The sequence below is a fragment of the Sphingomonas sp. 22R3R2A-7 genome (assembly GCF_036856055.1).
Lineage (GTDB): Bacteria > Pseudomonadota > Alphaproteobacteria > Sphingomonadales > Sphingomonadaceae > Sphingomonas.
In genome coordinates, this window is the sequence record NZ_JASPFR010000001.1 from 825,001 (window position 1) to 1,053,056 (window position 228,056).

At 66.6% G+C, this 228,056-nt stretch carries 223 protein-coding genes, 2 tRNA genes, 1 other RNA gene and 11 pseudogenes (2 of these 237 only partly in view); 110 read left to right on the plus strand and 127 right to left on the minus strand.

Annotated elements, in window-relative coordinates; translation table 11 throughout:
- A protein-coding gene (locus QP165_RS03765) for a porin (RefSeq protein ID WP_443019258.1) crosses the window boundary here: on the minus strand, positions 1-341 show its start. It extends 1,126 nt beyond the left edge of the window; only the first 341 of its 1,467 coding nucleotides appear in the window; the start codon lies at positions 339-341; the stop codon falls past the left edge of the window.
- 229 nt (positions 342-570) lie between these two features.
- The gene (locus tag QP165_RS03770) at positions 571-3,375 is read right to left on the minus strand and encodes a TonB-dependent receptor (protein WP_333996933.1); all 2,805 of its coding nucleotides are present in this window, start codon (positions 3,373-3,375) and stop codon (positions 571-573) included.
- A gap of 623 nt (positions 3,376-3,998) precedes the next feature.
- Here QP165_RS03770 and QP165_RS03775 point away from each other — a divergent pair.
- The 5 genes from QP165_RS03775 (at position 3,999) to QP165_RS03795 (ending at position 8,331) form a co-directional block, all read left to right on the plus strand.
- A complete protein-coding gene (locus QP165_RS03775; protein ID WP_333993907.1) occupies positions 3,999-4,652 on the plus strand; it encodes a carbonic anhydrase in 654 nt (217 codons plus the stop codon).
- A 131-nt stretch (positions 4,653-4,783) separates the two neighbouring features.
- Positions 4,784-5,590 carry a class I SAM-dependent methyltransferase gene (locus QP165_RS03780; RefSeq protein WP_056015322.1) on the plus strand — a complete coding sequence of 269 codons (807 nt, stop codon included), beginning with the start codon at positions 4,784-4,786 and terminating at the stop codon, positions 5,588-5,590.
- 81 nt (positions 5,591-5,671) lie between these two features.
- A complete protein-coding gene (locus tag QP165_RS03785) occupies positions 5,672-6,769 on the plus strand; it encodes a sensor histidine kinase (RefSeq protein ID WP_333993909.1) in 1,098 nt (365 codons plus the stop codon).
- Positions 6,766-7,512, plus strand: coding sequence for a dienelactone hydrolase family protein (locus QP165_RS03790; RefSeq protein WP_333993911.1), 747 nt, complete (start codon positions 6,766-6,768; stop codon positions 7,510-7,512). The genes QP165_RS03785 and QP165_RS03790 overlap by 4 nt, the downstream gene beginning before the upstream one ends.
- A 57-nt stretch (positions 7,513-7,569) precedes the next feature.
- Positions 7,570-8,331, plus strand: coding sequence for an SGNH/GDSL hydrolase family protein (locus QP165_RS03795; RefSeq protein WP_333993913.1), 762 nt, complete (start codon positions 7,570-7,572; stop codon positions 8,329-8,331).
- A 3-nt stretch (positions 8,332-8,334) separates the two neighbouring features.
- On the opposite strand, the gene QP165_RS03800 is transcribed toward QP165_RS03795, so the two are convergent.
- Positions 8,335-9,231: an ROK family protein gene (locus QP165_RS03800; RefSeq protein ID WP_333993915.1), complete on the minus strand. Its 897-nt coding sequence runs from the start codon at positions 9,229-9,231 to the stop codon at positions 8,335-8,337.
- A gap of 70 nt (positions 9,232-9,301) precedes the next feature.
- Positions 9,302-10,507 carry an ROK family protein gene (locus QP165_RS03805; RefSeq protein ID WP_443019259.1) on the minus strand — a complete coding sequence of 402 codons (1,206 nt, stop codon included), beginning with the start codon at positions 10,505-10,507 and terminating at the stop codon, positions 9,302-9,304.
- Positions 10,508-10,770: 263 nt separating this feature from the next.
- On the opposite strand from QP165_RS03805, the gene QP165_RS03810 reads away from it, so the two are divergent.
- Positions 10,771-11,274, plus strand: coding sequence for a hypothetical protein (locus QP165_RS03810; protein ID WP_333993918.1), 504 nt, complete (start codon positions 10,771-10,773; stop codon positions 11,272-11,274).
- 29 nt (positions 11,275-11,303) lie between these two features.
- Positions 11,304-11,603 carry a hypothetical protein gene (locus tag QP165_RS03815; RefSeq protein ID WP_333993919.1) on the plus strand — a complete coding sequence of 100 codons (300 nt, stop codon included), beginning with the start codon at positions 11,304-11,306 and terminating at the stop codon, positions 11,601-11,603.
- Positions 11,604-11,658: 55 nt separating this feature from the next.
- Here the strand turns inward: QP165_RS03815 and QP165_RS03820 are convergent, their stop codons facing one another.
- From QP165_RS03820 to QP165_RS03860, 9 genes and pseudogenes are all read right to left on the minus strand, one after another.
- Positions 11,659-12,186: a D-alanyl-D-alanine carboxypeptidase family protein gene (locus QP165_RS03820; RefSeq protein WP_333996934.1), complete on the minus strand. Its 528-nt coding sequence runs from the start codon at positions 12,184-12,186 to the stop codon at positions 11,659-11,661.
- Entirely contained in the window at positions 12,165-12,662 is a 498-nt protein-coding gene (locus tag QP165_RS03825; protein WP_333993921.1) for a hypothetical protein, read from the minus strand. The genes QP165_RS03820 and QP165_RS03825 overlap by 22 nt, the downstream gene beginning before the upstream one ends.
- Positions 12,659-13,036 (minus strand): hypothetical protein, encoded by a 378-nt coding sequence (locus QP165_RS03830; RefSeq protein ID WP_333993923.1) that lies wholly within the window; start codon positions 13,034-13,036, stop codon positions 12,659-12,661. The genes QP165_RS03825 and QP165_RS03830 overlap by 4 nt, the downstream gene beginning before the upstream one ends.
- Positions 13,037-13,047: 11 nt before the next feature.
- Entirely contained in the window at positions 13,048-14,646 is a 1,599-nt protein-coding gene (locus tag QP165_RS03835; protein WP_333993924.1) for a L,D-transpeptidase family protein, read from the minus strand.
- A gap of 114 nt (positions 14,647-14,760) precedes the next feature.
- Positions 14,761-16,371 (minus strand): M28 family peptidase, encoded by a 1,611-nt coding sequence (locus QP165_RS03840; protein WP_333993926.1) that lies wholly within the window; start codon positions 16,369-16,371, stop codon positions 14,761-14,763.
- 100 nt (positions 16,372-16,471) lie between these two features.
- A complete protein-coding gene (locus QP165_RS03845; protein ID WP_333993928.1) occupies positions 16,472-17,284 on the minus strand; it encodes a DUF1206 domain-containing protein in 813 nt (270 codons plus the stop codon).
- Between the two features lie 73 nt (positions 17,285-17,357).
- Entirely contained in the window at positions 17,358-18,155 is a 798-nt protein-coding gene (locus QP165_RS03850) for an EAL domain-containing protein (RefSeq protein WP_443019260.1), read from the minus strand.
- A gap of 162 nt (positions 18,156-18,317) precedes the next feature.
- Positions 18,318-18,950, minus strand: coding sequence for an ATP-binding protein (locus QP165_RS19950; RefSeq protein WP_443019352.1), 633 nt, complete (start codon positions 18,948-18,950; stop codon positions 18,318-18,320).
- 1 nt (position 18,951) lies between these two features.
- Positions 18,952-19,859 (minus strand): annotated as a pseudogene (locus QP165_RS03860) (YifB family Mg chelatase-like AAA ATPase); the annotation flags it as partial.
- A gap of 86 nt (positions 19,860-19,945) precedes the next feature.
- On the opposite strand from QP165_RS03860, the gene QP165_RS03865 reads away from it, so the two are divergent.
- The 10 genes and pseudogenes from QP165_RS03865 (at position 19,946) to QP165_RS03910 (ending at position 26,919) form a co-directional block, all read left to right on the plus strand.
- Positions 19,946-20,266: a hypothetical protein gene (locus QP165_RS03865; RefSeq protein ID WP_333993930.1), complete on the plus strand. Its 321-nt coding sequence runs from the start codon at positions 19,946-19,948 to the stop codon at positions 20,264-20,266.
- Between the two features lie 87 nt (positions 20,267-20,353).
- A complete protein-coding gene (rpmH, locus tag QP165_RS03870) occupies positions 20,354-20,488 on the plus strand; it encodes a 50S ribosomal protein L34 (protein ID WP_031393806.1) in 135 nt (44 codons plus the stop codon).
- Between the two features lie 2 nt (positions 20,489-20,490).
- Positions 20,491-20,868, plus strand: a complete 378-nt coding sequence (rnpA, locus tag QP165_RS03875) for a ribonuclease P protein component (protein WP_333996937.1) — start codon at positions 20,491-20,493, stop codon at positions 20,866-20,868.
- A gap of 195 nt (positions 20,869-21,063) precedes the next feature.
- Positions 21,064-21,312, plus strand: a complete 249-nt coding sequence (gene yidD, locus QP165_RS03880; protein ID WP_056015392.1) for a membrane protein insertion efficiency factor YidD — start codon at positions 21,064-21,066, stop codon at positions 21,310-21,312.
- Complete coding sequence (gene yidC, locus QP165_RS03885) at positions 21,309-23,018, plus strand: membrane protein insertase YidC (RefSeq protein WP_056015394.1); 1,710 nt, start codon at positions 21,309-21,311, stop codon at positions 23,016-23,018. The genes yidD and yidC overlap by 4 nt, the downstream gene beginning before the upstream one ends.
- Positions 23,019-23,098: 80 nt before the next feature.
- A pseudogene (yihA, locus tag QP165_RS03890) lies at positions 23,099-23,696 on the plus strand (ribosome biogenesis GTP-binding protein YihA/YsxC).
- A gap of 65 nt (positions 23,697-23,761) precedes the next feature.
- Complete coding sequence (locus QP165_RS03895) at positions 23,762-24,436, plus strand: glutathione S-transferase family protein (RefSeq protein WP_056015398.1); 675 nt, start codon at positions 23,762-23,764, stop codon at positions 24,434-24,436.
- Positions 24,433-25,554 carry a succinyl-diaminopimelate desuccinylase gene (dapE, locus tag QP165_RS03900; protein ID WP_333993932.1) on the plus strand — a complete coding sequence of 374 codons (1,122 nt, stop codon included), beginning with the start codon at positions 24,433-24,435 and terminating at the stop codon, positions 25,552-25,554. The genes QP165_RS03895 and dapE overlap by 4 nt, the downstream gene beginning before the upstream one ends.
- A gap of 344 nt (positions 25,555-25,898) precedes the next feature.
- Positions 25,899-26,345: pseudogene (locus tag QP165_RS03905) on the plus strand (amidohydrolase family protein); the annotation flags it as partial.
- A 118-nt stretch (positions 26,346-26,463) separates the two neighbouring features.
- Complete coding sequence (locus QP165_RS03910; RefSeq protein ID WP_333996938.1) at positions 26,464-26,919, plus strand: amidohydrolase family protein; 456 nt, start codon at positions 26,464-26,466, stop codon at positions 26,917-26,919.
- On the opposite strand, the gene QP165_RS03915 is transcribed toward QP165_RS03910, so the two are convergent.
- The 4 genes from QP165_RS03915 to QP165_RS03930 are packed head-to-tail and all read right to left on the minus strand — an operon-like array spanning position 26,833 to position 31,539.
- Positions 26,833-27,612: an alpha/beta fold hydrolase gene (locus tag QP165_RS03915; protein WP_333993934.1), complete on the minus strand. Its 780-nt coding sequence runs from the start codon at positions 27,610-27,612 to the stop codon at positions 26,833-26,835. The genes QP165_RS03910 and QP165_RS03915 overlap by 87 nt on opposite strands.
- Positions 27,613-27,654: 42 nt before the next feature.
- Positions 27,655-28,959 carry a CitMHS family transporter gene (locus QP165_RS03920; protein ID WP_333993936.1) on the minus strand — a complete coding sequence of 435 codons (1,305 nt, stop codon included), beginning with the start codon at positions 28,957-28,959 and terminating at the stop codon, positions 27,655-27,657.
- A 22-nt stretch (positions 28,960-28,981) separates the two neighbouring features.
- Positions 28,982-30,487, minus strand: a complete 1,506-nt coding sequence (locus tag QP165_RS03925) for an OprO/OprP family phosphate-selective porin (RefSeq protein ID WP_333993938.1) — start codon at positions 30,485-30,487, stop codon at positions 28,982-28,984.
- Positions 30,484-31,539, minus strand: coding sequence for an ABC transporter substrate-binding protein (locus QP165_RS03930; RefSeq protein WP_333993940.1), 1,056 nt, complete (start codon positions 31,537-31,539; stop codon positions 30,484-30,486). The genes QP165_RS03925 and QP165_RS03930 overlap by 4 nt, the downstream gene beginning before the upstream one ends.
- Before the next feature lie 127 nt (positions 31,540-31,666).
- Between QP165_RS03930 and QP165_RS03935 the strand changes: the two genes are divergently transcribed.
- The 7 genes and pseudogenes from QP165_RS03935 (at position 31,667) to QP165_RS03965 (ending at position 36,600) form a co-directional block, all read left to right on the plus strand.
- The gene (locus tag QP165_RS03935; protein ID WP_333993942.1) at positions 31,667-32,320 is read left to right on the plus strand and encodes a response regulator transcription factor; all 654 of its coding nucleotides are present in this window, start codon (positions 31,667-31,669) and stop codon (positions 32,318-32,320) included.
- A 55-nt stretch (positions 32,321-32,375) separates the two neighbouring features.
- Positions 32,376-32,752: pseudogene (locus QP165_RS19955) on the plus strand (sensor histidine kinase N-terminal domain-containing protein); the annotation flags it as partial.
- A gap of 333 nt (positions 32,753-33,085) precedes the next feature.
- The gene (locus tag QP165_RS19960) at positions 33,086-33,706 is read left to right on the plus strand and encodes a sensor histidine kinase (RefSeq protein ID WP_443019353.1); all 621 of its coding nucleotides are present in this window, start codon (positions 33,086-33,088) and stop codon (positions 33,704-33,706) included.
- 82 nt (positions 33,707-33,788) lie between these two features.
- On the plus strand, positions 33,789-34,508 hold the full coding sequence (locus QP165_RS03950) for a response regulator (protein WP_333993944.1): 720 nt from the start codon (positions 33,789-33,791) through the stop codon (positions 34,506-34,508).
- Complete coding sequence (locus QP165_RS03955; RefSeq protein WP_333993945.1) at positions 34,505-34,747, plus strand: hypothetical protein; 243 nt, start codon at positions 34,505-34,507, stop codon at positions 34,745-34,747. Before QP165_RS03950 ends, QP165_RS03955 begins: the two co-directional genes overlap by 4 nt.
- A complete protein-coding gene (locus tag QP165_RS03960; protein ID WP_333993947.1) occupies positions 34,744-35,877 on the plus strand; it encodes a sensor histidine kinase in 1,134 nt (377 codons plus the stop codon). The genes QP165_RS03955 and QP165_RS03960 overlap by 4 nt, the downstream gene beginning before the upstream one ends.
- Before the next feature lie 48 nt (positions 35,878-35,925).
- The gene (locus QP165_RS03965; protein ID WP_333993949.1) at positions 35,926-36,600 is read left to right on the plus strand and encodes an EF-hand domain-containing protein; all 675 of its coding nucleotides are present in this window, start codon (positions 35,926-35,928) and stop codon (positions 36,598-36,600) included.
- A 374-nt stretch (positions 36,601-36,974) separates the two neighbouring features.
- Here QP165_RS03965 and QP165_RS03970 read toward each other — a convergent pair whose 3' ends face one another.
- From QP165_RS03970 to QP165_RS03980, 3 genes are read right to left on the minus strand one after another with little or no spacing between them, the layout of a single operon-like run.
- Positions 36,975-38,504, minus strand: coding sequence for a DHA2 family efflux MFS transporter permease subunit (locus QP165_RS03970; protein ID WP_333993951.1), 1,530 nt, complete (start codon positions 38,502-38,504; stop codon positions 36,975-36,977).
- 10 nt (positions 38,505-38,514) lie between these two features.
- Positions 38,515-39,780, minus strand: a complete 1,266-nt coding sequence (locus tag QP165_RS03975; protein WP_333993953.1) for an HlyD family efflux transporter periplasmic adaptor subunit — start codon at positions 39,778-39,780, stop codon at positions 38,515-38,517.
- Positions 39,780-41,210 (minus strand): efflux transporter outer membrane subunit, encoded by a 1,431-nt coding sequence (locus tag QP165_RS03980; RefSeq protein ID WP_333993954.1) that lies wholly within the window; start codon positions 41,208-41,210, stop codon positions 39,780-39,782. Before QP165_RS03980 ends, QP165_RS03975 begins: the two co-directional genes overlap by 1 nt.
- 101 nt (positions 41,211-41,311) lie before the next feature.
- Between QP165_RS03980 and QP165_RS03985 the strand changes: the two genes are divergently transcribed.
- The 3 genes from QP165_RS03985 to QP165_RS03995 all read left to right on the plus strand — a co-directional run bounded on the left by QP165_RS03985 (position 41,312) and on the right by QP165_RS03995 (position 42,863).
- Positions 41,312-41,932 (plus strand): TetR/AcrR family transcriptional regulator, encoded by a 621-nt coding sequence (locus tag QP165_RS03985; RefSeq protein ID WP_333993956.1) that lies wholly within the window; start codon positions 41,312-41,314, stop codon positions 41,930-41,932.
- 93 nt (positions 41,933-42,025) lie between these two features.
- Positions 42,026-42,580, plus strand: coding sequence for a PRC-barrel domain-containing protein (locus QP165_RS03990; protein WP_333993958.1), 555 nt, complete (start codon positions 42,026-42,028; stop codon positions 42,578-42,580).
- Positions 42,581-42,641: 61 nt separating this feature from the next.
- Positions 42,642-42,863 carry a hypothetical protein gene (locus tag QP165_RS03995; protein WP_156350021.1) on the plus strand — a complete coding sequence of 74 codons (222 nt, stop codon included), beginning with the start codon at positions 42,642-42,644 and terminating at the stop codon, positions 42,861-42,863.
- Positions 42,864-42,906: 43 nt separating this feature from the next.
- On the opposite strand, the gene QP165_RS04000 is transcribed toward QP165_RS03995, so the two are convergent.
- Positions 42,907-43,638, minus strand: coding sequence for an SDR family oxidoreductase (locus tag QP165_RS04000; protein WP_333993960.1), 732 nt, complete (start codon positions 43,636-43,638; stop codon positions 42,907-42,909).
- 179 nt (positions 43,639-43,817) lie between these two features.
- Between QP165_RS04000 and QP165_RS04005 the strand changes: the two genes are divergently transcribed.
- Complete coding sequence (locus QP165_RS04005; protein ID WP_333993962.1) at positions 43,818-45,908, plus strand: epoxide hydrolase family protein; 2,091 nt, start codon at positions 43,818-43,820, stop codon at positions 45,906-45,908.
- Positions 45,909-46,007: 99 nt separating this feature from the next.
- Here QP165_RS04005 and QP165_RS04010 read toward each other — a convergent pair whose 3' ends face one another.
- The 17 genes from QP165_RS04010 to QP165_RS04090 form a co-directional block, all read right to left on the minus strand.
- Entirely contained in the window at positions 46,008-46,460 is a 453-nt protein-coding gene (locus QP165_RS04010) for a GFA family protein (protein WP_333993964.1), read from the minus strand.
- A 188-nt stretch (positions 46,461-46,648) separates the two neighbouring features.
- Complete coding sequence (locus QP165_RS04015; RefSeq protein WP_333993966.1) at positions 46,649-48,370, minus strand: flotillin family protein; 1,722 nt, start codon at positions 48,368-48,370, stop codon at positions 46,649-46,651.
- 14 nt (positions 48,371-48,384) lie between these two features.
- Entirely contained in the window at positions 48,385-49,017 is a 633-nt protein-coding gene (locus QP165_RS04020) for a YqiJ family protein (protein ID WP_333993968.1), read from the minus strand.
- Positions 49,018-49,502: 485 nt separating this feature from the next.
- Positions 49,503-49,712, minus strand: a complete 210-nt coding sequence (locus QP165_RS04025) for a hypothetical protein (protein ID WP_056015433.1) — start codon at positions 49,710-49,712, stop codon at positions 49,503-49,505.
- Positions 49,713-49,759: 47 nt separating this feature from the next.
- A complete protein-coding gene (locus QP165_RS04030; protein ID WP_333996941.1) occupies positions 49,760-50,827 on the minus strand; it encodes a histidine-type phosphatase in 1,068 nt (355 codons plus the stop codon).
- Positions 50,739-52,061, minus strand: coding sequence for a Ca2+-dependent phosphoinositide-specific phospholipase C (locus QP165_RS04035; RefSeq protein WP_333993971.1), 1,323 nt, complete (start codon positions 52,059-52,061; stop codon positions 50,739-50,741). The genes QP165_RS04030 and QP165_RS04035 overlap by 89 nt, the downstream gene beginning before the upstream one ends.
- A gap of 11 nt (positions 52,062-52,072) precedes the next feature.
- Complete coding sequence (locus QP165_RS04040) at positions 52,073-54,763, minus strand: TonB-dependent receptor (RefSeq protein WP_333993972.1); 2,691 nt, start codon at positions 54,761-54,763, stop codon at positions 52,073-52,075.
- 199 nt (positions 54,764-54,962) lie between these two features.
- The gene (locus QP165_RS04045) at positions 54,963-57,323 is read right to left on the minus strand and encodes a TonB-dependent receptor (RefSeq protein ID WP_333993973.1); all 2,361 of its coding nucleotides are present in this window, start codon (positions 57,321-57,323) and stop codon (positions 54,963-54,965) included.
- A 92-nt stretch (positions 57,324-57,415) separates the two neighbouring features.
- Entirely contained in the window at positions 57,416-57,934 is a 519-nt protein-coding gene (locus tag QP165_RS04050) for an HlyD family efflux transporter periplasmic adaptor subunit (protein ID WP_333993975.1), read from the minus strand.
- Positions 57,897-58,730, minus strand: a complete 834-nt coding sequence (locus QP165_RS04055; RefSeq protein ID WP_333993976.1) for a biotin/lipoyl-binding protein — start codon at positions 58,728-58,730, stop codon at positions 57,897-57,899. Before QP165_RS04055 ends, QP165_RS04050 begins: the two co-directional genes overlap by 38 nt.
- Positions 58,727-60,484 carry a type I secretion system permease/ATPase gene (locus QP165_RS04060; RefSeq protein WP_333993978.1) on the minus strand — a complete coding sequence of 586 codons (1,758 nt, stop codon included), beginning with the start codon at positions 60,482-60,484 and terminating at the stop codon, positions 58,727-58,729. The genes QP165_RS04055 and QP165_RS04060 overlap by 4 nt, the downstream gene beginning before the upstream one ends.
- A gap of 25 nt (positions 60,485-60,509) precedes the next feature.
- Positions 60,510-66,371: a peroxidase family protein gene (locus QP165_RS04065; protein ID WP_333996942.1), complete on the minus strand. Its 5,862-nt coding sequence runs from the start codon at positions 66,369-66,371 to the stop codon at positions 60,510-60,512.
- 175 nt (positions 66,372-66,546) lie between these two features.
- The gene (locus QP165_RS04070; protein WP_333993980.1) at positions 66,547-67,785 is read right to left on the minus strand and encodes a peroxidase family protein; all 1,239 of its coding nucleotides are present in this window, start codon (positions 67,783-67,785) and stop codon (positions 66,547-66,549) included.
- A 442-nt stretch (positions 67,786-68,227) separates the two neighbouring features.
- Positions 68,228-68,923, minus strand: coding sequence for an SCO family protein (locus tag QP165_RS04075; RefSeq protein ID WP_333993982.1), 696 nt, complete (start codon positions 68,921-68,923; stop codon positions 68,228-68,230).
- Positions 68,920-69,981 carry a multicopper oxidase domain-containing protein gene (locus tag QP165_RS04080; protein ID WP_333993984.1) on the minus strand — a complete coding sequence of 354 codons (1,062 nt, stop codon included), beginning with the start codon at positions 69,979-69,981 and terminating at the stop codon, positions 68,920-68,922. The genes QP165_RS04075 and QP165_RS04080 overlap by 4 nt, the downstream gene beginning before the upstream one ends.
- Before the next feature lie 15 nt (positions 69,982-69,996).
- Complete coding sequence (locus tag QP165_RS04085) at positions 69,997-71,199, minus strand: multicopper oxidase domain-containing protein (RefSeq protein ID WP_333993986.1); 1,203 nt, start codon at positions 71,197-71,199, stop codon at positions 69,997-69,999.
- A gap of 179 nt (positions 71,200-71,378) precedes the next feature.
- The gene (locus tag QP165_RS04090; protein ID WP_333993988.1) at positions 71,379-71,870 is read right to left on the minus strand and encodes a response regulator transcription factor; all 492 of its coding nucleotides are present in this window, start codon (positions 71,868-71,870) and stop codon (positions 71,379-71,381) included.
- 552 nt (positions 71,871-72,422) lie between these two features.
- On the opposite strand from QP165_RS04090, the gene QP165_RS04095 reads away from it, so the two are divergent.
- From QP165_RS04095 to QP165_RS04115, 5 genes are all read left to right on the plus strand, one after another.
- Positions 72,423-73,856 carry a PAS domain-containing sensor histidine kinase gene (locus QP165_RS04095; RefSeq protein WP_333993990.1) on the plus strand — a complete coding sequence of 478 codons (1,434 nt, stop codon included), beginning with the start codon at positions 72,423-72,425 and terminating at the stop codon, positions 73,854-73,856.
- The gene (locus QP165_RS04100) at positions 73,846-74,433 is read left to right on the plus strand and encodes a response regulator transcription factor (RefSeq protein ID WP_333993992.1); all 588 of its coding nucleotides are present in this window, start codon (positions 73,846-73,848) and stop codon (positions 74,431-74,433) included. Before QP165_RS04095 ends, QP165_RS04100 begins: the two co-directional genes overlap by 11 nt.
- Before the next feature lie 168 nt (positions 74,434-74,601).
- Positions 74,602-75,114 carry a dUTP diphosphatase gene (dut, locus tag QP165_RS04105; protein ID WP_333993993.1) on the plus strand — a complete coding sequence of 171 codons (513 nt, stop codon included), beginning with the start codon at positions 74,602-74,604 and terminating at the stop codon, positions 75,112-75,114.
- Between the two features lie 164 nt (positions 75,115-75,278).
- Positions 75,279-75,773 carry a hypothetical protein gene (locus tag QP165_RS04110; protein WP_333993994.1) on the plus strand — a complete coding sequence of 165 codons (495 nt, stop codon included), beginning with the start codon at positions 75,279-75,281 and terminating at the stop codon, positions 75,771-75,773.
- Positions 75,770-76,567, plus strand: a complete 798-nt coding sequence (locus tag QP165_RS04115) for a HesA/MoeB/ThiF family protein (RefSeq protein WP_333993995.1) — start codon at positions 75,770-75,772, stop codon at positions 76,565-76,567. The genes QP165_RS04110 and QP165_RS04115 overlap by 4 nt, the downstream gene beginning before the upstream one ends.
- Before the next feature lie 16 nt (positions 76,568-76,583).
- On the opposite strand, the pseudogene galU reads toward QP165_RS04115, so the two are convergent.
- A pseudogene (gene galU, locus QP165_RS04120) lies at positions 76,584-77,454 on the minus strand (UTP--glucose-1-phosphate uridylyltransferase GalU).
- A 167-nt stretch (positions 77,455-77,621) separates the two neighbouring features.
- On the opposite strand from galU, the gene wecB reads away from it, so the two are divergent.
- From wecB to QP165_RS04155, 7 genes are all read left to right on the plus strand, one after another.
- Positions 77,622-78,770, plus strand: a complete 1,149-nt coding sequence (gene wecB, locus QP165_RS04125) for a non-hydrolyzing UDP-N-acetylglucosamine 2-epimerase (protein WP_333993996.1) — start codon at positions 77,622-77,624, stop codon at positions 78,768-78,770.
- An 11-nt stretch (positions 78,771-78,781) separates the two neighbouring features.
- On the plus strand, positions 78,782-80,077 hold the full coding sequence (wecC, locus tag QP165_RS04130) for a UDP-N-acetyl-D-mannosamine dehydrogenase (RefSeq protein ID WP_333993998.1): 1,296 nt from the start codon (positions 78,782-78,784) through the stop codon (positions 80,075-80,077).
- A gap of 87 nt (positions 80,078-80,164) precedes the next feature.
- A complete protein-coding gene (locus tag QP165_RS04135; protein WP_333994000.1) occupies positions 80,165-83,611 on the plus strand; it encodes an amidohydrolase family protein in 3,447 nt (1,148 codons plus the stop codon).
- Positions 83,612-84,252: 641 nt separating this feature from the next.
- Positions 84,253-84,894, plus strand: a complete 642-nt coding sequence (gene paoA / locus QP165_RS04140; RefSeq protein ID WP_333994002.1) for an aldehyde dehydrogenase iron-sulfur subunit PaoA — start codon at positions 84,253-84,255, stop codon at positions 84,892-84,894.
- Positions 84,891-85,841, plus strand: a complete 951-nt coding sequence (locus QP165_RS04145; protein WP_333994004.1) for an FAD binding domain-containing protein — start codon at positions 84,891-84,893, stop codon at positions 85,839-85,841. Before paoA ends, QP165_RS04145 begins: the two co-directional genes overlap by 4 nt.
- Positions 85,842-85,846: 5 nt before the next feature.
- Positions 85,847-88,048, plus strand: a complete 2,202-nt coding sequence (gene paoC, locus QP165_RS04150; RefSeq protein ID WP_333994006.1) for an aldehyde oxidoreductase molybdenum-binding subunit PaoC — start codon at positions 85,847-85,849, stop codon at positions 88,046-88,048.
- A gap of 116 nt (positions 88,049-88,164) precedes the next feature.
- Positions 88,165-88,689: a gamma carbonic anhydrase family protein gene (locus QP165_RS04155; protein WP_333994008.1), complete on the plus strand. Its 525-nt coding sequence runs from the start codon at positions 88,165-88,167 to the stop codon at positions 88,687-88,689.
- A 40-nt stretch (positions 88,690-88,729) separates the two neighbouring features.
- Here the strand turns inward: QP165_RS04155 and QP165_RS04160 are convergent, their stop codons facing one another.
- Positions 88,730-91,315 (minus strand): M1 family metallopeptidase, encoded by a 2,586-nt coding sequence (locus tag QP165_RS04160; protein WP_333994009.1) that lies wholly within the window; start codon positions 91,313-91,315, stop codon positions 88,730-88,732.
- A gap of 128 nt (positions 91,316-91,443) precedes the next feature.
- Between QP165_RS04160 and QP165_RS04165 the strand changes: the two genes are divergently transcribed.
- On the plus strand, positions 91,444-92,415 hold the full coding sequence (locus tag QP165_RS04165; RefSeq protein ID WP_333994010.1) for an NAD(P)H-dependent flavin oxidoreductase: 972 nt from the start codon (positions 91,444-91,446) through the stop codon (positions 92,413-92,415).
- 3 nt (positions 92,416-92,418) lie between these two features.
- Here QP165_RS04165 and QP165_RS04170 read toward each other — a convergent pair whose 3' ends face one another.
- Together QP165_RS04170 and QP165_RS04175 are read right to left on the minus strand one after the other, a co-directional pair.
- Positions 92,419-92,853, minus strand: a complete 435-nt coding sequence (locus tag QP165_RS04170) for a DUF1465 family protein (RefSeq protein WP_235532175.1) — start codon at positions 92,851-92,853, stop codon at positions 92,419-92,421.
- Between the two features lie 188 nt (positions 92,854-93,041).
- The gene (locus tag QP165_RS04175) at positions 93,042-93,239 is read right to left on the minus strand and encodes a YdcH family protein (RefSeq protein ID WP_056015483.1); all 198 of its coding nucleotides are present in this window, start codon (positions 93,237-93,239) and stop codon (positions 93,042-93,044) included.
- Positions 93,240-93,533: 294 nt separating this feature from the next.
- Between QP165_RS04175 and QP165_RS04180 the strand changes: the two genes are divergently transcribed.
- Positions 93,534-93,647 (plus strand): YdcH family protein, encoded by a 114-nt coding sequence (locus QP165_RS04180; protein WP_443019354.1) that lies wholly within the window; start codon positions 93,534-93,536, stop codon positions 93,645-93,647.
- 135 nt (positions 93,648-93,782) lie between these two features.
- On the opposite strand, the gene QP165_RS04185 is transcribed toward QP165_RS04180, so the two are convergent.
- From QP165_RS04185 to QP165_RS04195, 3 genes are all read right to left on the minus strand, one after another.
- Positions 93,783-94,238, minus strand: coding sequence for a PilZ domain-containing protein (locus tag QP165_RS04185; protein WP_333994015.1), 456 nt, complete (start codon positions 94,236-94,238; stop codon positions 93,783-93,785).
- Between the two features lie 99 nt (positions 94,239-94,337).
- Positions 94,338-94,799, minus strand: coding sequence for an RNA polymerase-binding protein DksA (gene dksA, locus QP165_RS04190; protein WP_056015485.1), 462 nt, complete (start codon positions 94,797-94,799; stop codon positions 94,338-94,340).
- A gap of 519 nt (positions 94,800-95,318) precedes the next feature.
- Positions 95,319-95,972, minus strand: coding sequence for a hypothetical protein (locus QP165_RS04195; RefSeq protein ID WP_333994017.1), 654 nt, complete (start codon positions 95,970-95,972; stop codon positions 95,319-95,321).
- On the opposite strand from QP165_RS04195, the gene QP165_RS04200 reads away from it, so the two are divergent.
- Positions 95,965-96,243, plus strand: coding sequence for a hypothetical protein (locus QP165_RS04200; RefSeq protein WP_333994018.1), 279 nt, complete (start codon positions 95,965-95,967; stop codon positions 96,241-96,243). The two genes, QP165_RS04195 and QP165_RS04200, sit on opposite strands and share 8 nt — an antisense overlap.
- Positions 96,244-96,322: 79 nt before the next feature.
- Here the strand turns inward: QP165_RS04200 and QP165_RS04205 are convergent, their stop codons facing one another.
- Positions 96,323-96,763 carry a host attachment family protein gene (locus tag QP165_RS04205; RefSeq protein WP_333994020.1) on the minus strand — a complete coding sequence of 147 codons (441 nt, stop codon included), beginning with the start codon at positions 96,761-96,763 and terminating at the stop codon, positions 96,323-96,325.
- 130 nt (positions 96,764-96,893) lie between these two features.
- Here QP165_RS04205 and serS point away from each other — a divergent pair, with 130 nt between their 5' ends.
- From serS to QP165_RS04240, 5 genes are all read left to right on the plus strand, one after another.
- Complete coding sequence (gene serS, locus QP165_RS04210; RefSeq protein WP_333994022.1) at positions 96,894-98,174, plus strand: serine--tRNA ligase; 1,281 nt, start codon at positions 96,894-96,896, stop codon at positions 98,172-98,174.
- Positions 98,174-98,938, plus strand: a complete 765-nt coding sequence (surE, locus tag QP165_RS04215) for a 5'/3'-nucleotidase SurE (protein WP_333994023.1) — start codon at positions 98,174-98,176, stop codon at positions 98,936-98,938. The genes serS and surE overlap by 1 nt, the downstream gene beginning before the upstream one ends.
- Positions 98,939-98,949: 11 nt before the next feature.
- The gene (locus QP165_RS19965; protein ID WP_443019261.1) at positions 98,950-100,149 is read left to right on the plus strand and encodes a peptidoglycan DD-metalloendopeptidase family protein; all 1,200 of its coding nucleotides are present in this window, start codon (positions 98,950-98,952) and stop codon (positions 100,147-100,149) included.
- 187 nt (positions 100,150-100,336) lie between these two features.
- On the plus strand, positions 100,337-101,560 hold the full coding sequence (tyrS, locus tag QP165_RS04235) for a tyrosine--tRNA ligase (protein ID WP_333994024.1): 1,224 nt from the start codon (positions 100,337-100,339) through the stop codon (positions 101,558-101,560).
- Between the two features lie 106 nt (positions 101,561-101,666).
- On the plus strand, positions 101,667-101,984 hold the full coding sequence (locus tag QP165_RS04240) for a PilZ domain-containing protein (RefSeq protein ID WP_333994025.1): 318 nt from the start codon (positions 101,667-101,669) through the stop codon (positions 101,982-101,984).
- A gap of 6 nt (positions 101,985-101,990) precedes the next feature.
- Here the strand turns inward: QP165_RS04240 and QP165_RS04245 are convergent, their stop codons facing one another.
- Together QP165_RS04245 and recG are read right to left on the minus strand one after the other, a co-directional pair.
- Entirely contained in the window at positions 101,991-102,431 is a 441-nt protein-coding gene (locus QP165_RS04245) for a DMT family transporter (RefSeq protein ID WP_333994027.1), read from the minus strand.
- A 31-nt stretch (positions 102,432-102,462) separates the two neighbouring features.
- Positions 102,463-104,514, minus strand: a complete 2,052-nt coding sequence (recG, locus tag QP165_RS04250; RefSeq protein ID WP_333994029.1) for an ATP-dependent DNA helicase RecG — start codon at positions 104,512-104,514, stop codon at positions 102,463-102,465.
- A gap of 72 nt (positions 104,515-104,586) precedes the next feature.
- On the opposite strand from recG, the gene QP165_RS04255 reads away from it, so the two are divergent.
- Both QP165_RS04255 and mfd read left to right on the plus strand, forming a co-directional pair.
- On the plus strand, positions 104,587-104,853 hold the full coding sequence (locus tag QP165_RS04255) for an FAD assembly factor SdhE (RefSeq protein ID WP_056410591.1): 267 nt from the start codon (positions 104,587-104,589) through the stop codon (positions 104,851-104,853).
- A gap of 118 nt (positions 104,854-104,971) precedes the next feature.
- Positions 104,972-108,442 (plus strand): transcription-repair coupling factor, encoded by a 3,471-nt coding sequence (mfd, locus tag QP165_RS04260; protein WP_333994030.1) that lies wholly within the window; start codon positions 104,972-104,974, stop codon positions 108,440-108,442.
- Between the two features lie 12 nt (positions 108,443-108,454).
- On the opposite strand, the gene QP165_RS04265 is transcribed toward mfd, so the two are convergent.
- Together QP165_RS04265 and QP165_RS04270 are read right to left on the minus strand one after the other, a co-directional pair.
- Complete coding sequence (locus tag QP165_RS04265) at positions 108,455-108,910, minus strand: YybH family protein (RefSeq protein WP_333994031.1); 456 nt, start codon at positions 108,908-108,910, stop codon at positions 108,455-108,457.
- On the minus strand, positions 108,907-110,589 hold the full coding sequence (locus QP165_RS04270; RefSeq protein WP_333994034.1) for an EAL domain-containing protein: 1,683 nt from the start codon (positions 110,587-110,589) through the stop codon (positions 108,907-108,909). The genes QP165_RS04265 and QP165_RS04270 overlap by 4 nt, the downstream gene beginning before the upstream one ends.
- 130 nt (positions 110,590-110,719) lie before the next feature.
- On the opposite strand from QP165_RS04270, the gene moaA reads away from it, so the two are divergent.
- From moaA to QP165_RS04290, 4 genes are all read left to right on the plus strand, one after another.
- Complete coding sequence (gene moaA, locus QP165_RS04275; protein WP_333994036.1) at positions 110,720-111,748, plus strand: GTP 3',8-cyclase MoaA; 1,029 nt, start codon at positions 110,720-110,722, stop codon at positions 111,746-111,748.
- Positions 111,745-112,524, plus strand: a complete 780-nt coding sequence (locus tag QP165_RS04280) for an NAD kinase (protein ID WP_056015511.1) — start codon at positions 111,745-111,747, stop codon at positions 112,522-112,524. The genes moaA and QP165_RS04280 overlap by 4 nt, the downstream gene beginning before the upstream one ends.
- A 75-nt stretch (positions 112,525-112,599) precedes the next feature.
- Positions 112,600-112,674: transfer RNA gene (locus tag QP165_RS04285), tRNA-Asn, on the plus strand.
- Positions 112,675-112,914: 240 nt separating this feature from the next.
- Positions 112,915-113,196, plus strand: a complete 282-nt coding sequence (locus QP165_RS04290) for a hypothetical protein (RefSeq protein WP_333994039.1) — start codon at positions 112,915-112,917, stop codon at positions 113,194-113,196.
- Between the two features lie 123 nt (positions 113,197-113,319).
- Here QP165_RS04290 and QP165_RS04295 read toward each other — a convergent pair.
- A pseudogene (locus tag QP165_RS04295) lies at positions 113,320-115,163 on the minus strand (methyl-accepting chemotaxis protein).
- A 108-nt stretch (positions 115,164-115,271) separates the two neighbouring features.
- Here QP165_RS04295 and QP165_RS04300 point away from each other — a divergent pair.
- Complete coding sequence (locus tag QP165_RS04300) at positions 115,272-116,477, plus strand: carbohydrate porin (protein WP_333994041.1); 1,206 nt, start codon at positions 115,272-115,274, stop codon at positions 116,475-116,477.
- Positions 116,478-116,532: 55 nt separating this feature from the next.
- On the opposite strand, the gene QP165_RS04305 is transcribed toward QP165_RS04300, so the two are convergent.
- From QP165_RS04305 to rpsJ, 32 genes and pseudogenes are all read right to left on the minus strand, one after another.
- Entirely contained in the window at positions 116,533-117,477 is a 945-nt protein-coding gene (locus QP165_RS04305; protein WP_333994042.1) for a GGDEF domain-containing protein, read from the minus strand.
- Positions 117,478-118,481: 1,004 nt separating this feature from the next.
- On the minus strand, positions 118,482-120,038 hold the full coding sequence (guaA, locus tag QP165_RS04310) for a glutamine-hydrolyzing GMP synthase (protein WP_333994043.1): 1,557 nt from the start codon (positions 120,036-120,038) through the stop codon (positions 118,482-118,484).
- A 94-nt stretch (positions 120,039-120,132) separates the two neighbouring features.
- Positions 120,133-120,556, minus strand: a pseudogene (gene rplQ / locus QP165_RS04315) (50S ribosomal protein L17).
- 166 nt (positions 120,557-120,722) lie between these two features.
- Positions 120,723-121,794: pseudogene (locus QP165_RS04320) on the minus strand (DNA-directed RNA polymerase subunit alpha).
- 100 nt (positions 121,795-121,894) lie between these two features.
- The gene (rpsK, locus tag QP165_RS04325) at positions 121,895-122,284 is read right to left on the minus strand and encodes a 30S ribosomal protein S11 (RefSeq protein ID WP_031395237.1); all 390 of its coding nucleotides are present in this window, start codon (positions 122,282-122,284) and stop codon (positions 121,895-121,897) included.
- A gap of 80 nt (positions 122,285-122,364) precedes the next feature.
- Positions 122,365-122,733: a 30S ribosomal protein S13 gene (gene rpsM / locus QP165_RS04330; RefSeq protein WP_333994044.1), complete on the minus strand. Its 369-nt coding sequence runs from the start codon at positions 122,731-122,733 to the stop codon at positions 122,365-122,367.
- Positions 122,734-122,929: 196 nt separating this feature from the next.
- A complete protein-coding gene (locus QP165_RS04335; protein WP_333994045.1) occupies positions 122,930-123,223 on the minus strand; it encodes a hypothetical protein in 294 nt (97 codons plus the stop codon).
- Between the two features lie 19 nt (positions 123,224-123,242).
- Positions 123,243-124,586, minus strand: coding sequence for a sensor histidine kinase (locus QP165_RS04340; protein ID WP_056015526.1), 1,344 nt, complete (start codon positions 124,584-124,586; stop codon positions 123,243-123,245).
- Positions 124,587-124,592: 6 nt separating this feature from the next.
- Positions 124,593-125,285 (minus strand): winged helix-turn-helix domain-containing protein, encoded by a 693-nt coding sequence (locus QP165_RS04345; protein ID WP_056018595.1) that lies wholly within the window; start codon positions 125,283-125,285, stop codon positions 124,593-124,595.
- 227 nt (positions 125,286-125,512) lie between these two features.
- Complete coding sequence (locus QP165_RS04350; protein ID WP_056018598.1) at positions 125,513-126,163, minus strand: adenylate kinase; 651 nt, start codon at positions 126,161-126,163, stop codon at positions 125,513-125,515.
- A gap of 51 nt (positions 126,164-126,214) precedes the next feature.
- A complete protein-coding gene (gene secY, locus QP165_RS04355) occupies positions 126,215-127,579 on the minus strand; it encodes a preprotein translocase subunit SecY (RefSeq protein ID WP_056015528.1) in 1,365 nt (454 codons plus the stop codon).
- Between the two features lie 387 nt (positions 127,580-127,966).
- Positions 127,967-128,509, minus strand: a complete 543-nt coding sequence (gene rplO / locus QP165_RS04360; RefSeq protein ID WP_056015531.1) for a 50S ribosomal protein L15 — start codon at positions 128,507-128,509, stop codon at positions 127,967-127,969.
- A gap of 107 nt (positions 128,510-128,616) precedes the next feature.
- Complete coding sequence (rpmD, locus tag QP165_RS04365; RefSeq protein ID WP_031393747.1) at positions 128,617-128,793, minus strand: 50S ribosomal protein L30; 177 nt, start codon at positions 128,791-128,793, stop codon at positions 128,617-128,619.
- Between the two features lie 6 nt (positions 128,794-128,799).
- Entirely contained in the window at positions 128,800-129,591 is a 792-nt protein-coding gene (gene rpsE / locus QP165_RS04370) for a 30S ribosomal protein S5 (RefSeq protein ID WP_082445708.1), read from the minus strand.
- 3 nt (positions 129,592-129,594) lie between these two features.
- The gene (rplR, locus tag QP165_RS04375; RefSeq protein WP_056015533.1) at positions 129,595-129,951 is read right to left on the minus strand and encodes a 50S ribosomal protein L18; all 357 of its coding nucleotides are present in this window, start codon (positions 129,949-129,951) and stop codon (positions 129,595-129,597) included.
- On the minus strand, positions 129,951-130,484 hold the full coding sequence (gene rplF / locus QP165_RS04380; protein ID WP_056015535.1) for a 50S ribosomal protein L6: 534 nt from the start codon (positions 130,482-130,484) through the stop codon (positions 129,951-129,953). Before rplF ends, rplR begins: the two co-directional genes overlap by 1 nt.
- Positions 130,484-130,879, minus strand: a complete 396-nt coding sequence (gene rpsH, locus QP165_RS04385; RefSeq protein ID WP_031393751.1) for a 30S ribosomal protein S8 — start codon at positions 130,877-130,879, stop codon at positions 130,484-130,486. Before rpsH ends, rplF begins: the two co-directional genes overlap by 1 nt.
- A gap of 9 nt (positions 130,880-130,888) precedes the next feature.
- Positions 130,889-131,194, minus strand: a complete 306-nt coding sequence (gene rpsN, locus QP165_RS04390) for a 30S ribosomal protein S14 (RefSeq protein ID WP_056015537.1) — start codon at positions 131,192-131,194, stop codon at positions 130,889-130,891.
- A 158-nt stretch (positions 131,195-131,352) separates the two neighbouring features.
- Entirely contained in the window at positions 131,353-131,976 is a 624-nt protein-coding gene (gene rplE, locus QP165_RS04395) for a 50S ribosomal protein L5 (RefSeq protein ID WP_200916134.1), read from the minus strand.
- Positions 131,969-132,286, minus strand: coding sequence for a 50S ribosomal protein L24 (rplX, locus tag QP165_RS04400; protein ID WP_333994048.1), 318 nt, complete (start codon positions 132,284-132,286; stop codon positions 131,969-131,971). The genes rplE and rplX overlap by 8 nt, the downstream gene beginning before the upstream one ends.
- Positions 132,286-132,654 carry a 50S ribosomal protein L14 gene (rplN, locus tag QP165_RS04405; RefSeq protein WP_031393755.1) on the minus strand — a complete coding sequence of 123 codons (369 nt, stop codon included), beginning with the start codon at positions 132,652-132,654 and terminating at the stop codon, positions 132,286-132,288. Before rplN ends, rplX begins: the two co-directional genes overlap by 1 nt.
- Positions 132,655-132,887: 233 nt before the next feature.
- Positions 132,888-133,160: a 30S ribosomal protein S17 gene (rpsQ, locus tag QP165_RS04410; protein ID WP_031393756.1), complete on the minus strand. Its 273-nt coding sequence runs from the start codon at positions 133,158-133,160 to the stop codon at positions 132,888-132,890.
- Between the two features lie 10 nt (positions 133,161-133,170).
- Positions 133,171-133,377: a 50S ribosomal protein L29 gene (gene rpmC, locus QP165_RS04415; protein ID WP_031393757.1), complete on the minus strand. Its 207-nt coding sequence runs from the start codon at positions 133,375-133,377 to the stop codon at positions 133,171-133,173.
- 4 nt (positions 133,378-133,381) lie between these two features.
- Entirely contained in the window at positions 133,382-133,816 is a 435-nt protein-coding gene (gene rplP / locus QP165_RS04420) for a 50S ribosomal protein L16 (protein WP_056015542.1), read from the minus strand.
- A 15-nt stretch (positions 133,817-133,831) separates the two neighbouring features.
- Positions 133,832-134,539 (minus strand): 30S ribosomal protein S3, encoded by a 708-nt coding sequence (gene rpsC, locus QP165_RS04425; protein WP_056015544.1) that lies wholly within the window; start codon positions 134,537-134,539, stop codon positions 133,832-133,834.
- A complete protein-coding gene (rplV, locus tag QP165_RS04430) occupies positions 134,539-134,916 on the minus strand; it encodes a 50S ribosomal protein L22 (protein ID WP_037529220.1) in 378 nt (125 codons plus the stop codon). Before rplV ends, rpsC begins: the two co-directional genes overlap by 1 nt.
- Complete coding sequence (gene rpsS, locus QP165_RS04435) at positions 134,916-135,191, minus strand: 30S ribosomal protein S19 (protein WP_031393761.1); 276 nt, start codon at positions 135,189-135,191, stop codon at positions 134,916-134,918. The genes rplV and rpsS overlap by 1 nt, the downstream gene beginning before the upstream one ends.
- Positions 135,192-135,194: 3 nt before the next feature.
- Positions 135,195-136,031, minus strand: coding sequence for a 50S ribosomal protein L2 (rplB, locus tag QP165_RS04440; RefSeq protein WP_056015546.1), 837 nt, complete (start codon positions 136,029-136,031; stop codon positions 135,195-135,197).
- Positions 136,032-136,035: 4 nt separating this feature from the next.
- Entirely contained in the window at positions 136,036-136,350 is a 315-nt protein-coding gene (locus QP165_RS04445; protein ID WP_056015548.1) for a 50S ribosomal protein L23, read from the minus strand.
- Positions 136,343-136,969, minus strand: coding sequence for a 50S ribosomal protein L4 (rplD, locus tag QP165_RS04450; RefSeq protein WP_055872651.1), 627 nt, complete (start codon positions 136,967-136,969; stop codon positions 136,343-136,345). The genes QP165_RS04445 and rplD overlap by 8 nt, the downstream gene beginning before the upstream one ends.
- Positions 136,970-136,971: 2 nt before the next feature.
- Positions 136,972-137,718, minus strand: a complete 747-nt coding sequence (gene rplC / locus QP165_RS04455; protein WP_333994053.1) for a 50S ribosomal protein L3 — start codon at positions 137,716-137,718, stop codon at positions 136,972-136,974.
- A gap of 287 nt (positions 137,719-138,005) precedes the next feature.
- Complete coding sequence (gene rpsJ, locus QP165_RS04460; RefSeq protein WP_007406109.1) at positions 138,006-138,314, minus strand: 30S ribosomal protein S10; 309 nt, start codon at positions 138,312-138,314, stop codon at positions 138,006-138,008.
- Between the two features lie 299 nt (positions 138,315-138,613).
- On the opposite strand from rpsJ, the gene QP165_RS04465 reads away from it, so the two are divergent.
- Positions 138,614-138,988: an endonuclease domain-containing protein gene (locus QP165_RS04465; protein ID WP_333994055.1), complete on the plus strand. Its 375-nt coding sequence runs from the start codon at positions 138,614-138,616 to the stop codon at positions 138,986-138,988.
- 141 nt (positions 138,989-139,129) lie between these two features.
- Here QP165_RS04465 and QP165_RS04470 read toward each other — a convergent pair whose 3' ends face one another.
- From QP165_RS04470 to QP165_RS04495, 6 genes are all read right to left on the minus strand, one after another.
- Positions 139,130-139,615 carry a hypothetical protein gene (locus QP165_RS04470; RefSeq protein ID WP_333994057.1) on the minus strand — a complete coding sequence of 162 codons (486 nt, stop codon included), beginning with the start codon at positions 139,613-139,615 and terminating at the stop codon, positions 139,130-139,132.
- Between the two features lie 229 nt (positions 139,616-139,844).
- Positions 139,845-141,038 carry an elongation factor Tu gene (tuf, locus tag QP165_RS04475; protein ID WP_031393767.1) on the minus strand — a complete coding sequence of 398 codons (1,194 nt, stop codon included), beginning with the start codon at positions 141,036-141,038 and terminating at the stop codon, positions 139,845-139,847.
- Between the two features lie 106 nt (positions 141,039-141,144).
- Positions 141,145-143,241: an elongation factor G gene (fusA, locus tag QP165_RS04480; RefSeq protein ID WP_333994059.1), complete on the minus strand. Its 2,097-nt coding sequence runs from the start codon at positions 143,239-143,241 to the stop codon at positions 141,145-141,147.
- 123 nt (positions 143,242-143,364) lie between these two features.
- Positions 143,365-143,835, minus strand: a complete 471-nt coding sequence (gene rpsG / locus QP165_RS04485; RefSeq protein WP_031393769.1) for a 30S ribosomal protein S7 — start codon at positions 143,833-143,835, stop codon at positions 143,365-143,367.
- 49 nt (positions 143,836-143,884) lie between these two features.
- A complete protein-coding gene (gene rpsL / locus QP165_RS04490; RefSeq protein WP_010164594.1) occupies positions 143,885-144,256 on the minus strand; it encodes a 30S ribosomal protein S12 in 372 nt (123 codons plus the stop codon).
- A 255-nt stretch (positions 144,257-144,511) separates the two neighbouring features.
- Positions 144,512-145,540 (minus strand): alpha/beta hydrolase, encoded by a 1,029-nt coding sequence (locus QP165_RS04495; protein ID WP_333994060.1) that lies wholly within the window; start codon positions 145,538-145,540, stop codon positions 144,512-144,514.
- 210 nt (positions 145,541-145,750) lie between these two features.
- Between QP165_RS04495 and QP165_RS04500 the strand changes: the two genes are divergently transcribed.
- The 3 genes from QP165_RS04500 to nusG all read left to right on the plus strand — a co-directional run bounded on the left by QP165_RS04500 (position 145,751) and on the right by nusG (position 147,163).
- Positions 145,751-145,827, plus strand: a tRNA-Trp gene (locus QP165_RS04500).
- Positions 145,828-146,419: 592 nt separating this feature from the next.
- A complete protein-coding gene (gene secE / locus QP165_RS04505; protein ID WP_056018608.1) occupies positions 146,420-146,617 on the plus strand; it encodes a preprotein translocase subunit SecE in 198 nt (65 codons plus the stop codon).
- Between the two features lie 9 nt (positions 146,618-146,626).
- Entirely contained in the window at positions 146,627-147,163 is a 537-nt protein-coding gene (nusG, locus tag QP165_RS04510) for a transcription termination/antitermination protein NusG (protein WP_333994063.1), read from the plus strand.
- A 95-nt stretch (positions 147,164-147,258) separates the two neighbouring features.
- Here nusG and QP165_RS04515 read toward each other — a convergent pair whose 3' ends face one another.
- The 3 genes from QP165_RS04515 to QP165_RS04525 form a co-directional block, all read right to left on the minus strand.
- A complete protein-coding gene (locus tag QP165_RS04515) occupies positions 147,259-147,528 on the minus strand; it encodes a Rid family hydrolase (RefSeq protein ID WP_333994065.1) in 270 nt (89 codons plus the stop codon).
- A 302-nt stretch (positions 147,529-147,830) separates the two neighbouring features.
- Positions 147,831-148,445 carry a GNAT family N-acetyltransferase gene (locus tag QP165_RS04520; protein WP_333996945.1) on the minus strand — a complete coding sequence of 205 codons (615 nt, stop codon included), beginning with the start codon at positions 148,443-148,445 and terminating at the stop codon, positions 147,831-147,833.
- Entirely contained in the window at positions 148,445-150,046 is a 1,602-nt protein-coding gene (locus QP165_RS04525; RefSeq protein WP_333994067.1) for a flavin monoamine oxidase family protein, read from the minus strand. Before QP165_RS04525 ends, QP165_RS04520 begins: the two co-directional genes overlap by 1 nt.
- A gap of 376 nt (positions 150,047-150,422) precedes the next feature.
- On the opposite strand from QP165_RS04525, the gene QP165_RS04530 reads away from it, so the two are divergent.
- From QP165_RS04530 to QP165_RS04580, 11 genes are all read left to right on the plus strand, one after another.
- Complete coding sequence (locus QP165_RS04530; RefSeq protein ID WP_333994068.1) at positions 150,423-151,118, plus strand: endonuclease/exonuclease/phosphatase family protein; 696 nt, start codon at positions 150,423-150,425, stop codon at positions 151,116-151,118.
- 51 nt (positions 151,119-151,169) lie between these two features.
- Complete coding sequence (locus QP165_RS04535; protein WP_333994070.1) at positions 151,170-152,111, plus strand: patatin-like phospholipase family protein; 942 nt, start codon at positions 151,170-151,172, stop codon at positions 152,109-152,111.
- The gene (locus QP165_RS04540; RefSeq protein ID WP_333994071.1) at positions 152,009-153,457 is read left to right on the plus strand and encodes a patatin-like protein; all 1,449 of its coding nucleotides are present in this window, start codon (positions 152,009-152,011) and stop codon (positions 153,455-153,457) included. Before QP165_RS04535 ends, QP165_RS04540 begins: the two co-directional genes overlap by 103 nt.
- A gap of 92 nt (positions 153,458-153,549) precedes the next feature.
- Entirely contained in the window at positions 153,550-153,933 is a 384-nt protein-coding gene (locus tag QP165_RS04545) for a LapA family protein (RefSeq protein ID WP_333994072.1), read from the plus strand.
- Positions 153,930-154,604, plus strand: a complete 675-nt coding sequence (gene pyrF, locus QP165_RS04550) for an orotidine-5'-phosphate decarboxylase (protein ID WP_333994073.1) — start codon at positions 153,930-153,932, stop codon at positions 154,602-154,604. The genes QP165_RS04545 and pyrF overlap by 4 nt, the downstream gene beginning before the upstream one ends.
- A gap of 182 nt (positions 154,605-154,786) precedes the next feature.
- Positions 154,787-155,422 carry a phosphoribosylanthranilate isomerase gene (locus tag QP165_RS04555; RefSeq protein ID WP_443019262.1) on the plus strand — a complete coding sequence of 212 codons (636 nt, stop codon included), beginning with the start codon at positions 154,787-154,789 and terminating at the stop codon, positions 155,420-155,422.
- A 159-nt stretch (positions 155,423-155,581) separates the two neighbouring features.
- Positions 155,582-156,820, plus strand: coding sequence for a tryptophan synthase subunit beta (gene trpB / locus QP165_RS04560; protein WP_333994074.1), 1,239 nt, complete (start codon positions 155,582-155,584; stop codon positions 156,818-156,820).
- Entirely contained in the window at positions 156,817-157,629 is an 813-nt protein-coding gene (trpA, locus tag QP165_RS04565; RefSeq protein WP_333994075.1) for a tryptophan synthase subunit alpha, read from the plus strand. Before trpB ends, trpA begins: the two co-directional genes overlap by 4 nt.
- Positions 157,626-158,477: an acetyl-CoA carboxylase, carboxyltransferase subunit beta gene (gene accD / locus QP165_RS04570; RefSeq protein ID WP_333994076.1), complete on the plus strand. Its 852-nt coding sequence runs from the start codon at positions 157,626-157,628 to the stop codon at positions 158,475-158,477. Before trpA ends, accD begins: the two co-directional genes overlap by 4 nt.
- Positions 158,478-158,591: 114 nt before the next feature.
- Complete coding sequence (locus tag QP165_RS04575) at positions 158,592-159,911, plus strand: bifunctional folylpolyglutamate synthase/dihydrofolate synthase (protein WP_333994077.1); 1,320 nt, start codon at positions 158,592-158,594, stop codon at positions 159,909-159,911.
- A 70-nt stretch (positions 159,912-159,981) separates the two neighbouring features.
- A complete protein-coding gene (locus QP165_RS04580; RefSeq protein WP_333994078.1) occupies positions 159,982-160,410 on the plus strand; it encodes a DUF6628 family protein in 429 nt (142 codons plus the stop codon).
- Between the two features lie 5 nt (positions 160,411-160,415).
- Here QP165_RS04580 and QP165_RS04585 read toward each other — a convergent pair whose 3' ends face one another.
- The gene (locus QP165_RS04585; protein WP_333994080.1) at positions 160,416-161,762 is read right to left on the minus strand and encodes an AmpG family muropeptide MFS transporter; all 1,347 of its coding nucleotides are present in this window, start codon (positions 161,760-161,762) and stop codon (positions 160,416-160,418) included.
- Between the two features lie 89 nt (positions 161,763-161,851).
- Entirely contained in the window at positions 161,852-162,283 is a 432-nt protein-coding gene (locus QP165_RS04590) for a response regulator (protein ID WP_056015583.1), read from the minus strand.
- 120 nt (positions 162,284-162,403) lie between these two features.
- Between QP165_RS04590 and QP165_RS04595 the strand changes: the two genes are divergently transcribed.
- Positions 162,404-164,041, plus strand: a complete 1,638-nt coding sequence (locus QP165_RS04595; protein ID WP_333994082.1) for a pseudouridine synthase — start codon at positions 162,404-162,406, stop codon at positions 164,039-164,041.
- The gene (gene rsmD / locus QP165_RS04600; RefSeq protein ID WP_056015585.1) at positions 163,992-164,528 is read left to right on the plus strand and encodes a 16S rRNA (guanine(966)-N(2))-methyltransferase RsmD; all 537 of its coding nucleotides are present in this window, start codon (positions 163,992-163,994) and stop codon (positions 164,526-164,528) included. Before QP165_RS04595 ends, rsmD begins: the two co-directional genes overlap by 50 nt.
- A gap of 48 nt (positions 164,529-164,576) precedes the next feature.
- Here rsmD and QP165_RS04605 read toward each other — a convergent pair whose 3' ends face one another.
- The 4 genes from QP165_RS04605 to QP165_RS04620 form a co-directional block, all read right to left on the minus strand.
- The gene (locus QP165_RS04605) at positions 164,577-165,836 is read right to left on the minus strand and encodes an MFS transporter (RefSeq protein WP_333994083.1); all 1,260 of its coding nucleotides are present in this window, start codon (positions 165,834-165,836) and stop codon (positions 164,577-164,579) included.
- Between the two features lie 71 nt (positions 165,837-165,907).
- Positions 165,908-167,554, minus strand: coding sequence for an inorganic phosphate transporter (locus tag QP165_RS04610; protein WP_333994084.1), 1,647 nt, complete (start codon positions 167,552-167,554; stop codon positions 165,908-165,910).
- 287 nt (positions 167,555-167,841) lie between these two features.
- Positions 167,842-168,123: a UrcA family protein gene (locus tag QP165_RS04615; protein ID WP_333994086.1), complete on the minus strand. Its 282-nt coding sequence runs from the start codon at positions 168,121-168,123 to the stop codon at positions 167,842-167,844.
- Positions 168,124-168,391: 268 nt separating this feature from the next.
- Positions 168,392-168,787 (minus strand): GFA family protein, encoded by a 396-nt coding sequence (locus QP165_RS04620; protein WP_333994087.1) that lies wholly within the window; start codon positions 168,785-168,787, stop codon positions 168,392-168,394.
- 101 nt (positions 168,788-168,888) lie between these two features.
- Between QP165_RS04620 and QP165_RS04625 the strand changes: the two genes are divergently transcribed.
- The 3 genes from QP165_RS04625 to QP165_RS04635 all read left to right on the plus strand — a co-directional run bounded on the left by QP165_RS04625 (position 168,889) and on the right by QP165_RS04635 (position 172,274).
- Positions 168,889-171,180 carry an ATP-dependent helicase gene (locus tag QP165_RS04625; RefSeq protein ID WP_443019263.1) on the plus strand — a complete coding sequence of 764 codons (2,292 nt, stop codon included), beginning with the start codon at positions 168,889-168,891 and terminating at the stop codon, positions 171,178-171,180.
- Between the two features lie 126 nt (positions 171,181-171,306).
- Positions 171,307-171,597, plus strand: coding sequence for a hypothetical protein (locus QP165_RS04630; protein WP_082445712.1), 291 nt, complete (start codon positions 171,307-171,309; stop codon positions 171,595-171,597).
- Between the two features lie 119 nt (positions 171,598-171,716).
- Entirely contained in the window at positions 171,717-172,274 is a 558-nt protein-coding gene (locus QP165_RS04635) for a glycine zipper 2TM domain-containing protein (RefSeq protein ID WP_333994088.1), read from the plus strand.
- 162 nt (positions 172,275-172,436) lie between these two features.
- On the opposite strand, the gene QP165_RS04640 is transcribed toward QP165_RS04635, so the two are convergent.
- Positions 172,437-174,500, minus strand: coding sequence for a prolyl oligopeptidase family serine peptidase (locus tag QP165_RS04640; RefSeq protein WP_333996948.1), 2,064 nt, complete (start codon positions 174,498-174,500; stop codon positions 172,437-172,439).
- A gap of 195 nt (positions 174,501-174,695) precedes the next feature.
- Here QP165_RS04640 and QP165_RS04645 point away from each other — a divergent pair.
- Positions 174,696-176,109, plus strand: a pseudogene (locus tag QP165_RS04645) (MFS transporter).
- Positions 176,110-176,117: 8 nt separating this feature from the next.
- On the opposite strand, the gene QP165_RS04650 reads toward QP165_RS04645, so the two are convergent.
- The gene (locus tag QP165_RS04650; RefSeq protein WP_333994089.1) at positions 176,118-177,926 is read right to left on the minus strand and encodes a DUF885 domain-containing protein; all 1,809 of its coding nucleotides are present in this window, start codon (positions 177,924-177,926) and stop codon (positions 176,118-176,120) included.
- A 127-nt stretch (positions 177,927-178,053) separates the two neighbouring features.
- On the opposite strand from QP165_RS04650, the gene QP165_RS04655 reads away from it, so the two are divergent.
- Positions 178,054-178,878: an alpha/beta fold hydrolase gene (locus QP165_RS04655; protein WP_333994090.1), complete on the plus strand. Its 825-nt coding sequence runs from the start codon at positions 178,054-178,056 to the stop codon at positions 178,876-178,878.
- A 190-nt stretch (positions 178,879-179,068) separates the two neighbouring features.
- Here the strand turns inward: QP165_RS04655 and QP165_RS04660 are convergent, their stop codons facing one another.
- Complete coding sequence (locus QP165_RS04660; RefSeq protein ID WP_056015601.1) at positions 179,069-179,392, minus strand: FtsB family cell division protein; 324 nt, start codon at positions 179,390-179,392, stop codon at positions 179,069-179,071.
- Positions 179,393-179,416: 24 nt separating this feature from the next.
- Positions 179,417-180,697: a phosphopyruvate hydratase gene (gene eno / locus QP165_RS04665; protein WP_333994092.1), complete on the minus strand. Its 1,281-nt coding sequence runs from the start codon at positions 180,695-180,697 to the stop codon at positions 179,417-179,419.
- Between the two features lie 156 nt (positions 180,698-180,853).
- On the opposite strand from eno, the gene QP165_RS04670 reads away from it, so the two are divergent.
- The 5 genes from QP165_RS04670 to QP165_RS04690 all read left to right on the plus strand — a co-directional run bounded on the left by QP165_RS04670 (position 180,854) and on the right by QP165_RS04690 (position 182,830).
- The gene (locus QP165_RS04670) at positions 180,854-181,366 is read left to right on the plus strand and encodes a hypothetical protein (RefSeq protein ID WP_333994095.1); all 513 of its coding nucleotides are present in this window, start codon (positions 180,854-180,856) and stop codon (positions 181,364-181,366) included.
- Positions 181,367-181,368: 2 nt separating this feature from the next.
- The gene (locus QP165_RS04675) at positions 181,369-181,722 is read left to right on the plus strand and encodes a phage holin family protein (RefSeq protein ID WP_333994097.1); all 354 of its coding nucleotides are present in this window, start codon (positions 181,369-181,371) and stop codon (positions 181,720-181,722) included.
- The gene (locus QP165_RS04680; protein ID WP_333994098.1) at positions 181,719-181,991 is read left to right on the plus strand and encodes a phosphatase; all 273 of its coding nucleotides are present in this window, start codon (positions 181,719-181,721) and stop codon (positions 181,989-181,991) included. The genes QP165_RS04675 and QP165_RS04680 overlap by 4 nt, the downstream gene beginning before the upstream one ends.
- A 73-nt stretch (positions 181,992-182,064) precedes the next feature.
- Entirely contained in the window at positions 182,065-182,532 is a 468-nt protein-coding gene (locus QP165_RS04685; protein ID WP_333994099.1) for a hypothetical protein, read from the plus strand.
- Positions 182,533-182,596: 64 nt separating this feature from the next.
- Positions 182,597-182,830, plus strand: a complete 234-nt coding sequence (locus QP165_RS04690) for a DUF4170 domain-containing protein (RefSeq protein WP_333994100.1) — start codon at positions 182,597-182,599, stop codon at positions 182,828-182,830.
- A 147-nt stretch (positions 182,831-182,977) separates the two neighbouring features.
- Here QP165_RS04690 and QP165_RS04695 read toward each other — a convergent pair whose 3' ends face one another.
- The 5 genes from QP165_RS04695 to carA form a co-directional block, all read right to left on the minus strand.
- Complete coding sequence (locus tag QP165_RS04695; RefSeq protein WP_333994101.1) at positions 182,978-183,628, minus strand: rhomboid family intramembrane serine protease; 651 nt, start codon at positions 183,626-183,628, stop codon at positions 182,978-182,980.
- Positions 183,629-183,633: 5 nt separating this feature from the next.
- On the minus strand, positions 183,634-184,110 hold the full coding sequence (gene greA, locus QP165_RS04700; RefSeq protein WP_056018624.1) for a transcription elongation factor GreA: 477 nt from the start codon (positions 184,108-184,110) through the stop codon (positions 183,634-183,636).
- 72 nt (positions 184,111-184,182) lie between these two features.
- Positions 184,183-187,515: a carbamoyl-phosphate synthase large subunit gene (gene carB, locus QP165_RS04705; protein ID WP_333994104.1), complete on the minus strand. Its 3,333-nt coding sequence runs from the start codon at positions 187,513-187,515 to the stop codon at positions 184,183-184,185.
- Positions 187,516-188,148 carry a hypothetical protein gene (locus QP165_RS04710; protein ID WP_333994105.1) on the minus strand — a complete coding sequence of 211 codons (633 nt, stop codon included), beginning with the start codon at positions 188,146-188,148 and terminating at the stop codon, positions 187,516-187,518.
- The gene (carA, locus tag QP165_RS04715; RefSeq protein ID WP_333994106.1) at positions 188,145-189,413 is read right to left on the minus strand and encodes a glutamine-hydrolyzing carbamoyl-phosphate synthase small subunit; all 1,269 of its coding nucleotides are present in this window, start codon (positions 189,411-189,413) and stop codon (positions 188,145-188,147) included. Before carA ends, QP165_RS04710 begins: the two co-directional genes overlap by 4 nt.
- Positions 189,414-189,569: 156 nt before the next feature.
- On the opposite strand from carA, the gene QP165_RS04720 reads away from it, so the two are divergent.
- From QP165_RS04720 to rpoD, 4 genes and pseudogenes are all read left to right on the plus strand, one after another.
- A complete protein-coding gene (locus QP165_RS04720; RefSeq protein WP_333996949.1) occupies positions 189,570-190,007 on the plus strand; it encodes a GatB/YqeY domain-containing protein in 438 nt (145 codons plus the stop codon).
- Positions 190,008-190,583 (plus strand): endonuclease domain-containing protein, encoded by a 576-nt coding sequence (locus QP165_RS04725; protein WP_333994107.1) that lies wholly within the window; start codon positions 190,008-190,010, stop codon positions 190,581-190,583.
- Positions 190,486-192,361 (plus strand): annotated as a pseudogene (gene dnaG / locus QP165_RS04730) (DNA primase). Before QP165_RS04725 ends, dnaG begins: the two are co-directional and overlap by 98 nt.
- The gene (gene rpoD, locus QP165_RS04735; RefSeq protein ID WP_333994108.1) at positions 192,361-194,388 is read left to right on the plus strand and encodes an RNA polymerase sigma factor RpoD; all 2,028 of its coding nucleotides are present in this window, start codon (positions 192,361-192,363) and stop codon (positions 194,386-194,388) included. Before dnaG ends, rpoD begins: the two are co-directional and overlap by 1 nt.
- 137 nt (positions 194,389-194,525) lie before the next feature.
- Here the strand turns inward: rpoD and mgtE are convergent, their stop codons facing one another.
- On the minus strand, positions 194,526-195,881 hold the full coding sequence (mgtE, locus tag QP165_RS04740; protein ID WP_333994109.1) for a magnesium transporter: 1,356 nt from the start codon (positions 195,879-195,881) through the stop codon (positions 194,526-194,528).
- Positions 195,882-196,240: 359 nt separating this feature from the next.
- Here mgtE and QP165_RS04745 point away from each other — a divergent pair, with 359 nt between their 5' ends.
- The 3 genes from QP165_RS04745 to QP165_RS04755 all read left to right on the plus strand — a co-directional run bounded on the left by QP165_RS04745 (position 196,241) and on the right by QP165_RS04755 (position 197,474).
- Positions 196,241-196,456: a hypothetical protein gene (locus tag QP165_RS04745; protein ID WP_333994111.1), complete on the plus strand. Its 216-nt coding sequence runs from the start codon at positions 196,241-196,243 to the stop codon at positions 196,454-196,456.
- Positions 196,457-196,530: 74 nt separating this feature from the next.
- Positions 196,531-196,905 carry an STAS/SEC14 domain-containing protein gene (locus tag QP165_RS04750; protein ID WP_333994113.1) on the plus strand — a complete coding sequence of 125 codons (375 nt, stop codon included), beginning with the start codon at positions 196,531-196,533 and terminating at the stop codon, positions 196,903-196,905.
- Between the two features lie 95 nt (positions 196,906-197,000).
- Positions 197,001-197,474 carry a hypothetical protein gene (locus QP165_RS04755; protein ID WP_333994114.1) on the plus strand — a complete coding sequence of 158 codons (474 nt, stop codon included), beginning with the start codon at positions 197,001-197,003 and terminating at the stop codon, positions 197,472-197,474.
- Positions 197,475-197,707: 233 nt separating this feature from the next.
- Here the strand turns inward: QP165_RS04755 and rplS are convergent, their stop codons facing one another.
- Both rplS and trmD read right to left on the minus strand, forming a co-directional pair.
- Complete coding sequence (rplS, locus tag QP165_RS04760) at positions 197,708-198,100, minus strand: 50S ribosomal protein L19 (RefSeq protein WP_056015633.1); 393 nt, start codon at positions 198,098-198,100, stop codon at positions 197,708-197,710.
- Positions 198,101-198,102: 2 nt separating this feature from the next.
- The gene (gene trmD, locus QP165_RS04765) at positions 198,103-198,828 is read right to left on the minus strand and encodes a tRNA (guanosine(37)-N1)-methyltransferase TrmD (protein ID WP_333996950.1); all 726 of its coding nucleotides are present in this window, start codon (positions 198,826-198,828) and stop codon (positions 198,103-198,105) included.
- 363 nt (positions 198,829-199,191) lie between these two features.
- Here trmD and QP165_RS04770 point away from each other — a divergent pair, with 363 nt between their 5' ends.
- Entirely contained in the window at positions 199,192-200,097 is a 906-nt protein-coding gene (locus QP165_RS04770) for an NAD(P)/FAD-dependent oxidoreductase (RefSeq protein ID WP_333994117.1), read from the plus strand.
- An 82-nt stretch (positions 200,098-200,179) separates the two neighbouring features.
- On the opposite strand, the gene rimM is transcribed toward QP165_RS04770, so the two are convergent.
- The 3 genes from rimM to ffh form a co-directional block, all read right to left on the minus strand.
- The gene (gene rimM, locus QP165_RS04775; RefSeq protein ID WP_333994119.1) at positions 200,180-200,737 is read right to left on the minus strand and encodes a ribosome maturation factor RimM; all 558 of its coding nucleotides are present in this window, start codon (positions 200,735-200,737) and stop codon (positions 200,180-200,182) included.
- Positions 200,738-200,971: 234 nt separating this feature from the next.
- Positions 200,972-201,397: a 30S ribosomal protein S16 gene (gene rpsP / locus QP165_RS04780; RefSeq protein ID WP_031396325.1), complete on the minus strand. Its 426-nt coding sequence runs from the start codon at positions 201,395-201,397 to the stop codon at positions 200,972-200,974.
- 119 nt (positions 201,398-201,516) lie between these two features.
- Positions 201,517-203,061: a signal recognition particle protein gene (gene ffh, locus QP165_RS04785; RefSeq protein ID WP_333994121.1), complete on the minus strand. Its 1,545-nt coding sequence runs from the start codon at positions 203,059-203,061 to the stop codon at positions 201,517-201,519.
- A 267-nt stretch (positions 203,062-203,328) separates the two neighbouring features.
- On the opposite strand from ffh, the gene QP165_RS04790 reads away from it, so the two are divergent.
- The 4 genes from QP165_RS04790 to QP165_RS04805 all read left to right on the plus strand — a co-directional run bounded on the left by QP165_RS04790 (position 203,329) and on the right by QP165_RS04805 (position 207,985).
- Entirely contained in the window at positions 203,329-204,954 is a 1,626-nt protein-coding gene (locus QP165_RS04790; RefSeq protein ID WP_333994123.1) for a putative bifunctional diguanylate cyclase/phosphodiesterase, read from the plus strand.
- A 90-nt stretch (positions 204,955-205,044) separates the two neighbouring features.
- Entirely contained in the window at positions 205,045-206,316 is a 1,272-nt protein-coding gene (mtaB, locus tag QP165_RS04795; RefSeq protein ID WP_333994125.1) for a tRNA (N(6)-L-threonylcarbamoyladenosine(37)-C(2))-methylthiotransferase MtaB, read from the plus strand.
- Entirely contained in the window at positions 206,313-207,248 is a 936-nt protein-coding gene (gene ftsY / locus QP165_RS04800; RefSeq protein WP_333994127.1) for a signal recognition particle-docking protein FtsY, read from the plus strand. The genes mtaB and ftsY overlap by 4 nt, the downstream gene beginning before the upstream one ends.
- Positions 207,249-207,406: 158 nt before the next feature.
- Entirely contained in the window at positions 207,407-207,985 is a 579-nt protein-coding gene (locus QP165_RS04805; protein ID WP_056015647.1) for a septation protein A, read from the plus strand.
- A 106-nt stretch (positions 207,986-208,091) separates the two neighbouring features.
- On the opposite strand, the gene QP165_RS04810 is transcribed toward QP165_RS04805, so the two are convergent.
- Both QP165_RS04810 and pspF read right to left on the minus strand, forming a co-directional pair.
- Complete coding sequence (locus QP165_RS04810) at positions 208,092-208,706, minus strand: superoxide dismutase (RefSeq protein WP_333994129.1); 615 nt, start codon at positions 208,704-208,706, stop codon at positions 208,092-208,094.
- Positions 208,707-208,843: 137 nt separating this feature from the next.
- Complete coding sequence (pspF, locus tag QP165_RS04815; protein ID WP_056015652.1) at positions 208,844-209,902, minus strand: phage shock protein operon transcriptional activator; 1,059 nt, start codon at positions 209,900-209,902, stop codon at positions 208,844-208,846.
- Between the two features lie 171 nt (positions 209,903-210,073).
- Between pspF and QP165_RS04820 the strand changes: the two genes are divergently transcribed.
- The 9 genes from QP165_RS04820 (at position 210,074) to QP165_RS04860 (ending at position 213,269) form a co-directional block, all read left to right on the plus strand.
- Positions 210,074-210,211: a hypothetical protein gene (locus QP165_RS04820; protein ID WP_333994131.1), complete on the plus strand. Its 138-nt coding sequence runs from the start codon at positions 210,074-210,076 to the stop codon at positions 210,209-210,211.
- Positions 210,212-210,263: 52 nt separating this feature from the next.
- A complete protein-coding gene (pspA, locus tag QP165_RS04825; protein ID WP_056015655.1) occupies positions 210,264-210,929 on the plus strand; it encodes a phage shock protein PspA in 666 nt (221 codons plus the stop codon).
- A 1-nt stretch (position 210,930) separates the two neighbouring features.
- Positions 210,931-211,239, plus strand: coding sequence for an envelope stress response membrane protein PspB (gene pspB / locus QP165_RS04830; protein WP_333994133.1), 309 nt, complete (start codon positions 210,931-210,933; stop codon positions 211,237-211,239).
- A 1-nt stretch (position 211,240) separates the two neighbouring features.
- Positions 211,241-211,624, plus strand: coding sequence for an envelope stress response membrane protein PspC (gene pspC, locus QP165_RS04835; protein WP_056015661.1), 384 nt, complete (start codon positions 211,241-211,243; stop codon positions 211,622-211,624).
- 29 nt (positions 211,625-211,653) lie between these two features.
- Positions 211,654-211,950 (plus strand): hypothetical protein, encoded by a 297-nt coding sequence (locus QP165_RS04840; RefSeq protein WP_056015664.1) that lies wholly within the window; start codon positions 211,654-211,656, stop codon positions 211,948-211,950.
- An 11-nt stretch (positions 211,951-211,961) separates the two neighbouring features.
- Positions 211,962-212,237, plus strand: coding sequence for a hypothetical protein (locus QP165_RS04845; RefSeq protein ID WP_056018633.1), 276 nt, complete (start codon positions 211,962-211,964; stop codon positions 212,235-212,237).
- 22 nt (positions 212,238-212,259) lie between these two features.
- On the plus strand, positions 212,260-212,499 hold the full coding sequence (locus QP165_RS04850) for a hypothetical protein (RefSeq protein WP_056015667.1): 240 nt from the start codon (positions 212,260-212,262) through the stop codon (positions 212,497-212,499).
- 12 nt (positions 212,500-212,511) lie between these two features.
- Positions 212,512-212,751 carry a hypothetical protein gene (locus tag QP165_RS04855; protein ID WP_056015670.1) on the plus strand — a complete coding sequence of 80 codons (240 nt, stop codon included), beginning with the start codon at positions 212,512-212,514 and terminating at the stop codon, positions 212,749-212,751.
- A 110-nt stretch (positions 212,752-212,861) separates the two neighbouring features.
- Positions 212,862-213,269 (plus strand): SufE family protein, encoded by a 408-nt coding sequence (locus QP165_RS04860; RefSeq protein ID WP_056018636.1) that lies wholly within the window; start codon positions 212,862-212,864, stop codon positions 213,267-213,269.
- 33 nt (positions 213,270-213,302) lie between these two features.
- Here QP165_RS04860 and QP165_RS04865 read toward each other — a convergent pair whose 3' ends face one another.
- Positions 213,303-213,614 (minus strand): (2Fe-2S) ferredoxin domain-containing protein, encoded by a 312-nt coding sequence (locus QP165_RS04865; protein WP_333994139.1) that lies wholly within the window; start codon positions 213,612-213,614, stop codon positions 213,303-213,305.
- Complete coding sequence (locus QP165_RS04870) at positions 213,599-214,138, minus strand: J domain-containing protein (protein ID WP_056015673.1); 540 nt, start codon at positions 214,136-214,138, stop codon at positions 213,599-213,601. Before QP165_RS04870 ends, QP165_RS04865 begins: the two co-directional genes overlap by 16 nt.
- Positions 214,139-214,354: 216 nt before the next feature.
- On the opposite strand from QP165_RS04870, the gene QP165_RS04875 reads away from it, so the two are divergent.
- Together QP165_RS04875 and QP165_RS04880 are read left to right on the plus strand one after the other, a co-directional pair.
- On the plus strand, positions 214,355-215,935 hold the full coding sequence (locus tag QP165_RS04875) for a SulP family inorganic anion transporter (protein WP_333994140.1): 1,581 nt from the start codon (positions 214,355-214,357) through the stop codon (positions 215,933-215,935).
- Positions 215,932-216,570, plus strand: a complete 639-nt coding sequence (locus QP165_RS04880) for a carbonic anhydrase (protein WP_056015678.1) — start codon at positions 215,932-215,934, stop codon at positions 216,568-216,570. The genes QP165_RS04875 and QP165_RS04880 overlap by 4 nt, the downstream gene beginning before the upstream one ends.
- A 72-nt stretch (positions 216,571-216,642) precedes the next feature.
- Here the strand turns inward: QP165_RS04880 and rnpB are convergent.
- From rnpB to QP165_RS04930, 10 genes are all read right to left on the minus strand, one after another.
- Positions 216,643-217,032: RNase P RNA component class A (gene rnpB / locus QP165_RS04885), an RNA gene on the minus strand.
- A gap of 11 nt (positions 217,033-217,043) precedes the next feature.
- Entirely contained in the window at positions 217,044-217,676 is a 633-nt protein-coding gene (locus QP165_RS04890; RefSeq protein ID WP_443019355.1) for an N-acetylmuramoyl-L-alanine amidase, read from the minus strand.
- Positions 217,677-217,874: 198 nt separating this feature from the next.
- On the minus strand, positions 217,875-218,753 hold the full coding sequence (locus tag QP165_RS04895; RefSeq protein ID WP_333994141.1) for a CheR family methyltransferase: 879 nt from the start codon (positions 218,751-218,753) through the stop codon (positions 217,875-217,877).
- Positions 218,753-219,259, minus strand: coding sequence for a CheB methylesterase domain-containing protein (locus QP165_RS04900; RefSeq protein WP_333994142.1), 507 nt, complete (start codon positions 219,257-219,259; stop codon positions 218,753-218,755). The genes QP165_RS04895 and QP165_RS04900 overlap by 1 nt, the downstream gene beginning before the upstream one ends.
- Complete coding sequence (locus tag QP165_RS04905) at positions 219,229-219,879, minus strand: response regulator (RefSeq protein WP_333994144.1); 651 nt, start codon at positions 219,877-219,879, stop codon at positions 219,229-219,231. The genes QP165_RS04900 and QP165_RS04905 overlap by 31 nt, the downstream gene beginning before the upstream one ends.
- A 16-nt stretch (positions 219,880-219,895) precedes the next feature.
- The gene (locus tag QP165_RS04910; protein ID WP_056015683.1) at positions 219,896-220,261 is read right to left on the minus strand and encodes a response regulator; all 366 of its coding nucleotides are present in this window, start codon (positions 220,259-220,261) and stop codon (positions 219,896-219,898) included.
- Between the two features lie 121 nt (positions 220,262-220,382).
- Positions 220,383-220,769: a chemotaxis protein CheW gene (locus tag QP165_RS04915; RefSeq protein WP_333994147.1), complete on the minus strand. Its 387-nt coding sequence runs from the start codon at positions 220,767-220,769 to the stop codon at positions 220,383-220,385.
- Entirely contained in the window at positions 220,769-223,117 is a 2,349-nt protein-coding gene (locus QP165_RS04920) for a chemotaxis protein CheA (protein ID WP_333994149.1), read from the minus strand. Before QP165_RS04920 ends, QP165_RS04915 begins: the two co-directional genes overlap by 1 nt.
- Positions 223,118-223,215: 98 nt before the next feature.
- On the minus strand, positions 223,216-223,860 hold the full coding sequence (locus QP165_RS04925) for a histidine phosphotransferase family protein (protein WP_333994151.1): 645 nt from the start codon (positions 223,858-223,860) through the stop codon (positions 223,216-223,218).
- Between the two features lie 89 nt (positions 223,861-223,949).
- Positions 223,950-224,318 (minus strand): M67 family metallopeptidase, encoded by a 369-nt coding sequence (locus tag QP165_RS04930; protein ID WP_333994154.1) that lies wholly within the window; start codon positions 224,316-224,318, stop codon positions 223,950-223,952.
- On the opposite strand from QP165_RS04930, the gene QP165_RS04935 reads away from it, so the two are divergent.
- The 5 genes and pseudogenes from QP165_RS04935 to mtgA form a co-directional block, all read left to right on the plus strand.
- Positions 224,317-225,306 carry an RluA family pseudouridine synthase gene (locus tag QP165_RS04935; protein ID WP_333994155.1) on the plus strand — a complete coding sequence of 330 codons (990 nt, stop codon included), beginning with the start codon at positions 224,317-224,319 and terminating at the stop codon, positions 225,304-225,306. The two genes, QP165_RS04930 and QP165_RS04935, sit on opposite strands and share 2 nt — an antisense overlap.
- Positions 225,307-225,357: 51 nt before the next feature.
- Positions 225,358-226,260 carry an RNA polymerase sigma factor RpoH gene (gene rpoH, locus QP165_RS04940; protein ID WP_056015692.1) on the plus strand — a complete coding sequence of 301 codons (903 nt, stop codon included), beginning with the start codon at positions 225,358-225,360 and terminating at the stop codon, positions 226,258-226,260.
- Between the two features lies 1 nt (position 226,261).
- Positions 226,262-227,396 (plus strand): annotated as a pseudogene (locus tag QP165_RS04945) (flavin monoamine oxidase family protein).
- Positions 227,366-227,533, plus strand: a complete 168-nt coding sequence (locus QP165_RS04950) for an FAD-dependent oxidoreductase (protein WP_333996951.1) — start codon at positions 227,366-227,368, stop codon at positions 227,531-227,533. Before QP165_RS04945 ends, QP165_RS04950 begins: the two are co-directional and overlap by 31 nt.
- 9 nt (positions 227,534-227,542) lie before the next feature.
- On the plus strand, positions 227,543-228,056 hold the 5' portion of the coding sequence (mtgA, locus tag QP165_RS04955) for a monofunctional biosynthetic peptidoglycan transglycosylase (protein ID WP_333994158.1). Its footprint extends 158 nt past the window's final position; the window shows 514 of its 672 coding nt (coding positions 1-514); the start codon lies at positions 227,543-227,545; its stop codon lies beyond the right edge, outside the window.

Here is a 228,056-nt window from a genome sequence, read left to right on the forward strand (position 1 = left end):
ACGTTGATCGTCTCGTACCAGGGTTTCTTGGGCGCTGGTACCGGCTGCGGCGGTGTCGATGCCTCCATGATCGTCGCGGACGGCGGTACCATGGTCGGTGCGGCGCGCGCAGGCGCTAGCGCGGACGGCGCCGCCACGGGCGCCGCGCTCGGCGCGCTGCTCTGCGCTGTCTGAATCACAGGGCCGCCCGGACCACCCTGCGCCGCTTTGAGCTCGGCGATCGTCGCCTTGAGTTCGTCGATCTGACGCTGGAGGTCCTGGACGGTTTGCGCGCTCGCGCCGCCGGCCGAGGCCAGGAAGACCCCGGAACCGACCGCGAGGGTGATGATACGGCGCTGCATAACCATGATCGATCGGACGCTCGGTACTGCGGTACGAGCCCCACTGCCCGCCCGGTCCGGCAGGGACAGGTCGACCCCGCCTTGCCACGGCTGGCCGATGCCCCAGCCGCGCGCGCACCGCAAGCAGCCGTTACGTGATTTTCGGCAGTATAGCGTTGAAAGGAAACGGTTCAGCCATCGGACACCGTGGCGAACCGTTCCCGGCCCGCCACGGCAGTGCCCCGTCAGCCTACATGCGGAACGAGAGCGACGCGACGTAGGTGCGGCCGTTCTTGTAGAACGCGGTCGGCCGGTCGGGCGTCGCGTTGTACTGGCGATACGTCTCGTCGAGCAGGTTCTGCGCGTTGAGCGACAGCGTGATCTGCTTGGTCAGGTTGAACCCGGCCGACAGATCGAGCTGGTTATACGCCGCCACCATTTCGCGCGAGCCGAGCCGGCCGATCGTGCGGAAATATTTGGTGCGGTAATTGTAGCTCAGCCGCGCCTGGAACGGACCGCTCTCGAAATACGGGATCACGTTGACCGTATGCTTCGACAGATAGGGCAGGTTCAGCTCGGCGCCCGAGGCATCGCTCGACGAGGTGCTGCTGTCCTGGAACGTGTAGTTCGCCTGCAGGCCGAACCCGCCCCAGATCTCGCTCTGGCCCGAAACGAGGATACCATTGACCTTGGCCTTGCCGCCGTTGATCGGCTGCGAGACGCTGTAGTTGTTCTCGAGCTGCCCCGTGAGCGAATTGAACAGCGTCACACCCTCGGTCCGCGTGGTGATGATGTAGTTGCTGATCTCGCGGCGGAAGGCTTCGACCGCAATCAGGCTGCCCGGGCGCGGATAGAATTCGGCCGTCGCCTCGTAGTTCGTCGATTCGTACGGCTTGAGGTTGGGGTTGCCGCCGCCCGCATCGCGCGTCGTGTCGTTCTGCGAGATCGACGCGGCCAGGTCCTGATAGCGTGGCCGCGAGATCACGCGCGCGACCGCACCGCGGAAGATCAGCGACGAGCTGGCTTCATAGGCGATGTTGAAGCTCGGCAGGAACTTCAGGTAATCGGTCGTCGTGGTCGTTGGCGTGGGCGTCGGGTTCGGGTTTGCCGCAGTCGACAGCGTCAGCGCATAATCCGACACGTCCTGCGTATAGACGAGGCGGCCGCCGATGTTGCCGCGGAATCCGCCCTGGTCGAAGTTGAGCTGGGCATAGCTTGCCGCGACGGTCTCCTTGACCCGCGTGGTCGCACCGATCTTGGTCGTCAGCGGCGAGTTGATCGCGTTCGCCAGGATGTCGATGACCGCCTGCTGCGACAGGTTCAGATATTGGGTCGCGTTGCCGAGACCGCCGCTGCCGCTGAACGTGCCGTCGGGCGTCGACGAGGTGGGCACGTTGAGCTGCGACGCGAGCTGCGACGTCGTCAGATAGGTGTTGATCCCGCGGCCATCGATGCGGTTGACGTGGTCGGTGACGCGCGCACCGAGCATGAGCTGCGTGAACGGACCAAAGGACACCGGGATCGTCGCGTCGTACCCGCCGAAGATATCGCGGTCGGTCGTGACGCTATAGTCGAGCCCGCCAATCTGTGCCGCGTTGAGCGCCGTACCGTTGATGATGACCGGACGGCCCTCGATCTGCGCGGGGTTGTTGTTCGGATTGGTGAAATAGTTCGCGGCATTGGTCGGATCACCGACGAAATTGACCGTGGCGCTGTCCTTGGTGAAGGCATAGCTGAACGGCAGGCGGGTCTGGACGTTGAACAGATATTCCGGATTGCGGCCGCCGGTCGCCTTGCTCCAGCCGCCGGCGAACGAGACCTTGGCGCCGGTATCGTCTTCATAATCGGCAAAGAAATTGAGGTTGTTCGTCTTCAGCTTGGTGCGACGGACCAGCGTGTCGAGCTGCGCGCTCTGGCTGGTGGCGGCCCCGAACGATGCGGAGTCGACCACGCCATTGCTGACATTGGCGGACTGGAGGACGTTGCCCGTCCATGCGACCGGGATCGTGTACATCGACTGGCTGTAGTTGTTGTAGTTGCCGTCGATATGCAGTCCGTTGAGCGTCAGCGTCAGGTTGCTGACCGGACGGATCTGCGCGGTGCCCGAGAAGCTCTTGCGCTCGCGGGTCTGCTGGAAATACGCGTAGTTGATGCCGAAAGGCGCCACCGCGTTGATCAGGTCCTCCTTCGTGCCGCCGGTCACGGTCGCCGCGGGATTGAGCAGGAGGCCCTGCCCGCTCGCGTCGCGGCGGACCGCGCCATTGGCGTCCTTCTGGAAGAAGTCGGCGCCGCTCTGATAGCCGAAGAATTCGACGCCCGAACGCGTCAGGCTCTGCTTGTCGTAGGTGGCGGCGGCGAGGAAGCCGATCGTCTCGCTGTCGTTCTTCCAGCTGTACAGGCCCGAGCCACGGACATTGCCCTTGTCCGAGCGGTCATTGTACGAATAGCCGCCGGACGCGAAGATCGAATTGGCCTTCAATTCGAGCGGCCGCCGCGTGCGGACGATGACCGTCCCGCCGAGGCTGCCTTCCTCGATGCGGGGTTCGGGCGACTTGTAGACCTCGAGGCGGTCGACCAGTTCGGGTGCGAGCAGCGAATAGTTGAAGGTGCGGCTCGACGGGTCGTTGTCGTTGCCGCCCCAGTCGGCCGACGCCAGCGCGTGGCCATCGAGCAGCATGCGGTTGAGCGCGGGGTCCGTCCCGAGAATGGCGACCTTTTCGCCCTCGCCGAAACGACGGTCGATGCTGACGCCGGGGATATGCGACAGCGATTCGGCGACGTTGCGATCCGGGAACTTGCCGATCGCCTCGGCGCTGATCACGTCGACCACCGCATTGGCCTCGCGCTTGACCGCGATGGCGCTGCGCAGGCTGCCACGGATACCGGTAACGACGATGTCGCTGTCGGCATTCGCGCTATCGGGGGTCGAGGATTGCGTGGTCGTACCGACCTGCGCGTCGGCGGAGCCCGGGGCAGTCTGCGCGGAGGCCGCCGACATCGTCATCCCGAACGCGAGTGCGCTCGTGGCGAGTAAAACCTGCTTGTGGAAAACCATGGTCAAAGCCCCTTCCCTTCGACGCCGCAGCGCCATCCCCGACACGGCCACCCGCATCGCTCCAAACCCGACCAGCCGGTATTGTTTTGGTCACCGATCCGACCGCGTGACGCAGCGATATAACCAATTCGCTTATCGAATCTATCGAGAAAATGACCTTTTTATTACCAATTATCGTTTTGATACAGCCGCGACACAATAGTCACACCGGAGACATTGGTCAGCATGACGAACGTATAGCGTCACAGGTTTTCAACTGGATCAACATCTGCTTGCGAGCATTTGGTAGCTTGTGCTGACCTTTATTAGCTTGGCGGATTGCGAGTATCGCCACCGACTGGCGATAGCCGGTATCGCAACTCCGGTGCTGCCCCTGGCCGCCAACCGCCGTTTCACCGCATCGAACGGACCAATATAGGCCCACCCATATTACGCCGGTGGTTAACGTCGGTCATCGCCGCCTATCGGGCAATCGTGAGCAACGCCGCGTGCCACGACTCGTGCGGCGCAATGCCCGCCTCGTCTCAGGTTCGGGGGCAAAATGGTGTTCGCAGGGAACAACAGCGGGTAGATGGGGTTGGATCGATCTGGCCGTTGTGGCCGTATCCCGGGAGACGATACATATGACCGATTTTGCCGACCTAGTTGATGGCTATCAGCGATTCCGCACGTCCGACTGGCGGCGCCAGCACGACCGTTGGGAAAAGCTGAAGGTCGGACAGGAGCCGCGCGTGATGGTGATCGCGTGTTCCGACAGCCGGGTCGAGCCCGCGCAGATCTTCGACACGCTGCCCGGCGAGATGTTCGTCGTGCGCAACGTCGCCAACCTCGTCCCGCCGTTCGAAACCGGTGGCGGCTATCACGGTGTGTCCGCGGCCGTCGAGTTCGCGGTGACGCAGCTCAAGGTCACCGAGATCGTCGTGCTTGGCCATGGCCAGTGCGGTGGTTGCAAGGCGGCACTCGCCGGCACCTTCACCGATGCCGAGCGCGGCAAGGGTGGTTTCATCAGCGACTGGGTCCACCTGCTCGACGGTGCCAAGGCGAAGGTCTCGTCGGATCACGCCGATCTGACGTCGACCGAGGCCCGCGAGGCGATGGAGCAGGCAGCCGTGCAGACGTCGATCGACAATCTGCGCACATTCCCGTTCGTTCGCGAGGCAGAGGAAGCCGACCAGCTCGAGATCCGCGGCGCGGTCTTCTCGATCGACGACGGCATCCTGCGCGTCATGAACGAGACCGGCAAGTTCGAGCCGGCGCAGCCGCGAGCCGCTGCGTAATAACCGTGGCCGTCGCCGCGTAAGTCCTTGATCGGCCACCACGCTGATCGTTTGGGGACGGTTCAGACCCCGCCTTGCCGTCAGGCAAGCGCGGGGTCTATGCTGTCGGCTTCCCGTCATGAGGTATTCCGATGCGAAACGTCCTTCTTGTCGCCGCCGGCCTGTCGCTCGCAACCGGCGCGATCGCGGCACCTGATCCCGTCAGGGGTCCCGTCCCGAGCCCCGCGCTGATCGCCGCGACGAAGGCGGATACGCGCACCGCAAAGACGATCGCGCGCGACCAATATCGCCACCCTGCGCAGACGCTGGCATTTTTCGGCGTGAAACCGACCGACACGGTCGTCGAGATCTGGCCGAGCGGCGGCTGGTACACCGAGATCCTCGGGCCCTATCTTGCGGCCAAGGGCACGCTCTACGCCGCCGCGCCGAACGAAAAGGGTCTCGCGGCGGTGCGCGGCAAGCAGGCGGCGCAGCCCGCCGCCTATCGCTCGGTCAAATATGCGATGTTCCCGCGCGTTGCCGACCAGCCCGCGGTGCCTGCGGGCAGCGCCGACGTCGTGCTGACGTTCCGCAACGTCCATAATTGGCGCTTCGGTGCGGTCGATCAGACGCAGGCCGCGTTCGACCAGATGTTCGCGATGCTCAAGCCGGGTGGTACGCTCGGCCTCGTCGAGCATCACCTGCCCGAGACGGGGACGATCGTCGAAGGCAAGAGCGGCTATATGAAGCGGTCGTCGGTGATCGCGTTCGCGACCCGCGCGGGGTTCAAGCTGGCCGCCGAAAGCGCGATCAACGCCAACCCCAAGGACAGCCACGACTATCCCAAGGGCGTCTGGACGCTGCCGCCCAACTATGCCGAGGGCGACGTCGATCGGGCGCGCTATGCCGCGATCGGCGAGAGCGACCGGATGACGCTCAAATTCGTGAAGCCGCGCTAAACCGAGATCTTGTACGAAACATCGCGGTTCAAACGAGACACGCGCATTTGGCGCAAACGAAGCGGGCTGGTACGACGGGGCGTGAACCACGGTCTTCCCCTGTCCTCCCCGCCCGTACCGCTGGTCGATCAGCGCCCGCGACGCCTGCTCGAGCGGCTGCCCTTGCTCACCGACCGGCCGATCGCCGCCTATATGCTGGCGGTCGGCCTGTCGGTCGGGGCGTGCGTCCTGCGCATGGCGAGCGATCACCTGCTGCCGCCCGGCTTCCCATACCTGACCTTCTTCCCCGCGGTGATCATCTGCGCGTTCGTGCTGGGCCGCGGTCCGGGAACGCTCGCCGCGGTGCTGTGCGGCCTGATGGCGTGGTATTTCTTCATTCCCCCGATCAACAGCTTCGCGCTTGGCGTCGATACCGCGGTCGCGCTGCTCTTCTATGCGGGCGTGGTCACGGTCGACATCATGCTCGTCGACTGGATGCAGACCGCCAACCACCGGCTGCGCGACGAACGCGAGCGTAACGCGGACCTGGCGCTGCGCAGCACGCAACTCGCCGAACGCACCGAGATCCTGTTCGGCGAACTCCAGCACCGCGTCTCGAACAACCTGCAGATGATCGGCGCGGTCCTGTCGCTGCAGAAGCGCGGTGTCACCGATCCCGCGGCGATCCAGGCGCTCGACAACGCCGCGACGCGGTTGACGCTGATCGGTCGCATCCAGCGGCAGCTTTACGACACCAGCGGGTCGCAGATCGCGCTCCATCAATTCCTGCGCGATCTCGCCGCCGACGTGATCGAGGCGGGCGGCAAGCCCGGAATCGCACACAGCGTCTCCGCGCCCGAGGGGATCACGCTGCCACCCGACGCGCTGATCCCGCTCGCGCTGATCCTTGCCGAGGCGATCGCCAACGCGATCGAGCACGGGTTTGCCACGCGCGACGACGGTCGCATCGCGATCGATCTGGTCGAGGTCGCGGGACATCTTCACCTCAGCGTCGTCGATGACGGTGCGGGCCTGCCTCCCGCGTTCGACCTGCGCACCAGCATCAGCCTCGGATCGAAGATCGCCACCACGCTCGCACGCCAGCTCGGCGGCAGTTTCGAAGTGCTCAACGCGGACCCGGTCGGCGCGATGAGCATCCTGGTCATCCCCCATCACGACCAGCGAGCACCCACCCGATGATCATTCGCAGCGACGAGACAATCGACGTTCCCTTCGCGACCGGTGGCGTGATGCGCACGCATATCTTCCGTCCGGCGGTCGAGGGGCGCTATCCCGGCGTGGCGTTGTTCTCCGAAATCTATCAGGTCACCGAGCCGATCCGCAGGCTTGCCGCGTTCGTCGCAGGGCATGGCTATTGCGTCGCCGTGCCCGAGGTCTACCATGATTACGAAACGCCGGGCACCGTCCTGCGCTACGACCCGGCGGGAACGGATCGCGGCAATCTGCTGAAGCTGACCAAGCCCGTCTCGGCGTTCGATGCCGATGCGACCGCGACGCTCAACCTGCTGACCGCGCATTCGGCCTGCAACGGGCGGCTGGCGACGATGGGCGTCTGCCTCGGCGGGCACCTCGCCTATCGCGCCGCACTCGATCCACGCGTCACCGCCGCCGCCTGCTTCTACGCGACCGACATCCATAGCGGCACGCTGGGGTTCGGTCGCAACGACGACAGCCTCGCGCGGATGGCGGAGCTCAAGGCCGAGACGCTGTTCGTCTGGGGGCGCCAGGACCCGCACGTACCCTTTACCGGGCGCGAGGCGATCAGGGCCAGGCTCGAAGCCGTCGGTGCCACCTATGAATGGCACGAGGTGAACGGCCAGCATGCGTTTCTGCGCGACGAGGGGCCGCGCTACGACCCTGCGTTGTTCGTCGAAGCGACGGGCTGGATGTTCGCGATGTTCCGCCGCGTCCTCGCCTCGTGATCGTCACGGTATAGTCTCATCGCGATCGCCGCGTCGCCTTAGCCCGGAGCTTCTTTGATGAAATCGATAGTGTTCAGCATGGCGATGATTGCGACGGCAGCGCCCGTATCCGCGCAGGAAAAGGACGGCGCACCCGCCCCCGCGGCCGCGCCGAGCGATGCCGAACAGCGGCTCCGGACCGACTGGGCATGGCTCGGGCGCTATCAGGCCGCGAACGCCGCGCTGCCCGATGCCGCACGCGGGGCGCAGCGCATCGTCTTCATGGGCGATTCGATCACCGAAGGCTGGGTCAGCCAGGCGCCCGATTTCTTCGCCGGCAAGAACCGTGTCGGGCGCGGGATCAGCGGGCAGACGACGCCGCAGATGGTGCTGCGCTTTCGTCAGGACGTGATCGACCTCAGGCCGGCGGTCGTGCACATCATGGCGGGCACCAACGATATTGCCGGGAATACCGGCCCGATGTCGCCCGACCAGACCAAGGCCAATATCCGGACGATGACCGAGCTCGCGCGCGCGCACGGTATCCGCGTGATCCTCGCGTCGATCCCGCCCGCGGGTGGCTTCCCGTGGCGGCCGGGTCTTGCGACCGCCGACCCGATCATCGCGATGAATAGCTGGCTCAAGGCCTATGCGGCATCAAACAATGCGACCTATGCCGATTACTGGACCGCGCTCCACGACGGCAAGGCGATGCGCGCCGAACTCGCCTCCGACGGCGTGCACCCGAATGCGAAGGGCTATGCCGTCATGGCGCCGGTCGCCGACAAGGCGATCCGCGCTTCGCTTGCCACGCCCGCGCCAAAGGCGATCGCGCGGTAGAGCTCAGGCTGGCCAGAGCCGCGCCGCGCCGCGAACGCCAGACGAATCGCCCCAGCGCGCCGGGACGACGCGCCCCTTCCAGTCCCGGCCGAAGCTGTAACGACTGATGATCGCCGGCAGCGGGTCGTAGATCGCCGCGACGTTCGACATGCCGCCGCCCAGCACGAACACGTCCGGGTCGACGATATTGGCGACCATCGCCATCGCGCGACCGAGCCGGTCGACATAGGCATCGAGCGCGGCGACCGCGTCGGGCTCGCCCCGTTCGGCCGCGACGACGATCGCGGGGCCATCGAGCGTGACGCCGGATCGCCTCACATAATCGTTACGAAAACCGGTGCCCGACACCAGCATGTCGAGGCACCCGTGAAGGCCGCACCAGCAGGCCGGCCCGGGAAACTCGTCCGCGGTCATCCACGGCAGCGGGACATGGCCCCACTCGCCGCCCATGCCATTGGCACCCTCGACGATCCGGCCGTCGACCACCAGCCCGCCGCCGACCCCCGTGCCGACGATGACGCCGAACGCCGAGCGCGCGCCTGCCGCGGCGCCATCCACCGTTTCGGACAGCGCCATGCAATTCGCATCGTTCGCCATGCGTACCTCGCGACCCAGTGCCGCCTCCAGATCCTCGCGGAAACGGCGGCCATTCAGGAAGGTCGCGTTCGAATTGCGCATCAGGCCGTCACGCGGGCTGATCGAGCCGGGCGTACCGATCCCGATCGTGCCCCGACCGCCCGCCTCGCTCTCCGCCTGCGCGATCAGCCCGCACAGGTCCCGGATCGCCGCGTCATAGCAACCGGGATTGGGCGTCCGTACCCGCGTCAGGAATTGACCATCGGCGTCGAGCGCCGCGGCCTCGATCTTCGTGCCACCGAAATCGATACCGATCTGGATCACTGCATCCCACTCCACTTTTTCTTGCGCTCACCCAGCAGTGTCGCTCGATAAAGTCAATTTGCTTTACTGATCAACCCTTGATCAGGATTGCATCGGAGGGAAGAATCCGGTCGAGGAACGGCAGGATCGCGGCGCCGACGGCGGGCGCATCCTGTGACAGCATCGCGCGGTGGATCGGCGCGATCGTGGGGATATTCGGTGCGGCGGCGGTTAGCTTGCGGTATGCATCGCTTGCGAGCCGATCGAGCACGTCATCGGGCAGGCGACCGCCGATCAGGACGGCGGCGGGGTTGATCAGACAGTTGACCGCGGTCAGCGCTGGCACGAGCGCGCTCGAGGCCTCGTCGAGCCAGGCATCGACGTGCTGTGCATAGGCGGCGGGAAACGCCTGCGTCGTCTCCACCGTGCCGAGCTCAAGCCCGGCATGCTCGAGCCGCGCCGAGAGCGCCGACAATGACACCACATCCTGCAACACGCGATCGGGTTCACCGGCCAGCGGCAAGAACCCGATCTCGCCGCTGCGCGCGCCGGCGCCACGGTAATAGGAGCCATCGATCACCACGCCGCCGCCAAGCCCGGCGCTCACCAATATGTAGAAGAAGCTTGCATGGTCGTGGCCGCTGCCGAATTGCGCCTCGCCGATCGCCGCCGCCGCGGCGTCGTTATCGATATGCACCGACCAAGGCACCGCATCGCCGAGCAGAGCCTGAAGATCGACATCGGCCCAGCGTTCATAGCCGGCAGGCCGATGCGGCATCGGCACGCGACCGAGATCGTCGGGAAGCGCGACGCCGACGCCCAGCACGCGGTCCATGCGGACCTTGCCCGACGCGCGGATGTCAGCGACCCCGTCGCGGACGAACGCGACGATGTCCTCGGGCATTGCGAACGAGACCTGACGCGTCACCCGCGACCGGACGGTGCCTGCGAGATCGAGCGACACCAGGGTCACATGGTCGCGGTCGATATTCAGGCCGATCGCGAAACAGCCATCGGGATTGATCCGCAACCGCACCGCGGGCTGTCCACGCCCGCCATGCCGCCGCCCCGCATCGATGATCAGGTCCGCCTCGAACAGCCGCCCCGTGATATTCGCGATCGTCGGCGCGGTCAGGTTGGTCATCGTCGCGATTTCGGTACGCGTGATATCGGGGTGGCGGCGGATGACTTGCAGGACGACGCGCTGGTTATAATCCCCCGCCCGTTCGAGGTTCGTCCCCGACAGGCTCGGCCCGAGACGAACCGCCCGCTCGTCTGCCGTCACACTGCTGCCCATCTGGGGCTGGTAATCCGAAAACGCCACTGTCTGCCATCTCCCCAACGACGCTATACGGCGACAGTCGGGCATCGTCCCGAACCGGTCAAATAAATAAGGCAAGTTGCGCATCGTGGGGCGCGCCGGAGCGCGATCCCGCGGCCGAGATGGCGGCATCTGGCACGCCGTCGCGGCACCGTTCCGGCGCTGTCGATGCCACATCGCACTTCGCGAGATGCTATGGTATCCGCCGTCAATTCAATCCTTTGTGGAAGAACGGTTGCATGATTACACGGCTTGAGGATCTGGAGCGGGTCCGTACCGAGTGCCGCGCGCTCGTCACCAAGCGCTCGCTCGTTTCGGCGGGCGCCGCGGTCGTCCCCGTGCCGGGAATCGATCTGGTCGCGGACGTCGGTCTGCTCACGTCGCTTTTGCCGCAGATCAGCGCGAAGTTCGAACTGGATCATGACCAGGTTCAGAAGCTCGAGCCCAAGATCGCGCAGCAGGTTTTGGTGATGGCGTCCAGCATGGGCAACAATGTGATCGGCCGCACGGTCACCAAGCGGATCGTCACGAGCCTGCTCCGCCGTGTCGGCGCGCGCGTCGCTGCGGGCTCCGTCGCCAAGTTCGTACCGTTCATCGGCTCTGCGGTCGCCGCGGGGATCAGCTTCGGCGCGATGAAGCTGGTCGGGAACGCGCATATCGAGGATTGCTACAAGACGGCACGCGCCTTGCTGCCAGGCGCGACGCTCGATACGTCGGGTGCCGGCACCGCGTCGCAGCGCTGACGCTTTATAAATACGAACGGGATCCCGGCATGGCGAAACAATATTGGGCGCAATTGATCGACTTCGACGAGGAGATGGAGTCGGCGTGCATCTCCGGCGCGACCGACCACGAGGATGCAGCCGAGACGCTCGTCGCCGATTTCGTCGGGGCGATGGGTGGCGAGATCACGCAGGGCGCGGTCCGCGTCTGGGTCCAGGGCGGCGACGTCGAGAAGGTCTATGACTGGAAGGTCGATCTCGTCATGCCCGAGGGCGATGAGGGCAACGCCAGCGCGAACGACGACGAGATCGAGGTCGAGGCGGAAATCGAACTCATCCAGCGCGTCTGATCCGGCGAGTTTGATCGCCGAGCGTGCGGGGCAGCGCCCCCGCACGCTCGGCGGCTCAGCCGCCGCTGGCGATCTTGTCGAACCCGCGTTCGAGGATCTGCCCGACCAGCCGGTCCCGCGAGGGGCCCGTGCGCTCGCCCAGGACGACCGCGATCAACCGCGTGTTGCCCCGCTTCGCCGATGCCGCAAGGTTGAACCCCGCCTCGACGGTATAGCCCGTCTTCAGTCCATCGACGCCCGCAAAGGCGCCGAGCATGTGGTTGTGGTTGAGCAGCCTGCGCGTGCCCCAGGTGAAGGACCGCGTGCCAAAATACGCATAGCGGCGCGGATGCTTGTCGATCAGCGCCTTCGAGAGCAGCGCCATGTCCGTCGCGGTGGTCGCATTCGCGCCCGGGAGGCCGGTGACGTTGGTGAACGACGTATGGTGCATCCCGAGCGTCCGGGCCTTGGCGGTCATCTTGCGCGCGCACCCGGCCTCGGTGCCCCCGAGCTTTTCGCCGAGCGCCACCGCGACATCGTTCGCCGAACTCACCGCGATCGCACGGATCGCCTCGCCGACGGTCAGGCTTCCCCGGGCTTGAATCCGAGCCGCGACGGCGGCTGGTTCGCCGCCGCGCGCGAGACCTTGACCGTATCGGTGAGCTGGAGCCTGTCCGCATCGAGCGCATCGAACGTCAGGAACAGCAGCATCATCTTCGTCAGCGACGCAGGCCGCCGCACCACGTTGGCGCTCTGCGCGAACAGCACGCGCCCGTCGCTCGCATCGATCAGAATGGCCGACACCGTCCGCGTCGACGCCACCACAAGCGGTGGACCGGTATCGACGGCCGGGAGCAAGGGCGCGGGCTGCGGGGCGGGCTGCGGGGCTGCCATCGGGCCCGCGGGTCCCGGGAACGACGTTCCCAGATACGCCGATGCCTGATCCACGGGCGCATCCCGCGACTGTGTGGCCATCGCCGTCGCCGCTGGCATCGCGATCGCGGTCAGCGCGCAGACATGGATCGACAGTCGCGAAAGGCGGCGGCCGGTCGCGGTCGGTGATACCGTCGCCGGTCTCACTCCGGCTCCGTCTCGTTGGTCGTCGGAGCATCACCTGCGGTATCGGGGGCTGCGTCCTTCGTGGAAGACCCGTCGCGCGTCACCCGTGCGGTCATTCCCGTCGCATCCGCGTCGTCCTGCATCTGGACGTCGGGCGCGATCTCCACCGCGGGCGGGGCCTCGGCCTTGACCTCCGCGGGAGGCGGCGCCTCGGGCTCGGCGGCGACGGGCGCGGTTTCCTCGGCCGGTGCCTCTTCCTCGTAGGACATGTTTTCGGTCACCGGCGGCGCCTCGGGCTCGGAGCGCGAACAGCCGCCGAGCACCGCCGTCATCATCGTTGCCGCAACCGCGAAGCCGATCCCGGTGGTCCGCTTGCCCATGCTGTATGTCGTCATGTTCATTACCCTTATCGTGCCGCCAATGCCTGGCGAGCGGAGCGTGCCTCGATCTTGGCGGCGAGCTTGGCGTCCCAGCTATAGGGATCGGCGCGGAAATTCATCTGCCCGTTCCCACTGGCAAACGCCGTCCAGTAGAGCAGATAGACCGAGACCGGCTTGGCCAGCCGTGCGCGGACCGTATCGCCCTTCGTCACGGTCGCGGCGATCGCCTCCGACGTCCATTGCGGATCGCCCGCCAACAGCCGCTCGGCAAGTTCGCCCGGCTTTTCGAGCCGGACGCAACCATGGCTCGCCAGACGGTCGAAGCTCGCAAACTTCGCGCGCGACGGCGTGTCGTGGAGATACACCGAATAGGGATTGTCGAAGTCGAACTTGTAGCGTCCCAGCGCGCTCTGGTTCCCCGCCGACTGCTGCAACCGCGTGCCGCCGATCACCTTGAAGCCGTTCCGCTTGAGATACCCGGGATTGGCCTTCTCCTTGGGCCACAATTCGCGCGTGGCGATCGAGGTCGGCACGTTCCACGGCGGATTGATGACGACGCTGTGGATCGTCGAGGTCAACATCGGCGTCTCGTCGCCCGGCCGGCCGGTCACGGCGCGCATCGAGGTGACGGGCTTGTCGCCGTCGAACACCGTCAGCACCGCGGCGGCGATATTCACCTGGATACGATCCTTGGGCAGCTCCTGCGGCAACCAGCGCCAGCGCTCCATGTTCGCCATGATCTGGCGGACGCGTTCGGTGGCCGACACGTTGAGCGCGGCAAGCGTCTGGACCGACACGATCCCGCTCGGGTTCAGCCCATAACGGCGCTGGGCCCGGCGAACGCCGTCGAGCAGCGCGGCGTCATAGCGGTCGCCGCTGGTCGAGACCGCCTTGTCCTCAACCGCGAGCCGCTGGCGCAGCGCGACGACGCGCGGGCCGCTTGCGCCGATCGTCATGTCCGGACCCGATGCGAGCGCCGACCATCCTCCCGACGCTGCGATTTCGCGGTAGCGCTCGAGTCCGGCCTTCAGCCCGTCATAGCCCGAATAGGGCGGCGGCAGCGCCGCGAACCACGCGACGATCCGGTCCCGCCGTACCGCGTCCGCAAAACCGGGGAGCGGATCGAACGCGGGCGGACGCATGCCCCAGTCCTGCTGGAAATCGGCCTCCGACAGGCGCCCGGCATGCACCGCACGCGCATGGTCGAGCGCCTGGCGGACGAGCGTGTCGTTGTCGACGTCGAGCACCAGCGTCGGGCGCGCAACCGCAAGCCCCTGCCCCATCGTGTCCGACGCGAGCAGCTTCTGGAGCTGCTTGACCTGCGATTCCGACAGCGTCGGGAGCGCGACGGCGGGCATGACGGGTGCGGGGACGTAGGTCGGCGGAACCTGCGGCGGGGCGACCTGCGGCTGAAGCAGCTGCGGCGGCACGAGCTGTTGCTGCGCCGACGCGGCCGCGCCGGCGCCGAACGGCACGATCAGCGCGGCGATCACGCCAGTGCCGAGCAGCCGGGCGGGCGTCCGGCGCAGCACGCCGCGCAGCTTGGACTCGATCGTCACCGCCGGCAGGGCATCACGGATATCGCCGGGCGTGACGGACAAAAGGGTCTTTGAAAGGCTTTGCATGGCTTCCCTATAGCGTTCGCGCCCTGCGTCGCACGGGCAATATCGCTGCAACCTGAATAAACCGCGTCGACACCGGTAAATATGCACCGGCGCGCGGAGATTTCAGCAGTGATCTCAACGGCGTTCGGCATCCGTTTTCGCGCGCTCGATCTGGAACGCCTCGCCTGCGTTCCACACTGGCCACGACCGTCCCTGCGCGACCTCGCGGCCCAGCGCATAGGCGACGCTGCCCTCCTGCGCTGCGCCGGTGAGATCCCAGCGCGCATCATATTCGTCGCAGGTCTGGTGATAGCATCGCGCATTGAACGCACTCCGCTTCGCCTCGCCCGCCGCCGCACCGCCATCGACCAGATCGCGGCCGGCGCGGAAATACACGCCGGGCACGCCCTTCTGCGCCAGCGCGTAATGATCCGAGCGATAGAACCATCCCGCCTCCGTGTTTTCCTCGGGCACGATCCGCAGCCCCTGCGCCGCCGCGACCCGCGCGAGGTCCGCCTCCATCGGCGTCCGTCCGACCCCGATCAGTTCGAGATCGCGTGTACGGCCGAGCACGACGTGCGGATCGAGGTTGAACTGCGCGGCCGTCGTCGCAAGCGGCAGGACGGGATGATCGGCGTACCAGCTCGCCCCGAGCAGCCCCTTTTCCTCCGCCGTCCACAGCGCGAACACCACCGACCGGCGTGGTCGCGCGGCGCCGGCGTAGGCCCGCGCGATCTCAAGCAGCGTGGCGGTACCCGTCCCGTTGTCGATCGCGCCGTTGCGGATCCGGTCCGCGGGCGGGTCGAACGCGTTCTCGCCATATGCATCCCAGTGCGCGCCATAGAGGATGCTGCCCGCGGCGGGATCGGTTCCGGGCAGCACGCCGACGACATTGTGGCTCTCGACATGCTCGATCCGTGTCTCGACGCGCGCCGAGAATGCTGCGCCCTTGAGCTCGATCGCCGCAAAGTCCGCACGCTGCGCGGACCGCTTGGCCGCGGCATAGTCGAGCCCGCCCTGCTTGAGCAACGCGACGCCGATATCGTTCCGGATGTTGCCGCGCACCCCGAAGGCGGGCGGGACCGCGCCGGTATCGAGCGCATAGCCGGGGACCGCATCGCCATTGGCGATCTGGAGCCAGGGATAGCTCGCCGGAAACGTCTCGTGGATCGTCAGGAACGCCGCCGCGCCGCGCTTCTGTGCCTCGTTCAGCTTGGTCCGTGCGGCGGGGCTCGATGCGCGCCCGCCAAATCCGAGGTCGCGCCCGGCCTCGACATCGGGATCGCCCGCAAGCGCCACGACGACTTTGCCGCGAACGTCGACACCGCGATACGGGTCATAGCCGAGCTTGGGCTCGACCACGCCGTAGCCCACGAACACGATCGGCACCGTGTCGAGTTGCGTCGCGCCAACGATCCGCGACGAGGCGGCGATCTCGACGCCGGGGTTCAGCGTGACATCGCGGCGACCGAGCCTGAGCCTGAACGCTGCGCTGTCACGCGTCCAGCGCAGCAGTGGCACGCGCTGGCGGAAGCTGGAGCCGGCGCCCGCCTTCAGTCCCAACTGCCTGAACCGCGCCTCGAGGAAGTCGAGCGTGATCGGCTCGCCGGACTGCGTCGGGCCACGGCCATGGAAGGAATCGTCGCTGAGCGTGCGAATATCGGCCTTGATCCGGTCCGCGGACAGGATGGGCGGGCCAGGATCGGCGGCAGCGGTCAGCAGCAACAGCGGAAGAAGTCTTTTCATGCGTGCAAATTGCCCTCGAAACGGCCCGGGAACAAGCGGTGATCGGTCAACTTCACTGTCTTGTCAGCGATTTAATCGGGCTGCTCTATCGAGCCGCGGATCATCCCGGGATACGGACGCGAACCCGGCGGAAGCGCGCTTCGATGAAGCTGTAGACGCCGAACAGTCCCAGCCCGATGCCGGTCGCCGCGAGCAGCCACTTCCCGCCCGGCTGATCCTGCAGCATCGCCAGCGCATCGGCCATGCCGCCCGCCTCGGTGGCGTGCGACTGCCATGCCGCCACGGCGAAGAACCCCGCGACGATCGCGAACACGACCGCGCGCGCGCCATAACCCAGCCGACCCATCGTGCAGACATAGGAGGGCAGCGACGAATCATTGTGCAGGTCGCGGATGAAATCACCCTTCCACGCCTTTTTCGCCTGCATCAGCGCTGCCGCGAGGATGCCGATAGCGACTGCCGCGACGAGGAACCGCCCGAGCGGAACGGACAACAGCCACGCGGTCCAGTCGCGTGCGCTGTCGTCGCCGGGCGATCGGCCGCCCGAGCCCGTCGCCGGATGCAGCGCCAGCCGCGCCGCCGTCCACGCCAGGATCAGGTGCGCGACGCCGCTGACGACATGCCCGATCCGTTTCACCGCACCCTTGGCATCCTGCATGATCCGCTCCGGATCCGCGATCGCCTCGGTCAACCGCCATATCGCATAGCCAAGCAGCCCCGCTGCCACGATCGCGAGGATCACCACGCCCAGCTTCTCGTCCGCGAGCGACCCGATCGCGCCCTGATTGTCGGCAATCGTCCCGCCGCGCATCGCCGCATCGACCGCGAACCAGCCGACCAGCAGGTACACCAGGCCGCGCGCGGCAAAGCCAAGCCGCGCAAGCTGCGTCGCGCGTGCATCCGAAATCGTCACCGCATTCCCCCGGTTCGTTACGCGTGCACAACACTCGGCATGACGCGACGTTCCGGCAAGGATCGGACGGGCCCTAGTCGCCCCAAGCCGCGACCGGCGGCAGGGCGCCTGTTTCGGGCTTCGCGAAAAGATACCCCTGACACAACCGCACGCCGAGCGCGCGCAACGTCGCGAGTTCGCCGGGTGTCTCGATCCCCTCGGCGAGCGGCTCGATCCCGAGGTCCGCGCCGAGCGCGACCACCGCCGCAACGATCGAGCGCTTGACCGCCGACGTATCGATGCCGCGGATCAGCATCATGTCGAGCTTGATGACGTCGGGATGCAATTCCGCGAGCAACCCGAGCCCGGCATAGCCCGCACCGAAATCGTCGATCGCGGTCGTGAAACCCTGCGCGCGGTAGGCCGCGATGATCCGGCGGACATGCGCGACGTCCTGCATCCGCTCGTTCTCGGTGAATTCGAACATCAGGTTGCGCTTGTCGAACCCGACGCGTGCCGCCGCCGCCAGCGTCGCGCGGATGCACGCATTGGGCTCGTACACCGCGTTCGGCATGAAATTGATCGACAGCTTGATGTCGCCGCCGGGTACGAACAGCGCACCGGCCATCTCGACCGCCCGGACCCGGCACGCTTGGTCGAACGCATAGATCATGTCCGCCGAAACCCGGTCGAGCACCGTCTGCGCGCCCTCGCCACCGGCACCGCGAACCAGCGCCTCATACGCCCAGATCTTGCCGGTCAGGATGTCGATGATTGGCTGAAACGCCATCGTGAAGCCGAAGGGCACCCCGCCTCCGCTCCGGCAGGCGCCGCAACGCTGCGTACCGCCTGCAGCGTTCTGCGCATTCCGCCCGACGGCGACACGGTCCATGAAGCTCATCGTCAATTCCAGGCGCACGTCGGCGAAATACGGTCATGAGGAACGGCGCGACCACGCCCCGCACTTTGTGAATGCAACTCATGTATATTGCTTGGATTAATAAACCGTCTTGGCGATGGCCCAGCCTTGTGCGCCCGCGGTCGCAATCCCGGATCAGTTGACGGGGGGCTTGCGACGATAGCTCAGCGCCTCGGCGATATGGATCCGTGTCACCTCGGGCGCGGCGGCGAGATCGGCGATCGTCCGGCCGACGCGGAGGATCCGCGTATAGCCGCGCGCGGTCAGCCGCATCGCCTCCGCCGCCTGCGCGAGCAGCTTGCGACCCGCAGCATCGGGTGTCGCAACGGCATCGAGGACGGGGCCATCCGCCTCGGCATTGGTCCGCACGAGATGATCCCGATAGCGCTCGACCTGAACCGCGCGCGCTGCGGCGACGCGTGCACCGACCACTGCCGATCCTTCGCCTGCGGGCGGCATCACCAGATCGGCCGCCGTCACCGCCCTGACCTCGACGTGCAGGTCGATCCTGTCGAGCAGCGGCCCCGACACCTTGGCCTGATAGTCCGCAGCGCAACGCGGCGCGCGTGCGCAGGCGAGGCTCGCATCCCCCAGATGTCCGCATCGGCACGGGTTCATCGCGGCGATCAACTGGACGCGGGCTGGAAACGTCACGTGCGCATTGGCGCGCGCAACGCTGATCGTACCGGTCTCGAGCGGTTGGCGCAGCGAGATCGAGCACCGCGCGCTGAAATTCCGGGAGTTCGTCGAGGAACAGCACGCCGAGATGCGCGAGGCTCACCTCGCCCGGCTTGACCTTGAGCCCGCCCCCGTGAGCGCCGCCATCGAGGCCGAGTGATGCGGCGCGCGAAACGGTCGCGTGCGCGTCAGCCGTCCGCCCGTCAGCGTCCCCGCGACCGACTGGACCATCGACACCTCGAGTGCCTCGGCCGCATCGAGCGGGGGCAGGATTCCCGGCAGGCATGCGGCCATCAGCGACTTGCCCGACCCGGGTGGACCGCAAAGAAGAAGATTGTGCCCGCCCGCCGCCGCGATCTCGAGCGCGCGCTTGGCGGTCTCCTGCCCGCGCACCTGCGCGAGATCGGGCCCTGCCGCGGCGGCGTCGACGGTTCCGGGCTCGGGCGCACGCAACAGGCCATGGCCTTTGAAATGATTGATCAGCGCGAGCAGATCGGGCGCTGCGATCACGTCGACCGAACCGGCCCAGGCCGCTTCCGCACCCTGCGACGCCGGGCATATCAGCCCCTTGCCGATCTGCGACGCGTGGAGGGCCGCGAGCAGGACACCGGGTGACGCCGTGATCCGCGCGTCGAGCCCCAGTTCGCCAACGACGACATAATCGGCGAGCATTTCGGCGTCGATCACCCCCATCGCCGCGAGCAATGCGAGCGCGACAGGTAGATCGAAATGCGATCCTTCTTTCGGAAGATCGGCCGGCGACAGGTTCACCGCGATCCGTTTCGGCGGCAGCGCGAGCCCCATCCCGGCGATCGCGCCGCGCACACGTTCGCGGCTTTCGCCGACGGCCTTGTCGGCCAGCCCGACGAGATTGAACGCAGGAAGTCCGGGAATCAGCTGGACTTGCACCTCGACCGCGCGCGCTTCCAACCCAAGATACGCCACCGTCGACACGATCGCAGCCACTGCGTTTCCCCCGCAACGCCGCGTTTTTGCCACGTCCTGTGCTATTCATACCGGAATGTGCATCCCCGCAATGCCTCCTGGCCTTGCGCCGTCTTGCGATCCTAACACACCAGCGCCAAATGCCGCCCGTGACCGTCATCCGCCCCCGCGTCTTCCGTATCGGCCAGCTTGCACTTGGCGGCCTGCTGATCGTCATTGCCCCTGCGCTCGCGCCCGTGCCCGGGCCGGCGGGAATATTCCTGTTCGCCGGGGGTATGGTGCTCGTGCTGCGCAATTCGCCGCGCGCCCGACGCCGCTGGGCACGGCTGAAGCGGCGCTGGCCGCGAACGGGGCATCTCGTCGACCGTGTCATGCGTCGGCGAAGCGCGCTGCGCCGCCACACCCGCAGCAAGGCCTCGCCGGCCGGATCATCCACGCTACAAACGCGAAGCGTCAATTGACTTACCCGCCCCGTTTCCGTAAGCGCCCACCCATCAAGGCCGTCCCCGTGGCGGCCGTTTTCTATTTGATGACCTAGGGAATGACCAATGAAGCGGACCTTTCAGCCGAGCAACCTGGTACGCGCACGCCGTCACGGCTTCCGCGCACGGATGGCGACGGTCGGCGGCCGGGCAGTGATCCACGCACGCCGCGCCCGCGGTCGCAAGAAGCTGTCGGCCTAACAATTCTCGACAAACGCCGCGATTTTCTCGCGGCGAATGCGGGGAAGCGCGCGCCGATGCCGGGATTCGTCCTGCTCATGCGCCCCCGCGACGACGGTGACGACACGATGCAGATCGGCTTCACCGTCACCAAGAAGATCGGCAACGCCGTCGTCCGGAACCGCATGAAACGGCGGTTGCGGGCGCTGGCGCGTGAGCTGTTGCCGGAACGCGGCATCGCTGGGGCGGATCACGTGCTGATCGGCCGCAATGGCGGGGTCGAACGCGATTACGCGCTGTTGCGGACCGAGCTGGGCAAGGCGTTCCGCAAGGTAACGCCACAAGCCGCTCCCGATACCACCCCGACGAAGGCCGGGGCCCAAATGGGAAAGCGGCCGTGACCACGCGCCGCCATTGGTTACTCGGCGCCGCCAATTGGGCCCCGGCCTCCGCCGGGGTAGTGCGTGGGTATGGGTGGCGTGGCGCCCAAAGCGTCACCTCCCCCGTGTCGTGTTCTCCCGCGAAGGCGGGAGCCCAGCCTGGGTCCCCGCCTTCGCGGGGAAACAAAATTGGGGCAGGATTGCCCCGGCTGCAGCATGCTAGCCCGCCTCCTCATCCTCATCGCGCGCGGCTGGCAACTCGGCCCTTCGCTCGTCCTGCCGCCCACCTGCCGCTACGATCCTTCGTGTTCCGCCTATGCAATCGAGGCCGTTGGGCGCTATGGCGCGCTCAAGGGGGGCTGGTTGGCGGCGAAGCGTATCGCTCGCTGCCATCCGTGGGGCGGGCATGGACCCGACCCAGTCCCAGAGCTGAAGCCTGAGAAATTGAAAGACGCCGCCCTGTGAAAGACGACAAGCAGAATTTCGTGCTGTTCGCGGTGATCGCGGCGCTCATCCTGTTCGGATGGCCGATGATCCAGGGCAAGTTCTTCCCCACCGCAAATCCCCCGGTCACCAAGATCGAGGGTGGCAAGACCAAGCCGCTCGCGAACCCCGCCGCGGATCCCGCCGCTGACGGTGCCGCCGCGATCGGTGACCGCACCGCCGTCATCGCGAGCACGCCGCGCATCCGCATCGAGACGCCTCGCGTCTCCGGCTCGATCAACCTCAAGGGCGCGCGGATCGACGATCTCGTGCTCAAGGGCTATGACGAGACGGTCGCGAAGAACTCGCCCCCGATCCGCCTGTTGTCGCCTGCGGGCGCACCCGATGCCTATTTCGCGAGCTTCGGCTGGCGTGCGCAGGGTCTGACCCCGCCCGCTGCCGACGCCGTCTGGACGCCCTCGGGCGCAACCACGCTGACGCCCACCACCCCCGTCACGCTCGACGCGACCAACGCCACCGGTCAGCGCTTCCGCATCCAGATCGCGGTCGACCAGGATTACATGTTCACGGTCCGCCAGACCGTCCTGAACGCCGGGACCGCGCCCGTCCCCGTCGCGACCTATGGCCTCGTCAACCGCGTCGGCATCTCGAAGGATCCGTCGTCGATGACGATCCATGTCGGGCCGATGTCGGTCGACAATGGCGGCGCACACTATCGTCCCGACTACAAGGACATCGACGAGGCGCCGCAGAAGTTCACGACGACCGGCGGCTGGCTCGGCTTTACCGACAAATACTGGCTGACTGCGATCATCCCCGACCAGGGCCAGGCGTTCGACGGCCAGTTCCGCGCGGGTGCAAACAAGGCCTATCAGGCCGACTACGCACTCCAGCCCAAGCAGGTCGCACCGGGCCAGGCGATCACGCAGGTCTCGCGCTTCTTTGCCGGCGCCAAGGAAGTCCGCCTGCTCGATCGCTACACCGATCAGGCCGGCGGCGTCGCCAAGCTCGACTATGCGATCGACTGGGGCTGGTTCCGGATCGTCGAGAAGCCGATCTTCTACTATCTCGACTGGCTGTACCGCACGGTCGGCAATTTCGGCCTCGCGATCATCCTGCTGACGGTCACGATCCGCGGCCTGCTGTTCCCGATCGCGCAGCGCCAGTTCAAGTCGATGGCGGCGATGCGCGCGGTCCAGCCCAAGGCGAAGGCGCTGCAGGAGAAGCACAAGGACGACAAGCTCCGCCTCCAGCAGGAGACGATGGCGCTGTACAAGGCCGAGGGTGTCAATCCGCTCGCGGGTTGTGCGCCGACGCTGCTCCAGATCCCGATCATGTACGCACTGTACAAGGTGCTGATGCTGACGATCGAGATGCGTCACCAGCCGTTCGTCGCGTGGATCAAGGATCTGTCCGCACCCGATCCGCTGACGCCGCTCAACCTGTTCGGTCTCCTCGCCTTCACGCCGCCGCACTTCATCGCGATCGGCGTCGTGCCGATCATCCTCGGCATCAGCATGTACTTCCAGTTCAAGCTGAACCCGACGCCGATGGACGACACGCAAAAGCAGGTCTTCGCGCTCCTCCCCTGGGTGCTGATGTTCGTGATGGCGCCGTTCGCGGTCGGCCTCCAGGTCTACTGGATCACGTCGAACTGCCTGACGATCATCCAGCAAAAGCTGCTCTACGCCCGGCATCCGGGTCTGAAAGTTCCGGTGACCAAGTGAACGACGTCCCTAATCTCGGCCCCGATCTCGAGCAGACCGACGCGCCGTTTACCGCGGAGCAGCTCGAGCATGCGCGCAAGCTGTTTGCCGGGCATGTCGGCTTTCTGAAGTCCGCGCCGACGCTCGAATTCCTGCCCGATGCGACGGTGCCGGAGGTGGCGTTTGCGGGGCGGTCGAACGTCGGCAAGTCGTCATTGCTCAATGCGCTGACGGGCCGCAATTCGATGGCGCGTACGTCGAACACGCCGGGCCGCACGCAGGAGCTGAACTTCTTCGACGTCGGCGCGCCGCTCGCGTTCCGTCTCGTCGACATGCCGGGCTATGGTTTCGCCAAGGCGCCCAAGGACGTCGTCAAGAAGTGGCGATTCCTGATCAACGACTTCCTGCGCGGCCGCGACGTGCTCAAGCGCGCGCTCGTGCTGATCGATCTCGCGCCACGGCATCAAGGATGTCGACCGCGAGATCCTCGAGATGCTCGACAAGGCCGCGGTCAGCTACCGCATGGTCCTGACCAAGGCGGACAAGATCAAGGCGTCCGAACTCGTCGAGGTCACCGAGCGCACCGCGCTGGAGGCCCGCAAGCGCCCCGCCGCGCATCCCGACATCCTCGTCACGTCGAGCGAATACGGCATGGGCATCCCCGAACTGCGCGCGGCAGTGGTCGAAGCGGTCAGCTAACGCCCGCACGTTTGGCGGGGCCGCAGAGATTGCCCTCGCCCGTCCGGCCCGCTAGTCCCCGGGCCATGAAACTCGTCATCGGAAACAAGGCCTATTCCTCCTGGTCGCTCCGCGGCTGGCTCGCGTGCAAGCACTCCGGGCTGCCTTTCGAAGAGGTCGTCGTGCCGATGTACGACGCCGACTGGGAAAAGCGCCGGCAGGGTGACGAGTTCGCGCCCTCGTCGGGCAAGGTACCCATCCTGTGGGACGGCGAGGCCGTCGTGTGGGACAGCCTCGCGATCGTCGACTATCTCGCGGACAAGGTCGGTCGCGACCGGTTCTGGCCCGCCGACGAAGCGGCGCGGGCGATGGCGCGCTCGATGGCGGCGGAAATGCACTCCAGCTTCGCCGCGCTTCGCAAGAAGCACAGCATGAACGTCCGGCAGATCTTCCCGGCGCAGCGTCCCGACGACGACGTGCTCGTCGATCTGCAGCGGATCATGGAACTCTGGGCGCAGGCGCGTGCGCGATTCGGCGGCGACGGGCAGTTCCTGTTCGGGCAATTCGGCGCGGCGGACATCATGTTCGCCCCCGTCGTCACGCGGATCGTGACCTATCAGCTTCCGATCGCCCGCTTCGCGCAGGGCTATATGCAGGCGATGTTCGAACACCCCTTCATGCAGGACTGGATCGCCGGTGCGCAGGAAGAGGAATGGGTGATCGAGCAATATGAGCAGCCCGCGTCGAGCCCGACGCGATGATCGATCCGCTGGCGCTGGCGCAGGCGCTGCTCGCGGCGGACAGCGTCACGCCGGCACGGGGCGTCGTGTTCGACGTTCTCGAGGCGGCATTGCGCCCGATCGGCTTTGCGATCGACCGGTTCGTCGTCGGCGAGGCGCCCGACGGCCCCGTCGAGAACATGCTCGCGATCCGGACGGGCAGCGGCCCGCATCTGGCATTTGCCGGGCATCTCGACGTCGTGCCGCCCGGCGATGGCTGGACCGGGTCACCCTGGTCCGCCGATGTCCGTGACGGGCTGCTGTACGGCCGCGGCGCGGTCGACATGAAGGGAGCGATCGCCGCCTTCGCCGCCGCCGCCGGCCGCAGCGACGCCGGCACGCTCTCGCTGATCATCACCGGCGACGAGGAGGGGCCCGCGACGTTCGGGACGCGCGCGCTGATCGACCGGATGGTCGCGCGCGATGTCGTCCCCGATCTGTGCATCGTCGGCGAGCCGACCTCGACCGCAAGACTGGGCGACGTCATCAAGATCGGCCGGCGGGGTTCGGTCAATATCTGGATCGAGGTCCCCGGGCGGCAGGGCCATGTCGCGTATCCGCATCTGGCGGACAATCCGATCCCGCGCCTGATCGCGATCCTCGCCGACATCGGCGCGATCGAGCTCGACCGCGGCAATGCCTGGTTCCAGCCGTCGAACATCGAGGTGACCGACCTCACCGTCGGCAATCCCGCGCACAACGTGATCCCAGCCAAGGCGAGCGCACGACTGAGTATCCGGTTCAACGACGAACACCGCGGCGCCGACCTGATCGACCGGATCGCTGCGGTGGCGGCGCGCCATGACCCTGCTGCGCAGGTCACCGGGCGGATATCGGGCGAGGCGTTCCTGACCGAGCCCGGCGCTTTGTCGACGATGCTGTCCGGCTCGATCGAAGCGGTCACGGGTGTCGTGCCGGAACTCTCGACGACCGGCGGCACGTCGGACGCGCGGTTCCTGTCGAAGCTGTGCCCGGTGGTCGAGTTCGGACTGATCAACGCGACGATGCACAAGGTCGACGAAGCCGTCGCGGTCGACGACCTGATCATGCTGACGGATATCTACGCAAACATGATCGAGCGTGCGATGAGCGGTTCCTGATCGCGACGACGATCGCGAGGAATGGCTCGAACTGGGGGATGGACATGATCAAGGCATTGCTGCTCGGACTGGCGACGACGGTCGCGACATCGGCGCTGGCGCAGACGCCGCCCCCAGCGCCCTCGCGAACGAGCTACATACAGGCAGGCGCGGTGCTCGATCGCCCGGGCCAGCCGCCGCGCGGGAATACCACGATCGTGGTCCGCGACGGCAAGGTCGCGGAGCTGCGCGACGGGTTCGTTGCTGCCGAGCCCGGCGCCACGCTGATCGACCTGCGCAACGCGTTCGTCCTGCCCGGGATGGTCGACATGCACGTGCATCTCTGGGGGATCGGTGGCGACCCGATGCGCGCGCGGCTCGAGGCGCTCAACCGCGACCGGTTCGACGACGAGATGACCGCGGTCGCCAACGCCCGCACCACGCTTGCGGCGGGGTTCACCTCCGTGCGCGATCTCGGCGGCGACCCGCGCGGCATCAGGGCGCTGCGCGACGCGATCGACGCCGGCGCGGTCGAGGGTCCCACGATCACCAACGCCGGCGAAATGATCTCGGTCACCGGCGGGCACGGCGATGGCGGCAACGGTCTGGCGGAGGAATTCGCCGACATGGTGCATGCGAAGGAGGTCAACCTGTGCGACGGCCCCGACGATTGCCGCCGTGCGGTGCGTGCACAGGTCGCGCTGGGCGCCCGCGTCATCAAGTTCGCGGCGACCGGCGGCGTGCTGTCCAACGTCAGCGGCGGTCTCGGCCGGGCGATGACGCCTGAGGAAATGCGCGCGATCATCGACACCGCGCACACGCTCGGTCGCAAGGTCGCGGCGCACAGCCACGCGATCGAGGGCACGCGCGCCGCGCTGGAGGCAGGCGTCGATCTCGATCGAGCACGGCACGTTCCTCGACGACGAGACGATCCGGCTCTTCAAGGCCAAGGGCGCGTATCTGGTGCCGACCGAGATCGCGCCGGTCGCCGCGCTTGCGCAGGCGCGCGGCGGGGCGTTGCCGCCCGCGACGATCGTCAAGGCCGAGTCCGCCGCCGCAGCGATGGCGGCGAGCCACCGCCGCGCCTATGCCGCGGGGGTCAAGGTCGCGTTCGGCACCGACACCGGGGTGTCGAAGCACGGCGACAACGCGACCGAATTCGCGCTGCTCGTGCGGAACGGGCTGACCCCGGCGCAGGCGATCGCCGCGGCCACGGTCGGTGCCGCGGACCTGCTGGGTCGCGACGATATCGGCACGCTCGCACCGGGCAAGACCGCCGACATCATCGCCGTCACCGGGTCACCGCTTCAGGACGTCACCCGGCTCGAACATGTCGCGTTCGTGATGCACCGCGGTACCGTCGCAACGCAGAAACCGATCAGCTGACACCGGGCGTGGACCGCGGCCGTCGAAGCCGGCGGGGCCCCCGCCCAGCCAGCCACGCAGGAGCATCGTCACCTCCCCGGGGCGTTCCATCGGCGACAGATGGCCGCACGCGCGCAGGATGTGGAACGCCGCGCCCGGGATACGCGCGGCCAGCGCCTTGGCATCGTCGGGGGAGCAGATCCGGTCGCGGTCGCCGACCGCCACCAGGGTCGGCACGCGGATCGCGGCGATCGCCTCGGTGATGTCGGGACGCGCGAGCAGCGCCTCCTGCTGGCGGTCGAACACGCCTGGTCCGACCCGCTCCGCCATCGCCTGCACGGGCCCGCTGACGATTGCCGAGAGCTGCGGATCGGCGTGGGGCGCGGTGGCCAGCGACCCCTGATCGGCGACGGACCGCGGTCGCGCCTCCATCGATGCGCGCGTCCCGAACAGGGCGATCCGCGTGACGCGATCGGGCGCCTGCCGGATGATCTCCATCGCGACATAGCCCCCGAGGCTCACGCCGGCGACCGCGAACCGTGGCGGCGCGTCCGCCAGCACCCGCGCCGCCATCGCGTGAATGCTGGTGTCCCGCGACAGATCGCCGAACTCGGGGTGGGCCAGATCGCCCAGGTCCATGATCTGGCGCGACCAGAGCCGGCCGTCGCAGCCCATTGCGGGCAGCAGCATCAAGGGTTCGAGATGTCGTTCCATCGCTGGACTCCGGTGTCGGGACAAGGGGCGCGCAAGCTCGGCTCAGCCTGCGACGAACGGGAAGGCGAGCGCGATGATCCCCACCAGCGTCATCACCGCGCAGACCATCACCGCGGGGAGCAGCGTGAAGCGCTGGTGATCCGCGAGATCGATCCCGGCGAGGCTGACGAGCAGATAGGTCGACGGCACCAGCGGGCTGAGCAGATGGACTGGCTGTCCCATCAGCGACGCACGCGCGATCGCCATCGGCGAGACACCGTAATGCGCGCCCGCCTCGGCGAGGATCGGCAGCATCCCGAAATAGAAGGCGTCGTTCGAGATGAAAAAGGTGAACGGCAGGCTCAGCACCGCGGTGATCGGCGCCATATAGGGGCCGAACGCGGGCGGGATCGCGCCCACCACTTCCTTGCTCATCGCCTCGACCATGCCGGTTCCGCCGAGGATGCCGGTGAAGATGCCCGCGGCGAAGATCAGCGACACCACCGACAGGACGTTCCCCGCATGCGCGGCGATCCGCTCCTTCTGCTCGGCGACGCCGGGATAATTGACGATCATCGCGATCGCGAACGCGATCATCATCAGGACCGACAGCGGCAACACGCCCCAGACCAGCAGCGTCAGCAGCGTGACGACGAGCAGGCCGTTGAACCAGATCAGCCTTGGCCGGCGCGCTTCGGGATATTGCGATACCGCCATGCCCGTGAATTCGGCCTCGTCACGCACCTGGACCGCACCGATCCGCGCGCGTTCCTTGCGCCCGAACCAGACCGCCAGCGCCAGAAGGCTGACGAGCCCGGCGATCATCCCCGGGATCAGCGGCAGGAACACCGTCGCCGGGTCGAGCTTCAGCGCACTTGCCGCGCGCGCGGTCGGCCCACCCCATGGCGTAAGATTCATGATCCCGCTCGTCGCCATCAACAGGCAGCACAGGTACAGCCGGTTCATGTCGTAGCGCTTGTACAGCGGCAGCAGCGCGGCGATCGTGATGATGTACGTCGTCGATCCGTCCCCATCGAGGCTGACGAGCGCGCACAGCACGACCGAACCAAGCAGGATCCGCGTCGGGTCGCCGTGCACCATCCGGATCAGGCGCCCGACCAGCGGATCGAACAGGCCGGTGTCGGTCATCGTCGAGAAGAACAGGATGGCGAACAACAGCATCACGCCGGTCGGGGCGAGGTTCTTGATCCCGTCGATCATCATGTCGCCGAGACCCGCCGCCTGTCCGGCGACGACGCCGAAGATCGTCGGGATGACGATCAGCGCGACCAGCGGCGTCATCCGCTTGGTCATGATGAGTGTCATGAAAGTGGCCACCATCAGGAAGCCAAGCAAAGCCAGGTTCATGCGAGCAATCCTTGTGGGGGAGTTAGAAGGTCACCGCGACGCGCGCGCTGACGGTCTCGCCATCGTCGCTGCCGATGACGGCGCCGCTGCGGTTGTCGGTATTCCAGTGGATCGCGTTGACCTGCAGCCGGGTGAAGCTGTTGAGATACCAGTTGACGCCGAGCGTCCCTGCCCATCCCTCGCCACCGGTCAGCAGATCGGTGTAATCGAGGCTTTCATAGCGTCCGGTCAGCTCGATCGCGCCCGGCCCGCCGTCGAAGGTGGGGCGCTTGACCTTGGGCTGGCCGAAGCTGCCCAGTCGCGGGTTGTAGGGCGGCAGGTCGCCCGTCAGGAAGAACCCGCCCGACAGGCTCCACGCCTTGCTCGTGAAATCAGGGCGTCCGGCATCGAGCCGCGCGTCGCGCCGCCCCGCCTCCGCCATCAGCCACAACGGCCCGCGATAGCCGCCGAGCTCGAGCCCGTAGCCGGTCGTTCCGGTTCCACCGATCAACGGCCCCGTCGACACGCGCAGGCCGCCGTTGAAGCGACCACCGATCACGGTGTTGCGCGTCAGCGTGGTCGCGGCCGGGGACAGCGACTCGTCGAACCCCCAGGCGCCGAGATGCAGCACCGCGCTGTCGGTCTTGATCGGGTTCCAGTGCGCACGGGCGAGCACGGTGCGGCCGTCGCTGACCGCCTGCGTGCCGTCGACACGGTCGCCGGTGACCGTCAGCGACGCGTGCCCAGTCTTCCAGAACAGGCGGGGCATGATGCCGATGCCATAGAAACCACGCTGCGGAATGATCGCGGTCGCGACCGTCGTGCGCTCGAGGAACGGTGTCGAGTCCGACCCGGTCGAGCCCTCGAACCCGCGGTCGTTGAACAGATGCCCGGCGCGCACGTCGTAATCGAGCCCCGGCTTGATCCGGTCGCGCCAGCCCATGAACGCGGTCACGACATCGACCTCGTTCTCCGAAAAGTCCGCTTCCATCTGATAGAAGAAGTGCGTTCCGACCCCGCCTTCGAGGCCGAGGCGCAGCGCGCGCATGCCCGTGGTCGTCAGGTTGCGCGTGTCCGATTTCGACCCGAACGACGAACTTACATCGGCAAGAATGCGGCCGCGGGGCTTGAACGTGTAGACGCCGTCGGCCGAGTGGAACACCGGCAGGCCCGCCCCCCATTCGGTGGTGATGCCCGAGGGATTGTCGCGCGCGGCGGCGGCCTGCGCGACGTCGCGATCGGCAGGGCCCGGCGGCACGAGCTGCGGCGCGAACGGGATCGTTCGCCGCGGGTCCGGCGTCGCCTGCGCGACCGCGACGGGCGGTGTCGTCGGGGTGGTTGTCGGTGTCGGCGCCGTCGTCACGGGGGCCGGCGACGCGGCAGCGACCTGCTGCCCCTCGATCCGGTCGAGCCGGGCTTTCAGCGCAGCGATTTCCGCCGCCTGCGCGCGGACGAGATCGGCAAGATCCGCCTGGCTCGGCGTCTGTGCCAAGGCAGGAGTGGCGACTGCGAGTGCAATCACTGCACAGCCGGTACGCAACAGGGTCATCGGGAAGCTCCGGAAAGGGTCGCCTGCCAGTCGCGAAGGAAGCGCTGACGGGTGATGTGATCGAGATTGACGAGCAATTGCGGCCCGACGCGGATCGGCCGCGCCTGCACGCTCGGCAGGCGACGCGCGCGCACGTCGGTGCGCACCGGCCACAGGCTGCGCTCGGCGAGAAGCGTCTGGCCGCGGCGGGACAGCAGGAAGTCGAGAAACAGCTTGGCGGCGGCCGGCGCACGCGCGTTGCGGGCGATGAATGCGATGCGCGACGTGACGATGGTGTAGTCGGTGGGGAACACCACGCCGAGCCGGCGATCGCGCTTCGCCTGCTCCAGCGCATAGGAGCCGATGACGTTGTACGCGATCGCCTGGCGCCCTGCGGCGACCGCGGCGAGCATCGGCTCGGTCGTTGCCGAGAGAACGGGCTTGGTCGCCGCGATCGCCTGGAAAAGCGCACGGCTGTCGCGGGTGATCGCCAGATCCTCCGCCATGTACAGATAGCCGACATTCGAGCGGGCCGGATCGAAGGTCGTCACGCGGCCGGTGAACACGGCGCGTCGCTGTCGCAGCACCGCCTCGAGCGCGGCATGGCTGCGCGGCATCGCGGCGTCGGGGATCAGCCGGCGATTATAGACGATCCCGATCGGCTCGGCGGTGACGCCATAGCCCATGTTCTTCCACACGGACCGTGCCGGGAGCGCAGGCTTTTCGGGGCTCGCATAGCCTTGCGCGAACCCGTCGTTGATGAGCTTGACCTGCAGATCCATCGCCGACGACCAGACCAGGTCCGCGGACGGGCGACGGGCCCGCGTCTCGGCGACCAGCCTGCGGTAGATTTCGGCCGAGCCGAGATCGGCATAGCGCACCGCTATTCCGGGATAGGTCCGCCTGAACGCCGCGACCACCGTGACGAGTTCGCTGCGGTCGGCATTGCCGTAGACGGTCAGCACGCGCTCGGCCCGCGCATCGGCGATCAGCGCGTCATAGGAGCGCGGATAGCCGACCGGGCGCTGCGCCACGGCATGGCCCGGCTGGGCTGCGCCAACCGCCAACATCATCAGAAATAGGATCTTTCGCATCCCGGCTCCTCTCGCTTTTCCGCTTCTGTGCTCGGATAAGCCTGACGATGCGATACAAGCCCGACCTGTCAGCAACCTTTCACCGCCGGTCGTCATGCGAATCCTGATGATCGAGGACGATGCCGCGCTCGCCCGCAGCATCGGCGCGCTCCTTCGTGCGGACGGCCATGCGGTCGATCACTGCGCGAGCGGCGAGGAGGCGCTGACGCTGGTGTCGAGCGAGCCCTATGCGCTCGTGATCCTCGACGTCGGCCTTCCCGATATCGACGGATTCGTCGTGCTCGAACGGATGCGACGCACCGGCGAGCGAGTCCCCGTGCTGATGCTGACCGCGCGTGACGGGCTCGACGACAGGGTACGCGGGCTCGACCTCGGCGCGGACGACTATCTGCGCAAGCCGTTCGAACCCGAGGAACTCGAAGCGCGCGTCAGGGCGCTGGGCCGACGACGCGGCGGCGATCCGGTGCCGATGGTCACGATCGGCGCGCTGACGCTCAACCGGTCGACCGGGCATGCCGAGGTCGCGGGTCGCGTGCTCGACCTGCGGCGTCGGGAATGGGCGGTGCTCGACGCGCTCGCGACGCGGGCGGGACAGGTGGTCCCGCGCGACCTGTTGCTCGCCGAGGTCTTCGGCTTCGACGAGCCCGTCGGGCCCAATGCAATCGAGGTCAACGTCACGCGACTGCGCAGCAAGCTCGGCGATGCCGGGCCTCAGATCCGGACGATCCGCGGTGTCGGCTATCTGATCGATGCGGGATAGCCGCGGCAGTCCACTACGGCGCGCGATCGCGCTCCGGACACGGCTGTTGCTCGCGATGGTCGGGCCGCTGGTCGCCGTTGCGATCCTGCTCGGGCTGGCAGGTGCGACGCTGATCGCCGACGTCGTGCGCCGCACCAACGACCGCGTGCTCGCCGGAGCGCTCGGCGCGATTGCCGAGACGGTGCAGGTCGAACGCGGCGACGTCACGCTCGACCTTCCCCCGCCGCGTTCGGGATGCTGGAGAACAGCGAGCGTGACAACGTCTATTACCGGATTGCCGAAGGCGACACGTTGCTTACCGGCTATGCCGACCTGCCCGCTCCCCGCCCGAACGACCTGACGATCGACGAGCCGCGCTTTCGCTTCGCCAGCTACCGCGGACAGCGCATCCGTATTGCCGAAGTCCGCCGCGCCTTGCCCGCGATCGATCGCCCCGTGGTGGTCCAAGTCGCCGAGACGCTCGACGGCCGCAGCGCGTTGTCGCGGCGCCTCATGATCGCGCTGCTCGTCGGCGAGATCCTCCTGGTGGGGATCGCGGTGCTGCTCGTGCGCCCCGCGCTCGGGTGGAGCCTGCGGCCGCTCTCGCGGCTGCGGGGCGCGGTCGAGGCACGTGACGGACGAGCCGCGCCCGATCTGTCGCCGCTGGAAACCGGTCCGCTGCCGCTCGAGCTGCGCCCGCTCGCCACCGCGTTCGACCGGCTGCTCGCGCAGCTCGACACCGCCACCGCCGCGACCCGACGCTTCACCGCGGACGCCTCCCACCAGATGCGCACCCCGCTGGCGGTGCTCAAGGTCCAGGTCGCGCTCGCCCGCCGGGGGTCGAGCGAAGCGCTCGACGAGATCGCGGATGCGAGTGCACGGCTCGAACGCCTGCTTACCCAGCTGCTGGCGCTGGCGCGTGCGGAGGAAGCCGGCGCGTCTGCCCCGCTCGAACGCGTCGACCTGCGCGAGGTCGCGGTCCGCGTCATCAGCCGGCATATCGGGCAGGCTATCGACGCCGATGTCGAGCTCCAGCTCGAGGCGGAAGCCGGGCCGGTGATGGTCACCGGTCACCGCACGCTGATCGTCGAGATCGTCGGCAACCTCGTCGACAACGGCATACGCTATAATCGTCGTGGCGGCATGGTGACGGTGGCGATCGCGCCCGCAGGCGACGTGCCGGGCGACGAAGTGACGCTTTCGGTGCGCGATGATGGCCCGGGGATTCCACGCGCTGACCGCGACCGCGTGTTCGATCGCTTCATACGGCTGGAGGCGGGCGACGGTGCCGAGGGCAGCGGCCTTGGACTGGCGGTCGTCCGCTCCGCCGCCACGCGGATCGGTGCGACCATCGCACTCGAAGATGCCGCACCCGGTCTGATCGTCCGCCTCCGCTTTCCCCGCTAGGCGACGCCGCGAACGCGCGCATCGCCACGCGGATCGAATTCGTGAAACATTCGGCACACATAAGCGGCATAAAGCGACGACGATGACCAGCAATCCGCCCCTGCCTGCCGAAACGATCCTGCTCATCGTCGACGACGACCAGGCCATCCGTACCCTGCTGGCCGACAGCCTCGGCATGCACGGCTTCCGCGTGGAGACCGCGGCGAATGCGCTGGACATGGATGTGATGCTCGCACGACATCCCGTCTCGCTGGTCCTGCTCGACATCATGATGCCCGGCGAGGATGGCCTGTCGGCATGCCGTCGCCTCAGCCAGAAGGGCGGCCCCCCGATCGTTCTGCTGAGCGCGCTCGGCGAGGAGCCCGACCGGATCCTGGGGCTGGAGATCGGCGCGAGCCATTACCTCACCAAGCCGTGCAGCCCGCGCGAAATCCTCGCCACCGTCCGCGCCGCGCTTCGGCAACGCACCGATGCCGACACCCGGGCGAGCCGCGCGTTCGGGTTCCTTGGCTGGCGCGTCGACTTTGCCGCGCACGAACTGTTCGACGCGGACGGCATGTTCGTCGACCTGACCGATGGCGAATTCGCCGTCCTGCGCGCCTTTGTCGAGCGTCCGCGCCGCGTCCTGGCGCGTGACGCGCTGCTCGAGGCGGCGCGCGGCCCCGATACCGAAGCCTATGACCGCGCGATCGACGTGCAGGTCAGCCGGCTGCGACGCAAGCTCCGGTCGCGGGGTGACGAGGTCATCCGCACGATCAGGAACGAGGGCTATTTCTTCGTGCCCCGGGTCGTCCGGCTGTGAGTTCCGCGAGCGGACCAAACGCGGCCACCCGCCTGACCACCGCGCGTCTGCGGCAGCGCTGGCCCCTCTTCCTGCGCATCTTCGTGCTGATCCTCGGTACGGTCCTGCTCGTCCAGGTGCTCAACTTCGCCGCGGTGCTGCTGGTGCCGCCCCCACGCCGATCGTCTATTCGACGAGCCGGATCGCCGCGGTTGCGCGCGCCGGGCGCGACCCGTCGGCATTGCTGGCAGTCCGGATGACCGACGAGGCGCCGATCGAGCCGGGCGATGCGCGCGACCGCCGGCTTGCGCGCATGATCGCCGCGGATCTCGCTCTCCCCGCCAGCGCGGTCGTCGTCGAGGCGCGTCACTATGGACCGCCGCTGATGGTCGGCGCGTTCCGGACGCCGATGCCGATGGGCGTGCCCAGGCTGCCCCGGCAGTTTGCGGTCGACAACGGGCTGTTCGGCCAGTTTGCGGTCTCGATCCGCGCGTCGGGCGACCGGTGGCGCGTGATCCGTCCCGCGCGGGAGTCGTTCGGCCCCTGGCAGGCACGGATCGTGCTGTGGTTCCTCGTCGCGGTAGCCGTCGCAGCGCCGATCGCCTGGCTGCTCGCGCGTCGGGTCGCGCAGCCGATCGCGTTGTTTTCCGCTGCGGCGGAGCGTCTCGGGCGCGACCCGCGTGCACCGCCGATGCCGCTGTCGGGATCCCCCGAGATCCGGGACGCGGCGACCGCGTTCAATCTCATGCAGGAACGGCTCAATCGCTATGTCGAGGACCGGACGACGCTGATCGCGGCGGTCGCGCACGATCTGCGCACGCCGTTGATGCGTCTGTCGCTGCGGCTGGAAAAGGCCCCCGCCGACATCCGCGACGCGACCGAGGAAGACATCAGGGACATGAGCCAGCGGATCGGCGCGGCGATGGCGTTCGTCCGCGACATGACCCGCGATGTCCGTCGCCAGCGGCTCGATCTGCGATCGCTGGCCGAGAGCATCACCGACGATTTCGCCGACCACGGCGATCAGGCGGTCCTTCAGCCCGGGCCACCGCTTGCAATCCATGGTGACGCGCCCGCGCTGAAGGCGTTGCTTGCGAACCTGATCGGCAACGCGGTCAAATATGCCGGCCACGCCGAGGTACGGCTCCACCGCGAGCACGACACCGCGATCGTCGAGGTCAGCGATGCCGGTCCCGGGATGACGCCCGACGACCTGGCGCGGGCGTTCGAACCGTTCTTCCGCGCCGAGCGCTCGCGCAGCCGGGATACCGGCGGCATCGGGCTGGGCCTGCCCAGCGTGCGCGCCGTCGCGCGGGCGCATGGCGGCGAGGCGACGATCACCAACCGGCCCGGTGGCGGCCTCGTCGCGCGCGTCGTATTGCCGACATGATGCGGCGGCATAGCAAGCCCCTCCCCTCTTGCGCAGGACAGGACAGGAATGAAGTTGACGACGTTGATCGGGGTCGGTCTTGCGATCATCACCTCCGGCGCAAGCGCGCAGGACCGTCCCGCCAAGCGTGCGCAGCAGGGCCGCGGACAGCTGTTCATCAGTCCGATGGGCGAGCCGTTCCGTTCGACGCAAAAGCCCGGCGCGGCGCAGGCGCTGTGGTTCGCCGAGGCGGATGCCGACCACGATGGCCGGCTGACGGCGAGCGAGTTCCAGCGCGATGCGCTCCGCTTCTTCGCGATGCTCGACCGGCGTCAGGACGGCGAGATCGATCCCGAGGATATCGGCTGGTACGAAAACGTCCTCGTCCCCGAAATCCGCGTCAGGCAGGGGCGCGGCTCGAGCCCGCGGGCCAGTGGCGCGCAGAAGTCCGGCGATCGCGGCGAACGGGGATCGGGCGGCAAACAGGCGACTCCGCTTGCGTCCGAACGGCTGGGCGCGGGCAGATACGGCCTGTTCGATCTTCCCGAACCCGTGATCGCCGCCGACGCGAACTTCAACCGCGGCGTCGACAAGGACGAATTTGTCAAGGCCGCCGCGGTGCGGTTCGCCGCGCTCGATCGCAACCATGACGGTGCGATCACGCGTCGTGAGCTACCGCGCGCCGGCGCCGAGACGTGGCGCAACGGCAGCGACGCGACACCTGCGGTACCCGGCGCACGCTGAGCGTCCGCGCGTCACGAACACCGTGATAGTCGGGCACCTCGCCCGTCGCGGGTCCGCTCTCGCGCGCAGGGGCTCAGCCGAGCATCCCCGATATGATCCAGCGCCGGCTGATCGCGGACTTGACGATCGTGACGCCGCAACTGCGACACGCCGATCGCTGGACGAGGGCATCGGCGACGTCACGATGGCGTGATCGCGGCAGGTGTCGCCCGGTACTGCAGTCGGTCGATCGTGATGGCATCGGCATAGGGGCGCTCCGGCAAGACTGCGTGAACCGACCCCTCGCACCCGAACTTGTCCCGAATATTTCGGGATGATGTACGAACACCGCCATCCTATGCCCGACACCCTCCCGACACGGGTATCGACCGCGCCTAATGCGCGGCCGACGTGTCCACCGGGCGCGCGGGGCGCGGCGCCAGCCAGATGATCGCCGCCGACGCGAAGAAGATCACCGCGGCAAGTGCGAAGATGTGATTGGTCGCGAGCGCGAAGCTCTCCTGCTCGACCAGCCGTTCGATCATCCCCCGCCCCTGCTCCGCTGAGAAACCGCGCTGCGTCATCGTCGCGATCACCTGGTCGCTGCCGTTCAGCACGTTGGTCAGCTCGGCGCGGTTCTGCTGCGCGCCGTTCTGCCACAGCGTGCTGCCGATCGACGTGCCGATCGCCGCGGCGAGCGTGCGCAGGAAGCTCATGACGCCCGCGGCCGACGCGGTTTCGTCGGGATCGACCGCACCCAGCGCGATGATCGTCAGCGGGATGAAGAAGAACGGCATCCCCAGCCCCTGCACGAGCTGCGGCGCTGCGAGAATCCAGAAATCGGCACCGCTGAACCAGAAGGTTCGCAACACCGAGGTGAGCCCGAGCCAGAAGATTCCGAAGCAGACCAGCGCACGCGGATCGACCTTGTTGCTGAGCTTGGCGACGATCGGTGAGAATATCACCGCGAGGACGCCGTTGAACGCGGTGACATAGCCCGCGTCGGTCGCGGTGTACCCCATCGTCGACTGCAGCCATTGCGGGATGATCACCACCGATGCGAAGAACGTGCCGAAGCTGAACGCGAGCGCCGCGACCGCGACGCTAAACCCGCGATGGCGGAACACGCGCAGATCGACGATCGGGTTACGCTCGGTCAACTCCCACGCCATGAAGGTCGCAAAGCCGATCGCCGCGATCACCGCGCAACCGACGATGAAGCTCGACCCGAACCAGTCATATTCGCGCCCGAGGTCGAGCATCACCTGCAACGCGGCGATCCACACCACCATCAGGATCAGGCCGACACGGTCGATCGGCACGATTTCGGTCTTCGTCTCGGCCTGACGCAGCAGCGTGAAGACGCCGATGATGCAGAAGATCGCGATCGGCAGGTTGATGTAGAATATCCACGGCCACGACCAGTTGTCGCTGATCGTGCCGCCAAGAATGGGGCCGAGGATCGGCGCGGTCACCGTCGTCATCGCCCATGCCCCCATCGCAGCCGCACGCTGCTTGGGCGGAAAGATCGTCAGCAGCAGCGTCTGCGTCAGCGGCATCAGCGGACCGCCACAGAACCCCTGCCCGATGCGGAACGCGACCATCGAGCCCAGCGTCGGCGCGAGGCCGCAGAGCCCCGAGAACACCGCGAAGCCGATCATCGCCGCCATGAACACCCGGATCGTCCCGAACCGCCGCACCAGCCAGCCGGTCAGCGGCACGCAGACCGCCTCCGCAACCGAATAGGAGGTGACGACCCACGTCCCCTGCGTCGGCGACACGCCGAGACCGCCGGAGATGTGCGGCACCGACACGTTGGCGATCGTCGTGTCGAGCACGACCATGAAGTTGGTCAACGCGAGCACGAAGCCGGCGAGGATCAGGCGCGAGCCGGTCAACGGCTGCGCGGACGTGTCTGCGGCCATCGATCAGGTCCTAGCGGTTGCCGCCGCGCTCATCGCCGCCATCGTCGGCGATGTCGATCTCGGCATCCATCGACAGCCCGACGCGCAGCGGATGCGCGCGCAGTTCACGCTGGTCGAGCACGATCCGAACCGGCAGGCGCTGCACGACTTTGATCCAGTTGCCCGTTGCATTCTGTGCGGGGATCAGCGCGAAGGCCGACCCGGTCCCGCCCGCAAGCCCGACGACGCGGCCGTGATAGACGACGTCGCCGCCATGAAGATCGGACGTCAGCGTCGCGCGCTGCCCGATCCGGACTTTCTGAAGCTGGCCTTCCTTGTAATTGGCGTCGACGTACAGCCGGTCGACCGGGACAATCGACATCGCGGCGGTGCCCGGCGCAAGTCGCTGACCGATCTGGACGTTGCGCTGCGCGACGACGCCGTCGATCGGCGCGCGCACGACGGTGCGCGACAGGTCCAGCTTCGCCTGGCGCAGCTTGGCGCGTGCCGCGAGCACTTCGGGTGCGGTGGCCTGCGTCGTGCCGCGCGTCAGGGCGATATTGGCCGCACGATCCTTCTGCGCCGAAACCTGCGTTGCGGTCGCCTGCGCGATCCCTGCCTGCGCAACGGCGACATTGGCGCGCGCGGTCCGCAATGCGTTCGTCGCTGCCGTCACCTCGTCGCCCGACACCGCGCCTGCCGCGACCAGCGCCTGGCGGCGTTGATAGTCGATCTGCGCGCGCTCGAGATTGCCCTGTGCCAGCGCGAGCTGTGCACGCGCGGCGCCCACGTCCGCGCCGCGTGCGTTGGCCTGCGCCTGCAACGCGTCGCCCGTCGCCGCGGTCTGACCATAGCGGCGCTCGGCGCCCGCCAGGTCGGCCTCGGCCTGCGCAACCGCGATCTTCAGATCGGCGTCGTCGAGCCGCATCAGGACCTGGCCGCGCTTGACGCTCTGCGTGTCGCTGACGGTCACGTCGACGACCTGGCCGCTGACGAGCGGCATGACCTGTGCGGTCTCCGCCGCGACATAGGCATTGTCGGTGGTTACGCGCTTCGACAGCACCAGCGCGTCGTACAGGAAATAGGCGGCCGCCGCGATCAACACGACGAGCGCGACGATCAGGAGCAGCCGCTTGCGACGGCCCGGGTTGGCCGTATCCGGCTTGGCGGTCTCCGGCGTGTCATCGTCCGATCCGGCCTGGCCGGGGTCAGGCGCGGGCGGCCCCGCCTGCTGCGTGTCGGCCGCTGGCTTCGGCGCAAGGGCCCGGTCGCCGTCGTCGTTGGATGGGAAGGCCATTATCGTGTCCCACTGGTCGGGTTGAGGGGTTGAAAGCCGCCGCCGAGCGCGCGGACCAACTGGATGTCGAGCGCGAACCGCCGCGCATCGATCGCCGCGAGCGACCGCCGCGCGGTCAGCACCGTCTGCTCGGCGCTGAGCACGTTGAGAAAGGTCGAGAGCCCGCCACGATAGCGGAGTTGCGCGACGTGATAGGCACCTTCGGCATCGCGCAGCGATTCCTGCGCGTCGACCAGCTGCACGGCGACCTGCCGGCGACTGGTCACCGCGTCGGCAACCTCGCGCAATGCACCGATCACGATGCGGTCATAGGTCGCGACTGCCTCGTCATAGCGCCCGCGCGCCTGGCGATACTGACCCTGGATCGCGCCGCCGCGAAAGATCGGCAGGCTGATCGCCGGGCCGACATTGCCGATGCTCGAACCGCCCTTGAACAGCTGATCAAGCCCGAGCGACTGGAGACCGATCAGCCCCGACAGGCTGATGTCGGGATAGAAGTCGGCGCGCGCGACCTTGATCCGGCTTGCCGCGGCTTCGGCGCGCGCGCGTGCGGCAGCGATGTCCGGACGGCGCCCGATCAGACCGATGCCCGCGTCGCCGGGAAGCTCCGCGGTCATCACCCGCACGGCAGGCCGCGTGATCGACAGCGCGCGATCGGGGCCTGCGCCGACGAGTGCCGCGATCGCGTTCTTGGTCAGCGCGATCTGTTCGGCGTTCGACGCCAGATCGACCCGCGATGCAGGCACAGCGGACCGCGCCTGCTTGAGTTCGGCCTGCGTATCGAGTCCGCTCGCAACCCGGTCCGCGACGAGCCGTTCGGTTGTGTTGCGCACAGCCAGCGCGCGCTGCAGCACGTCCTGATCGGCGTAGAGACGCGCGAGGTCGGCGTACCTCGCGGCGATATCGGTCGCGAGCGTCAGCCTGGCCTGCTCACCCTCGATCCGCGCCGCCTCGGCCTCCGAGGTCGCGGCGACCAGCGATGCGCGGTTGCGCCCGAACAGGTCGAGGTCGAGCCCCGCATTGAGCGCGATCCGGCCGGCGTCGTTCCATCCCTTGGGGACGAACTCGGCAGGGATACCGTTGTTATAGCTCTGCTTGTTGAGGACGGCAAAACCATCGGCGTCGAGCGTCGGCTGATTTGCGGCCCCCGCGGACTGGACCGCACCCTGCGCCTGACGCACGCGCGCGGCGGCAATCGCGATGTCGGGCGCGCCCGCGGTCGCCTCGCCGATCAGCGCGTCGAGCTGCGGATCGCCGTACCGACGCCACCATCCTGCAGCAGGCCAGGCGCCCGCGGCCGCCGGGGCTGGCGATGCCGCAAGGCTGAGGCCGGACGCATAGGTTCCGGGCGTGGCGAGTTCAGGCCGCGGCCCCAGATCGGGAACCGCGCAACCTGCAAGCGCTGCCGCAACGCTCGCGCAGCCCGTCAATCGAGATCAGTTGCATTTGACTACCGTACTCCTCGGTACGGCAGCGACATGCTGCGGCGCCGCAACCTTGTCAATCTATAACCGTACTCTATAGTACGGCCATGGAAGACACCAAGACACGACGGGATCTGAACCGCGAAGCACGCCGGACCGCTATTGTATTGCTCGCTCGCGACATTTTCCTCGAACAGGGATATGCGGCCACGTCGATGTCGACGATCGCGACGCAGCTGGGCGGCTCGAAAGGCACGCTCTGGGCCTATTTCCCCCAGAAGGAGGACCTGTTCGCCGCGGTGCTCGACCAGGTGACAGGGATATTCCGCGAGACGCTGGCAGACGCGCTGCGCCCGGGTCGCGATTGCCGGACCACGTTGCTCGACTTCTCCGAGCGGTTTCTCGCCAAGATGACGAATCCCGACAGCATCCGGCTCCACCGGCTCATCGTCGCGGAGGGTGGTCGCTTTCCCGAAATCGGGCAGATGTTCTATGCCCGCGGCCCGCAGATCGTCCTCGATCGCCTCTCTGCGTATATCGAGGAACGGATGGCGGCCGGCGAGCTTCGTGTCGACGACCCGATGCAGGCGGCGATGAACCTCATCCAGCTGACGCAGATGCAGCAGTTCAAGCGGATCTGGGGAGTGGTCGGCACCCCGACGCGCGAAGAGATGCACGAACACGCGTTGAAGGCGCTCGACCTGTTCACGCGCGCCTACGCGCCCTGACGTAGACGGCGGTCGAGAGGCGCGCACCGCCGGCGGTTGAACCCTTCCCCCACGCGCGATAGGGTGAACGCCAGGCGACGATGAGGCAGGACAATGATCGCAGATACTGCCGGATGGCTCGCGCTGATCGCGACCTGCATCGCCGCGATCATGACGGCATCGAACCTGGGACCGCGCGTGACGGGCTGGGGGTTCGTCATCTTCACATTCGGCGCCGCCGCATGGATCGTCGTTGGCGTGGCGACCGGTCAGACGCAATTGCTCTATTCCAACATCTTTCTGGCGGTCGTCGATCTGTTCGGCATCTGGCGGTGGCTCGGCCGGCGCGCGAAGATCAGCGACACCGTCAGCGCCGAGGAGGCCCGCAGCGTCGAGGAGGACGGCGAGACGCTCTTTTCGGCCGCGATCCTCGACGGCCTGCCTGTCCTGTCGCAGACCGGCGTCGTCGTCGCGCATGCCGTCGACGCACTGGTCGCGTGCCGGGGCGGGCGGATCGACTATCTCGTCATCCGCGTCGGCGGGGTTGGCGGTCTCGGCGAGACTCTGCACCGGCTTGCATGGAGCCGCATCGTCGTCGCCGATCACGAGATCCGGACCGACCTCGATACCGCAGCGGTGGCGACGCTGCCCGTCGCAGATGCGCGTTGAGCATTGGCGCGCCGGCGAACATGCGATACCGCGCCGATCCCGAGCGAGCAGAAAGGTCCCCGTGACACCGACCGTCATTACCCCCAGCGGCCCCGGCGCGATGGAAGCCGGATTGATCCTCGACGAGGACGGTCAGCGCTTCGTCGTGCTGACCTTCAAGGAGCCGCAGGGCGAACCGGTGCTCGTGACTTTCACGGTGCCGGTCTTCCAGAATTACGTCGAACACCTCGTCCGCACTGCCAGGGCGGCCGGCGAGGAAGCGAACTGGGGCGTGCCGGGCTAGGCGGCGCCCGGCTCGTCTGCAGATCCACGCCCGGGCGAGCGCATCAGGGCGCAACCTGTCTGACCGGGCGGATCAGGATCTCCTCCACCAGAACGCGGGGCGGTTGCGCAAAGGCATAGACGAGCGCCTGCGCGACGTCTTCCGAGGTCAGCGCGTCGAGGCTCTCGCGACGCTCGCGCATTGCTTCGCTGACGTTCTCGCCGAACTCGGTCCACACGGCGCCGGGTTCGATCACCGAAACGCGGATCCCCTCCCCGCCCAGTTCCTTGCGGAGCGCATCGTGGAAGCCCACCACCGCGAACTTCGTTGCGCTGTAGACCGACCAGGATTCGGTCCCATAGCGTCCGCCGACGCTGGACACCGACGAGATCATCGCCCCGGCCCGACCCCGCATCAGCGGGATCGCGGCCTGCGTGCAATGGAGGACGCCGTACAGGTTAACGTCGATCATGCGCTTCCAGTCCGCAGGGTCGCTGGCTTCGAACCGCGCGTTCACGCCGAGACCCGCATTGTTGAACAACAGGTCGAGCCCGCCAAACCGCCGCTCGACCTCGGCGAACACTGACGCGACGGCTGCGGCGTCGCCGACATCGGCGGTCAGCGCGACCGCTGCATCGCCGAGATCCTCGACCAGCGCCGCGATCCGCTCGCGCCGCCGCGCGACCAGCACCACGCGAACGCCCTCGGACACGAGCAGGCGCGCAGTCGCCTCGCCGATCCCGCTCGACGCGCCGGTTATCACTGCGACCTTGCCGGTCAGGTCCTGCATCTTCATCGCAAACCATCCTCGCGTCTTTGTCCAAGCGCCTGACAACGCTGCTCCCCTGTGAAGGAGCCGAGATACCGGGTGTTCGTACGGTAGCTGACGCATGTGAACGCACCCGGGATTTGCGCGTTGGACACGGTATCGCGTTTCCGAAGCGCGTCTCATTCCCCTTTCGACAGGACCTCGTCATGGCAGAACCGTTCCTCATCGCCGTGCCGGACGACCGGCTCGCCACCATCCGCGCCAAGGTCGAGGCATTCGACTGGAGCAGCATGCCGGACGCAGGCGAGTGGAGATCGGGCGTCGGCCTCGCCGATCTCAAGCGCCTCGTCGATCACTGGCTGACGCGGTACGACTGGCGCGCGCATGAACGCCGGCTCAACGCCCTGCCCCAGTTCACCGCACGCGTGCAGGGTCAGCGCCTCCACTTCATCCACGTGCGTGGCGACGGCTCACGGCCCCCGCTGCTCCTGCTCCACGGCTGGCCCGGGTCGTTCCTCGAGTTCGAGAGCCTGATCGCGCCGCTCGTCGCCGATGGTCACGACGTCGTCATCCCGTCGCTGCCGGGCTATGCCTTTTCCGGGCGGCCGCTGTCGCCGATCGGGCCGCGACAGATCGCCGAACTCATGCACGGGCTGATGGTCGACCTGTTTGGCGAGCGACGCTACCTCGTCCAGGGCGGAGACTGGGGTGCCGCGATCGGCGGATGGATGGCGCACGCGCATCCCGAAGCGATCGCGGGACTCCATCTGAACATGGTGCTGCTGCAGGCCGAGGATGCGGTACCGAAAAAGCCCGAGGAGCTCGCCTGGGCCGCGCGCCGTGCCGAACTTGCCAAGCAAGAGACCGGCTATTCGCTCGAGCAGGGAACACGACCACAGACGCTCGGGGTGGCGATGTCGGACAGCCCGGTCGGCGTCGCGGCCTGGATCCTGGAGAAGTTCGGCGCGTGGGCTGACGTGCCGCGCGACACCCATGGCCGACCCGATCTGTGGCAGGCGTTCGACGAGGACCTGCTGATCACCAACATCATGCTGTATCTGGTCGAGGGGGCGTTCGTCACATCGACCTGGATGTACCGCGGTCGCATGCTCGAGGATTCGGGCACGTTTCCCGCCGGGACGTGGATCAAGGTGCCGACCGCGATCGCGGCGTTCCCCGACCCCGTCTTTCCGCCGCCGCCACGCTCGCACGCGGAGAAGACCTACGACGTCGTCCAGTGGACCGAGATGGCCGCCGGCGGGCATTTCGCCGCGCTCGAACAGCCCGGACTGTTGCTCGCCGACATGCGCCGCTTCTTCGCGTCCCGGTCCGCTTCGGACAAGGCCCCAAAACGCTCGACTGCGCTCCGTACGGCGGGGGTCCTCACCGCGACGCTGGCGGCAGCCGCGGCCTACACCCGCGCGACCGTCAGGCGGATCGAGCAGGACGTGCCAGCGGACGGGAGGTTCATCGACGTCGCGGGCGCGCGGTTGCATTATGTCGATCGCGGTACGGGCCCGACGATCGTCATGATGCACGGGCTAGGCGCACAGCTTCGCAATTTCTCCTACGGCGTCGCCGATGCGCTAGCGGACGACTACCGCGTCATCCTCGTCGACCGTCCGGGTTCGGGCTATTCGGTACCGACCGGCGAACAGCCCGGAATCTTGCGCCAGTCGGCGATCATCGCAGCGCTGATCGACCGGCTCGCGCTCGATCACCCGCCGCTGCTCGTCGGCCATTCGCTGGCCGGTGCGGTTGCGCTGGGGGTGGCTACGCACCATCCGGGCTCGGTCGCCGGGCTCGCGCTACTGGCGCCGATGACCCAGCCGCCGCGGTCAATGCCCGCCGCGCTCGCCCAAGGTATCGAGGACAGGAGCAGCGCACGCATGCTCTTCGCCAATGTCCTTGGTACGCCGATCAGCCGTGCGGCGTATGGCCTGCGGTGGGGCAAGATCTTCGCGCCCGACCCGGTCCCGGCCGATTTCGCGACCCGCGGCGGCGGTGCGCTCGGTGATCGCCCCGTATCGGTGAACGCGGCACTGGTCGAACTGGCGAGCGCCGACGTCGACCTTGCTGCGATCGCCGGCCGATATGGGGCCTTGACGATCCCCGTCGCGCTGCTCTTCGGCCGCGAGGATCAGGTCATCGCGCCTGCCTCCGACGGCGACCGCGCGGCCGCGGCAATCCCGGGCGCTTCGCTCGAGATGACCGATGGCGGTCACATGCTGCCGGTCGCGCATCCGCAGGCGACCGCGGCCTTCATCCGCCGATGCGCCGAACGCATGGTAAAATAGCGCTGACCACCGGACAGGCTGGCGCCTGACTTGCGGGAATGACAACCGAGGCGGTTTCCTCAAGGTCCGCCGCGGCTGTCATCCGAGCTCTCGCCGCGGTTACGATATCGTATCGAGGATCCCGGACGACTGGAAGGTCTCGACGATCTCGGCCGGATCGTCGAACTCCTCCTCGTAGCTGTGGGGCAATGTGAGCCGGGCCCATGGCATCGCGCTCCGGACGAAGATCTGCGCGACCGGTCTGACCCACCGCGTGTCATCGAGCGTCGACGGCCGGACGATCACCATGTCCGGCGATCCATCCGTCGTGGTGTGCGTCCACACCGCGCACGTCCCACAGCGATATGCGCGGCTCTCGTTACCGCTGTCCGCCGTTTTCGTCATGACGGCCGGCTGCCCCTCGAGCGAGAAGCCGTCCTTGTCGACCGGCATCCCGAGCGAGAACGCGCTCGACGTCTGTTGCTGGCAATCCGTGCAGTGGCACGCCATCACGAACAGCGGCGCCGTCGTGACGTCGTAGCGGATGGCGCCGCAGCGGCATCCGCCAGTCATTCGAAACGTCTTTTGCCCGTCGCGCATTCGTAATTCTCCTCAGCGGATCAACCGCTTGAGGAGCCAGATCGTTCACCCCGACGCCTCGCAGCGCGCGGACAAGCGCTATAATCCACGGGGATTGGCCGTGCCGGCCGTTAAATAGGCCTCGCAATAGGCCAACGGATGACGAAGGCCGCCCTGTCGTTTCACTCCGACGCGGTCGCTGATCCGCCGTTGAGGGCAGCAGGCGTTTTGGGGAGATCCGCGTGTGGCGCTCCGTCAGCGTTGCTCCCGGCGAGCATGCCGTTCAACGAACTGCCCGTCATGCCGAGCTCGGCCATCAAGCCGTCGATCAGCGGGCCGCCGACGCGGTAGCGCATCGCTGCGGCAACGGCCGCGTCGGCGAGATTGCCTTGGCCGCTGCTCGCCGCGGCATCGCCGCCGTCGCCGTGAATCCCCCTGGCATCGACGATGCTGATCTTGTCGATGTTCTCCATCGGCTTGCTCGCGGCGGCGATGATCGCGGGGAGCGCTTCGAGCATCGCGCGACGGACCAGCAACGCGGTCTGCGCGTCGCTCAGCAGGTTGGTCGCCTCGTTCAGCGAAGCCTGCCCCGCCGCATCGACCTTGAACGCCGCCTCGCGTCCCTCTGCGCGCGCCTTTTCGGCATCGGCTTCGGCGGTCGCTTCGGTACGCAGCGCGCTCGCGCGTGCCTCGGCGGCCTCCTTCTCGGCGGTCGCGGCGACGGTGATGCCGACGGCCTCTTCCTGCGCACGCTGCGTGGCGGCGATCACCGCGACGTTCTTGTTGCGGTTGGCGATCTCGGTCGCCTTGGCCGTCGCGACGCTCTCCTCCGCCCGCACAGCAAGCGCACGCGCCTCGTTCGCGGCCGCGGTGGCGGTCGACTCCTCCTCGGACTTCTGCGCGGTCTGCACGGCCGTCGTGATGCGCGCGATCTCGATGGTGCGGTCGCGTTCGATCGTCGCGGTCTGGATCGCACCGTCGCGCGCGATCGTCGCGGTCTTGATGACCTTGTCCGCCTCGGTCTGCGCGACCGTCTGCGCCTGGTTGGCGGTGATGCGCGCGATCTCGGCGAGGCGCGTCTGCTCGGCCTCGGCGGTGGCGATCGCGGTCGCCTGTTCGGCACGGCGAGCCGACAAGGTCTGCTCCTGCGTCAGTCGCGCCTGTTCAGCGGCCTGCGCGATCTCGAGCGACTGGTTGTTCGCATCGAGGTTACGCTGCTCGATCTCGACGCGGTTGGTCGCGACGATGTCGTTGCGGATCTTCTTGCGCTCCTCGATCGTCCGCGTGAGCACGGTCAGCCCCTCGGCATCGAACGCGTTGTTCTCGTTGAAATGCTCGAACGCGGTCTGGTCGAAATGCGTGATGCTGACCGACTCGAGCTGGAAACCGTTCATGTCCAGGTCGGTCATCAGCGCCTCCTGCACCTTCTGAATGAAGTCGGCGCGGTTGGCGTGGAGATGCTCCATCGTCATCGTCGCCGCGACCGATCGCAATGCCGAGACGAGCTTGCCGTCGAGCAGCGACTTTACTGCGTCGGGGCTGTTGACCGAGTCACCCAGCGTCTGCGCGGCTGCGGCGATCGATTCCGCATCGGGCTTCACCTTGATGTGGAACAGCCCGACAACGTCGACACGCAGCTTGTCGAGCGTGATGAGCGCGTCCTTGTTGAGGCGCGACACCTCCAGCTTTACGGTCGTCAGACGGACCTGCATCAGTTCGTGAAGCACCGGGATCACCATGATGCCGCCGTTGAGCACAACCTTCTCGCCGCCAAAGCCGGTGCGGATCAGTGCCACGTCCTTGGTCGCGCGGCGGTACAGCCGGGTCAGGATGATGCCGATCACGACCAGCGCGAAGAGCACGATGCCGGCGTAGATCAGGACGTTCAGAAGCTGTTCGGGCATGAGACCCTCCCCGGTTATGATTGTGGTCGGATCGGCTGAAGAAGCGCGTTCGCCTCGGGCAGCGCGTAGAAGAGTTTGCCGTCGCGGCGGACGATGAGCGCGGTCTCGCCGGCGGCGATCGCGTCGGTGTCGTCATGCGGCTCGACCATGATGAAATGCGCCTGGCCGTGCTGGTCGACGATCTTCGCGCGGGCGGGCGATCCGCGGCGGGCGGTGCCTTCCAGGATGGTGCCACGGCGACGAAGGAAGTCGTCGGTCGAGATCACGCTGGTTTCGAACCCGGGCATGATCCGGGCAAGGTTGTTGGCGGCGAGCGTATTGAGCGGTATCCCGGCGACCAAGGCACCGCCCGAGGCCAGCCCCCAGTGCAGCGTGTCCCCGGTCAGCGCGGTCGCGACCTGCTGGATAGCGATGCCGGCAAGCGTGAAGCAGCCGAGCAGCGACGTCAGCCAGATCAGGATCGGCAGGTCACGACCGATCCCGAGCCAGTCGAGCAGGCCGCCGCTTTCGGCATCGGCATGGAGGTCGGCGTCGAGATCGAGCTGCCCGAGCCCCAGGCCGACCGCCTCGATCACCCCGATCCCGATCATCACGACGAACGCGATCGCGAACGGCGCATAGGCGGGCGTCAGGAAGATCGCGAACATGCACGCTGGCCTTGGTTCTGCATCGGCAGACGCGTAGCCGACAGATCGTAACGCTTCGTTACGAAACACAGCATGACCTGATTTCCGCGCCTCATGCGACCGATGTCCCCCGCAGCATGGCTAGGCCGACGTCGCGGCGACGACAACGCAGGCGGGCGAGAGACCGGCCGGGTTTGGATATAAAAGCTGCACGGAATCTGCACGGCAACCGGACACGGATCACATCGGCTCCGCGAGCGGGCCGGGACCGTCCTGGTCACGATCCGGGAAGACAGCTGCCAGGCCGATGCAGGACTGATCGCCATCCGTCTCGGCCTCGCGATCTCACGATCGTTGTTGGAGGCGGCTTCGGGGGAATTGGCGCTGGTGGAGGGAGAAGCGCTGGGGTTTGTCGTCCGCCTGCCCGTGAATACCGGACGAGCATGACAGCATCGCACAAGCCGGTTTAGCCTGCGCGTCGCCACGGCCGCGGTACGCCCGGCACTTCAGTCGCGTGGAGCGCGCGCGATTATCGCCTGCGCCGGACGCAGCCGGGCCTTCCAGATCTTCACCGAAGGGTGCCCGGCGGCGAGGCCGGCGAGACGGCCTTCGATCTGTGCCACCGCCAGCTTTGCCGCCTCGACCTCGGCAAGCGTCGGCGGAGGCTGGATATTGGCGCGCGCATGGGCGCCGGTGCGGCCTTTGCTCTTGGTCATGGCGCCCCTGATGGTCCGGGACGGTCGCTCCGGTCAATGCGGGAGCATCAAGAAACTGCCGGTCGAAGCGGTGCTAGGCGCGACCGGAGCAGCCGGTCAAAGGTCGCGGCGGGACACGGTGCCGCGCAGCCTGGTATCTTGAGCGCCACGAGCGACGCCGACCGCCCGAGTTCGCGCAGCGTCGCGGGCGACTGCGTGCGGTACGACATGCGCACGACGCGGGCGCCGGTACGGACGTCGTGCAGTCGCTCGACGAGCAACGCTCCACCCGGCGGGACGTCGTTCGTCGCATAGCCGGGTGTCTTCAGATCGATCCGCAGGGCTGCGGCGAGTGCGGTGACGTTGGTGTCGTGGCCCATCAGCACCGTCAGCCGCGGCCCCTTGTCGGACAGCGCAGAGAGGACTTCCCGGCCGAGCGCTGCTGTCTGATGCGCGGCCATGTACGGGGGACGGGTGAACACGGCAAACAGCGCAGCGTGAAGCGCGCCGAGCTGTTTCAGCGTCGCAGCATCCGCCCTGCCCCAGCCGACATGCTCGCGCGGCAAACCCTCGACCTCCTGCAGCAGCAGCACCTGCGCGATGCCCGATGCGGCGCGGATCGGTCCGGCGAGAACGAGGTCGTGGCCGTCGGGGCTCGCGCCGACGGCAGGCGCTCCCGCGGACAGGCATCCTCCTGCCGCCGGGGTGCAGCCGAGCACCATGTCGAGCCGGGCGAGCGCGCCCCGATGACGGCGGGCAAGCGCGGCCATGCCGCCCGTGTCACGGTTGATCGCTGCAATCGCGGCCGCCGCGTCGAACGCGGTCGCCCGCGCACGAAGCGGTTCGAAGATCGGATCGATTGTGCCGAGCGGCTGATGCTCGACGACGAGCGCGCAACCGGGGGCGAAGCCGTCCGCATACGCGCTGCCGCTGGCGATCGTCCGGGCCGACGTGTTGGACCTGATCCGGACGCCATCCCCCGGGCAGCCGTTCGCCGCGAACAGCCCGTGCGCCGCGAGCAGGCGCCGGTCATACGCGGCGACATGCTCAAGCGCACGGACGCCGTGCGGGGTAATCCGGCTTTCCGCGACCGGCCATAGCGGCCAGGGCGCGCGCGTTCGCGTGCCCAGCGGCACCTCGCCATCGAGCGGCGCGCGGATGCCGTGCCGCATCACCAGCACCGCCCGCTCGACCACCAGCGCGCGCGTCGGCGCGGCGCTTGCGACCGGTCCGGGCATCACCCCCGCGGCCGCGCACAGCGTCGCGAGCACGGTCAGCAGGCGCGGCACCCTCACGGCCGCACCCTGCATCCGCCGGCAACGCGCACCGGGCTGCACCGCGCCATCGTCCCCCCGGCAGCGTGACCACGAAGCCCGTCGCCAACGGATCGGGGGCGCCGGGATAATAGTCGGTGCTGACGGCCTGCGCGCCGCTGGCCATTGCCGCATCCGCCTTGGCGTGGTCGCGGCGGCGCGCCTCGACCGTGTTCGCATCGGTACGCGTCCGCACGATCACGCCGTCGCGCACCCAGCGCGTGATCTGCGCTGCGTCGCTCAGCGGGTCCTGGACGATCTGGATCGCGGACTCCGGCTGGTCGTCGGGATACCAGCCGAACATCGCCCGACCGGCAAGCGACGGATGGCCGTCGCGGTAGACGTCGGACACGGGCTTGCGCACGTCGAGCAGCACGTAGATCCGGCCCCGTGCCGCCGCCAGCGTCGGCCAGCCTTGCGCGTGCACCGCGTCGCGCAGGGTGGGCGCCGCACCGCGCACCTCGTCGGGGGTGATCAGCCGCTTGCCGGGCAGCACCGAGCGGATCTCGCCGTCGAGCGCGTCGAGCAGCCGCGCGTCGTCGAGCGCTATGGGGGCGGTAATCCCCGGGCGATCTGACGGCGTGTCGGCGGCGTTGATGGTGATCATGATCGGCAGATGCCGCGGGTGCGCGCGCGACCAGCGATCCACCTCGCCGAGACACCGTACCAACGTCACGCAGCTGCTCAGATAGTCGACATCGGGAATGTGGAAGACCTTGAACCCCGGCCTGCGCATCGCGGCCTCGTCGAAGCCGGTTGTCTCCCCCGCCGCCTTCGCCAACGCCTCGCCCTTTGGCGACGCGTACCGCCCGCCCCGGGGATCGGCGAACACGTCGATCTCGATCTGGCGCACCCCGCGATCGAGCTGCTGCGCGAGCGGCAGGTGATAATAATCGAGGCCTTGCGCGAGCCGCGGGTCGGCGGCGCGGATCTTCGCCATCACCGCGGCGGGGATCCGTGCCTTGAAGCTGTTGTGCGAGCCGACGACCTGAATGTCGTTCATCGCCCGCTGCGCCGCCGCCCCGGTCGAGACCAGCGCGACGGCGGACAGGATCATTCCCCTGAGCATCAGAACTGCGCCCGCACGCCGAACAGGATCGTGCGGCCGTAATTGTTGATCTCGCCGAACTGAATCTCCCTTTCATTGTAGCTGTAGCTATTGGCATTGGCGATGTTGATCGCCTCGACGCTGAAGGTCAGATCGTCCGTGGCGCGCACCGAGATATTGCCGTCGAGCGATCCGAACGCCGCGACATAGGTCGGCACCTGCGTGGTGCTGCCGATCCCCGCCAGATATTTGTCGCGCCAGGTGTAGGAGAGCCGCGCCGCCAGCGGCCCCTTGTCGTAGAAGCCGACGACGTTGAAGCTGTTCTTCGACAGGCCGATCAGCTGGTCCTTGATCGGGCGCGCGCCGGCGGTGTAGCTCGCCCCGACCGAGGTGTGCGTATAGGATGCCTGGACGCCCAGCCCGTCGAACGGCGCGGGCAAGAAGGTGAACACCTGGTTATAGGCGGCTTCTGCGCCATAGACCTTGGCACTGCCGCCATTGACCTGCGTGCTGAGCAGCACCGTGCCGCGACCCGGGATCTCGACATTGATGTTCTGCGCGGTGATGTAATCGTCCATCGCCTTGTAGAACAGCGCGCCGGTCAACGAGCCGGACCGGTTGAAATACCATTCGAGCGATCCGTCGAATTGGGTCGCGAGGAACGGTTGCAGCGCGGGGTTGCCACCGCTCGCGGTCGGCTGGTCGGTCGACACGCTGATCTGCGGCGCGCTCTGCGTCACGTTCGGGCGCGTCAGCACCCGGCTGGCGGCGAGACGCCCGACCAGATCGCGCGTCAGCTCGGCGCGCAGGTTGAAGCTCGGCAACCAGTTGCTGAACGTCTGCGGGAAGCTAGCCGGTGTCGCCACGCTGCCGGTGGTCAGCGTGCCGCTCGCCACCTGATCGGTGTGGACATAGCGGACGCCGACATTGCCGCTGACCGCGACGCTGCCGAGCGGGAAGGCATAGTCGGCACGGACATAGCCGCCCGCGGTCTTTTCCGTGACGACATAGGAGGCGCGCAAATCCCCTGGCGACAGCGGGCTGTTGGCGATCGCGGCGGTGAACAGCTTGTCGTAGAAGACGCTCGTGATCGGCACGAGCCAGGTGCGCGGGATGTTGCCGCCGACGCCGGACAGGAAGTCGTCGAACGGCAGCTCCTCGAAGCCGTTCGGTGCAAAGCCGGTCAGCGACGTGTTGGCCGCGGGGTTCACGGTGAAATCGCGACGGCGGTAATCGCGTTTGCGCCAGTGATATTCACCGCCGGCCGCCAGTTTGGTGATGAGGCCGTCCATCTCGTGATCGACGTCGAGCCGGCCGTAGGTGTCCCAGTCCTTGCTGTTCTTCGGCGCGATGTTGAACGGGTAGAGCGTATAGTTGGCGGGATCGAGCACGTTGACCGGGGTGGAAAGCGACGGCGCCACCTTGTACCCGCCCGACGAGTCATAGCTGAGCGGCGCGAAGAACTGGATGCGGCTTCGCACCGTGCCCTCGGCGTAGCTCGGGTGATAGCTGTGCGCGAACGACCAGTTGGCATTGGCGACGACATGCCAGCCCTCGGGGGTCCAGGCCTGTTTCAGCCCGACCGTGATCAGGTCGTGACGGTTGAGGCTGTATTCGCGCGTGCCCATGAACCGCACGTCGTTGATCGTCGCCGCAATCACGGCATTGCCGTCGAGCTTGACCGATCCGGGCACCAGGACGGGCCGGTGACCCGCGACGCTGGCGTCGTCGGGATAGATGTCGAGCCCATATTCGTCATAGGCGATGTCGAGCCGCGTCGCGAGCACGTCGAGCGTGGTTTCCAGCTCGGCGCTCGGCTTCCACTGTGCCGAGATCAGCCCCGACAGGCGCTTGCGATCCTCGGTCTCGACGGTCGGCCGCGTGCGCCCCGGCGTATAGAAACCGGCGCCGAGCGCGGAGGCGAATTTGTCGAGATACCAGCCGGTATTGTACGACCGGTCGTTGCGGACCTGCTTGCCCCAATATTGCGCGGCGGCGAGGATCCCGAAGGTCCCGTCCTCGGTCGTCGCGCTCGTCAGCGCGGTCGCGTTCGGTTTCACCTTGTCGGTCAGCGTCGTGTAGGTGCCGCGCAGGTTGACCGTGGTCTTCGTGCCGACGTCGAGCGGACGGAACGTCTTCACGTCGATATTGCCGCCCAGCGCGCCCTCGGTCATGTCCGGGGTCGGCGTCTTGACCACGTCGATCTGCGACACGAATTCGGCGGGCAGCATCTCGAACCGGAACTGACGTCCGTTCGCGCCGCCATTCTCGATCAGGTCGTTGATCGCCACCGGGCGGCCGTTGAGCAGCGTGCTCTGGAACTGCGGACCAAGCCCGCGGACGCTGACGTACAGCCCCTCGCCGCGCGGGCGGGTGATCGTGACGCCGGGAACGAGCTGGAGCGCTTCGGCCACGTTCTGCGCGGGAAACTTGCCGATGTCGGTGGCGTTGATCGCGTCCACCCCGTAGCCGGCCTGCCGCTTCGTCTCGGTCGCGGCGGCAAGGCTTTGCGCATAGGAGCCGGCGATGACGATATCCCCCGCGGCATCGGCGTCAAGATCGGCGGTCCCCGCCGTCGGCGCAGGTGTCGGCGTCTGGCCAACCGTGCCGGGCGTGCGCGCGTCGGTCTGCGCACGGACCGGCTGCGCGGCACCCAGAGCAGCAAGCGTAAGCGGCAGCGTCGCCCAGAGCAGGCGTGAATAATGCAACATGTCGTGTGTCCCCCCTCCAAGCCAACCGGCCCGGACGAGCGGGGATTAGAGAGCGCCTGTTGCAGTTTGGCGGCCTCGCCGTGTCGTCGTCATGACCTGCGCGCGTCAGATTTGTTGCTCCACTCCTCGCACTCGCGATTGTCGTCGCGCGTGCATCGGCAGTCCGGGACGGCGACGCGCGCAATCGCTCACGCCCCCCTCACAATCCCCGGGTTACGCGTATCCCGACCGTCCGCGGTGGGCCGACGAGATACGAGAAATAGCTGGTCGCGGTGGTGTTGCCCGGCGACGTCGTGAATTCCTGCCCGAACACCGGAACGGCATCGAACAGGTTGGTGACGAACAGGTCGACGCCAAGCCCCTCGCGCCTCCGCACGCCTGCGGAAACATCGACCAGCGTATAGGCCGGACGCGGCAGCACCTCACCCTCACCGAACCCGCTGTTCGACGCGCCGACGTGACGCGCCGCGGCGAACAGGCTGGCGGTCACCCCTGCCGTGAGCGGTACCGCATATTCGCCGCGCGCGTTCCACGCCCAGCGCGGCACGTCGAGCACGCGCGATCCCGCGGGCAGGATCAGGTTGGGGACGTCGTTCCGGTAGGTCGCGTCGGTGAACGAACCACCCGCATGAAGATCGAGCCCGCGGATCGGCGATGCTGACAGCTCGAGCTCTCCGCCCCGGCTGCGGACGCGACCGGCGTTGACGGTGAAGGAAATCGTCGTCGCGTTGTTGATCCCGCACGCGGTCTGGAACGCCTGCTGATACGCCTTCCAGTCGATCGCATAGGCCGCGCCGTTGATCCGCAGGCGGCCATCCCACAGGCTGGTCTTGGCGCCGATCTCGTAATTGTCGGTCCGGTCGCTGTCATAGGGTGGCGGTACGTCGGGGATGCCCGCCACGCGACGTTCCGCGGGGGAGCAGATAGCGTCGGTCACGGGTGCGTTGACGCCGCCGGTGCGGAACCCCTGCGAATAGCTCGCATAGACCATGGCCTCGCGGCTCGGCGCATAGCTCAGCGAGATGCGCGGCGTGACGCCGTTCTCGCGGTTGCGTTCGTCATAGTCGTAGGCGAGATCGCCCCCTGCGACGCCACCGATGCCGTACCGCCGGCTCGCCTCGCGCTGGCGATAGGCAAAGACCCGCGCGCCCGCGGCAATCTTGACGCGTGGCACGACCGCATAGGTCAGCTCGCCGAACGCCGCGACCTCCCGCTCGCGAAAGCGCACCGTGGCGTCCTGGATGACGGCCGGGCTGCTCGCGCCGAGCGGCAGCGGCGCGGGCACGCCGAACAGGTCGGCAACGGTGATCGTGCGCCCGGACTCCTGGCGAAGCCCGCGGTAGAAGCCGCCGAGGACATATTGCAGCGGGCCGGCGCCGTCGGACACCGCGCGCACCTCCTGCGTGAACTGTTTCGTGCGACCGAAATCCACGAGCGGCGTCGGGTACAGCGTGCCGCCGGGTCCAGGCCCGACGACGGCTTCGACGATCGGCGAATCGAACGCGGTCACGTCGAACGAGAGCCGGTTGCGGCGGTCGAGCCAGGACGAGCTGGATGACAGCGTGAACCCGCCAAGCAGGTCGAACCGGCGCTCGACCAGAAGCGTGCCGATGGCGAACCTGTCCTTGGCGAACGTGTCCGCGTACCGCGCCTTCAGCCGCGCCCGCTTGCCGAACGTCACGTCGCTGTGCGGCCGATCCGCGTTGCTGTAGCCGTCCTGCCAGATCAGCGATGGCGTGATCGTCAGGCTCGGCGTGACGTCCCAGCGCAGCGCGGCGCGAACGGTGGCCGTCCGCGTCCAGTTGACGTCCTTGCGGACCGCCGACGTTCCGGCGTTTTCGGTCAGGTTGCCCGTGGTCGGTCGCAGATCGTCGATCCATCCTCCCTGCCGGACGATCCCGCCCGAGATGCGCAGCGCCAGCGCATCGGCGACAATCGGCAGGTTGAGCATCGCTCTGGCGTCCCGGCTCGTGCCGCCATCCTTGACCGTCGCGACGCCCGCCTGTCCCTGCGCAGCGATGGCCGTGGCGTCGGGCTGGTTCGTGACGATGCGGACGAGGCCGCCCATCGTCGACGATCCGAACAGCACGCCCTGCGGCCCGCGCAGGACCTCGACGCGCGCGACGTCGAACAGCTGCGGATCCGGCTGGGAAAAGCCGCGCAGCGCGCGCGTCTGGAGCGGGGTTTCGTCGAGATAGACCCCCGTGGTCGGCGACTGGACGAAGCCCACCCCGCCGACACCACGGATGATGTATTGCGCATTGCCGACGCCCGTCGTCGCGAACGCCACGCCCGGCACCGAGTCCGCGACGCGCGAGAAATCCTGCGCATCGAGGCGGCGCAGCAGCTCGGCAGGCAGGATGGTGACGCTGGCGGCCACGTCCTGAAGCGCCTGCGGACGCTTGAGCGCGGTGACGATGATGTCGGGTGTTTCGAGTATGGCTGGCTGCGGCGCGGTCGCGACCCTGGTTTTGGATATGTCGGCCTGCTGCGCGAACGCGGATGTCGAGAGCAGCAGGTTTGAGACGGCGATCGCCGCCGACGAGGGAAATCGGATCATGGATATGCCCTTGCCCCTTTCGTGAAAGCGAACCGGCGTCGACGAGGATCGCGACCCGCGGTGTCGCCCGACCGGCCTGCCGTCGTCCAGTCTCAGGCCTCCCTGCCCGCTTTCCAGATCCCGTCTATCACCGGGCCCAGCAGGTAATCGAGCGCCGATCGCCTCTTCAGCGGGATGAGGATCTCCGCGGGCATCCCCGGTTTCAGGGCGCCCTTACCCTTGAGTGCCGTCAGCAACCGGTCGCTGTGCGCGAGCAGCGATGCCTCGGCGCGGTAATAGCGGTTGCCGGTCCGTTCCTCGGTGAAGCTGTCCGCCGACACCGACTCGATGCGCGCATCGAGAACGGGCATCGTGCGGTCGTGAAAGCCCGAAAAGCGGACCTGCGTCGTCTGCCCCGCATGAAGATCGTCGGCGTCGTCGGGGGAGACCTGCACCTCGACGACAAGCTGGCGCTGCTGCGGGACGATTTCCATCAGCATCTGCCCGGGCGATACGACGCCGCCCACCGTGAACACCGACAGGCCGACGATCGTACCCGTCACCGGCGCGCGGACCAGCGACCGCGCGAGCTGCTCACGCGCGGCGAGCAGCTTCGGGCGGAGCTCGTTCATCCGCACGAGCAGGTCGCGAAGGCTGCCTTCGACTTCCTCGCGCTGCCGGCGATCGACCCCTGCCGCGGACAATTGCGCCTCGCCGATCGAGATCGCGGGTCTGCAGGATCTGCGCGCCGAGCGCGCCGCGTTCGCCATCGAGCGCTGCCTGATCGCGTTCGAGCGCGCGGATCCGGTTGACGGACGCATAGCCCTTTTGCGCGATGATCCGCATGCCCTCCAGCTCGTCGGTCAGCAGCGAATGTTGCCGGCGGTTCGAGTCGATCTGCTGCGTGAACCCGCCAATCTGTTCCTGATTGGCATGCGCCCGCTGCATCCAGACCGCCTTTTCGGTCTGCGCCGTGCGCAGCCGCGCGGTCAGCCATAGCCGCTGTCCGCGCAGCGAATCGTCGGCGAGGATGCGGTCGGCGGCAGGCAGGTCGCGAAACTCGACCGGTTCGACGATGACGCGGCGCCCCTCGCGCTCGGCATGTAGCCGCTCGCGCTGCGCGTAGAGCATCAGCAATTCGGAGGTCATCCCGCGTTCGAGCGCGTGCAGGTCGGCGGACGATATCTCGAGCAGCACCTGCCCGCGGACGACCCTGGCGCCCTCGCGAACGTGCAAGGCGGTGACCACGCCGCCGTCGCGGTTCTGGACCGCCTGCCGCTTGCCCGAGACCATCACCGTGCCGTGCGCATAGACGCCCGAATCGAGCGGCACCATGGCGGCGCCTCCCAGCAACCCGATGAAGAACAAGGCGGCGACGCGCAGGCCGAGCCGGATCTCGCTCCGCGGCGTGTGGTCGATAGCGGTCATGCCGTGGCTCCTTTCAATCCGACGACGTTGCCGGAGGTTTCGCCCGCGCGTTTGGCCAGCACCGCCAGCACGTCGTCGGCGGGGCCCTGACAGTCGACCGCGCCGTTGCTGAGCACCAGCAGGCGATCGGCGGCAGCCAGCACCCCGGTTCGATGTGCCGCCACGATGACCGTAGCGCCCCGCCGTCGCGTCGCGTCGAGCGCGCGGATCAGCGCCGCCTCCCCCTCGGCGTCGAGTGCTGCATTGGGCTCGTCGAGGATCAGGATCGCGGGGTCATCGAACAGCGCGCGCGCGAGCGCGACGCGCTGACGCTGGCCGGCGGACAGCGCGACGCCGGCACGGCCGATCGGGCAGTCATAACCGCCTGGCAGCGACAGGATCAGCGCGTGACATCCCGCCACCTGCGCCGCGGCGATCACGCGGTGATCGAGGTCTTCGTCCTGATGCGGATCGGCCGCCGCGAAGCGTGCGATGTTCTGCGCGATCGTTCCCGACAGGAACGCCGGCTCCTGCGGGACATAGCCGCGGTACGTCGCAAGCCGTTCGGGGTCCCACATGCCCGTGTCGGCCCCGTCGATCATGACCATGCCCGCTTCGGGGGTGATCCCCCCCGCCAGGACGCGGATCAGCGTGCTCTTGCCGGCACCCGACGCGCCCACGACCCCGAGCATCTGGCCGGGCTCGACATCGAAGCTGACGCCTTTGAGGAGCACGCTCGATCCATCGGGGCTGCGGACCACGATCTTCCGTGCGGAGACGCGGCCCTCGGGCGCGGGCAGCGCGGTCGCGACCGACGCGACGCTCGTGTCGTCGAGCAGCCGCTTCAGCGACGCGATGGCTTCGCTCGCGTGCTGCAGGTTGGCCCAGCCGCCGATCAGCATCTCGATCGGCTGCAGCGCGCGGCTCAACAGCACCGACGCGGCGATGATCGCACCGACGGAGATCTGCCGCTCGATCGCGAGCATCGCCGCCACGCCGAGCGCCAGCGACTGCAGCAGCAACCGCATGAACTTGGCGATCGCGGCGAAGCGGACCGTGGCCATCTGCGCGCTGGCGGCTGCCGCCTGGCCCTGCGCGCGCTCGCCGATCTGGCGATCGACCATCGCGGCCCCCATGCCGAGCGCGCGAATGAGCTCGGCATGCTGCGCGATCTCTTCCTGTACGATCGCCGATCGCGTCGCGGCACGATGCGCCGTTCGCGTGAGCCGGCGCGTCGCCCGGTCGGAAAACACGGTCAGCAGGACGAGGATCGCGCCGGCACAGACGACGAAGAGGCCGAGCAGCGGATGGATGAGAACCGCCGCGATCACGTAGATCGGCGTCCAGGGTGCGTCGAACAGGCCGATCAGCGTCGGCGCGGTGATGACGAGGCGTACCGTATCGAACTCCCGCATCGCCTGCGCGGAGGACGGGTCGCCACGCCCGCCCTGCCCCTTCGCGATCAGCCGCGCCAGGATCGTCCGCGCGAGACGGTCGTCGAGCTGGAGCGACGCCTTGACCATGAGGCGCGACCGCACCGCCTCGAGCATCGCGATCGTGGCGATCGCCGCCGCCAGCACCAGCGTCAGCGCGAGCAGGGTTACCACGCCGCCCGTCGGGACGACGCGGTCGTATACCTGCATCATGTACAGCGTGGGGGCGAGGTACAGGATGTTCACCAGCGCGCTGAACAGCAGCGCGGCGATGAAATGCCCCCGACACCCCGCCAGGGCCTCGCGCGCCGCCGCCGGTAGCCTGTCACCGAAGTTGCTCACCGTTTCGCTCCCCCACAACCGCTGCTCAGAGACCGAAGTCGGTGTGGTCGATCGTCACGGCGCTGACCCCGGCGAGCGTGATCGTCTGCGTGCCGATCGCGATGACGGTATTGGCGCCGACCTGCGAGACGAGCACCTGCGCGCCGAAGTTTCCGGCATTGACCCCGAACCCCGAGATATCGAGCAGGTCCTGCCCACCCGCCGCGTCGAAGTCGAAATCGACCACGACATCGTTGCCCTGCCCGGTGCCGAACACGAAGGCATCGGTGCCCGCGCCGCCCGTGAGACGGTCATTCCCCGTTCCGCCGATCAGCCGGTCGTTGCCGCCGCCGCCCAGCAGCTGGTCATTGCCTCCAAAGCCCTGCAGCAAGTCGTCGCCCTCGAAGCCGGACAGGATATTGATCGCCGAATTGCCGGACAGGCTGTTGTTGGCGCCGTTGCCCGATCCGTTGATCACGAGCGTACCCGTCAGCGTGAGGTTCTCGACATCCGTCCCGAGCGTGAAGGTCACGCTGCTGCTGACGCTATCGACGCCGTCCCCGCCGGCCTCGTCGACAACGTCGGCCGCCGTGTTGACGATATAGAGATCGTTCCCCAGACCGCCCGACATCACGTCTACGCCCGCTCCGCCATCGAGCGTGTCGTCGCCGGCGCCGCCAAGCAGATGGTCGGCACCGTCTGCGCCACGCAATATGTCGGAGCCATCGAGACCGGACAGCGTGTTTGCAGCGGCGTTCCCGGTCAGGATGTTGGCGTTGGCGTTGCCCGTGGCATCGACCGCCGCCACACCGGTCAGCGTCAGGCGCTCGACCCCCGCCCCCAGCGTGAAGGTCACGCTGCTGTTGACGGTATCGACACCATCGCCGCCGGTCTCGTCGACGACGTCGCCGACATTGTCGACGAGGTACGTGTCGTTGCCAAGGCCGCCGGCCATCACGTCCGCACCGGTGCCGCCGTCGAGCGTGTCGGCACCCGCACCAGCGATGAGCTGATCGTCGCCGTCCATGCCGAACAAACTGTTGGCGGCAGCATTGCCCGTGAGGATGTTGGCCGCGGCATTGCCCCGCCCGTTGATCGCCGCCGCGCCGGTCAGTGTGAGCCGCTCAAGGCCTGCCGCAAGCGCGAGATTGACGCTGCTGTTCACCGTATCGACGCCATCGCCGCCGGTTTCGTCGACCACGTCGGCGGTGCTGTCGACGACATAGATGTCGTCGCCCAGCCCACCCAACATGGTGTCGGTGCCCGTACCGCCATCGAGCAGATCCGCCCCCTCTCCGCCGACGAGGCGATCATTGCCGCCGAGACCGATCAGCGTGTCGTTTCCAGCGAGGCCGGTCAGCGTGTTGGCGCTCGAATTGCCCGTCACGACATTGGCCGCGGCGTTGCCGGTGCCGCTGGTCGCGCCGGTGAGCAACGTCAGGTTTTCGACGTTGGCGCCCAGCGTGAAGGTCACGCTGCTCCTGACGAGATCGACGCCGTCACCGCCCGTCTCGTCGACCACGTCGCCAGCGTTGTCGACGGCGTACGTGTCGTCGCCCAGACCGCCGAGCATGACGTCGACGCCCGTACCGCCGTCGAGGCTGTCCGCCCCGTCGCCCCCGACCAGCCGGTCGTTGCCGCCGAGCCCTGACAGCGTGTCGTCACCGGCGAGCCCCGAGAGGATGTTGGCGGCCGCATTGCCGGTCAGCGTGTTACGATCGGCATTGCCCGTGCCGTTGATCGCCGCCGTGCCCGTCAGCGTGAGGTTGTCGAGGCCGTCCGCCAGCGTGAAGGTGACGCTGCTGCTGACGATATCGATGCCGTCACCGCCGATTTCATCGACGACGTCGCCGATAGTGTCGACGACATAGCTGTCATTGCCGAGGCCGCCCGACATGGCGTCCGCTCCAGCTCCACCATCGAGCGTATCGTTGCCGCCGCCGCCGACCAGCGTGTCGTTGCCGCCCAGACCAGACAGCACGTTCGCCGCGTCATTGCCCGTCAGGATGTTCGCGCCCGCGTTGCCGGTGCCGTTGATGGCACCGCCACCGATGAGGGACAGGTTTTCGAGCGCGGCCGCCAGCGTGTAGGTGATGCTGCTGCGCACGCTGTCGATGCCATCGCCGCCCGTTTCATCGACCCCGTCGCCGGCCGTGTCGACGACGTAGATGTCATCGCCCAGTCCGCCGGCCATCGTGTCGGCGCCCGTTCCGCCATCGAGCAGGTCTGCCCCCGCGCCGCCACTCAGCGTGTCGGCACCGTCCATCCCGAACAGCTGGTCGTCGCCGGCCAGACCGGCGATCCTGTTGGCCGCAGCATTGCCGGTCAGGACGTTGTCCGCGCCGTTGCCCGTCGCGTCGATCGCCGCCACGCCGGTCAGCACCAGGTTCTCGACCTCCGACCCCAGCGTGTAGCTGATGCTGCTTTCCACCGTGTCGGTGCCGCTCGCGGCGCTTTCCGAGACGCCGTCGCCGGCATCGTCGACGACATAGGTATCGTCGCCAACGCCGCCGGACATCGCGTCGGCACCCGTGCCGCCGTCGAGAATATCGTCGCCTGCGCCACCCAACAGGCGGTCGTTGCCGCCAAGTCCGAGCAGCATGTCGTCACCGCCAAGACCGAGCATGAAATCGGCATTTGCCGTACCCGTCAGCGTATTCGCATCGCCGTCGCCGACGATGGCATCATCGGGGACCGCAACGGGCACGGTCGGATCGGAATAGACCACCCCCTCGGACTGGTTGGTGCCGCTTGAGCTGAACCCGCGATTGTCGGTGTAGCTCGTCGCGACCCGGAGCGCCTCGCCGACATAGTCGACGGTGACCTGGTAGCTATCCCCCGTCGCGCCGGGAATGTCGGTCCACACGCCCTCGATCAGATGCTGCCACTGGCGCGAGAATGTCGTCGTCCCGTCGTAATCGACGAACGACCCGGTCGTCACCGCGAGCGTCTGGCCGACCTTCGGCGTCGTCTGGTCGATCGCGAATGTGCCGAGGTGCTTGCGGTTGATCTCGAGGATGCCGTCGGCAAACTGGATATGCTCGATGTTGCGCAGCATGTCGTCGCCTTCGTCGCCGATATTGTCGACGAGATTGACGCGTCCGTCGGGGCGGAAGGTGATCGTGAAATCGGACCGGTTGCCGATATAGACCGCGGTGTCCGTCCCCTCGGTCACCGTTGCGGCGCCGATCGCGTAGCCGTTGACGGTCTCGCGGTAGACGATCTCGCGCGAGGCGACGAGCTGGCCGGGGTTGATCGTGCGATCGAGCAGCCGTGCCTGGATCTGGTTCAGCGAGTCGGCGCGGAACAGCTCGGCACCGGTTCCGTCCTTGTTCTCCCGCACGCTGATGAAGACGTGCATATACGCATCGCCGTCGATGATGTCGTTGCCGGCGCGGCCCTTGATGACGTCGCTCCCGCCACCGCCGATCAACAGGTCGTCGGTCGTGTCGCCGTCGATCACCAGTGCATCGAGATTGCTGGCGTCCCAGGTCTTGAAGTCGAGCAGCTCGCGCAGCCCGTCGATCCGGCGGACGCCGTCCTCGTACAGATCATTGCCGAGGATCCGCGGATTGGTGTCGCCGAGCAGATCGGAGAAATTCGCCCCCGTACCGACCAGCCCGAGCGGGATCTGCCGCCCGGTCAGGATATCGTCGTGCTTCCAGCCCGACAGCGCTTCGACCAGGTCGTTGCGATCGCGCAGCGTGAACGCCTGCTGGTTGACCGCCGCGCTCAGCCCGAGATCGGAATTGGCGTTGGCGACATCCCCCTGGTGGATCGACCAGTCGAACCCCGCCATGCCGTTGTTGCGCTGGATGCCCGCGCCCTGGACCATGATGTCGTCGCCGGTTTCGCCGTCATAGTCGGTATCGTTGCCCTGACCGTCCATGATGTCGTGGCCGATGATCGGGCTGTTGAAGAACAGGTTCGAATTCTCGCCCGTCAGGCTGTCGAGACCGTCGCCTCCCTCGAGCCAGTCATCGCCCTCGTTGCCCATCAGATTGTCGCTGCCGCTCCCGCCAAGCAGGAAGTCGTTGCCGCGTCCGGCGAACATCTCCTTGGCGTCGGTCCCGCCGACCATGAAGTCGTTGCCGCCCCCGCCGAACATGATGTCGAGCCCTGGGCCCGCGCTGACCACGTCATTGCCCTCGCCGCCACGCAGGAAATCATCGCCGAACGGATCCTCGATGATGTCGTCGCCGTCGCCGCCGAAGACTTCGTCCGACTCCATCCCGGGGTTGAGATAATCGTCGCCGCCGTCGCCCCACAGCGTGTCGATACCCTTGTCGCCATACAGGAAGTCGTTGCCCTCGGTGCCGCCGAGCGTGACATGCTCGCCGCCGCTATACTTGAGCAGCCCGCCATCGTCGAAGCCGTCGCCGTTGACGTCTGCACCGGGAGCGATACGCACCACCTTGGGGTCGATCGCCTGCTGGAACGCAATGGACCATTGCGGATCGAAGGTGCCCCCGGCGAGGAAGTTGCCATCCTCGTCGAGGTTGGTGATCTGCCGCGTCAGCGGATCGAGCTCGAGCGTATAGTCGGCGGTGTCGAAGAGCGCCCCGGCGACGTGCGTCGAGTGAAGATCGCCGAGGTTGGTATTTCGCATCACGAGATCGGAAAAGGTGTTCTTCTCCAGCTCGTTAAGCATGTTGAGCCCCTGCGTACGGCTCAGATAATACATCCGGTCCCCGTTCTGCAGGTCCTCCATCTGGTGTTCGAACACATAGTTGAAGGTCGAACCCAGCATGCCGCCGAATTCCATCTTCTCCTCGGCCAGGCCGCCGATCCACAGGTCGACGAGGTTCAGACCGCTCTCATGCGTGTTCACGCCGCCGACGTTGTTCGGCGCCCAGCTGCCCTTGCTCTGCAGGAAGTCGAGCCGGTCCGTCGGTGCCTCGATCGTGTGCTCCGCGACGCCCATCGCCGCGTTCGCATGGACGAGCATATCGGCGCCGCCCATCACCAGCAGCGTCGCCGCAGCGCGTTTGCCCTCGAGCGTCAGCTCCCCGGTGATCAGCGGGTGCGTCCCGTAGGCGGCGATGAAATTGACGATCGAAACCGGGTTCTTGATGTTCTGCGCAAAGTCGAGCCAGCTCGTATAGGGCTTGAGCTGCGCGTCGTTGGTCGCGGCATAGAGCTGCGCGCGCACGACGTTGAACGCCGCGACCCCCGCGTCGCGACCGCGGGCGATGTTGAGCGCCGCGAGATCGAGCGGCAATCCGACGAGGAAGTTGCGCAGCGAGTCGACGACGAACTCGTCGATCTCGTTGCCCTCGACACGCGTCATGCCGCGAATGATGTCGCCCGCCGCGGTCCCCGCGTCATACAGGCCCGTCGCGCCGTCGAGGCTCGCGGCGGTGAACGCCTGCGGGTTGAGGAACGCCTCCACCAGCGTCAGCGACTCGGTGGTCAGCGTCGGATCGGAAACCTCGATCGTGTCGGTCAGCATGGAGTGGCCGAACCGGTACACCGCGTGCGCGAATTCCGCCGTGATCGCAGGGTCGATATTGGCCGAATTGCTGAACACGAACGGGTCGACGTTCGGCTGGATCTTGCGCGCGAATTCCTCGAAGACCAGATGCTGATACTGCATCTCGGTGCTGAACCGCCCAGCCTGGAACAGCCGTTCGCCGTCCCAGTTCAGCGCGTCGATCGCCGCCACCCTGACGCTCCCGGTCAGCGCGTTGATCGCATCGAGCTCCTCCTGCGTGATCGCGTCGCGCGTGGTGCCGGTGGTGGGCAACAGCCACTCGTTGACGATCGCCAGATCGCCCGATGCGATGATCGTGTCCTTGTCGGCCTCGACCACGCGGTTGTGCTCGGCATGGAAGATGGTGTGGACCGCGGTCAGCCCGATATTCTCGTTGCCGCGCCCGTCGCCGGTCACGAAATGCGCGTCGAGCATCTCGTTGTCGTAGGTCAGCGGATTATTGTCGTCGGCGACGAGATCGCTGGCGTCGATCCTGCCGTCGAGGTTGACGTCGGCGAGATCGGCGACCGTGATCTCGCGGTCCTCGTTGGCATCGACGATGAACGCGGCACCCGCCACCAGATCGGCCTCGTCCGAGACGCCGTCGCCATTAAAGTCGAGCAGATCCGTGTCCGCGATCTGCCGCACCGGGTCTGTCGCCGGGTTGTGGTCGAGATCGACGAGCACCGGCTCGGCATGATGCGCGATGTCGTTGAGGAAGGCGTGACCCGTGAAATACGCATTGGCCGGGATCGCGACACCCTCTGCGGTGCCTTCGAGCAGCGTCCCGTCCTTGAGCATGATCTGCGCATAGCCGTTCGCGCCCGGGATGAACTTCCCGTACGCGTCGGTCAGCAGCAGCGGCACGTTGAGGACGTCGTAGTCGTCGAGCCTGATGCCGAGCATCGACAGCGCCTGCGCCTTCGTGTCGCCCCAGGTCGCCATGCCGCCGATCGCGCCGTCGAGCAGGCGACCGGTCGCGACGGCCCGCGAGATCCTTGACGCCGTCGCCGTCGGAATCGACCGAGAACCTGTATTCGCGCAGGAACACCTGGTGCGACGCGTGCGAGGTGTAGGTCTGGTTCTGGTCGATGAACGGCGTGGTAGTGTTGACCGTCTCGGTCCCGCCGACGACTTGGTTGCCGTTGGCGTCATACTGCGTCGAGCGCGTCAGCGGCATGAAGTTCGGGCCGCCGGGGACGTACAGCGGATCATCGGGCTGGAGCGGAATGAAGACCGTGCCGTTGCCCCCCTTGGTGATCAGATCGAGCCCATGATCGAAAAACTGCCCGAAGAACGTCATCCACGCGTTGAACGACGGCGACAGGCCGATGTCCGGCGACAGATTGGGGATGAGCGACAGTTCCTCGTCGGTCGGGACATAGCCGTTTGGCGGCGGGTTGCCGTCATGCGCGTCGGCATAGGCGGATTGCGCGTGCGCGTTGACATACCAGGCCGCGATCGCCGCGGGATTGCTGTTGGTCATGTCGACGATCAGGTTGCTGATGAGCCGCGGATCGGCATCGACGACGCTTCCCGGCGTACCGTAATCCGTGTTGGTCAGGGTCGGCGCGCCCGGACCGGGCGTGAAGGTGCCGCCGTCGTTGAGATTGCGAAAGACGGGCGTGGTCAGCCGCGGCAGCAACTGGTCGGCCGCGCCATAGACTGCATTCCCCGGCAGCAGGTTATTGTAGGTGCCGTCCACCGTCCGCAACCCGTACGGAATGAGCTGCCCCTGTGGCCCCATGATTCCGGCAAGCGATTCACCGGCGGCATTGCGTTCGGCAATCTTGATCTGCGCGAGAATGAAGTTGAGATCGCCGAGATCGACCGTGAAATCACCAGACATGGCAGGGTCCTCATCTAAGATGATGGCCCCATCTTCTTGCCCGACACTGTTGCGACGCCGGGATCGGAAGTCAGGACCGTTGTTGGCTCGCCTGCATGTTCCCATCAATATGGCTGGTTGCTAAGTCATATGAAGGACGTACCCGCACCATCTGCTATCTAGGCCATGCCCTAGGCAAAACGGATTAGGGCGACCCGGCACATGGCGGACAGAGCCGGCCGAACGCGGCGTCACGCTCGCTCGACGGATGCTTTCCCAAGCGCAGCTTCACGCGCGCGATCCGACCCGGGGGCCGCTGCAGCATCATGCGTGCTGTCGTGATGACGGCAGGCCGCCGCCGCACCCCGCCGCCGGCGCGGAGGGGCAAGGTGCGGCGGCGGGGGCCCGATCCGGTGACGATGTCGACCGGCCGAGACGATGGCGGAAACGGCGTGCCGGCGCGTCAGGCCATGCGCGCCAGTTGCCGCAATGTTCGCTCGATGTCCGCGACCGACTGGTCGTGCATCGCATAGCCCGCGACACGCGTGTCGGGCGCGAGGAAATAGATCAGCGACGAATGGTTGATGCTGTGGCCGAGCTCGCCCGGCCGCGGTGGAATATGCTCGCGCGCGACCGCAAAGGCGCGGGTCGCAGCGGACAGCTGCGCGCGCGTGCCCGTGGCGACGATCAGCTTTCCGTCATAGGCCTTGGCGAGCGCGCGCATCGCCGCGACGCGGTCGAGTTCGCCATGACCATGCGCATGCCCCGAATGCCCCGCCATCGCGGCGGCCGCACCCGGTCGGCGAAACCGCATGACGCCGAGCGGCGGCACGTCGATATCGACGAACATCGCACGCGCAGCGACACCCGACCGACGCAGCAGGTCCGCCGTCCGCACCATCTTGGGGATGGCGATGGGGCAGCTCGCGCGGCACCGGCTATAGCCGAAGAACAATAGCGTCCAGCGCCCCCGGAAATCCGCCTGCGCTATCGTGCGACCGACGGTGTCGGAGAAGGCGAACGCGCCGCCCAGTTGGGCGATGCCCGGCGCGACGGCGCCGTGATCATGGCCACCCGGCATGCCGCCTGCATGCCTGTTTGCGGAAGGAACGGGCACCGTCGCACCGGTTGCCGCGCGCGTGTTGGACGGGCCGGTCATGACACGACGATCTGTGTCTTGGCCACGCCGCGGCCATTGTCGTGCACGCGGCGGGTGATCCAGTGCAGATACTCGATCGTCGCGCCGATGCTGCCTCGCTGCGTCGCCGTGAACAGAAGGTCCAGCCGCCCGGCGGTCGTCAGTTCGATCGGCGTGCCGGCGGGAAACACGATCGGCGCATTCCAGCTTTCCTTGCCGAGCCGGTGCCCGTCGCAGGATACACAGGTCACCGCCACCTGGAAGGTGACGCGCAGGATGCAGTAGCTCGCATTCAGCAGGCGGATCAGGACGGTGTCGCCGACCCGCGCGGTCGCCGCGACTTTCTGGTCGTTCATCGTCTTGGTGTTGAACACGCCGTTGATCAGGAAATATTGCGGCTCGAAGCGGTTCATCCCGACATTTTCGCCGCACATGCCGGCATCGTGTTTCTGGCCCATCACATTGTGCCAGCGGATGTCCATGTCGTCGCACACCCAGAGCCGCTCGACCTGGTAGCGCTGGTTCGGGGCATTCGGCATGCTCGAGGAATAGAGATATCCAGGCCCCTCCGGCGGGTCGACGATCAGACCGCCGAAAAGCCCCATCTCGAAATGCAGCGGCGTATTGCGATGGCAATGATAGAAGAACGTGCCCGCGTTCGCCGGCTTCCATTGATAGGTATATTGGTCCTTCACCTCGAACGACACGTGACCGACGCCATCGTTCATCGTCGATGGCTCGATGCCGTGGTGATGGATGGTATGCGCATTCTTCGCCGTCAGCAGTTTGACGTGGACGACCTGCCCCTCGCGCACGCGCAGCAGTGGAGAGGGATACGGCGCCTTCACGCCGCTCGCCGGGTCCTCGAACGACCAGTAGCGCAGCTTGGCACCATCCGGCGCCATCAGCTGCCCGCTGGTCGAGACCTGCCGCACGAAACTGATGTCGGGTGACAGCTTGTCGGGCGTCGGGGGACTTTCCTGAAAGACGTTGCAGCCGAACGTCTGGTAATTGCTGATCCCCTTGACCCCGGTCTTGGTCCAGTCGATCCCCGATGCACTGACGGTATCCGCGCCCATGGTCTGTTCCCGCTGTCAGAAAGTGTAGATCGGGCCGGTCATCGTCCAGTGCGTGACGAGCCCCTGCGGATAGTTCCCGCCGCCCGCGGTCTGCGACATCTCGGTGTGGCAGTGCATCACGTAGCGCAGCGGGAACGGCTCCTGCTTCGGCGGCCAGACGGCGATGTCGGGCGGGCGTTCGAACGGCAGGATCATGTCCTTGCGATCCATCGGCCGCATGATCCACACGTCGCGCTCGTAAACATTGGTCTCGCAATAGGGCACGCCGCTCGCGTCGGGCTCGGTGCATTCGAACAGGTGGTTGCCGTGGATATGCGCTGAATGCGTGCAGAGCCCGGCGTTCATCACGCGCAACAGCGTCGGCTGCCCCTGTCGCCCGACCGGCTCGATCGCCTGCGCACCCGCGAGGTCCGCGCTCGTGGTGGTGGAATGGGTCGCCGTATCGAAGCCGCTAAGTCCGTTGATATGGAAATAGTCGGGCAGGAATGCGTCGACCAGCGCCTGGCCCGAAATGCGGTTTCCCGATGCCGCGCGCGCGTTGATCGTCGAGTCGGTCTGCGAAAACACCCAGACCTTGTCGCGTGCCGCATCCTGCGGGTTCCAGCGGTCGCCGGGAAAGCGCGGATGCCGGCCGAACGCATCGAAGACCGCGGCAATCTGCGGCGTGTGCATCGCGCGACTGAACGGCGTCGGCGACCCCATCGCCGTCGTGCCGAGCGCAGGGTCGACGACGAAGGCGCCGTGCAACCCGAGGATGCGGTTGAGCGGTGCCTCGAGCGGATCGTGATACAGATACGAACCGCCGACGGGCGCGACGAACATCGGCACCAGCCGCGTCTCACCGGGCGGGATCGCCGCGACCGTCGCCTGCGGGATCCCGGTGATCGCAAAGCCGTGCGCGACGATGTCGTTGTTGGTGACGCTCAGCGAGACCGTCTCGCCCTCGCGGTACCGCAGCACCGGCTGCGGCTGTCCCGTCGTCAGGAAATAGAACACCATGTAGACGATCTTGCCGTCGATCATCTCCTTCTCGACGGGTTCGATCACGAGCTGGAGCAGCCCCGCCATGCCGGTCGAGGACGACGTCGCCGTCGGCGCCGCGGGCCGCGGTGCGACCGCGAGCGGCTCGGTCGACGGGGTAATCAGCTGCTGCGCCGTCGCCGCCAGCGCGACGGTGGTCGCCCCAGCCCCGACCTTGAGGAAATCTCGACGCTCCATCGGTTGCCCTTCGCCCTTGAGACGTAACGTTCGCCAAACCATGATCTGTCGTGGTGACGTACTGATGCGCCGTGCCTGGTCGCGCGATCAATTAGGCCAGTCGACCTAGTCTGGTGGATAGACCGTACCGGCCGGGCATGGGCGAACGGTCTAGCCGGACACCCTGCCTTGTGCGTTTGTCAGTAGGCACGCGCATGGACCGACGCGACCGCGCCTGCCCGGCTATGCACGCCCAGCGCCTTGAACAGGCCGCTCAGATGCACCTTGATCGTCCCCTCCGCGAGGTTGAGCCGGTGCGCGATGTCCTTGTTCGACGCCCCCTCGGCGAGCAGGTGCAGCACCTGCTCCTGCCGCCGCGTGAGTGCGCCAGCGCGCCGGTCGTCGGCGTGCTCGGGGATCGCCAGGTCGGCGACGCTGTCCGGCAGGTAGACATGACCCGCGGCGACCATCCGCACCGCCTTCGCGATCACGTCCATGGGCATCGATTCGAGGACATAGGCATGCGCGCCGGCACTGATCAGCGCGAGGATCTTCATCCGCTCCTGCCCTTGTCCGACGAACACGATCCGCAGGCGGGGATAGGCAAGCCGCAGGTTTCGCACCGTGGTGTGACACTGTCCGTTGATGACGTCGGTGTGGATGATGATGAGGTTGGCCGTCTGTCGATGCACCAGATAAGACTGTGCAACACACCAGCTGGATGCTTCCAGAACGGTCGCTATACAAAGTTCACGTCGCAGCAAGTTGGATATTCCGAACCGGAATATCTCTGATCCACTTGCCACAACCGTGCACGAAGTATTGACTACATGCTCAATAACAGCATCGTTTCTCATGGTGCCCCCATGCGACTAGATGTTCATCAAATTATCGGGATGATAACTCCAACTATCGTCGGGTCAGACGGTGCGGCACCGCGGTGAAGCGGGCAACTCCGTAGGATTACCCACGCTGTCCCAAAGTGTTACAGCCTGAAATGGTCGGACGTGCCCCGCTGTTGCGGCGCAACGGCGCAAACCGGCCGGCCCCGCCGCGATCTGCCTCGTCAGCGACGCGCATGCGGTGTCGTCCGGCACGATATTCGATCGGCTGGCGGCTGTGCCAGCCTCCGTATCTTTACGGATATACGCGGCTGACCGTTCAGCTAAGCTTAAGTAATTCCTTCTGTACGCGCACAGCCGGCATCTCGACCGGTGCAGATGAAATTGGGGGAGACGACTGCCGTGCAGCGACTATGGGCGAAGGTCGACCAGCAAGCGCCGTCGACGGAATGGCCTCGCAGGCTCGCCCATGGCGTCGCGCTCGGCGGTGCCGCGCTGTTTCTGACGACGATCAGCCGGCACCTGATCGGCGTCGACCTGCCCTTTGCCTTTGCGCTGGTCGCGGTCGCGCTGGCGGCGGCGTGGGGCGGGGCGCTGACCGCGGTCGCAGTCGTCGTCACCGCGATCCCCGCGGCGGTCATGCTCAACCCCGACCATCCGTTCGTGACACCGGTCAATATCGTGGTCGTCATCGTCTTTTCGCTTATCCTGGCGCTGTTCGGCGGACACACGACCGCGTTGCGCAAGCGCGCCGACGTCGAGGCCAGCCGGTCGCGCCGGCGCGAAGACTATCTCCAGTCGATCTTCGGGACCACGCCCGCGGCGATGCTGATCGCCGATGCCGCCGACAACATCCTCGCGATCAACACGAGTGCGCGCGACATATTCGGGATCGGGGACGAGGAGGTCGAACGCCTGACGCTGGCGACGCTGCTGCCGGGCTGGTCCGATGCCGACGTCGATCCCTGCTGCGTGCAACGGGCCGACGGAAAGCGGTTGACGCTGTCGGTCTCGAGCGTCGCTTTGCCGTCCGCGACGGACGACCTGCGCACGATCTACATCCGCGACGAGACCGACCGGATCGCCGCCGCCGAAGCGCTCGCGCTGCTGCAGGCCGAGCTCCACCAGCTCGCGCGCGCGACCGCTCTTGGCCAGCTCGGCTCGGCGATCGCGCATGAAGTGAACCAGCCGCTCGCCGCGGCTGCCAACTACGCCAAGATCGCGCAGGTCGCGGCGTCGCGTGGCCCGATGACCGCAGAGGTCGGCGACGCGCTCGACTCCGCGCTGCAACAGATATTCCGTGCCGCCGACGTGCTGAAGGGCCTGCGCCGGTTCGTCCAGCGCGGCCCGTTGCAGGCGGAATGGGTCGATGCGCGGCAGATCATCACGGAGGGGGCAAAGCTCGGCGCCTTTGCGGTGCGCCAGGCGGGCGCCGAACTGACGGTGACGATCGACGACGACATCGGCGAGGTGTTCATCGACGCCACGCAGATCCAGCAGGTCCTGCTCAATCTCATCGCGAATGCCGCCGATGCGGTTGCGGACAGCGCGACACGCACGATCACGCTACGCGCATTTCCCGGCCCGGAGGAACGCTGCACGATCACCGTGTCCGATACCGGCCCGGGCCTGGCGGCGGAGATCGAGAGCGCCCTCTTCACGCCCTTCCAGACGACCAAGCGCAACGGCCTCGGTGTCGGCCTCGCGATATCCAGGACGATCGTGGAGGCGCATGACGGGCATATCACGGGCGCCTCGAACCCACGGGGCGGCGCCAGCTTCTCGTTCACGCTGCCACGACGGTCCTGCCGCGAGGAGTTGGCGGGTGCCGCATGACGGGATCATCTACGTCATCGACGACGAGCCCGAGATGCGGCGGTCGCTCGAAATGCTGTTCGCGGTCGAAGGTCTCGAGAGCCGGTCGTTCGCGAGCGCCGAGGCGTTCCTCGGCGCGCTCCACGGCTTGCCGAAGGGCATCATCCTCGGCGACATTTCGCTCGGCGGCATGAGCGGGTTCGAGCTTCTGCTGGCGCTGCCGTCGCTCGGCCGGTCCGATCCCGTCATCCTCATCACGGGGAACGGCGACATCCCGCTCGCGGTGGCGGCGATCAAGGCGGGCGCCGCCGATTTCCTCGAAAAGCCGTTCGAACCGCACGAGCTTCTGAACGCGTTGAAGCTGGTCCGCCAGCGCATATCCTCCTCGACCGACATCGAGAAATGCCTCGCGTCGTTATCGCGGCGCGAACGCCAGGTCCTGCGGCATATTGTTGAGGGCATGACCGCCAAACAGACCGCCGCGAGGCTCGAGATCAGCCCGCGCACCGTCGAGACGTATCGCGAGCAGTTGATGAAGAAGACGGGTGCGACCGGCCTCTCCCAGCTCGTCCGCTTCGGGATCGCGGCGCGGGTCTGAGCAACGACGCGACGGGGCGGCGAAGCCCCATACCCGGCCGTCACGCTTGGAACGACGGCCTTATGCCCCTACTCTAGCAAGAACACGGCGCCGGCTCAGCCAGCCGATGGCCATGCCCGCATAGCGGGACGCTGCGCCGCCGCGCCACAAAAGGATGTTGAAGACGCCATGACCTTCGAAAAGAACCCCCATCTCGAATTGCGGGTCCTTGACGACCGCCTCTACGACTGGGGGCTTCCCAAATATCAGACGGACCTGTCCGCCGGGATGGATCTGCACGCCTGCATCGCCGAGCCGATGACGTTGCACCCGCAGGCGCCCGCGGTGCTGATCCCGTCGGGGATCGCCATCCTCATGAATTCGCCCGACATGGTCGCCTTCCTGCTTGCCCGGTCGGGACTTGGCCACAAGAAAGGTCTCGTGCTCGGCCAGGCGGTCGGCACGATCGATGCCGATTACGCCGATCAGATCTTCATCAGCGCATGGCTCCGGACACCTCCCGGCAGCGAGCCGATCGTCATTTCTCCCGGCGATCGCATCGCGCAACTCGTCTTCCTGCCGATCGTCCGCCCGACCTTCTCGATCGTCGATCGCTTCAGTGCGTCGTCGGCGCGTGGCCTCGGCGGCTTTGGTTCGACGGGCGTGACCGCCACGCAATCCGCGGCCTCGGGCAGCGACTAAACCGCAGACGGACGATCGCACAGGCTGCGACCGATGAAAGGAATGCGAATGTATCGTTTATCCAGCGCGGCATGCCCGCCGCCTCGGGTGACCCCAGGCGCCACGGGCCTTGCGATGCGCGGGCCCGGGGGTTGCGGGGCGACCAGGCGATGATGGGGCTTTCCATGACCGTCCTGGCGCTGTCCGCGGCAATGGCGCAGGTCGCGGTCCCGCGGGATCCCGTGGCGGCGATCCCGGCGCAGGAGGGTGCGTCGCCGCACCAGGCTCCGCTGCCGGCCCCCGCCCCAGCCATCCCCGCCGGTCCTGCCGCAGCCCCGCTCCCGCCACAGGACTGGTCGGCGCTGCCCGTGCTGCGGTTTCGCCGCCCCGTCACGCCAACGACCGAATCGACGGCGTTCGTCGCGGGCCAGGTCGGTTCGGGACAATGTTCGGGCGCAGCACGCACGCGCGACGGTTGGCAGCTGACGATCGACCTCGCGCTGTTCGCCACCGCCGACGGCCGGATACGCCGCGTGACGCCGCGCGCGATCGACTGTCCGACGGTCGAGCAATATGCGGCGGGGCTGCTGCTTGGCGCCGCGCGCGACAACATCGACCTCCGCGGTGCGGCGGGCGACATCTGGTATCGCACGACGATGACGTTCGGGTGGAAGGCGTGACACTCGGCGATGACGAACTGACGCGCTACGCCCGGCACATCGTGCTCAAGGAGTTCGGCGGCGCGGGCCAGATGCGGTTGAAGGCGGCGACCGTCGCCGTGATCGGCGCGGGCGGGATCGGCTCGCCGGCGATCCAGTATCTCGCCGCTGCGGGCGTTGGGCGGCTCGTGCTGATCGACGATGATCGCGTCGAGCCGTCGAACCTGCAACGCCAGACGATCTTCCGCACGGAGGATCAGGGCATCGCGAAGGTCGAGGCCGCGGCGATCGCCGCCCGCCGCATCAACCCGCACGTGACGGTCGATACGCATCAGCTGCGGATCGACCCGGACAATGCCGGGGATCTGCTCGCGGGGGTCGATGTCGTGCTCGATGGCTGCGACAATTTCGCGACCCGGTTTGTCGTCGCCGACGCCGCCTTCGCCGCGCGGATCCCGCTGGTGTCCGCGGCGGTCGGGCAATTCGAAGGTCAGCTCGGCGTGTACCGCGGCTGGGAAAGCGATCGCCCCTGCTATCGGTGTTTCGTCGGGCAGGATCCCGAGCGCGCCGAGACGAGCTGTGCGGAGGACGGTATCCTCGGCCCCGTCACGGGCGTCGTCGGCAGCCTCGCCGCGCTCGAGGTACTTCGCGCGATCGCCCCGTTCGGGGAGGACATTGCGGGCAAGTTGCTGCTTGTCGATCTGATGGCGCTGCGCTTCCGCACGATCCGCCTGCCGAAGGATCCCGGCTGTCTCGGCTGCGGAACGGCCGCGATGACTGCTCCGAAGGATGAGGATCGGGAGGGGGCCCGCTGAGCCCCCTCCCCTGCGCTCAGCCCAGCAGCGTCTTGGCGAACGCGCGGACGGCAGGCCCGATGTCGTCGCGCGCCAGCGCGAGCGCCAGATTGGCCTGGATATACCCCGCCTTGTCGCCGCAGTCGTAACGCTGCCCGTCGAAGGTGAAGCCGTGGAACGGCTGGTTGCCAATCAGTTGCGCCATCGCGTCGGTCAGCTGGATCTCGCCGCCGGCGCCCTTTTCCTGACCCTCAAGGATCCGCATCACCTCGGGCTGGAGGATGTAGCGGCCGGGGATCATGAGATTGGACGGCGACGTGCCCTTGGCGGGCTTCTCGACCAGCGCGGTGACCTCGGTGAGGCGACCGTCGATCGCACCCGGCGAGATGATGCCGTATTTGTCGGTTTCCGAGATCCGCGACTTCGAGCGCACCGATCACGTTGCCGCCGACCTGGTTATACGCCTCGACCATCTGCTTCATGAAGCCCGGCTTGCCGACCATCAGCTCGTCGGGGAGCAGCACCGCGAACGGCTCGTCACCGACGATCTCGCGTGCGCACCACACGGCATGACCGAGGCCGAGCGGCTCCTGCTGCCGGACGTAGACGGGCGAACCGGGCTTCTGCCGGATACCGTCGAGGATCGACAGCGACTTGCCGCGCGCGCGCATCGTCGCCTCGAGCTCGAACGAAATGTCGAAATGGTCCTCAAGCGCACCCTTGCCGCGTCCGGTGACGAAGATGATCTGCTCGATCCCCGCCTCGAGCGCCTCTTCGACCGCATATTGGATCAGCGGCTTGTCGACGACGGTCAGCATCTCCTTCGGCATCGACTTGGTCGCAGGCAGGAAACGCGTTCCTAGTCCGGCGACGGGAAATACGGCCTTGCGTAGCGGTTTGATCGTCATTCGGTGCTCCCTTTGGTCTTCCCGTTCCGGCGCACGTCGCGGTGAAACGTCGCGCATCGTCTCGAGCAGTCTGGTATCATCTATCCGCATATCGACGCCGAAACGGCTCGGCAAATCGATCGCGGCAGTTAGCGCGTCATTAAAGACGTTCGGTGTAGGCGAGTTCCATGTCAAAAATACTCGTCATCTTCGGCACGCGCCCGGAAGCGATCAAACTCTTCCCCGTCATCGCGGCCCTCGCGGCACGGCCCGGGCTGTCGGTCCGGACCTGCGTGACGGCGCAGCACCGGGGTCTGCTCGACCAGGTCCTGGCGATCGCCGGACTGGTGCCCGACATCGATCTCGACCTGATGGAACCCGGCCAGACGCTCGACCGGCTGACCGCGCGGCTGCTGGTCGGGCTTGGCGAGGTGATGGATTCCGAACGGCCCGACCTCGTCGTCGTGCAGGGCGACACCGCGACCGCAATGACGGGGGCACTGGCTGCCTATTACCGCAAGGTCCCGGTCGCGCATGTCGAGGCGGGGCTGCGCTCGGGCGACATCCACCACCCCTGGCCCGAAGAGGTGAACCGCCGGATCGTCGCACCGATCGCGATGCTCCACTTCGCACCGACGCAGACCGCCGCCGATGCGCTGCTGCGCGAGAACGTCGCTGCGGAGACCGTCCACGTCACGGGCAATACGGTGATCGACGCGTTGCACTGGACGCGAGACCGGGTCGCGGCGGATCCGGGGCTCGGTGCCGGCCTCGACGCGGTCGTACAGCGGTTTGCGGGCAAGCGCGTCATCCTGGTGACGACGCACCGGCGCGAGAATTTTGGCGACGGCATGGCGTCGATCGCGCGCGCGATCGCGCGGATCGCCGCGCGCGACGACGTCGCCGTGATCTTCCCCGTCCACCCCAATCCCAACGTCGTCTCGGTGATGGACGCGATCCTCGGCGACCGGTCCAATATCGCGCGGATCGAACCGCTCGACTATCCGACCTTCGTGCGCGCGCTGGGTGTCGCGGACATCGTCCTGACCGATTCGGGGGGCGTTCAGGAGGAGGCACCCGCGCTCGGCAAGCCCGTGCTCGTCATGCGCGAGACGACCGAGCGCCCCGAGGGCGTCGCAGCCGGCACCGCCAAGCTGATCGGCACGGCCGAGGACCGGATCGTTTCCGAAATCTTCACGCTGCTCGACGACAAGGCGGCCTATGCGGCGATGGCGCGCGCGCACAACCCGTTCGGCGACGGCCGGTCGGCGCCAAGGATCGCGGCGATCATCGCGCAGAGGTTCGCACCGACCCTCGCGCCAGCCGGCACTCGTTAGGATCATCGTCCATGCTCTCGGATACTGAAATGACCGTCGTCGTGATGGGGCTCGGCTATATCGGCCTGCCGACCGCCGCGGTGATCGCGCGGACCGGCGCGCGCGTGCTGGGCGTCGACGTCACGCAGCGCGTGGTCGACACGATCAACTCGGGGCGGATCCATATCGAGGAGGTCGATCTCGACGGACTGGTGTCGGGCGTCGTCGCGCGGGGGACGCTGCGCGCGTCGATGACGGTCGAGCCCGCCGACGTCTTCGTGATCGCGGTACCGACGCCGTTCGACGACTCGCATGCGCCCGATATAACCTATGTCCTCAATGCCGCGACGACGATCGCCCCCGTGCTGAAGACCGGCGACACGATCATCCTCGAATCGACCTCGCCCGTCGGCACCACCGAGAAGGTCCGCGACCTGATCGCCACGCTGCGCCCCGATCTGCGCGTGCCCGGGCGGACGGGCGAACAGGCCGACATCGCGATCGCCTATTGCCCCGAACGCGTGCTGCCGGGGCGGATCCTCGTCGAGCTGATCGACAACGACCGCGTCATCGGCGGCATCACGCCGCGGTGCGCGCGCAAGGCGCTCACCTTCTACCGCCGCTTCGTCCGCGGTGCCTGCGTCACGACCACCGCGCGCGCCGCCGAGATGACGAAGCTGACCGAGAATGCCTTTCGCGACGTCAACATCGCGTTCGCCAACGAATTGTCGCTGATCGCCGATACGATGGGGGTCGATGTCTGGGAGGTCATCCGCCTCGCCAACCGGCACCCGCGCGTCAACATCCTCCAGCCGGGCCCGGGTGTCGGCGGCCACTGCATCGCGGTCGATCCATGGTTCCTCGTTCATGCAGCCCCCGACCAGACGCCGCTGATCCGCACCGCGCGCGAGGTCAACGACGGCAAGACCGAGCATGTCATCGCGCAGGTCGCGGCGATGATCGACGCACAGCCCGGCGCCGCGGTCGCCTGCCTCGGGCTCGCGTTCAAGGCGAACATCGACGACTTCCGCGAAAGCCCCGCGATGAAGGTCGCCAAGGCGGTGGCCGAGCGGTTCGGCGAGCGCGTCCGGATCGTCGAACCCTATGCCGCGACGCTGCCCCCCGCGTTCGACGGGACGGGCGCGACGCTGATCGACGTCGATACCGCGATCGAGACATGCCCGATCATGGTCGTGCTGGTCGATCACGACGTGTTCCGCTCGATCCCGCTCGAGGAACGCGTGACCAAGACCGTTCTCGACACGCGCGGGATCTGGACCGACCAGCCGCGCCGTGCACCGGGCGACGCGCTCAGGCTCGCGGTATAGGCGATCGCGCATGCGGGCGGTCGCATTTCTGCGTGACCGTGACGATCAATCGGCTAGACCCGTCGCAAACAGGGGGATCGCCGTACCGTGAAGCACCGCGCACTGACCGCACTCGCACTTTGTCTCGTCGCCGAACAGATTTCCGCCCAGAGCGCACCGCCGCCCGCCGCCAAGCCCGTCGAACGGACACAGGCGCCCGAGGACAAGGCGACGGCACCGCTCGCGTCGCCCGCCGGTCCGCTCCCAGCGCCGACGCCGACGCCGACGCCCGCAGCCACACCCGCACCTGACGCTGCGACGACGTCGTCGGCGACCGCGAAAGGCGACAAGAAGCCGCCAGCATGGGACGTCAACAAGCCCCGCGGCCTGCGCACCCGTGAGGTCAGGATGCAGGTCGACGAGGGCAGCTGGATGAACGTCGACGTCTCGCCCGACGGGCGGCTGGTCGCGTTCGACCTGCTCGGCGACATATACACGATGCCGATCGCGGGCGGCACGCCGACGCGGATCGCCGAGGGTCTCGCCTTCGAGCACCAGCCGCGCTTCTCGCCCGACGGACGTCGCATCGCCTTCACCTCCGACCGTGGCGGCGGCGACAATATCTGGGTGATGAATGTCGACGGTGCCGACAAGCGACAGGTCACCAAGGAGGATTTCCGCCTGCTCAACCAGCCGAGCTGGAGCCCGGACGGACGATTCATCGCCGCCAAGAAGCATTTCACGACCGGCCGCTCGCTCGGCACCGGCGAGATCTGGCTGTACCACGTATCGGGCGGCGGCGGCGTCCAGCTCGTCAAGCGCGCGAGCGAACAGCTCCAGAAGGAGCTTGGCGAGCCGATCTACGCGCCCGACGGGAAGAGCATCTTCTATACGCGCAACGTCTCGCCCGGGCCGATCTTCGAATATGCGCAGAACTCGCGCACCGACCTGTTCGACATCGAGCGCTACGACATCGACAGCGGCGAGGTGACCACCGCGGTATCGGGCGTCGGTGGCTCGGTGCGCCCGACCCCGTCGCGCGACGGCAAGCGGATCGCGTTCGTCCGGCGCGAGAACAACATCACCAAATTATGGGTGAAGGATCTCGCCAGCGGGATCGAGCGCGTCGTCTACGGTGCGCTTGATCGCGACGTTCAGGAGACATGGGCCGTCACCGGCGTCTATCCCGACATGGCATGGACGCCCGGCGACACCGCGATCGTGTTCTGGGCGGGCGGCAAGCTGCGCCGCGTCGCGCCCGACGGCTCGGGCGGCAGCGTCATCCCGTTCCGTATCGACGACACCCGCGTGATCGTCGACGCGGTCCACCCGCAGATCGCGGTCGCGCCCGATCGCGTCACGACACGCATGCCGCGCTGGGCGACGGTTTCGCCCGATGGCCGGACCGTCGTCTTCGAGACGCTCGGCAAGCTGTGGACCATGCCGGTTGCAGGCGGCACCGCGGTCCGGCTGACGCGGGGCTCCGACGAGCTCGAGCTGTTCCCGAGCTGGTCCCGCGACGGCCGCCAGATCGTCTTCGTCGGCTGGACCGATGCGGGGCTGGGCCAGATCCGGACGATCGCGGCGCGCGGCGGGTCGCCGCGTACCGTCACCACGCTCGCCGGGCACTATCGCCGGCCGCGATTCTCGCCCGACGCGCGGACGATCGTGTTCGAGCAGGGCGAGGGCGGCGGCCTGACCGCGGCGCGCGGCAACCCGGGCAGCGGCGCCTACCGCGTCGCTGCGAGCGGCGGTGCGCCGGTCCGGATCGCCAAGGACGTCGCCGCGCCGCAATTCGGCCGGAGCGACGACCGCGTCTTCCTGATCGCGACCGAGAAGGACAAGCGTCAGCTGGTCAGTACCGACCTCAGCGGCCAGGACCGGCGCGTCCACGCGTCGGGCGAACTCGTCAACGACTACCAGATCTCGCCGGCAGGCGATTACGTCGCGTTCCGCCAGAATTACGAGGCGTTCGTCATGCCGTTGATCCCCGGCCGGCAGGCGGTCGAAGTCGATGCCAAGGGCGGCCCCCTGCCCGTCACGCGCGTCAGCGGCGATGGCGCCGACTTCATCAACTGGTCGAACGACGGCGCGCAGATCCACTGGAGCGCGGGCCCGACGCTCTACACCGCCACCACCGAAAGCCTGTTCCGTACGCAGCCGGTGCCGAGCGGCGAGGAGGCGCCCAAGTTCGTCGCGCCGCGGACCGGCGTTTCGCTGTCGATGGAGGTCGCCGCCGACAAGGCGACCGGGACGACCGCGCTGACCGGCGCGCGCGTCGTGACGATGGCGCGCGGCGATGGCGGGATCATCGACGACGCGACGATCCTCATCCGCGGCGACCGCATCGTCGCGGTCGGGCCGCGTGCATCGATCGCGATCCCGGCGGGCACCAGGACGATCGACGCGACGGGCAAGATCATCATCCCGGGTCTTGTCGATGCGCATGCGCACGGCCCCCAGGGTGACGACGAGATCGTGCCGCAGCAGAACTGGTCGGCGATGGCGAACCTCGCCATGGGGACTACGACGGTCCACGATCCGTCGTCGCGTTCGGCGGAAATCTTCCCCGCCGCCGAGATGCAGCAGACGGGCATGCTCCTCGCGCCCCGGACGTTCTCGACCGGGGAGATCGTCTATGGCGCGAAGGCGCCCGACGTCTACGCGCAGATCGACACCTATGAGGACGCGCTGGCGGTGATCCGCCGACTCAAGGCGCAGGGCGCGCACAGCGTGAAGAACTATAACCAGCCCCGCCGTGAACAGCGCCAGATGGTCGTTGCCGCCGCACAGGCGGAAAACATGGAGGTCGTGCCGGAGGGCGGGTCGCTGTTCACGCTTGACATGAGCCTCGTCCAGGACGGTAACGCGACCGTCGAGCACAACGTGCCGCTCGAGCATTTCTATGCCGACGTCGTGAACCTCTGGTCGCAGACGACGGTCGGCTACACACCGACGCTGGTGGTGGCCTATGGTGGCCCCGCGGGCGATCCGTACTGGCGCGCGCACAGCGACGTCTGGCGGCATCCGCTGCTCTCGCGGCATGCGCCGCCCGCGCTGCTCGCGGCGCAGAACGCCCGCCGCGAGATCGCACCCGAGGAGGATTATGTCGACGGCGCGACCGCGCGCGAGGCGGGCAAGCTTGCGGCAAAGGGTGTTCCCGTGGCGATCGGCGCGCATGGGCAGCAACCCGGGCTCGGCGCGCACTGGGAGCTGTGGAGCTTCGTCCGCGGCGGCTTCACGCCGATCGAGGCGTTGCGCGCGGGCACCATCGCGTCCGCGACGTCGCTCGGCTACGCACGCGACGTCGGATCGCTCGAGCCCGGCAAGCTCGCCGATCTGGTCGTGCTCACCGCCGACCCGACGGTCGACATCCGCAACAGCGACAAGATCGCCCAGGTCATGCTCGGCGGGCGGCTTTACGACGCCGCCACGCTGAACGAGACCGCCACCGGCACGCGCAAGCGGCTGCCTTACTGGTGGGAGGGCGGCAACGGTGGTGCGGACACCGGCGCCAAGATCACGGTCGGCCACGGCCATGGCGACATCGACTGAAACGCTACGGCCCGCCGAACGCGACGCGCTCGGCGGGCATGCTCGCTCAAATCGGAAACGCCAGCCCGTAACCGTTGCGGGCGGCGCGGCGTGACGACCTAACCCGCGCGTCGCGATTTCGCGGCGGCAAGATCGGCTTGCGGCACCGCGTCGGAGCGTGGTGGTGACCGATCGTCCACCATCATCGAGAGTTCTTGCTGGATCGTGCCGATGCAGTCGCTCACCTTCGCGCCGACCAGTGCATGCCCCCCTCGTCAGCGATACGCAGCGACTCCTCGAGCAGGAACAGCATAGACCTCAACCGGGCAACAGTCTGCGCATAACCCTGCATTGCCAATCCCCTGCCCGTCATCATGACGCTGTTTATGCAAACGAGACTAGGACCATCCGAGGACTTTGCGAAGCGAATTCACCACTGTAAAACCGTGCGAAATCCAGTGTTTGCGGTATCAGACCACAACCGGCGCGGAGCCGCCCGCCAATCGTATTCCGACCCCTCCGCGCCATTTTTCTGATAGCGCGCACGCGATCGGCCGCCGTCGAATAAACTACGCCGTTTCAATATCTTCGAGCGAATTTTACGGCAAATGCAACCTACCGTCGGCCGAGCCGTTTGCGTGACAGGGAGCTTTGAAATCAGCATGACTAAAGACGATGGATTCGCCGTTTCGCGCCGCGGCGTGATTGCAGGCGGCGTTGCGACGGCGACTCTCGGCGGCACCGCGGTCAGCGCGCAGACGCAGCCCGCACAGCAGCCCGCCCCGACGACGATGCCGGTGACGTTCAAGGTCAACGGTCGCAATACGAAGATCGATGTCGACACGCGCACCACGCTGCTCGACGCGCTGCGCGAGACGATGCGGCTGACCGGAACCAAGAAAGGCTGCGATCACGGCCAGTGCGGCGCCTGCACGGTGATCGTCGAGGGGCGCCGCATCAACAGCTGCCTGACCCTGGCGGTGATGCACGAAGGCGACACGATCACGACGATCGAAGGGCTCGGAACGGAGGAAAAGCTTCACGCGATGCAGGCGGCGTTCGTGAAGCATGACGGCTATCAGTGCGGCTATTGCACGCCTGGCCAGATCTGCTCGGCGGTCGCGACGCTCGACGAGATCAGGAACGGCATCCCCAGCCACGCGACGTCCGACATCGCCGCGAAACCCGGCGTCACCACGGCGGAACTCAAGGAGCGCATGAGCGGCAACATCTGCCGTTGTGGCGCTTATTCGAACATCATCGACGCCATCCATGATGTCGCCGGTACGGAGCGCACGGCATGAAGGCGTTTACCTACGAACGCGCAAAGACCCCGGCCGAGGCAGCCAGTGCCGCGGTGCGCAATCCCGGGGCCAAGTTCATCGCGGGCGGCACCAACCTGCTCGACCTGATGAAACTCCAGATCGAGACGCCGCAGCATCTGATCGACGTCAACGGCCTCGGCCTCGACAAGATCACGCCGACCAGCGACGGCGGACTTCGGGTCGGTGCGCTCGTCCGCAACACCGATCTCGCCGCGGACAGCCGCGTGCGGGCCGATTATGCCGTGCTCAGCCGCGCGCTCGTGTCGGGCGCGTCGGGCCAGTTGCGCAACAAGGCGACGACCGCGGGCAATCTGCTCCAGCGCACGCGCTGCCCCTATTTCTACGATACCACGAAGCCGTGCAACAAGCGCCAGCCCGGAACGGGCTGTGCCGCGATCGGCGGGTTCAATCGCAACCTCGCGATCATGGGAACGAGCGATGCGTGCATCGCCACGCATCCGAGCGACATGGCGGTCGCGATGCGCGTTCTCGATGCCACCGTCGAGACGGTCGATGCAGCAGGCAAGGCGCGCGCGATCCCGATCGCCGACTTCCACCGGCTTCCCGGCACGACGCCCAATATCGAGACTGCGCTCGCCCCCGGTGAACTGATCACCGCGGTCACCTTGCCCAAGCCCATCGGCGGAACGCACATCTATCAGAAGGTCCGCGACCGCGCATCCTACGCGTTCGCACTGATCTCCGTCGCAGCGGTGATCCAGCCCGGCAATCGTGGCCGGCTTGCCTTTGGCGGGCTCGCGCACAAGCCCTGGCGTGTCGAGGCTGCGGAAGCACAGCTGCCCGCAGGCGCAAAAGCCACGGCCGCCGCGGTGCTCGCCGGTGCGCGCACGACCTCACAAAATGCATTCAAGCTGCCACTGGTCGAGCGAACGATCGGTGCCGTGCTCGAAGAAGCGAAGGCCTGATCGCCATGAAGTTCGATACACCCGCAACGACCAACCCGATCGACCGCATGACCGTCATCGGCAAGCCGATCGACCGGATCGACGGCAAGCGAAAGACGACGGGCACCGCACGCTATGCCTATGAGCGCAACGACGCCGCGCCCGACGCGGCCTATGGCTATATCGTCGGATCGGCGATCGCAAAGGGCCGGATCGACAGCGTCGACGTGACCGACGCAAAGGCCGCACCCGGCGTGCTGGCGGTCGTGACGCACGAGAATGCGGGCAGGCTCGCCAAGGCCAAGGCGCATACCGCAAACATGCTCGCCGGCCCCAACGTCCAGCATTACGATCAGGCCGTCGCGATCGTCGTCGCCGAGACGTTCGAACAGGCGCGTGCAGCCGCCAAGCTCGTTCGCGTCGGCTATGGCCGCAGCAGCGGATCGTTCGACCTCGCCGCATCGCAGTCGAGCGCGGTCAAACCCAAGGACGGGACTCCCGACACCGCCATCGGCGACTTCGCCGGTGCGTTCGCCAAGGCCCCCGTCAAGCTCGATCAGCGCTACACGACGCCCGACCACAGCCATGCGATGATGGAACCCCATGCGACGATGGCCGCCTGGAAGGGCAGCAAGCTGACGCTGTGGACCTCGAACCAGATGCTCAATTGGGCGGTTCGCGACATGAGCGAGACGTTGCTGATCCCCAAGGAGGACATCCGCGTCCTGTCGCCGTTCGTCGGCGGCGGGTTCGGGTCGAAGCTCTGGATCCGCAGCGACGCGGTGATGGCCGCTCTTGCCTCGCGTGCGATCGGTGGGCGTGCGGTCAAGGTCGCGCTGACGCGTCCGCAGATCATGAACAACACCACGCACCGTCCGGCGACGATCCAGCGGCTGCGGATCGGCGCGCAGAAGGATGGCAAGATCACCGCGATCGCGCATGAAAGCTGGTCGGGTGATCTCCCCGGCGGCGGGCCCGAGACGGCGGTGAACCAGACCCGGCTGCTCTATGCGGGCGCAAACCGGATGACCGCGACGCGGCTGTCGGTGCTCGACCTGCCCGAGGGCAATGCGATGCGCGCGCCGGGCGAGGCCGTCGGCCTGCTCGCGCTCGAAGTCGCGATGGACGAACTCGCCGAGAAGCTGAAGATGGATCCGGTCCAGTTGCGGATCGTCAACGACACGCAGGTCGATCCGGAAAAGCCGACGCGCCAGTTCTCGCAGCGCGATCTCGTCGGGTGCCTCAAGACCGGTGCCGAGCGTTTTGGCTGGTCCAAGCGCAACCCCGTCCCCGGGCAGGTGCGCGAAGGCCGCTGGCTGATCGGCATGGGCATGGCATCGGCGTTTCGCGACAACGTTGCGATGAAGTCCGCGGCGCGCGTCGGGATCGACAAGAAGGGCGTCGTGACCGTCGCCACCGACATGACCGACATCGGCACCGGCAGCTATACGATCATCGCGCAGACGGCGGCCGAAATGATGGGCGTGCCCGTCGACAAGGTCATCGTGCTGCTCGGCGACAGCAGCTTCCCCGTCTCGTCCGGGTCGGGCGGTCAGTGGGGTGGCAACAGCTCGACCGCCGGCGTGTACGCGGCGTGCAGCGCGCTGCGCGACAGCATCGCGCGCAAGCTCGGCTTCGATCCGGCCGCCGCGGTGTTCGAGGGCGGCAAGATCCGCGTCGGGGACCGCAGCGCCTCGATCGCCGACGCGGCGGTTGACGCCGGACTGTCCGCGGAGGAGACGATCGAGTTCGGCGATTTGACCAAAACCTATGCGCAGGCAACCTTCGGCGCGCATTTCGTCGAAGTTGCGGTCGACTCGGCAACGGGCGAAGTGCGCGTACGCCGCATGGGTGGCGCGTTCGCCGCGGGGCGTATCCTCAATCCCAAATCCGCGCGCAGCCAGGTCATCGGCGCGATGACGATGGGCGTGGGCGCCGCGTTGATGGAGGACGCGATCGTCGACAAGCGGTTCGGCTATTTCGTCAATCACGACATGGCCGAATATCATGTCCCCGTGCATGCCGACGTGCCGCACCAGGACGTGTTCTTCATGGACGAGCTCGATGAGAAATCCTCGCCGATGAAGGCCAAGGGCGTGGGCGAGCTCGGGATCTGCGGTGTTGGCGCGGCGGTTGCCAACGCGGTCTACAATGCCTGCGGCGTCCGCATCCGCGAATATCCGCTGACGCTCGACAAGGTGATCACGGGAATGCCGCAGGTCGCCTGACCTCACTACCCGTCCCAACCCGACCGCCGTATCGCAGCCCCGTCGCTAACGGGCAGCGATACGGCGGTTTCGTTTTGATCGTCGGTGCGGCAGGAGGGCGTTGAGGAGAATCCGGCATGCCCCTGTACGCGCTTGGCGATAAACGCCCGACCTGCCACCCCGGCGCCTGGATCGCCCCCAGCGCAGACGTCATCGCCGACGTCGTGCTCGGCGAAGACTCGAGCGTCTGGTTCGGGGCGGCGATCCGCGGCGACAATACGACGATCACGATCGGCGCGCGCAGCAACGTGCAGGAGGGCGCGGTGCTACACTCGGACCCCGGCGCACCGCTGACCGTGGGGGAGGATTGCACGATCGGTCACCGCGCGATCCTGCACGGCTGCACGATCGGCAACGGAACGCTGATCGGCATGGGCGCGATCATCCTCAACCGTGCGGTGATCGGCGAGAACTGCATCGTCGGCGCCGGCGCGCTGGTGACGGAGGGCAAGGTCTTTCCTGCCGGCAGCCTGATCGTTGGCAGCCCGGCGCGCGTGGTGCGCGCGCTCGACGACGCCGCGATCGCGCTGCTCGCCGTGTCGGCACGGCACTATGTCGACAAGGCGCGCGCCTGTGCGTCGGGATTGACCCCGATCGCGTGACGCCCCGGGTCCGGCCTGAACCGGACCGGGAGCTGATCGCTTATTGCGCCACCCATTTTGAGACGGCCGGCTGCAACTGCGCAGCCGCCGCCTTGCGGACTGCGATTGCCGACAGCGACCGCGTCACCCCGCCCCGCGACGAGGCGGCCAGATATTTGTCGGCATAGGCCGTGATCTTGCCCGGCATCGCCGGATCGTTCGACCCTGCACCCAGCCCGACGATATATCCCGCGCGCGAGCTGTCCTCGATGAACCCGTCGACGAGCGTCCGGTTCGCCACCGCCCAGTCGAATGCGAGATCGGGATGCGCACCCGCCACCGCGCGCAGCAGGCCGGCCTTTTGCGGCGCACTGATCGTATCGGTCTTGAGCAGGTCGAGCGCGCGGCCGGCGATCGCGGGATTCCGCGCGGCACCCAGCAACGACACGAACCGGTTCTTCGCGACCGGGTTCTTCTCCGCCCTGGTCAGCGCGAGCAGCGCGTCCCATTCCGCCGGTGTCGCGTTCACCGCATAGGTCGACAGGATCGGCTGGCGGATCGACGGCGGGATCGCGGTGGGATCGGTTGCGAGCGCCGCGACATAGCGCCGCGCGCGGTCGGCGACACCGGTGTCGCCGTTGACGCCGAGCCGCCCGACGAGCGTCTCGCGCAGGTTGCTCGTCAGCGGCGATTCGCCCGGTTTCGGCTCGAACCCGATCTGCGCCAGCACCGGCGAGAGGATCTTCACCGACCGCGCGCGGAGCGGCGCCTCGAGCGGCGTCTTGTCGTACAGCCCGGTGATCCGCCCCAGCGCGCCCGCGACCGAAGACCATTCGAGCGGATCCGACGCCGGCCCGACCTTCGCCATCACGTCGAAATAGCGCGACAGGTCCTGATAGCCACCCGCCGCGAGCGCAAAATCGTCGCCAAGCGTCCCCAGCCGGTCCGCCAGGTCGAGCTTCGCGTAATCGCGGACGATCGCGGCATGCCCCGCCTCGTCGTACATCACGCGCGTATAGCTGCCCTTGCCGCGGTTCAGCACTACCGTACCGCATCCCTTGATCGTGACGTTCGACGGCGCGGTACCCGTCACGATCGTCGACGTCTGCGCGCCGCCAAGCGTCCCGACCACCAGCGGGACGTGCCACGTCTGCGGCACGCGCGATGCGGCGTCGAGGCCGAACCGCCCCTGCGTCATCGTCGCCGTCGTCGTGCCGCCCGCGCAGCGCGCGCCCGTCATCGTCACCAGCGGCACGCCGCCCTGCAGCGTGAAGTCGTGCGCGATCTCGGCAACGGGCTTCCCGGCGGCGGCGGACAATTCGGCCCAGAGCTGCTCGGTGACGGTGTTGCCGTATTTATACTTGGCCATGTAGCTGCGGATGCCCTTGCGGAACACGTCGGGCCCGAGCGTCGATTCGAGCATGCCGATGACGGCCTGCCCCTTCGAATAGGTGATGCCGTCGAACGCCTCGCCGATCTGGTCGACCGTCTCGATCTTGCGGATGATCGGATGCGTCGCGGCGGTCGCATCGATCCCCATCGCCCCCTCGCGCTCGCCCGAGACCGCGGCGGCCTCGGACTTCCACGCCGGGACCAGATCGGCGCTCGACTTGCCCTCCATCCACGATGCGAAGCCCTCGTTCAGCCAGAGGTCGTCCCACCATGCCATCGTCACGAGGTCGCCGAACCACTGATGCGCCATCTCGTGCGCGACGACGGTATAGATGCGCTGACGGCCGCTCTCCGTCGCCCGCTTCGGATCGAACAGCAGCTCGTTCTCGAAATAGAAGATCGCGCCCCAATTCTCCATCGCACCAAAGAACTGGCTCGACCCCGGCCCTGCGATCATGTCCATCTTGGGCAGCGGGTAAGGCTGGCCGAAATAATCATTGTAATAGGCAAGCAGCGTCTTTGCCGATGCCAGCGCATAGTCGCCCTGATCGACGACACCCTTGCGGCTGATGATGCCGATCTCGACATTGCCCGCCATCGCGGTCTTGCGCTCCATATCGCCCATGCCGAGGAACAGCAGATAGCTCGACATCAACGGCGTCTCGGCGAACCGGTAGAGCTGCGTTCCGTCGGCCTGTTTCGTGATCGCGCTCGCCGGCATGTTGGAGAAGGCGAGCTGCTGCCCCGGCGCGACCGCGGACAGGCGGAACTTCGCCTTGAATGCGGGCTCGTCCCACATCGGCGCGAAGCGGCGCGCGTCGGGCGCCTCGAACTGCGTCGCGAGCATCCGCGACGACGAGCCATCGGTATTGGTATAGTCGATCGCGAACAGCCCCGCCGCCGACTGGTTGATCTTGCCCGTCCACGCGAACGAAAGCGTGTGCCGCCCGACGCTTGCCGCCTTGGGCAGCGTCACCGTCAGCCGCTGTGCCGCCGCGTCGGTCTTGACGCTCGCCGGGCGCCCGTCGAACGTCGCGGTACCGATGGTGAGACCGGCGGCATTGAGCTGGATCGTCTGCGTCGCCTGTTTCACGTCGATCGTCACGCTCTCGGTACCCGTGAAGGTCATCGCCTTCGCATCGGGACGGATCTGGATATCGTACACCAGCGGAACGACGGTGCGGGGCAACTGGCCGGCGGCAAGCGCGGGCGCGGAAACAGTCAGCCCGAGCAGGGCGGCAACGGCGGATTTCATGAAAGGGGACGCTCCGTAAGTCGTGATGTCATGGGTGTACGCCTTTGCTGACACAGCGCAATTACGCGCGCAAAATACGCCTGCGCTGACCGCTGGCATTGCCGTTTCGGGTGCGCTATGAAATCGCCATGACCGTACCCGCCATTCTAAAGAGCCTCCGCCTGCCCGTCATCGGGTCTCCGCTGTTCATCATTTCCGGGCCGGAACTGGTGATCGCGCAGTGCAAGGCGGGGATCGTCGGATCATTCCCGGCCCTCAATGCGCGCCCGCAGACGATGCTCGACGAATGGCTGCACCGGATCACGGAGGAACTCAGCGCGCATAATCGCGCGCACCCCGAGCGCCCCGCCGCACCGTTCGCGGTCAACCAGATCGTCCACAAGTCGAACGACCGGCTCGAGCGCGATCTGGAGACCTGCGCGAAATGGCAGGTGCCGATCGTCATCACCTCGCTCGGCGCACGCGAGGATCTCAATACCGCGGTACATGGCTGGGGCGGCATCACGCTGCACGACGTGATCGACGACCGGTTCGCGCGCAAGGCGGTCGAGAAGGGTGCGGATGGCCTGATCGCGGTCGCGGCGGGCGCGGGCGGTCACGCGGGACGTCTGTCGCCGTTCGCGATCATCCAGGAGATCCGCCAGTGGTTCGACGGACCGCTCGCGCTGTCGGGCTCGATCGCGACGGGCGACGCGGTGCTCGCGGCGCAGGCGATGGGTGCCGATTTTGGCTATATCGGATCGCCGTTCATCGCCACGACCGAGGCGAATGCGGATCCCGCCTACAAGGCCGGGATCGTCGAGGGCCGGGCGGCGGACATCGTCTATTCGAACCTCTTCACGGGCGTTCACGGCAATTACCTGCGCGCCTCGATCGTCGCGGCGGGGATGGACCCGGACGCACTGCCCGAGGGTGATCTCAAGACGATGAACTTCGGTGCCGGCGCCAATGGCGAGGGTGGATCCAAGCCCAAGGCGTGGAAGGACATCTGGGGATCGGGTCAGGGGATCGGGGCGGTCACCGCGGTGGAAAGCGTGGCCGATCGGGTCGATCGGCTCGAGCGCGAATATCGCGCTGCCAGAGCCCGCCTCTCGCTCTAGCGATCAGAGCGCCAGCCCCAGACGTATCTGCATCGACAGCGCGGGGCTGGTCGCGCGCGCCGGCGTCAACAGCGCCTGCTCGATATGCGACAGGCGGCGGTGCAGGTCGATGCTCGCCTCGACAAGCCCGCGCGCCTTCGTCGGCAACGCGTCGAGCATCGCTTCCTCGGTCCTCGCGGCCGTGCCGAGCCGGTGCGACGGCTTCGCCGCGTCGTCCGCGTTGATCTCGCCCGCGAGCACGGCCTTCTGCGTGAGCAGCCACGCGATCACGTGCATCAGCCGGGTCGTCAGCTTGAGCGATTCACAACTGAACGCCACGCGCACGAACGGATCCAGACCACCGCGGTCGCCTCGGTCGGGCTCGTCGAAATAGCTGCGCGCCTCGTCGGCCAGCAGCATCGCCTCTTCGTACAGCGCGTCGATCAGTCTTCGGTGCAAGGGTGCGTGATGCGGTCCACGAATCATCGAAGACGAGTGGCACGGCCTCGCTGCGTCGCCCACGCCGAAAACCGGCGCCTGCACGGCGACTGTCCCGAAAAGATCTCGTTTGCCGGGAAAAATGGTAAAAAAGTCTTAATTCATTTGAGGGGCATGCGATTCGCGGCGCCGCCCCGTGGCGAGTGGGTTCAGGCGATGATGTCGGGAATCAGCTGATCCTCGAACGCCGCGATCTCATCGCGCAGCCGCAGTTTGCGCTTCTTGAGCCGCGCGATCTGAAGCTGGTCGGGCACCACATTGCCCCAGAGCGCGGCAATCGCCGCGTCGAGATCGCGGTGCTCGGTCCTGATCTCGCCGAGACGAACCTTGATCTGCGCCTCATCCACCATAATCACCCCGGCCCGCCCTGCTGCTCCAGCGCCTTTAGCAAATGACCCCGGCTTCGCGAGCATCAAAAATTGCGCGCGACGGTCTACGCCACGGCCTTCGGCCTGCGTGCCGAGCGCTTTTGCACGAATCTCGGCCCGTCCCTCGAAACCGGTCGGCCAATCGATTTCATCAACCTTCGTTAAAGACTTTTTACGAGGTGGGTGGTTTACTCGGTTCCCCAACACGAATGCAGAAGGAGCTTTTCCACCATGCAGACGACGCACCAGGCTGCGCTGGAAACCAAGCGCGAGATGCTCGATCGCCGGATTTCCGAGGAGATCCACAGGCCCATGCCCGACGCCCTGGCGCTTGCAGGATTGAAGAAGCAGAAATTGCGTCTGAAGGAAGAGATTGCCGGCCTATAATAGTTGACTTCGCGCGGGTAATCGAACCGTCCACCCGGCGGTTTTATCACTCGCTCGAACGACGCGGCATGCAGGCCGCCCGGTCTGCATATCGTGGCATCCCTCCGGTCGCCTTCCCCCTCAAGACCGGAGGGATTAGCGTCCTCGTGGCGCGCGGAACACGATCGGCTTGGCGAATGTCGGCGTCGTCGCCCCCGCCCCGACCGGTTTACGCGCCTTTTTCGGGTCGATCGGCGCATCGAGCGCGATCCCCATCCGCCCCTCGGTGCACCACGCGATCCGGCCGGCAACCTCGCCGATCCCGCGGATATCGAGCATCACCGCGGTATCGACCGCGAGCGCACGATCGAACTCGATCATCATCCCGCCCTCGGACAGGTTCCTGATCCGGACATCATGCGCCTCGGTCGCCGAACCGATCCGCATCGATGCGCTCAGCAGCAAGCTGTCGCGCGAACGTCGCTGTTCGCCGGAACCCGCACCCTGTGCCTGCGCCGCCGCGACAGCCTCGACGCCATCGACCAGACGATGGTCGACGTCGTCAGCGGCGGGACGGTCAAAGCCCAGGCGTTCGTCGTTGATCTTGTCCATGCCCAGTCTCGCGCCCTGTCATTCCGTCGTCTCTTCGAACGGCGCGTATACCAAAAGCGTTACGGACTGCCTATCCGCGAACGACAGCCGCCGGGACGATCAGTCTTCCCGCGAGATTTTCTCGTTCCGCTCGTGCCGCTCCTGCGCCTCGACCGTCATCGTCGCGATCGGCCGCGCTTCGAGCCGCGCGAGGCTGATCGGTTCGCCGGTCACTTCGCAATAGCCATATTCGCCATCGTCGATTCGACGCAGCGCTGCCTCGATCTTCGATACCAGTTTACGCTGGCGGTCGCGGGTGCGCAGTTCGATCGACCAGTCGGTCTCGCTCGACGCGCGATCCGTCAGATCGGCCTCGCGCAGCGAATCGACCTGCAGCTGCGACAGCGTTTCCTGCGATTCCCGGAGGATCGCGTCGCGCCATTGCTGCAACTTCTGACGAAAATAGGCCTGCTGACGCAGGTTCATGAACGGCTCTTCGCCGTCGGGTCGATAGCCATCGGCATCATTGGCCGCCGATTGGCTGGAACTGGTCTCGTCTACGCGATTCATTACCGTTGCCATACCACTCTCCCTCAGGCCCGTTCGGTCGGAAAGTCCGGACCGTCGGGGCCACCCCCAAATGGTGAATGCGCCTATAGTCTCACCCGCCCGGCACCACAAGCGATCCACCTTGCGCATCGATGGAGTTCGACGACAGATTATTGCGCCATGTTGTATTGCGGTTACACATGGCGGAGATCGTTCCGAAATGGACCGATTGTTCCGCTCCATCCAGCGTCGCGGATTGTCCCGCACCGGCACGACGCCCGCCAATTTGTCGCATGACTTATCGCACCCGCTCGCTTAATTCTTTCACGGCTTGGGTATGATCTTGCGCTTAACGGTTTGTTTTGCGCTGCGGTGATAGTGACGGTGCCAGAGTGCCGTGAAGACGGGATCCGACGCCTCGTACGCGTCGGCAACGAAAGAGTGACCTATGTCGGTGCGGATGGCGTTGGCCAAATTATGTGCATGTGCGTGTGGTGGCGCTGTCATCGGCGGTGGCGCAGTCCATGTCGCCGAGCGCCCGAAGCGTGAGATCTACGCCAAGACACAGACCAAGGCGCATATGACCAAGCGCGTCGTCCGCCGCCAGGTCGCATCGACGACGCGTCCGCGCGTCCGTCGCGTCGTCCGGACCACGACCAGCACCGCCTGTGCACCGACCGTCGTGACCGTCGCCAATGCAGCGCCGGTGCCCGTTCCGCTCAGCGACGGCTTTGTCGGCGGCGGCGGTGGTGGCGCGCCCGCGGTAATCGGCGGCGGCGGCTTTTTCGGCGGTGGCGGTCTTGGCGGCGGCTTTGGCGGCGGCGGTTTCTTCGGCGGCGGCAGTTCGGGGTCGAGCGGCAGCATCGTCATCTCGTCGACGTCGAGCGGCGGGTCCACGAGCACGGGCGGCGGCTCCTCGAGCACGAGCGGTGGCTCGTCGAGCACCAGCGGTGGATCGACGTCGAGCGGAAACGTCAGCAGCACGTCCTCCACCGGCGGGTCGTCGACGAGCACGGGCGGCGCGAGCGTCTCGAGCACGTCGTCCTCCGCGAGCGGCGGTAGCAGCGGCAACGTCTCGTCGTCGTCGAGCGGCAACGTCTCCTCCTCCTCGAGTGGCAACGTGTCGTCGTCGTCGAGTGGCAACGTCTCCTCCTCGTCGAGCGGCAACGTGTCGTCCTCGTCGAGCTCGAGCGGCAATGTGTCCACCTCGACCAGCTCGAGCGGCAACGTCTCGTCGAACAGCAGCGGATCGACGTCGACCTCGTCGTCGAGTTACGGGTCGAGCAGCAAGGGCTGGAGCAGCAACGGCGGCTGGAGCTCGAATGGCGGCTGGCACGGCTCCAACGGCAGCAATGGCGGGACCGGATCGAATGGCGGGTCGCCCGCATCGGTTCCGGCGCCGCCGATGGTGCTGCTGTTCGGCGCCGCCGCCGCGGCATTGATCGCGCGCAAGCGGTTCTCCAAACCGACCGCCTGACCTGTCAGGTTCGCATTACACAAAAAGGGCTCGCGGAAGACGATCCGCGAGCCCTTTTTCATACGATCGCTACCCGGCCTCAGGCGTTCTTGAGCGCGGTCTCGATATCCGCGATCGGGTGGCCCGTCAGGTCCTTGGCGAGCTCGCCCGCCAGACGGTTCTGCACTTCCTTGTGGTAATGCTTGCGCATCTCGCCGAGCGTCTTCGGCGGCGCGACCACGATCAGCGAGTCATAGTCGTTCTTGAGCGCGCGCGTCTTGAGCACGTCGGCGGCCTCGGCGGCGAACCGGTCCTCCTCGAGCTGGTGGAAATCGGTCGGCTCTACCGAACTCTGCGCGGCGCCCTGGGGCGAGGAGGCGCGGCCGGCCGAGTCGGTCGCCTGATCGCGCGTCGCGGGGTTCTCCTGCTCGACCGCCTGTTCGACGACCAGGTTCGGATAGGCGGCATCGCCTTCGTTGCGCAGGAACAGCATCTTGCGGCCGTCCACGACCAGGACGACGGAATTGTGCGGAAGCTCCACGGGCGTTCTCCTTGATTTGCCTGCTACGACGATAACGCCCTGGATCATGGCCCGGTTGCGCCGATCCGCCGAGCGGGTCGGTTACGGGGGCGACTTGCGCCGACATACGCGTCTCGGCATAGCCCGGGCCATGCATGATATCCGCCTCATCCGTGAAAATCCCGCCGCTTTCGACGCCGCGCTCGCGCGCCGCGGCGCCGCGCCCGTGTCCGCCGCGCTTGTCGCGATCGACGAACGCCGCCGCGCGACGATCGCGGAGGCGCAGACCGCGCAGACGCGTCGCAACGAGCTGTCCAAGGCGATCGGCCAGGCCAAGGCACAGAAGGACGAGCCCCGCGCGCAGGCGCTGATGGCCGAGGTGGCCGCGCTCAAGGCGGCGTTGCCGACGCTCGAAGCCGACGAAGCCGCGCTGACCGGGGAGCTCGATAGCGCGCTCGCGGCGATCCCCAACCTTCCCGCCCCCGAAGTCCCCGAAGGCACGGATGAGACGGGCAACGTCCTGATCCATACGCGCGGCACCAGGACCGAATTCGGCTTCCCCCCGCGCGAGCATGATCTGATCGGCCCCGCGATCGGTCTCGACTTCGAGACGGGCGTCGCGATGTCGGGCGCCCGGTTCACGCTGGTGCGCGGACCCGCCGCACGGCTCCAGCGCGCGCTTGGCCAGTTCATGCTCGATCGGCTGACCCGCGACCACGGGTTCGAGGAGGTCGCGCCGCCGCTGCTGGTGCGCGACGAGGCGGTCTTCGGCACGGGACAGCTGCCCAAATTCGCCGAGGACCTGTTCCGCACCACCGACGGTCGCTGGCTGATCCCGACCGCGGAGGTCAGCCTGACCAACATCGTGCGCGAACGGATCCTGAGCGAAGGCGAGCTGCCGCTGCGGTTCGCTGCACTGACCCCCTGCTTCCGCTCGGAGGCGGGATCGGCTGGCCGCGATACGCGCGGCTATATCCGTCAGCACCAGTTCGACAAGGTCGAGATGGTCGCGATCGTCACCCCGGACTCGTCGGACGCCGAGCATGAGCGCATGACCCAGTGTGCCGAGGGTGTCCTCGACGCGCTGCAGCTTCCGTTCAGGCGCATGCTCCTATGCGGCGGCGATATGGGTTTCACCGCGTCACGCACCTATGATCTCGAGGTCTGGCTTCCCGGCCAGAACCAGTATCGCGAGATTTCGAGCGTCTCGACCTGTACTGACTTCCAGGCGCGCCGGATGAACGCACGCTATCGTCCCGAGGGCGAGAAGAGCCCGCGGTTCGTCCACACGCTCAACGGATCGAGCCTCGCGGTCGGTCGCACGCTCGTTGCGGTCCTCGAAAATTACCAGCAGGCCGACGGATCGGTGGCGGTGCCGGAGGTGCTGCAGCCCTATCTCGGCGGTCTCACGATGCTCGAGGCGCGGCGCTGATGCGCATTCTCCTCACCAACGACGACGGCTATCATGCGTCGGGCCTGAAGGTGCTCGAGGCGATCGCGGCGACCTTGTCGGACGATGTCTGGGTCGTCGCGCCTGCGGACGAGCAGTCGGGCGCAGGCCATTCGCTGACGCTGTCGCGGCCGCTCCGCGTGCGCAAGTTCGGGGAGAAGCGCTACGCGGTTGCCGGCACGCCGACCGATGCGGTGATGATGGCGCTTGCAAGGATCATGAAGGACAGCCCGCCCGACCTGATCCTGTCCGGGGTCAATCGCGGCGCGAACCTGGCGGAGGACGTCACCTATTCGGGGACCGTCTCGGCGGCGATGGAGGGTGCGCTCGCGGGCGTCCGCTCGATCGCGCTGAGCCAGGTCTACAGCCGGGAAGGCATGGGGGACAGCGTACCGTTCGAGGCCGCCGCCGCGTGGGGCGAACGCGTGCTGCGCCCGTTGCTCGACGCGCCGCTCGCGCCGCGGACGCTCGTCAACGTCAACTTCCCCGTCGGCGCCGCGGACAAGGTGAAGGGGATCCGCGTCGTCAGCCAGGGGTTGCGCGATTACGGCCGGCTGAAGATCGTCACCAACACCGACCCCCGCGGCTACGACTATCACTGGTTCTCGCTCAGCGGCACCGTCGAGACGCCGATGCGCGCCACCGATCTGGAAGCGGTGATGGACGGCTATATCTCGGTCACGCCGCTTCATCTCGACCTCACGCATGGCGAATCGCTGGACATGCTCGGGCAAGCCTACGCGTGAAGCGCGGCGCCGTGATCCTGGGCACGGCGCTCGCGGTTGCCGGTTGTATCCCGAGCGTCGATGCGCCGGTGCTGCGCGACGAGGCCCCGGCGCGTGCTTCGGGGGAACGCATCCAGCGGCTGCCGCGATCCGACGACGCTCGGGATCGCCGGTCCGAGGCCCAATCCGAGCGCCGGTCCGAAAGCGGCGACTTCGATCGTGTCGACACGCGCCGGCGTCCCGAACAGCGCCGCACCATTGACCGCAGCCCACCACCCTATCGGCCCACCGATCGCCGCGGCGGTGACGGCGAGCAGGTCTCCACCCTCCCCGCGCCGCGCCCCGCGTGGGAGGCGAGCCCGGTGGTCGCAGACGCGCGCACGGTGGACGACTCGACCTATCTCGTCCGCCCGGGCGATTCGCTTCGGCTCGTCGCCGAGCGCACCGGGGTCAGCAGCGACGCGATCGCGCGCGCCAACCAGATCGACCCGCCCTTCACGATCCGCACGGGCGAACGCCTCACGATCCCCGGCGGCCGCTATCACCTCGTCCGCCGGGGAGACCGGGATCGCGATCGCGCGGGCTTACGGTGTCGAATGGTCGCGGATCGTCACCGCCAACGCGCTGCTCGAACCTTATGTGCTGCGCGCGGGTCAGCGGATCGCGATCCCTGCGCCGCCGGGCGGCACCAGCCTCGCCGATCGTGCGGCCGCGTTCACGCTCGACGTCGACGACATCCTGACCGGCGGCGAGCCCGCGCTCGCGAGCAATCAGGCGCCGGTGAAACCGACCGCGACGCCGAGGCGCGTCCTGCCCCCAGCGCGGTCGTCACCGCGCCTGCCCGTCTCGCGGGCGGCAGCTTCCTCTGGCCGGTCGATGGCCGCGTCGTAAAGCGGTTCGGCCACGGCGCGAGCGGCGAGCGCAACGACGGGATCAAGATCGCCATCCCGGTAGCGACGCCGATCCGCGCGACCGCGGACGGCGTCGTCGCCTATGTCGGCGATGGGATCGCCGCGCTCGGCGGGCTGGTGATCGTCAAGCACGGCGGCGGCTGGACCAGCGTCTACGGCCACGCCTCCAAGCTGATGGTCCAGCGCGGCCAGAGCGTGAAGCGCGGCCAGACGGTCGCGCTGTCGGGCGATACCGGGTTCGCGGATCGTCCCGAGCTCCACTTCGAACTGCGCAAGGGACGCACGCCGGTCGATCCGACCACGCAGCTGCCGCGGCTGTAACCGGCGCGTACGTCGCTGCCGACGGACCTCACGAATATCCGTTATCCTGCCGAAAGTCAGGATCCAGGGTTACAGGCCCTGGCGCTGATGGCTCTGGATCCTGACCTTCGTCAGGATGACGGCTCGCGGTAACGATGACCGCGCCGCCGGGATGACGGACCGCGCAACCACTGCTAGTGGCTGCGCCATGACCTACCAGTCCGACCTGCTCACCACGCTGACCTCGCGCGGCTATGTCCACCAGATGACCGATGCGGCCGCGCTCGACGCGCTCGCGGGCAAGCAGGTCGTGCCGGGCTATATCGGCTTCGACCCGACCGCGCCGTCGCTCCATGTCGGCAGTCTCGTCCAGATCATGCTGCTGCGCCGGTTGCAGCAGACCGGGCACAAGCCGATCGTCCTGATGGGCGGCGGCACTGGCAAGATCGGCGATCCGAGCTTCAAGGACGAGGCGCGCAAGCTGCTCGGCGAGGACGGCATCAAGGCCAACGTCGCGTCGATCCGCCGCATCTTCGAACGCTTCCTGACGTTTGGCGACGGGCCCACGGACGCGGTGATGCTCGACAATGCCGAGTGGCTCGACGCCCTCGAATATATCCCGTTCCTGCGCGACGTCGGCCAGCATTTCTCGGTCAACCGGATGCTCGCGTTCGACTCGGTCAAGCTGCGGCTCGACCGCGAACAGTCGCTGAGCTTCCTCGAATTCAACTACATGATCCTCCAGGCCTACGACTTCCTCGAACTGTCGCGCCGCGCCGAGTGCCGGTTGCAGATGGGCGGATCGGACCAGTGGGGCAACATCGTCAACGGCATCGAGCTGTCGCGCCGGATGGACGGGACCGAGGTCTACGGCGTCACCACCCCGCTGATCACGACCGCGGACGGCGGCAAGATGGGCAAGACGATGTCGGGCGCGGTCTGGCTGCACGAGGACCAGTTGCCGCACTTCGATTACTGGCAATTCTGGCGCAACACCGACGACCGGGATGTCGGCCGCTTCCTGCGGCTGTTCACGGACCTGCCGCTCGACGAGATTGCGCGGCTTGAGGCGCTCGAGGGTGCGGAGATCAACGCCGCCAAGATCGTGCTCGCCAACGAAGCCACCGCGATGTGCCGCGGCCGCGCCGCCGCGGACCAGGCCGCGGAGACCGCGCGCAAGACGTTCGCAGAAGGCGCATCGGGCGACGCGCTGCCGAGCCACCCCGTCGGCGACGCCGATATCGGCATCGTCGAGGCGCTGGTGGCGCTGGGCTTCGTCGCGTCGAACGGCGAGGCGCGGCGCAAGATCGGCGAAGGCGCGGTACGCGTCGATGGCGAACCGGTCCGTGAGGCAACGGCAAGGATCGCCGTCGCCGCCCCGGTCCGCCTCAGCCTCGGCAAGAAGCGGCACGGGATGCTCGTCCCCGCCTGATACCGGCCCGGCGCGTGTGGTAAATCGCCCATTAGCCATGCCGGTTCTCATGCGCTTCACGGCGTCTGTTTTAGGACCGAAGCGGAACTCCAGCGGGACACGATCGATGCCAGACCAGGCGATGGCGATTCAGGAGACGCGGTCCGAACCGCGCGACGAGGTCATGCACCGCACGCGCGCGACCGACGGCGAGGGCAACGGCGTCAAACTCGTTCTTGTCAACGTCTCGCCGAGCGGGTTGATGGCGCGCTGCGACCGCGATCCGGTCGCGGGCGACCTGTTGCGCGTCGTGCTGCCGATCATCGGCGAGGTCGTCGCGCAGGTCCGCTGGTCGCTCGGCGGCCGGATCGGCTGCTCGTTCGACACCACGATCCCGCTAAAGGCCTATTACGGCATGCTCACCGCGATGCTTCGCAACAGCTGATCGCGATCAGCCGGCGCGGACCAGCAGGACGCCGCCGATCACCAACGCGACACCCGCCAGCCGCGCGAGGCTGATCGGCGTCGCGCTGAGGCCGAGCAACCCGAACCGGTCGAGGATCAGCGCGGTCACCAGCTGACTCGCGACCGCCATCGTAAGCGCGGACGCCAGCCCCAGCCGCGGCGTCGCATAGGCGAGCGCGGCGACGAAGCATGCGCCGTACACGCCCCCCAGCCACGCCCATCCGGGCGCGCCCTTCAATGCCGCCGGCATCGTCCGGTCGGTCGCCGCCCAGACCGCGAACAGTATGACCGTCCCGACCGCGAACGACACGAGCGAGCCCAGCCACAACGAGCCCGACGCCTTGACCAGCGCAGCGTTTGTGGGCGGCTGGATCGCCAGGCCGATACCGGCGAGGAGAACGACGAGGATGGGAAGCAGGGCGGCCATCGCCGGTCCGTGATCGCTCGTCCCGCCCCGGTCAACCCGAGCGGAGCAATGCGACTCCCGCATCGCGGTCGAACAGGTACAGCGCGGTGCGCGCCGCCTGACCGCGCGGCCCTTCGAGCCCGCCGTCGCGGTCGATCAGCAACCGCGCATCGTCGTGCGCGCATTGCAGCAGGTCGGCCATCATGTCCGGCGTCGCGAGCCGGAACGCCATCTCGCCCGACTGCTTCGTGCCGAGCAGTTCGCCCGCGCCGCGCAAGCGCAGATCCTCCTCGGCGATCCGGAACCCGTCATTCGTTTCGCGCATCAGCGCCAGCCGCGCGCGCGACGTCTCGCTGAGCGAGCTCCCACGCATCAGCAGGCAGATCGACCGCCCGCTCCCCCGCCCGACGCGCCCGCGCAACTGGTGGAGCTGCGCGAGGCCGAAGCGGTCGGCATGCTCGATCACGATCAGCGTTGCATTGGGCACGTCGACGCCGACCTCAATCACCGTCGTTGCGACCAAGACCGCGGTGCGCGCGGCGGAGAACTCCGCCATCACCGCGTCCTTCTCGGCGGGCTTCATCCGGCCATGGACCAGTGCCACCTTGTCACCGAACCGCGCACGCAGCGTCTCCGCACGCATCTCCGCGGCGGCGAGGTCGCTCTTCTCGCTCTCCTCGACCAGCGGGCACACCCAGTACGCCTGCCCCCCGTCCGCCAGATGCCGGCCCAGCGCGTTGACCACGTCGTCGAGCCGGTCCTCGGAGATCACCCGCGTCTCGATCGGCTGGCGGCCCGGCGGCATCTCGTCGAGCCGGCTGACGTCCATCTCGCCATATTGCGCGAGCGTCAGCGTGCGCGGGATCGGCGTCGCGGTCATCGCCAGCAGATGCGGCGGCGCGATTCCCTTGGCCTGGAGCGTCATCCGCTGCGCGACGCCGAACCGGTGCTGTTCGTCGACCACCACCAGCGCGAGGTCCTTGTACGCGACCGCATCCTGGAAGATCGCGTGCGTGCCGACGAGGATGTCGATCTCGCCGCTCGCCAGCGCCATCAACGTCGCCTCGCGCACGCGCCCCTTGTCGCGCCCGGTGAGCACGCCGACCGCGATCGGCAGCCCGGCGAGCGTCTTCCTGAGCGTCTCGTAATGCTGGCGCGCGAGGATCTCGGTCGGTGCGAGCATCGCCGCCTGCGCACCCGCCTCCACCGCGATCAGCATCGCCATCGCCGCGACCAGCGTCTTGCCCGAGCCGACATCGCCCTGCAGCAGCCGCAACATCGGCGCGGTCTGCCCAAGATCGCCCTCGATCTCGCCGACCGTTCGCGATTGCGCGCCGGTCAGCGTGTAGGGCAGCTTGAGCATGCCCCGCAGCCGCCCGTCGCCGTGGAGCGCCCGCCCCCGCCGCTTGCGCGTGTCGGCGCGCACCAGCGTCATCGCGAGCTGGTTGGCGAACACCTCGTCATAGGCCAGCCGCTCCCGCGCCTTGGCGTCCGAGGGGTCGGCGTGGATGCGCGCCAACAGATCATGCCAGCCGGGCCATTCCCGCTTCGCCTTCAGACCCGGCTCGATCCATTCGGCGAGGTCCGGCGCGCGCGCGACCGCCTGCGTCGTCAGCGCCGCCAGCCGCCGCGAGGTGAGCCCCTCCGACAGCGGATAGATCGGCTCGCGCTCGCGCAACTCCTCGTCCTGCTCGACGATGTCGGGATGAACGATCTGGAGTTCCTGGCCATATTCGTCGAGCCGCCCCGACACGCGCTTCGCCTCGCCGATCGGCAGCAGCTTCTTCGCCCAGCCCGAACTGCCGCCGAAGAAGACGAGGCTGACATAGTTGCCATGCTCATCGGTCGCCTGCACGCGCGTCGGACCACGCCCCGCGCTGACGCGGTGCTCGCGCGCGGTCAGCGTGATCACGATGATCCGCCCGGCATCGCTCGACATGAGCTCGGTGCGCGGCAGCCGATCGACATAGCCGGTCGGCAAATGGAAGGCGACGTCGACGACGCGCGCGAGCCCCAGCCGGTCGAGCGGCTTGGCGAGCGCAGGCCCCACCCCTTTCAGGACGAGGGTTTCGGCGAACAGCGGATTGAGGATTTCGGGTCGCATGACTATCTGCTCCCTATAGCCCAGCCGACGCCCGCCGCCAGCGGTCGCCGGTCAATCGGCGTTGGAGATATGATGGACCACGAAACCCGCCTCAAGCGCCTCGGCTTCCGCAGCTCGCACCGCGGCACGCGCGAAGCCGACATGATGATCGGCGGCTTCTTCGAAACCTATGGCCGGACCTGGACGCCCGAGCAGCTCGACTGGTTCGAAGCGCTGCTCGAGGAGCAGGACGTCGACATCATGGGCTGGGCGATCGGCTCGATTCCGTGCCCGCCCGAATGGAACGGCCCGATGATGCAGGCGATGCGCGACATCAATTACGTCACGGTCGTGAAGTAACCTACTCCCTCTCCCCTCCGGGGAGAGGGTCGGGGTGAGGGGCAGCCAAGCAGCGCAGCGCCTAGGACAGCCCCTCACCCAACCCTCTCCCCGACGGGGAGAGGGCTTCAGGAACGATATGCCAGACCTTCAGACGATCCTCTCCGCGACAACCCCGCTGACGCTGTCGGGCGTGCCGTCGGGGTTCCAGCCGTCGCTGCTCGCCGATCTCGCGCGCGCCGCGAAGACGCGCGCGGTGTTCATCGCGCCCGACGATGCGGCGATGCGCGCGATCGCCTCGACCGCGGCGTTCTTCGCGCCCGATCTCGAAGTGCTGAGCTTCCCCGCCTGGGACTGCCTCCCCTATGACCGCGCGTCGCCGACGCTGCGCGTCATGGCCGAACGCGTCGCCGCGTTGCAGCGCCTGCAGGGCAAGCCCAAGGGCCCGCAGCTCCTCCTGACCACCACGAACGCGGCGACGCAGCGCGTCCTCACCCCGTTCCGCATCCGCCAGCTCGTCGCTCGGCTCGCCCCCGGCGAGCGGATCGGTCGCGACAAGCTCGCCACGTTGCTCCAGGCGAACGGCTATGTCCGCACCGACACCGTCCACGATCAGGGCGAATATGCGGTGCGCGGCGGGATCGTCGATCTTTACCCGTCGGGCGAGGACCACGCGCTGCGCCTCGACTTCTTCGGCGACGAGATCGAGAGCGTCCGCACCTTCGACGCCGCCGACCAGCGCACGACCGGCCGGATCGACGGCTTCGTCCTGCTCCCCGCCTCCGAAGCCTTGCTCGACGAAGACTCGATCAAGCGCTTCCGCACGCGTTACCGCGACGCGTTCGGCGCGACCGCGACCGGCGACCCGATGTACCAGGCGATCTCCGAGGGCCGGCGGATCGCGGGGATGGAGCATTGGCTGCCGCTGTTCGAAGAGAAGATGGCGACGCTGTTCGACCATCTCGGCGCCGACGACGTGCTGGTCCGCGACAGCGGTGTCGCCGCGGCGGCGGAAAGCCGGCTCGAATCGATCGCCGACTATTACGAGAACCGCAAGCGCGCCGAGGCCGCGCAACCCGGCAGCTACCGTCCGATGCCCGCCAAGGCGCTCTATCTCGACGCGCAGGACTGGTCGGGCGCGACCGAGGCGTTCGCCGCGCACATCACCTCGCCCTTCCACGAGCCGGAAAGCGCGACCGTGCTCGACTTCGCGGTCGACGGCCCGCGCGACTTCGGCCCCGAGCGCGCTGCACAGGCGAACATCTACGAGGCCGTCGCCGACCATGTCGAGAAACTGCGCAAGCAGGGTCGCAAGCCGATCCTCGCCAGCTATTCGATCGGCGCGCGCGAACGCCTGGGGAGCCTGCTCGCCGACCACGGCCTGAAGGGCGGCAAGCACGCCGAAACCTGGCAGGAGGCGCTCGGCGTCGCCGATACCGCGAAAAGCTTCGGCGTCGCGCTGATCGTCCTGCCGCTCGATCACGGGTTCACCGCGCCGGGCGTCGCCGTCCTCACCGAGCAGGACATGCTCGGCGACCGTCTCGTCCACCGCAAGAAGCGCAAGAAATCCGCCGACGCGTTCCTCGCCGAACTCGCGACGCTGACGCCGGGCGATCTCGTCGTCCATACCGAGCATGGCATCGGTCGCTATGAAGGCCTGACCTCGATCCCGGTCGGCCAGAGCCCGCACGACTGCGTCGCGCTGAGCTATGCCGGCGGCGACAAGCTCTACGTGCCGGTCGAGAATATCGACGTCCTCTCGCGCTACGGCTCGTCGGAGGAAGGCGCATCGCTCGACAAGCTCGGCGGCGAAGGCTGGCAGCGTCGCAAGTCGAAGATGAAGGAGCGGATCCGCGAGATCGCGGGCGAGCTCATCGCGACTGCCGCCGAACGCGCGCTGCATCCCGGCGACGTGCTCGAACCCGACGCCAGCGGCTACCCCAGCTTCGTCGATCGCTTCCCCTACGAGGAAACCGAGGACCAGGACCGCGCGATCGAGGAGGTTCTCGCCGATCTGTCCGCGGGCAAGCCGATGGACCGGCTCGTCGTCGGCGATGTCGGCTTCGGCAAGACCGAGGTCGCGCTGCGCGCCGCATTCGTCGCGGCGATGGGCGGCAAGCAGGTCGCGATCGTCTGCCCGACGACGCTGCTCGCGCGCCAGCACTACAACAACTTCGTCAGCCGCTTCGAAGGCTTCCCGATGAACATGGGCCGCCTCTCGCGGCTCGTCACCGCGAGCGAGGCGAAGGCGACCAAGGAGGGGCTGGCGAACGGCACGATCGACGTCGTCATCGGCACGCACGCGCTGCTCGCGAAGAATATCGACTTCAAGCGGCTGGGCCTTGTCGTGGTCGACGAGGAGCAGCGGTTCGGCGTGACGCACAAGGAGCGGCTGAAGGCGCTCCGGGCCGACGTCCACATGCTCACGCTGACCGCGACGCCGATCCCGCGCACGCTGCAGATGGCGATGTCGGGCATCCGCGAACTGTCGGTGATCCAGACCCCGCCGGTCGATCGCCTCGCGGTGCGGACCTACATCATGCCGTTCGACCCCGTCGTCCTGCGCGAGGCGCTGCTGCGCGAACATTATCGCGGCGGCCAGAGCTTCGTCGTCACCCCGCGCGTCGCCGACCTGCCCGAGATCGAGGAGTTCCTGCGCGAACAGGTGCCCGAGATCCGCTTCGTCGTCGCGCACGGCCAGATGTCGCCGACCGAGGTCGAGGAGCGCATGTCGGCCTTCTACGACAAGAAGTTCGAGGTGCTCGTCTCGACCACGATCATCGAGAGCGGGATCGACATCGCGTCCGCCAACACGATGATCGTCCACCGCGCCGACCGCTTCGGCCTCGCCCAGCTCTATCAGCTGCGCGGGCGCGTCGGCCGCTCGAAGACGCGTGCCTATGCCTATCTGGTGACGCCGCCCGAGCGGCAGATGACGGTGACCGCCGAGAAGCGGCTGAAGGTGCTGTCCGATCTCGATTCGCTCGGCGCCGGGTTCCAGCTGGCGAGCCACGATCTCGACATCCGCGGTGCGGGCAACATGCTTGGCGACGAGCAGACCGGGCATATCAAGGAGGTCGGGTTCGAACTCTACCAGGCGATGCTCGAGGAGGCGATCATGGACGCCAAGTCGGGCGGTCTCGCCTCCGCACGCCCGAAGGACTTCTCGCCGCAGATCACGGTCGACGCACCGATCCTCATCCCCGAGGACTATGTCCCCGATCTCGATCTCCGCATGGGGCTGTATCGCCGCCTGAACGAACTCGACGAGGGCCAGGAGATCGAGGCGTTCGCCGCCGAGATGATCGATCGCTTCGGCCCGCTGCCCGACGCGACCGAGAACCTCATCAAGGTCATCGAGATCAAGCTGAACGCGAAGCGTGCCTGCGTGTCGAAGATCGACGTCGGCCCGCGCGGCGTGCTGGTGTCGTTCCACAACGACACGCCGCCGAACATCGACAAGCTGCTCGCCTATGTCGAACGGCTCAACGGCGTCGCGCGGTTGCGCCCCGACAGCAAGCTGGTGCTCCAACGCGCCTGGGGCGATCCCAAGGCGCGGCTCCACGGCGCGCTGCAATTGTCGAAGGGGCTGGCAAAGGCGGCGGGCTGAGCGCCGCCGCGCTCAGCTGCTGTGATCGGTGATGATCTTCCACGCACCGTCGCGCCGTTCGAAGACGAGCGTCGTCATCCCCGTCTCGCTGCTCGTCGCGCCCGTCAGCGTCCACCGCGCGATCAGCACCGCATGCGTCGGATCGATCCCGCGCATCTCGAGAAACGCAAAGCTTAGCCGCCCACGACTGTTGCCACCCGAACTTAAGCTCGGTGCGTACCGCGCGGATATCGCGGACTTTCCGCGCAACACTCCCTTTGGCGTGACGAACAGCGCGTCGTCGGCATAGATCGCGACGAACCGCACGAGGTCGCTGGCGTTCCACCCCGCTGCGCTCGCCTCCATCGCGTGCCGGATCGCCACCGATGCAGGGGTCTGCGCCGCCGCCTGCGCGCGGCTGCTCGTCGGTGTCGCGCCCACGGTGACGAACGCGAGGCCAGCCAGCGGCATCGGGATCGCGCGCATCATGTCCGCGCCATCAGTTCGAGCAACGCCGCCTCGCCGACCGGCTCGGACAACAGGAACCCCTGGTACAGCCGCGTCCCGCACGCGGCGAGCAGTTCGAGCTGGTCGGGCGTCTCGACCCCTTCCGCGATCACCGACAGGCCCAGCGAGCGCGCCATCGTGATCGCGCCGGCGACGACCACCCGGTCCCGCTGGCTGCCGCCGATGTCGCGGACCAGCGCCTTGTCGATCTTCACGTAATCGAGCGGCAGGTCCTTCAGATAGGCAAGGCTCGAATAGCCCGTCCCGAAATCGTCGATCGCCACCCGACACCCCGCGCCGCGCAGTTCGGCGAGCAGGACCGATGCGATCGCGAGATCCTCGATCAGCCCCGTCTCGGTGATTTCGACGGTCAGACGCCCGCGCGGAAAGCCGCTGGCGTCGACCCGCGCGAGGAACAGCGCCGCGAACCCCGGCCGCGTGATATCCGCCGCGGTCAGGTTGAGCGACACGCGCAGCGCCGACAACGCCTCCGGCCACGCAACCGCCCGCGCGAGGACGAGGCGCTGGATATGATCCGACAGCGCGATCCCCAGGTCGGCGCGATCCGCCGCGGCGAACAGCGCGTCCGCGCCGAGCGGCCCGAGCTTGCGGTGGTCCCAGCGTGCGAGCGCCTCGACCCCGACGATCCTGCCGCTCGCGATCTCGACCTGCGGCTGGAAGCGGATGTCGATCTCGTTGAGTTCGATCGCGTGGTGCAGGTCGATCGCGAGCGTATCGAGCGGGACGCCGTTCGGCGCCGACGCGACCTGCAGCACCGCGCCATCGCTCGCCTTCGCATCCGCCAGCGCATCGCTCGCACGGCGCAACAGCGACGCGGCTCCGTCTTCCGGATCGCGCATCGGCTCGGCGCGCCCGGTCGCTGCCGGATGGCTCGCGACGCCGAACCGGCAACCCAGCACCGCAAGCGCCGATGCCACCGCGAACGGCCGCGCGAGCGCCGCGTCGAGCGCCGCGATCAACCCGGCAAGATCCGCATCCATCGCCTCGACCGCGACGACGAACTCGCCGCCGCCGGTCCGCGCGACGCAGGCGGGGGCTTCGATCGTGCCCCGCGCAACCGCCTCGGCGCGCGCGACGGCCTCCTCGATCAGCGCGTCGACGGCCGAACGCCCATGGGCGGCATTGACGATGTCGAGCCGGGACAGCGACACGAGGACGAGCGAGACGGGGCGCGCCGCCGAGATCCGGTGCGCGATCCATCCACGGGCCGCGTCCGCGCCGCGGTCCATACGCTCGGCGGGTATCCCCAGCCGGCGATCGGCGGGCTTTCTGACCGCCCGCGCGGCATGGCGTTCGGCGAACCGCACGCTCTGCACGATCACTTCGTCCTCCGCCGGCATCGTCAGGAAATGCGTCGCGCCCGCGTCGTAGATCGCGGCGATCGACGCCACGTCCGCCTCCGCCAGCAGGACGAGCAACGCGCCGCCCTTCTCCGCGACCCCCGGTGCAAGCGCCCGCGTCGCGGCGAGCGCATCCGCGATCGCATCGCGCGCGTCGACAATCGCGACCCGCGCCCGGCTGGAGGCATAGCCGGAGACGATCGCACCGATCCCGGCAGCGGCAGTCGTCACGTTCCAGCCCCCGGCCGTCGCTATCTCGGCGATCTCGTCGCCGTGACGGAACGCGCAGGCGAACAGCATCGTTCTGTTCACTATGTCAGTATTTTCAAGTGCGGCAGGTCTCATCCCCGAGAGCCTAGCCCTCGCATCGCCTGCCGCCAATCCTGGAACGCACTTGTCGCCCGCGACGGCAGCACCTAGCTCTGTGTCGATGGCGACCGACACCAATCTCGAAAATCCGTCGGCGCTCGGTCGTCCGTTGATCGACCGCCACCAGCGGACCATCCGCTATCTCCGGATCTCGGTCACGGACCGCTGCGACCTGCGCTGTCGCTACTGCATGTCGGAAAAGATGACCTTCCTCCCGCGCAGCAAGTTGCTGAGCCTCGAGGAGATCGCGATCATCGCCGAGCGCTTCATTGCGCGCGGCGTGACGAAGATCCGGCTCTCGGGCGGCGAGCCGCTCGTCCGGCGCGACGTCGGCGAACTCGTCACGCGGCTTGGCAGCAATATCGGTCGCGGGCTCGAAGAACTCACGATGACCACCAACGGGACGCGGCTCGCCGAACACGCCGAGGCGATCGTCGATTCCGGCATCCGCCGCGTCAACGTCAGCATGGACAGCCGCGACCCCGACCGGTTCCGCTACATCACGCGTCATGGCGACGTCGATCAGGTGATCGGCGGCATCATGGCGGCACGCGATGCGGGTCTCGCGATCAAGATCAACATGGTCGCGCTCAAGGGGTTCAACGAGGACGAGATCGCCCCGATGCTCGCCTGGTGTCGCGACGAGGGGTTCGACCTGTCCCTGATCGAGACAATGCCGCTCGGCGCCATCGATGAGGATCGTACCGATCGCTTCCTCCCGCTGACGGCGGTGTTCGAGCAGCTCGGCACGCAGTTCACGCTGGCACGCGACGCGCACAAGACGGGCGGTCCTGCCCGCTATTGGAACGTCGACGGTTCGCAGACGCGGCTCGGGCTCATCTCGCCATTGACCGCGAATTTCTGCGACGGATGCAACCGCGTCCGGCTGACGACCGAGGGCAAGCTCTACATGTGCCTCGGCCATGACGATCAGGTCGATCTGAAGGCAGCGCTGCGCGACGGCGGGATCGCCGGTCTCGATACCGCGATCGACGCCGGGCTCTATGCAAAGCCCAAGCGCCACGACTTCCGTATCGGCCAGGGCGAGGGTCCCGCGGTCGCGCGCCACATGAGCGTCACCGGCGGATGACGCATTACGCGCGCCGGGCGCTGGTCGTATCCTCGACGCCCCAGGCGCGCGAAGCCGCGGCGCAGCTGACCGATCTCGGCGACTGGGTCGGCGAGGACGAGGCCGACGTCGTCATCGCGCTCGGCGGTGATGGGTTCATGCTCCAGACGCTCCACGCGATGCTCGAGCGCCGCAAGCCGGCGGTGCCCGTGTTCGGGATGAACCTCGGCACCGTCGGCTTCCTGATGAACGAATGGCGCCACCACGGCCTCGACGACCGGTTGTCGCGTGCCAAGCCGTTCAAGGTCACGCCGCTCAGCATGACCGCGGTCGGGATCGACGGGCGCACACACACGCTCCCCGCGATCAACGAAGTGTCGCTGCTTCGCGAGACGCGACAGACCGCCAAGCTCGAGGTGACCGTCAACGACCGCGTCGTGCTCCCGGAACTCGCCTGCGACGGCATCCTCGTCGCCACCCCCGCAGGCTCCACCGCGTACAATTTCTCCGCGCAGGGGCCGATCCTGCCCCTGGGGTCGGGCATGGTCGCGCTGACGCCGATCAGCCCGTTTCGCCCACGTCGCTGGCGCGGGGCGATCCTGCCCGACAAGGCGCGGATCCGCATCCGCGTGCTCAACCCCGGCAAGCGCCCCGTCTCGGCCGTCGCCGACCAGCGCGAGATCCGCGACGTTGCGCAGGTCGACATCTGCATGGACCGTGCGCGCGAGCTCACCTTGTTGTTCGATCCCGAGCACGCGCTCGACGATCGCATCACGATGGAGCAGTTCGCAGCCTAGCCTTTTTCTGGCTTTTCGCGACAAACCGGGTTGCATCGTCCGACTGGCCGTTTATAGAGCCGCCTCCGGCAACGTTCCCTGATAGCTCAGCGGTAGAGCTCTCGACTGTTAATCGAGTGGCCGTAGGTTCGAATCCTACTCAGGGAGCCATTTTTTTGCCGATACACCCCCGATCAATACCCGCCCGTGCGTCATTTCGAAGACGCTCGGCATCCGCCCGATGGGCCTTCCCACTCCAGTGATATCGGCTCGACCCTTGCGTTTCGCGCAGGAAGCCGACCCGCCGGGAACCCGGCTTATCGTATTGGGTTATTGATCGCGGTTACTTTTTGCATCCAGGGTCGTTCAACGACCGCGGCCTCTATGGCTGCCCTTATCGGGAGACTATATATGATGAAGACTTTGATCCTCGGCGTGAGCGCGCTGTCCATGACCGCCCTGCCCGTCGCGGCAAACGCTGCGACCGCAGCTCCTGCAGGCGCGAATGCCGCTCGCGCGTTGTCCGTTTCCCCCGCGGTCCGTGCGGGTACGTCGACGTCCAAGTCGAGCAAGCTCGCCGGCCTGCAAGGTGCCAGCATCGCACCGCTCGTGATCGGTGTCGGCATTCTCGCGGGCGTCACGTATCTCATCATCGACAATGAGAACGACAACGACCGTTCCGACAGCAACTAAGATGGTGGGCCGAGCATAGTCTCGGCCCATTTTTTATGTGTATTGCACGGGCATCGTGATCGCTGGTCCGGCACAGGCGGTATCACCTTGTGATACCCTACCCCGCTGTCGCTCATGGTCCCGTCAGAACGATGACCATTCCTCTTCCGCGTCTGCCATCTCCCGTTGGAACGTAGTTGCAACACTGCCCTGCCCGTTCGCCGAACGCGGCCTCGGATTGACGGTCGAGACTGCGCGATCCCCTACCACCGCGCGGCGTCGTGATGGCTCACCGATCCTGAACCTCGCTGCCTGATCCGATAGTCCCGCGACCTCCGTGGTGAGGTTGCGCGCGGCGGCGGACGTCTCCTCTACCATCGCTGCATTCTGTTGCGTTGCGCGATCCATCGCGCCCACCGCCGCGCTCACCTCGGTGATCGCCGAGGACTGCGCCTGGTTGTCAGTCGCGATGTTCGCAAGCAGCGCATGGACTTCGCCGACATCGCTCGCGATCGCCGACAGCGCGCCGTCGACGCGCTGCACGTGCTCGACCGCCGTCCCGATATCCGTCTGCGTTGCGGTCAGCTGCTGGCGCGCACGCCCCGCTTCCTCCTCCGCACGCATCGCGAGCGCGGACACCAGGTCCGCGACGACCGCAAACCCGCGTCCCGCCTCCCCCGCTCGTCCCGCTTCGACCGCCGCGTTCATCGCGAGGACGCGCGTCTGGAACGCGATCTTGTCGAGCCCTTCGATCACGCTGTCGATACCCTTGGCGCTGTCGCTGACGCGGGTCATCGCCTGGACCGCCTCGTCGGCGATGCCACGTCCCCCGCGACCGTCGTGATCGCACCGTCGGCGCGCTCGACGGTCCGCTCGGCAGCCACTGCGGTCGCCTTGAGCCGCTCGTCCATCTGCGCGATCGCGGCCGAGGTCTGCTCGAGGCTCGCCGCATTGCCCTCGGTGCGCCGCGCGAGGTCCTCGCTTGCGTGCGCGATCTCGTCGGAGCCGGTGCGGATCATCGTCGCGCTGTCGGCGACCGACCCGATCAGCGACCGAAGCCCGACGAGCGCGCTGTTGAAATTGTCCTTGAGCCCGGTGAAGGGCGCATGGAGATCAGCAACGATCTCCGCGGTCAGATCGCCCTGCGCGAGCGCGGTCAGCCCGGTCCCGAGACTGTCGACGATCAATTGCGCCTGCGCCTGCTTCGATGCCTCGGCGGCCTGAAGCTGGTCGCGGAACGCGAGCATCGCCTTTGCCATGTCGCCCAGCTCGTCGCCGCGCCCGGCGCCTGCGACCTCCGCCTTCAGATTGCCGCCTGCCAGTGCGCGCATCGTGGTCGCCAGCGTCACCATCGGGTCGACGACGCGGCGGATGGCGAGCACGACGACCAGCAGTGTCCCGGCGACGCCCGCGAGCAGCGTGATGACGAGCACGATCATCGCGATCCTGCCCATCCGTTCGGCCGCCACCACCGCACGCGCGCTGTTCGCCTCGATCGCGTCGGTCGCCTCGGCCATCGACACTTCCAGCTTGCGGAATTCACCGAAGAACGCGGGCAGCATCCGTCTGGCCCGCGCCGGATTCTCGTCGATCTTCGCCATGATGGCCGTCGCGGAGGCGACATAGCCCGCCATCGGCGCGCCGAGTTTCGCGGTCAACGCAGAGACGTCAGCCGCTCCCGTATAGTGCGTATCCGCACCGATCGCGCGCTGCAGTTCGGCGCGGTGGGTCACGAAGTCCTTCATGACGTCGTCGTGTCGGAGCGGGCTGTCCGGTTCCGCCGCCTGGAACGCGGCCAGCACGTCGCTGCGGATCGCGTCGTGCATCATGTCCGCCTGTCCGTGGTTCACGAGCAGCGCGGCGGACTCGGTCTGCCGCTTGAGCGCGGCGGGCTGCATCCAGGCCGCGCCGATCCCCGTCCCGCCGCACAGGAGGATCAGCCCGACCAATATCCCCCCGGCGATGCGGATCGAGCGTCCCAGCGACATCGTACCCGCGTCGCTCTTGTACTTGCTCAACATTGTTTGGCGCCCATCCACAAAGGAGAAATTCACCATCCTATAATAGCCGGTATTGGCGCGGCTGGAGGATGATCGGTGGATATTGTCACGAGACGCCGCCTATTCGGTGCAGCCCTGCCCCTGGCATTGCTGTGGCCGACATCGATATTCGCGCAAGCCATGTCGGACGATGCCGCCCCTGCCCCTCATCCGGTCACGATGGAGGTTCGCTATGTCGCCGACGCGATCGGCGTCCTCGCGGGTGGCAGCGATCGCGGCGCGCGTGCACTCGGGAATCTCGACGTGACGACGGACGGCGATCTCGATCGCCTGATCGGGTGGCGCGGTGCGAAGGGGCATGTCCATCTGCTGAGCAACCATGGCGGTGCGATCAACACGCTGGCGGGCACGATCCAGGGCGTCGACAACATCGAAGTCGCGGACGGACGGACCAAGCTGTACGAAGCCTGGGTCGAACAGAGGCTCTGGCAGGATCGCGTCTCGCTGCTGGTCGGACTGTCCGATCTCAACGTCGATTTCTGCCAGGACGATTCCGCCGGGCTGCTGATCGCGCCTGCGTTCGGGATCGGGTCGGAACTGGCGGCGACCGGACCCAACGGCCCCTCGATCTTTCCGTCGACCGCGCTCACGCTCCGCGCGGACGTCAGGGTCGGTGGCGCAGGCTATGTGCGCGCCGCGATCGTCAATGCGCGCGCGGGCGTGCTGGGCGACGCTGCCGGGATGGACCTCGGCATGCATGACGGCGCGTTGCTGATCGCGGAGGCGGGTATGACCGCGAACGGCAAGCTGGCGATCGGCGCATGGCGATACACCAGGCGGCAGGACGATCTGTTCGCACGCGACGTTACCGGCGCGCCGGTACACCGCATCGCGACGGGGGCCTATGTCCTGCTCGACCAGCGCGTGTCTGGCGATGATGACCGGGGCGTCGACGTCTTCCTCCGCGCAGGTCTGTCCGAGGGCAGGACCACGCCGTTCGTCGGTGGGTTCCAGACCGGCGTGCTGGTCCGCGGCGCCATACCGGGCCGGCCCCGGTCGGAACTTTCGACGGGCGTCTTCCAGGGCGCGCTGTCGTCCGCATTCCGGCGCAGCCTCGCGACCGCCGGCCAGCACCCCGATGCGACCGAGACGGGGTTCGAGCTCACCTATCGCGACACCGTCGCGTCGTTCCTGACGATCCAGCCCGATCTGCAATATGTCCGCCGCGCGCATCTCGAGCGCGGGCACCGCGGCGTGCTGATCGGCGGGGTCCGGATCAGCATGACGTTCGACCGGTCCTGAACCGATCGGGCCGGGGCAACATTGGTGCTGCCCGAGGCTCCTCGATAGACGCGCGTCAGCCCTCGACCTGCCCCAGCCCCCTGACCGCGGCGCGGTACAGCGCGGCGCGTGCCTGGCTGAGGGCTGCCTCCTGATCGCCGCCCTGCCCCACGACGATCCCCGCGGACGCCGTCACCACGCCGATCCACTCGCCACTGCCGCGCAGCTTGAGCCGGCGTGTCTCGAACGACGCGAGAACTTCCTCGGCCAGACCGCGCGCGGCCGCCAGCGCGACGTCGGTCACCACCAGGACGAACTCGTTTCCGGTCCAGCGGATGACATCTTCCCCGTGGAACGCCTGACGCAGGTTCGCGACGAAGGCGCTCAGGACATTGTCGCCGACCGCGTGGCCGAAGCGTTCGTTGATCCCGGCAAGATCCGCGACGCTGAAGATCAGCATGACATAGCTGCGATGCTGATCCGCCAAGTGCGCGAACATCGGCCGCGCGCCCTCCGGGGTGAGCGCCTGCGTTGCGGTATCGCGCATCGGGTCCGCGCGGCGTTCGCCGAGCGACCCCAGATCCGCCTGCAGCCGCGCGACGTCCCTGCGCAGGTCGGCGAGTTCGCGTTCGGCGTCGGACAACCGCGTCACCAGCGCAGTCGATTCGGGCCAACCCTGCGCGTCGATCGACATCGCGGTGACGTCGTGGCTCAACGATTGCGTCAGCGCTTGCGCATCCGACGTCAGCGCGTCGAGCTGGTCGGCATGGCGGGTGACCGCGGTCTCGCGCTCCGCCGCCCTGTCGGGCCTGGCGGGTAGATAGCGGTCGCTCAGCGTCTCCAGCGACCGCGCCGTCAGCCGCAGGCCGCCATCCGTTTCCGATGCCACGGCACGCGCGAGGTCCGAGTTCGGATCGCCGACGACGGCAAGCGCGAAGGCGTAATTGGCGGCCATGGGCTCGAGACGGTGCACCTCGAGGAATGCCAGCGCATCGCGCGCGGCAACGAACGCATTCGGCATGCTCGTAAAGGACCCTTCGCTAACCCTGCGCTGCCTAACGCGGCGTCACGGTCGTCCGTTTCACGCTGGTGGCACGAATTAGCAAATGTTCTCTCGTCGCAGCGCCCCCGCATCGCCCCGCCGGCCAGGCGGGCATCGCGGGTTTCATCGCCGACACTGGACTGCCCGGCAGGCGAACGCGTCCGTTTCGGCCGAACCGAGCCTGCGATGTGACGAACTGCGCTGTCATGTTTCGCAACCGATGCTAGCGTGTGTCCGTGCCGAAACGTCGCTGACGTGCCGGCCTCGGTGCCCCGCCCGGATGCGAGAGTGTCACACGGACGGGCGGGGCACCTCGTTCATTTGAAATTCACTTATGTTTGTCATATCGACGGCTAGAGGCATCGCTTTCAGTATCGCGTAACCTTCAGCGCCCCGCCAGCTTCAGTCACACGGACCGGCGGGGCGCGCAGCCTCCCGGCGCAAACGACCGATTCGCGACGATAGGTCCGCCCCGATCGATACCCCGCCCCCGCGCCCCGGCGCTCGACGGCTTCCCCGGTCTGTCTCCAGCGATATCTTCTTGATAATTCTGCGCCCGGATCACCCGATCGGACGTTGACCCTGCAGGTATGCCGGGTCGTCGATCCTTTGGCTCGTCACCAAGGCGGCCCGGCATACTGAAGTTTCAAAACCCTTGAACTGCCAGACCATTAGGTCCATATTCGATCTGTCCGACGCACTACCCCAAGACGGTGACGTCGGCACTGGACTGCGGCCCGCACGAGTTTCCCCCTTTCTCGAGCGGGCCGTTTCGGTTCCGTATCTTAGCCCGCCAAAACTGAGCGTCGTCGATGGGGCAATCCGCACTCTGTCAGCTCCGGACGTCGAGCCCGCCAGCCAGATAAGCATCGATATCCGCCTGGCGAAACAGGCGCGCGGTGCCCGACAAGCGAACGCGTGGGCGCGGCGAGCGCCACCCGCTTCGCCACGCCGATCCCCTCGCCCCCCGGTACGCCGTGCGGCTATTCCCACTCGATCGTGCCGGGGGGCTTCGACGTGTAGTCATAGGTCACCCGATTGATGCCTTTGACCTCGTTGATGATCCGCGTCGCCACGCGCGGCAGGAAGTCGCCGGGAAACTGGAACGCCTGCGCGGTCATGCCGTCGGTCGACGTCACCGCGCGCAGTGCCAGCACGTTGTCATAGGTCCGCCCGTCGCCCATCACGCCGACGCTGCGGACAGGCAGCAGCACGGCGAACGCCTGCCAGATCGTGTCGTAGAGCCCCGCCGCGCGGATCTCCTCGAGATAGATCGCGTCGGCCTTGCGCAGGATGTCGCAGCGCTCCTTCGTGACTTCGCCAGGGATGCGGATGGCGAGGCCGGGTCCGGGGAACGGGTGACGGCCAACGAAGATCTCGGGCAGCCCCAGCTCGCGACCCAGCGCGCGGACCTCGTCCTTGAACAGTTCGCGCAAGGGCTCGACGAGCTTCATGTTCATCCGCTCGGGCAGACCGCCGACATTGTGGTGGCTCTTGATCGTCACCGACGGACCGCCGGTAAAGCTGACGCTCTCGATCACGTCGGGATACAGCGTCCCCTGCGCGAGGAACTCCGCGCCACCCAGTTTCTTCGCCTCCGCATCGAACACGTCGATGAACGTCTTGCCGATGAACTTGCGCTTCAGCTCGGGGTCGGTGATCCCTGCGAGACCCGTGAGGAACAGCTCCTCGACGTTCACATGGATCAGCGGGATGTTGTAGGCGCCGCGGAACAGGCTGACGACCTGCTCGCTCTCGCCTGCGCGCATCAGCCCGTGATCGACATAGACGCAGGTGAGCTGCTCGCCGATCGCCTCATGGATCAGCACCGCCGCGACCGCCGAGTCGACGCCGCCCGACAGGCCGCAGATCACGCGGCCGCTGCCGACCTGAGCGCGGATCTCGGCGATCTTGGTGTCGCGGAACTCGGCCATCGTCCAATCGCCGCTGAGCCCGCAGACGTGCCGCGCGAAGTTCGCGATCAGCTTGCCGCCATCGGGGGTGTGGACGACCTCGGGGTGGAACTGCACGCCGTAGAAGCGCCGCGTCTCGTCCGCGACGATCGCATAGGGGGCGCCGGTCGACACCGCGACGGGGGTAAAGCCCGGCGGGATCGCGTCGACCTTGTCGCCGTGGCTCATCCAGACCTGATGCCGCTCACCCTCGGCCCACAGACCGTCGAACAGCGCGCATGGCGACTTGACCTCGACGAAGGCGCTGCCGAACTCGCCGCCATCGCCCGAGACGATCACGTTCCCGCCAAGCTGCGCGGACATCACCTGCTGGCCGTAGCAGATACCGAGGATCGGGATGCCCGCCTCGAAGAAGCGCTGCGGCACGCGCGGGGAATTCTCCGCGGTGACCGATGCGGGACCACCCGAGAGGATGATGCCCTTGGGCTGCATCCGGTCGAACGCGGCCTCGGCCGACTGGAAGGGGGCGATCTCGCTATAGACGCCGGCTTCGCGCACGCGGCGGGCGATCAGCTGGGTTACCTGGCTGCCGAAATCGACGATGAGAATGCTGTCTGGATGCTCCATGTCGGGCGCATAGCCGGATGGGACCCGTAACGAAAGAGGCCGCGCCTCCCGGATGGGAAACGCGGCCTGCAATTCGACTATCAAGAGGCGGGGATTATGCCGCTTCGTTGTAATCCTCGTCCGACATCACCGGACCCGAATCCTGGCCCTTCGCCGAGACGTCGCGGTCGACGAACTCGATGACGGCCATCGGCGAGGCGTCCGACATGCGGATACCGGCCTTGATGACGCGGGTGTAACCGCCGTTGCGATCCGCATAACGGGTCGCCAAGAACGTCGAACAGCTTGATCAGCTGCGCGTCGTCGAGCAGCTTGGCATGCGCGAGACGACGGTTGGACAGGCCACCCTTCTTCGCGAGCGTGATCAGCTTCTCGATGTAGGGACGCAGTTCCTTCGCCTTGGCGACGGTGGTGGTGATCTGCTCGTGCTTGATGAGCGCAGCGCTCATGTTGCGGAACAGAGCAAGACGGTGGGCCGAGGTCCGCTGAAGCTTACGGCCGCCTACGCGATGGCGCATGTTTAATACCTTTTCGTTCGTTCAGGGGCCGTATGAGGTACCCGGGAGCTGGTGGGGACGGCGGCCCACCCGATTATCCGTCATCCCGGCGAAGGCTGGGATCCAGGGTAGAATACGGTGCCGTCCGTTATCCTGACTTGCGCCAGGATAACGGACGGCTTCGCACTCAGCCCATGATTTCCTGCTCGAGCTTCTTGGCCATCTCTTCGATGTTCTCAGGTGGCCAGCCCGGGATTTCCATCCCCAGGCGAAGACCCATCGACGACAGCACTTCCTTGATCTCGTTCAAGGACTTGCGACCGAAGTTAGGCGTACGCAGCATCTCGGCTTCGGTCTTGCCGACCAGATCGCCGATATAGATGATGTTGTCGTTCTTGAGGCAGTTCGCCGAACGCACCGACAGCTCGAGCTCGTCGACCTTCTTGAGAAGGTACCGGTTGATCTGCTGCGTGTCGCCTGCGGGCTCCGCACCACCGGCAGCGGGTGCTGCCTGGCCGATCGGGGCCGACGAACGGGTGACCGACGAGATCGTCGAAGTGGACGAACAGCGCGAGCTGGTCCTGGAGGATGCGACCGGCATAGCCGACTGCGTCTTCCGGGGTGATCGTGCCGTCGGTTTCGATCGTCAGCGTCAGCTTGTCGTAATCCAGGTCCTGACCGACGCGGGTCGGGTCGACCTTGTACGACACCTGACGTACCGGCGAGTAGAGCGCGTCGACCGGGATCAGACCGATCGGCGCGTCGGCCGGGCGGTTTGCGGTCGCGGGCACGTAACCCTTACCGATGTCGGCGGTCAGCTCCATGTTGAGCGTCGCACCCTCATCGAGGTGGCAGATCACGAGATCCTTGTTCATGATCTCGATGTCGCCCGAGACGGCGATATCGCCGGCCTTGACTTCACCCGGACCCGTTGCGGAGAGCTGGAGGCGCTTGGGCCCCTCGCCCTGCATGCGGATCGCGATCTGCTTCACGTTGAGGACGATGTCGGTCACGTCCTCGCGGACGCCTGCCAGAGACGAGAACTCATGCAGCACATTCTCGATCTTGATCGAGGTGACGGCCGCGCCCTGCAGCGACGAGAGCAACACGCGACGCAGCGCGTTGCCGAGCGTCAGGCCGAAGCCACGCTCGAGCGGCTCGGCGATGAAGGTCGCCTTGCGCTTGGTGTCGCCACCGGCCTTTTTCTCCAGGCCGCTGGGCTTCTTGAGTTCCTGCCAGTTCTTTGCGTTGACAGACACTTGCTTCCCCTAATTTGGGGGCCGGCGGAAAGGACTCCCGCCGGCCATGAATATGCACCCGTGCCGCGCGATCAACCGCGCACGGGCAACGTCGGAGAAATCAGACGCGACGACGCTTCGAAGGACGAACGCCGTTGTGCGGGATCGAAGTCACGTCGCGGATCGACGTGATCTGGAAACCGACAGCCTGCAGCGCGCGCAGGGCCGACTCGCGGCCCGAACCGGGGCCCTTCACTTCGACTTCGATCGTCCGGACGCCGTGCTCGGCGGCCTTCTTGCCGGCGTCTTCCGCTGCGACCTGCGCCGCGTACGGGGTCGACTTGCGCGAGCCCTTGAAGCCCATTGCGCCTGCCGACGACCACGAGATCGCGTTGCCCTGGGCATCGGTGATCGTGATCATGGTGTTGTTGAAGCTGGCATTCACGTGAGCGACGCCAGAGGTGATGTTCTTGCGCTCGCGCCGCTTAATGCGCTGAGGTTCGCGTGCCATGGTGTATTTCCTGACCTGTATCTTCATGACGCCGGGCGGTCCCTTCGGACCGGCGCCGGCGGAGTAATCCGGTTAAGGGATTACTTCTTCTTACCGGCGATCGGCTTGGCCTTGCCCTTGCGGGTGCGCGCATTGGTATGCGTGCGCTGGCCGCGGACCGGCAGGCCCTTGCGGTGACGCAGGCCACGATAGCAGGCGAGATCCATCAGGCGCTTGATGTTCATCGACGTCTGGCGACGCAGATCGCCCTCGACGGTGTGATCGGCGTCGATCGTCTCGCGGATGTGCAGGACTTCCTGATCGGTCAGGTCCTGGACTCGCGCCGTGTCGGCGATGCCGAGCTTGGTGACGATTTCCTTGGCCTTGGTCGAACCGATGCCGTGGATATAGGTCAGCGCGATTACCACGCGCTTGTTGGTCGGGATATTAACACCCGCGATACGTGCCATGAACTTGGTTCTCCTGCTCCACGGGCCCCGGCATGGCTGCACGGCGCCCATCTCCTAGCGATGATCCGAAACGCACGACGACGGCGTACGCAAAAGAGCGCCGCCGGGAACCGTCGTATCGGGAAAGCCGAATTAGGCGCGGGCAAACGAACTGTCAAGCCGTGGGTTCCGCGCGGTACCGCAGCAGCGCGACGGTTCAGGCTGCGGGATCGACGACCAGCCGCATCGTCTGCCAGCGCCGGATCGCCACCACGAACCAGATCAGCTCGACCGCGCCGAACGGCCACGCGCCCTGCAGGAAACCATAGACCGACCCGAGCAGGCATCCGACCGCGAAACCGAACGTCCACCAGTGCGACCCCGCCTCCTTCGCATAGCAAAGCAGCGTGAACGAAACGGCAGCGAGGCCGAAGAGCGAGAGCGCGTCCATAGCCGCCCTTAATCCCGTCCGACCCGACAACGCCACCCCCGCGATGACGAAACGGCTCACACCAGGCTTGGCGTACGCCTCAAAAGGGCAGGACGATCCGCGCGACGAGGCCCGGCGCGTTGTCGCCGAGTTCCAATCGGCCGTCGTGCAACCGCGCGACCGCCTCGATCAGCGAGAGCCCGAGCCCGGCGCCCGGCGTCGTCCGCGCGCTGTCGAGCCGGCCGAATCGCTTGAGCGCCTGCGCGCGATCCGACTCCGCGATGCCCGGGCCTCGATCCTCGACCTGGATCACGACGCCGTCCCCCCGCTCGATCAAACGCAGCGTCACCGATCCGCCGGTCGCACCATGCCGGAGCGCATTGTCGATCAGGTTCGCGATCGCCTGGCTGATCAACTCGCGGTGCAACGCCATCGGCATCGGCCGATCGTCGATCGCGACCTGGAACGTCAGCCCGGCATCCTCCGCGACGGGCGCATAGAGCTCGCCGATCTCCTCGATCAGGTCGGCGGGCGACACCTCGATGAACCGGTCGCGCGACACCGATCCCGACCGGCTGATCTCGATCACCATCGTCAGCATCCGCATGACGAGGTCGGTCTCGGTCAGGAGCCCGCCCAGCGCGACCTCGCGCGCATCGGGGTCGGCGATCAGCACCGCCTGCTCGGTCTTGGTGCGCAACCGCGCCAGCGGCGACCGCAGATCGTGCGCGAGGCTGTCGGTGACGACGCGCAGTTCGGCCATAACGCCTTCGAGCTTGCCGAGCATCACGTTCAGCCGCGCGGCCAGCCGATCGAACGCATCACCGCCGCCCGCCACCACGCCGACACGCCGCGACAGGTCGCCCTCGCCCGCCGCCTCGATGACGTTGGCGATCGCGTCGAGCCGCCGCCCGACATAGCGCGCGAGCACCAGCCCCCCGAAAATACCCAGCGCGAGCGACAGCGTGATCGCAAACGCCAGCGCGCGCTCCATCGCGCGCTCTTCTGCCGCGATCAGGTCGAGATTGCGTCCCGTGAGCAACCAGTTCCGCCCGATGGGATAGAGCGCATAGCCCGTCTCCCGCGCCGCCCAGAGCGAGTCGTTGCCGAGCCGCGCGATGCGGAACGTCGTCGTCTTCAGCGGGATCGTGACTCGGTCCGGCGCCATGCCCTGCAGACTGCGCCCGTTCGCGTCGAGCAGCGCGAGCACCTGCGACACGTCACCAGGATTATCCGCCTCGCGGATCGCCGCGCGGAGTTCGGGCAGCCCGCCGATCTGCCACACGGTGCGCAGCGCATCCGACTGCTCGGTCGTCTCGCGCCGGATCGCATCGATCGCATCCGCACTCGTCTGCTTCCAGACGAACCCGATCAGCGCGAGATTGGATACCAGCGACAGGATGATCGCGAGCAGCGCGATCCGCGCGGTGATCGACAGCCGCAACGCGGGTCAGCCGTCGACCGCGAGCCGATACCCTGCCCCGCGCACCGTATGCAGGATCGGCGTCGGGAATCCGTCCTCGAGCTTGCGGCGCAGACGGCCGATATGCACGTCGACGACGTTCGAGCCCGGGTCGAAATGATAGTTCCAGATCTTCTCGAGCATCATCGTCCGCGTCACCACCTGTCCGGCATGACGCGCGAGAAACTCGAGCAGGTTGAATTCGCGCGCGCCCAGCGGGATCGTATTGCCACCGCGCGACACCACGCGCGCGAGCAGGTCGATCTCCAGGTCACCGACCGACAGCTTCGTCTTTTGTGGATCGCTCGCCAGCCGGTCGGAGCGCCGGACCAGCGCCTCGACGCGCGCGGACAGTTCGGCGAACGAGAAGGGCTTGCACAGATAATCGTCCGCGCCCGCCTTCAACCCGTCGACGCGGTGGTCGACCGCCGCGAGCGCAGACAGGATCAGGACCGGCGTGACGATCCCCGCCGCGCGGATCGCGCTGACCATCGCCAGCCCGTCGAGACCCGGCAGCATGCGATCCGCGATGATGAGGTCGAATATGCCCTCGCTCGCAAGGAACAGCCCGTCGCGACCATCGCCGCACGACTCCACGGCATAGCCCGCCTCGGCCAATCCCTTGACGAGATAGCTCGCAGTGGAGGCATCATCTTCTACGATCAGGATCTTGCGGTTCACGGCGTCATCGCTTTCACCTGTCTCCATAACGGAAAGGCCGGCGGAAAGCACGTTTCCGCCGGCCCCCACGGTACCCCCGGGAGTGACGGGCACCGATCTCTGGAAACGCTTCCGGCCGTTGCTGGCCTTGGCGCTGCTCTAGGATCGAATGCCCGTCGCCGTGATGACCCAAAGATGACAATTTTGTCATGTCACCGGCGCCGTACGGGACGCCGGTCGATACGGGGTTATTTCTCGTCGAGGATCGCCGCGATCGCGGACCCGACATGCGCGATATCCGCCATGCCATCGACCCGGCGCACCAGCCCGCGCGATTCGTACAGCGGCAGGATCGGCGCGGTCTTCGCGCGATACTCCGTCATCCGGTTCGCGACGGTCTCGGCATTGTCGTCGGGGCGGCGCTTGAACTCGGTCGAGCCGCACACGTCGCACACGCCCGCCACGACAGGCTGCTTGTGCCGGTCGTGATAGCCCGCACCGCATTTGGCGCAGGTGTAGCGGCCGACGACGCGGTCGATCAGCGCGGTCTCGTCGACGGCGAGCTCGATCACGAAGTCGAGCGTACGGCCGCGTTCGGCGAGCAGCGCGTCGAGCGCGTGCGCCTGCGCCTCTGTCCGGGGATAGCCATCGAAGATCACGCCCTCGGCCGTGTCCGGCTGGTCGAGCCGCTCGCCGATGATGCCGGACACGATCTCGTCGCTGACGAGGCCGCCCGCGGCCATCACGGCCTTCGCCTGCAGCCCGACGGGCGATCCGGCGGCGACCGCAGCGCGGAGCATGTCGCCGGTCGACAACTGGACCATGCCGCGATCGGCGACCAACGTGGCCGCCTGCGTACCCTTGCCCGCGCCTGGCGGGCCAAGAAGGATGATATTCACGAAACGCACTCCCCTCGTTCGTGCAGGATAATAACTCGGTAACCCCGCATCTTAGCGAAGTCGACCGCCCTTCAGCTTCGCCTTCTTGATCAGGTCGCCATATTGATGCGCGAGCAGATGGCTCTGGATCTGCGTCACCGTGTCCATCGTCACGTTGACGACGATCAGCAGGCTGGTGCCGCCAAGGTAGAACGGGATCGACAGCGCGGTCACCAGATATTCGGGCAACAGGCAGATGATCGTCAGATAGGCGGCACCGATGACGGTGATGCGCGTCAGTACGTAGTCGAAATAATTCTCGGTGTTCTTGCCCGGACGGATACCCGGAATGAACCCGCCATGCCGCTTCAGATTGTCTGCGGTTTCCTCGGGGTTGAAGACGATCGCGGTGTAGAAGAACGAGAAGAAGATGATCCCGGCGCCGTACAGCAGCATGTACACGGGGCTACCGTGCTGCAGATACTGGTTCAGGGTGATGATGAAATCGCCCCACTTCGACTCGCCCGCGACGCGCTGGCCCGCGAACTGCGAGATCGTCAGCGGCATCAGCAGCAACGACGAGGCGAAGATCGGCGGGATGACGCCCGCGGTGTTGATCTTCAGCGGCAGATGGCTGCGATCGGCCTGCATCCCGCGCTGAGTCTGGCGCTTGGGATACTGGATCAGGATGCGGCGCTGCGCGCGCTCCATGAAGCAGATGAACAGCACGAGCAGGACCACCGCGACGATGATTCCGATCAGCTTGATCGGATCGAGGCTGCCCGAACGGCCGCCCTCGAGCAGATTGACCAGCGTCGTCGGCAGATGCGCGACGATACCCGCCATGATGATCAGCGAAACGCCGTTGCCGATGCCGCGGCTGGTGATCTGCTCACCCAGCCACATCAGGAACATCGTGCCGCCGATCAGCGAGATGACGGCCGCGATGCGGAACGTCATGCCGGGTTCGATCACCGCGGCGATGCCCTGGTTCGCGCCGAGCGTCTCGAGCCCGACGGCGATGAAATAGCCCTGCACCGCGGTCAGGCCGACCGTGCCGTAGCGCGTATACTGGTTGAGGCGCTTGCGGCCCGACTCGCCGTCCTTCTTGATCGCGGCGAGCGTCGGCGACAGCGAGGTCGCGAGCTGTACCACGATCGAGGCGGTGATGTAGGGCATCACGCCGAGCGCGATCAGCGACATGCGGCTGAGCGAACCACCCGAGAAGGTGTTGAAGAAATCGAGGACGCCGCCCTGCGTCTGCTGCGACAACAGGCCGAGCGCGGTGGGATCGACCCCCGGCAGCGGCACGTAGCTGAGCAGGCGGAAAACGATCAACGCGCCGATCGTGAACCACAACCGCTTCTTGAGGTCGGTTGCCTTTGCGAATTTCGAAAGGCTGATGCTTTGCGCCATCTGGTCGGCTGCGGATGCCATGCGTGTGATCGTCCTGGAAACAAAGAAGGCGGGATGCGTTATGACCGCCCCCGCCGCTCATATAGGCGCACGAGCGCGCTTGTCTAATGCCTAGGTGGGATATGGCGAGGTGGCGAGCCACCCGATCGGCTCAATTCCAACGCCGCGTCACTGTCCCGCACCCCATGCCGCTCGTCCCGAGTAGCCGTCGAGCTTGTCGAGACGGCGTATCGAGGGACCGGCCTGTCTGAGTCTTGTACCTCGATACGAGGTCTCGACTACGCTCGATCTCTACTCGGCACGAACGGCACGGCATGTGAGATCAGGTGGGCTTGGAATTGCCGCGCCCCTAGGCAGCACGAACAAAAAAGGGAGGGAACGCACCCGGCGCTCCCTCCCCCTTCAAGGTCAGGCGTTGAACGACGCCTTGTGCGCCGCACGCTCCTTGTACTTCACGCCCTTCTTGGCGGCAGCCTTCTCGGCTGCGGGGACGAAGTGGATCACCTCGACCTTGCCGCCGATCTTCTCGACCGCTTCGATCGCGCCCTTCGACGCGCCGTCGACGGTGAACGAGAGAACCGTGGTCAGCTCGCCCTTGGCGAGGAGGCGGACGCCGTCCTTGCCGCCGCGTGCCAGGCCAGCGGCCTTGAGCGCGTTGTGGTCGAGCGTGGCGTTCGCCTCGATCTTGCCGGCATCGACCGCGAGCTGGATCGCGCCGAGGTTGACCTCTGCGAAGTCCTTGCGGAAGATGTTGTTGAAGCCGCGCTTAGGCAGACGCATGTGGAGCGGCATCTGGCCGCCTTCGAAGCCGGCGATGGACACGCCCTCGCGGCTCTTCTGGCCCTTCTGGCCGCGGCCGCCGGTCTTGCCCTTGCCCGAGCCGATGCCGCGTCCGACGCGCATCTTGGACTTACGGGCACCTTCGTTATCGCGGAGTTCGTTGAGCTTCATGGTAATGCACTCGCTTTCGCTTGTTACGCGCTGTGGAAATGGATTCTGGAATAAGAAAGGGGGCCGTTAGCCCCCTTTCCCGTATTTGTCACGTGGGTCGTGAAGGCTCAGCCTTCGACCGACACCATGTGCTGCACCTTGCGGATCATGCCGCGGACCTCTGGGCTGTCTTCCAGCTCGCGGGTCTTGTGCATCTTGTTGAGGCCGAGACCGACCAGCGTTGCGCGCTGGTCCTTCTCGCGGCGGATCGGCGAACCGGTCTGCGTGATCTTGATGGTAGCCATGATCGCTTACTCCGTGATCGCAGCTGCATCAGCCTCGGGGGTCTTCGACCCACCGTGGCCGAGCAGGTCGGCGATCTTCTTGCCGCGACGCTGTGCGACGGCCTTGGGCGAGGTCTGCTCGCCAAGGGCTTCGAACGTTGCGCGGATCATGTTGTAGGGGTTCGACGTGCCGACCGACTTGGTCACGACGTCTGCAACGCCCAGCGATTCGAAGACGGCGCGCATCGGGCCACCGGCGATGATGCCCGTACCCTGAGGGGCCGACCGCAGCGTGACCTTGCCGGCACCGAAGTGACCGTTGCCGTCATGATGCAGCGTACGACCGTCCTTGAGCGGAACGCGAACCATCTTCTTCTTGGCAGCAGCCGTCGCCTTCGAGATGGCTTCCGGCACTTCGCGTGCCTTGCCATGACCAAAGCCTGCACGACCCTTGCCGTCGCCGACGACGACGAGTGCTGCAAAGCCGAAGCGCTTGCCGCCCTTGACCGTCTTCGAGACGCGGTTGATGTGCACCAGCTTCTCGATCAGCTCTTCGCCGCCATCGTCCTGACCAGGACGACCGCCACGATTGTCACGACCACCGCGACCGCCGTCACGACCACCGCGGTTGCCGCCCGGACCACCGCTGCGGCCGCCGCCGGGGCCACCACGACCGCCACCGCCGCCGCCGCCGGGACGACCACGGCCACCGCCGGTGTTGCCCTGGTAGCCGGTGCTCTGCGGGACATTCTGAGCCGTGACGTCCTGTGCGGTCGTCTCGGGTGCGATTACCGCTGGCGTGTTGTTTTCGTCAGCCATGTCTTAGAACTCCAATCCGGCTTCGCGCGCGGCATCGGCAAGAGCCTTCACGCGACCGTGGTAGAGGAAGCCGCCGCGATCGAACACGACCTGAGTCACGCCCGCTGCCTTGGCAGCCTCGGCGACGCGCTTGCCGACCGAGGTCGCCGCGTCGATGTTGGCGCCGGACGTGTCGCGCACGTCCTTCTCCAGCGTCGAGGCCGAAGCGACCGTCGTGCCAGCGGCATCGTCGATCACCTGGGCATAGATGTGCTTGCCCGAGCGATGCACCGACAACCGCGGACGGGTGCCTGCACGTGCGCGGAGCGCGGTACGATTGCGGCGACGCCGCTTTGCGAAAAGAGAGAGACCCTTGGTCATTACTTCTTCTTCCCTTCCTTACGGAAGATGAACTCGCCGTCGTACTTGATACCCTTGCCCTTGTAAGGCTCGGGCTTGCGCCACTGACGGATTTCGGCGGCCAGCTGGCCGACCTTCTGCTTGTCGGAACCCGAGATCTCGACCGTGGTGTTGTCCGGGGTCTTCACCTCGATGCCTTCCGGCACGTCGATGTTCACGTCATGGCTGTAGCCGAGCTGCAGCTTGAGGTTACGACCCTGGGCAGCGGCACGGTAGCCGACGCCGGTGATCAGCAGCTTCTTGGTGAAGCCTTCCGACACGCCCGTAATCAGGTTCTGCACCATCGTACGCTGCATGCCCCAAAACGCGCGCGCGCGCTTGGTGTCGTTGGCCGGCTGCACCGAGATGCCGCCGTCTTCGATCGTGTAGCTGATCTCTTCGCGCAGCGGCATCGTGAGCGTGCCCTTGGGGCCCTTCACGGTCAGCTGCTTGTTCTCGATGGTCGGCGTAATGCCGGCCGGTACCGAAACCGGCTTCTTACCAATACGGCTCATCAGAACACCTCCGCGAGGACTTCGCCGCCGACGTTCTGCTCGCGTGCTTCGGAATCCGAGAGCACGCCGCGAGGCGTCGAGACGATGGTGATGCCGAGGCCGTTACGGACGCGCGGGAGTTCCTGCGAGCCGGAATAGACGCGACGGCCGGGCTTCGAGACGCGCGCGACATGCTTGATCGCAGGCTGGCCCTCGAAATACTTCAGCTCGATGCGAAGGCCGGCCGCGGGGCCCATCTGCTCTTCGCTATAGCCACGGATATAGCCTTCGCGCTGCAGAACGTCGAGCACGCGGACGCGCAGCTTCGACGCCGGAGTCAGGACGGAGTCCTTCTTCGCGCGCTGGCCATTACGGATACGGGTGAGCAAATCACCCAGGGGATCGGTCACTGCCATGATTAGTCCTTACCAGCTCGACTTCGTGACGCCGGGGATCAGGCCCTTGTTGGCCAGATCGCGCAGCTGAATACGGCAGAGCCGGAACTTGCGGTAATAAGCGCGCGGGCGACCGGTCAGCTCGCACCGGTTACGGATGCGGGTCGGGTTCGCGTTGCGCGGCAGGGCCGCCATCTTGAGGCGAGCGATCAGACGCTCACCATCGTCGAGCGTCTTGTCCGCTGCGATTGCCTTCAGTGCCGCGTACTTCGGGGCATACTGCTTGACCATGCGCTTGCGGCGCTCGTTCTTGTTGACTGAACTCAGTTTCGCCATCGACTTAAGTTCTTTCTTTCTTCTGCCCCCTCGCCCCTCCGGGGAGAGGGTCGGGGTGAGGGGCAGCCCAGCAGGACCGCGCCTCCAGTTTTCAGGCGGGGTAAGGGAGACTCACTCCCCCTCACCCCAGCCCCCTCCCCGAGGGGAGAGGGAGTCTCTTACGCTGCCTTCTTCGCGTCGGCAGCGTCGTCTTCGATCGGGAACGGGAAACCGAACAGACGCAGAAGCTCGCGAGCCTCGTCGTCGGTCTTTGCGGTCGTCGTCACGATCACATCCATGCCGCGGACCTTGTCGACCCGGTCATAGCTGATTTCTGGGAACACGATCTGCTCCTTGATACCGCAGGCATAGTTGCCACGGCCATCGAAGCTCTTCGGGTTGAGCCCGCGGAAATCGCGGACGCGAGGAAGAGCGATCGTGATGAAACGGTCGAGAAACTCGTACATGCGCTCACGGCGAAGGGTAACCTTCACGCCGATCGGCATGCCTTCACGCAGCTTGAACTGTGCGATCGACTTCTTGGCCTTCGTCACGACAGGCTTCTGGCCAGCAATCAGCTCCATTTCGGAAGCAGCCTGATCGACCTTCTTCTTGTCCTGCGTGGCTTCGCCGACGCCCATGTTCAGAACAATCTTGTCGATCCGCGGGATCTCCATGACGTTCTTGTAGCCGAACTTGTCGACCATCGCCTTGATGATCGTCTCGTCGTACATCTTCCGCATGCGCGGCGTGTAGGCGACCTCGGTGCCAGCGGCGTCTGCGCCAGTGTTCTGATCAACCATTGATCTTCTCCCCGGTCTTGACGGCCACGCGGACCTTCTTGCCGTCCTGCTCCTCGAAGCGGACGCGGGTCGGCTTGCCGTCGGCGGTCACGTGCGCGACCTTCGAAACGTGCATCGGTGCTTCCTTGCGGACCAGGCCACCCTGCGGGTCGCCCTGGGTCGGCTTGGTGTGGCGCACGGCGATGTTGACGCCCGCGACGACGACCTTGTCGGCCTTCGGCATCGACATGGTGACTTCGCCGGTCTTGCCCTTGTCCTTGCCAGACAGGATGATGACCTTGTCACCCTTCTTGATACGCTGCGACGCCATTACAGCACCTCCGGCGCGAGGCTGATGATCTTCATGTGCTTCTTGCCGCGCAGCTCGCGAACGACTGGGCCGAAGATACGGGTGCCGATCGGCTCCTCGTTCTTGTTGACCAGCACCGCGGCGTTGCCGTCGAAGCGGATGACCGTACCGTCTGCACGGCGGATATCCTTGGCGGTACGCACGATCACCGCGCGGTGAACGTCGCCCTTCTTCACACGGCCGCGTGGCTGCGCTTCCTTGATGCTGACGACGATGATGTCGCCAACGCCTGCAACACGACGCTTGGAACCCCCAAGCACCTTGATGCACTGCACCCGCTTCGCGCCGCTGTTGTCAGCGACGTCGAGATTGGACTGCATCTGGATCATGGATCCGTATCCCTTCTCTGTCTCTGGGGTCGATACCGACCGAACCCCGCCTAAAAAATCACCCCGCTGCGGCAGAACCGCAACGGGGAGGAGCGGCCGCTTAGCCGTTCCCTCGGTGGAACACAAGGTTCCAATGTAAACCGTCATCCTGTCGAAAGCTGGGATCCAGAGTGATCAGGCGTTACGCCCTTGGCTCTGGATCCTGACTTTCGTCAGGATGACGGGAACCCCGTTCAGCCCTCGGCCGAAGCCCGCTCCGGCGTCGCGTGGGTGTTGACCCGCTCGATCACCTTCCAGGTCTTCAGCTTGGAGATCGGTGCGGTCTCTTCGATCCGCACGGTCTCGCCCTGCTTGAACTCGTTGCTCTCGTCATGAGCATGATACTTCTTCGAGCGACGGATGATCTTCCCGTAGAGCGGGTGCTTCACCTTACGCTCGACGTTCACGACCACCGTCTTGTCGCCCTTGTCGGACACGACCAGACCGGTCAGCACGCGCTTCGGCATGATGTGTTCCTTACTTCGCGGCGTCAGCGCTGGTGCGCTGAGCCTGCAGGGTCTTAATGCGAGCGATGTCGCGGCGGACCTCACGAACGCGGCTCGGCTTTTCGAGCTGGTTCGTGGCGGCCTGAAAGCGCAGGTTGAACTGCTCGCGCTTCAGTTCGCCGAGCGACTCCGACAGCTGGTCGTCGCTCTTGGCCTTCATGTCGTCGATACGAGCCATGATCTTACTCGCCTCCCAGATGCGAGGTGTCACCCAGGCGGGCAACGACCTTTACCTTGATCGGCAGCTTCATGGCCGCCCGCTCGAATGCCTCTGCGGCGATCCGGCCCTCGACACCGTCGAGTTCGAACAGAATCCGACCCGGCTTGACGCGCGCGGCCCAGAACTCGGGCGAACCCTTGCCCTTACCCATGCGGACTTCGGCAGGCTTCGACGAGACGGGGACGTCCGGGAAGATGCGGATCCACAAACGCCCCTGGCGCTTGATGTGACGCGTGATCGCGCGGCGAGCCGCCTCGATCTGGCGTGCGGTGATCCGGTCAGGCTCCATCGCCTTCAGCCCGTAGGATCCGAAATTGAGCGAGAAGCCACTCTTGGCGTCGCCCGAAATCTTCCCCTTGAAGGCCTTCCGGAACTTGGTCTTTTTTGGTTGCAGCATGTCTGTTCCTGACCCTTAGCGACGATCGTCGCGCTGCGGACGCACGCCGGAGGTCTGAGCCTCCATCATGATCCGGTCGTACGACGTCGGATCATTGCCGAGAATCTCGCCCTTGAAGACCCAGACCTTCACGCCGCAAACGCCGTAGGACGTGTGCGCCGTAGCCTCGGCATAATCGATGTTCGCGCGCAGCGTGTGCAGCGGAACGCGACCTTCGCGGTAGCTCTCGGAGCGGGCGATCTCTGCGCCGCCAAGACGGCCGCCGCAGTTCACGCGGATGCCCTCGGCACCGAGACGCATCGCCGACTGGACCGCACGCTTCATGGCGCGACGGAAGGCAATACGACGCTCGAGCTGATCGGCGATGCCCTGCGCGACGAGACGCGCATCGACTTCCGGCTTGCGGATCTCGACGATGTTCAGCGACACGGTCGACGACGTCATCTTGCCGATCGTCGAACGCAGCTTCTCGATGTCCGCGCCCTTCTTGCCGATGATCACGCCGGGGCGTGCAGCGAAGATGGAGATGCGGCACAGCTTGGCAGGACGCTCGATCACGACCTTCGAGATCGCGGCCTGCGGCAGCGTCTTGATGATGTACGCGCGGATCTTGAGATCCTCGAGCAGCAACCGACCATAGTCGGCGCCCTCGGCGTACCAGCGGCTGTCCCAGGTGCGGTTGATCTGCAGACGCAGACCGATGGGATTGCTCTTCTGACCCATTATGCTTCTTCCTGCTCGCGCACGACGATGCGCAGACGGCTGAATGGCTTGAGGATGCGGGTCGACTTGCCGCGGCCGCGGGTAGCGAAGCGCTTCATCGTGATCGACTTGCCAACCGAGGCCTCGGCGACGACCAGCGAGTCGACGTCGAGGTTGTGGTTGTTCTCCGCATTGGCGATGGCCGAGGCCAGCACCTTGCGCGCTTCGATCGCCATGCCCTTGGTCGAGAAGGCGAGGATGTTCATCGCATCGCCGACCTTCTTGCCACGGATCAGCGCAGCCACGAGGCCGAGCTTCTGCGCGGAACCACGGATCTGCGTACCGACCGAAAGCGCCTCGTTATCCGCGACCTTGCGCGGGCTGACTTGCTTAGACATCAGCGCTTGCCCTTCTTGTCGGCGGAGTGGCCGGGGAAGTAGCGCGTGGGCGCGAACTCGCCCAGCTTCATCCCGACCATGTCCTCGTTAACCGAGACCGGCACGAACTTGCGGCCGTTATAGACGTTGAACGTGAGGCCCACGAACGACGGCAGGATCGTCGAGCGGCGCGACCAGGTCTTGATCGGCGAACGCGCGTTGGTGTCCTGGGCGGTTTCTGCCTTCTTGAGCAGATGAAGGTCCACGAAAGGACCCTTCCATACGGAACGAGCCATCGTTTAGCCCTTCTTCTTCGCGTGACGCGACCGGATGATCATCTTGTCGGTCGACTTGTTATGACGAGTGCGAGCACCCTTCGTCGGCTTGCCCCAAGGCGTGACCGGATGACGGCCACCCGAGGTGCGGCCTTCACCACCGCCGTGCGGATGGTCTACCGGGTTCTTGGCGACACCACGGGTCAGCGGACGGATACCCATCCAGCGCGAACGCCCTGCCTTGCCGAGGTTCTGGTTCTGGTTGTCGGGGTTCGAGACCGCGCCAACCGTCGCCATGCAATCGCTGCGGATGTAGCGCTGCTCGCCCGAGTTCAGGCGGACCATCACCATGCCCTTGTCGCGACCGACGACCTGCACGTACGTGCCGGCCGAACGGGCGATCTGGCCACCCTTCATCGGCTTCATCTCCACATTGTGGACGATGGTGCCGACGGGCATCTGACCGAGTTCCATGGCATTGCCTGGCTTCACGTCGGTCTTCTTGGCCGCGATCACCTTGTCGCCGACGCCCAGACGCTGCGGCGCCAGGATGTAGGCCAGCTCTTCGTCCGGGTACTTGACCAGGGCGATGAACGCGGTGCGGTTGGGATCATACTCGATCCGCTCGACGATGCCCTCGACGTCCCACTTGCGACGCTTGAAGTCGATGTAGCGGTACTTCTGCTTGTGACCGCCGGCGATGCCGCGCGAGGTCACATGGCCCTTGTTGTTACGACCGCCGGTCTTGTGCTTGCCTTCGGTCAGCGCCTTGACGGGGCGACCCTTCCAGAGCGACGACTTGTCGACCAGGATGAGACCGCGGCGTGCCGGCGATGTCGGATTATAATGCTTGAGTGCCATGGCCTCAGATCCCCGTCGTCACGTCGATGGACTGACCGTCCTTCAACGTCACGATTGCCTTTTTCATGTCCGAGCGCGAATAGTTCGTGCCCTTCCACTTCTTGGTCTTGCCCTTCTGGACGAGCGTGTTCACGCCGACGACGTTCACGTCGAACAGCGCCTCGACGGCCGCCTTGATCTCGGGCTTCGTGGCGTCGTTGGACACCTTGAACACCACCGCGTTGTGCTCCGACAGGGTCGTCGTCTTCTCGGTGATGTGCGGCGCGAGGATAACGTCGTAATGACGGTTATCGATCGTGCCCTTCTGCTTCTTAGCCATGGAAGCGCGCCTCCAGCTTTTCGACAGCGGCGCGCGTCAGCACCAGCGTGTCATGCTTCAGGATGTCGTAAACATTGGCGCCGGCTGCCGGCATCACGTTCACTTCGTACAGGTTGCCCGCAGCGAATGCGAAGCTGGTGTCGACCATGTCGCCGTCGATGACGAGCGCACGCTTGCCGAAGCCGAGCTTGGCGAGATCGCCGAGCAGCGTCTTGGTCTTGCCACCCTCGACAGCCAGGCTGTCCATGATAACCAGCGAACCCGCCTTGGCGTGGCTGCTGAGCGCCATGCGCAGGCCGAGTGCGCGAACCTTCTTGTTCAGCGACGGGTTGAAGTCACGGACGCGGGCGCCGTGTGCCTTACCACCACCGATGAACACAGGGGCGCGACGATCGCCGTGACGCGCCGTACCGCCGCCCTTCTGGCGACCGAACTTCTTGCCGGTGCGAGCGACGTCTGCGCGCTCACGGGTGCCGCGAGCCGTCTCGCGACGCTTCTCGAGCTGCCAGGTGACGACACGGTGCAGGATGTCGGCGCGCGGATCGAGGCCGAAGACCTCGTCGTTGAGCTCGATGTCCGCAGCGTCGGTACCGGCGAAAGATGAAACCTTGATCTTCACGCTCAGCCCTCCTGGCCGTCGGCTGCAGGTGCGTCGGTCGTTTCGGCCGGCGTGTCTGCTGCAGTGTTGCTGCTGGTGGTCTTGAGACCGGCGGGGAACGGTGCGTCGGCGTGGCGCGCGACCTTCACCGAGTCCTTGACGAAGAGCCAGCCGCCCTTGGAGCCAGGAACCGAACCCTTGACGAACAGGAGACCACGCTCGACGTCCGTCGATACGATCTCGAGGTTCTGCTGGGTGCGATACTTGTCGCCCATGTGGCCGGCCATCTTCTTGTTCTTGAAGACCTTGCCCGGATCCTGGCGCTGACCGGTCGAACCGAGCGAACGGTGCGAGACCGACACGCCGTGGGTTGCCCGCAGACCGCCGAAGCCCCAACGCTTCATGCCGCCCTGGAAGCCCTTACCCTGGGTCTTGCCCTGGATATCGACGATCTGGCCTGCGACATAATGGTCGGCCGAGATCTCGGCGCCAACGTCGAGCAGGCCGTCTGCGTTCACACGGAACTCATGGACGACAGCCTTGGGCTCCACTTCGGCCTTGCCGAAATGGCCGCGCTGCGGCTTTGCAACATTCTTCGACTTGGCAACGCCTGCACCAAGCTGGACGGCGGTGTAGCCGTCACGATCCATCTCGCGAACGGAAACGACCTGATTGCCTTCGAGTGCCAGAACGGTGACCGGCACGTGCCGACCATCTTCCTGGAACAGGCGGGTCATCCCCATCTTCTTCGCGATCACGCCAGTACGCATGATCTTGTCCCTTCCTAGACAGAGGCCCCGTCGGACTATTCCTCGGGGGCTTGCGGACCATGTCCGGAGCAAGCTCCATGATGCATCCACCTGACCCCATTCCCGGCAAATGCCCTGAATGGAGTCGGATCAACCCGGTAAATACGAAACGCGCCCCGTCCCGGGCTGGTGCTCCTGCGAATGCGGGAGCGTGACGGGGGACGCTGCCCCGTCGGTTTGCACCGACGGCGGTATCCCAATGTCGAACGGCGCGGGACCGTTACCGGTCGACCGCGCCGCGCTCGCCCTTAGGCGAGCTTGATCTCGACGTCAACGCCAGCGGCGAGGTCCAGCTTCATCAGCGCATCGACCGTCTGCGGCGTCGGCTGGACGATATCCAGCATACGCTTGTACGTGCGCACCTCGAACTGCTCGCGCGACTTCTTGTCGATGTGCGGGCCGCGGTTCACGGTGAATTTTTCGATGCGCGTCGGAAGGGGAATCGGACCGCGGATGAGCGCGCCGGTGCGGCGTGCGGTGTCGGCGATGTCGCCAGTGGCCTGATCGAGCACACGGTGATCGAACGCCTTCAGACGAATGCGGATATTGCTGTCCATAGTCCCTACCGATGCGAAAGAGCGGGCCCGTTTCCGGGCTCTTGCTGGTTGATGTTTAAACCGAAGGCGGGCCATTACGGGAGAGTCGGGTGAAATGCAACCGGCGGTTGAGGGTTTTCGACGCGTTGCCGGCAACCAAGGAAGGATCGGCCGACGCCGCCCTATCCTCCCCCTCCGACGCCTACGGCGCCACACCTCCCTGGCGGGGGAGGATTGTGAAGGTTAGCTTGCGCTCGCAAACAATCCTCCCCCGCCAGGGGGAGGTGGCACGCGCAGCGTGACGGAGGGGGAGGCAGGCGATGCGACTCGATGGGTCCCTGACCAGCCACAGCAACGCCAAGCGCCTGCGCAAACAGATGACTCCACCGGAGATCGCGTTGTGGCTAGCGCTACGCGGCAACGAGGCAGGCCTGCGTTTCAGACGGCAACATGCTGCAGGGCGATACGTCCTGGACTTCTACTGTGCCCCAGCCCGGCTCGCGATCGAAGTCGACGGCGAATCCCACAACCACGGCGACCGCCCTGAACGAGACGCAACGCGCGACGCTTGGCTAGTCAGCCAGAACATCCACGTCCTCCGCTACCCAGCCCGCGAAATGCTAGCCAACCTCGACGACGTCGTCCGCCAGATCACGTCTGTTGCGCTCCAACGACGAACCACCATCGAGAGGTAATCGCCCCCTCCCCCTCCGACGCCTCCGGCGCCACCTCCCCCTAGCGGGGGAGGATTTTAGTTTTCTCGCTCGCCCCTCAGTCTCTCCGTTCCGTGCTGAGTGGCAATAGCATCACTATGAATACCGACGGCAAAGGAACCTTCACGCAATGTAGGGGCTGGCGATAATGGGTCCGGGCGGTGGCATACCTTGCTCAGCTTCGTAGATGCCGCGCGTGGCGTCGCTATAGGCTTGGATAGCAAGTCTACAAAGGTAGTCCGCCCACAGCAGAAGTTGCGGCAGGTCTCGCATCCAAACTTGATGATCGTTCCGTAGATTGATTGCCGATGGGCGTAATCCGGCCTCGCTGGTGAACCCATGCACTAGAGTATGGCGAGGCTCGACGACGCGCGAGAAGCCATTCCGAAGACCGGTCAATTGTTGATCCAGGCGGGATCCGTCGCGAGCTACCAAATCTCGAAGTCTTTCGAGCTTGTCGGCCATCGGCGTGCGTTGCACCTTCTCGGTCGTGAGCGTGACGCCCACCGAAAAGGACTGATGCCACCATAATTTGGCCGTCACGCTCTCTGCTGAGGCGATCGCGGTTATGAACCGTCCGATGTCTGCATAGTCGGCGTCACGCAGCATATCGTGTCCTTCCTGAGCAAGCGCGACCCACAAGCGGCACATCAGAGCGTAACACTCCGGGACAGACGCTATCTGGCAACCTGACTGAGACGCGATATCTGTAGTTGTGTGATCGCGGACTACGTTGATCAAGCTTGTCAAACACCGCGCGCCCTTCAGACACGAAAAAGCCCGGCCTCTCTCGCGAGAAGCCGGGCTCTTTTCGATCATCTCCCGAAGGAGAAGACGCTTACTTGTCGATCTGGCTCACGACGCCTGCACCGACGGTACGGCCGCCTTCGCGGATCGTGAAGCGCTGGCCCACGTCCATGGCGATCGGGGCGATCAGCTTGATGCCGAGCGACACGTTGTCGCCTGGCATGACCATCTCGGTGCCCTCAGGCAGCTCGACGGTGCCGGTCACGTCCGTCGTACGGAAGTAGAACTGCGGGCGGTAGTTGGCGAAGAACGGCGTGTGACGGCCACCCTCTTCCTTCGACAGCACGTACACTTCCGAGTTGAAGTCGGTGTGCGGCTTGATCGTGCCTGGCTTGCAGAGCACCTGGCCACGCTCGACTTCGTCGCGTGCGACGCCGCGGATCAGCGCGCCGACGTTATCGCCAGCCTGGCCCTGGTCGAGCAGCTTGCGGAACATCTCGACGCCCGTGACCGTGGTCTTGCGAACGGTCGGGTGGATACCGACGATCTCGACTTCCTCGCCAACCTTGACGATGCCCGTCTCGACGCGGCCGGTGACAACCGTACCACGACCCGAGATCGAGAACACGTCCTCGATCGGCATCATGAACGGCTTGTCGAGCGGACGCTCGGGCTGCGGGATGTAGTCGTCGACAGCCTGCATCAGCTCGGTGACGGCGTCGGCGCCGAGCTTCTGGTTCGAACCCGACAGCGCGCAGGTTGCCGAACCCTTGATGACGGGGATGTCGTCGCCCGGGAAGTCGTACGAGCTGAGCAGCTCGCGGATTTCCATCTCGACCAGCTCGAGGATTTCCTCGTCGTCGACCAGATCGACCTTGTTCATGAACACGACCATCGCCGGCACGCCGACCTGGCGTGCGAGCAGGATGTGCTCACGGGTCTGTGGCATCGGGCCATCGGTCGCCGAAACGACGAGGATCGCGCCGTCCATCTGGGCTGCGCCGGTGATCATGTTCTTCACATAATCGGCGTGGCCCGGGCAATCGACGTGTGCGTAGTGACGGTTGGCCGTCTCGTACTCGACGTGTGCGGTCGAGATCGTGATACCGCGCTCGCGCTCCTCGGGAGCCTTGTCGATGTTGGCGAAGTCGACGGCGGTACCGCCGGTCGTCTCTGCCAGAACCTTCGTGATCGCAGCGGTGAGCGACGTCTTGCCATGATCGACGTGACCGATGGTGCCGATGTTGAGATGCGGCTTGTTCCGCTCAAATTTTGCCTTGGCCATTGTTTCCTACCTTCTGATTCGTATTCCGGTGCCACACCGGGAACCGCGCGAACGCGGCCCCATAGCGGCTGTTAAAGCCTGACGCTAGCCCTACCCCCTTAAAGGGTTAGGCCAGTTTCGCCTTCACCTCGTCAGCGACGTTCTGCGGCACTTCGTCGTAATGCGAGAACTGCATCGAGTATTGTGCACGGCCCTGCGTGAACGAGCGGAGCGAATTCACATAGCCGAACATGTTGGCCAGTGGCACCATCGCCTCGACCGTCTGCGCGTTGCCGCGGCTGTCGGTGCCCTGAATCTGGCCACGACGGCTGTTCATGTCGCCAATGACGTCGCCCAGATAATCCTCCGGGGTGACGACCTCAACCTTCATGACCGGCTCGAGCAGCGTGATGCCCGACTTCTGTGCAGCTTCGCGCATGGCGCCACGTGCACAGATTTCGAACGCCAGTGCCGACGAGTCGACGTCGTGATACGCGCCGTCATACAGCACGATCTCGAAATCGATGATCGGGAAGCCGACCAGCGAACCCGACGCAGCGGTCTCGCGGAAGCCCTTCTCGATCGCAGGCAGATATTCCTTCGGAATGTTGCCGCCCTTGATCTCGTCCTTGAACGTGATGCCCGACCCGCGCTCGCCCGGCGTCAGCTTCACCTTCACGCGACCGAACTGCCCGGTACCACCCGACTGCTTCTTGTGCGTGTAGTCGATGTCGACCGGCTTCTTGAGGTACTCGCGATACGCCACCTGCGGCGCGCCGACATTGGCCTCGACCTTGAACTCACGCTTCATGCGGTCGACCAGGATCTCGAGATGAAGCTCGCCCATGCCCTTGATGATGGTCTGGCCCGACTCGGGGTCCGACGACACGCGGAACGAGGGATCCTCGCGTGCGAGACGATTGAGCGCGACGCCCATCTTCTCCTGATCGGCCTTCGTCTTCGGCTCCACCGACAGCTCGATCACGGGCTCGGGGAATTCCATCCGCTCGAGGATGATCGGTGCGTTCATCGCGCAGAGCGTGTCGCCCGTCGTGGTATCCTTGAGGCCTGCGAGCGCGACGATGTCGCCAGCAAAGGCTTCCTGGATGTCCTCACGGCTGTTCGCATGCATGAGCAACATGCGGCCGACCTTTTCCTTCTTGTCCTTGACCGAGTTGGTGACCTGCGATGCGGTCTCCAGCTTGCCCGAATAGATGCGCGCGAAGGTCAGCGTGCCAACGAACGGATCATTCATGATCTTGAACGCCAGCGCCGAGAACGGAACCTCGTCCGACGAAGGACGCTCGTCCGGCGTCACGCCGTCGAGCTTCAGACCCTGAATCGCGGGAACGTCGAGCGGCGAAGGCAGATAGTCGACCACGGCGTCGAGCAGGGGCTGGACGCCCTTGTTCTTGAACGCCGAACCGCAGACCACCGGCACGAAGGCCATGCTGAGCGTACCCTTGCGGATCAGCTTCTTGAGGTCGGCGACGCTTGGCTCGTTACCCTCGAGATACGCTTCCATCAGAGCATCGTCCTGCTCGACGGCCATCTCGATCAGATCGCTGCGGTACTTTGCGGCCTTGTCGGCCATGTCGGCCGGGATGTCCTGATATTCGAACTTCGCGCCGAGGCTTTCTTCGAGCCAGATGATCGCGCGGTTCTCGACGAGGTCGACGAGGCCCTTGAAGCCGCCTTCCATGCCGATCGGCAAGTACAGGACCGCCGGGCGCGCGCCGAGACGCTCGATGATCGAGTCGACGCAGAAATAGAAGTCGGCACCGGTGCGGTCGAGCTTGTTGACGAAGCACATGCGCGGCACGCCGTACTTGTCGGCCTGACGCCACACGGTCTCGGACTGCGGCTCGACGCCGGCAACGCCGTCGAAGCATGCGACCGCGCCGTCGAGGACGCGCAGCGAACGCTCGACTTCGATCGTGAAGTCGACGTGGCCGGGCGTGTCGATGATGTTGATAAGGTGCTCTTCGCCCTTACCTTCTTCGGCGCGCCACTTGCAGGTGGTCGCGGCCGAGGTGATCGTGATCCCGCGCTCCTGCTCCTGCTCCATCCAGTCCATCGTCGCGGTGCCTTCGTGCACTTCGCCGATCTTGTAGGACTTGCCGGTGTAATAGAGGATGCGCTCGGTCGTCGTCGTCTTGCCGGCGTCGATGTGCGCCATGATGCCGATGTTACGGTAACGTTCGAGCGGATGGCTGCGGGCCATGATCGTGCTTCCTTAAGGATATGGGGAGCCGAACGTGCCGGCTCCCCAATATATAGGTGTTTGCGTTACGGGCGAAAGACCGCCCGTGACACGGTTACCAATGCTAGGCTTCGAAGCCCGTAGTTACCAGCGATAGTGCGAGAATGCACGGTTGGCTTCTGCCATCCGGTGCGTGTCTTCGCGCTTCTTGACCGCGTTGCCGCGGTTGTTCGCGGCGTCCATCAGCTCGCCTGACAGCCGTGCGGCCATCGTGTTCTCGCTGCGCGAACGTGCCGCACCGATCAGCCAGCGGATCGCCAGCGCCTGTGCACGCTCGGGACGCACTTCGACGGGAACCTGGTAGGTTGCACCACCGACGCGACGCGAACGGACTTCGATGCCCGGCTTCACGTTGTTCAGCGCATCGTGGAAAACGCCGATCGGATCGCGCTTGGCGCGGCTCTCGACGGTTTCGAATGCACCGTACACGATCAGCTCTGCGACGGACTTCTTGCCGTCCAGCATGACGCTGTTCATGAACTTCGACAGAACCTCATCCCCGAACTTGGGATCAGGCAGGATGACCCGCTTTTCGGGACGACGACGACGTGCCATTTTATATTCCTTCTAAACTTCAGCCTTAGTGATCAGATACCTGATCGGCTTACTTCGGACGCTTGGCGCCGTACTTGGAACGCGACTGACGCCGGTCCTTCACACCCTGTGTATCGAGCACGCCGCGCAGGACGTGATAGCGAACACCGGGAAGATCGCGAACACGACCGCCACGGATCAGGACAACCGAATGCTCCTGAAGATTGTGGCCCTCGCCCGGGATGTAGCTGATGACTTCGCGCTGGTTGGTCAGGCGAACCTTGGCCACCTTGCGCAGAGCCGAGTTCGGCTTCTTCGGGGTCGTCGTGTAGACGCGCGTGCAAACGCCGCGCTTCTGCGGGTTGGCTTCCATCGCAGGGACCTTCGACTTGGCCTTCTGCGGATCGCGGCCCTTGCGGACCAGCTGGTTGATCGTCGGCATTGAAGCCTTCACCTTTCAAATGGTTACTTTGCTGGAGCCATTGAGGCGCCTGAGAATACAAAAGGACCATCGACGCGCACACGGCGCCCCTCAGGTCCTGGAATGCATCCAGCAATGTTCAAGCATGCCCGGCGGGAAACACTCCCGAAGAACAGGGCGCGCCTATAGGTCAGGACGCGGCGCGGGTCAACGGGCCGGAATCGGTTTGCGACGCCTGCAATCCTCCCCCAGACGGGGGAAGATCGTCGGGCGGCCCTACCGCGACCGCGCGCCGATCACGGTCAGCAGTGTCTTCTCGAATCGCACCGGATCCTCGACCTGCGGCGAATGGCCGAGCCCGTCGAGCGTCAGCAGCGTCGCGTTCGGCATCTGCTTGACCGCGCGCGGCGCGATCACCGGGATCGCCTCGAGGAACTTGCGCAGGTTCGCCGGGGCCTGCGCGCGACCAAAGGCAGTCTTGTCGAGCGTACCGACGATCAGCGTCGTCGGCGGGGTGACACGATAGAGCTCGTGCGCGACCGGCTGCGTCCGGATCATCTCGCTGGTCTTCGCCTGCGCGAGCGCCACGCTGTCGCGCCCCGCCCCCTGGTACATGCCCGCCTGCATCCAGACCCAACGGTCATAGGACGGCTTCCACGTGCCGTGATAATAGTTCTCGAGCTGATATGCCTTGATCGACGCGTAGCTCGTCTTCTTCTCGCCCACCCACAGGGTGTCGACATCGGTATAGGGCACGCCGTCCTCCGACCGATCCCTCAGCCCGAGCGGATTGACGAGAACCAGCCGCTCGACCGCCGCCGGGTACAGGATCGCGTAGCGCATCGCGAGCATCCCGCCCATCGAATGCCCGACGATCGTCGCGCGCGGGATGCCGCGCGATTCGAGGAGGCGCCGCGTGAACGTCGCGAGCATCTCGAAGCTGTACTGCGCCGCGCGCGGCTTGGACGACTTGCAGAAGCCGATCTGGTCGGGAACGATCACGCGGTAGCCGGCGCCGCTCAGCGCGCGCGCCGTGCTCCCCCAGGTCGCGCCGCAGAAATTCTTGCCGTGGAGCAGCACGACCGTGCGGCCATTGGGACGCTGCGGCGCAATATCCATGAACGCCATCTGCGCGGGCGCGCCGACGATATCGACCTCCATCGTCTGGACCGGCCAGGGATAGGCGAACCGTTCGAGCATCGGTCCGAAATCGGGAACGGCGGGCGGCTGATCCGCCGCAACCAGCATGAGCGCGGCAGGCAGGACGGTGGCGCGCGCGACCGCGCGGCGGAAATAACGTGACATAACAGGCTCCCTTTGCCCGCTTCCTATCCTGCACATCGGCCATCGTCACCCCGACGCCTGACACGCGGGGCGCGCCGCCTCACGGGCCCGGCCGCTGACACCATCCGGGGGACGACGCGCGCCCGCCGGTTGCACGAACGGCAATCGTCACGATCGTATGATCGGGCGCTTGCCCTCCCGCGGACATGGCGCTAGAGCCCGCCACCGCACAGGAGTGTAGCTCAGTTGGTTAGAGCGTCGGTCTCCAAAACCGAAGGCCCTCGGTTCGAATCCGAGCACTCCTGCCATTTCTCCATCGCTGTCCGCATCCGGCACCTCGACCATCGCGTCCAGGGACCCCGCTTCTTTGCGAACACCACGATTGCAAGAAATGCATTTGTTAATGCAATTTGCGCAGTTGTGAAGTTCGGTGCTGCGATGCACAAAGAGTGTGCCTTTCAGGCATCCTCTCCTAAAACTTTCATGGCCGGTCTCTGACCGGCCTTTTTTTCGTCCGCAGCAGGTGTATCCAGATCAGGCGATCGTCACGCCGGACAATAAAACAGAAACGTGGGAGCGGAGCCGCCGGCATGACCGGCACCGGCAGACGGCCGACGGGGGATCGAGCCGATCGCTCTCCCCCGTACCTTCCTCCCCCACCGCCACCCTGTTACGCGTCCTCCCCATTGCGGCTGCCATCAGCCATCCCCCGCCCCCTCGCCGTGCGCCCCCTTGCGTTCCCCCTGCGCGGAAGCTATCTGCGCCGCCATCCGACAGCAGAACGGACCCACGCCCCTGCTCTTGCAGGCTGCCCTCACCGGGGCGCCCTTCACAAGAAGCGGGTAACGGGTCTATGACTTGCTTCCTTCTTTTCCCAATCAGGCGGGTTCGAACAGCATCGTGGCTAAAACGTCCCCACTCGAATTCATCCGGCAGGTCCGCACGGAAACCTCCAAGGTCACGTGGCCGACGCGTCGCGAGACGATCATGACCGGCGTGATGGTCGTCATCATGACGACGATCCTCGCGGTCTTCTTCTTCGGCGTCGACTCGATCCTTCAGGCGATCGTCACCGCCCTTCTGAAACTCGCTCAATAAGGTCCGCACATGGCGCGCTGGTACATCATTCACGCCTATTCGGGTTTCGAGGGCAAGGTCCGCGACTCGATCATGGCAGAGGCGACCCGCATGGGTCTCGAACAGCTCGTCGAGCAGATCGAAGTCCCGACCGAGACGATCACCGAGGCCCGTCGCGGCAAGAAGATCGCGGTCGAGCGCAAGTTCATGCCGGGCTATGTGCTCGCCAAGCTGAACATGAACGACGACGTCTATCACCTCGTCAAGAACACTCCCAAGGTGACCGGCTTCCTCGGCAGCATGGGCAAGCCGCAGGCGATCAGCGAGGCGGAAGCCACGCGGATGCTCAACAGCAAGGAAGAGGCCGCCGCTGCGCCCAAGCAGAAGGTCAAGGTCGACTACGAGATCGGCGATCAGGTCAAGGTGCTCGACGGTCCGTTCGCGAGCTTCAACGGTCTGGTTGAGGAACTCGATTTCGACCGCAGCCGCGTCAAGGTGTCGGTCTCGATCTTCGGTCGCGCGACTCTCGTCGAGCTCGAGTTCGAACAGGTCGAACGCTCGAAGTGATCCAATGGGGCGGCACACCAGCCGCCCCGCTCACCCCGCAATCCTGACGACCGTCAGGACCGGGGCTCTTTTCAGGCCGTGACCGCCGGCTCGCCCTAGCGCTTCGCCACGACGCGTGCCGCCGTCGCCTCGATCTCCACGAGGAAATTGGGCCCCGCGAGCGCGGCTACCTGGACGGTCGACCGCGCGACGGTTTCAGGGTTCTCCGCCGTGCCGAAGAACATCTTGAACCCCTCGTTCATGCCCGCGAAATCCATCTTTCCATCGGTCCGCTTCGGATCCGCCGCGACGAACACCGTCAGCTTGTAGACGTCGCGCATGGTGTAGCCATGCTCGGCAAGGATCGCCTTTATCTTGGTCAGCACGCTGATCGTCTGCGTCCTGGTATCGCCGAACGAGATCCACCCCGGTGACGGGCTTGGAGGGATCGATCGGTGCCGCCAGCTGACCCGACAGCACCAGCGTCTCCGCCCCCGCCGGGATCGTCACGCTCTGCAGGATCAGCGAGGGCGTCGCTCCCGGATTGGCATGCCGGACGATCTGCGCCGCACAGGTCATCGGCGTGAGCAGCGCCGCCGCGACTCCCGCCGCCATGATGCTCCAGCGCGCCGCGATGTTCGTGTCAAAAGCCATTATCGTTTCTCCCGTGAATGTGAGGCCGGCTCCGTCAGGCGCCGGCCGGATCGTGCAGCGTCTTGTGCATCGGCACGAACGGGACCGCGATTCCGCCCGCGTCGACCGTGACGCCCGCCGCGGCGATGAAACCATGGCCGCGATAGAAGGCGACGCCCGACAATGTCGCCATCAGCGCGAGCGCGTCGAACCCCGCTGCGCGCGCCGCCCGCTCGCTGGCGTGCATGATCGCCGAACCGACGCCGCGGCGGACATAGTCGGGTGCGGTGAACATCGCACGGACCCGGGCAGCATCGCGTCCGGGCACCAGCAACGCGGGTGACCGATCGGCATAGCGGTCGCTGCCGAACAGCGTCGCGAACCGGCTCCAGCCGCCGCACCCCGCCAGCCTGCCGTCGATCTCCGCGACCAGATAGCTGCCGTCGTCGACGAGTTGGCTGTCGACCCCGAAGATGTCGCGGATGGCCATCGCCAGCGCATCGGGGGCGTAGAACGTGCGCCCCAGCGCGGCGGCGGATCGCGCGATCAGCGCTTCGAGCGCGGGGATGTCGTCCCGCGTCGCCACCCGGATCGATACCCCGCGCCCGTCGTTTGCCGCGACACCCCCCGCGTCGGCCGATCCCGCACCGGTCACCCCCGCATCCGCCATCACGCCGCCGCTTTGACCGGCTGGGTGACGCCATCGCCGCGCTGCATCGCTGCAACCGACGCGATCGCGTGATGCGCGGACTGGATCGCGCCTTCCTGCCAGCCCGGCGTCTGGCTGAGCGCGGCACTTGCAAAGACCGTGCGCCCCGCCGGCCTGTTGAGCAGGCGATAGCCGTCGGTGTCGATATCCCCTTCCTGATGCCCCGCCATCCCGACGAACCAGTTGGGCCACGGCCCCAGGCTGTACGGCACCTTGTTCCAGTTGACCGCGACGCCGTTGATCAGGTCCTTGCCATGCCCCGGGTGCAGCCGTTCGACCGCGGCGCGCGCGCGCGCGACCTGATCCGCGATCGGCAGCTTCGCGAACCCCTCGGCGCGCTCGCCCGAGGTGTAGCAGGCGAGCAGCATCCCGCGCGGACTGAACAGCCCCGCGCTGGGATACCAGATCAGCGACGTATCGCCGCCGACGAACGAGATCCCGCCATAGATCTGGTCCTTTTCCCAGAAGCGCGGCGCGTCGAACGCGACCTTGTTCGAATGGTCATAGACCACGCCGGCGATCGCTTCGGTCACTGGCTTGGCGAAATCGCAATCGACCTTCGCGAGGACGGGGAACGGGATCGTGCACACCGCAAAGTCGGCCACCGCGACCCGGCCCGCACCGGTCTTCGCATCGCGCCAGGCGATCTCGACGCTGTCGGGGCGATTGCGGATCCGCGTCACCTCGGCGCCGCGCACGACCTTGCGCGTCAACGCGCGCTCGAACCCGGCCGGGATCCGGTCCATCCCGCCGACGGGCTGGAACATCGTCGCCTGCATATAGACATTGTCCTCGAACAGCATCGCCGGAAGCTGTTCGTTGGCGAGCAACTGCCCGAGCGGGACGGGCGCGGGCGGTCGCGCGAACACCCCGACGCCGGCATCGGGAAACGCCTGGAACCCCGAGCGCAACGTTCCGGCGAAATGACCCTGCGGATCGAGGTCGCCATAGGTCTTGAGGAACGGCAGCAACGCTTGCTTGTCCGCAGCGCTCAGGCTTTGGTCGAGCGATCCCTGGTTGACCGCCTTCATCAGCAGCTCGGCGACGTGGCCGCGCGTGTCGTTGATCGCGGTGCGCATCCGCACCTTGTCGCCCTTTGCATTCATCAGGAATGCGCTGCGGCTGGAATTGATCTCGACCTCGAGCGGCACGCCCAGCTTGCCACAATAGCCGAGGATGCGGTGATGGAAGCTCGGCAGGCGCGCCGGCCCCGCGTTGAAATAGGCGCCCTCCGAAAACCGCGCGATCTGGTCCGCCTCGCCGTTCATCACGATCCGGTCGCCGTCACGCACCGTCCAGTTGCGCCCACCGACCCGGTCGCGCGCTTCGAGTACGGTGACGTCGAACCCGGCAGCCTGAAGTTCATAGGCAGCAACCAGCCCCGCGATCCCGGCGCCCAGCACGATCACCGACTTGCCCTTGCCGAACCCGGCCGGCAGGTCGGGCATCGGTGCCGCCGCCGCGACGTTGCCGGCAATCCCCAGTGCCTCCATCGCACCGAAGGTCGCGGCCGCGCCGCCCGCCATGCCGATATGCTGAAGAATCGATCGCCGCGTGATCATGTGTGCCGCCCCCGTTTACGCGCCGCAACCGCGGCGCTTCCCCTGGAAAGTCGCTCACCTTTCCAAGCGGCCGGACCTTGCGGCCCGGACACCGGCACACTCCCCCATCGACCGAAATGCCATGCATCTCGGCTCGTTATCGTTCGTCCCTGACTTTATTATGCTTACATGACACCCTAATGGGATCGCGTACGCAAGCGATATTTTGTCGTTTTCAACGGCACGCCTATACCAATATTGCGCATCACGGGATCACGACCATCTTTCGACATCGTTTATCCATCCAGTCGTTTCGCTGGTCTTTTCGGCGATCTGTCGGCCGGACGATAGCGACCTCGGCAACCCTCGCAGCATCCGCGGCGTTATCCCCCCGCACATGATCAAGGTCGCCAGCTACAACATCCACAAGGGCATCGGGCTCGATCGCCGGCGCAACCCCGAACGCGTGATCGAGGTCCTGCGCGAGATCGACGCGGACGTCGTCGCGCTGCAGGAGGCGGACCGGCGCTTCGGCACACGCGCCTGCGTCCTGCCGTTCCACATGCTCGAGGATCACAGCGACTGGAAGCCGATCCCCGTCGGTCTCAACGCGCTGAGCATGGGCTGGCATGGCAATGTCGTGCTCGTTCGCAAGTCCGCGACGATCGAGGCGTGTGATGCGATCCATCTCCCCTCGCTCGAACCGCGCGGCGCGGTGATGGCCGATGTCCGCACGGCGGGCGGGATGATCCGTGTCGTCGGGATGCACCTCGACCTGTCGGGGCTCTGGCGGCGGCGACAGGCCGCGGCGATCCTCGCGCATGTCGACGCCTGCGCGGCGCGGCATCCGACCGTATTGATGGGCGATCTCAACGAGTGGAGTGCCGGGTCGGGCTGTCTGCGCGATTTCGGCCGCGATTTCACCTTTGCCGAGACGGGCGCGAGCTTCCATTCGCGGCATGCGATCGCCCGGCTCGACCGGATCATGACATCGCGTGATCTCCGCGTCGTCGAATGCGGCGTGCATACCAGCCCGGCCGCGCGCAAGGCCTCGGATCACCTGCCGATCTGGGCAACGCTGGCCCCCGCATGACCGCCTGCGTCACGCATATCGCCCCCTTCCGGATCCGCGGCGGCTGACCCGGTGCGCGAGAAGGAACTTCGCCTTGCCCTTGTCTGCTACGGCGGGATCAGCCTCGCGGTCTACATGCACGGCATCACCAAGGAGATCTGGCACCTCGTCCGCGCCAGCCATGGGCATCATGATGGCAGCCCACGCGGCGGCGGGAGCCAGGCGGTCTACCGCGACCTGCTCGAGGAGATCGAGGCGCAGGGCGAATTACGCGTCCGCGTCCTTGCCGACATCATCGCGGGCGCGAGTGCGGGCGGGATAAACGGCATCTTCCTCGCGCAGGCGATCTCGACGGGGCAGAGCCTCGACCCGCTGACCGACCTTTGGCTGAGTTCCGCCGACGTCGAAGCGCTGATCGACCTCGACCGCAGCGCCGCGGTCGCGATTCTCGAAGGCCTGGGCGCTCCCGCTTGCGTGGGTTGCCGCGGGGCGCACCGCCGACAAGGTCCAGACGCTCGACGATTCAACGCGCGAGGAGGTCAAGGCGAAGCTGTCGCACTTCGTCCGCTCGCGCTGGTTCGAGCCGCCATTCGGCGGCGCGACCTTTACCGGGCTGCTGCTCGATGCGTTCGACGCGATGGCAGCGAGCACGCGCGGGCCGCGACTGCTTCCCCCGGCCAACCGCTCGACCTCTACGTCACCGTCACCGACTTCACGGGCCATCCCGAACGGCTCAAGCTCAATTCGCCGCCCGAAGTCGTCGAGACCGAACACCGCGTCGTCGTCGACTTCTCCGATCATGGCATCGCGACCGACAGCCTCGCCGACATTCCCGAGCTTGCGTTTGCCGCACGCGCGACGTCGAGCTTCCCGGGGCGTTCCCGCCGTTCGTCGTCGCCGAACTCGACGGCGTGCTCGACGCGCGGACGACGACATGGCCGGGCAAGGCCGCGTTCCTCAAGCGCATCCTGCCGCGTCAGTCCGCGACCAATACCGCGGAGCAGGTCGTGCTGATCGACGGGTCGGTGCTCGCCAATGCTCCGTTCCGCCCCGCGATCGACGCGTTGAAGGACCGCCCCGCGCGTCGCCAGATCGACCGGCGGTTCGTGTATATCGACCCCTCGCCCGGGATGAAATTTCGCCTGCCGCCGCAGGACGGTACGCCCGGTTTCTTCCAGACGATCATCGGCGCGATCAGCGAGCTTCCCCGCCAGCAGCCGATCCGGGACAATCTCGATGCGATCGCCGCGCGTTCGGCGCAGATCGACCGGATGCGCGCGATCGTCGATGCGATCCGTCCCGACGTCGAGGCGGAGGTCGAGTCGCTGTTCGGGCACACGCTCTTTCTCAACCGCCCGACCGCCGCGCGGCTCGTCGCATGGCGTGCGCGCGCGCAGAAGGCGGCCGCGGCCAGCGCGGGCTATGGCTATGCCGCCTATGGCCATCTGAAGGTCGCGGGCGTCGTCGAGACGCTCACCGGGCTTCTGTACCATGCCGGTGGCGAGCCGGGCCCCGAGCGCTGGGCACGGATCCGCGCCGCGATCGCGACGACGGTCACCGCGAGCGGCGCGGAGGCGATCGGTGCAGCGCATGGCGGGGGCGCGAGTGCGGAGACGATCGCGTTCCTCCGCCGCTTCGACCTGTCGTTCCGGATCCGCCGCCTGCGGCTGATGGCACGGCGCCTGACCGTGCTCGAGGCCGATGTCGACGAGGCCGGGCTCGCCCCGATCCGCGATGCGATCTACGTCGCGCTCTCTGCCTATCTCGAATGCCAGCGCGCCGACAAGCATACGGAGCTTCGCCATGCGGTCCGCTCGCTGCGCGGCGACGCCACCGCATTGCTCCACGCGCTCGGCCAGTCGCTCGACCTCGCGCGGCTCGATGCAGAAACCGACGTCCGGCTGGCGGACGCATTCGCGGCGCTCGACAAGCCCGTCCGCCGATCGATGCTGCTCGCCTATCTCGGCTTTCCCTATTTCGACACCGCGACGCTGCCGCTGCTCCAGGGCGAAGGGCTCGACGAATTCGATCCGATCAAGGTCGACCGAATCGCCCCCGACGACGCGGTCGCGATCCGCTCGGGTGGCGCCGAGGCGACGCTGAAGGGTATCCAGTTCAACAGCTTCGGCGCCTTTTTCAGCCGCGCCTACCGCGAGAACGACTATCTCTGGGGGCGGCTGCACGGTGCGGAGCGGATGATCGACATCACCGTGTCGACGTTGCCGGCGTCGGTCCGGATGAAGCCCGGCCGCGTCGCTGCGATCAAGCGCGCAGCCTTCGTCGCGATCCTCGACGAAGAGGAGGGCCGGCTGACCGCGATCCCCGCGCTTTTCGCCGATCTGCGCCGCGAAATCGGGTGATCGCGCGAATTCTCCGAAAAATCCCGCGACGCTCAAGGCTGGCCAAACCCGACCTCGGCGATTACCCCTGCGCAAATGCAAGGGGATAAGTCATGCAGTTCCTGAAAATCCTGTTCTGGTGCCTGCTGGCGTTCATCGCCGCGGTGTTCACCATCGCCAACTGGGCGACCGTGCCGATCCGGCTCTGGGGCGGGCTAATCGCCGACGTCAATCTGCCGATGCTGTTGCTCGTCACCTTCCTCGTCGGGTTCGTCCCGACCGCGCTCTACAATCTCGCGCTCCGCTGGCGTCTGCGTCAGAGGCTCGCGACCGCCGAGCGCACGATCCTCGACCTGCGCACCGCGCAGACACCACCGGCGGGCGCCTATCCGGCCGCCGCGACACCGGTTCGGACGTCGCCGGCCGCGGCTCCGACGATACCCGCAAGCGCATCGACGACCACGACGATCGCGCCCGTACCGAGTACGACACTGTGACGAACCGAATCTACGTTGCGCTCGACACGCCCGATCTAGCGCGCGCCAAGGCGATCGCCGCGCGCGTCCGCCATCATGTCGGCGGGATCAAGCTCGGGCTCGAATTCTTCTCAGCGCATGGTCAGCCCGGCGTCCATGCGATGGCCGAGTTCGGCCTGCCGATCTTCCTCGACCTCAAGCTGCACGACATTCCCAATACCGTCGCCAAGGCGGTGCAGGCACTCGGGACGCTGAACCCGGCGATCCTGACGGTGCATGCAAGCGGCGGCCGGGCGATGCTCGAGGACGCCAAGGCGGCAGCGCCGGCTAATACCAAGGTGATCGCAGTGACGATGCTGACGAGTCTCGACGCGTCCGATCTCGCCGCGACGGGCATCACCGGCAGCGCGCACGACCAGGTCTCGCGGCTGACCGAACTCGCGCGCGAGGCGGGCGTCGACGGTATCGTCTGCTCGGGTGCGGAGGTCGCCGCGGCGAAGGCGATCTGGCCGAAAGGGTTCTTCGTGGTGCCCGGAGTGCGGTTGCCCGACGGACAGACCGGCGACCAGAAGCGCGTCGTCACGCCGCGCCAGGCGCTCGATGCCGGCGCGTCGATCCTCGTGGTCGGCCGGCCGATCACGCAGGCCGAAGACCCCGACACCGCCGCCCGCGCGATCGGCGCGACGCTGTAGGGGCGCGCCGTCCTGACGGGCGGCCCCCGCGCAATCATGCCCCTTCCGTCATCCTGACGAAAGTCAGGATCCAGGGTTACTCAGGGCAGCGCATGGTACTCTGGGTCCTGACTTTCGTCAGGATGACGGGGGTTGCGAGCGTGGCCCACGCCTCTTTCGCTCGGAGGCATAAAAGGAACATCATGACTACCGCCAAGATCTGCGGCCTCTCCACCCCCGCGACGCTCGACGCCGCGATCAAACACGGGGCGAGCCATGTCGGCTTCGTGTTCTTCCCCGCCTCGCCGCGGCACGTGACGTTCGCAAAGGCCGCGGAACTCGCCGCACGCGTCCCGGGGCACGTCGCCAGGGTCGGCGTGTTCGTAGATCCGGAGGACGAGATGCTCGAACAGGCGGTCGCGTCGGCCGCACTCGACGTCCTGCAACTTCACAAGGTGACACCTGCGCGCGCCGCCGCGATCCGCGCAAAGTTCGGGATCGAGACCTGGGTGGCCGTGGCGGTGCGCACGCGCGGCGACCTCGAGGCCGCGCACGGCTTTTCCGGAATCGCCGACCGCATTCTCTACGACGCAAAGACGCCCGATTCGGCCGCATTGCCGGGCGGCATGGGGCTGCGGTTTGACTGGGACCTGCTCGACGGGTTCAGGCACCCCCTGCCCTGGGCGCTGTCGGGCGGGCTCGATCCGGCGAACGTCGCGGAAGCGATCCGGCGAACGGGAGCAGAACTAGTCGACGTGTCCTCCGGGGTCGAGAGCGCACCGGGCACCAAGGACGAAACCAGGATCGCGGCGTTCCTGAAGGCTGTCGCCACGCGCTAGCACCACCCCGGCGAAGGCCGGGGCCCAATTGGGAGACGCCTGTGACAGGCCTTTGCCGCCGTCACCAAAACCTTCCCACTTGGGCCCCGGCCTTCGCCGGGGGTAGGTATCGGAAACCGAAGGGGTGACAGCGATTTCGGAAGTGCTAAACGCCCAGTCATGAACGCTCCCCTCGCCCCCAATTCCTACCGCGCCCAGCCCGACGAGCGCGGCCATTTCGGCGACTTCGGCGGACGCTATGTCGCCGAGACGCTGATGCCGCTCGTCCTCGAACTCGACGAGGCGTACCGCGCCGCCAAGGCCGACCCTGCGTTCAAGGCGCAGTTCGACGACCTGCTCGAACATTATGTCGGCCGCCCAAGCCCGCTCTACTATGCCGAACGCCTGACCGAGGCGCTGCGCGAGTCCGCTCCCGACGGCATGGGCGCGCAGATCTGGTTCAAGCGCGACGAGCTGAACCACACCGGCGCGCACAAGATCAACAACTGCATCGGCCAGATCCTGCTCGCGATCCGGATGGGCAAGACGCGGATCATCGCCGAGACCGGCGCGGGCCAGCACGGCGTCGCGACCGCGACCGTCTGCGCGCGCTTCGGCCTCCCTTGCGTGATCTACATGGGCGCCAAGGACGTCGAGCGTCAGGCGCCCAACGTGTTCCGCATGAAGCTGCTCGGCGCCGAGGTCCGCCCCGTCACCAGCGGCGCGCACACGCTGAAGGACGCGATGAACGAGGGCATGCGCGACTGGGTCGCCAACGTCCACGACACCTTCTACATCATCGGCACCGCCGCGGGCCCCCACCCCTACCCCGAGATGGTCCGCGATTTTCAGAGCGTGATCGGCACCGAGGCGCGCGCGCAGATGCTCGCGCGGACCGGTCGCCTGCCCGACATGCTGGTCGCGGCGATCGGTGGCGGATCGAACGCGATCGGGCTGTTCCATCCGTTCCTCGACGATGCCGACGTGCAGATGCTCGGCGTCGAGGCGGCGGGCCACGGGCTCGACAAGCAGCACGCGGCGAGCCTGGCGGGGGGCTTCCCCGGCGTGCTCCACGGCAACAAGACCTATCTGCTGCAGGACGAGGACGGCCAGATCACCGAGGCGCATTCGATCTCGGCCGGGCTCGACTATCCGGGCATCGGCCCCGAGCATGCGTGGCTGCGCGACATCGGCCGCGTGCAGTATGACAGCGCGACCGACACCGAGGCGCTCGACGCGTTCCAGCTGCTGTGCCGCACCGAGGGCATCATCCCCGCGCTCGAACCAAGCCACGCCATCGCCACCGTGACGAAAAAGGCGCGCGCGATGCGGCAGGACCAGATCATCTTGGCCAACCTTTGCGGCCGCGGCGACAAGGACATCTTCACCGTCGCCGAAGCACTCGGGGTGGCGATTTGAGCCGCCTCGCCGCCACTTTCGCGCGGACTGCCGCGCAAGGACGCGCCGCGCTCGTCGCGTTCGTCACCGCGGGTGATCCGTCGACCGCCGCGACGGCTGCGATCCTCGACGCGCTCGTCGCGGGCGGGGCCGACGCGATCGAGCTTGGCATGCCGTTCACCGATCCGATGGCCGACGGCCCCGCGATCCAGGCCGCGAACATCCGCAGCCTTGCGCAGGGAACGCGCACCGCGGACATCCTCGCGATCGCGACCGCCTTCCGCGCGCGCCACCCGGACACGCCGCTGGTGCTGATGGGCTATGGCAACCCGATGCTGCGGCGCGGCGCGGACTGGTTCGCGCAGGCCGCCGCCGCCGCCGGCGTCGACGGCGTGATCTGCGTCGACGTGCCGCCCGAAGAGGACGATGCGCTCGGGCCGCAGTTGCGCGCCGCGGGGATCGACCTGATCCGCCTCGCCACGCCGACGACCGACGCCGCGCGCCTGCCGACCGTGCTCGATGGCGCGAGCGGGTTCCTCTATTACGTCTCGGTCGCCGGAATCACCGGACTGCAACAGGCGCAGCAGGGCTCGATCGAAGACGCCGTCGCGCGGCTGAAGGCGCAGACGGACATCCCGGTCGCGGTCGGCTTCGGCATCCGCACGCCCGAGCAGGCCGCCAACGTCGCGCGCGTCGCTGACGGCGTCGTCGTCGGCTCGGCGATCGTCGAACTGGTCGCGCAGCACGGCACCGCTGCGGCAGAGCCCGTCCGCGCCTATATCAAATCTCTCGCCGACGCCGTCGGTTCGGCCCGAAAGGTTCCTGCATGAGCTGGCTCAACAGCGTCCGCAACGTCCTGCCCTTCGTCGCGAAGCGCGAGACGCCCGAGAATCTCTGGCACAAGTGCAAGGGCTGCGGGCAGATGGTCTTCACCAAGGAATTGGAGGACAATCTCTACGTCTGCCCGAAATGCGATCATCACGACCGCATCGGGCCGAAGGTCCGCTTCGCGCAGCTGTTCGACGAGGGAAGCTGCAGCGAGCTCCCCGCGCCGAAAGTGCCCGAGGATCCGCTCAAGTTCCGCGACCAGAAGCGCTACACCGATCGCCTGAAAGCCGCGCGCACTGACAACAGCGAGCAGGATGCGCTGATCAACGCCCGCGGCGCGATCGACGGCCACCGCGTCGTCGTCGGCGTGCAGGATTTCGGCTTCATGGGCGGCTCGATGGGGCTCGCGGTCGGCGAGGCGTTCGTCCGCGGCGTCGAGGCGGCGATCGAGGACCGCGTCCCCTACGTGATCTTCACCGCGAGCGGCGGCGCGCGGATGCAGGAGGGTATCCTTAGCCTCATGCAGATGCCGCGCAGCACCGTTGCGATCCAGATGCTCCACGATGCGGGGCTGCCCTACATCGTCGTGCTGACCGATCCGACCTCGGGCGGCGTGATGGCGGCGTATGCGATGCTCGGCGACGTGCAGATCGCCGAGCCCAAGGCGACGCTCGCGTTCACCGGCCGCCGGGTGATCGAGAGCACGATCCGCGAGAAGCTGCCCGACGATTTCCAGACGTCGGAATATTATCTCGAGCACGGGATGATCGACATGGTCGTCCACCGCAAGGACCTGCGCGAGCAGCTCGGCACCGTCATCGGCTATCTGAGCGCCCGCGAAGCGGCGTAACGTACTCCCTCTCCCCTCCGGGGAGAGGGTCGGGGTGAGGGGCCGCCCAGCACTGCTGCGCCCGGAACCGCCCCTCACCCCAGCCCTCTCCCCGGAGGGGAGAGGGAGCCAAGAATGCCCGACCACGCCGTCTCATCCTCGCTCGCGGTACAGGCCCAACTCGACCGGCTGACCGCGCTGTCGCCGGGCGCCGACATCCTCGGCCTCGAGCGGATCACCGCGCTGCTCGGCCGTCTCGGCGACCCGCATCTGTCGCTCCCGCCAGTCTTCCATGTCGCCGGGACCAACGGCAAGGGCTCGACCTGCGCCTTTCTCCGCGCCGCGATCGAGGCGGCCGGTCACAGCGTCCACGTCTATTCGAGCCCGCACCTCGTCCGCTTCAACGAACGCATCCGCCTCGCCGGATCGCTGGTCGAGGACGGGGCTCTCGCCGCGTTGCTCGCCGAAGTGCTCGACCACGCCGACGATTTGCACGCGAGTTTCTTCGAGGTCACGACCGCCGCGGCGTTGCTCGGCTTTGCGCGCACGCCAGCCGCCGCGACGATCGTCGAGGTCGGGCTCGGCGGCCGGCTCGACGCGACCAACGTCCTCCCCAACCCCGTCGTCACCGGCATCGCCGCGCTCGGGATCGACCATCAGGCGTTTCTCGGCGACACGCTGCTCGCGATTGCGGGTGAGAAGGCGGGGATTGCCAAGCCCGGTGTCCCGCTCGTGACGATGGACTATCCCAAACCGCTACGCGCGCGGATCGCGGCCGTCGCGGCCGCCGCGGGAGCACCCGTCCTCGCGCGCAGCACGAGCTGGACCAGCACCACCACGCGCACGACCGTCCGCTACACCGATGCGGAAGGTAGCGTCGTCGCCGACCGCCCCCGCCTCGTCGGCCCGCACCAATCGCGCAATCTGGCGCTGGCGTTCGCGATGCTTCGCCACCAGGACGCGCTGCCGATCCCGGAGGGCGCGCTTCATGCAGCCTCGGCGCATGCCCGCTGGCCTGCGCGAATGCAGCGTGTTGCGGACGGCCCGCTCCGCGCGAGGCTGCCTATGGGCAGCGACCTGTGGCTCGACGGCGCGCACAATCCCAACGCTGCGCAACCGATCGCGCGCATCCTGCCGACGCTAGCGCGCGGCCGTCGCGTGACGCTGGTCATCGGAATGCTCGCGAACAAGGACGCGGACGCGGTGCTGCGCATCCTCGCCCCCGCGGTCGATCACGTAGTCGCCATCCCCGTTCCCGGGCATGCGCATCATGCGCCGGAGACGCTCGCGGCCCTTGCGCGCACGTTTGGCAAGACGGTGGCGACAGCAGCCGATCCAGCCGCCGCATTGGACGCCGTGGCCGCGACGGACGCCGGTCCAGCCTGCGTCCTGATCGCGGGGTCGCTCTATCTGGCGGGCGAAGTGCTCGCGGCGAACGACGAGCTGCCCGACTGACGTCTTATTGATATTGACTATCATTAACGAACGGGCGACGATCAGCGCGAGACCACGGAGTCGCGCGACCATGACCGATGTACGAACCGCTACCACCCTCCTGCCGCACGCACTGCCGGTCTGCGAAAATGCGCGGATCGCGTTGTTCGCGATCCGGCGTATGGGCGCGAACGGGCTGTCCGACGCGCGCGCGACGCATCTGCTGTTCACCGCGTTCGGACAGGATTTCCGCCGCCCGCTCGTCCTGCTGCGCGCGCTGATGGCCGAGCTGGCGGGCACGGCGTCCGGCACAATCGCGATCGCGCCCTGCTGCTGTGCGCGGATGACGCCCGCCGAGAATGCGCTGCTGACGATCATCAGCCGGATCGACTATGCGCCGGATACCGCACGGCTGCTGATGGCCGACCTGCTCGGCGTTCGCCGCGTCGATGGCGTCCTCGCCAGCGCGGCCGCAGTCTCGGCCGCGTTTGCCGACGAAGGCCGGCCCGTGACGGTCTGACGCGGCTATTCCGCGTCGATGGCGGGGTCGCGTCGCACGCTTTCGACGACGAAGCCCTGCCGCCACAGGATCCACAGCAGCACGAGCCCGGGTATCGCGACCACCATCGTCAGCATCCAGAACCCCGGCCAGCCCAGCGCGTTGGCCGCATAGCCTGCGGGCGCCGCAAGCCACGTCCGGCCGACCGCGGCGAACGACGACAGCAGCGCGAACTGCGTCGCGGTATAGGCGAGGTTGGACAGCCCCGAGAGATAGGTGACGAACACCGTCAGCCCGATCCCGCTCGTCACCTGCTCGGTCGCGACCGCGATCGTCAGCCAGGTGTTCGAATGGCCATGCCAGGCGAGGATCACGAACATGAAGTTGCTGAGCATCATCAGCATGCCCGACACGAACAGCGCGCGCCCGAGCCCGAGCCACGCCATGAACGGCGCACCCAGCGCGGTCCCGACGATCAGCCCCCAGAACCCGACCAGCTTGTTGATCGCGATGAATTCGGTGTCGCTGAACCCCAGCTCGACGATCATCGGGTTGAGCATGCCCTGCCCCATCGCATCGCCAAGCTTGTAGATCAGCACGAACAACAGGATCAGCACCGCGCCGCGACGCTGGAAGAACTCGCGGAACGGCCCGATGATCGTATCCTCGAGCCAGCGCCCGCGCGACGCCCCGCCCGATGCCGCATCCTGCTTTGCCAGCACCTTGTCGTGCAGCCCGCGGCCCGCCCAGAGCGCTGCAAGCGCGCCGGGAATGACGCAGAACGCGGTCAGCCCATAGCCCATCGCCCAGCCGAGTCCGAGCCCCTCGGACGAGGCGATCGCGATCGTGCCGACCCCCGCCGCGAGATTGCCCAGCCGATAGCCGAACTGGTTGTTCGCGGTGCCGTGCGGGAGTTCGTCTTCGGGCAGGATCTCGATCCGGTACGCATCGATCACGATGTCCTGCGTCGCGCCGAGGAACGCGGTCACGATCGCCCAGAACGCGAACACCCCCAGATGATCCTGCGGCGCGCTGAACCCCAGCATCCAGACAGACCCGAACAGCAACGCCTGCACGACGAACAGCCAAGCACGCCGCTGCCCCACCCACCGCGTCAGCACCGGGATCTCGAACCGGTCGATGAACGGCGCCCAGAGAAACTTCAGCGTGTACGGTGTCGTAAGCCCGATCGCGAACCCGATCGTCTTCTTGTCGATCCCGACCTTCGACAACCAATAGCCCATCGTCCCGAGCAGCAGCGCGAGCGGAAACCCGCTGGATATGCCCAGCAGCAGGGCCGCGACCGGTCTCGGGCGAAGATAGGGTGCAAGCGTGGCGAGCAGCGAGCGACGCTGGACTGTGGTAACGGACATGCCGCGACCATAGCGGGCTGTCGACGCGAGGAAAGCGGCAAGACGTCAGCGCGGGGGAAACACGCTTTCCTGCGCCACCCGCACGCCCGTTATGCTGGTGTAGCGAACAATCGAAAGCCCGAGGGCAGGCGCTTGGGCACGACGCCACCGATCTGCGCCTCGATCGCCGCGATCGCGCCGAGCAGGTCGCGCTGCGAATAGGGCTTCGACAGGCACCCGGCGGCGAGCGTGGTCGCCTCGATCGGACAATTCCCCGTCACGAACAGCACCGGGACACCCTTGGCGAGCGCGGCGCGCGCGACGTCGAGCCCCGACCCGTCGCTCAGGCTGACGTCGGCAAGGACGAGATCGATCGCCGATCCGCTTTCGATCACCGCGAGCGCATCGCTCACCCGGTCGACCGTCGCGACGACGGTGAATTTCGATTCGGTCAGGAAATATTCGGTGTCGAACGCGATCAGCGGTTCGTCCTCGACGACCAGCAGGCGAACGATCAACCGCTTCTTCTTTCCGAACAGCATCGAGACGGGGCCCCCGCGCGCAACGATAGGTCGTTACGCTTGTGCCACATAACGCAGCGGCGGCGCTAAGGGACGCAAATATTTTCGCGCTGCGGTGCGATCCATAGTATCAGCCGCGCCATGACGACTTCAAAAGACGACAACCCGACTGCCAGCCCGTCGAACGACGCGCCCGCATCAGCTCCAGCAGCCCCCATCAAGGGCGATCGCATCGCCAAGTTGCTCGCCCGCGCGGGCATCGCGTCGCGTCGCGACATCGAGCGCATGATCGCCGAGGGGCGAGTCGCGCTCAACGGCACCACGCTCGACACGCCCGCGACGATCCTGCGCAATCTCGCCGGCGTCACCGTCGACGGCGACCCGGTCGAGGCGCCCAGCGCGGCGCGGCTGTTCCTCTATCACAAGCCGACCGGGCTGCTCGTCACCGAGCGCGACCCGGCGGGCCGGACGACGATCTACGACCGCCTGCCGCGCGAGCTGCCGCGACTCGTCCCCGTCGGTCGCCTTGATCTCAACACCGAGGGGCTGTTGCTGATGACCACCGACGGTGGCCTCAAGCGCCAGCTCGAACTCCCCGCGACCGGCGTCGAACGCGCCTATCGCGCGCGTGCCTATGGCAACATCACGCAGCCGCAGCTCGAGGAGCTGATCGAGGGGATCGAGATCGAGGGCGTCCGCTACGGCTCGATCAACGCCAATATCGAACGCCGCACCGGCGCGAACGTCTGGATCGAGATGATCCTGACCGAGGGCAAGAACCGCGAAGTCCGCCGCGTGCTCGAGCATCTGGGTCTCCAGGTGTCGCGCCTGATCCGCACGCGCTATGGTCCGTTCGTGCTCGGCGATCTCGCGCCCGGCCAGATCGGCGAAGTGCTGCAGCATGACGTCGTCGCCTTTCAGAAGGAGCTCGCGCGCGGCAAGCCTGAGGGCCCCGGTGCGCGTCCCAACGTCGGCATCAGCGCGAGTGCTGGCGCGGGTGCAGGCATTGGCGTCAAGTCGAGCCAGCGTGGTGCCAATGCGCCCCGCCCCGCCCCCGCTGCCCGCCCGACGACGGGTGCGCCGCGCCAGCCGGTACGCAGTCCCTATGCCGCCCCAGCCAGCTCGGGCTTCTCGACCGGTGCCCCGCCCGCGGATCGTGCCGCGCGTCCTGCACGCCCGGCGCGTCCCGAGCGGATCCGCCCGACAGCGGCGATGGTCCGCGGCGACGTCACCGACCCCTGGGCAAAGCCCGACGCGCGCGGCGGCAATCGCGCGGCTGCCACGCATCATGCACGCGCGACCGGTGCGAACACCGGCGCCTCCGACCGCCCCTATGCGCGTCAGGAGCGCGCTGACCGCGGGGAGGAACTGAGCACCAGCCCCAAGATCAAGCATTTCCGTGCCGCCAAGCCGCCGCGCGAGCGCGCCGCGCCGACCCGCGTCGGCGGCGGTGGCACCATCGGCACACGGCGTTCCGACACGCCGCAGCGTCACGAGCCGACGCGTGGCTTCCGCCCGCAGGCCGACGACTCGCGCGCGCGCAGCGGTCTCGACAAGCGCGCGGCCCGCAGCGCCGCCGGACGCCCGGGCGCCGATCCGCGCCCGACCCGCGATACGTCGCGCGACGCCCCCGCCCGGCCCGAGCGCGGCAGCCGTCCCGCCGGTCCCGGCAAGGGTCCATCGGGGGGCGCGGTCACCCGCCCCGTGCACCACGCGGAGGTAAACGCTGATGCGCATCATCGCAGGCCAGTATCGCGGTCGCCAGATCGTCGCGCCTAAGGGTGACGCAACCCGCCCGACCGCCGATCGCATGCGCGAGGCTTTGTTCTCGATGCTGACCAGCCGCGTCGGCAGTTTCGAGGGGCTCGCGGTCGCCGATCTCTTCGCGGGCTCGGGCGCGCTCGGGATCGAGGCCTTGTCGCGCGGCGCGGGGTCGTGCCTGTTCGTCGAGCAGGACAAGCCCGCGCTCGATGCGCTGAAGGGCAATCTCGCGAAGCTCGGCATTCGCGGCGACGTCCGCGCAACCTCGGTGATGGCGATGGGCCCAGCACCCGCGCCGCTCGACATCATCCTGATGGATCCGCCCTACGACACCGGGGCAGGCCTCGTCGCGCTCGACAAGCTCGCCCGGCTCGGCTGGACCAGCCCGGCGACGTGGATCAGCCTCGAGACCGCGAAGGCGGAGGTCGTCGAACTGGCGGGCTTCGAGGTCGACGCCACGCGCGTCCACGGCAAGGCGCGGCTGACGCTGCTGCGCCCCGCCTGACGTTCCCCGCCTGACGTAACGGTCTCCCGCGCAAGCGGGGACCCCGTCCTAGGCGGCGGCGCGGCGCCCGACGATCAGCAGCCCGCCAAGGCTCAGCACCCCCGCGGCCATCAGATACACCCCGACCAGCCCGAGCCCGCGCGGCGCCAGCGCCTCCGCCACGATCGGCGCGAGCGCGCCGCCAAGCACGCCGCCCAGATTGAACGTCATCGACACGCCGGTGTAGCGCACCCCCGCCGGAAACAGGCTCGGCAACCACCCGCCGAGCGGGCCATAGGCGAACCCCATCACGAACAGCGCGCCCGACAGCCAGAGCGACACCGTGACCAACGATCCCGATCCCAGCATCGGCCCCATCAGCGCGCCGACGACGATACAGCCGGCAAACCCGATGCCGAGCATCCGCGCCGCCGAATACCGATCCGCCAGCACGCTCGCGAGGATCACCCCCGCCGCGAGGAACCAGATCGCGACCAGCTCGACGCCAAGGAACGCCTCGCGCGAATAGCCGAGCGTCTTCGTGCCGTAGCCGAGCGCGAATGCGGTCGCGAGATAGAAGAGCGCGAAACACGCGATCACCCCGAACGTCCCCGCCAGCGTCGCGCGCAGATGCCGCGTCAGCAGCTCGGCGATCGGCACGCGCGGGATCGCATCGGTCTTCTCCGCTTCCAGAAACGCGGGCGTCTCGGTCAGCTTCAGCCGCACCCACAGCCCCAGCCCGACCAGCACCGCGCTGACCAGGAACGGGATCCGCCATCCCCAGGCAAGGAACTGCGCGTCGTCGAGCACCAGCCCGATGATCAGGAACAGCCCGTTGGCGGCGAGAAACCCGACCGGTGCGCCGAGCGGCGGGAACATCCCGAACGTGTTGCGGCGGTGCGGCGGCGCATTCTCGACCGCGAGCAGCGCGGCGCCGCCCCATTCGCCGCCCAGCCCCAATCCCTGCCCCAGCCGCATCAGGCAGAGCAAGGCCGGCGCCCACCAGCCGACCTGCGCATAGGTCGGCAGGAACGCGATCGCGACGGTCGATCCGCCCATCAGCAACAGCGAGGCGACCAGCGTCGACTTGCGCCCGACCCGGTCACCGAAATGCCCGAACAGCACCGCGCCCACCGGCCGCGCGACGAACGCCAGCCCGAACGTCGCATAGCTCAACAGCAGCTGCGCCGACGCAGACTGGCCCGCGAAGAACAGCGGCCCGAACACGAGCGCGGCGGCGGTCGCGTAGATGTAGAAGTCGTAGAATTCGACCGCGGTGCCGACCAGGCTGGCGGCAAGGATACGGCGGTTGGACCTAAGCGTGCTCATGCCGTGTGCATCGCCGTACCGCGCGCGTGCGTCAATCGCGACGCCGCCTCACGATGCTGGCGCATGCGCGATCAGTAGCCCAGCGTGCGTGCCAGCATCAGCAACATCCAGTAGAGCCCGCCCGACAACAGCATCGCCACGGGCAGCGTCATGATCCATGCGAGCGCCATGTTGAGGATCGTCCGGCGCTGCAGCCCGCCGCCATTGGCGACGCTTGCGCCGGCGACGCCCGACGACAGGATATGCGTCGTCGACACGGGCAGGCCGAACCGGTCCGCCATCATGATCGTCGCCGCCGCCACCAGTTCGGCCGATGCGCCCATGCCGTACGTCAGATGCGTCTTGCCGATCCGTTCGCCGACGGTCACGACGATCCGCTTCCACCCGACCATCGTCCCGAGCCCGAGCGCCAGCGCGACCGTGACCTTCACCCAGATCGGGATATAGCGCGTGCCCTTTTCGAGCTGCCCGCCATAGGATTTGAGCGTCGTGATCTCCTGCGCGGTGAAGCGGCTCTGCGCGCGCTTGTCCGCCACCACCAGCTTGGTCGTGTCGAGCACGAGGTACATGTCGTTGCGCAGGTTCGACGTCGCGGCCGCGGGCACCTTGCCGAGCGAGCCATAGCCCGCGATCCGCGTCGAGACGTCGTCCGACAGCGACGCCAGCGCGCCATAGACGAACGGATCCGAAACCTGCTTGGCCTTGAGCGCGCCGGTCACCGCGGCGCGCGCCGCGTCGATGGTCGCGGGCGCGCCATTGGCGTGCGCGCCATACGCGGCGGACGCGGCGCGGGCGGTCTGGACGAACGCCGGCGTCGCGCTTTCGGGCATCGTCCGGTTCAGCGCATAGGCGGTCGGCGCGCAGCCGATCAGGATGAGCATGATCAGCCCCATCCCCTTCTGCCCGTCGTTGCTGCCGTGCGCGAAGCTCACCGCGGTGCAGGTGCCGATCAGCAGCGCGCGAATACCGCGCGGCGGCGGCGTGTTGCCCTCGGGCGCTTCGTACAGCTTGCGGTCGCGCAGGAAGCGTTTCATCACGAGCAGCAGCAGCAGCGCGCCCGCGAACCCGATCAGCGGGCTGAACGCGAGCGCGGACAACACTTTCCACACCTGCGCCATGTCGACGCCCGACGTGCCGTCGGGGCCGCCCGTGATCAGCTGGTTGGCGAGGCCGACGCCGAGGATCGACCCGATCAGCGCGTGGCTCGACGAATTGGGCAACCCGACGAACCAAGTTGCGAGATTCCACAGGATCGCGGCGAGCAGCAGCGCGAAGATCATCGCGAAGCCGCCGGCGCTGCCGACGTGCAGGATTAGGTCGACCGGCAGCAGCGTGACGATCGAATAGGCGACCGCGCCCGACGACAGGATCACGCCCAGAAAATTGAAGAACCCCGACCACACCACCGCGAGCGGCGCGGGCATCGCATGCGTATAGATCACCGTCGCCACCGCGTTGGCGGTGTCGTGGAAGCCGTTCACGAATTCGAACCCGAGCGCGATCAGCAGCGCGAGCGCGAGGAACGCGAACGCCCCCACCGCCATCGATTCGCCGACCTGCGCGGTATCGACGACGATGCTGAACCCCGCATAGGCCAGCCCCCCGACCAGCACCGCGAGGAAGATCCAGCGCCCGGCCGGATGCAGATCATGATCGAGCCGCGGCCCGCTGCGCGGTGCGCGGTCGATCGCCTCGACCGTCAATGTGGAAGTAGCCATGATCGCGCAGTCGGCCCTTACAATTACAACTTTATGACAACGCGGTGCATCGCCGTCCCGGGACGGGAAAAACCCGTAGCGCGCGCGCCCGATCGAGATGCGTCACGCAGGCGCCCCGAGCAGAGCGCAACCGCCCCCTATCCTCCCCCGCCAGGGGGAGGTGGCAGGCGCAGCCTGACGGAGGGGGAGGACACGAGCACGCTGATACAGTCCCCCCATGCCCGGGGGGGACCGTATCATTGCGCTCCATCAATCGGGCACGAGGTTGAGCGCGGACACGCCCCCCATCACCGCCCCGCGAGGCTCGCGAGCTGCGTCGCGTCGCGCTCCAGCAACGCGGCGGTCTGCACCGTGGCGTCCTGCATCATGTCCGCGCGGCACCGGCGCGACTCGGCGAACGCGTCCAGCCCGCCGGTCCGCGGCGCGCACACGCGATTGACCGCCGACTCGACGCGACGCGCGAGCACGCGCCGCCCGGCATCGTTCGTGAGGTCGAGCCCGGCATGCGAGACACGGATCGTGACGGGGTCGCGCACCGGATCGGCGGCAGCGCCGGTCGCAAAAGGCACGCGGAAGCGATCGCCGCCGAAGCGACGCTGTGGAGGATCTTCATGATGACGTCCTTTGCTGGTCCTGCGGTCCGCAGGCACTTCGCCTGCGCGCGACTAAGCCTGAACGTCGGGAGGACCGTCTCTGCGCGGCCTCTCCGACGAAGACCCTCGTCGCTGCGCACGCCCTACGCCCGAATCGTTACGCGTCCGCGACGGTTTGGCGACGGTTCATCGGTCGCCCTGCGATTTCGGTCACCCCGCACCCGGACGACGACGACACGCCCGTTCACATCCCCGGATAGCGCGCGAATTCGGGCAGGCTCGCCAGGTCCGCCATCCACGCCAGCCGCTCCGCGACCTGGATTTGTGCGCCCGGTGCGACCGACTCGGGATCGTCGAGCGTGCACGACTGGATGTCGATGATCCCCGGCAGCGCGACCGGGTTGGTGTAGAACAGGCCCGTCCCGCACGTCCCGCAAAACTGCCGCCGCCCGTGCTCGGACGAGGCATAGGTCACCGGATCGCCCGAAATCGTCACCTGCTCGGTCCTGAACGCGATCCAGCCGACCATCGGCGCGCCTGCGCTTCGGCGGCAATCCTCACAGTGGCACAGCGCGTGATGCGCCGCCTCGCCCGTCGCGACATAGTGGATCGCTCCGCAGTGGCATCGTCCCGACAACATGCACGCCTCCCGATGATATTCCTGATTTGTTCCACACATCGCCACCCCGTGCAAGCCTTACCCGCTTGCCCGATTGCGCCCCGTTCCCTACCTGTTCACCGGTGAACCAGATCGCCCATCCGTCCGACGCGGACCGCCAGCCGCCCTATCTCCGTGGCCTCAACGACCCCCAGCGGGAGGCGGTGCTGACGACCGACGGCCCCGTCCTGATCATCGCCGGCGCGGGCACCGGCAAGACCGCGGCGCTGACCGCGCGACTCGCGCATCTGATCTTCACCAAGAAGGCGTGGCCATCGGAGATCCTCAGCGTCACCTTCACCAACAAGGCCGCACGCGAGATGCGCGAGCGCGTCGGGCGTCTGGTCGGCGACGCGGTCGAGGGGATGCCGTGGCTCGGCACCTTCCACGCGATCGCCGCAAAGATGCTGCGCCGCCATGCCGAGCTCGTCGGGCTGCAGTCCAACTTCACGATCCTCGATACCGACGACCAGCTGCGGTTGCTCAAGCAGCTCATCCTCGCCGCCGATATCGACGAGAAGCGCTTCCCGACGCGCAGCCTCGCCGGGCTGATCGACCAGTGGAAGAACAAGGGCCTCGTCCCCGCCGATATCGATGCGGGCGAGAGCGAGCGCTACGCCAACGGCCGCGGCGGCGAGCTGTACGAGCAATATCAGACCCGGCTGCGCGCGCTCAACGCGTGCGATTTCGGCGACCTGCTGCTCCACATGCTCGTCATCCTGAAGACGCACCGCGACGTGCTGGCCCAGTATCAGCAGCGCTTCAAATACATCATGGTCGACGAGTATCAGGACACCAACTCGTCGCAATATCTCTGGCTGCGGCTGCTCGCGCAGGAGCGCAAGAACATCGCCTGCGTCGGCGACGACGACCAGTCGATCTATTCGTGGCGCGGCGCGCAGGTCGAGAACATCCTGAAGTTCGAGCGCGACTTTCCCGGCGCCAAGGTCATCCGGCTCGAACAGAATTACCGCAGCACGCCGCATATCCTCGGCGCCGCCTCGGGCGTGATCGCCAACAATGGCGGTCGCCTCGGCAAGCAGCTCTGGACCGAGCTCGACGTCGGCGAGAAGGTCAAGGTCATCGGCGTCTGGGACGGCCCCGAGGAAGCGCGCCGCGTCGGCGAGGAAATCGAGAGCGTCCGTCGCACGGGCAAAAGCCTCGACGAGGTCGCGATCCTGGTCCGCGCGCAGCACCAGACGCGCGAGTTCGAGGATCGCTTCATCGCGATCGGCATGCCGTACAAGATCGTCGGCGGCTTCCGCTTCTACGAACGCGCCGAGATCCGCGACGCGCTCGCCTATCTCCGCGTCGTCAACCAGCCCGCCGACGACCTGGCGTTCGAACGCATCGTTAACGTCCCCAAGCGCGGCCTTGGCGACAAGGCGGTCGCGCGCATCCATCAGCTCGCGCGCGCCACCGGCACCCCGCTGACCACCGCCGCCGCGCGCATCCTCGACACCGACGAACTGACCGGGGCTGCAAAGAAGTCGCTCGGCCGCCTCGTCGGCGACATCGCGCGGTGGCGCGACATGGCGACGAGCCTGCCGCACGCCGAACTCGCGCGCCAATTGCTCGACGAGAGCGGCTACACCGCGATGTACCAGGCCGAGAAATCGGTCGAGGCGACCGGTCGCCTCGAGAATCTGAGCGAACTCGTCCGAGCGATGGAGGAGTATGACTCGCTTGGCGCATTCCTCGAGCATGTCAGCCTCGTGATGGACAATGAGGGCGGTGCGCAGGATCCGCAGGTCACGATCATGACCATCCACGCCGCCAAGGGCCTCGAATACGACACCGTCTTCTGCGTCGGCTGGGAAGAAGGGCTGTTCCCGTCGCAGCGGTCGCTCGACGAGGGCGGCGTGAAAAGCCTCGAGGAGGAACGTCGCCTCGCCTATGTCGCGATCACGCGCGCGCGGCGTCTGGCCGTCATCATCCACGCCGCCAACCGCCGCATCTACGGGCAGTGGAACTCGTCGATCCCCTCGCGCTTCGTCGCCGAGCTGCCCGACGAACATACCGACACCGAGACGACGATGTCGGGCGGCGCGAGCCTTTGGCAGGCGAACTGGTCCGATCGCGCCGATCCGTTCGCCGACGTCGCGCGCGGCACTGGCCGCGGCCCCGGCTGGCAGCGCGCGGCAAGCCCCGGCGGCGGCTTCTCCGCCAAACCCGCGCGCGTCGTCGAGAGCCGCGCGAGCGCGATCAGCCTCGGCAACAAGGGCCGCGACGACCTGTCGCTCGGGATGCGCGTGTTCCACCAGAAGTTCGGCTATGGCTCCATCGCCGAGATCGAGGGCAACAAGCTCGAGATCGATTTCGAACAGGCGGGGCGCAAGCGCGTCATGGACAGCTTCGTCACGCTCGCGCCCTGACGCCCTGTCGCGATCCGGGGCGACCGGGGCGAACCTGTACACAAGCCGACAATCGCGTTCAGGAACGATGCGGGTCCATGATCGTATCGCCGGTGCACCCGATATTCGGGTCCGAGAGGATAGCGCATGAAATTCACCAAACTACTCGCCGCAGGTCTTGCCCTTGCCACGCTCGGCATGGGCGTGGTCGCGCCGGCCGAGGCACAGCGCGGCCCCGGTCCCGATCGCCACTATAGCCAGAACGACCATCGCGGGCCGCACCGCGCGGATCGCCGCGATTACCGTCGCAATGACCATCGCGGCCGTCACGACGACCGTCGCTATCGCGGCCGCGGCAATGACCGCCGCAATTGGAACAACAATCGCCGCTGCCGCACCGAATGGCGCAATCATCGCCGCGTCCAGATCTGCCGTTGATGACCGCGCGGTGGCGGCGCACGGTCGCCACCGCCGGCGTCATGACAAACGCCAGGACGGGCGGCGGCACGGTGTCGTCGCCCGGTTCTACGTCACCCAACCGTGAAAGGATTTCAGTCATGAAGCGTTCTCTCGGCCTCGCGACGGTGATCGCCGCGACCTGCCTGTCCGCCGCCACGCCCGTCGCCGCGCAGAGCAGCGCCGACGACGCGCGCTTCGCCGCCGCCCAGTCGCGGCTCGACAGCGAATTGCAGATCTTCCGCCAGGAATTCGATCGCTACCAGTCGCTCCGCGGCAGCCGCGGCGGCGGCTATGTGCCCCCCGCCCCGTCGCAGGGCGGCTATCGCCAGGCACCCGACCGCTATCAGGACGGCTATGCCGACGAGCGCGACGAGGGCAATTACGACCCCTCGCGCTATTACCGCGCATCGCCCAACTACCAGGAGCGCACGCTCGCCGAGAATGACCGCGTCTATGCCGGGCAGGACGGCCGCTATTATTGCAAGCGCAACGACGGCACGACCGGGCTGATCATCGGCGCGGCGGGTGGCGGCATCCTCGGCAACGTCATCGACGGCGGCCGCTCGCGCATCGTCGGCTCGCTGCTGGGCGCGGCCGCGGGCGGTCTCGCGGGCCGCGCGGTCGAACAGAACAACAGCCAGATCCGCTGCCGCTGACGCGCGGGGTTGGGAATCTATTCGCGGGACCGTGATACTGGCGAGAGCCAGGATCACGGTCCCCGCACCCCAACCGTCATCCTGGCGAAAGCCAGGACCCAGAGCCATAAGCGACACCGCGTCCGGCTCTGGATCCTGGATCAAGTCCAAGATGACGGGCCGCTATTTCGCCGGCCCCATCAGCTTCTGCGCGAAATAGGTCATCTGGAGCGCCTGCATCCGCGCGCCCTGTTCGATGTCCGCGTCCCCCGAATGCCCGCCCGCGGTATCCTCGTAGAACAGATAGGGCAGCCCATATTCCTTCAGCCGCGCGGCGAACTTGCGCGCATGCTGCGGGCCGACGCGGTCGTCCTTGGTCGTCGTCCAGATATAAGGCTCGGGATAGGCCACGCCGCGCTTGATGTTCTGATAGGGCGAGATCGTCTCAAGAAACGCCTTTTCCTCCGGCACCGCGACCGACCCATATTCGTCGACCCACGACGCGCCTGCGGCGATCTGCTCGTACCGTATCATGTCGAGCAGCGGCACCTGGATCGTCACCGCCTTCCACAGATCGGGGTGCTGGTTGAACTCGACCCCCATCAGCAGCCCGCCATTCGATCCACCATAAATGCCGAGCGTCTTCGTGCTCGTCAGCTTGCGCGCGATCAGGTCCTTCCCGACCGCCGCGAAGTCGTCATAGATGATCTGCCGCTTCGTCTTGCGCCCCGCGTCATGCCATTTCGGCCCGAACTCGCCGCCGCCGCGGATATTGGCGAGCACGAAGCTACCGCCGCGCTCAAGCCACAGCTTGCCCATCACCCCCGAATAATAGGGCGTCATCGACGATTCGAACCCGCCATAGGCGGTCATGATCGTCGGCGTCGTCCCGTCGAGCGGCACGCCCTTGCGGTGGACCACGAAATACGGAATCTTCGTGCCATCGGTCGAAATCGCTTCGAACTGCTCGACGATGTCGTTCGAGGCGTCGAACTTCGCCGGCAGCGCCTTGACCTGCTTCGGCACCCCCGCCGGGCCCGCATCCAGCGTCCACAACGTCGTTGGCTGGAGGAAGCCCGTGACCTGCACGAACGTCGCATTGCTGCGATCGGTCGTGCTCGCGACGTCGATCGAGGCGTTGTCGGGCAACGCGACCGCGCGCGACGTCCAGCCCGTCTTGCCGCGCGTGAACACCATCGCTCGGCCGCGCACATTGTCATACACGCTCGCCACGACGTGATCGCGCGTCACCGACACGCCATCGACCGACTGGCGCGCGTTGGGTGCAAAGATCAGCGTCGGCGTGAACCGGCCCTTGCGCACCTCGGCGAGCGGTGCCGACGCGATCGCACCCGCCGGGATCTGTCCCCACGCCTCGCTGGTCGAGAAGATCACGTGCCCGTCGACCATCCCCGACGGAAACACCCGCGCCGGAAGGTCGAGCTTCACGAGTCCGGTTGGCGTCACGACGTGCTTCTCGCCGCCGAAGAAGGTCGGCCGCCGCTGGATCATCGTCACGCGATTGCCCTGCCCGTCGGTCATCACGCCGGCATAGGTGCCGAGTTGATCCGACGCCTCGCCGCGAAAGATCTCACGCGCGCCGCTCAGCGGCTGGCCGCGCTTGACCTCCTTCACGACGAACGGATAGCCCGATGCGGTCATCGATCCCGCGCCCCAGTCGCGCGCGACCAGCAGCGTGTCCTTGTCGACCCATGACGCGCCCTGCTTCGAGGTTGGCAGTGTGAAGCCGCCGGGGACGAACTGCCCGGTCTGGAGATCGAATTCGCGGTACGTCACCGCGTCCTCGCCGCCTTCGGACAGCGACACCAGGCACAAGCGCTCGTCGGGCTGGAGGCAGGTCGCGCCCTTCCAGACCCATTTCTTGCCCTCCGCCTTGCTCAGCGCGTCGAGATCGAGCGCGGTCGTCCAGGCAGGATTGGCCTGCGCGTAGCCCGCCTCGCTCGTCCAGCGCCAGATCCCCTGCGGATGCTCGGCATCGCGCCAGAAATTGTAGATCCGGCCGAACCGCTGGTCGGGCATCGGGATCCGGTCCTTCGCCGCCGCGATCGCCAGCGCCTCGGCATAGAAGCTCTTGTAGCGCGGGTCGTTCTGCAACCGCGGCAGCGTGACGGCATTCTCCGCCTCGACCCAGGCAAGCGGCTTCGCACCGTCCTTTTCCTCAAGCCAGATATAGGGGTCGGCGGCGGCGTCGGCCTGCGGGGCCTTGGGGGCGTTGGGCGTGGTCATCGATGCGACTTGGGCGAGCGCATCCCCTCCTGCAACCCCGACGGATCCCGCCAGGATCGTCGCCGCTAGTGCCGTGGCCACAACCCGCATCGTCTTATCTCCCGCTAAAAGCTTGGCCCCGAAGCGCCTGGCCCCGAAGGGCTTGGCCCCGAAAGCCTTGAGCGAGGTACATGCCGCGGTCTATCGCGCTCTGCAATGCAGCCCGACCAGATCTCGGCCGTCGACGGCCTTCCCAAACCCCGCCGATTCCTCGCGGTCGCGGCGATCTCCGCGGGCACCGCGCTGACGATCATCGACGGCGGCGTCGCCAATGTCGCGCTGCCGACGATCGCGCGCGATCTGAACGTCGGCAGCAGCGCCGTCGTGACCGTGGTCACCGTCTATCAGCTCATCCTGGCGATGGCGCTGCTCCCCTTCTCGGGTCTCGGCGACCGGATCGGGCTCAAGCGGATGTACCAATATGGCCAGCTCGTCTTCACCGTCGCGACGATCCTGTGCTTCTGCCAAGAGCCTGCCGTTCCTGCTCGTCGTCCGCGCGGTCCAGGCACTCGGCGCCGCCGCGGCGCTCAGTGTCTCGTCGGCGCTGATCCGGTCGATCTATCCGGCAAGGCAGCTTGGCCGCGGGCTCGGGATCAATTCGGTCGTGGTGTCGAGCTCGGCCGCGCTCGCCCCGACGATCGGCGGGCTCGTCCTCGCGATCGCGCCCTGGCCGTGGGTCTTTGCCAGCGCGGTGCCGTTCGCGATCATCAGCCTCGTCCTCGGCCGGTCGCTGCCCGAGCCGCGCAAGCGCGACGAGCCGTTCGACGTGGTCGGCGCGATCATGTGCGCGGCGATGTTCGGCCTCGTCATCGGCGGCGCGGAAAGCGGCGTGCACGGCGACAGCCCCGTCGTGTCGGCGGCGATCGTCCTGACCGGCATCGCGATCGGCTGGGTGTTCGTCCGCCGCGAGCGTGCGGAGACCAAGCCGATCCTGCCGATCGACCTGCTCGCGCGACCCGTGCTCGCGCTGTCCGCTGTCGGGGCCTATACCGCGTTCATCGCATCGATGACGCTGTTGCTGTCGACGCCGTTCCGCCTGACGCACGGCTATGGCTTTTCCGCAGCGGAAGTCGGCGCCGCGATCGCCCCTTGGCCGCTGACCAACATGATCGTCGCGCCGCTCGCCGGCTGGCTGTCCGATCGCTATCCCGCGGGGATCCTCGGCGGGATCGGCATGGCGATATCGATCGCCGCACTGTTGCTGATCGCGTTCATGCCCGCCGACCCGAGCTATTTCGACGTCGCGTGGCGAATGGCGCTGTGCGGGTCGGGGTTCGGGATGTTCCTGCCGCCCAACGCGCGGCTGATCATCGGGTCCGCACCACGCGACCGCGCCGCGGCAGCGGGCGGGCTGGTTTCGACCGTGCGGCTGGTCGGGCAGACGACGGGCGCGACGGTCGTCGCCGCGCTGCTCGCGCTCGGGATCGGCGCGGGCGCGACGCCGCCGCTCGTCGCCGCCGGGTTCGCGCTCGTCGCAGGGCTGTGCAGCCTGTCCCGCTTGCGCCCCTCGATCCGCAATCCCCCGACCGACGAGACGCGCGACGTCCAGCCCGCGTCGCAGGCGCGCTGACCCGCGGCTCAGAACACCGCGACCGGGCGCGGCTCGTTCATCATCCGCTGCCGGACGAGCGGGATCGGCGGCCCGCCATAGCTCAACAGCCGGTCGTGGAACGCCTTCCATGCGCGCCGCCCTCCGCGGGCTGCGGTCCAGTCGGCGCGCAGCCGTCGAATCAGCAACTTGCCCATCGTGTAGTTCAGATAGGCCGGATCATATGTCCCGCGCAGCGCCTGTTGCCGCGCATTGCCCTCGTCCTGATGGCACTGGTCGACGAACAGCCGGAACGCCTGCGCCTGCGTCATCCCGCGCGTGTGCAGGCCGATCGCCGCGAGAAACCGGCAGTCGCGCAGCAAGGCGTTCGACAACTGGCCGACATGCGTCTCCGGGTTTCCCGCGTTGAGGCCCGCCTCCCACATCATCTCCTCGGCATAATGCGCCCAGCCCTCGGCAAACGCATAGCCGACGAACACCCGCCCGATCAGCGACGGCGACCGGTTGGAGTGGAGAAACTGGACGAAATGCCCGGGCATCGCTTCATGGATCGAGGTGAACATCAGGTCGTCGCGGCCGGGCACGAACGCCGCCTGGACCGCAGGCGTCCAGCGCGGATCGGGCGGCGAGATGTAATAGACCGACGGCACCCCGCGGTCGAACGGCCCCGGCGGATCGATATAGGCGAGATTCTGCCGGCTATAGGGCGGGCTTTCCTCGACCAGCGCCCGCTCGGGCCCGGGGATCGTCAGCAGGTCGCGATACTGGATGAACGACTGCAGCAGCGGGATCTGCCGCCGCGCTTCCGCCACGGGGCCGTCGACCGGCTTGTCCGCCGCCATTTTCGCCATGCACGCAGCGATCGACTGGCCGCGCGCGAACGTGCGGCAGGCGACCCCCAGCGCCAGCTGATTGCGCGCGAGGTCCGCGCGCCCGGCGGCCTCGAGCTGGTCGAGCGGCGTATCCACCCCCTCGGTCGCCGCGATCATCCGCGCGAAGCGGCGGTCGCCCAGCGCGAACGCCTCGGTCGCGGTCGATCGCTGCGCCTCCATCCACCGCCCGAGGTCGCGCATCGCCTCCGACGCCGTCATCGCCGCATCCGCCAGCTCGCGCTGCAACCTTTCGTCGTCGACATCCGCGAACGCCTTGACCGAATCGTCCATGTAATAGGCGGCGAAACCATTGAACGCGGTCGCGCCGTAATCGACAAAGCTGCGCGGCATCGGCGTCCGGAGATCTGCCCTGATGTTCGCCGCCGCGACCGGGATCCGTCGCAGCAGGCGAGTCAGCGCCTTCATCCGGACTACCGGGCTGGCATAGGCGCGCATGACATACACGTTCGGATCGAGCCCGCCGGTCACGTACCAGGCCGGATTGCGATGCGGCTGATCCGCATCCTCGAGCCAGAACAGCTTGCCGCGTGCGACCATCACCAGATAGTCGCGCTCGAACCGTTCGTCGGGGTTCAGCGCAACGTCACCAAAGCCCCGCGCGCGCGCGATCGCCGCGGGAAGGAACGCAGCCTGCCGTGCGAGCCCTGCCGTGCTCCAGTCGGAAAGCCCGCCATCGAAATCGTGGCGCCCCTGAAACACCGCATAGGCCGGGTCGATCCGGAACCAGTCCTCGACGAAGCGGTCGCGAAATGCGGCCCAGTCGCGGTTATGCCGCACCTGCGATCCCGCGCGCGTCTCGCCCCCCGCCTGCCCCCCAGCCAGCGCCCCCGCCCGACCCCTCGCCGCACGCGAAGCCCGCTCCGCAGCGGTCCTGTCGAAATCACACGAACCCAGCGACAGCGTGACCCAGATGGTCACGACCATAGCCAGACGCGTGGTCCGCATGCCTCTCCCCTTCACGCCCAACCGGTCGGCCGATGCTGCCAGTCGAAACGCGTCGGCGCTAGAGCGGGAACGGGGGATGACTCCACCCGTTACGTCCAAATACGCCCGATCTATCTTGGAGAGTATCATGCCCTTTATAAAAACACGTGATGGCACGGATATTTACGTCAAGGATTGGGGCAGCGGGCGCCCCGTCGTCCTTCTGCATGGGTGGCCGCTCAACGCCGACAGCTGGGATGCGCAGGCGATGGCGCTCGCCAATGCAGGCTTCCGCGCGATCGCGTATGACCGCCGCGGGTTCGGTCGCTCGAGCCAGCCCTGGTCGGGCTATGACTATGACACGCTGACCGACGATCTTGCCGACGTGCTCGAGGCCACGGGTGCGCAAGACGATGCGACGATCGTCGGCTTCTCGATGGGCGGTGGCGAGGTCGCGCGCTACATGAGCCGCTATGACGGCAAGGGCGTGGTCGCCGCCGGGCTGATCGCCTCGGTCGTCCCGTACATGCTCAAGACCGACGACAATCCCGATGGCGTCCCCGCCGAGACGCTCGCCAGCATCGGTGCAGGTATCGGGGAGGACCGTCCGGCCTTCTTCAAGACGTTCCTGCAACAGTTCCTCGGCGTCGGGTTCATCACCTCGCCGGTCAGCGACGAGGTCGTCGACTGGGTCTGGGGTCTGGCGATGCAGGCCGGGCTCAAGCCCACGCTCGCCTGTGCCGAATCGTTCGGGCACACCGATTTCCGCCAGGACCTCGCGGCGTTCCGCGTACCCACGCTGATCGTCCACGGCACCAGCGACAAGACGGTACCGATCGATGCCACCGGCCGCGCCGCCGCCAAGGGCATCGCGGGCTCGCAGCTCGTCGAATATGACGGCGCCCCCCACGGCCTCACGCTGACGGAAAGCGAGCGTTTCACCAACGACCTGCTGACGTTCCTCGGCCGGTAATTCCGTCGTCGATCACTAAACCCCCGTCATCCTGGATCAAGTCCAGGATGACGGATGGTAAATTCCTGCGGGACGATCAAGGCGCCAACAGTGCCCCCGTCTGTCAGCTTGGCGAAAATCAGGACCCAGAGCCCCGGGCGCTACCGCAACCAGCACCCGATCCAAGATCAAATCCAGACCGGCACGATGGTCAGTTCCCCAGCGGAACGATCACTTCGTCCGGATGCGCCACATTGAGTTCCTTGCGAACCATCTCGTCGACCATGTCCGGATTGGCATGGTCGGGATCGAGCAGCGCGACGCGGTTCTTGAGGATCTCGCGCTTGCGGTCGAGCGCGGCATAGTCGCGCTCGCGCTTGGCAAGCTGCCGCTTATAGTCGCCATAGGCGAACATCCCGTTGGGCCCGAGCACGGCGTACGCGCCGAAGAACGCCATCAGCGTCAGCCCCAGCGCCGGCCATGCGGCCTTGCGCATCGTCCGCCGCAGCTTGCTCGTCTTCGTCACGCGCGCCATGTCGGTTCTCCTGCGCCTAGCCTATCAACGCCCGATCAGGATGTCGCGACCCGCATAGCGCGCCGCGTCGCCAAGCTCTTCCTCGATCCGGATCAGCTGGTTGTACTTAGCGAGCCGGTCCGACCGCGCGAGGCTGCCCGTCTTGATCTGCCCGCAATTGGTCGCGACCGCGAGGTCGGCGATTGTCGCATCCTCGGTCTCGCCCGAGCGATGCGACATGACCGCGGTGTACTTGGCGCGCTGTGCCATCGACACGGCTTCAAGCGTCTCGGTCAGCGTGCCGATCTGGTTGACCTTCACCAGTAGCGAATTGGCATAGCCGCCGTCGATCCCGCGCTTGAGGCGCTTCGGGTTGGTCACGAACAGGTCGTCGCCGACCAGCTGAACCTTGTCGCCGATCAGGTCGGTGAGCATCTTCCAGCCCTCCCAGTCGTCCTCGCCCATGCCGTCCTCGATCGAGAAGATCGGATAGCGGCGCGTGAGGTCGGCGAGATACTCGGCCATCTCGGCGCTCTCGAGGATCCGCCCCTCGCCCGAAATGTCGTACTTGCCGTTCTTGTAGAATTCGGTCGCGGCGCAATCGAGCGCGAGCATCACGTCCTCGCCGGGGGTGTACCCCGCCTTCTCGATGCTCGACATGATGAAGTCCAAAGCCTCGGTCGTGCTGCCGATGTTCGGCGCGAAACCGCCCTCGTCGCCGACGCTGGTCGACAGGCCCTTCTCACTCAGGCCCTTCTTAAGCGTGTGGAAGATCTCGGAACCGCAGCGCACCGCCTCGAGGATGTTCGACGCACCGACCGGCACGATCATGAATTCCTGGAAATCGATCGGGTTGTCGGCATGCTCGCCGCCATTGATGATGTTCATCATCGGCACCGGCAGCAGATGCGCCTGCACGCCGCCGATATAGCGGTACAGCGGCAGGCCGCGCGCTTCGGCCGCCGCCTTGGCGACCGCGAGGCTGACGCCGAGGATCGCGTTCGCGCCCAGCCGGCTCTTGTTCTCGGTGCCGTCGAGCTCGATCATCGCGCGGTCGAGATCCGACTGGTCCTCCGCGTCCATGCCAAGCACGGTGTCGGTGATCTCGTCATTGACCGCGTCGACCGCACCGTCGACGCCCTTGCCGCCCCAGCGAGTCTTGTCGCCGTCGCGACGCTCGACCGCCTCGTGCGCGCCGGTCGATGCACCCGACGGCACCGCCGCGCGACCGAAGCTGCCGTCCTCAAGCAGCACGTCGACTTCGACGGTCGGATTGCCACGGCTGTCGAGGATCTGGCGTGCATGAAGGTCGATGATTGCGGTCATGTAACGATGCTCCTACAAATTCCCAGGCTGATCCGATCACCCGGGGTCGTTCGCGTTGCCTCTATCGCCTCGCGACTTATCGGGCAATCGGGCCGGCAAGGCGGAACCGTGCCATCGCGCCGGTGTTGAGACCGTAACAATTCGAAAGGGACCGTCATGGCCGATACCGACGCACAGCCAATGGGCAATGCCGACTTCAACGCCGCCAGCACTGCCACCACCGCAACGCCGGTAAAGGGCGCCACGCAGACCGCCACGACGTCGGATGGCACCGCTCTCGCAAATACCGTCAACGACGCCAAGCAGACGCTCAAGGATAATGCCGGCAAATACGGCCAGCAGGCCGCCGACAAGGCGCGCAGCTTCGCCGAGGACGGCAAGGCGCGTGCGGGCGAAGCGCTCGACCAGATCGCACAGCTGCTGACGGACGCGGCGGGCCAGGTCGACGACAAGCTCGGCGCACAATATGGCGGCTATGCGCGCACCGCAGCCGACAGCGTGTCGGGCTTTGCCGATCAGGTGAAGGCCAAGGACATCGATGCGCTGATCGAAGACGCGACCGCGCTGGTTCGCAAGTCGCCGGCAATCGCTATCGGCGCGGCCGCGGCGGTCGGGTTCGTCGTCGCGCGCCTCGTCCAGTCCGGCGTCGATGCCGATCCGAAGGTCTGACCTTGGACAACTCCGTCACGTCCCCGTTCGACAGCGATGAGAGCCTGACCGAAGTCGTCGGGCGTCTCGCCGCGGAGACCCGTGCACTCGCGGGTGCGGAAGTCGCTGTGTACAAGGCGAAGTTCGGTGAAACGGCGTCGGCCTACAAGTCGGCGGCGATGTTCTTCGCGGTCGCCGGCGTGCTGGGGCTGGCCGCATTGATCGCACTGCTGGTCGGTGCGATCTTGACGCTGGCGACGCTGGTGGGGCCAGGTTGGGCGACCGTCATCGTCGTCGGGGTCGTGCTGGTGCTTGCCGGCATCCTCGCGATGATCGGCAAGTCGAAGCTTCAGACCAAGAGCGAGCCCGTATCATGACATCCGCCAAAGTCGCCGCCGCAGAGATCGAAGCCGCCCTCGCCCGCCAGCGCGTCATGATGACGATCGGCCAGCTTCAGGACCGGCTCAATCCGCGCCGTCTCGCGCTCAACGCCAGCCGCGACGTCGCGGACGTGAGCAGCGCCGCGCTCACCGCGGGTGTCGACACGGTACGGCGCAATCCGGGGTCGGCGGCGGGTGCCGCGGCCGTCGCCGGGCTTTTCTTCGCCCGTCACCGCATCGTCGGACTTTTCCGCCGCGGTCGCTGACCGGTTTCGACCGAAACCCTATTCACCGGCGTGCGTTCGATACCGTGACGCCGGAAACCAGAAGGACCGTCCCATGACCGACGCCCATACCAAGATCCACGATGCCGAAAACCGTCTGCGCGAGGGCTATGACAGCGTTCGCGAAACCGCATCGCGCGTCATCCACGACGCGGGCGACAAGGCCGCGGAAGCGCTCGACGCCTCACGCGAGACCGCCAAGCGCACCGTCCACAGCCTCGAATCGAACCCGCTCGGGATTCTCGTCGGCGGCCTCGCCGTCGGCGCGCTCGCGGGTGCGTTGATCCCGCGGTCGGCGCGTGAGAAGCAGCTGCTTGCCCCACTCGGCAAGCGCCTGGGTGCGACCGCCGTCGCCGCCGTCGCTGCCGCCAAGGCAGCGGGCCAGTCGGAGCTCGGCGAGCTCGGGCTCACCAAGGACAATGCCCGCGGCCAAGCCAAGGGTCTGGTCGAAGGCGTCGTCAAGGCGCTGACCACCGCGAGCACCGCAGGTGCGAAGGCCGTAACGCAAAAGCCGGCCAGCTAAGGGTTCAAAGCGCGGGTCGAACACGCTAGGGCAACTGCGACATCCCTCCCAAGGACAGCAGCGCATGAGCAAGCTTCACCTCGTATTCGGCGGCCGCGTCAGCGACCCGCGCACCCTCGACTTCAACGATCTGAGCAAGATCGAATTCGTCGGCGTCTATCCCGACTATGCCAGCGCCGAGAAGGCGTGGCGTGCCGCAGCGCAGCGTACGGTCGATGACGCCGAGATGAAATTCGTCGTTGTCCACCTCCACCGCATGCTCGAGCCGAACCTCAACAGCACGCCCACTTCCGCTTAAACGACTACCGCAAGCCCCGCCCGTCATCCTGACGAAAGTCAGGACCCAGAGCCAAACACGGCTAACGCGGCATCTGTAGGTTTGTTTGCCACCGCATGACGGGAGGGCGGGCGCGGGACGCAGTGTCCGCGCCCGCCGGCTAATCAATCAGGCCGCCCGGTACCGCCACAGCAACAGCGGCCGCGCGAGCACTAGCCCCGCCAGAAACCCGCCGATATGCGCGCCGATCGCAATCGGCCCATTCGCCCCGACCGACGCGCCGAACCCGGCCAGTCCCATCAGCAGCTGGATCCCGATCCATGCCGCGGCAAGCCATGCGACATGCACGACGCCGGCAGGCACCGGACCGATCGCCTTCGCGCGCCGCTCGCCGTACAACAGCGCATAGGCACCGACGACCGCGGAGATCGCGCCGCTGGCGCCGATCATGGGAGCGACTGACTGCGGATCGAACGCCCAGTGCCCCGCCGCTGCGACATACGCGCCCACGACGTACAGCAGCACCGTCTGCGGCGTCCCGATCGCGCGTTCGACGAATTGCCCGCAATAGACGAGCATCACGAGGTTGAGCAGGACATGCGCCCATCCGCCATGGATCAGCGTCGCGGTCAGCGGCGTCGCCCAGGCGGGAATCGCGAACATGTGATCGACCGGCACGCCGGCCTCGCCCATCCGCAGTGGAATGAAGCCCGCGTTGACCGCCCAGTAGGGCAGCATCCCCGCAACCAGCAGAAATCCCGAGACGATGACCGTCACGATCGCGATGATCGCCGTCGCCCGCGTCTCGAAAAACGGCATGGCGATCAGATGAACTCGATCTTCGACACCACGTAATAGCGATCGCCCGCGGGTACCGTGACCTCGACCTCCTCGTCGAGCTTGCGACCGATCAGGCCACGCCCGAGCGGCGAATTGTACGAGATGCGACCCGTCTTGGCGTTCGCCTCGGTCTGCCCGACGATCTGATACGTCACCGGCTTGTCGTTCTCGTCGAGCAAGGTGACCGTCGCGCCGAACACGACCTTGTCGCCCGACAGGTCCTTCGGATCGATGATCTGCGCGCGCGAGAGCTTGTCCTCGATGTCCGAGATCGATGCCTCGACCTGCCCCTGGCGTTCCTTCGCAGCATGATATTCCGCGTTTTCCGACAGGTCGCCATGCGCGCGCGCTTCTTCGATCGCGTCGACGATCGTCGGACGTTCGGCTTTCAGGCGCTTGAGATCCGCACTAAGCGTCTCATAGCCTTCCTGCAGCATCGGCATCTTTTCGACGGTCGCCATCATCTCGTCCCCAAATTCATTACCCGACGCGGGGCGCGATGGCCCCGCCCACACATCACGCTCATGTCGGGATCAGTTGTGCGACTGCGAATAATAGGATTGCAAGGGCCGTACTTCAAGGCTGTGCGTCGAAAGCTTGGCGATCGCCTTGGCCGCCTCGAGCGATGCGGGCGCGGTCGTGAAGTAGGGGATGCGCTGCCCGAGCGCGGACGCACGGATCGGTTGCGAGTCCTTCAGGCTCTGCCACCCCTCGGTCGTATTGAAGATCAGCGCGATCTCGCCGTCCTTGATCCGGTCGACGATATGCGGACGCCCCTGCGCGACCTTGTTGACTTTCTCGACCGGGAGCCCCGCACGCGCGAGGTAATCCGCGGTGCCGCCGGTCGCGACGATCGCAAAGCCCGTGTCGATCAGCGCCTTGACCGCCTCGACGATCATCGCCTTGTCGCCGTCCTTCACGCTGACGAACACGTTGCCGCTCGTCGGCAGGATCGTCCCCGCCCCGAGCTGCGCCTTGGCGAAGGCCGTCGTGAAATCGGGATCGATTCCCATGACTTCGCCTGTGGACTTCATTTCCGGTGACAACACGGGATCGACACCCGGGAACTTGTTGAACGGGAACACGGCCTCCTTGACCGCATAATAGGGGATATGCCGGTCGATCGGCGGCAGGTCCTTGAGCTTCTCGCCCGCCATCACGCGCGACGCGATCTTGGCGATGGGCACGCCGATCGCCTTGGCGACGAACGGCACGGTGCGCGACGCGCGCGGATTGACCTCGATGAGGTAGACCAGCCCGTCCTTCACCGCGAACTGGATGTTCATGAGGCCCACGACCGACAGCGCATGCGCAAGCGCGACAGTCTGTCGCTCGATCTCGGCGATGATCTCTGCCGACAGCGAATAAGGCGGGATCGAACAGGCGCTGTCGCCCGAATGGACGCCCGCCTCCTCGATATGCTGCAGCACACCCGCGACGACGACATCGGTCCCGTCGCAGATCGCGTCGACATCCACCTCAATCGCATCGCGCAGATACTGGTCGATCAACACCGGCGAGTCGCCCGACACCTGCACCGCGGTGGTAATGTAATCGTCGAGCTGCCCGAGCGTATCGACGATCTCCATCGCCCGCCCGCCGAGCACATAGCTCGGCCGCATCAGCACCGGATAACCGATCCGCTCGGCGGCGGCGACCGCCTCGTCGCGACTGCGCGCGAGCCCGTTGGCGGGCTGGAGCAGACCCAGCTTGGTGATCAGCGCCGCGAACCGCTCGCGGTCCTCCGCCAGATCGATCGCGTCGGGCGTCGTCCCCAGGATCGGGATCCCCGCGGCTTCCAGTGCGCGTGCGAGGTTCAGCGGGGTCTGCCCGCCAAACTGCACGATCACGCCGACGAGCTCGCCCTTCGATGCCTCGACATGCAGGATCTCGAGCACGTCCTCCGCGGTCAGCGGCTCGAAATACAGCCGGTCGCTGGTGTCGTAATCGGTCGACACGGTCTCCGGGTTGCAGTTGACCATGATCGTCTCATAGCCCGCATCCGCGAGCGCGAAGCACGCATGGCAGCAGCAGTAATCGAACTCGATCCCCTGCCCGATCCGGTTCGGCCCACCGCCGAGAATGACGATCTTCTTCCGGTCGGTCGGCGCGGACTCGTTCTCGGGCTCGCCGAAGCTCGGCGCCTCATAGGTCGAGTACATATACGGCGTCTTGGCATCGAATTCCGCCGCGCAGGTGTCGATCCGCTTGAACACCGGCCGCACGCCGAGCTTCAGGCGATGCTGGCGCACCTCCTCCTCGGTCACGCCGCCGGTCATCGCCTTGACGACCTCGTGGATCAGCCCCGACCCGCGCGCGATCCCGCGGTTCATACCGCGCAGATTGGCGGACTGCAGCGCGAGCCAGGCGAGCCGCTTGTCGCTGAACCCCATGCTCTTCAGGCGCCGCATCCCCGTCGCGTCGATCGGCAGCCCGTCCTTCATCACCTCGGCCTCGGCCGCGATGATCTCGGCGATCCGCTCGAGGAACCACGGATCATACTTGGCGATCGCGTGCACCTCGGCGACAGTGAAGCCCTCGCGCAACGCCTGTGCGGCGACCAGCAGCCGGTCGGGGGTCGCGACGGCCAGCGCCGCCTCGATCTCCGCGCGCGGCGCGCCGACCAGATGGTCGACCTGGTTGAAGCCCGACAGCCCGGTCTCGAGCCCGCGCAACGCCTTCTGCATCGATTCATGGATGTTGCGGCCGATCGCCATCACCTCGCCGACCGACTTCATCGCGGTGCCGAGCGTGCTCGACGCGCCCTTGAACTTCTCGAATGCGAAGCGCGGGATCTTGGTGACGACGTAATCGATCGTCGGCTCGAAGCTCGCGGGCGTCGCGCCGGTGATGTCGTTCTCGATCTCGTCGAGCGTGTAGCCGACCGCGAGCTTGGCCGCGACCTTGGCGATCGGGAAGCCCGTCGCCTTCGACGCCAGCGCAGACGAGCGCGAGACGCGCGGGTTCATCTCGATGACGACGAGCCGGCCATCCTTCGGATTGACTGCGAACTGGACGTTCGAACCGCCTGTTTCGACACCGATTTCCCGCAGCACCGCGATCGATGCGTTGCGCATGATCTGGTATTCCTTGTCGGTCAGCGTCAGCGCCGGCGCGACCGTGATCGAGTCGCCGGTATGGACGCCCATCGGATCGACATTCTCGATCGAGCAGATGATGATCGCGTTGTCCTTGCGGTCGCGCACCACCTCCATCTCATACTCTTTCCAGCCGAGCAGCGATTCCTCGATCAGCACCTCGGTGGTCGGCGACAGGTCGAGCCCGTTGCGGACGATCGCGATGAACTCCTCGCGGTTGTACGCGATGCCGCCGCCCGATCCGCCCATCGTGAAGCTCGGCCGGATGATCGACGGAAGCCCCGTCTTTTCAAGCCCTTCGAGCGCTTCCTCGACAGTATGCGCGATCGCCGAGCGCGCGCTTTCCAACCCGATCCGGTCCATCGCGTCGCGGAACTTCAGCCGGTCCTCCGCCATGTCGATCGCATCGGCATCCGCGCCGATCATCGTCACGCCGAACTTCTCGAGCGTACCGTCATGGAACAGCGCGAGCGCGGTGTTGAGCGCGGTCTGCCCGCCCATCGTCGGCAGGATCGCGTCGGGCCGTTCCTTCTCGATGATCTTGGCGACGATCGCGGGCGTGATCGGCTCGACATAGGTCGCGTCGGCGAGCTCGGGATCGGTCATGATCGTCGCGGGGTTCGAATTGACGAGGACGATCCGGTAACCCTCCTCCTTCAACGCCTTGATCGCCTGCGTGCCCGAATAATCGAACTCGCACGCCTGGCCGATGACGATGGGTCCTGCGCCGATGACGAGGATCGAGGAGATGTCGGTGCGTTTTGGCATTTAGTTCGCCTGAAGCATCTGAGAAACAATAGCGCCCAAAAGGGCATTGGCTAACGCCACGATCGAAGGACTTTTGTGCTTATTGATCAACTCATTAAGCGCCCTAACTAGAACCTCATAAAGTAAATAGGCCCGGAACTCGCCTGAGCGGATTAGCTCGCGCCCCGCTTTGATTTGTCCCACGATCCGCTCGCGAAACCCGAACTGATCCGGATCGCCGTTATCCTGCTCCAGCGCGTCAACCAACTTCGTGACGGAATCATCGGCTCGCGCGACCTGATTATGGTCCAGAGTGACCAACCGATCAGATGCAGGAACTTCACCAAAGGTAGCACCTAAAGAACGCGCGGAGAATCTAGCTGACATAATAGCTAATGGCGGCAATCGCTCGGCGATGGCCAACCCCTCTTCACTTAAAGTGAAGAATGGGTTTTCATGATCGCCATCGGATTCCACCAGATTGCCCATGACAAGCGAGTTAATAGCCCGACGGGTGTAGCCTAACGAAAATGTATCCGATAACGCGGCGTGTATGTCATTGGGCGACAAATTCTCGCTGCTCGCTTCGTTATAAAGAACGTCATAAATTGCAGCAATAACCAGCTGCTTTGCTTCCTCAAACGAGGCTCTCATTTCAGGCCGCCCACAAACTTCTCAAAGAGATACAGGCTATCCTGCGGCCCCGGGCTCGCCTCGGGGTGATACTGCACTGAGAACGCCGGCTTGTCGGTCAGCTCGAGCCCCGCATTCGATCCGTCGAACAGCGACACATGTGTCTCACGGACGTTCGCCGGCAGGCTGTCGCGCTCGACCGAGAAGCCGTGGTTCATGCTGGTGATCTCGACCGCGCCGTCGGACAGGCGCTTGACCGGATGATTGGCGCCGCGGTGGCCCTGGAACATCTTCGTCGTGGTCGCGCCGACCGCAAGGCCGAGCAGCTGATGGCCGAGACAGATGCCGAACAGCGGCTTGCCCGTCTCGAGTAGCTCGCGGATCACCGGCACGGCGTATTCGGCCGTAGCAGCGGGATCGCCGGGGCCGTTCGACAGGAAGATGCCGTCGGGGGCGAGCGCCATGACCTCGTCATAGGTCGCGGTAGCGGGCACGACGGACACCTTCGCGCCGGCGGCGACGAGGTTGCGGAAGATGTTGCGCTTCGAGCCGTAATCGATCGCGACGACATGCGGGCGGGCCGCACTCGCGACGGTGGCATCGCCTTCGCCCGGGGCGAACGATTGGGGCGACGCATCCCCTTCCCCGTTCGTGCTGAGCGCAGTCGAAGCACCGCTCTCCCCATAACCGAACCCCAGCCGCCACGTGCCGCCCGGCGCCTGGTCACCCCAGCCATAATGCATCTCGGTCGACACGCCCTTGGCGAGGTCCATGCCCTCGAGCCCCGGCCAGCCCCGCGCCATCGCCAGCAGCGCGGCGACGTCGAACTCGCCGCTCGCCGAATGCGCGATCACGCCGTTGGGCGCGCCGCCGACGCGGATCCGCCGCGTCAGCGCGCGCGTGTCGATCCCCGACAGGCCGATCCGCGCATGCCGCCTCATCCAGCCGTCGAGGCCCTCGACCGCGCGGAAGCTCGAGGGGCTCGTCACGTCCTCGCGGACGATGATGCCGAGCGCGTGCGGGTCGTCCGCCTCGATATCGTCGGGGTTCGCACCGACATTGCCGATATGCGGGAAGGTGAAGCAGATCATCTGCCCGGCGAAGGACGGATCGGTCAGCACTTCCTGATAGCCGGTCATCGCGGTGTGGAAGCACACTTCGCCGACCGCCTCGCCCTCGGCGCCGAAGCCGCGCCCCCAGATCACGTCGCCATTGGCAAGCACGAGCACGCCGGTCGCGCCGGCGGGCTTTGCCGAAGACATGGGTGTAGGCTGGGCGTCGGCCATCAGGCTGGGCACTCTCTTTACGTTGACGATGTCGCTAAGTGGTGTCCGCTAAGGCCGGCGTGCCGCAGCGTCAATCTGTTAAACCTTGGCTCGACGCGCTATCGCGTCCGGCTATCCCGAACCGCCCGAAAGACCCGTATATGATTCTGCGACGACATCAAGGCCGCGCAGCTCACCGCGATGAAGGCCGGCGACAAGGAGAGCCGCAACGCCATCTCGTTGATCCAGGCCGCAATCAAGAACCGCGACATCGAGGCGCGGACCGGCAAGGCACCCGAAAGCGACGACGCGCTGGTGATCGAAGTGCTCCAGAAGATGGTCAAGCAGCGCCGCGAGTCGATCGAAATGTTTTCGAACGGCGGCCGCCAGGAACTCGCCGACGCCGAGGCCGCCGAGGTCGCAGTGATCGAACGCTTCCTGCCCGCGCAGATGGACGAGGCGGAAACGACGGCCGCGATCCTCAAGATCAAGGACGAACTCGGCGCGACCGGCATGAAGGACATGGGCCGCGTCATGGCCGAGCTGAAGGCGCGTCACGCGAGCGAGCTGGACATGAGCAAGGCGAGCGGGCTGGTGAAGGCGGCGCTGAGCTAAATGGACGAGGACGCCCCCTTCTTCCTCCCTCCCGCAAGCGGGAGGGGACCGAGGGTGGGCCCGCGCCATCGACTGGACCGACCGACCGAGAGAGCTCGCAACCTCCGCAACGACGCGACAGATGCCGAGCAGATGTTATGGCGACAACTCAAAGGCTCGAGGCTCCTGAACCTCAAGTTCAGTCGCCAGCTCCCCATCGCCGGTTACTTCGCCGACTTCGTCTGCCGCTCGCACAAGCTGATCGTCGAGCTCGACGGCACCCAGCATTGCGAACACCAATCCTATGACGAGGCGCGAACCCGCGACCTCGCAGCAGCAGGCTACCGCGTCATCCGCTTCTGGAACAACGATCTGACGAGCAACATGGGCGGCGTTTTGGAGACCATTGTCAGCGCTGCGATCGGAACCGAGCGCGTGCCCACCCCCCAGCCCCCTCCCGCGAGCGGGCGGGGGGCTCGGTCGAGGCTGGAACGGACTGATGGCCCTGACCCCGCAATTTCTGGACGAGCTGCGCGGCCGTACGTCGCTGTCGGCGCTGATCGGCAAGACCACCAAGCTCACCAAGGCCGGGCGTGAGCACAAGGGCTGCTGCCCGTTCCATAACGAGAAGACGCCCAGCTTCTACGTCAACGACGACAAGGGCTTCTATCACTGCTTCGGCTGCTCGGCGCATGGCGACGCGATCAAGTGGATGACCGACCAGCGCGGCCTGCCGTTCATGGATGCGGTCAAGGAGCTGGCGCAGGCCGCCGGGATGGACATGCCCGCGATGGACCGCCAGTCCGCCGCCAAGGCCGAACGCGCCAAGGGCCTGCACGAGGTGATGTCCGACGCCGCCGACTGGTTCGTCGAGCAGCTGAACGGCCTCGCGGGCAACGACGCGCGCGCGCTGCTCGACCGCCGCGGTATCACGCCCGAGACCGCGCGCGCGTTCGGCATGGGGTTCGCGCCCGACAGCCGCGGCAAGCTCAAGGCCGCGCTCAAGACATACGGCGACCCGATGCTCGTCGAATCGGGCATGCTCATTAACGTCGAGGGCAAGGACCCGTATGACCGGTTCCGCGGCCGGCTGATGATCCCGATCCGCGACCCGCGCGGCCGGACGATCGCGTTCGGCGGGCGCGTGCTCGACGGCGGCGAGCCCAAATATCTCAATTCCCCCGACACCCCGCTCTTCGACAAGGGCCGCACGCTCTACAATCTCGACCGCGCCGCCCCCGCCTCGCGGAAATCGGGCCGCGTCCTCGTCGTCGAGGGCTATATGGACGTCATCGCACTCGCCCAGGCAGGCTTTGGCGAAGCGGTCGCCCCGCTCGGCACCGCGCTGACCGAGGCACAGCTCGAACGGCTGTGGCGGATGGTCGACGTCCCCCTGCTCTGCTTCGACGGCGACAGCGCAGGCCAGAAGGCCGCGCTCAGGGCAGCACACCGCGCGCTCCCCTCCTCGCCCCCGGCCGCAGCCTCGCCTTCGTCACGCTCCCGCAAGGCCAGGACCCCGACGATCTCGTCCGCGCGGGCGGTCCCGGCGCGTTCGAGGCGCTGCTCAAGACCCCCGAACCGCTCGTCGACCGCCTCTGGGCGTCCGAAGTCGCCGCCGAGGCGCTCGACACCCCCGAACAGCGCGCCGGCCTCAAGCGCCGCCTCCACGAGCTTGCGGAAGGCATCGCCGACGCGTCGGTGAAGCAGGAATATCAGTCCGAGTTCAAGGACCGCTTCTACAAGCACTTCAAACCCGTCCGCGCGCCCTTCGTCCCCCGCGGTGCCTATGAACAGAATGGGCGCCCGAAAGGCGGGTGGAAGCCCCCGCCGCGCCCGTCACCGAAGACGCGAAGGCGTTTCTCGCCACCGGAATCGACCGCGTGCTCGCGAAGGCCGTGCTCGCCGGGCTGATCCGCCATCCCGTTGAGATCGCCCGCCACATGGAGGTGCTGGGGCCGCTGCAGCTCATCGACGGTGCGCTCGGCCGGCTGTTCGAGGCGGTCGTCGATGTTGCACTTGAGGACCAGAAGCTTGATAGCGGGCGACTTCTCACCATATTGGCGAGGTCCGGTTTCAATTCAGTCGCGAGTGACCTGTTGAGAGCCGATACGATGCCCTACTCGTTCACGCAGACCACGGCCGATCCCGCCCGCGTCCGCGCCGACCTAGACGAGGCGATCGCGATCATGGTCGCGCGTCCCGAGGTCGATGCGGCGCTCAAACAGGCGACCGCGGCGATGCAGACGCACTTCACCGAAAGCGCGTTCGAACGACAAGTGGCTATGGTAAGAGAGAAACAGGCGTTGGAAGTCCGACTTGCAAATCTTGTACAGTCGAACGAAGACGCCCGAGCGTTGGGTACCGAGGGCGATTGATGGCTAAGGCGAACATGGCGGAACCCGCCGAGACGAACGACACCGGCGATGCGCCACTGATCGACATGAACGATGCGTCGATCAAGAAGGTCATCGCGCGCGCCAAGAAGCGCGGCTACATCACCTATGATCAGCTCAACGAAGCCTTGCCGCAGGGCGAGATGTCGTCCGACCAGATCGAGGACATCAGCGCCGCGCTGAGCGAGATGGGCATCAACATCGTCGACAACGACGAAGCCGGCGAGGAAGGCGAGGCCGAACCCGCCAAGGACGATGACGACGAGCCGGAGACCGCCGACGCGGAAGCCGACGCGGGTCCTGCGATCGAGAAGAAGAAGGAGACCGTCGATCGTACCGACGATCCGGTCCGCATGTATTTGCGCGAAATGGGCGCGGTCGAGCTGCTCAGCCGCGAGGGCGAGATCGCCATCGCCAAGCGGATCGAGGCGGGTCGCGACACGATGATCCTGGGTCTGTGCGAATCGCCGATCACCTTCAACGCGATCATCGACTGGTCGACCGCGCTCAACGAGGGCACGATGCAACTGCGCGAGATCATGGATCTCGACGCGATGCTCTCGAAGGACCCCGCCCCCGAGGCGATGGCCGAGGACGGCGAAGCCGACGACGGCGAGATCAGCGAAAAGAACGCCGGCCCCTCGTTCAAGGAAGAGGCCGAGCCCGAAGAGCCGTCCGCCGACGAGGACGAGGACGGCGAGCGCCGCACCCCGCGCGCGTCGGACGACGAGGAAGAGGACAACACCCTCAGCCTCGCGCAGATGGAAGAGCAGCTGAAACCGATCGCGCTCGAGCGGTTCGCCAACATCACCGCGCTCTACAAGAAGTTCAGCAAGATCCAGCAGAGCCGCGTCGACGCGATGGGCATCGGCGGCGAGTTTTCCGCGGCCGACGAGCGCAAGTACCAGAAGCTGCGCGAGGAGCTGACGGCCGAGGTCGAGAGCGTCCAGTTCCACAACGCCAAGATCGAATATCTCGTCGATCAGCTCTATGCCTATAACCGTCGCCTGACCGCGCTGGGCGGTCAGATGCTGCGCCTCGCCGAGCGCCACAAGGTGCCGCGTAAGGACTTCCTCGATCGCTATATCGGTCACGAGATCGACGAGAACTGGCTGGCGACGGTCAACAAGGTCGACAAGAAGTGGACCGCCTTCGTCGCCAACGAGAGCGAGGCGGTCGAGCGCATCCGCGCCGAGATCGCCGACATCACGCAGCAGACCGGCATGGCGCTCACCGAGTTCCGCCGGATCGTCAACATGGTCCAGAAGGGCGAGCGCGAGGCGCGCATCGCCAAGAAGGAAATGGTCGAGGCGAACCTGCGTCTCGTGATCTCGATCGCCAAGAAATACACGAACCGCGGCCTTCAGTTCCTGGATCTCATCCAGGAGGGCAATATCGGCCTGATGAAGGCGGTCGACAAGTTCGAGTATCGCCGCGGCTACAAGTTCAGCACCTACGCGACCTGGTGGATCCGCCAGGCGATCACCCGCTCGATCGCCGACCAGGCGCGGACCATCCGCATCCCGGTCCACATGATCGAGACGATCAACAAGCTGGTCCGCACCAGCCGCCAGTTCCTCCACGAGCAGGGCCGCGAGCCCACGCCCGAGGAGATGGCCGAGCGCCTCTCCATGCCGCTCGAGAAGGTCCGCAAGGTGATGAAGATCGCCAAGGAGCCGATCAGCCTCGAAACGCCGATCGGCGACGAGGAGGATCTGCATCTCGGCGACTTCATCGAGGACAAGAACGCGATCATCCCCGTCGATGCCGCGATCCAGGCGAACCTCAAGGAAACCGTCACGCGCGTGCTGGCGAGCCTCACCCCGCGTGAGGAACGCGTGCTGCGCATGCGCTTCGGCATCGGCATGAACACCGACCACACGCTGGAAGAGGTCGGCCAGCAATTCTCGGTGACGCGCGAGCGCATTCGCCAGATCGAGGCGAAGGCGCTGCGCAAGCTGAAGCATCCGAGCCGCAGCCGGAAAATGCGGAGCTTCCTCGACCAGTAAGCGGTCGTAAGATGCCGGAACGAAAAAGGGCCGCGGTGGCAACACCGTGGCTCTTTTTCGTCGCGTACGTCATTCCATGACGCTGCCCGCGCGACCTGCAAATCGAGCGTAGCGGGCCGGTGGTATTCCCGCCGAACTTACAACAGCGTCCCCGACAGGATCGCCAGTGCAATTGAAAAATAGATTACGAGCCCCGTCACATCGACGAGTGTCGCGACAAACGGCGCAGAGGCGCTCGCTGGATCGAAGCCGAGCCGCTTCAGCGCAAAGGGGAGCATCGATCCTGCAAGTGATCCGAACGTGACGATCGCAACAAGTCCCATCGCGACCGTGACCGCGATCAGCGACCAATGCGGGCCATAGTCGTAAAAGCCCAGCCCCTGCCACGTGGCGATACGTGCGAACCCCAGCAGCCCGAGAATGCTGCCGAGAACGAGCCCTGCGGGCAACTCACGCAGTGCCACCCGCCACCAATCCCTGACGCGCACCTGACCGAGCGCCAGCGCGCGGATGATCAGTGAGGTCGCCTGTCCGCCGCTATTGCCTCCGGAACTCATGATCAGCGGAATGAACAGCGTGAGCACCACGGCACGTGCCAGTGCGTCCTCGAAGTGCTGCATGACGCTGGCCGTCAGCATCTCCGACAGGAACAGGATGCTGAGCCACCCAGCCCGCTTGCGGATCATCGCGCCGAAACGGGTATCGAGGTAGGCGCGATCAAGCGCCTCGACTCCTCCGAATTTCTGGGCATCCTCCGTATGTTCGGCAACCAGCGCATCGACCACGTCGCGGATGGTAACGATGCCGAGGGGGCGATCTTCGGCATCGACGACGGGAAGCGCCAGCAGATCATGGCGACGGATCAGGTCGGCCACCCATTCGCGATCGGTGTCCGGCGACGCCTTGACCGTTTCACCGGCGCCGGCCAGCGCGAGCGCGACCGACGCCGGATCGGCGACGATCAGACGCCGAAGCGACACCGTCGCGGCGAGCCGGCCCGTGTCGTCGATGAGGAAAACCGAATAGATCGCTTCACGACTGCGTTCCGCGGTACGGATCTGGCCGAGGACCTCCCCGACAGTGGCCGCCGCCGGGGCTGCAACATAATCGGTGGTCATCATGCCGCCCGCGCTATCCGCGGGCCAGGCGAGGAGGATGTCGAGCGAGCGCCGCACAGCGGGTGGCAATGCCGCAAGGATCAGCGCCGCGACGTGCGTGTCCATTTCGGCCAGTACATCCGCTGCTCGATCATCTGCCATCCGGGCAACAAGCGGCACAGCCCGCGCGAGCGGCAACACCGCCAGGACCTCCGGCGCCGTGGTGAAGTCTGACCGGTTGAGTGCCCCTACCGCCTGCTCATCTGCCATCTGGGCAAGTGTCCGGGCGGCTTGCTTCCGTGGAAGCGACTGGAGCATCTCGACGATATCGGCGAGGGAGGGGCCACGCGTCGCGGGCCGCAGGCTGGCGGCGACGCCAGCGATCAGGTCGTTCATGGATTAAACCTTTCGTCCGCACGACCCTCGCGGACGAAAGCCAGCGAACTAGCAGACGGCCGTAGAGCGTGCGGTCACACTGGAACTGTCACTGGACATGTTCATGCTTCCTGGACTGACACGGGAATCCGTATCGCCGCCTTCGTGGGCAACGTCGGGCGGCCCGTCAACCCGCAAGCGCATTCTTGGCCCGAGACGTTCAGGATCGCGCGCAGGGATCCCCGTCGACACGGATATCGTGCCGGCACAAGGAATTGTCCGCCCGGTTGCTCGTTGGCGCATCCCCGCATACGGGTTAAGCGAGACCCAACGACCAGCAGGCCCCGTTTATGTTTCACAAGCTCAATCCCCGGATCCGCATGTTTCTGGAACAGGTGGTCTGGGTCGTCGGGAGCTATCTCGCCGCCACCGGGCTACTCGCGATCCTGATGCACAAGGTTGCAGGCCCGCCCTGGTGGGTGCTCCCGCTGTTCCTGATCGCATCGGCGTGCGCCGCGGCGTTTCGCGACATGTCGGGCGACAGTGCTACGAGCGCGCGGCCTTCCGCGCACGATAGCGACGTAACCCCCCGTTAAACCTCGACTGTTACGCTCTCCCCATGAAGGCGTCATGGATAGTCGCGGCAGAGCCGCAGCGGAATTGTCTGCGCATGAAGATCTCGGGCTTCTTCACGGTCGACGACGTCGCGGCGTTCGCCGCCACCGTCGCGGCGGAGATCGCGGTGTTGAAGCGCCAGGCGGGGGCGCCGCCCCACGTCACGCTGTGCGACACGCGCGGGGTGCAGATCCAGTCGCAGGACGCGGTCGCCGCGTTTACCGCGATGCTCGACAACCCCGCCGCCCGCTCGCGCCGGCTCGCCTATGTCGTCGATGCCGCACTTGCGCGGATGCAGATCCGCCGCCTCACCGAACGCAGCGATGCCGGCTATTTCGACACCGTCGAGGCCGCCGAGGCCTGGCTCTTCGCCGAGGATGCGGACCCCGCCCTGCCCGGCGCTCCGCCTCCCGCGACCCCGGCCCCCTAGCCCCGCCCCGCAAGACCGGCCGGCACGCACCGGGGGCGCGCAAAAATGGCTGGCGACCGCGCCGCGCATGGTGTCGGGGCCGCTATGATACGGCGATGAAAGCGCACTTCTCCATCCGGGTCGACGTCCCGCGCAGCCTTGTCGTCATCACCATGGCCGGGTTCTTCGAGCCCGCGGACATCGCGCGGTTCGTCGCCGCGCGCAACGACGCGCACCGCTTGCTGGCCTGCGGCGCGAACCAACAGGTCACGCTGATCGACATCCGCGCGATGGATATCCAGGCACAGGACAGCGTCGCCGCGTTCCGCGCGGTCCTCGTCGATCCCGCCAGGGCCTCGCGCCGGCTCGCCTTCGTCGTCCCGCAGTCGCTCGCGCGGATGCAGATCCAGCGCGCCGCCGACAGCCGCGCGGCGCACTATTTCGGCTCGTTCGAGGACGCCGAGCACTGGCTGATGGCCCCCGACCCTGATCCCGCGCCCGTGCCAGCCTCCACGGCGTCACCGGCCGCTCCCGCCGCCCCTTCGGCCTCCGCCGCCACGTCGAGAGCGGACGCCGCACTTCCCGCCTGACGGCGCTGCGCAGGCGCGCGTTGGAAGGACCATTGCTGTCTACATCGCGCCGGTCCCGCTGCCGCTGCATTATCCGGGGCAAGCATCACCAAACCCGCGCCGGCGCCTCAACCTCCTCAATTTGACGGTCTCGATGGGGCCGGCCCGCGCGGACGGCGCGCACGAAAAAGGGCGCGGGGACCAACGCCCCCGCGCCCTTTTCCCTGTCGAACCCGGCGTACCGGGCCGCGCGATTACTCGGCGGCTGCGGTGCCCTTGGCCGGACGGTTGTCGCGGCGCTCGGCGATACGCGCCGACTTGCCGGTACGACCACGCAGGTAATACAGCTTGGCGCGACGCACCGCGCCCTTGCGGACGACTTCGATCGAATCGATGTTGGGCGAGTACAGCGGGAAAACGCGCTCGACGCCCTCGCCGAAGCTGATCTTGCGCACGGTGAAGTTGCTGCCCATGCCCTTGTTCGAGCGCGCGATGCACACGCCCTCATAGTTCTGAATACGCGTGCGCTCGCCTTCGACGACCTTCACGCCGACCTTCAGCGTATCGCCGGGGCGGAAATCGGGGATCGTCTTGTTGGCCAGGAACTTCGCGATGTTCTCGGCTTCGATCGTCTGCAACAGGTTCATAGTCAGTCCTCGTGTCGCCGCGCGCCAGAGGGCGACTGGACCCGAGCGCCCTCATGGCGCTCCCAAAGGTCCGGTCGCCGTGACCGTGTATCGATCTCCGCGCGGCGTTTGCGCCATGCGTCGATCTTCGCATGATCCCCCGATCGCAGCACCTGCGGGATCGTGCGCCCTTCCCATATCTGAGGTCGGGTATAATGCGGATATTCGAGAAGCCCCGTTTCGAAGCTCTCGTCATCCCCACTAGAAGCCGCGCCCATTACGCCGGGGAGCAGCCGAATGCAAGCATCGAGCAGCACCAGCGCGCCCATCTCGCCCCCCGACAGGATATAGTCGCCGATCGACACCTCCTCGATGGCGCGCGCCTCGAACAACCGCTCGTCGAACCCCTCGAACCGCCCGCACAACACGGTGACGCCGGGCCCCTGTGCGAGTTCGCGCACCCGCTCCTGAGTCAGCGGCCTGCCGCGCGGCGTCATCGCCAGCACCGGCCGCCCATCCGCGACGCTGTCGATCGCCGCGGCGACGACGTCTGCGCGGAGCACCATCCCCGCGCCGCCACCCGCCGGTGTGTCGTCGACCGAGCGATGCTTGTCGGTCGCGAAGTCGCGCAGCTGGACGGGCTCGCATGACCACCGCCCCTCCCCCAGCGCCCGCCCCGCCAGCGACGTGCCGAGCGGCCCGGGGAACATCTCGGGGTACAGCGTCACGATCGTCGCCGCCCAGGGCAGCTCACCCGCCGCGAGTCGCGCCAGACGCGCCTCCTTCTGCGCCGCGGCGAGGACCTGGGGCACGACGTCGGCGGGAAATTCACACCCCCGCACCTTCAGCAGTTTCAAACGCGCAAGGAACGCGTCGGCGCTGTCCTCGACATACTGCGCCTCCACCCCGCACCGTTCCATGGCAGGCTCGGCGACCTGCGCGACGTACCGGCGCACCCCCTCCGCGGTTTCCGACGCATAGGCGTGCAGATCGCCTTCCGACCAATCACAATAGCTCATGCCGCCCGCCGCTATCACTCCCGCGCCCGGCTTGCGATAGCGATCGAGCGTTTCGCCACCGGAACGGATTCGCCGCGCCGCGCTTATAGCGGGATGGACGATTGCATCATCATCGGCGCCGGGCCTGCGGGCCTCACCGCGGCGATCTATCTCGCGCGGTTCCACCTCTCGATCCGGCTGTTCGACTGCGGCAGCAGCCGCGCCGCGCTGATCCCCTGCACGCACAACCACGCCGGCTATCCCGAGGGGATCCGCGGCACCGATCTGCTCGCCCGCATGCTCGCGCAGGCGGAGACCTATGGCGCGGTACGCGAGGGCGCGCGCGTCGACGCGATCGAGGTCGATGACGACGGCTTCACCGTACGCCTGGGCGACCGCCGCGCCCGCGCGCGAAGCGTCCTGCTCGCGACCGGCGTGGTCAACAATCGCCCCGCCATGCCCGACGCGGTCCACGACCAAGCGCTCGAGGCCGGCCTGTTCCGCTATTGCCCGATCTGCGACGGCTACGAGGTGACGGACAGGCGTGTCGGCGTGATCGGCACCGGCGACCACGGCATGCGCGAGGCGCTGTTCCTGCGCGGCTACACTAAGGACGTGACGCTGATCGCCCCGGACGGCGGCCACGAACTAGATCCGAAATGTGAGGCGGCGCTGGACGACGCTGGGATCTTCCGCGTCGGCGGCCCCTGCGGCAACTATGCGATCGAAGGCGATCAGCTCGCGCTGGATACCGTCGAGGGGCGGATGTCGTTCGACAGCGTCTATCCCGCGTTAGGCTCGGTGATCCGGTCGGAACTCGCCGTCGCTGCCGGCGCACGCGCAACGGACGAAGGGTGCCTCGAGGTCGACGACCATCAGCGCACGTCGATCCCGGGGCTGTTCGCGGCGGGCGATGTCGTCAAGGGGCTCGACCAGATCAGCCACGCGATGGGCGAAGCCGGGGTGGCCGCCACGACGATCCGCAACATGCTGTCGGAACAGCGCCCGATCCGGCGATGACCTAGCGACGATGTGTCCCCGCGAAGGCGGGGACCCAGACTGGGCTCCCGCCTTCGCGGGAGAACAAGAAGCCACGAGGGCCCTAATCGGTAGCGAAAGACGCCTCGACCACAAGCCGTTCCGAATCCCATTCGGGCACCGCCTCGACGCGCATCGGCACCATGAACCGCTTGCCGGGCTTCTCGTCCACGGCAGGCCGCTCGATCTCGATGACATCGCCCGCGCCGAAATTGTCGATCGCAACGACGCGCCCGATCGCCTCGCCATCGGTCGAGACGGCTGCGAGCCCGATCAGGTCGGTATGATAATATTCGCCGTCTTCCAGTGGCGGCAACGACGACCGCGGCACGGTCAGTTCGGTCCCGCGCATCGCCTCGGCGGCATTGCGATCGGCCACCTCGGCGAAGCGCGCGATCGTGCCGTTGTTGCCGGCACGCGCGGACTTGAGGCTCAGCGCGCTATCGTTGAAGCTCTTATACGCCGAAAAATTCTCCGCGAAGACCTTCAGCCGCACTTCGCCGCCGATGCCGTGCGCGCCGATCACGACGGCGAGCGTGACCTTATCCCTGCGCGGAGCCGGTGTCGGGTCCGGGGCTGTCGTCGGCGCCTTCTGCGGGGTCTTCGGCGGAGACGCCTTCATTGCTGGCATCTTCGATGTCCTCGGGTGCGGGGGCTGTTCTGGGATCTGGATCGGGGGTCATCATGCGCTCCTTGTGGGTGACGGACCGACAAAGAACGCACGAGCCGCCATTCGGGTGCGGACATCGCCCACCCCAAGCCGTCATCCTGGGCTCGACCCAGGATCCAGAGCCTAGGACGTTGCCGTCCCTGGCTCTGGATCCCAGCCTTCGCTGGGATGACGAGGAAGTCGATCTTACGAAGCGGCTTCTTCGGTCTCGGCAGCAGGTGCCTCTGCGTCGGCAGCAGGTGCCGCCTTTGCAGCCGCTTCGGCCTCGGCAGCTTCAGCCGCCTTGGTCGCACGCTCTTCAGCGCGCTCGGTGGCCTTCTCGCCGGGCTTGCCCTTGTTCGGGTTGTTGCGTGCCGAACGCTCGAGAACGCCTGCGGCATCGAGGAAGCGAGCGACGCGGTCGGTCGGCTGCGCGCCGACGCTCAGCCAATGCTTCGCGCGGTCGGCGTCGAGCTGCACGCGCTGCTCGTTGTCTTTGGCGAGGAGCGGGTTGTAGTTGCCGATCTTCTCGATGAAGCGGCCGTCACGCGGGCTGCGCGCATCGGCAACGACGATCTTGTAATAGGGACGCTTCTTGGAGCCACCGCGCGCGAGGCGAATGTTGATTGCCATGATATTTTCCTTCTGGATCTAAACGTCACCCCAGCGAACGCTGGGGTCTTTGGGTTGGTAGGTCCCGCAATCTCACCGGGATCCCAGCATTCGCTGGGAAGACGGTGGGGCGCGGAGGGTTATTTCTTCTTCAGAAAATCGTCGAAGCCCGCGGGAAGCTGCGGCATCTTGCCGCCAAGGCCCGGCAGGCCGCCCCCGGAACTGCCGCCCGGAAGCCCGCCTGTGCCGGCCTTGTTGAGCATGTCGCCCATCTGCGGCCCGCCGATCGCGTTGCCGATCCCGCCCAGGCCGCCGCCAAGACCACCTTTTCCGAGCATCGCCATCATGCCCTTCATGCCGCCCATCTTCTTGATCTTCTTCATGGCGGTCGACATTTCGAGATGCATCTTGAGCAGCTTGTTGACCTCCTGCACCGTGGTGCCGGAGCCCTTGGCGATGCGGATCTTGCGCTTCGCGTTGATCAGCTCGGGCTTGTTGCGCTCCTTGATCGTCATCGAACCGATCATCGCGTCCATATGGACGAGGACCTTCTCGCCGCCGACCGAAGCGACCGCGCCCTGCGCCTTCTTCATGCCGGGGATCATCCCCGCCAGCGCGCCGAGCCCGCCCATCCGCTGCATCTGCGCGAGCTGGGCACGCAGGTCGTTCATGTCGAACTGACCCTTGGCCATCTTGGCGGCCATCCGCTCGGCGTCTTCGACCTGGATCGACTCCGCCGCGCGCTCGACCAGGCTGACGACGTCGCCCATGCCGAGGATCCGGCCAGCGACGCGCTCGGGATGGAACGCCTCGAGTGCATCAAGCTTCTCGCCCGTGCCCGCAAACTTGATCGGCTTGCCCGTGACCGCACGCATCGACAGCGCCGCGCCGCCACGCGCATCACCGTCCATCCGGGTCAGCACGATACCCGTCAGTGGCACCTGGTCGGAGAAGTTCTGCGCGACGTTGACCGCGTCCTGACCGGTCAGCGAGTCGACGACGAGCAGGATCTCGGCCGGCTTGGCGACATCCGCGACCGCCTTCATCTCGTCCATCAGCGCCTGGTCGACATGGAGTCGACCCGCGGTGTCGAGCATCAGGACGTCATAGCCCTGCAGCTTGGCCGCCTGCATCGCGCGCCGCGCGATATCGACCGGCTGCTGGCCAGCCACGATCGGCAGCGTCGAAACCTCGATCTGCGTGCCGAGCGTTGCCAGCTGTTCCTGCGCGTTCGGGCGGTTGACGTCGAGCGACGCCATCAGCACCTTCTTGCGCTCGCGCCCGTTGCCGCCGATCGCCGACTGCCCCGCCGCGAGCCGCTTGGCGATCTTCGCGGTGGTGGTCGTCTTGCCCGAGCCCTGAAGCCCGACCATCATGATGACCGCGGGCGGCGTGACGCCCAGTTCGAGTTCGGAGGCTTCGGCACCGAGCATCTCGACCAGCGCGTCGCTGACGATCTTGACGACCTGCTGCCCCGGCGTGACCGAGCGGAGCACGTTCTGGCCAACGGCCTTCTCGGTCGCCTTCTCGACGAAGTCGCGCGCGACGGGCAGCGCGACGTCGGCCTCGAGCAGCGCGACGCGCACCTCGCGCATCGCTGCGCGCACGTCCGCTTCGGTCAGCGCACCCCGGCCGCGAAGGCGATCGAAGACGCCGCCAAGTCGATCGCTCAGGCTTTCGAACATCGAATTACTCCAATACACCGTCACCAAACGCAAAAGCGCCGGCGGGCGAAACCTCGCCGGCCAGCGTGCATCCTTGGATGCTCGTCTTATGCGTCCCGTGACGGAACGTGGAACGCCCGATACGCGACCGCGCCGCTGGATGCAAGATGGCGCCTTTTGGGCCGTTGCGCACGACGCCCGCACCGCGGCTAAACCGGCTCTTAACGGGTCCTACACATTTCGCGCGCAGATGTGATGTAGATCATAAGCGCAAAGGCCCGTCATCGCATGACAGCATCGCCGGCGGCTCCCCGCCTGCCCCGCAACATCAGCCGTGAGTTCGTCACGGGTGCCGTGACGGGCGCGGCTGCGTTGTTGCTGGTCGGTACCGGCGGCGCGGTTCTGCTCGACGCGATCGCGCATATCACGGGTGACGGGACGGGAATCGACCACCGGCTGATCGTCGCGATGCTGCTGAACGTCGCGCTCATTCTCTTCGGGGTCCTGCGCTATCGTGCCTTGTCCGTCGAATTGAACGAAGTCGCCGATGCGGGGATGCGCGATCGAATCCTCGCGCAGCGCGATCCGCTCACGGGCTTCCTCAACCGGCGCAGTCTGTCGGAAGACGGCGCGACCTTGTTCGGGAGCGCGCGTCGCCGCGGCAAGGCGGTCGCGATGCTGATGATCGACATCGACCTCTTCAAGGGCGTCAACGATCTGCACGGCTATGCGATCGGTGACCTGCTGCTCATCCATGTCGCAGAGACGATCGCCGCGATCGTTCCGGGGTCGAGCCTGCTCGCGCGACTCGGCGCGGATGAATTTGCCTGCGCCTTCATCTTCGACCCCTCGCATCAGGAAGTCGCCGACCGGATCGCCGAACGCCTCGTCGCCGGTCTGGCCACGCCGTTTCGCGCCAACGGGATCGAAATCCATACCAGCGCCTCGATCGGCGTGGCGCGCTCGGATGCGGATTGCGCCTCGATCGACGCGCTGCTCCGCACGGCGGACATCGCGCTGCACGCCGCGCGGACGAACGGCCGCAACCGCCATGCGTGGTTCAGTCCGTCAATGGAGCGCACGCTCCAGCTTCGCGGCGAACTCGAGACGGGCCTGCGCCATGCGATCCCGGCGCAGCAGATCATCCCCTGCTTCGAACAGCAGGTCGATCTCGCAACGGGGCGTGTCACGGGGTTCGAGGTGCTTGCGCGGTGGGAACACCCTACCCGCGGCACGATCACCCCCGACGTCTTCATCCCGATCGCCGAAGAGATCGGCGCGATCGGCGACCTCTCGCTGTCGATCATGCGGCAGGCATTCACCGCGGCGCGCGATTGGGATGCGGCGCTGACATTGTCGGTCAACATCTCGCCGCTTCAGCTTCGCGATGCATGGCTCGCACAGAAGATCATCAAGACCCTCGTCGAGACGGGCTTCCCCGCAAGCCGGCTGGAAATCGAGATCACCGAGAGCGCGCTGTTCGACAATCTGCCGCTCGCGCAATCGATCGTCGGAAGCCTGAAGAACCAGGGCATCCGCCTCGCGCTCGATGATTTCGGGACAGGCTATTCGAGTCTCGCGCATCTGCGCGCGCTGCCGTTCGACCGGATCAAGATCGACAAGAGCTTCGTCGCCTCGATCCTCGAAAACCCCGAGAGCATGGCGATCGTCAACACGATCGCGCGGCTCGGCGACAGCCTCAACCTGCCGACCACCGCGGAAGGAATCGAGGACGCCGCGGTCGAGGAACGCCTCTGCGCGATCGGATGCGCCAAGGGTCAGGGCTATCTCTACGGCCGCCCCCTCAACGCCGCGCAGGTCCGCCGGATGCTCGCCGAGAAGCGCCTCCTTGCGCACCAGCCCGACAGCGAATTCCCGGCACTGCGCGATCTGTCTCCCCGCCTCGCAAGCTGACCGACCGGCCGACAGGCCCGCGCCTGCACGGTCCACCCGCGCGAAAGAGATTGCGTGGACTTCGCGCAACGTCGCTTATAGATCGCACCCATGCCATCCGCCCCCCTGCCTCAGGCTGCGCCAGAGGCCGGTCCCGACGTCGTCAGTCTGGGTTGCCGCCTCAATATCGCCGAAAGCGAAACGATCCGCGCACTTGTCGCGGGGCGGGACATGGTCGTCGTCAACAGCTGCGCGGTCACCAACGCCGCGGTGAAGGCGACCCGCGTCGCGATCCGGCGCGCCCGCCGCGACCGTCCATCGGCGCAGATCGTCGTCACCGGCTGCGCAGCGCAGATCGATCCCGCCAGCTTCGCCGCAATGTCCGAGGTCGATCGGGTCATCGGTAATGCGGACAAGCTGTTGCCGTCTGCCTGGCAGAGCGAGGCTGCGGTCCTGGTCTCCGACGTCATGACGGTTCGCGAGACCGCACCGCATCTCGCCGCGAGCTTTTCCGCCCATGCCCGCGCGTTCGTCGAGGTCCAGAACGGATGCGACCACCGGTGCACCTTCTGCGCGATCCCCTTTGGTCGCGGTCCGAGCCGTTCGGTCCCCGCCGGTGCGGTCGTCGATCGCATCGCGGGCCTCGTCGACGCCGGGCACAGCGAGATCGTCCTGACGGGCGTCGACCTCACCAGCTACGGCCCCGACCTGCCGGGCGCCCCCACGCTCGGTCACCTCGTCGAGCGGATCCTCACGCACGTACCCGCATTGCGGCGGCTGCGGCTGTCGTCGCTCGACGGGATCGAGATCGACGACCGGCTGTTTGCCGTGCTGACGGGTGACGCGCGGATCATGCCGCACGTCCATCTGTCGCTGCAGGCCGGGGATGACATGATCCTCAAGCGCATGAAGCGCCGCCATTCGCGCGCCGAAAGCGTCGATCTGGTCCAGCGACTCAAGGCGGCCCGTCCGGATATCGCGATCGGTGCCGATCTGATCGCGGGCTTCCCGACCGAGGACGACGCGATGTTCGCGAACACGCTCGCGCTGATCGACGATTGCATGATCGTCCACCCGCACATCTTCCCCTATTCGCCCCGCGCCGGCACGCCCGCTGCACGCATGCCCCAGGTCGAGCCCGGCATCCGCCGCCGCCGCGCGACGCTGTTGCGCGAGGCGGGTGAGGCTGCACGGGGAGAGTGGTTACGCGGACTGGTCGGCACCACGCAGGACCTGCTTGTCGAGCGACCCGGCGATCGCGGCCATATCGCTAACTTTGCCGAAGTCGTGCTGGACGAAACCGCGATACCGGGCGAAATCGTCCGCGTCAGAATCACCGGCGCAACGGGCGACCGCCTGAGCGCAACACGGGACAACACATGAGCACCACCCCCACCTGGCACGACAAGCTGCTCGGCGGCTTCAAGCGCACGTCCGACCGGCTCGTCGGCAATCTCGCCGGCCTTGGCGGCGCACGCCTCGACGACGCGACGCTCGACAATATCGAGGAGGCGCTGATCGCCTCCGATCTCGGCCCCGAAACCGCGGGCCGGATCCGTCACCGGCTGTCCGAAGGCAGCTTCGAGCGAAACATGGAAGAACTTGGCATCCGCGTCATCGTCGCGGAAGAGGTCGAGAAGGTCCTCGCGACCGTCGCCAAGCCGATCGAGATCGACGCGTTTCCACGCCCGCAGGTCATCCTTGTCATCGGCGTCAACGGCTCGGGCAAGACCACCACGATCGCCAAGCTCGCGCATCTGTTGATGGAGCAGGATTACGGCGTGATGCTGGCGGCAGGCGACACGTTCCGCGCCGCCGCGATCGGGCAGCTTCGCACCTGGGCCGAGCGCGTCGGCGTGCCGATCGTGACCGGTCCTGAGGGCGGCGACGCGGCGGGCGTGGTGTGGGACGCAGTCAAGAAAGCGACCGAGACGGGGATCGACGTGCTGATCGTCGACACCGCAGGCCGTCTCCAGAACAAGCGCGAGCTGATGGACGAGCTGGCCAAGATCCGCCGCGTGCTCGGCCGCATCAACCCCGAGAGCCCGCACGACATCGTGCTCGTGCTCGATGCGACGACCGGCCAGAACGCGCTCCAGCAGATCGAGGTGTTCAAGGAGGTGGCGGGCGTGACCGGGCTCGTGATGACCAAGCTCGACGGCACCGCGCGTGGCGGCGTGCTCGTCGCGGCGGCCGAGAAATACGGCCTCCCCATCCACGCGATCGGCATTGGCGAGGGGATGACCGACCTCCGGCCGTTCGATGCGAACGAGGTCAGCCGGATCATCGCGGGCGTGGAGAGCGTTCGGAAGTAACGCGCCGTCCGGAGGGGCTGCCCTCCGTTCGTCCTGCGCGACGTCGAACGACCGGCCAGCTCGTGGCAATGTCGTTCGACTATGGTCGGGGCGAACCGGATTTTACGCATTTTCTTGGAAGACACAGTGACCAAATCCCCCTGCCCCCCGGTCTTCGCATGGCGATCGACTATGGCCCGCTCGCGATCTTCTTTGCGGTGAACTCGCTCACCCCGGGCGCACCGATCGCGCGCGTCGTCGCCGCGACGACCGCGTTCATCATCGCCACGATCGTCGCGATGATCGTCTCCAAGGTGAAGTCGGGGCACATCTCGCCGATGCTGTGGATGTCGGGCGCGCTGATCGTCGTGTTCGGCGGACTGACGATCTATTTTCACGACCAGCGCTTCATCCAGATGAAGCCGACGATCATCTACGCGATGTTCGCCGCAATCCTGACGTTCGGGCTCGTCACCGGCCGCCCGCTGCTCCAGTCGCTGCTGGGCACGGCGTATCCGGGGCTGTCCGCGGACGGCTGGCGCAAGCTTACGCGTAACTGGGCGGTGTTCTTCGTGTTCATGGCGGTGCTCAACGAGGCGGTCTGGCGCAACAGCACATGGGATTTCTGGGTCGGCTTCAAACTTTGGGGCGCGATCCCGCTGACGCTGATCTTCGCGTTCGCCAATATTCCGATGCTGTTGAAGCATGGACTGCAAACGGGCGACAAGGCCGTCACTGACCTGCCGCCCGAAGGGTAACGCAAAAACCCGTCATCGCAGCAACGCTGCAATCTCCCCGTGTCAGACGTCACGACTGCCACGGGGATACCCCGGCTTTCGCCGGGGTGACGGTTCAAGCGTCAGTTCAGCCCGCGACCTTCGCGTAGCGCTCGCCGACCACGTCCCAGTTCACGATGTCCCACCACGCCTTCAGATAGCCCGGACGGTCGTTCTTGTACGTCAGGTAATAGGCGTGCTCCCACACGTCGTTACCCAGAAGCGGCGTACCCGGCTCCTTGGCGTCGTCCATCAGCGGGTTGTCCTGGTTCGGCGTGCTCGTCACCTTCAGCTTGCCGCTGGCGTCGGCGATCAGCCATGCCCAGCCCGACCCGAATTGGCCCGCGCCCTTGGTGTTGAACTCGTCCTTGAGCTTGTCGAGGCCGCCGAAATCGCGATCGATCGCCTCTGCCAGCTTGCCCGACGGGGCCTGGCCAGCCTTGGGCGCCATCGTCTTCCAGAAGAAGTCGTGGTTCCAGAAGCCGCCGCCATTGTTGCGGACGAGCGGTGGTTGCGACGAGATCATCCCGAGAATGTCCTCGATCGACTTGCCCGCCAGCGCCGAGTCCTTCTCGACACCTTCATTCAGCTTCGCGGTATAGGCCGCATGATGCTTGTCGTGGTGAAACTTCATCGTCTCCTGATCGATCACCGGCTCGAGCGCGTCATAGGCGTAAGGCAGCGGCGGTAATTCGAAAGCCATCGGAAGTCTCCTTGGTGAATGGGTTGGACGTTAAACGCCCGCCCGCCCCAAATGGTCCGCGCAAAGTCGTTCCGCAAGCGTCCCGACCACCCTCCGCGGCGATAGCGACGGTCCAGGCATCACAAGATGGTTGCGGGTCAGCCGCCGGCGTTCAGCAGGTCGTGGCGCTTCAACGCATGACGCAACTGGTCATAGGACAGCCCGAGCGCTTCCGCCGTCGCCCGCTGGTTGAAGCGATGTTCGGACAATGCCTTGGCGAGGAGATCGCGCTCGAACCGCGAGACGCGCGACTTGAAATCGGAAGGACCTTCTTCACATGCGACGACGGGATCATCCTCGTCGATCGCCGGCACGTCGGGCTGGCGGGCGGGCGGTGCGGCCGGGACGATGGCCTGAGGCCGAGGCGCCTGCCCCGCACCGGGGCGATGCGGCGACTGGAACGGGTCGATCTCGATCTCGTCGATCGGACCCGCTTGCTCCCACCGATAGACCGCGCGCTCGACGACATTGCGCAGTTCGCGGACATTGCCCGGCCAACGATACGCGACCAGCGCGTCCATCGCGGCAGGCCCGAACCCTTCCCACCGATCACGCCCGAGTTCGGACGCCATCCGCCGCCCGAAATGCTCGGCAAGCACCACCACGTCGCCGCTCCGCGCGCGCAAGGGCGGCAGTGTCACCACTTCGAACGACAACCGATCGAGAAGATCCGCGCGAAACTCATGGCGATCGACCTTGTCGGGCAGATGCTCGTTGGTCGCGGCAACGATCCGTACGTCGACACGCCGTGGCCGCGACGATCCGATCCGCGTGATCTCGCCATATTCGACCGCGCGCAGCAGCCGGTCCTGCGCCGCCATCGACAACGTCCCCAACTCGTCGAGGAACAGCGTACCGCCATCGGCTTCTTCGAACCGCCCGACGCGCGCCTTGGTCGCGCCCGTGAACGCGCCCGCCTCGTGCCCGAACAACTCGGCTTCGATCAGCGACTCGGGCAGTGCCGCGCAGTTCATGATCACCAGCGGTTGATCCCAGCGCGGCGACAGGCGGTGCAGTCGCTCTGCAACCAGTTCCTTGCCCGTTCCCCGCTCGCCGATGACCAGCACGGGACGGTCGAGTGCAGCCGCACGCGATGCGCGTTCCAGCGCCCCCATGAAGGTGCTCGATTCCCCGATGACCTGCGTTGTTCGCTCCATAACGAAGATGTGGCGCGATTTACCAACTCTTCGCAAGCACCTGATCGATATCGATCTGAAGGAAATCGCTAAGTAACGGTTTCTAGGCCTTTTTCAAAACTGGCACGACTGATGCAAAGCTTGAGACAATCCGCACACAGGCGGAACATCGCACCATTAGGGAGTTCCATCATGTTCAAGACCGACATCATCCGCACCGTTGCCGCCGCACTCTGCACCATCGTCTTCAGCGCGACCTGCGTGCTGGGCGCAGTCGCACCGGCGCATCAAGCGAACGCGGTCGCGGCACGCACCGCAATCGTGGCATAAGTGCGCGACGGCTCGACCAGAGCCTCGGGCCGATCCCTGGAGTAGGATTTACATGGGCATTTTTTCCCGCACTCGCGACATCGTCGCTGCCAACTTCGCCGATCTCATCGAGAAGGCCGAAGACCCGTCGAAGATGATCCGCATGATCATCCTCGAGATGGAGGAAACGCTGGTCGAGGTGCGCGCCTCCGCGGCGCGGACGATCGCCGACCAGAAGGAAATGCGGCGTCATATCTCGAAGCTCGAGCAGCTTCAGGACAACTGGACCGAGAAGGCCGAACTCGCGCTCAGCAAGGATCGCGAAGACCTTGCCAAGGCCGCGCTGGTCGAGCGTCAGAAGGCGTTCGACATGGCCGATCAGCTGAAGGCGGAGATCGTCGTTTTGGACGATGCGCTGCGCGCGTCGGAAGAGGACATCGCCAAGCTGCAGACCAAGCTGCGCGAAGCCCGCACCAAGCAGAACGCGGTGCAGACCCGACTGGAGAGCGCGAACAACCGGACGCGGCTCCGCGAGATGTATAACGGCCCGAAGACGCACGAGGCCTTCAGCCGCTTCGACATCCTCGATCGCCGCGTCGACGAGGCCGAGGGCCGCGCGGATGCGATGGGGCTCGGGGTGGTCAAGACGCTGGAAGAGGAGATCGCCGAACTGCGCAGCAACGACAAGGTCGACGCCCAGCTCGCCGCGCTCAAGGCGCGCCTGAAGAAGGAAGACTGAGATGGAAGACTTCATGTCCGTCGGCGTCCCCGTCGTCTCGATCTTCATCGGTCTGCCGTGGGTGATCCTCCACTATATCACCAAGTGGAAGCAGGCGCCGCGGATCACCGAAGAGGACGAGCGGCTGCTCGACGAGCTGCAGATGCTCGCCCGCCGCCTCGAGGACCGGGTGATGACCGTCGAACGGATCATTGCCGCCGACAACCCCGACTGGAAGCCCGGGATCACGAGCCAGACCCATTCGCCCTATCAGATCGACCGCGACGAGATGAAGCGCGACCTCAATCAATCGTTCAACCGGAGGAACTGAAATGTCCGCCAGCCGCACCAAGTTCTACCTCGACAAGCAGAATGCCAAGTACAAGGGCGTCTGCGCCGGGATCGCCGACTATACAGGGGTCGATGTCCTCTGGGTCCGTGTCGCGATGGTCCTGCTGACGTTCGCCGGCGGGTTCCCCTGGACGCTGATCGCCTATTGGCTGGTCGCATGGATGGGCGAGGCCAAGCCGTACGGGCTGTACGAGACGCCGGACGACGCGAAGTTCTGGCAGGGCGTGCGATCCAATCCGAAGCGCTCGACCGCCGAGGTCCGCAGCAAGTTCCGCGACATCGACCGCCGCCTCGCCGACATCGAGACGCACTATACCAGCCGCTCGAGCAACAGCCTCGCAGCAGAGATCGACAGCCTGCGCTGAGACGCGGGCGGGGTTGAGGGAGACGAACAATGAGTTGGGGTGGACCGGGCTTCGTCATCGCGATCATCGCGATCTCGACGGTGGGATGGGTGATCAACAACTGGATCCGGGCAAAGCATGGCTATGCGCTGGAAGACGAATGGAGCGGCAAGACGCACCGTGGCGATCCCGATGGCGAGCGCAAGGTACAGCTGCTCAGCACCGAGAACGAGCGGCTGACCGGCCAGGTCTCGCGGCTCGAGGAACGGATCGCCGTCCTCGAACGCATCGCCACCGATCCCGCGGAGCGTACCGCCCGCGAAATCGAAGCACTCCGCAACCGTTGAAGGGTACGAAGATGAACGGGTTCACGATCTTCATGCTCGCGATCATCTGCGTCGGCCTGCCGGTCACGCTCGGGATCGGCAGCGAGATGTTCAAGCGCTGGTTGAAGCACAAGGAAACGATGTCGACCGCGCTGACGGCGCAGACCGCGGAAAAGGCGGCGCAATATGCCGCCCACACCGAACGCCTCGAACAGCGCGTCCGGGTGCTCGAACGGATCGTGACCGATCGCGGCATCGCCCTATCCAGCGAAATCGATCTGCTCCGCGACGAGCGGCCCCTCAACTAGACGCGTATCCAGGAGAAATCCGATGAATCCCTTTACGATGGTCGTCTGCATCGTCCTGATCGTGGCGGTTTCGAAAGTCCTCAGGGCGAAATACCGGGCGCAGGGCTCGCTGATCAACCCGGCGGACACCGCCGACACGCTGCGGCTGCGCGAGGAAGTCAGCCAGATGAAACAACGCATCCAGGTGCTGGAGCGCGTGATCACCGACAATCACAAGAGCGTCGACCTCGATCGGGAGATCGAGCGGCTTCGCGACCGCTAGGAGGAGGCGGACATGACCGAACCTAACATCTACATCACGCTGGCCCTGACGAGCCTCGCGGGACTTGCGATGATCGTCGCGGCGGGGCTTGCCGGCTGGCGGGGTTGGCTTTCGCTCCGGCGGATGGAACTCGACCACGCGCACGACACCGGAATGCCCGTCGCGGTATCGACCGGCGCGCGGATCGAGATCGCCGACCTGAAAGAGCGTATCAAGAAGCTCGAGGCGATCGCCGCCGGGGTGGATCTGTAGGACTCACCCCGTCGCGCCTCGGCGGCTGCCCGATCGGCCAACCGGGCGATTGCGTCAGACGCGAGGTTACGATGGTTGCGGCCGACATGACGCCGGGGTACCGCAGCGCAATGCCCGACCTTTCCGCTATCCATGAGGAATATGACTTCCTCGAACCCGACGATCGCTACCGTCTGCTGATCGATCTCGGGCGCGATCTCGAACCCATGCCGGACGCGCTGAAGACCGATGCGACCCTGGTTCGCGGATGTTCGGCCTCCGTGTGGGTATACCCGACCAAGACCGACGATGGTCGCCTCCACTTCCTTGCGGACTCGAACGCGGCGATTACCAAGGGGATCATCGCGCTGGTCCTCCAGACCGTCCAGGATCAGGCCCCGGCGACGATCGTCGCGACCGACATCGGCGACGCGCTTGCACCGTTCGACCTGAGCAAGCAGCTCAGCTCGAACCGGACGCAGGGCATCCCGAACATGATCGCGCTGATCCGCGAGACGGCCGAGCGTTACGCCGCCTAGTGCAATGCCTCGGCCGGCGGCAGATCGTCGGCTTCAGTCCTGCGCAAGCATCGCCACGACTTCGCGCGGTTCGGTCCCGGCCGGCACCAGCATCCAGTGCCCCGGCCGCGCGCCGTCGATCATCACGACGGCGTTTTTGGGGCAGACCCCCAGGCACTTGACCTCGACGACGCCGCGATCGGCCTTGCGCCCCTTCTTAACCCCGAATGCGGTCCGCAACAGCTTGGCAAGCGACGTCCGGCGCCTGTCGCCAAACCCGCCGCCGAGCTTCTTCGAACATTTGCCGCACACGAGCACGCTGCCCTGCCAGCGGCTCGCGAGCACGCGGATCACACCGGCTTCCACGTCCGTGCATCCTCGGCCGCGCGCAGCACCTCGTACGCCGCCTGCACCCCCTGGAACCGCGTGGCGGCATCCTTGTCGCCGGGACGAACATCGGGATGGTTGGCCTTCGCCATCCGCCGCCACGCCGCGCGGACGTCCTCGAACGTCGCATCGGGCTCGAGCTGCAGCACTTCCAGCGCGCGCATCTCGTCACGCGACCGGCTGCCGTCACCCGATCCTGCCCAAGCATAATGTTTGGGGTCGGCATATCCGTCCGCCGTTCGCGTTTCCGCCGCCTCGCGCTCGGCGGCTTCCTCCGCGCTCAAGCCCTCGAAATAATTCCACCCGCGATTATACTCGCCTGCATGCTCCATGCAGAAATACCAGCGATCGGGGCTGTTCGGCGATTTCGGCGCGGGACAATTGCCGGGCTCGTTGCAACCATGCCGGTCGCACAGCCGCACCGTCGTCGCCTCGCTGCTCGAGCCATAGCCCCGCCACCGCGGAAAACCCCAGTCGGACGTACGTGTCGTGCTTCGCGCCATAGCGGCCCGAGATAGGCGTCTGCGCCGACAACGCAACCGCGCCCGTCCGCAAACTTGCCCTGCATCACATACCGTGCATCACATACCGTCCGGCCACTTGCCGCTTGAGTTGGCGTACCTTCATCGCGTATCAAGATGAACATTTTGTCATCTGGCATGGGATGAAGCGTCCACTCCGGTCGCATCCCGGCCGACACCATAGCGACTGGAACACCGGTGACGTCACTCATCCCGAAGCTAACGACCTGGCGGACAGATCTTCCGGCGTCGATCGTCGTCGCGCTCGTCGCATTGCCGCTGTGCCTCGGCGTTGCGCTTGCGTCAGGCGCACCCTTGTTCGCAGGGCTCATCTCGGGGATCGTCGGCGGTATCGCCGTCGGCCTCTTCTCGAAATCGCCGCTTTCGGTCAGCGGCCCTGCGGCGGGCCTGACGGTGATCGTGCTCGCCGCGATCGAGAGCATGCCGAGCTATCAGATGTTCCTGCTCGCGGTCGTGCTCGCCGGCGTGCTCCAACTCGCCTTCTCGCTGACCCGCGCCGGGATCCTCAGCGAATTCGTCCCCTCGTCGGTCATCACCGGCATGCTGGCGGCGATCGGCCTGATCCTCATCCTCAAGCAGATCCCGCATGCCGTCGGCTTTGACCGCGAGGCGGAGGGGATCTTCGAATTCAGCACCGCCAACGGCGCGAACACCTTCACGCGCATTCTCGACAGCCTGTCGGCGAGCACCACCCCCGGCGCGATCCTGATCGCCGGCATCAGCCTCGCCTTCCTGTTCTGGTGGGACGGCGCGAAGCCCAAGACCGGGCCGCTCCGGTTCGTCCCGGGCCCGCTCGTCGTCGTGCTGATCGGCGTGATCGGCAACGTGCTCCTCGGCGCACTCAAGCCTGAGTGGCAATTGCAGGCCACGCATCTCGTGCAGGTGCCCATCACGCAGCGGCTTTCCGAATTTCCGTCGCTCTTCACGCTCCCCGACTTCTCCGGGATCGGCCTCGGAATCGTCTGGACCACCGCGATCACGCTCGCGATCGTCGCCAGCCTCGAGTCGCTGCTGAGCGTCAAGGCCGTCGACGAGATCGACCCGCGGCGGCGCTCGACCGACAAGAACTGGGAATTGCTGGCGCAGGGCGGCGGCAACATCATCTCCGGCATGATCGGCGGGCTTCCCGTCACATCGGTGATCGTCCGCTCGTCGGCCAATGTCGACGCGAAGGCCGAGAGCAAGCTGTCGACGATGCTCCATGGCTTCTGGCTGCTGATCAGCGTGGCGTTGATCCCCGCCGTGCTGAACCTCATCCCGTTGTCGGCGCTGGCTGCTGTGCTGATCGCGACGGGCTACAAGCTGACCAAGCCGAAGCTCTTCATCGAGCGCTACAAGCAGGGGTGGACCCAGTTCATTCCGTTCGTCGTCACCGTCGTCGCGATCCTGTTCACCGACCTGCTCGAGGGCATCATCATCGGGATCGTCGTCGGCTTCGTGTTCGTGATCGCGCGGAACTTTCGTACCGCCATCACCTTCGCCTGCGATGGCGACGACTGCCTCGTCCGCGCGCGCCGCAACCTGTACTTCATCCACAAATATGAACTGCAGAAGTCGCTCGACCGCGTACCCGACAACACGCAGGTGCTGATTGACCTGTCCTCGACCAGCTATGTCGATCTCGACAATATCGACATCATCAACGCGTTCATCAAAGGCGCGGTCTATCGCGGCATCACGGTCAGCCTGCGCGGGGACATCGCCGGCAAGCGCGCCGCGCTGATCAACGCGCCATCGAGCGAGGTTCTTTACACATGAGACGCTACAAACAGCTCCTGCTCGCCAACAAGGCATGGGTCGCCGAGCTCACGGACGAGAACCCCGAATTCTTCAGCCGGCAGACGCTCGGCCAGCGGCCCGAGTTTCTCTGGATCGGCTGTTCAGACAGTCGCGTCAGCCCCGAACAGATGACGATGACCCAGCCGGGCGGCATGTTCATCCACCGCAACATCGCCAATCTCGTGAACGAACACGACCTGAACCTGATGTCAGTGCTGCAATATGCGGTCGACGTTCTGAAGGTGAAGCACGTGATCGTCTGCGGCCATCACGGCTGTGGCGGCATCAAGGGCGCGTTTCACGGCGGGACGGAAGGCCCGGTCAACGAGTGGCTCGATACCGCGCGTCAGGTGCTCGATGACCACCGCGACGAAATCGACGCGCAGCCCGACGCGGAGGCCAAGGTGAACCGTTTCGTCGAGGTCAACGTGCGCGACCAGCTGGTTCGCCTCGCGCGGACCAAGACGGTGCAGGACGCGTTCGCCAGCGGCCAGGAACTCGCACTGCACGGATGGGTCTACGACATGCGCGACGGCCATATCAAACCGCTGATGGAGATCGCGTCGGACACGGTGCTCGACGAGATCGGCCGTCCGGCCAAGGTCCTCGTCTAACGGCGCCGCCGTCGCTCCGACCGGGCGACGGCGGCCCTGCCCCACGCCGCTGGCCGGGGCGATGCGGGAAACGGTGCCAGAGGGTCTGTAAGCCGGGTTCTGTCCATTCCCGATCCTTCGATACGGAAGTTAGGCGACCATTCCTCTAGGACGACGGTTGCCCGTCGCCTCAAGCAATCAACCCGGGTGACGAGCTGAAACGAAGCCCATGCGCCACCCCTATTCGATCTTGCTCCCGGTGGGGTTTGCCGTGCCGCCCCTGTTACCAGGCGCGCGGTGCGCTCTTACCGCACCCTTTCACTCTGACCGCCCCGGCTTGCGCCGAGGGTTGGCCGTCTGCTCTCTGTGGCACTGTCCCTGGGGTCGCCCCCGCCGGGCGTTACCCGGCACCGTCGTTTCGCGGAGCCCGGACTTTCCTCGCGGATGCCATTACAACACCCCCGCGGCCGCCCGACCCTCTGGCGCGACGATCCCTAATCGTCACCCATCGGTTTGGGAAGCAGCAAAGCGAGCAGGATGCACCGACACTCGGCATCGATCTCGCCATCGACCAGCTCGGGTCGAAAACGCCGCTGGAACGCCATGATCGCCGCCATCCGGTTTTCGACATCATAGCCGAAGCGCTCGAGCGCCAGGCAGAAGCCCGCCTCGGTCCAACCCGGATCCATCAGGTTCTTCGTCGGCCGCGGCAAGGCGAGGCGGCGGCGCGCGAGTTCATGCCACGGGAACAGCTCACCGGGGTCACGCTTGCGCGTTGGCGCGATGTCCGAATGGCCGACGATGTTGCCGCGTGTGATCTCGTGCCGGTCCTTGATCGCCGCGACGAGCGGAAGCAATGCGGCGATCTGTTCGGCGGGAAACGGGCGATAGCCGAATTCATGCCCGGGATTGACGATCTCGATGCCGATGCTCGCCGAATTCACGTCGTCGATGTCGCGCCAGTGCGAGCGTCCCGCATGCCAGGCGCGCTTGTCCTCGGCCACCATCCGCAACACGGTGCCGTCCTCGTCGATCAGATAATGCGACGAGACCTTGGCGTCGGGATCGCGCAACCGGGCGATCGCCGACGGGCCGTCCTGCATTCCGGTATAGTGCAGCACGATCATGCTGATAGGCAGCGTGCGGTCGTCGAAATTCGGTGACGGCGTCTCGATGATCGTCAAGCGAGCTTCCTCCAGCCATGGCAAGCGGGCAGCATGCAGCCCGCTTGCGTCGGCAATAGCGTCAACCGATCGCCGGCGTAATAGCGGAAAAGCCATCCGCCACCACCGGATGCGCGCGCCGTGACGCTGGCACTGGTCCGATCAGGCGGCGGCGCGACCGGCGGTCAGCGTGGTCGACCCGGAGGGCGGCGTCTCGTAAAATCCGCGAAAGCGCTTGCTCGGCTCGAACGCGGAGGTCTGGCCGATCACCGTCTCGCCCGCCCCCATGACGAGCAGCCCGCCCGGACGCAAAGCCCGCGCGATCGTCGCGAACACGCATCGTTTCGTATCGGCCGCAAGGTACAACAGGACGTTGCGGCACAGCACGACATCGAACTGCCCCGACGGCGCCGGATCGGCGACGAGGTTGAGGCGCCGGAACGTCACCATCTTGACCAGCTCCGGCTTGGCGACCCAGTCGCTGCCATCGCCGTCGAACCACCGCATCATCCGCCGGATCGGCAGGCCGCGCTGGATCTCGAACTGCGTGAACCGGCCGGCGCGCGCGCGCGCGATCGCCGCTGCGGAAACATCCGTCGCGACGATCTCGGGTATCGGCGCGCCGGTCTGCTCGTGACGCTCGGCGAACAGCATCGCCAGCGACAGCGGCTCCTGACCCGTCGCGCAGCCCGCACTCCAGATACGGACCGCGCGCCCCTTCGCCTCCGCGTCGGCGATCGCCTCGACGAGCGATTCGAACACCAGCGCATCGCGGTAGAACGAGGTCTCCTGGTTGAGCAGCGCATCGACGATCCGGTCGCCGATGACCCGGTCGCTGCCCTCGAGCAGTTGCGTGACGAGCTGGTCGAGCGTGTCGAGCTTGCGATCGCGCAGCAACGGCTTCAGCGCGGTGTCGAGCCGCCACGAGCGATAGGCCGAGATCTGCTGGCCGGTACGCGCTTCAAGCAGCGCGGTGAGGACGTTGGTCGCAATCTGCGACACCGGGCTTGCCTCGGATCGGCTGGCGGGTGGTCCGGACATCATGGCCGACGCCGCATCGCGACGAGGCGGCCGATCGCATCGGGCGCAAGGACGGCGTCGGCGAGTCCCGCGGCGACCACGGCACCCGGCATACCCCAGACCACCGAGCTCGCCTGGTCCTGCGCGAGGATACACCCGCCCGCATCGCGAACGTGCTGCGCCCCCTCCGCCCCATCGCGACCCATGCCGCTCAGCATGATCGCGAGCGCGCGCGAGCCAAACACCTCTGCGACCGATCGCAGCATCGGATCCACCGAAGGCAGGCATCCATTCGCAACCGGCTCGTGCAGCAGCCGGATCGCCGCGCCGCTGCCGGGCAGCGTGACGCATCGCAGATGTGCGTCGCCGGGGGCGACGATCAATCGGCCGGGACGGATGCGCAGGCGATCCGTCGCCACGTCGCATGGCCGCCCCGACAACACCGCCAGCTGCGCCGCAAAATAGGGCATGAACGATGCGGGCAGATGCTGTGTGATCAGGATCGGCAGACGGAACGATACCGGCAAGGCGCGCAGCAGTGCGCTGAGCGCGTGGATCCCCCCGTCGACGCACCGATCGCGACGATGTCATAATCGTCCGACGATCCGGGGCGCTCGGTGGGCTCATTGGTGCTCGTCGCCAGGCGGGGGCTGATGCCCGACCGGCTCGTCGGTCGCATCGACAGCGGCGGGGGCGTGTCGGCGATCGTTTCGGACAAGCGTTCGAGCGTCTCGACAAGCGCGCTGGCGAACCGTCCCGACATCCCCGTCGCGCCGGGCTTGACCAGCGTTTCGGCCGCGCCCAGCGCGAGCGCCTGGACCGCGGCGACGCCGCCCTCGGTCGCGGACGACGAGACGATCACGACCTTGGCCCCGGCGCCCGCCTCGATCAGGTCGGGCAAAGCGGTAAGACCGTCGACGCCGGGCATCTCGATATCGAGCAGGATGAAATCCACGCTCGCGCCGCTGAGGAACTGCAGCGCGGCCGCGGCATTGGCGACTGCGCCGACCACGGAAAACTGTTCGCTCGCGTCGACCAGCCGCGCCATCACTGCGCGGGCCACGACCGAGTCATCGACGATCAGGACTCGCGACGCCCGGTTCACCGGCGCCTTGAGCACGGGCGTGAAGGGCAGCGAAACGGCCACGGCGTCGCCTCCCCGATCAGGCCATGCCGACGATTTGCAGTTTGGATTCGAGCGTATCGCGATCGAAGGGCTTCATCACATATTCGTCGGCGCCCGCCTCGATTGCAGCGCGGATATACGCCATGCCGTTCTCCGTCGTGCAGAACACGACCTTCGGCCGATGGCTCAGGTCGCTCAGCCGCAGCGCACGCAGGAAATCCATCCCGCTCATCACGGGCATGTTCCAGTCGAGCAGAATCACGTCGGGCACGGACGCCATGCACGCTTCGAGCGCCTCGCGACCGTCACAGGCCTCGCTGACGGTAAAGTTGAGCGTCTCGAGGATATGGCGTGCGACCTTGCGGATCACCTTAGAATCATCGACGACAAGACAGGTCTTCATGGAAAGCCTTCCAGGGGTGATCGTGACGCCAGTCTTAGCCGGCAAAGCGTAAGGACAGGGTTAAGGGCCGGGTCGTCAGGCGGCGGATTGCAGCGCGGACACCGGCAGGATCGTCGCGAGGTCAAGCACCAGCAACGGCTCGCCATCCCGTTCGACGAGCCCGGTCGCGGCACTTGCCCAGCCATGGTTGAGCGCGAGCCCGGACGACAATGGCAGGCGTTCGAACGGCGCGACGTCCTCGAGCGAGATCGACCAGGATCGCGTAATGATGGCCATCGACCTGCGTGATGACCGCGCGTCGTGCCGCGTCGGGCGTCGGCGCGAGACCGAGCGCCGTGCCGGTGTCGATCACCGTCACCACCCGGCTGCGCAAGGCGGCGAGCCCGCGCACCGACGGCTCGGCAAGCGGGACCGCGACAACGTCGCCGATATCGACGACCGATGCGACCTGGTCGGCGGGGATCGCCACGCCGCGCCCCGCGATATGCGCGATCAGAAACAGTTCCATCAGCCCCGTCCCCCGATCGCGGTCGTGGTTGGCCATGTCATGCGCACCGGCGGCACCACCGGGTCCGCCATCATCCGCCGTGCGATCTCCTCGATCAGCGCGGGCCGGTCATAGCGATAGATGCTGCCGTCGTCGGCGCCCGCACCGGTACGATTGCGCCGCAGCGTGACGACCGGCGCGACGCGCGGCTCGATCGATGCATCGTCCATCGCCAGCACGATCGCCGCCGTCTCGTCGACGCCGAGCCTCGTCACGCAGCGATACCCCGAAGCCTCGAGCGCGGGGGTGAGGAAGGTTTCCATCCATCCGCTGCCGTCGCTGTGCAGCAGGCATACCGGCCGCGACGCGTGTCGCACGGGCTCGCTCGCGAACAGCGCATAGGGGTCGACGACCTCGACCTGTTCGCCCGCAATCATCACGACACCCGCGATCGGCCCGGTCCCGCGCGCCGGCGCGATGTGGGCCGGCAGCGTCACGATCTCGATCGCCTCGGCAATCGCATAGGCCATCTCGCTATCACCGTCGGTCAGCCGCAGGACCGCGACCTCGGTCCGGTCGGCCAGATCGCCGACCATATGCAGCGGAATGATCGCCTCGCCGACCGCCAGCCGCATCGCACCCGCGCTCCAGCAGATCGACGCGGTCGGAACCGGCTCGACCCGGTCGATGACGGCAAGCGCGAGGACCCGGCGATGGCCGTCGAGATCCTCGAACAGCAGCGCCGCAATCCCCGGCGCGACATCCTCCGCATCGACCGTATCGGCGATCGTGATGGGCGCGAACCGCAATCCGGCCGCCGCCGCGATCCCTGCCCCGTCGAGCAGCAGCATCGGCAGCCCACTGTCGGGCAGCGTCTGCCCCGCATAGACTCCGGTCGCCATGACCTGCGGCGACGCGGGCTTGACCACGAGTTCCTCGGTATCGAGCACGCCGTCGACGCCCAGCGCATAATCGCCTTCGCGCGTCGACACGATCACCAGCGTTGACGGGTCGCCGATGCCGAGCCCGAACAGCGCGCCGAGCGACACCAGCGGCATCCGACGGCCACGCACCGATACGGCGACCGCATCGCCGATCGCATCGATCCGCACCTGGTCGCCGCGTACCTTGACGATCTCCTCGATCGACTGGCGCGCCAGCGCGAACCGCTGCGTGCCGACGCCGACGATGATCGTCGACAGGATCGACAGCGTCAGGGGAACGTGGATCACGATCCGCAGCCCCTTGCCCGGCTGGTTGGTCAGCGCGATCCGGCCGCCGGTCTGCTCGATGTTCGCGCGCACCACGTCCATGCCGACCCCGCGACCCGATATCGCGGTGACCGCGTCACGGCTCGACAATCCGGCCTCGAAGATCAGGTCGAGCCTTGCCGCATCGTCCATCGCGGCGATCTGCGCATCGGTCCGCAACCTGTGTTCGCGCGCCTTTGCGACGATGCGCTCGACGTCGATACCGCGCCCGTCGTCTTCGATCTCGACGAGGATCTGGTTCCCCGCCTGCCGTGCAGACACCAGCAGCCGCCCGCTGGCCGGCTTGCCCGCCGCCAGCCGATCCGCCGGCGTTTCGATCCCGTGATCGACCGAGTTGCGGATGATGTGCGCGAGCGGATCGCGGATCAGCTCGATCATCTCGCGGTCGAGTTCGACGTCCGATCCCTCGATCGTCAGGCTGACCGTCTTGCCGAGCTCGGCCGCCGTGTCGCGGACCATGCGTGGCAACGCCGAGAAGAGTGCCTCGATCTTCTGCATGCGCGTCCGCGTCACCGTGTCGCGCATGTCCGCGACCGTCAGCGACAGCCGCTCGAGTGCCGCCTCGACATGCGGGTCCCCCTCGGTATCGCGCAGGCGGCGTGCCAGTTCGTTGCGCGCGAGCACCATGTCCGACATGCCGCTCATCATCCGGTCGAGCAGATCGACGTTGAGCCGCACGCTGCGGCTCGCGGTGCGGACGGCGACATGCGCGGAATGCATCGCGGGGGCGGCGTCGGGCGCCAGCGCGGCAATCAGCAGGTCCTCGCTCGAATCGTCGAGCGCCATCCCGCCGTCGATGGCCTCGACGAGGTCGCCGATCCGATCGACGATCGCCAGCACCGCGTCGACCAGCGCGGTATCGGGAACGCGCTTGCCCTCGCGGACCGCCATGAGGACGTCTTCCGCCGCATGGCTGAGCCGTCCCAGCCGCGGCAGGTCGAGGAAGCCGCAGCTTCCCTTGACGGTATGCACGAACCGGAAGATCGCATCGAGCCTCGCGCGGTCGTCGGGCGCGGCTTCCCACGCGACGATCTCGCCCGAAAGCGCCTCGAGCGTCTCGCGCGTCTCTGCAATGAAGTCTTGTAGCAGATCGTCCATGCGGGCCCCGAAACGCGTTGTCGGGACCGTCATGCCGTACAGGGGTTAAGGCGCCGTTAGCTTCGTGCCGCTCCGGCGCCGGACCGCACGCCCCTTACCTAGCGGGCGTTGAACACCGCGCCGAAGATCATGACGCCTTCGTCGGGCTCGAACACCTGCATGCTGCCCCCCGATTCGGTAACGAGCGCATGCACCATATAGGCGGCGGCGGCGCGCGGCGTGACCTCGTCGCTCCCCTGCCCTTCGATCAGCGTGCGGCGGATCTCCGGGTCGAGCACGAGCCGCGCGCCCTCGACCTTGACCACGATCTCGAGATGCCCCGCATTGTCCTCGCCGCCAATCTCCATGCGCCCACCGCGCACCAGCGACTCGCTTGCGATCAGCACGAGGTTGAGCAGGACCTTGATCGCCGCCTTCGGCATCGTCGGCACCTCGACGACCCAGTCCAGCTCGATCCGCTTGTTCTCGCCGATCAGCCCCTCGATCGCCGCACGCGCCTCGCGCGTGGCGACCTCTTCGCCAAACCCGCCCGCGGCCCCGAAGGCCAGCCGAAAGAATTTCAGCTTGCTCGCCGATACCCGTGCGCTGTCCGCAAGCAATTCCATGCACCGCGCACGCATCGCGGGATCGGTTTCGTCCGCCAGCAGCTCGAGCCCGTTGTTCAACGCCCCGATCGGCGACAACAGGTCGTGGCACAGTCGCGAACACAGCAGGCTGGCAAAGTCGACCGGGCTGACAGTCATCGAAATCCTCTCGTGATATCACGCTGTTCTGGCGCGCATGGCCGAAGCTGGCAAGGCCGATAACCCGGTCGACACCGCGCATGTCCGGGTCAGTTCATGACGATATCGACCTCGACGAAAAAACCCACCTCGTCCGACCGCCACGCACGCGCCGATCCACCGCCTATAATGACCCAGATCGCGCCGTCCCCCATCGCCTGCGCGGCATCGCGGGCGGAGGGGACCGCCAAGCCCGAGGGATGCGAATGATAGTGACCCACGACTGCCGGACCGCCCGCACGTGACCGCCGGTGCGCCGCGATCAGCGCCTTCGGGGCGATCTCGAACGTGCGCGCCGGATCTGCGGCGACGTTTGCGCATGGCTCGACCGCGTCGATCCTGTCGCGTGCGCCGAACAGCAGTCCACAGACCTCCGCATCGGGTGACGCGCCGGCATGACGAAGCAATTGCTGCAGCATGCTGCTTGAAATCGTTACGCTCATCGCCACATCGCTATCGCATGGACCGGGGGTTTCCACGATTGAAGCGCGCATCGCGGACACGGCTCATGGCTGGCGGCTTGACCGCGCGCTCGCCGATGCGGTCCCGACGCTGTCCCGCGAGCGGCTCAAGACGCTGATCGCCGCGGGTGCGGTATCGCATGACGGGCAGCCGTGGCGCGAGACATCGAAGAAAACCGCCGCCGGTCAGCTCTTCGCGATCGCCGTCCCCGCCCCCACGCCGCTTCACAATGAGGCGCAGGCGATCCCGCTGGTCATCGCCTATGAGGACGACGATCTCATCGTGATCGACAAGCAGGCGGGGCTGGTCGTCCACCCCGCGGCTGGCAATTTCGACGGTACGCTCGTCAACGCGCTGCTGCATCACTGTGCGGGCAACCTGTCGGGGATCGGCGGCGTCGCGCGGCCGGGTATCGTCCACCGTATCGACAAGGATACCTCGGGGCTGATGGTCGCGGCGAAGACCGACCGCGCGCATGAGGGCCTGGCACGACAGTTCCACGACCACAGCATCGATCGACGCTATCGTGCGATCGTCTGCGGGACCCCGCGGCCCGCCGCGGGGACGATCGACGCACCGCTCGCGCGCAGCCCGCAGAACCGCAAGAAGATCGCGATCGTCCAGGGCGGCAAGCGCGCGGTGACTCACTTCACGACGCTGCAGCCGCTGCGCGATGCCGCGCTCGTCGAATGCAGGCTGGAGACCGGACGCACGCACCAGGTCCGCGTCCATATGGCATCGATCGGCCATGCCTTGCTCGGCGACCCTGTTTACGCTAAGGTAAAGTCCACTCACAAGACAGTGATCGAAACGCTCGGTTTCCGGCGCCAGGCCTTGCACGCGGCCTATCTCGGGTTCATCCATCCGGTGAATAATACCGCTTTGGCGTTTGAAAGCAGGATGCCTGCAGACATGCAGGAACTGTTCAGTCAGCTTCACGTATAGATAGTGGGCCTGCCGCAGTGCGGTATAGGCTCGTAGAAAGGGAAGACGAAAATGGCAGCCCGCTCCAACGTTCCAGCGACCATTCCCGCGCTCGGCAGCGAAGCGGGGCTCAATCGCTATCTCGCCGAGATCAAGAAATTCCCGATCCTGCAGCCCGAGCAGGAATATATGCTCGCCAAGCGCTTCCAGGAGCATGGCGATACCGATGCTGCAGCGCAGCTGGTTACCTCGCATCTGCGTCTCGTTGCGAAGATCGCGATGGGGTATCGCGGCTACGGCCTGCCGACGTCGGAGCTGATCTCCGAAGGCAATATCGGCCTGATGCAGGGCGTGAAGAAGTTCGAGCCGGAGCGCGGCTTCCGCCTCGCGACCTATGCGATGTGGTGGATCCGCGCGTCGATCCAGGAATATATCCTGCGCAGCTGGTCGCTCGTGAAGATGGGCACCACCGCCGCTCAGAAGAAGCTGTTCTTCAACCTGCGCCGGATGAAGAGCCGCCTCGATGCATTCGAGGACGGTGATCTGCGTCCCGAGCACGTCACCAAGATCGCGACCGATCTGGGTGTCGCGGAAACCGACGTCGTCAGCATGAACCGCCGCATGGCGATGGGGGGCGATACCTCGCTCAACGTGCCGATGCGCGAGGACGGCGACGGCCAGTGGCAGGATTGGCTGCAGGACGATGCACCGCTGCAGGACAAGATCGTCGCCGACGCGCAGGAAGCGGATGTCCGTCACTCGATGCTGGTCTCCGCGATGGACGACCTCAACGACCGCGAGCAGCATATCCTGACCGAACGCCGCCTCACCGACGATCCGAAGACGCTCGAGGAGCTGTCGCAGGTGTACGGCGTATCGCGCGAGCGTGTCCGCCAGATCGAAGTCCGTGCCTTCGAAAAACTGCAAAAGGCGATGATGCGTATCGCCGGTGAAAAGCGCCTTCTGGCAGCGTGACGTGATACGCACCGTCGTCGTTGGCGGCGGTGCGGCTGGCATCGCTGCCGCACGGACGCTCCACGATGCGGGACACGAAGTTCTGCTGCTGGAGGCAAGCGACCGGCTCGGAGGTCGTGCGCGCAGCCTTTCGCTAGGTCCCTCGGTTTCAGGCCGGAGCACTGCTCCACCCGCGCACCCCGGGTCCGCACCCTACACCGTCGATGCGGGCTGTGGCTGGCTCCACTCGGCGCAGCGCAATCCGTGGACGCGCATCGCAGAAGCATCGGGGTTCACCGTCGACCGTTCCGACGCGAACTGGCGCAGCCAATGGCGCGATCTGGGTTTCCCGCCCGAGGATCAACGTGCATCCGCCAAGGCTTACCTCGCCTGGAACGAACGCGCGCTTGCCGCCCTTGACGGCCCCGACCGGCCGCTGTCGGATTTCATCAGCGCTGATGACCCATGGCGCGCGAAGATCGACGCGATTTCGGGATACGCCAACGGCGCCAACCTGTCCAAGGTCTCGCTGCATGATTGGGCAGCGTATGAAAATGCCGCGTCCGACGACAACTGGACCGTGAAGCAGGGCTACGGCACGCTCGTCGTCAGCCACGGCGCTGATCTCCCGACCCACCTCGACACGCCGGTAACGCGCATCGATCACAACGGTCGCTGCCTCAGCCTCGATACGCCAACCGGGCGAGATCGAAGCGGACCGGGTCATCGTCTGCGTCCCGACCACCGTGCTCGCCACGTCGCGGATCGTGTTCGACCCGCCGCTACCCGACAAGCACGCCGCCGCCGCCGACCTGCCGCTCGGCCTCGCCGACAAGGTGTTTCTCCATGTCGATCGCCCCGAATGGCCGGCAAACGCGCATCTCGTCGGCAATGCCTATGCGGCCTGTACCGCGAGCCACCGTCTTTCGCCGTTCGGCTGGCCGATCGTCGAAAGCTTCCTCGGCGGCGATTGTGCCGAGATGCTCGAAGACGGCGACGCCGCGGCGTTCGCGATCGACGAACTCGTTGGCCTGCTCGGCAGCGATTTTCGGCGTCGCGTTCACCCCTCGCCACGACCCGCTGGCGCCACGAACGCTGGATCGGCGGCAGCTACAGTCACGCGCGGATCGGTCGCGCAGGCCAGCGCGCAGTGTTAGCCACACCGGTCGACGGCCGGATCTTCTTCGCGGGTGAAGCCTGCCATTCCCATGATTTCTCGACCGCGCACGGTGCGTATGAAACCGGCGTCGCGGCGGCACGCGCGATCATTGGCGACGACGCGACGATCGCATAAGACGCGCCGATGGGCTTTCTTCGCATCCTCGCCAAATTCGCGTTCGTCTTCGTCGTCGTGACGGTCGCCTGGGTCGGCCTCTATCGCTTCGTCCCCCCGCCCTTCACCTTCACGATGATGGGTGATGTCCTTTCGGGGCATACCGTCACGAAGGACTGGATGCCGCTGTCGGAAATGGATCCCGACATGGCACGCGCAGCCATTGCAGGTGAAGACTCACGCTTCTGTTCGCACAACGGCTTCGATTTCAAGGCGATCGCCGGCGCCGCCGCGCGCAACGCGCGAGGTGGGCGGATCCGCGGTGGCTCGACGATCAGCCAGCAGACCGCGAAGAACGCATTCCTGTTCCAGGGCGGTGGCTATGTCCGCAAGGCGTTCGAGGCCTATTTCACGGTGTTGATCGAGGCGATGTGGCCGAAGCGGCGGATCATGGAAGTGTATCTGAACATCGCCGAGACCGGGATCGGCACCTATGGCGCCAATGCCGGCGCAATCCGCTATTTCAATCACGACGCGTCGCGGC

Coding starts and splice junctions, on each gene's coding strand:
- QP165_RS03770 (WP_333996933.1), bottom strand. CDS start 3,375: ATGGTTTTCCACAAGCAGGTTTTACTCGCCACGAGCGCACTCGCGTTC.
- QP165_RS03775 (WP_333993907.1), top strand. CDS start 3,999: ATGACCGATTTTGCCGACCTAGTTGATGGCTATCAGCGATTCCGCACG.
- QP165_RS03780 (WP_056015322.1), top strand. CDS start 4,784: ATGCGAAACGTCCTTCTTGTCGCCGCCGGCCTGTCGCTCGCAACCGGC.
- QP165_RS03790 (WP_333993911.1), top strand. CDS start 6,766: ATGATCATTCGCAGCGACGAGACAATCGACGTTCCCTTCGCGACCGGT.
- QP165_RS03795 (WP_333993913.1), top strand. CDS start 7,570: ATGAAATCGATAGTGTTCAGCATGGCGATGATTGCGACGGCAGCGCCC.
- QP165_RS03805 (WP_443019259.1), bottom strand. CDS start 10,507: ATGGGCAGCAGTGTGACGGCAGACGAGCGGGCGGTTCGTCTCGGGCCG.
- QP165_RS03810 (WP_333993918.1), top strand. CDS start 10,771: ATGATTACACGGCTTGAGGATCTGGAGCGGGTCCGTACCGAGTGCCGC.
- QP165_RS03815 (WP_333993919.1), top strand. CDS start 11,304: ATGGCGAAACAATATTGGGCGCAATTGATCGACTTCGACGAGGAGATG.
- QP165_RS03830 (WP_333993923.1), bottom strand. CDS start 13,036: ATGACGACATACAGCATGGGCAAGCGGACCACCGGGATCGGCTTCGCG.
- QP165_RS03835 (WP_333993924.1), bottom strand. CDS start 14,646: ATGCAAAGCCTTTCAAAGACCCTTTTGTCCGTCACGCCCGGCGATATC.
- QP165_RS03840 (WP_333993926.1), bottom strand. CDS start 16,371: ATGAAAAGACTTCTTCCGCTGTTGCTGCTGACCGCTGCCGCCGATCCT.
- QP165_RS03850 (WP_443019260.1), bottom strand. CDS start 18,155: ATGGACCGTGTCGCCGTCGGGCGGAATGCGCAGAACGCTGCAGGCGGT.
- QP165_RS03865 (WP_333993930.1), top strand. CDS start 19,946: ATGCCGCCCGTGACCGTCATCCGCCCCCGCGTCTTCCGTATCGGCCAG.
- rpmH (WP_031393806.1), top strand. CDS start 20,354: ATGAAGCGGACCTTTCAGCCGAGCAACCTGGTACGCGCACGCCGTCAC.
- yidD (WP_056015392.1), top strand. CDS start 21,064: ATGCTAGCCCGCCTCCTCATCCTCATCGCGCGCGGCTGGCAACTCGGC.
- QP165_RS03895 (WP_056015398.1), top strand. CDS start 23,762: ATGAAACTCGTCATCGGAAACAAGGCCTATTCCTCCTGGTCGCTCCGC.
- dapE (WP_333993932.1), top strand. CDS start 24,433: ATGATCGATCCGCTGGCGCTGGCGCAGGCGCTGCTCGCGGCGGACAGC.
- QP165_RS03915 (WP_333993934.1), bottom strand. CDS start 27,612: ATGGAACGACATCTCGAACCCTTGATGCTGCTGCCCGCAATGGGCTGC.
- QP165_RS03920 (WP_333993936.1), bottom strand. CDS start 28,959: ATGAACCTGGCTTTGCTTGGCTTCCTGATGGTGGCCACTTTCATGACA.
- QP165_RS03925 (WP_333993938.1), bottom strand. CDS start 30,487: ATGACCCTGTTGCGTACCGGCTGTGCAGTGATTGCACTCGCAGTCGCC.
- QP165_RS03930 (WP_333993940.1), bottom strand. CDS start 31,539: ATGATGTTGGCGGTTGGCGCAGCCCAGCCGGGCCATGCCGTGGCGCAG.
- QP165_RS03935 (WP_333993942.1), top strand. CDS start 31,667: ATGATCGAGGACGATGCCGCGCTCGCCCGCAGCATCGGCGCGCTCCTT.
- QP165_RS19960 (WP_443019353.1), top strand. CDS start 33,086: ATGCGCACCCCGCTGGCGGTGCTCAAGGTCCAGGTCGCGCTCGCCCGC.
- QP165_RS03950 (WP_333993944.1), top strand. CDS start 33,789: ATGACCAGCAATCCGCCCCTGCCTGCCGAAACGATCCTGCTCATCGTC.
- QP165_RS03960 (WP_333993947.1), top strand. CDS start 34,744: ATGACCGACGAGGCGCCGATCGAGCCGGGCGATGCGCGCGACCGCCGG.
- QP165_RS03965 (WP_333993949.1), top strand. CDS start 35,926: ATGAAGTTGACGACGTTGATCGGGGTCGGTCTTGCGATCATCACCTCC.
- QP165_RS03970 (WP_333993951.1), bottom strand. CDS start 38,504: ATGGCCGCAGACACGTCCGCGCAGCCGTTGACCGGCTCGCGCCTGATC.
- QP165_RS03975 (WP_333993953.1), bottom strand. CDS start 39,780: ATGGCCTTCCCATCCAACGACGACGGCGACCGGGCCCTTGCGCCGAAG.
- QP165_RS03985 (WP_333993956.1), top strand. CDS start 41,312: ATGGAAGACACCAAGACACGACGGGATCTGAACCGCGAAGCACGCCGG.
- QP165_RS03990 (WP_333993958.1), top strand. CDS start 42,026: ATGATCGCAGATACTGCCGGATGGCTCGCGCTGATCGCGACCTGCATC.
- QP165_RS04000 (WP_333993960.1), bottom strand. CDS start 43,638: ATGAAGATGCAGGACCTGACCGGCAAGGTCGCAGTGATAACCGGCGCG.
- QP165_RS04005 (WP_333993962.1), top strand. CDS start 43,818: ATGGCAGAACCGTTCCTCATCGCCGTGCCGGACGACCGGCTCGCCACC.
- QP165_RS04010 (WP_333993964.1), bottom strand. CDS start 46,460: ATGACTGGCGGATGCCGCTGCGGCGCCATCCGCTACGACGTCACGACG.
- QP165_RS04015 (WP_333993966.1), bottom strand. CDS start 48,370: ATGCCCGAACAGCTTCTGAACGTCCTGATCTACGCCGGCATCGTGCTC.
- QP165_RS04020 (WP_333993968.1), bottom strand. CDS start 49,017: ATGTTCGCGATCTTCCTGACGCCCGCCTATGCGCCGTTCGCGATCGCG.
- QP165_RS04025 (WP_056015433.1), bottom strand. CDS start 49,712: ATGACCAAGAGCAAAGGCCGCACCGGCGCCCATGCGCGCGCCAATATC.
- QP165_RS04035 (WP_333993971.1), bottom strand. CDS start 52,061: ATGATCCTGTCCGCCGTCGCGCTGGTCTCGACCGGGGCGGCGGCGCAG.
- QP165_RS04040 (WP_333993972.1), bottom strand. CDS start 54,763: ATGTTGCATTATTCACGCCTGCTCTGGGCGACGCTGCCGCTTACGCTT.
- QP165_RS04045 (WP_333993973.1), bottom strand. CDS start 57,323: ATGATCCGATTTCCCTCGTCGGCGGCGATCGCCGTCTCAAACCTGCTG.
- QP165_RS04050 (WP_333993975.1), bottom strand. CDS start 57,934: ATGAACGAGCTCCGCCCGAAGCTGCTCGCCGCGCGTGAGCAGCTCGCG.
- QP165_RS04055 (WP_333993976.1), bottom strand. CDS start 58,730: ATGACCGCTATCGACCACACGCCGCGGAGCGAGATCCGGCTCGGCCTG.
- QP165_RS04065 (WP_333996942.1), bottom strand. CDS start 66,371: ATGCTCGACGCGCATTTCGTGACCGGCGACGGGCGCGGCAACGAGAAT.
- QP165_RS04070 (WP_333993980.1), bottom strand. CDS start 67,785: ATGTCTGGTGATTTCACGGTCGATCTCGGCGATCTCAACTTCATTCTC.
- QP165_RS04075 (WP_333993982.1), bottom strand. CDS start 68,923: ATGACCGGCCCGTCCAACACGCGCGCGGCAACCGGTGCGACGGTGCCC.
- QP165_RS04080 (WP_333993984.1), bottom strand. CDS start 69,981: ATGGGCGCGGATACCGTCAGTGCATCGGGGATCGACTGGACCAAGACC.
- QP165_RS04085 (WP_333993986.1), bottom strand. CDS start 71,199: ATGGAGCGTCGAGATTTCCTCAAGGTCGGGGCTGGGGCGACCACCGTC.
- dut (WP_333993993.1), top strand. CDS start 74,602: ATGACCTTCGAAAAGAACCCCCATCTCGAATTGCGGGTCCTTGACGAC.
- QP165_RS04110 (WP_333993994.1), top strand. CDS start 75,279: ATGACCGTCCTGGCGCTGTCCGCGGCAATGGCGCAGGTCGCGGTCCCG.
- wecB (WP_333993996.1), top strand. CDS start 77,622: ATGTCAAAAATACTCGTCATCTTCGGCACGCGCCCGGAAGCGATCAAA.
- wecC (WP_333993998.1), top strand. CDS start 78,782: ATGCTCTCGGATACTGAAATGACCGTCGTCGTGATGGGGCTCGGCTAT.
- paoA (WP_333994002.1), top strand. CDS start 84,253: ATGACTAAAGACGATGGATTCGCCGTTTCGCGCCGCGGCGTGATTGCA.
- QP165_RS04145 (WP_333994004.1), top strand. CDS start 84,891: ATGAAGGCGTTTACCTACGAACGCGCAAAGACCCCGGCCGAGGCAGCC.
- paoC (WP_333994006.1), top strand. CDS start 85,847: ATGAAGTTCGATACACCCGCAACGACCAACCCGATCGACCGCATGACC.
- QP165_RS04155 (WP_333994008.1), top strand. CDS start 88,165: ATGCCCCTGTACGCGCTTGGCGATAAACGCCCGACCTGCCACCCCGGC.
- QP165_RS04160 (WP_333994009.1), bottom strand. CDS start 91,315: ATGAAATCCGCCGTTGCCGCCCTGCTCGGGCTGACTGTTTCCGCGCCC.
- QP165_RS04165 (WP_333994010.1), top strand. CDS start 91,444: ATGACCGTACCCGCCATTCTAAAGAGCCTCCGCCTGCCCGTCATCGGG.
- QP165_RS04180 (WP_443019354.1), top strand. CDS start 93,534: ATGCTCGATCGCCGGATTTCCGAGGAGATCCACAGGCCCATGCCCGAC.
- QP165_RS04185 (WP_333994015.1), bottom strand. CDS start 94,238: ATGGACAAGATCAACGACGAACGCCTGGGCTTTGACCGTCCCGCCGCT.
- dksA (WP_056015485.1), bottom strand. CDS start 94,799: ATGGCAACGGTAATGAATCGCGTAGACGAGACCAGTTCCAGCCAATCG.
- serS (WP_333994022.1), top strand. CDS start 96,894: ATGCATGATATCCGCCTCATCCGTGAAAATCCCGCCGCTTTCGACGCC.
- surE (WP_333994023.1), top strand. CDS start 98,174: ATGCGCATTCTCCTCACCAACGACGACGGCTATCATGCGTCGGGCCTG.
- tyrS (WP_333994024.1), top strand. CDS start 100,337: ATGACCTACCAGTCCGACCTGCTCACCACGCTGACCTCGCGCGGCTAT.
- QP165_RS04240 (WP_333994025.1), top strand. CDS start 101,667: ATGCCAGACCAGGCGATGGCGATTCAGGAGACGCGGTCCGAACCGCGC.
- QP165_RS04245 (WP_333994027.1), bottom strand. CDS start 102,431: ATGGCCGCCCTGCTTCCCATCCTCGTCGTTCTCCTCGCCGGTATCGGC.
- recG (WP_333994029.1), bottom strand. CDS start 104,514: ATGCGACCCGAAATCCTCAATCCGCTGTTCGCCGAAACCCTCGTCCTG.
- QP165_RS04255 (WP_056410591.1), top strand. CDS start 104,587: ATGGACCACGAAACCCGCCTCAAGCGCCTCGGCTTCCGCAGCTCGCAC.
- mfd (WP_333994030.1), top strand. CDS start 104,972: ATGCCAGACCTTCAGACGATCCTCTCCGCGACAACCCCGCTGACGCTG.
- QP165_RS04265 (WP_333994031.1), bottom strand. CDS start 108,910: ATGATGCGCGCGATCCCGATGCCGCTGGCTGGCCTCGCGTTCGTCACC.
- QP165_RS04270 (WP_333994034.1), bottom strand. CDS start 110,589: ATGCTGTTCGCCTGCGCGTTCCGTCACGGCGACGAGATCGCCGAGATA.
- moaA (WP_333994036.1), top strand. CDS start 110,720: ATGGCGACCGACACCAATCTCGAAAATCCGTCGGCGCTCGGTCGTCCG.
- QP165_RS04280 (WP_056015511.1), top strand. CDS start 111,745: ATGACGCATTACGCGCGCCGGGCGCTGGTCGTATCCTCGACGCCCCAG.
- QP165_RS04290 (WP_333994039.1), top strand. CDS start 112,915: ATGATGAAGACTTTGATCCTCGGCGTGAGCGCGCTGTCCATGACCGCC.
- QP165_RS04305 (WP_333994042.1), bottom strand. CDS start 117,477: ATGCCGAATGCGTTCGTTGCCGCGCGCGATGCGCTGGCATTCCTCGAG.
- guaA (WP_333994043.1), bottom strand. CDS start 120,038: ATGGAGCATCCAGACAGCATTCTCATCGTCGATTTCGGCAGCCAGGTA.
- rpsK (WP_031395237.1), bottom strand. CDS start 122,284: ATGGCACGCGAACCTCAGCGCATTAAGCGGCGCGAGCGCAAGAACATC.
- rpsM (WP_333994044.1), bottom strand. CDS start 122,733: ATGGCACGTATCGCGGGTGTTAATATCCCGACCAACAAGCGCGTGGTA.
- secY (WP_056015528.1), bottom strand. CDS start 127,579: ATGGCATCCGCAGCCGACCAGATGGCGCAAAGCATCAGCCTTTCGAAA.
- rplO (WP_056015531.1), bottom strand. CDS start 128,509: ATGAAGCTCAACGAACTCCGCGATAACGAAGGTGCCCGTAAGTCCAAG.
- rpmD (WP_031393747.1), bottom strand. CDS start 128,793: ATGGCTACCATCAAGATCACGCAGACCGGTTCGCCGATCCGCCGCGAG.
- rpsE (WP_082445708.1), bottom strand. CDS start 129,591: ATGGCTGACGAAAACAACACGCCAGCGGTAATCGCACCCGAGACGACC.
- rplR (WP_056015533.1), bottom strand. CDS start 129,951: ATGACCAAGGGTCTCTCTCTTTTCGCAAAGCGGCGTCGCCGCAATCGT.
- rplF (WP_056015535.1), bottom strand. CDS start 130,484: ATGAGCCGTATTGGTAAGAAGCCGGTTTCGGTACCGGCCGGCATTACG.
- rpsH (WP_031393751.1), bottom strand. CDS start 130,879: ATGGCAGTGACCGATCCCCTGGGTGATTTGCTCACCCGTATCCGTAAT.
- rpsN (WP_056015537.1), bottom strand. CDS start 131,194: ATGGCGAAACTGAGTTCAGTCAACAAGAACGAGCGCCGCAAGCGCATG.
- rplE (WP_200916134.1), bottom strand. CDS start 131,976: ATGGTTGATCAGAACACTGGCGCAGACGCCGCTGGCACCGAGGTCGCC.
- rplX (WP_333994048.1), bottom strand. CDS start 132,286: ATGGCGTCGCAGCGTATCAAGAAGGGTGACAAGGTCATCATCCTGTCT.
- rplN (WP_031393755.1), bottom strand. CDS start 132,654: ATGATCCAGATGCAGTCCAATCTCGACGTCGCTGACAACAGCGGCGCG.
- rpsQ (WP_031393756.1), bottom strand. CDS start 133,160: ATGCCGAAGCGCGTGCTGACCGGTCTGGTCGTGTCCGACAAGGGCGAC.
- rpmC (WP_031393757.1), bottom strand. CDS start 133,377: ATGGCTCGTATCGACGACATGAAGGCCAAGAGCGACGACCAGCTGTCG.
- rplP (WP_056015542.1), bottom strand. CDS start 133,816: ATGCTGCAACCAAAAAAGACCAAGTTCCGGAAGGCCTTCAAGGGGAAG.
- rpsC (WP_056015544.1), bottom strand. CDS start 134,539: ATGGGTCAGAAGAGCAATCCCATCGGTCTGCGTCTGCAGATCAACCGC.
- rplV (WP_037529220.1), bottom strand. CDS start 134,916: ATGTCTAAGCAAGTCAGCCCGCGCAAGGTCGCGGATAACGAGGCGCTT.
- rpsS (WP_031393761.1), bottom strand. CDS start 135,191: ATGGCTCGTTCCGTATGGAAGGGTCCTTTCGTGGACCTTCATCTGCTC.
- rplB (WP_056015546.1), bottom strand. CDS start 136,031: ATGGCACTCAAGCATTATAATCCGACATCGCCGGCACGCCGCGGTCTC.
- QP165_RS04445 (WP_056015548.1), bottom strand. CDS start 136,350: ATGGCTAAGAAGCAGAAGGGCACGATCGATAACCGTCATTACGACGTT.
- rplC (WP_333994053.1), bottom strand. CDS start 137,718: ATGCGTACTGGCGTGATCGCGAAGAAGATGGGGATGACCCGCCTGTTC.
- rpsJ (WP_007406109.1), bottom strand. CDS start 138,314: ATGGACAGCAATATCCGCATTCGTCTGAAGGCGTTCGATCACCGTGTG.
- QP165_RS04465 (WP_333994055.1), top strand. CDS start 138,614: ATGCGACTCGATGGGTCCCTGACCAGCCACAGCAACGCCAAGCGCCTG.
- QP165_RS04470 (WP_333994057.1), bottom strand. CDS start 139,615: ATGCTGCGTGACGCCGACTATGCAGACATCGGACGGTTCATAACCGCG.
- tuf (WP_031393767.1), bottom strand. CDS start 141,038: ATGGCCAAGGCAAAATTTGAGCGGAACAAGCCGCATCTCAACATCGGC.
- fusA (WP_333994059.1), bottom strand. CDS start 143,241: ATGGCCCGCAGCCATCCGCTCGAACGTTACCGTAACATCGGCATCATG.
- rpsG (WP_031393769.1), bottom strand. CDS start 143,835: ATGGCACGTCGTCGTCGTCCCGAAAAGCGGGTCATCCTGCCTGATCCC.
- rpsL (WP_010164594.1), bottom strand. CDS start 144,256: ATGCCGACGATCAACCAGCTGGTCCGCAAGGGCCGCGATCCGCAGAAG.
- QP165_RS04495 (WP_333994060.1), bottom strand. CDS start 145,540: ATGTCACGTTATTTCCGCCGCGCGGTCGCGCGCGCCACCGTCCTGCCT.
- nusG (WP_333994063.1), top strand. CDS start 146,627: ATGGCGCGCTGGTACATCATTCACGCCTATTCGGGTTTCGAGGGCAAG.
- QP165_RS04520 (WP_333996945.1), bottom strand. CDS start 148,445: ATGGCGGATGCGGGGGTGACCGGTGCGGGATCGGCCGACGCGGGGGGT.
- QP165_RS04525 (WP_333994067.1), bottom strand. CDS start 150,046: ATGATCACGCGGCGATCGATTCTTCAGCATATCGGCATGGCGGGCGGC.
- QP165_RS04530 (WP_333994068.1), top strand. CDS start 150,423: ATGATCAAGGTCGCCAGCTACAACATCCACAAGGGCATCGGGCTCGAT.
- QP165_RS04545 (WP_333994072.1), top strand. CDS start 153,550: ATGCAGTTCCTGAAAATCCTGTTCTGGTGCCTGCTGGCGTTCATCGCC.
- QP165_RS04555 (WP_443019262.1), top strand. CDS start 154,787: ATGACTACCGCCAAGATCTGCGGCCTCTCCACCCCCGCGACGCTCGAC.
- trpB (WP_333994074.1), top strand. CDS start 155,582: ATGAACGCTCCCCTCGCCCCCAATTCCTACCGCGCCCAGCCCGACGAG.
- accD (WP_333994076.1), top strand. CDS start 157,626: ATGAGCTGGCTCAACAGCGTCCGCAACGTCCTGCCCTTCGTCGCGAAG.
- QP165_RS04575 (WP_333994077.1), top strand. CDS start 158,592: ATGCCCGACCACGCCGTCTCATCCTCGCTCGCGGTACAGGCCCAACTC.
- QP165_RS04580 (WP_333994078.1), top strand. CDS start 159,982: ATGACCGATGTACGAACCGCTACCACCCTCCTGCCGCACGCACTGCCG.
- QP165_RS04585 (WP_333994080.1), bottom strand. CDS start 161,762: ATGTCCGTTACCACAGTCCAGCGTCGCTCGCTGCTCGCCACGCTTGCA.
- QP165_RS04590 (WP_056015583.1), bottom strand. CDS start 162,283: ATGCTGTTCGGAAAGAAGAAGCGGTTGATCGTTCGCCTGCTGGTCGTC.
- QP165_RS04595 (WP_333994082.1), top strand. CDS start 162,404: ATGACGACTTCAAAAGACGACAACCCGACTGCCAGCCCGTCGAACGAC.
- rsmD (WP_056015585.1), top strand. CDS start 163,992: ATGCGCATCATCGCAGGCCAGTATCGCGGTCGCCAGATCGTCGCGCCT.
- QP165_RS04605 (WP_333994083.1), bottom strand. CDS start 165,836: ATGAGCACGCTTAGGTCCAACCGCCGTATCCTTGCCGCCAGCCTGGTC.
- QP165_RS04610 (WP_333994084.1), bottom strand. CDS start 167,554: ATGGCTACTTCCACATTGACGGTCGAGGCGATCGACCGCGCACCGCGC.
- QP165_RS04620 (WP_333994087.1), bottom strand. CDS start 168,787: ATGTTGTCGGGACGATGCCACTGCGGAGCGATCCACTATGTCGCGACG.
- QP165_RS04630 (WP_082445712.1), top strand. CDS start 171,307: ATGAAATTCACCAAACTACTCGCCGCAGGTCTTGCCCTTGCCACGCTC.
- QP165_RS04635 (WP_333994088.1), top strand. CDS start 171,717: ATGAAGCGTTCTCTCGGCCTCGCGACGGTGATCGCCGCGACCTGCCTG.
- QP165_RS04640 (WP_333996948.1), bottom strand. CDS start 174,500: ATGACCACGCCCAACGCCCCCAAGGCCCCGCAGGCCGACGCCGCCGCC.
- QP165_RS04650 (WP_333994089.1), bottom strand. CDS start 177,926: ATGCGGACCACGCGTCTGGCTATGGTCGTGACCATCTGGGTCACGCTG.
- QP165_RS04655 (WP_333994090.1), top strand. CDS start 178,054: ATGCCCTTTATAAAAACACGTGATGGCACGGATATTTACGTCAAGGAT.
- QP165_RS04660 (WP_056015601.1), bottom strand. CDS start 179,392: ATGGCGCGCGTGACGAAGACGAGCAAGCTGCGGCGGACGATGCGCAAG.
- eno (WP_333994092.1), bottom strand. CDS start 180,697: ATGACCGCAATCATCGACCTTCATGCACGCCAGATCCTCGACAGCCGT.
- QP165_RS04670 (WP_333994095.1), top strand. CDS start 180,854: ATGGCCGATACCGACGCACAGCCAATGGGCAATGCCGACTTCAACGCC.
- QP165_RS04680 (WP_333994098.1), top strand. CDS start 181,719: ATGACATCCGCCAAAGTCGCCGCCGCAGAGATCGAAGCCGCCCTCGCC.
- QP165_RS04685 (WP_333994099.1), top strand. CDS start 182,065: ATGACCGACGCCCATACCAAGATCCACGATGCCGAAAACCGTCTGCGC.
- QP165_RS04690 (WP_333994100.1), top strand. CDS start 182,597: ATGAGCAAGCTTCACCTCGTATTCGGCGGCCGCGTCAGCGACCCGCGC.
- QP165_RS04695 (WP_333994101.1), bottom strand. CDS start 183,628: ATGCCGTTTTTCGAGACGCGGGCGACGGCGATCATCGCGATCGTGACG.
- greA (WP_056018624.1), bottom strand. CDS start 184,110: ATGGCGACCGTCGAAAAGATGCCGATGCTGCAGGAAGGCTATGAGACG.
- carB (WP_333994104.1), bottom strand. CDS start 187,515: ATGCCAAAACGCACCGACATCTCCTCGATCCTCGTCATCGGCGCAGGA.
- QP165_RS04710 (WP_333994105.1), bottom strand. CDS start 188,148: ATGAGAGCCTCGTTTGAGGAAGCAAAGCAGCTGGTTATTGCTGCAATT.
- carA (WP_333994106.1), bottom strand. CDS start 189,413: ATGGCCGACGCCCAGCCTACACCCATGTCTTCGGCAAAGCCCGCCGGC.
- QP165_RS04725 (WP_333994107.1), top strand. CDS start 190,008: ATGGACGAGGACGCCCCCTTCTTCCTCCCTCCCGCAAGCGGGAGGGGA.
- rpoD (WP_333994108.1), top strand. CDS start 192,361: ATGGCTAAGGCGAACATGGCGGAACCCGCCGAGACGAACGACACCGGC.
- mgtE (WP_333994109.1), bottom strand. CDS start 195,881: ATGAACGACCTGATCGCTGGCGTCGCCGCCAGCCTGCGGCCCGCGACG.
- QP165_RS04745 (WP_333994111.1), top strand. CDS start 196,241: ATGTTTCTGGAACAGGTGGTCTGGGTCGTCGGGAGCTATCTCGCCGCC.
- QP165_RS04750 (WP_333994113.1), top strand. CDS start 196,531: ATGAAGATCTCGGGCTTCTTCACGGTCGACGACGTCGCGGCGTTCGCC.
- QP165_RS04755 (WP_333994114.1), top strand. CDS start 197,001: ATGAAAGCGCACTTCTCCATCCGGGTCGACGTCCCGCGCAGCCTTGTC.
- rplS (WP_056015633.1), bottom strand. CDS start 198,100: ATGAACCTGTTGCAGACGATCGAAGCCGAGAACATCGCGAAGTTCCTG.
- QP165_RS04770 (WP_333994117.1), top strand. CDS start 199,192: ATGGACGATTGCATCATCATCGGCGCCGGGCCTGCGGGCCTCACCGCG.
- rimM (WP_333994119.1), bottom strand. CDS start 200,737: ATGAAGGCGTCTCCGCCGAAGACCCCGCAGAAGGCGCCGACGACAGCC.
- rpsP (WP_031396325.1), bottom strand. CDS start 201,397: ATGGCAATCAACATTCGCCTCGCGCGCGGTGGCTCCAAGAAGCGTCCC.
- ffh (WP_333994121.1), bottom strand. CDS start 203,061: ATGTTCGAAAGCCTGAGCGATCGACTTGGCGGCGTCTTCGATCGCCTT.
- QP165_RS04790 (WP_333994123.1), top strand. CDS start 203,329: ATGACAGCATCGCCGGCGGCTCCCCGCCTGCCCCGCAACATCAGCCGT.
- mtaB (WP_333994125.1), top strand. CDS start 205,045: ATGCCATCCGCCCCCCTGCCTCAGGCTGCGCCAGAGGCCGGTCCCGAC.
- ftsY (WP_333994127.1), top strand. CDS start 206,313: ATGAGCACCACCCCCACCTGGCACGACAAGCTGCTCGGCGGCTTCAAG.
- QP165_RS04805 (WP_056015647.1), top strand. CDS start 207,407: ATGGCGATCGACTATGGCCCGCTCGCGATCTTCTTTGCGGTGAACTCG.
- QP165_RS04810 (WP_333994129.1), bottom strand. CDS start 208,706: ATGGCTTTCGAATTACCGCCGCTGCCTTACGCCTATGACGCGCTCGAG.
- pspF (WP_056015652.1), bottom strand. CDS start 209,902: ATGGAGCGAACAACGCAGGTCATCGGGGAATCGAGCACCTTCATGGGG.
- QP165_RS04820 (WP_333994131.1), top strand. CDS start 210,074: ATGTTCAAGACCGACATCATCCGCACCGTTGCCGCCGCACTCTGCACC.
- pspA (WP_056015655.1), top strand. CDS start 210,264: ATGGGCATTTTTTCCCGCACTCGCGACATCGTCGCTGCCAACTTCGCC.
- pspB (WP_333994133.1), top strand. CDS start 210,931: ATGGAAGACTTCATGTCCGTCGGCGTCCCCGTCGTCTCGATCTTCATC.
- pspC (WP_056015661.1), top strand. CDS start 211,241: ATGTCCGCCAGCCGCACCAAGTTCTACCTCGACAAGCAGAATGCCAAG.
- QP165_RS04840 (WP_056015664.1), top strand. CDS start 211,654: ATGAGTTGGGGTGGACCGGGCTTCGTCATCGCGATCATCGCGATCTCG.
- QP165_RS04845 (WP_056018633.1), top strand. CDS start 211,962: ATGAACGGGTTCACGATCTTCATGCTCGCGATCATCTGCGTCGGCCTG.
- QP165_RS04850 (WP_056015667.1), top strand. CDS start 212,260: ATGAATCCCTTTACGATGGTCGTCTGCATCGTCCTGATCGTGGCGGTT.
- QP165_RS04855 (WP_056015670.1), top strand. CDS start 212,512: ATGACCGAACCTAACATCTACATCACGCTGGCCCTGACGAGCCTCGCG.
- QP165_RS04860 (WP_056018636.1), top strand. CDS start 212,862: ATGCCCGACCTTTCCGCTATCCATGAGGAATATGACTTCCTCGAACCC.
- QP165_RS04870 (WP_056015673.1), bottom strand. CDS start 214,138: ATGGCGCGAAGCACGACACGTACGTCCGACTGGGGTTTTCCGCGGTGG.
- QP165_RS04880 (WP_056015678.1), top strand. CDS start 215,932: ATGAGACGCTACAAACAGCTCCTGCTCGCCAACAAGGCATGGGTCGCC.
- QP165_RS04890 (WP_443019355.1), bottom strand. CDS start 217,676: ATGATCGTGCTGCACTATACCGGAATGCAGGACGGCCCGTCGGCGATC.
- QP165_RS04895 (WP_333994141.1), bottom strand. CDS start 218,753: ATGTCCGGACCACCCGCCAGCCGATCCGAGGCAAGCCCGGTGTCGCAG.
- QP165_RS04910 (WP_056015683.1), bottom strand. CDS start 220,261: ATGAAGACCTGTCTTGTCGTCGATGATTCTAAGGTGATCCGCAAGGTC.
- QP165_RS04915 (WP_333994147.1), bottom strand. CDS start 220,769: ATGGAACTGTTTCTGATCGCGCATATCGCGGGGCGCGGCGTGGCGATC.
- QP165_RS04920 (WP_333994149.1), bottom strand. CDS start 223,117: ATGGACGATCTGCTACAAGACTTCATTGCAGAGACGCGCGAGACGCTC.
- QP165_RS04925 (WP_333994151.1), bottom strand. CDS start 223,860: ATGACTGTCAGCCCGGTCGACTTTGCCAGCCTGCTGTGTTCGCGACTG.
- QP165_RS04935 (WP_333994155.1), top strand. CDS start 224,317: ATGCTGCTTGAAATCGTTACGCTCATCGCCACATCGCTATCGCATGGA.
- QP165_RS04930 (WP_333994154.1), bottom strand. CDS start 224,318: ATGCTGCAGCAATTGCTTCGTCATGCCGGCGCGTCACCCGATGCGGAG.
- rpoH (WP_056015692.1), top strand. CDS start 225,358: ATGGCAGCCCGCTCCAACGTTCCAGCGACCATTCCCGCGCTCGGCAGC.